Source organism: Paenibacillus phoenicis, from assembly GCF_034718895.1.
Taxonomy (GTDB): domain Bacteria; phylum Bacillota; class Bacilli; order Paenibacillales; family Paenibacillaceae; genus Fontibacillus; species Fontibacillus phoenicis.
Map to the genome: position 1 here is coordinate 2,129,055 of NZ_JAYERP010000001.1, position 230,686 is coordinate 2,359,740.

At 53.8% G+C, this 230,686-nt stretch carries 201 protein-coding genes, 1 tRNA gene, 3 pseudogenes, 1 riboswitch and 1 other annotated feature (2 of these 207 only partly in view); of the genes and pseudogenes, 43 read left to right on the plus strand and 162 right to left on the minus strand.

The window, feature by feature from the left end:
• The 5 genes from U9M73_RS10065 to U9M73_RS10085 all read right to left on the minus strand — a co-directional run.
• A protein-coding gene (locus U9M73_RS10065) for an anti-sigma factor family protein (protein ID WP_323077163.1) crosses the window boundary here: on the minus strand, window positions 1–760 show its 5' portion. The gene continues 455 nt to the left of window position 1, outside the view; only the first 760 of its 1,215 coding nucleotides appear in the window; its start codon is at window positions 758–760; its stop codon lies beyond the left edge, outside the window.
• The gene (locus U9M73_RS10070; RefSeq protein WP_009224146.1) at window positions 757–1,305 is read right to left on the minus strand and encodes an RNA polymerase sigma factor; all 549 of its coding nucleotides are present in this window, start codon (window positions 1,303–1,305) and stop codon (window positions 757–759) included. The genes U9M73_RS10065 and U9M73_RS10070 overlap by 4 nt, the downstream gene beginning before the upstream one ends.
• Before the next feature lie 171 nt (window positions 1,306–1,476).
• A complete protein-coding gene (locus U9M73_RS10075) occupies window positions 1,477–4,275 on the minus strand; it encodes a ComEC/Rec2 family competence protein (protein ID WP_323077164.1) in 2,799 nt (932 codons plus the stop codon).
• 98 nt (window positions 4,276–4,373) lie between these two features.
• Window positions 4,374–4,892 (minus strand): deoxycytidylate deaminase, encoded by a 519-nt coding sequence (locus tag U9M73_RS10080; RefSeq protein ID WP_016311414.1) that lies wholly within the window; start codon window positions 4,890–4,892, stop codon window positions 4,374–4,376.
• 42 nt (window positions 4,893–4,934) lie between these two features.
• Complete coding sequence (locus U9M73_RS10085; protein WP_323077166.1) at window positions 4,935–5,519, minus strand: ComEA family DNA-binding protein; 585 nt, start codon at window positions 5,517–5,519, stop codon at window positions 4,935–4,937.
• 219 nt (window positions 5,520–5,738) lie between these two features.
• Between U9M73_RS10085 and comER the strand changes: the two genes are divergently transcribed.
• Window positions 5,739–6,674 (plus strand): late competence protein ComER, encoded by a 936-nt coding sequence (gene comER / locus U9M73_RS10090; protein ID WP_323077168.1) that lies wholly within the window; start codon window positions 5,739–5,741, stop codon window positions 6,672–6,674.
• Between the two features lie 31 nt (window positions 6,675–6,705).
• Here comER and leuS read toward each other — a convergent pair whose 3' ends face one another.
• A complete protein-coding gene (gene leuS, locus U9M73_RS10095) occupies window positions 6,706–9,147 on the minus strand; it encodes a leucine--tRNA ligase (RefSeq protein WP_260071932.1) in 2,442 nt (813 codons plus the stop codon).
• A gap of 109 nt (window positions 9,148–9,256) precedes the next feature.
• Window positions 9,257–9,473 (minus strand) — a binding site (T-box leader).
• Between the two features lie 164 nt (window positions 9,474–9,637).
• Between leuS and U9M73_RS10100 the strand changes: the two genes are divergently transcribed.
• Window positions 9,638–9,711 (plus strand) — tRNA-Pro (locus U9M73_RS10100).
• A gap of 42 nt (window positions 9,712–9,753) precedes the next feature.
• On the opposite strand, the gene U9M73_RS10105 is transcribed toward U9M73_RS10100, so the two are convergent.
• On the minus strand, window positions 9,754–10,152 hold the full coding sequence (locus U9M73_RS10105; RefSeq protein WP_009224152.1) for a hypothetical protein: 399 nt from the start codon (window positions 10,150–10,152) through the stop codon (window positions 9,754–9,756).
• Window positions 10,153–10,250: 98 nt separating this feature from the next.
• Between U9M73_RS10105 and U9M73_RS10110 the strand changes: the two genes are divergently transcribed.
• On the plus strand, window positions 10,251–10,436 hold the full coding sequence (locus U9M73_RS10110) for a hypothetical protein (RefSeq protein WP_009224153.1): 186 nt from the start codon (window positions 10,251–10,253) through the stop codon (window positions 10,434–10,436).
• A 406-nt stretch (window positions 10,437–10,842) separates the two neighbouring features.
• Here U9M73_RS10110 and U9M73_RS10120 read toward each other — a convergent pair whose 3' ends face one another.
• Window positions 10,843–11,766, minus strand: coding sequence for an FUSC family protein (locus tag U9M73_RS10120; protein WP_323077170.1), 924 nt, complete (start codon window positions 11,764–11,766; stop codon window positions 10,843–10,845).
• Window positions 11,767–11,987: 221 nt separating this feature from the next.
• Window positions 11,988–12,090: riboswitch (TPP riboswitch) on the plus strand.
• A 114-nt stretch (window positions 12,091–12,204) separates the two neighbouring features.
• Between U9M73_RS10120 and U9M73_RS10125 the strand changes: the two genes are divergently transcribed.
• Genes U9M73_RS10125 through thiH form a run of 4 tightly spaced genes read left to right on the plus strand, consistent with a single transcriptional unit; the run spans window position 12,205 to window position 14,961 of the window.
• On the plus strand, window positions 12,205–12,849 hold the full coding sequence (locus U9M73_RS10125; RefSeq protein ID WP_323077172.1) for a thiamine phosphate synthase: 645 nt from the start codon (window positions 12,205–12,207) through the stop codon (window positions 12,847–12,849).
• Window positions 12,850–12,854: 5 nt separating this feature from the next.
• A complete protein-coding gene (gene thiS, locus U9M73_RS10130; RefSeq protein ID WP_323077173.1) occupies window positions 12,855–13,058 on the plus strand; it encodes a sulfur carrier protein ThiS in 204 nt (67 codons plus the stop codon).
• A gap of 4 nt (window positions 13,059–13,062) precedes the next feature.
• Window positions 13,063–13,842, plus strand: a complete 780-nt coding sequence (locus tag U9M73_RS10135) for a thiazole synthase (protein WP_323077174.1) — start codon at window positions 13,063–13,065, stop codon at window positions 13,840–13,842.
• A gap of 3 nt (window positions 13,843–13,845) precedes the next feature.
• A complete protein-coding gene (gene thiH, locus U9M73_RS10140; protein ID WP_323077175.1) occupies window positions 13,846–14,961 on the plus strand; it encodes a 2-iminoacetate synthase ThiH in 1,116 nt (371 codons plus the stop codon).
• A gap of 173 nt (window positions 14,962–15,134) precedes the next feature.
• Here thiH and U9M73_RS10145 read toward each other — a convergent pair whose 3' ends face one another.
• Window positions 15,135–16,178, minus strand: a complete 1,044-nt coding sequence (locus tag U9M73_RS10145) for a YkvI family membrane protein (protein WP_009224159.1) — start codon at window positions 16,176–16,178, stop codon at window positions 15,135–15,137.
• A gap of 154 nt (window positions 16,179–16,332) precedes the next feature.
• Here U9M73_RS10145 and U9M73_RS10150 point away from each other — a divergent pair, with 154 nt between their 5' ends.
• Window positions 16,333–17,157: an AraC family transcriptional regulator gene (locus tag U9M73_RS10150; RefSeq protein WP_036644619.1), complete on the plus strand. Its 825-nt coding sequence runs from the start codon at window positions 16,333–16,335 to the stop codon at window positions 17,155–17,157.
• A 154-nt stretch (window positions 17,158–17,311) separates the two neighbouring features.
• Window positions 17,312–18,472 carry a Gfo/Idh/MocA family protein gene (locus U9M73_RS10155; protein WP_323077180.1) on the plus strand — a complete coding sequence of 387 codons (1,161 nt, stop codon included), beginning with the start codon at window positions 17,312–17,314 and terminating at the stop codon, window positions 18,470–18,472.
• Window positions 18,473–18,500: 28 nt separating this feature from the next.
• Here U9M73_RS10155 and U9M73_RS10160 read toward each other — a convergent pair whose 3' ends face one another.
• Window positions 18,501–18,629 (minus strand): hypothetical protein, encoded by a 129-nt coding sequence (locus tag U9M73_RS10160; RefSeq protein WP_260071459.1) that lies wholly within the window; start codon window positions 18,627–18,629, stop codon window positions 18,501–18,503.
• Between the two features lie 245 nt (window positions 18,630–18,874).
• On the opposite strand from U9M73_RS10160, the gene U9M73_RS10165 reads away from it, so the two are divergent.
• Both U9M73_RS10165 and U9M73_RS10170 read left to right on the plus strand, forming a co-directional pair.
• Window positions 18,875–19,606 carry a ThuA domain-containing protein gene (locus U9M73_RS10165; RefSeq protein WP_009224162.1) on the plus strand — a complete coding sequence of 244 codons (732 nt, stop codon included), beginning with the start codon at window positions 18,875–18,877 and terminating at the stop codon, window positions 19,604–19,606.
• Window positions 19,606–20,709 (plus strand): Gfo/Idh/MocA family protein, encoded by a 1,104-nt coding sequence (locus U9M73_RS10170; RefSeq protein WP_323077181.1) that lies wholly within the window; start codon window positions 19,606–19,608, stop codon window positions 20,707–20,709. The genes U9M73_RS10165 and U9M73_RS10170 overlap by 1 nt, the downstream gene beginning before the upstream one ends.
• 445 nt (window positions 20,710–21,154) lie before the next feature.
• On the opposite strand, the gene U9M73_RS10175 is transcribed toward U9M73_RS10170, so the two are convergent.
• Genes U9M73_RS10175 through U9M73_RS10185 form a run of 3 tightly spaced genes read right to left on the minus strand, consistent with a single transcriptional unit; the run spans window position 21,155 to window position 24,353 of the window.
• Window positions 21,155–21,937, minus strand: a complete 783-nt coding sequence (locus tag U9M73_RS10175) for an SDR family NAD(P)-dependent oxidoreductase (protein WP_009224165.1) — start codon at window positions 21,935–21,937, stop codon at window positions 21,155–21,157.
• Between the two features lie 50 nt (window positions 21,938–21,987).
• Entirely contained in the window at window positions 21,988–22,650 is a 663-nt protein-coding gene (locus U9M73_RS10180) for a bifunctional 2-keto-4-hydroxyglutarate aldolase/2-keto-3-deoxy-6-phosphogluconate aldolase (RefSeq protein WP_009224166.1), read from the minus strand.
• Window positions 22,651–22,691: 41 nt separating this feature from the next.
• Window positions 22,692–24,353 carry a hypothetical protein gene (locus U9M73_RS10185; RefSeq protein WP_323077184.1) on the minus strand — a complete coding sequence of 554 codons (1,662 nt, stop codon included), beginning with the start codon at window positions 24,351–24,353 and terminating at the stop codon, window positions 22,692–22,694.
• 215 nt (window positions 24,354–24,568) lie between these two features.
• On the opposite strand from U9M73_RS10185, the gene kduI reads away from it, so the two are divergent.
• The 6 genes and pseudogenes from kduI to U9M73_RS10215 form a co-directional block, all read left to right on the plus strand.
• A complete protein-coding gene (gene kduI, locus U9M73_RS10190; protein WP_036644622.1) occupies window positions 24,569–25,402 on the plus strand; it encodes a 5-dehydro-4-deoxy-D-glucuronate isomerase in 834 nt (277 codons plus the stop codon).
• An 18-nt stretch (window positions 25,403–25,420) separates the two neighbouring features.
• Window positions 25,421–26,182: a DeoR/GlpR family DNA-binding transcription regulator gene (locus U9M73_RS10195; RefSeq protein ID WP_036644623.1), complete on the plus strand. Its 762-nt coding sequence runs from the start codon at window positions 25,421–25,423 to the stop codon at window positions 26,180–26,182.
• 33 nt (window positions 26,183–26,215) lie between these two features.
• Window positions 26,216–26,968 carry a 2-dehydro-3-deoxy-D-gluconate 5-dehydrogenase KduD gene (gene kduD, locus U9M73_RS10200; protein WP_009224170.1) on the plus strand — a complete coding sequence of 251 codons (753 nt, stop codon included), beginning with the start codon at window positions 26,216–26,218 and terminating at the stop codon, window positions 26,966–26,968.
• 130 nt (window positions 26,969–27,098) lie between these two features.
• Entirely contained in the window at window positions 27,099–27,686 is a 588-nt protein-coding gene (locus tag U9M73_RS10205) for a bifunctional transcriptional activator/DNA repair enzyme AdaA (protein ID WP_323077187.1), read from the plus strand.
• A 5-nt stretch (window positions 27,687–27,691) separates the two neighbouring features.
• Window positions 27,692–28,228 (plus strand): methylated-DNA--[protein]-cysteine S-methyltransferase, encoded by a 537-nt coding sequence (locus tag U9M73_RS10210; protein ID WP_009224172.1) that lies wholly within the window; start codon window positions 27,692–27,694, stop codon window positions 28,226–28,228.
• Between the two features lie 98 nt (window positions 28,229–28,326).
• Window positions 28,327–28,470, plus strand: a pseudogene (locus tag U9M73_RS10215) (radical SAM protein); the annotation flags it as partial.
• Between the two features lie 113 nt (window positions 28,471–28,583).
• Here U9M73_RS10215 and U9M73_RS10220 read toward each other — a convergent pair.
• From U9M73_RS10220 to U9M73_RS10235, 4 genes are all read right to left on the minus strand, one after another.
• The gene (locus tag U9M73_RS10220; RefSeq protein ID WP_323077188.1) at window positions 28,584–29,564 is read right to left on the minus strand and encodes a sugar kinase; all 981 of its coding nucleotides are present in this window, start codon (window positions 29,562–29,564) and stop codon (window positions 28,584–28,586) included.
• A gap of 232 nt (window positions 29,565–29,796) precedes the next feature.
• Window positions 29,797–31,194 carry a helix-turn-helix domain-containing protein gene (locus tag U9M73_RS10225; protein ID WP_323077189.1) on the minus strand — a complete coding sequence of 466 codons (1,398 nt, stop codon included), beginning with the start codon at window positions 31,192–31,194 and terminating at the stop codon, window positions 29,797–29,799.
• Window positions 31,195–31,307: 113 nt separating this feature from the next.
• On the minus strand, window positions 31,308–33,017 hold the full coding sequence (gene rnjA, locus U9M73_RS10230; RefSeq protein ID WP_009224176.1) for a ribonuclease J1: 1,710 nt from the start codon (window positions 33,015–33,017) through the stop codon (window positions 31,308–31,310).
• A 220-nt stretch (window positions 33,018–33,237) separates the two neighbouring features.
• Window positions 33,238–34,602, minus strand: a complete 1,365-nt coding sequence (locus tag U9M73_RS10235; RefSeq protein WP_323077190.1) for a transcriptional regulator — start codon at window positions 34,600–34,602, stop codon at window positions 33,238–33,240.
• Between the two features lie 315 nt (window positions 34,603–34,917).
• Here U9M73_RS10235 and U9M73_RS10240 point away from each other — a divergent pair, with 315 nt between their 5' ends.
• Complete coding sequence (locus U9M73_RS10240; protein ID WP_028537439.1) at window positions 34,918–35,247, plus strand: helix-turn-helix domain-containing protein; 330 nt, start codon at window positions 34,918–34,920, stop codon at window positions 35,245–35,247.
• 51 nt (window positions 35,248–35,298) lie between these two features.
• Here U9M73_RS10240 and U9M73_RS10245 read toward each other — a convergent pair whose 3' ends face one another.
• The 16 genes from U9M73_RS10245 to spoVAC form a co-directional block, all read right to left on the minus strand.
• Window positions 35,299–35,949 carry an SGNH/GDSL hydrolase family protein gene (locus U9M73_RS10245; protein ID WP_009224179.1) on the minus strand — a complete coding sequence of 217 codons (651 nt, stop codon included), beginning with the start codon at window positions 35,947–35,949 and terminating at the stop codon, window positions 35,299–35,301.
• A 243-nt stretch (window positions 35,950–36,192) separates the two neighbouring features.
• Window positions 36,193–36,966 (minus strand): class I SAM-dependent DNA methyltransferase, encoded by a 774-nt coding sequence (locus tag U9M73_RS10250; RefSeq protein ID WP_323077192.1) that lies wholly within the window; start codon window positions 36,964–36,966, stop codon window positions 36,193–36,195.
• A gap of 39 nt (window positions 36,967–37,005) precedes the next feature.
• Window positions 37,006–37,923: a CvfB family protein gene (locus U9M73_RS10255; RefSeq protein WP_323077194.1), complete on the minus strand. Its 918-nt coding sequence runs from the start codon at window positions 37,921–37,923 to the stop codon at window positions 37,006–37,008.
• Window positions 37,920–38,267 (minus strand): ribosome silencing factor, encoded by a 348-nt coding sequence (rsfS, locus tag U9M73_RS10260; protein WP_016311377.1) that lies wholly within the window; start codon window positions 38,265–38,267, stop codon window positions 37,920–37,922. The genes U9M73_RS10255 and rsfS overlap by 4 nt, the downstream gene beginning before the upstream one ends.
• Window positions 38,268–38,855, minus strand: coding sequence for a bis(5'-nucleosyl)-tetraphosphatase (symmetrical) YqeK (yqeK, locus tag U9M73_RS10265; protein WP_028537436.1), 588 nt, complete (start codon window positions 38,853–38,855; stop codon window positions 38,268–38,270).
• Window positions 38,839–39,432: a nicotinate-nucleotide adenylyltransferase gene (locus U9M73_RS10270; RefSeq protein WP_016311375.1), complete on the minus strand. Its 594-nt coding sequence runs from the start codon at window positions 39,430–39,432 to the stop codon at window positions 38,839–38,841. The genes yqeK and U9M73_RS10270 overlap by 17 nt, the downstream gene beginning before the upstream one ends.
• 38 nt (window positions 39,433–39,470) lie before the next feature.
• Entirely contained in the window at window positions 39,471–39,761 is a 291-nt protein-coding gene (yhbY, locus tag U9M73_RS10275; RefSeq protein ID WP_009224185.1) for a ribosome assembly RNA-binding protein YhbY, read from the minus strand.
• A 45-nt stretch (window positions 39,762–39,806) separates the two neighbouring features.
• Entirely contained in the window at window positions 39,807–40,712 is a 906-nt protein-coding gene (gene aroE, locus U9M73_RS10280) for a shikimate dehydrogenase (RefSeq protein ID WP_009224186.1), read from the minus strand.
• A 292-nt stretch (window positions 40,713–41,004) separates the two neighbouring features.
• Window positions 41,005–42,132 carry a ribosome biogenesis GTPase YqeH gene (gene yqeH, locus U9M73_RS10285; RefSeq protein WP_009224187.1) on the minus strand — a complete coding sequence of 376 codons (1,128 nt, stop codon included), beginning with the start codon at window positions 42,130–42,132 and terminating at the stop codon, window positions 41,005–41,007.
• Complete coding sequence (locus U9M73_RS10290) at window positions 42,129–42,656, minus strand: YqeG family HAD IIIA-type phosphatase (RefSeq protein ID WP_009224188.1); 528 nt, start codon at window positions 42,654–42,656, stop codon at window positions 42,129–42,131. Before U9M73_RS10290 ends, yqeH begins: the two co-directional genes overlap by 4 nt.
• Before the next feature lie 136 nt (window positions 42,657–42,792).
• The gene (locus U9M73_RS10295; RefSeq protein ID WP_323077196.1) at window positions 42,793–45,051 is read right to left on the minus strand and encodes a DUF4129 domain-containing transglutaminase family protein; all 2,259 of its coding nucleotides are present in this window, start codon (window positions 45,049–45,051) and stop codon (window positions 42,793–42,795) included.
• Window positions 45,048–46,322: a DUF58 domain-containing protein gene (locus tag U9M73_RS10300; protein WP_009224190.1), complete on the minus strand. Its 1,275-nt coding sequence runs from the start codon at window positions 46,320–46,322 to the stop codon at window positions 45,048–45,050. The genes U9M73_RS10295 and U9M73_RS10300 overlap by 4 nt, the downstream gene beginning before the upstream one ends.
• Before the next feature lie 3 nt (window positions 46,323–46,325).
• Window positions 46,326–47,282 (minus strand): AAA family ATPase, encoded by a 957-nt coding sequence (locus U9M73_RS10305; RefSeq protein WP_009224191.1) that lies wholly within the window; start codon window positions 47,280–47,282, stop codon window positions 46,326–46,328.
• A gap of 104 nt (window positions 47,283–47,386) precedes the next feature.
• The gene (gene spoVAE, locus U9M73_RS10310) at window positions 47,387–47,737 is read right to left on the minus strand and encodes a stage V sporulation protein AE (RefSeq protein WP_009224192.1); all 351 of its coding nucleotides are present in this window, start codon (window positions 47,735–47,737) and stop codon (window positions 47,387–47,389) included.
• Window positions 47,734–48,756 (minus strand): stage V sporulation protein AD, encoded by a 1,023-nt coding sequence (gene spoVAD, locus U9M73_RS10315; RefSeq protein WP_009224193.1) that lies wholly within the window; start codon window positions 48,754–48,756, stop codon window positions 47,734–47,736. Before spoVAD ends, spoVAE begins: the two co-directional genes overlap by 4 nt.
• Before the next feature lie 3 nt (window positions 48,757–48,759).
• Window positions 48,760–49,266 carry a stage V sporulation protein AC gene (gene spoVAC / locus U9M73_RS10320; protein WP_009224194.1) on the minus strand — a complete coding sequence of 169 codons (507 nt, stop codon included), beginning with the start codon at window positions 49,264–49,266 and terminating at the stop codon, window positions 48,760–48,762.
• An 843-nt stretch (window positions 49,267–50,109) separates the two neighbouring features.
• Between spoVAC and U9M73_RS10325 the strand changes: the two genes are divergently transcribed.
• The gene (locus U9M73_RS10325; RefSeq protein ID WP_009224195.1) at window positions 50,110–51,183 is read left to right on the plus strand and encodes a M42 family metallopeptidase; all 1,074 of its coding nucleotides are present in this window, start codon (window positions 50,110–50,112) and stop codon (window positions 51,181–51,183) included.
• A 104-nt stretch (window positions 51,184–51,287) separates the two neighbouring features.
• Here U9M73_RS10325 and U9M73_RS10330 read toward each other — a convergent pair whose 3' ends face one another.
• A complete protein-coding gene (locus tag U9M73_RS10330; protein WP_323077199.1) occupies window positions 51,288–53,318 on the minus strand; it encodes a beta-galactosidase in 2,031 nt (676 codons plus the stop codon).
• A 128-nt stretch (window positions 53,319–53,446) separates the two neighbouring features.
• On the opposite strand from U9M73_RS10330, the gene U9M73_RS10335 reads away from it, so the two are divergent.
• Window positions 53,447–54,280, plus strand: coding sequence for an AraC family transcriptional regulator (locus tag U9M73_RS10335; RefSeq protein WP_009224197.1), 834 nt, complete (start codon window positions 53,447–53,449; stop codon window positions 54,278–54,280).
• 147 nt (window positions 54,281–54,427) lie between these two features.
• Here U9M73_RS10335 and U9M73_RS10340 read toward each other — a convergent pair whose 3' ends face one another.
• From U9M73_RS10340 to yicI, 6 genes are all read right to left on the minus strand, one after another.
• On the minus strand, window positions 54,428–56,827 hold the full coding sequence (locus U9M73_RS10340) for a glycoside hydrolase family 95 protein (RefSeq protein ID WP_323077200.1): 2,400 nt from the start codon (window positions 56,825–56,827) through the stop codon (window positions 54,428–54,430).
• A gap of 100 nt (window positions 56,828–56,927) precedes the next feature.
• Window positions 56,928–58,649 carry an ABC transporter substrate-binding protein gene (locus U9M73_RS10345; RefSeq protein WP_009224199.1) on the minus strand — a complete coding sequence of 574 codons (1,722 nt, stop codon included), beginning with the start codon at window positions 58,647–58,649 and terminating at the stop codon, window positions 56,928–56,930.
• A gap of 241 nt (window positions 58,650–58,890) precedes the next feature.
• Entirely contained in the window at window positions 58,891–59,796 is a 906-nt protein-coding gene (locus U9M73_RS10350; protein WP_009224200.1) for a carbohydrate ABC transporter permease, read from the minus strand.
• Window positions 59,797–59,813: 17 nt separating this feature from the next.
• Window positions 59,814–60,794 carry an ABC transporter permease gene (locus tag U9M73_RS10355; RefSeq protein ID WP_009224201.1) on the minus strand — a complete coding sequence of 327 codons (981 nt, stop codon included), beginning with the start codon at window positions 60,792–60,794 and terminating at the stop codon, window positions 59,814–59,816.
• Window positions 60,795–60,888: 94 nt separating this feature from the next.
• A complete protein-coding gene (locus U9M73_RS10360; RefSeq protein WP_323077201.1) occupies window positions 60,889–62,673 on the minus strand; it encodes a sensor histidine kinase in 1,785 nt (594 codons plus the stop codon).
• Window positions 62,674–62,811: 138 nt separating this feature from the next.
• Window positions 62,812–65,130, minus strand: a complete 2,319-nt coding sequence (gene yicI, locus U9M73_RS10365) for an alpha-xylosidase (RefSeq protein WP_323077202.1) — start codon at window positions 65,128–65,130, stop codon at window positions 62,812–62,814.
• A 134-nt stretch (window positions 65,131–65,264) separates the two neighbouring features.
• Between yicI and U9M73_RS10370 the strand changes: the two genes are divergently transcribed.
• Window positions 65,265–66,170 carry an AraC family transcriptional regulator gene (locus U9M73_RS10370; protein ID WP_323077204.1) on the plus strand — a complete coding sequence of 302 codons (906 nt, stop codon included), beginning with the start codon at window positions 65,265–65,267 and terminating at the stop codon, window positions 66,168–66,170.
• 52 nt (window positions 66,171–66,222) lie between these two features.
• Here the strand turns inward: U9M73_RS10370 and U9M73_RS10375 are convergent, their stop codons facing one another.
• Window positions 66,223–69,084 (minus strand): glycoside hydrolase family 3 C-terminal domain-containing protein, encoded by a 2,862-nt coding sequence (locus tag U9M73_RS10375; protein WP_323077205.1) that lies wholly within the window; start codon window positions 69,082–69,084, stop codon window positions 66,223–66,225.
• Between the two features lie 598 nt (window positions 69,085–69,682).
• Between U9M73_RS10375 and U9M73_RS10380 the strand changes: the two genes are divergently transcribed.
• Entirely contained in the window at window positions 69,683–70,585 is a 903-nt protein-coding gene (locus tag U9M73_RS10380; RefSeq protein WP_323077206.1) for an IS1595 family transposase, read from the plus strand.
• A 279-nt stretch (window positions 70,586–70,864) separates the two neighbouring features.
• Here the strand turns inward: U9M73_RS10380 and U9M73_RS10385 are convergent, their stop codons facing one another.
• From U9M73_RS10385 to arfA, 11 genes are all read right to left on the minus strand, one after another.
• Window positions 70,865–72,427 carry a response regulator transcription factor gene (locus U9M73_RS10385; protein ID WP_323077208.1) on the minus strand — a complete coding sequence of 521 codons (1,563 nt, stop codon included), beginning with the start codon at window positions 72,425–72,427 and terminating at the stop codon, window positions 70,865–70,867.
• 277 nt (window positions 72,428–72,704) lie between these two features.
• Window positions 72,705–73,676 (minus strand): glycoside hydrolase family 43 protein, encoded by a 972-nt coding sequence (locus U9M73_RS10390; RefSeq protein WP_260071843.1) that lies wholly within the window; start codon window positions 73,674–73,676, stop codon window positions 72,705–72,707.
• 23 nt (window positions 73,677–73,699) lie between these two features.
• Entirely contained in the window at window positions 73,700–76,264 is a 2,565-nt protein-coding gene (locus U9M73_RS10395; protein WP_323079107.1) for a LamG-like jellyroll fold domain-containing protein, read from the minus strand.
• A gap of 37 nt (window positions 76,265–76,301) precedes the next feature.
• Window positions 76,302–77,792 (minus strand): alpha-N-arabinofuranosidase, encoded by a 1,491-nt coding sequence (locus U9M73_RS10400; protein WP_009224210.1) that lies wholly within the window; start codon window positions 77,790–77,792, stop codon window positions 76,302–76,304.
• Between the two features lie 25 nt (window positions 77,793–77,817).
• Window positions 77,818–78,663 (minus strand): carbohydrate ABC transporter permease, encoded by an 846-nt coding sequence (locus U9M73_RS10405; protein ID WP_009224211.1) that lies wholly within the window; start codon window positions 78,661–78,663, stop codon window positions 77,818–77,820.
• A gap of 48 nt (window positions 78,664–78,711) precedes the next feature.
• The gene (locus U9M73_RS10410) at window positions 78,712–79,587 is read right to left on the minus strand and encodes a carbohydrate ABC transporter permease (protein ID WP_009224212.1); all 876 of its coding nucleotides are present in this window, start codon (window positions 79,585–79,587) and stop codon (window positions 78,712–78,714) included.
• A gap of 88 nt (window positions 79,588–79,675) precedes the next feature.
• Window positions 79,676–80,923, minus strand: coding sequence for an extracellular solute-binding protein (locus tag U9M73_RS10415; RefSeq protein ID WP_085168789.1), 1,248 nt, complete (start codon window positions 80,921–80,923; stop codon window positions 79,676–79,678).
• An 87-nt stretch (window positions 80,924–81,010) separates the two neighbouring features.
• Window positions 81,011–81,853, minus strand: coding sequence for a carbohydrate ABC transporter permease (locus U9M73_RS10420; RefSeq protein ID WP_009224214.1), 843 nt, complete (start codon window positions 81,851–81,853; stop codon window positions 81,011–81,013).
• Complete coding sequence (locus U9M73_RS10425) at window positions 81,850–82,749, minus strand: carbohydrate ABC transporter permease (RefSeq protein ID WP_009224215.1); 900 nt, start codon at window positions 82,747–82,749, stop codon at window positions 81,850–81,852. The genes U9M73_RS10420 and U9M73_RS10425 overlap by 4 nt, the downstream gene beginning before the upstream one ends.
• 59 nt (window positions 82,750–82,808) lie before the next feature.
• Entirely contained in the window at window positions 82,809–84,140 is a 1,332-nt protein-coding gene (locus U9M73_RS10430; protein ID WP_323077211.1) for an ABC transporter substrate-binding protein, read from the minus strand.
• Window positions 84,141–84,325: 185 nt separating this feature from the next.
• Window positions 84,326–85,846, minus strand: coding sequence for an arabinosylfuranosidase ArfA (gene arfA, locus U9M73_RS10435; RefSeq protein WP_036644638.1), 1,521 nt, complete (start codon window positions 85,844–85,846; stop codon window positions 84,326–84,328).
• A gap of 377 nt (window positions 85,847–86,223) precedes the next feature.
• Here arfA and U9M73_RS10440 point away from each other — a divergent pair, with 377 nt between their 5' ends.
• Window positions 86,224–87,141, plus strand: coding sequence for an ArsR/SmtB family transcription factor (locus U9M73_RS10440; RefSeq protein ID WP_009224218.1), 918 nt, complete (start codon window positions 86,224–86,226; stop codon window positions 87,139–87,141).
• Between the two features lie 74 nt (window positions 87,142–87,215).
• Here U9M73_RS10440 and U9M73_RS10445 read toward each other — a convergent pair.
• Together U9M73_RS10445 and U9M73_RS10450 are read right to left on the minus strand one after the other, a co-directional pair.
• A pseudogene (locus tag U9M73_RS10445) lies at window positions 87,216–87,829 on the minus strand (SDR family NAD(P)-dependent oxidoreductase).
• 6 nt (window positions 87,830–87,835) lie between these two features.
• Entirely contained in the window at window positions 87,836–88,747 is a 912-nt protein-coding gene (locus U9M73_RS10450) for a DMT family transporter (protein ID WP_323077212.1), read from the minus strand.
• A gap of 134 nt (window positions 88,748–88,881) precedes the next feature.
• On the opposite strand from U9M73_RS10450, the gene U9M73_RS10455 reads away from it, so the two are divergent.
• On the plus strand, window positions 88,882–89,751 hold the full coding sequence (locus U9M73_RS10455) for a LysR family transcriptional regulator (protein WP_323077214.1): 870 nt from the start codon (window positions 88,882–88,884) through the stop codon (window positions 89,749–89,751).
• Window positions 89,752–90,127: 376 nt separating this feature from the next.
• Here U9M73_RS10455 and U9M73_RS10460 read toward each other — a convergent pair whose 3' ends face one another.
• From U9M73_RS10460 to rhaB, 8 genes are all read right to left on the minus strand, one after another.
• Window positions 90,128–91,282, minus strand: a complete 1,155-nt coding sequence (locus tag U9M73_RS10460) for a sn-glycerol-1-phosphate dehydrogenase (RefSeq protein ID WP_323077216.1) — start codon at window positions 91,280–91,282, stop codon at window positions 90,128–90,130.
• Window positions 91,283–91,534: 252 nt separating this feature from the next.
• A complete protein-coding gene (locus U9M73_RS10465; RefSeq protein WP_036644640.1) occupies window positions 91,535–93,211 on the minus strand; it encodes a ribulokinase in 1,677 nt (558 codons plus the stop codon).
• A gap of 22 nt (window positions 93,212–93,233) precedes the next feature.
• Window positions 93,234–93,929, minus strand: coding sequence for an L-ribulose-5-phosphate 4-epimerase (araD, locus tag U9M73_RS10470; protein ID WP_009224224.1), 696 nt, complete (start codon window positions 93,927–93,929; stop codon window positions 93,234–93,236).
• A gap of 164 nt (window positions 93,930–94,093) precedes the next feature.
• Window positions 94,094–95,194, minus strand: a complete 1,101-nt coding sequence (locus tag U9M73_RS10475; RefSeq protein ID WP_009224225.1) for a GntR family transcriptional regulator — start codon at window positions 95,192–95,194, stop codon at window positions 94,094–94,096.
• A 152-nt stretch (window positions 95,195–95,346) separates the two neighbouring features.
• Window positions 95,347–96,834 (minus strand): L-arabinose isomerase, encoded by a 1,488-nt coding sequence (araA, locus tag U9M73_RS10480; RefSeq protein ID WP_323077217.1) that lies wholly within the window; start codon window positions 96,832–96,834, stop codon window positions 95,347–95,349.
• Between the two features lie 825 nt (window positions 96,835–97,659).
• Window positions 97,660–98,505 carry a rhamnulose-1-phosphate aldolase gene (rhaD, locus tag U9M73_RS10485; RefSeq protein ID WP_407673977.1) on the minus strand — a complete coding sequence of 282 codons (846 nt, stop codon included), beginning with the start codon at window positions 98,503–98,505 and terminating at the stop codon, window positions 97,660–97,662.
• A 65-nt stretch (window positions 98,506–98,570) separates the two neighbouring features.
• Complete coding sequence (gene rhaA, locus U9M73_RS10490) at window positions 98,571–99,827, minus strand: L-rhamnose isomerase (protein ID WP_323077220.1); 1,257 nt, start codon at window positions 99,825–99,827, stop codon at window positions 98,571–98,573.
• Between the two features lie 66 nt (window positions 99,828–99,893).
• Window positions 99,894–101,351, minus strand: coding sequence for a rhamnulokinase (rhaB, locus tag U9M73_RS10495; protein ID WP_323077222.1), 1,458 nt, complete (start codon window positions 101,349–101,351; stop codon window positions 99,894–99,896).
• Between the two features lie 256 nt (window positions 101,352–101,607).
• Between rhaB and U9M73_RS10500 the strand changes: the two genes are divergently transcribed.
• The gene (locus U9M73_RS10500; RefSeq protein ID WP_260071004.1) at window positions 101,608–102,363 is read left to right on the plus strand and encodes a DeoR/GlpR family DNA-binding transcription regulator; all 756 of its coding nucleotides are present in this window, start codon (window positions 101,608–101,610) and stop codon (window positions 102,361–102,363) included.
• 21 nt (window positions 102,364–102,384) lie between these two features.
• Here U9M73_RS10500 and U9M73_RS10505 read toward each other — a convergent pair whose 3' ends face one another.
• The 11 genes from U9M73_RS10505 to U9M73_RS10555 form a co-directional block, all read right to left on the minus strand.
• Complete coding sequence (locus U9M73_RS10505; protein ID WP_323079110.1) at window positions 102,385–103,116, minus strand: LutC/YkgG family protein; 732 nt, start codon at window positions 103,114–103,116, stop codon at window positions 102,385–102,387.
• Window positions 103,109–104,611 (minus strand): LutB/LldF family L-lactate oxidation iron-sulfur protein, encoded by a 1,503-nt coding sequence (locus U9M73_RS10510; protein ID WP_323077223.1) that lies wholly within the window; start codon window positions 104,609–104,611, stop codon window positions 103,109–103,111. Before U9M73_RS10510 ends, U9M73_RS10505 begins: the two co-directional genes overlap by 8 nt.
• Window positions 104,608–105,336 carry a (Fe-S)-binding protein gene (locus tag U9M73_RS10515; RefSeq protein ID WP_036644777.1) on the minus strand — a complete coding sequence of 243 codons (729 nt, stop codon included), beginning with the start codon at window positions 105,334–105,336 and terminating at the stop codon, window positions 104,608–104,610. Before U9M73_RS10515 ends, U9M73_RS10510 begins: the two co-directional genes overlap by 4 nt.
• Before the next feature lie 116 nt (window positions 105,337–105,452).
• Window positions 105,453–107,534: a bifunctional aldolase/short-chain dehydrogenase gene (locus U9M73_RS10520; RefSeq protein ID WP_323077224.1), complete on the minus strand. Its 2,082-nt coding sequence runs from the start codon at window positions 107,532–107,534 to the stop codon at window positions 105,453–105,455.
• A gap of 504 nt (window positions 107,535–108,038) precedes the next feature.
• Window positions 108,039–108,692, minus strand: a complete 654-nt coding sequence (locus U9M73_RS10525) for a ThuA domain-containing protein (protein WP_009224236.1) — start codon at window positions 108,690–108,692, stop codon at window positions 108,039–108,041.
• A gap of 22 nt (window positions 108,693–108,714) precedes the next feature.
• Window positions 108,715–109,692: an aldo/keto reductase gene (locus U9M73_RS10530; RefSeq protein WP_323077225.1), complete on the minus strand. Its 978-nt coding sequence runs from the start codon at window positions 109,690–109,692 to the stop codon at window positions 108,715–108,717.
• 56 nt (window positions 109,693–109,748) lie between these two features.
• Window positions 109,749–110,483: an SDR family NAD(P)-dependent oxidoreductase gene (locus tag U9M73_RS10535; protein WP_323077227.1), complete on the minus strand. Its 735-nt coding sequence runs from the start codon at window positions 110,481–110,483 to the stop codon at window positions 109,749–109,751.
• Between the two features lie 124 nt (window positions 110,484–110,607).
• Window positions 110,608–111,039 carry an L-fucose mutarotase gene (fucU, locus tag U9M73_RS10540; protein ID WP_009224239.1) on the minus strand — a complete coding sequence of 144 codons (432 nt, stop codon included), beginning with the start codon at window positions 111,037–111,039 and terminating at the stop codon, window positions 110,608–110,610.
• Window positions 111,033–112,607, minus strand: coding sequence for a rhamnulokinase (locus U9M73_RS10545; protein ID WP_323077230.1), 1,575 nt, complete (start codon window positions 112,605–112,607; stop codon window positions 111,033–111,035). Before U9M73_RS10545 ends, fucU begins: the two co-directional genes overlap by 7 nt.
• Window positions 112,608–112,624: 17 nt before the next feature.
• The gene (locus U9M73_RS10550; protein ID WP_323077231.1) at window positions 112,625–113,284 is read right to left on the minus strand and encodes a class II aldolase/adducin family protein; all 660 of its coding nucleotides are present in this window, start codon (window positions 113,282–113,284) and stop codon (window positions 112,625–112,627) included.
• 53 nt (window positions 113,285–113,337) lie between these two features.
• Window positions 113,338–115,128 carry an L-fucose isomerase gene (locus U9M73_RS10555; RefSeq protein ID WP_260070989.1) on the minus strand — a complete coding sequence of 597 codons (1,791 nt, stop codon included), beginning with the start codon at window positions 115,126–115,128 and terminating at the stop codon, window positions 113,338–113,340.
• 212 nt (window positions 115,129–115,340) lie between these two features.
• Here U9M73_RS10555 and U9M73_RS10560 point away from each other — a divergent pair, with 212 nt between their 5' ends.
• On the plus strand, window positions 115,341–116,183 hold the full coding sequence (locus U9M73_RS10560) for an AraC family transcriptional regulator (RefSeq protein ID WP_260070988.1): 843 nt from the start codon (window positions 115,341–115,343) through the stop codon (window positions 116,181–116,183).
• Window positions 116,184–116,223: 40 nt separating this feature from the next.
• On the opposite strand, the gene U9M73_RS10565 is transcribed toward U9M73_RS10560, so the two are convergent.
• The 19 genes and pseudogenes from U9M73_RS10565 to U9M73_RS10655 form a co-directional block, all read right to left on the minus strand.
• Window positions 116,224–117,921, minus strand: a complete 1,698-nt coding sequence (locus U9M73_RS10565; RefSeq protein ID WP_323077232.1) for a hypothetical protein — start codon at window positions 117,919–117,921, stop codon at window positions 116,224–116,226.
• A 3-nt stretch (window positions 117,922–117,924) separates the two neighbouring features.
• Window positions 117,925–120,165 carry a glycoside hydrolase family 88/105 protein gene (locus U9M73_RS10570; RefSeq protein WP_323077233.1) on the minus strand — a complete coding sequence of 747 codons (2,241 nt, stop codon included), beginning with the start codon at window positions 120,163–120,165 and terminating at the stop codon, window positions 117,925–117,927.
• 41 nt (window positions 120,166–120,206) lie between these two features.
• Window positions 120,207–122,108 (minus strand): hypothetical protein, encoded by a 1,902-nt coding sequence (locus tag U9M73_RS10575; RefSeq protein WP_323077235.1) that lies wholly within the window; start codon window positions 122,106–122,108, stop codon window positions 120,207–120,209.
• A gap of 52 nt (window positions 122,109–122,160) precedes the next feature.
• A complete protein-coding gene (locus U9M73_RS10580; protein ID WP_323077237.1) occupies window positions 122,161–123,036 on the minus strand; it encodes a carbohydrate ABC transporter permease in 876 nt (291 codons plus the stop codon).
• A 53-nt stretch (window positions 123,037–123,089) separates the two neighbouring features.
• Window positions 123,090–123,992 (minus strand): ABC transporter permease, encoded by a 903-nt coding sequence (locus U9M73_RS10585; RefSeq protein ID WP_323077238.1) that lies wholly within the window; start codon window positions 123,990–123,992, stop codon window positions 123,090–123,092.
• Window positions 123,993–124,067: 75 nt separating this feature from the next.
• Window positions 124,068–125,683, minus strand: a pseudogene (locus U9M73_RS10590) (extracellular solute-binding protein).
• 227 nt (window positions 125,684–125,910) lie between these two features.
• A complete protein-coding gene (locus tag U9M73_RS10595) occupies window positions 125,911–128,169 on the minus strand; it encodes a helix-turn-helix domain-containing protein (RefSeq protein ID WP_323077239.1) in 2,259 nt (752 codons plus the stop codon).
• A 470-nt stretch (window positions 128,170–128,639) separates the two neighbouring features.
• Window positions 128,640–130,949 carry a glycoside hydrolase family 3 C-terminal domain-containing protein gene (locus U9M73_RS10600; protein WP_323077241.1) on the minus strand — a complete coding sequence of 770 codons (2,310 nt, stop codon included), beginning with the start codon at window positions 130,947–130,949 and terminating at the stop codon, window positions 128,640–128,642.
• On the minus strand, window positions 130,936–132,579 hold the full coding sequence (locus U9M73_RS10605; protein ID WP_051416778.1) for a response regulator transcription factor: 1,644 nt from the start codon (window positions 132,577–132,579) through the stop codon (window positions 130,936–130,938). The genes U9M73_RS10600 and U9M73_RS10605 overlap by 14 nt, the downstream gene beginning before the upstream one ends.
• Complete coding sequence (locus U9M73_RS10610) at window positions 132,569–134,374, minus strand: cache domain-containing sensor histidine kinase (RefSeq protein WP_260070979.1); 1,806 nt, start codon at window positions 134,372–134,374, stop codon at window positions 132,569–132,571. The genes U9M73_RS10605 and U9M73_RS10610 overlap by 11 nt, the downstream gene beginning before the upstream one ends.
• Window positions 134,375–134,417: 43 nt before the next feature.
• A complete protein-coding gene (locus tag U9M73_RS10615) occupies window positions 134,418–135,254 on the minus strand; it encodes a carbohydrate ABC transporter permease (RefSeq protein ID WP_009224246.1) in 837 nt (278 codons plus the stop codon).
• A 12-nt stretch (window positions 135,255–135,266) separates the two neighbouring features.
• Window positions 135,267–136,142: a carbohydrate ABC transporter permease gene (locus U9M73_RS10620; RefSeq protein WP_323077244.1), complete on the minus strand. Its 876-nt coding sequence runs from the start codon at window positions 136,140–136,142 to the stop codon at window positions 135,267–135,269.
• 111 nt (window positions 136,143–136,253) lie between these two features.
• A complete protein-coding gene (locus tag U9M73_RS10625) occupies window positions 136,254–137,582 on the minus strand; it encodes an extracellular solute-binding protein (RefSeq protein WP_028537385.1) in 1,329 nt (442 codons plus the stop codon).
• A gap of 281 nt (window positions 137,583–137,863) precedes the next feature.
• Window positions 137,864–138,883, minus strand: coding sequence for a glycoside hydrolase family 130 protein (locus U9M73_RS10630; protein ID WP_323077247.1), 1,020 nt, complete (start codon window positions 138,881–138,883; stop codon window positions 137,864–137,866).
• Between the two features lie 204 nt (window positions 138,884–139,087).
• Window positions 139,088–139,810, minus strand: coding sequence for a GntR family transcriptional regulator (locus U9M73_RS10635; RefSeq protein ID WP_260070976.1), 723 nt, complete (start codon window positions 139,808–139,810; stop codon window positions 139,088–139,090).
• A gap of 11 nt (window positions 139,811–139,821) precedes the next feature.
• Window positions 139,822–140,844 (minus strand): sugar kinase, encoded by a 1,023-nt coding sequence (locus U9M73_RS10640; RefSeq protein ID WP_323077248.1) that lies wholly within the window; start codon window positions 140,842–140,844, stop codon window positions 139,822–139,824.
• The gene (gene dagF, locus U9M73_RS10645) at window positions 140,837–141,592 is read right to left on the minus strand and encodes a 2-dehydro-3-deoxy-phosphogluconate aldolase (protein ID WP_009224252.1); all 756 of its coding nucleotides are present in this window, start codon (window positions 141,590–141,592) and stop codon (window positions 140,837–140,839) included. Before dagF ends, U9M73_RS10640 begins: the two co-directional genes overlap by 8 nt.
• A 1-nt stretch (window position 141,593) precedes the next feature.
• A complete protein-coding gene (locus U9M73_RS10650) occupies window positions 141,594–142,697 on the minus strand; it encodes a DgaE family pyridoxal phosphate-dependent ammonia lyase (protein ID WP_009224253.1) in 1,104 nt (367 codons plus the stop codon).
• Window positions 142,663–143,775, minus strand: a complete 1,113-nt coding sequence (locus U9M73_RS10655) for an amidohydrolase/deacetylase family metallohydrolase (protein ID WP_036644780.1) — start codon at window positions 143,773–143,775, stop codon at window positions 142,663–142,665. Before U9M73_RS10655 ends, U9M73_RS10650 begins: the two co-directional genes overlap by 35 nt.
• A gap of 367 nt (window positions 143,776–144,142) precedes the next feature.
• On the opposite strand from U9M73_RS10655, the gene U9M73_RS10660 reads away from it, so the two are divergent.
• On the plus strand, window positions 144,143–144,256 hold the full coding sequence (locus U9M73_RS10660) for a putative holin-like toxin (protein ID WP_232282255.1): 114 nt from the start codon (window positions 144,143–144,145) through the stop codon (window positions 144,254–144,256).
• A 241-nt stretch (window positions 144,257–144,497) separates the two neighbouring features.
• Here U9M73_RS10660 and U9M73_RS10665 read toward each other — a convergent pair whose 3' ends face one another.
• The 18 genes from U9M73_RS10665 to U9M73_RS10750 all read right to left on the minus strand — a co-directional run bounded on the left by U9M73_RS10665 (window position 144,498) and on the right by U9M73_RS10750 (window position 158,866).
• On the minus strand, window positions 144,498–144,764 hold the full coding sequence (locus U9M73_RS10665; RefSeq protein ID WP_323077250.1) for a hypothetical protein: 267 nt from the start codon (window positions 144,762–144,764) through the stop codon (window positions 144,498–144,500).
• 50 nt (window positions 144,765–144,814) lie between these two features.
• The gene (locus U9M73_RS10670; RefSeq protein WP_009224256.1) at window positions 144,815–145,093 is read right to left on the minus strand and encodes a holin; all 279 of its coding nucleotides are present in this window, start codon (window positions 145,091–145,093) and stop codon (window positions 144,815–144,817) included.
• Between the two features lie 20 nt (window positions 145,094–145,113).
• Window positions 145,114–146,046, minus strand: coding sequence for a peptidoglycan recognition protein family protein (locus U9M73_RS10675; RefSeq protein WP_036644786.1), 933 nt, complete (start codon window positions 146,044–146,046; stop codon window positions 145,114–145,116).
• A gap of 342 nt (window positions 146,047–146,388) precedes the next feature.
• Window positions 146,389–146,688: a hypothetical protein gene (locus U9M73_RS10680; protein WP_260070972.1), complete on the minus strand. Its 300-nt coding sequence runs from the start codon at window positions 146,686–146,688 to the stop codon at window positions 146,389–146,391.
• Window positions 146,689–147,116: 428 nt separating this feature from the next.
• Window positions 147,117–148,148: a phage tail protein gene (locus U9M73_RS10685; protein ID WP_323077252.1), complete on the minus strand. Its 1,032-nt coding sequence runs from the start codon at window positions 148,146–148,148 to the stop codon at window positions 147,117–147,119.
• On the minus strand, window positions 148,138–148,764 hold the full coding sequence (locus U9M73_RS10690) for a YmfQ family protein (RefSeq protein ID WP_323077254.1): 627 nt from the start codon (window positions 148,762–148,764) through the stop codon (window positions 148,138–148,140). Before U9M73_RS10690 ends, U9M73_RS10685 begins: the two co-directional genes overlap by 11 nt.
• Window positions 148,757–149,875, minus strand: a complete 1,119-nt coding sequence (locus U9M73_RS10695; RefSeq protein ID WP_323077256.1) for a baseplate J/gp47 family protein — start codon at window positions 149,873–149,875, stop codon at window positions 148,757–148,759. Before U9M73_RS10695 ends, U9M73_RS10690 begins: the two co-directional genes overlap by 8 nt.
• Complete coding sequence (locus tag U9M73_RS10700) at window positions 149,875–150,336, minus strand: DUF2634 domain-containing protein (RefSeq protein WP_323077257.1); 462 nt, start codon at window positions 150,334–150,336, stop codon at window positions 149,875–149,877. Before U9M73_RS10700 ends, U9M73_RS10695 begins: the two co-directional genes overlap by 1 nt.
• Window positions 150,329–150,730, minus strand: coding sequence for a hypothetical protein (locus tag U9M73_RS10705; RefSeq protein WP_009224263.1), 402 nt, complete (start codon window positions 150,728–150,730; stop codon window positions 150,329–150,331). The genes U9M73_RS10700 and U9M73_RS10705 overlap by 8 nt, the downstream gene beginning before the upstream one ends.
• Window positions 150,720–151,718 (minus strand): XkdQ/YqbQ family protein, encoded by a 999-nt coding sequence (locus U9M73_RS10710; protein ID WP_260070964.1) that lies wholly within the window; start codon window positions 151,716–151,718, stop codon window positions 150,720–150,722. The genes U9M73_RS10705 and U9M73_RS10710 overlap by 11 nt, the downstream gene beginning before the upstream one ends.
• Window positions 151,715–152,356, minus strand: a complete 642-nt coding sequence (locus U9M73_RS10715; RefSeq protein ID WP_323077258.1) for a LysM peptidoglycan-binding domain-containing protein — start codon at window positions 152,354–152,356, stop codon at window positions 151,715–151,717. Before U9M73_RS10715 ends, U9M73_RS10710 begins: the two co-directional genes overlap by 4 nt.
• A gap of 19 nt (window positions 152,357–152,375) precedes the next feature.
• On the minus strand, window positions 152,376–154,001 hold the full coding sequence (locus U9M73_RS10720; protein ID WP_323077260.1) for a hypothetical protein: 1,626 nt from the start codon (window positions 153,999–154,001) through the stop codon (window positions 152,376–152,378).
• 476 nt (window positions 154,002–154,477) lie between these two features.
• Window positions 154,478–154,963: a phage tail assembly chaperone gene (locus tag U9M73_RS10725; protein WP_009224267.1), complete on the minus strand. Its 486-nt coding sequence runs from the start codon at window positions 154,961–154,963 to the stop codon at window positions 154,478–154,480.
• Window positions 154,964–155,361: 398 nt separating this feature from the next.
• The gene (locus U9M73_RS10730; RefSeq protein WP_009224268.1) at window positions 155,362–155,778 is read right to left on the minus strand and encodes a phage tail tube protein; all 417 of its coding nucleotides are present in this window, start codon (window positions 155,776–155,778) and stop codon (window positions 155,362–155,364) included.
• Window positions 155,779–155,811: 33 nt separating this feature from the next.
• Window positions 155,812–157,269: a phage tail sheath family protein gene (locus U9M73_RS10735; RefSeq protein WP_323077262.1), complete on the minus strand. Its 1,458-nt coding sequence runs from the start codon at window positions 157,267–157,269 to the stop codon at window positions 155,812–155,814.
• Window positions 157,270–157,272: 3 nt separating this feature from the next.
• Window positions 157,273–157,497, minus strand: a complete 225-nt coding sequence (locus tag U9M73_RS10740) for a YqzN/YkzM domain-containing protein (protein WP_009224270.1) — start codon at window positions 157,495–157,497, stop codon at window positions 157,273–157,275.
• 6 nt (window positions 157,498–157,503) lie between these two features.
• On the minus strand, window positions 157,504–157,989 hold the full coding sequence (locus U9M73_RS10745; RefSeq protein ID WP_157273365.1) for a hypothetical protein: 486 nt from the start codon (window positions 157,987–157,989) through the stop codon (window positions 157,504–157,506).
• A 388-nt stretch (window positions 157,990–158,377) separates the two neighbouring features.
• On the minus strand, window positions 158,378–158,866 hold the full coding sequence (locus U9M73_RS10750) for an ArpU family phage packaging/lysis transcriptional regulator (RefSeq protein WP_009224272.1): 489 nt from the start codon (window positions 158,864–158,866) through the stop codon (window positions 158,378–158,380).
• A 295-nt stretch (window positions 158,867–159,161) separates the two neighbouring features.
• On the opposite strand from U9M73_RS10750, the gene U9M73_RS10755 reads away from it, so the two are divergent.
• From U9M73_RS10755 to U9M73_RS10765, 3 genes are all read left to right on the plus strand, one after another.
• Window positions 159,162–159,518, plus strand: coding sequence for a helix-turn-helix domain-containing protein (locus U9M73_RS10755; RefSeq protein ID WP_036644664.1), 357 nt, complete (start codon window positions 159,162–159,164; stop codon window positions 159,516–159,518).
• Between the two features lie 121 nt (window positions 159,519–159,639).
• Entirely contained in the window at window positions 159,640–160,239 is a 600-nt protein-coding gene (locus tag U9M73_RS10760) for an ImmA/IrrE family metallo-endopeptidase (RefSeq protein ID WP_323077265.1), read from the plus strand.
• Window positions 160,240–160,241: 2 nt separating this feature from the next.
• Complete coding sequence (locus U9M73_RS10765) at window positions 160,242–160,625, plus strand: hypothetical protein (RefSeq protein ID WP_260071884.1); 384 nt, start codon at window positions 160,242–160,244, stop codon at window positions 160,623–160,625.
• Here U9M73_RS10765 and U9M73_RS10770 read toward each other — a convergent pair.
• Complete coding sequence (locus tag U9M73_RS10770) at window positions 160,610–161,827, minus strand: oxalate decarboxylase family bicupin (protein WP_323077266.1); 1,218 nt, start codon at window positions 161,825–161,827, stop codon at window positions 160,610–160,612. The genes U9M73_RS10765 and U9M73_RS10770 overlap by 16 nt on opposite strands.
• 232 nt (window positions 161,828–162,059) lie before the next feature.
• On the opposite strand from U9M73_RS10770, the gene U9M73_RS10775 reads away from it, so the two are divergent.
• On the plus strand, window positions 162,060–163,040 hold the full coding sequence (locus tag U9M73_RS10775) for a glycoside hydrolase family 43 protein (protein ID WP_009224277.1): 981 nt from the start codon (window positions 162,060–162,062) through the stop codon (window positions 163,038–163,040).
• Between the two features lie 57 nt (window positions 163,041–163,097).
• On the opposite strand, the gene U9M73_RS10780 is transcribed toward U9M73_RS10775, so the two are convergent.
• Window positions 163,098–167,864, minus strand: coding sequence for a X2-like carbohydrate binding domain-containing protein (locus U9M73_RS10780; RefSeq protein ID WP_323077267.1), 4,767 nt, complete (start codon window positions 167,862–167,864; stop codon window positions 163,098–163,100).
• Window positions 167,865–168,227: 363 nt separating this feature from the next.
• On the opposite strand from U9M73_RS10780, the gene U9M73_RS10785 reads away from it, so the two are divergent.
• The 3 genes from U9M73_RS10785 (at window position 168,228) to U9M73_RS10795 (ending at window position 172,404) form a co-directional block, all read left to right on the plus strand.
• Window positions 168,228–169,829: a catalase gene (locus U9M73_RS10785; RefSeq protein WP_407673915.1), complete on the plus strand. Its 1,602-nt coding sequence runs from the start codon at window positions 168,228–168,230 to the stop codon at window positions 169,827–169,829.
• Between the two features lie 296 nt (window positions 169,830–170,125).
• Complete coding sequence (locus U9M73_RS10790; RefSeq protein ID WP_016311272.1) at window positions 170,126–171,007, plus strand: AraC family transcriptional regulator; 882 nt, start codon at window positions 170,126–170,128, stop codon at window positions 171,005–171,007.
• Window positions 171,008–171,120: 113 nt separating this feature from the next.
• A complete protein-coding gene (locus tag U9M73_RS10795; RefSeq protein ID WP_323077268.1) occupies window positions 171,121–172,404 on the plus strand; it encodes a glycoside hydrolase family 27 protein in 1,284 nt (427 codons plus the stop codon).
• 58 nt (window positions 172,405–172,462) lie between these two features.
• Here the strand turns inward: U9M73_RS10795 and U9M73_RS10800 are convergent, their stop codons facing one another.
• The 17 genes from U9M73_RS10800 to U9M73_RS10880 form a co-directional block, all read right to left on the minus strand.
• Window positions 172,463–174,745, minus strand: a complete 2,283-nt coding sequence (locus tag U9M73_RS10800) for a GH32 C-terminal domain-containing protein (RefSeq protein WP_323077269.1) — start codon at window positions 174,743–174,745, stop codon at window positions 172,463–172,465.
• Window positions 174,746–174,748: 3 nt separating this feature from the next.
• Window positions 174,749–177,214 carry a PfkB family carbohydrate kinase gene (locus U9M73_RS10805; protein ID WP_009224285.1) on the minus strand — a complete coding sequence of 822 codons (2,466 nt, stop codon included), beginning with the start codon at window positions 177,212–177,214 and terminating at the stop codon, window positions 174,749–174,751.
• 20 nt (window positions 177,215–177,234) lie between these two features.
• Complete coding sequence (locus U9M73_RS10810) at window positions 177,235–178,869, minus strand: extracellular solute-binding protein (RefSeq protein WP_323077270.1); 1,635 nt, start codon at window positions 178,867–178,869, stop codon at window positions 177,235–177,237.
• Window positions 178,870–178,978: 109 nt separating this feature from the next.
• Complete coding sequence (locus U9M73_RS10815) at window positions 178,979–179,875, minus strand: carbohydrate ABC transporter permease (protein ID WP_009224287.1); 897 nt, start codon at window positions 179,873–179,875, stop codon at window positions 178,979–178,981.
• 12 nt (window positions 179,876–179,887) lie between these two features.
• Window positions 179,888–180,841 carry an ABC transporter permease gene (locus tag U9M73_RS10820; protein WP_009224288.1) on the minus strand — a complete coding sequence of 318 codons (954 nt, stop codon included), beginning with the start codon at window positions 180,839–180,841 and terminating at the stop codon, window positions 179,888–179,890.
• A gap of 231 nt (window positions 180,842–181,072) precedes the next feature.
• Complete coding sequence (locus U9M73_RS10825) at window positions 181,073–182,041, minus strand: LacI family DNA-binding transcriptional regulator (RefSeq protein WP_009224289.1); 969 nt, start codon at window positions 182,039–182,041, stop codon at window positions 181,073–181,075.
• A 193-nt stretch (window positions 182,042–182,234) separates the two neighbouring features.
• Window positions 182,235–182,600 carry a GntR family transcriptional regulator gene (locus U9M73_RS10830; protein ID WP_085168734.1) on the minus strand — a complete coding sequence of 122 codons (366 nt, stop codon included), beginning with the start codon at window positions 182,598–182,600 and terminating at the stop codon, window positions 182,235–182,237.
• A complete protein-coding gene (locus tag U9M73_RS10835; RefSeq protein ID WP_323077273.1) occupies window positions 182,597–183,277 on the minus strand; it encodes an ABC-2 transporter permease in 681 nt (226 codons plus the stop codon). The genes U9M73_RS10830 and U9M73_RS10835 overlap by 4 nt, the downstream gene beginning before the upstream one ends.
• The gene (locus U9M73_RS10840; RefSeq protein WP_009224292.1) at window positions 183,246–184,103 is read right to left on the minus strand and encodes an ABC transporter ATP-binding protein; all 858 of its coding nucleotides are present in this window, start codon (window positions 184,101–184,103) and stop codon (window positions 183,246–183,248) included. Before U9M73_RS10840 ends, U9M73_RS10835 begins: the two co-directional genes overlap by 32 nt.
• Window positions 184,104–184,259: 156 nt before the next feature.
• Window positions 184,260–185,159 carry a manganese catalase family protein gene (locus U9M73_RS10845; protein WP_009224293.1) on the minus strand — a complete coding sequence of 300 codons (900 nt, stop codon included), beginning with the start codon at window positions 185,157–185,159 and terminating at the stop codon, window positions 184,260–184,262.
• A 111-nt stretch (window positions 185,160–185,270) separates the two neighbouring features.
• A complete protein-coding gene (locus U9M73_RS10850; RefSeq protein ID WP_016311267.1) occupies window positions 185,271–185,693 on the minus strand; it encodes an OsmC family protein in 423 nt (140 codons plus the stop codon).
• Between the two features lie 22 nt (window positions 185,694–185,715).
• Entirely contained in the window at window positions 185,716–186,462 is a 747-nt protein-coding gene (locus U9M73_RS10855) for an amino acid ABC transporter ATP-binding protein (protein WP_009224295.1), read from the minus strand.
• 19 nt (window positions 186,463–186,481) lie between these two features.
• Window positions 186,482–187,126, minus strand: a complete 645-nt coding sequence (locus U9M73_RS10860; RefSeq protein ID WP_009224296.1) for an amino acid ABC transporter permease — start codon at window positions 187,124–187,126, stop codon at window positions 186,482–186,484.
• A 92-nt stretch (window positions 187,127–187,218) separates the two neighbouring features.
• The gene (locus tag U9M73_RS10865) at window positions 187,219–188,106 is read right to left on the minus strand and encodes a transporter substrate-binding domain-containing protein (RefSeq protein WP_036644787.1); all 888 of its coding nucleotides are present in this window, start codon (window positions 188,104–188,106) and stop codon (window positions 187,219–187,221) included.
• 80 nt (window positions 188,107–188,186) lie between these two features.
• Window positions 188,187–188,837: a TetR/AcrR family transcriptional regulator gene (locus U9M73_RS10870; protein ID WP_036624286.1), complete on the minus strand. Its 651-nt coding sequence runs from the start codon at window positions 188,835–188,837 to the stop codon at window positions 188,187–188,189.
• 179 nt (window positions 188,838–189,016) lie between these two features.
• Complete coding sequence (sigK, locus tag U9M73_RS10875; protein ID WP_323077276.1) at window positions 189,017–189,715, minus strand: RNA polymerase sporulation sigma factor SigK; 699 nt, start codon at window positions 189,713–189,715, stop codon at window positions 189,017–189,019.
• A gap of 189 nt (window positions 189,716–189,904) precedes the next feature.
• A complete protein-coding gene (locus U9M73_RS10880) occupies window positions 189,905–190,069 on the minus strand; it encodes an NAD(P)H-dependent oxidoreductase (RefSeq protein WP_323079113.1) in 165 nt (54 codons plus the stop codon).
• Here U9M73_RS10880 and U9M73_RS10885 point away from each other — a divergent pair.
• The 3 genes from U9M73_RS10885 to U9M73_RS10895 all read left to right on the plus strand — a co-directional run bounded on the left by U9M73_RS10885 (window position 190,056) and on the right by U9M73_RS10895 (window position 191,678).
• The gene (locus U9M73_RS10885) at window positions 190,056–190,484 is read left to right on the plus strand and encodes a response regulator transcription factor (protein ID WP_323077278.1); all 429 of its coding nucleotides are present in this window, start codon (window positions 190,056–190,058) and stop codon (window positions 190,482–190,484) included. The genes U9M73_RS10880 and U9M73_RS10885 overlap by 14 nt on opposite strands.
• Window positions 190,485–190,633: 149 nt before the next feature.
• Window positions 190,634–191,308 (plus strand): SOS response-associated peptidase, encoded by a 675-nt coding sequence (locus tag U9M73_RS10890; RefSeq protein WP_323077279.1) that lies wholly within the window; start codon window positions 190,634–190,636, stop codon window positions 191,306–191,308.
• Window positions 191,309–191,504: 196 nt separating this feature from the next.
• Window positions 191,505–191,678 carry a hypothetical protein gene (locus tag U9M73_RS10895; protein WP_323077281.1) on the plus strand — a complete coding sequence of 58 codons (174 nt, stop codon included), beginning with the start codon at window positions 191,505–191,507 and terminating at the stop codon, window positions 191,676–191,678.
• Window positions 191,679–191,833: 155 nt separating this feature from the next.
• On the opposite strand, the gene U9M73_RS10900 is transcribed toward U9M73_RS10895, so the two are convergent.
• From U9M73_RS10900 to U9M73_RS10945, 10 genes are all read right to left on the minus strand, one after another.
• Window positions 191,834–192,016 carry a DUF488 family protein, N3 subclade gene (locus U9M73_RS10900; RefSeq protein ID WP_323077282.1) on the minus strand — a complete coding sequence of 61 codons (183 nt, stop codon included), beginning with the start codon at window positions 192,014–192,016 and terminating at the stop codon, window positions 191,834–191,836.
• On the minus strand, window positions 191,971–192,540 hold the full coding sequence (locus U9M73_RS10905; protein WP_323077284.1) for a PfkB family carbohydrate kinase: 570 nt from the start codon (window positions 192,538–192,540) through the stop codon (window positions 191,971–191,973). The genes U9M73_RS10900 and U9M73_RS10905 overlap by 46 nt, the downstream gene beginning before the upstream one ends.
• Before the next feature lie 331 nt (window positions 192,541–192,871).
• The gene (locus U9M73_RS10910) at window positions 192,872–193,579 is read right to left on the minus strand and encodes a PIG-L deacetylase family protein (RefSeq protein WP_028540032.1); all 708 of its coding nucleotides are present in this window, start codon (window positions 193,577–193,579) and stop codon (window positions 192,872–192,874) included.
• A gap of 57 nt (window positions 193,580–193,636) precedes the next feature.
• Window positions 193,637–194,512 carry a carbohydrate ABC transporter permease gene (locus U9M73_RS10915; protein ID WP_009224316.1) on the minus strand — a complete coding sequence of 292 codons (876 nt, stop codon included), beginning with the start codon at window positions 194,510–194,512 and terminating at the stop codon, window positions 193,637–193,639.
• Window positions 194,512–195,414: a carbohydrate ABC transporter permease gene (locus U9M73_RS10920; RefSeq protein ID WP_198136173.1), complete on the minus strand. Its 903-nt coding sequence runs from the start codon at window positions 195,412–195,414 to the stop codon at window positions 194,512–194,514. The genes U9M73_RS10915 and U9M73_RS10920 overlap by 1 nt, the downstream gene beginning before the upstream one ends.
• A 12-nt stretch (window positions 195,415–195,426) precedes the next feature.
• Window positions 195,427–196,719, minus strand: coding sequence for an ABC transporter substrate-binding protein (locus U9M73_RS10925; protein WP_009224318.1), 1,293 nt, complete (start codon window positions 196,717–196,719; stop codon window positions 195,427–195,429).
• A 79-nt stretch (window positions 196,720–196,798) separates the two neighbouring features.
• Entirely contained in the window at window positions 196,799–197,758 is a 960-nt protein-coding gene (locus U9M73_RS10930) for a GNAT family N-acetyltransferase (RefSeq protein WP_323077287.1), read from the minus strand.
• Between the two features lie 79 nt (window positions 197,759–197,837).
• A complete protein-coding gene (locus U9M73_RS10935) occupies window positions 197,838–199,010 on the minus strand; it encodes a serine hydrolase domain-containing protein (RefSeq protein ID WP_323077288.1) in 1,173 nt (390 codons plus the stop codon).
• Window positions 199,011–199,271: 261 nt separating this feature from the next.
• Complete coding sequence (locus tag U9M73_RS10940; RefSeq protein WP_323077289.1) at window positions 199,272–200,915, minus strand: MDR family MFS transporter; 1,644 nt, start codon at window positions 200,913–200,915, stop codon at window positions 199,272–199,274.
• Between the two features lie 18 nt (window positions 200,916–200,933).
• On the minus strand, window positions 200,934–201,371 hold the full coding sequence (locus U9M73_RS10945; protein ID WP_009224322.1) for a MarR family winged helix-turn-helix transcriptional regulator: 438 nt from the start codon (window positions 201,369–201,371) through the stop codon (window positions 200,934–200,936).
• Window positions 201,372–201,822: 451 nt separating this feature from the next.
• Between U9M73_RS10945 and U9M73_RS10950 the strand changes: the two genes are divergently transcribed.
• Window positions 201,823–202,728, plus strand: coding sequence for an IS1595 family transposase (locus U9M73_RS10950; RefSeq protein WP_323077290.1), 906 nt, complete (start codon window positions 201,823–201,825; stop codon window positions 202,726–202,728).
• Window positions 202,729–202,826: 98 nt separating this feature from the next.
• Here the strand turns inward: U9M73_RS10950 and U9M73_RS10955 are convergent, their stop codons facing one another.
• Window positions 202,827–202,994 carry a hypothetical protein gene (locus U9M73_RS10955; RefSeq protein WP_323077291.1) on the minus strand — a complete coding sequence of 56 codons (168 nt, stop codon included), beginning with the start codon at window positions 202,992–202,994 and terminating at the stop codon, window positions 202,827–202,829.
• Between the two features lie 297 nt (window positions 202,995–203,291).
• Window positions 203,292–206,333, minus strand: coding sequence for a glycoside hydrolase family 2 TIM barrel-domain containing protein (locus U9M73_RS10960; protein ID WP_323077292.1), 3,042 nt, complete (start codon window positions 206,331–206,333; stop codon window positions 203,292–203,294).
• A gap of 114 nt (window positions 206,334–206,447) precedes the next feature.
• On the opposite strand from U9M73_RS10960, the gene U9M73_RS10965 reads away from it, so the two are divergent.
• Complete coding sequence (locus tag U9M73_RS10965) at window positions 206,448–207,329, plus strand: AraC family transcriptional regulator (RefSeq protein ID WP_009224326.1); 882 nt, start codon at window positions 206,448–206,450, stop codon at window positions 207,327–207,329.
• A 26-nt stretch (window positions 207,330–207,355) separates the two neighbouring features.
• Here U9M73_RS10965 and U9M73_RS10970 read toward each other — a convergent pair whose 3' ends face one another.
• Window positions 207,356–208,276: a dienelactone hydrolase family protein gene (locus U9M73_RS10970; RefSeq protein ID WP_009224327.1), complete on the minus strand. Its 921-nt coding sequence runs from the start codon at window positions 208,274–208,276 to the stop codon at window positions 207,356–207,358.
• Between the two features lie 170 nt (window positions 208,277–208,446).
• Here U9M73_RS10970 and U9M73_RS10975 point away from each other — a divergent pair, with 170 nt between their 5' ends.
• From U9M73_RS10975 to U9M73_RS10985, 3 genes are all read left to right on the plus strand, one after another.
• A complete protein-coding gene (locus tag U9M73_RS10975) occupies window positions 208,447–209,478 on the plus strand; it encodes a LacI family DNA-binding transcriptional regulator (protein WP_323077294.1) in 1,032 nt (343 codons plus the stop codon).
• A 226-nt stretch (window positions 209,479–209,704) separates the two neighbouring features.
• On the plus strand, window positions 209,705–211,147 hold the full coding sequence (locus tag U9M73_RS10980) for a tagaturonate reductase (protein WP_323077295.1): 1,443 nt from the start codon (window positions 209,705–209,707) through the stop codon (window positions 211,145–211,147).
• Window positions 211,135–212,622, plus strand: a complete 1,488-nt coding sequence (locus U9M73_RS10985; protein ID WP_260070249.1) for a UxaA family hydrolase — start codon at window positions 211,135–211,137, stop codon at window positions 212,620–212,622. Before U9M73_RS10980 ends, U9M73_RS10985 begins: the two co-directional genes overlap by 13 nt.
• 55 nt (window positions 212,623–212,677) lie before the next feature.
• Here U9M73_RS10985 and U9M73_RS10990 read toward each other — a convergent pair whose 3' ends face one another.
• From U9M73_RS10990 to U9M73_RS11020, 7 genes are all read right to left on the minus strand, one after another.
• Window positions 212,678–214,057: an MFS transporter gene (locus U9M73_RS10990; RefSeq protein WP_260070248.1), complete on the minus strand. Its 1,380-nt coding sequence runs from the start codon at window positions 214,055–214,057 to the stop codon at window positions 212,678–212,680.
• 13 nt (window positions 214,058–214,070) lie between these two features.
• A complete protein-coding gene (locus U9M73_RS10995) occupies window positions 214,071–214,697 on the minus strand; it encodes a cysteine hydrolase family protein (protein WP_036644808.1) in 627 nt (208 codons plus the stop codon).
• Window positions 214,698–214,739: 42 nt separating this feature from the next.
• A complete protein-coding gene (locus U9M73_RS11000) occupies window positions 214,740–215,774 on the minus strand; it encodes an ABC transporter substrate-binding protein (RefSeq protein WP_260070247.1) in 1,035 nt (344 codons plus the stop codon).
• Window positions 215,775–215,826: 52 nt separating this feature from the next.
• Entirely contained in the window at window positions 215,827–216,729 is a 903-nt protein-coding gene (locus U9M73_RS11005; RefSeq protein WP_397376588.1) for an ABC transporter permease, read from the minus strand.
• Between the two features lie 40 nt (window positions 216,730–216,769).
• On the minus strand, window positions 216,770–217,552 hold the full coding sequence (locus tag U9M73_RS11010) for an ABC transporter ATP-binding protein (protein ID WP_016311240.1): 783 nt from the start codon (window positions 217,550–217,552) through the stop codon (window positions 216,770–216,772).
• Window positions 217,553–217,675: 123 nt separating this feature from the next.
• Window positions 217,676–218,056, minus strand: coding sequence for a Na-translocating system protein MpsC family protein (locus U9M73_RS11015; protein ID WP_323077296.1), 381 nt, complete (start codon window positions 218,054–218,056; stop codon window positions 217,676–217,678).
• 206 nt (window positions 218,057–218,262) lie between these two features.
• A complete protein-coding gene (locus U9M73_RS11020) occupies window positions 218,263–218,436 on the minus strand; it encodes a hypothetical protein (protein ID WP_157268794.1) in 174 nt (57 codons plus the stop codon).
• A 256-nt stretch (window positions 218,437–218,692) separates the two neighbouring features.
• On the opposite strand from U9M73_RS11020, the gene U9M73_RS11025 reads away from it, so the two are divergent.
• A complete protein-coding gene (locus tag U9M73_RS11025; protein WP_323077299.1) occupies window positions 218,693–219,034 on the plus strand; it encodes a cupin domain-containing protein in 342 nt (113 codons plus the stop codon).
• 68 nt (window positions 219,035–219,102) lie between these two features.
• Here the strand turns inward: U9M73_RS11025 and U9M73_RS11030 are convergent, their stop codons facing one another.
• The 13 genes from U9M73_RS11030 to U9M73_RS11090 form a co-directional block, all read right to left on the minus strand.
• Window positions 219,103–219,255, minus strand: coding sequence for a hypothetical protein (locus tag U9M73_RS11030; protein ID WP_009224339.1), 153 nt, complete (start codon window positions 219,253–219,255; stop codon window positions 219,103–219,105).
• The gene (locus U9M73_RS11035; protein WP_323077301.1) at window positions 219,243–219,479 is read right to left on the minus strand and encodes a carbohydrate-binding protein; all 237 of its coding nucleotides are present in this window, start codon (window positions 219,477–219,479) and stop codon (window positions 219,243–219,245) included. The genes U9M73_RS11030 and U9M73_RS11035 overlap by 13 nt, the downstream gene beginning before the upstream one ends.
• A 27-nt stretch (window positions 219,480–219,506) precedes the next feature.
• Window positions 219,507–220,775, minus strand: a complete 1,269-nt coding sequence (locus U9M73_RS11040; protein WP_323077302.1) for a glycoside hydrolase family 125 protein — start codon at window positions 220,773–220,775, stop codon at window positions 219,507–219,509.
• 120 nt (window positions 220,776–220,895) lie between these two features.
• Window positions 220,896–221,234, minus strand: a complete 339-nt coding sequence (locus tag U9M73_RS11045) for a hypothetical protein (protein WP_323077303.1) — start codon at window positions 221,232–221,234, stop codon at window positions 220,896–220,898.
• Complete coding sequence (locus U9M73_RS11050; RefSeq protein WP_323077304.1) at window positions 221,179–221,628, minus strand: glycoside hydrolase family 76 protein; 450 nt, start codon at window positions 221,626–221,628, stop codon at window positions 221,179–221,181. Before U9M73_RS11050 ends, U9M73_RS11045 begins: the two co-directional genes overlap by 56 nt.
• Complete coding sequence (locus U9M73_RS11055; protein WP_323077305.1) at window positions 221,628–222,746, minus strand: glycoside hydrolase family 76 protein; 1,119 nt, start codon at window positions 222,744–222,746, stop codon at window positions 221,628–221,630. Before U9M73_RS11055 ends, U9M73_RS11050 begins: the two co-directional genes overlap by 1 nt.
• 19 nt (window positions 222,747–222,765) lie before the next feature.
• Window positions 222,766–223,692 carry a carbohydrate ABC transporter permease gene (locus tag U9M73_RS11060; protein ID WP_397376587.1) on the minus strand — a complete coding sequence of 309 codons (927 nt, stop codon included), beginning with the start codon at window positions 223,690–223,692 and terminating at the stop codon, window positions 222,766–222,768.
• Entirely contained in the window at window positions 223,689–224,576 is an 888-nt protein-coding gene (locus U9M73_RS11065; protein WP_323077306.1) for a carbohydrate ABC transporter permease, read from the minus strand. The genes U9M73_RS11060 and U9M73_RS11065 overlap by 4 nt, the downstream gene beginning before the upstream one ends.
• A gap of 28 nt (window positions 224,577–224,604) precedes the next feature.
• Window positions 224,605–225,924, minus strand: a complete 1,320-nt coding sequence (locus U9M73_RS11070; protein WP_323077308.1) for an ABC transporter substrate-binding protein — start codon at window positions 225,922–225,924, stop codon at window positions 224,605–224,607.
• A 754-nt stretch (window positions 225,925–226,678) separates the two neighbouring features.
• On the minus strand, window positions 226,679–227,875 hold the full coding sequence (locus U9M73_RS11075; protein ID WP_323077309.1) for a GntR family transcriptional regulator: 1,197 nt from the start codon (window positions 227,873–227,875) through the stop codon (window positions 226,679–226,681).
• Window positions 227,876–227,984: 109 nt separating this feature from the next.
• The gene (locus U9M73_RS11080; RefSeq protein WP_323077311.1) at window positions 227,985–228,866 is read right to left on the minus strand and encodes an ROK family protein; all 882 of its coding nucleotides are present in this window, start codon (window positions 228,864–228,866) and stop codon (window positions 227,985–227,987) included.
• Between the two features lie 269 nt (window positions 228,867–229,135).
• Window positions 229,136–230,092, minus strand: a complete 957-nt coding sequence (locus tag U9M73_RS11085; protein WP_009224349.1) for a 3'-5' exoribonuclease YhaM family protein — start codon at window positions 230,090–230,092, stop codon at window positions 229,136–229,138.
• Window positions 230,093–230,249: 157 nt separating this feature from the next.
• On the minus strand, window positions 230,250–230,686 hold the 3' portion of the coding sequence (locus U9M73_RS11090; protein ID WP_323077313.1) for an FMN-binding protein. 1,843 nt of this gene lie beyond the right edge of the window; only the last 437 of its 2,280 coding nucleotides appear in the window; the start codon falls outside the window, past its right edge; its stop codon occupies window positions 230,250–230,252.

The following is a 230,686-nucleotide window of genomic DNA, read 5'->3' on the forward strand; positions in this document are numbered from 1 at the left end:
GATTTGGCTCGCTTGGAGCTTTGTCGCCTGCACCGGGGTTGCCCGGCGTCACCGCTGGAGAACCGGTATCCGGTGCATTCCCGGGAGCAATTCGATCTTGGGCGCCTCCGGTATTCGAGTCCTCAGTCGGAGGAACCACATCTTTGGACACTGGAGTGTCCAAATCTCCGGTCTCAGGCTCACCGGTATTGGTGTCGTCACTGAACAGCCGAGCGTTGCCCGCGGCATCGTCCGCCGAGTTGGCTGCCGAGGATTGCTCATTCGCCGATTCCAACGCGGTGTCCATGGCGATCTCGGCATCGGATACAGTGCGCGGTTCGTATTTATAAATGAATACGCCCAATATCAATACCGCCGCCACACCAAGCGCCCCATACCGGTAAATCCGGCTCCGACGCATTCCTGCTCCCGCATCAGGACGACGAAGACTGCGTCGGCTCGGCAGCATGCCACCTTGACCGGCATCCGCATCGCGTTGCACCGCTGTCATCGGCAGCACGATTTCCTCCGCAGCACTGCCGCCTTCACGGCGGGCCCGGTCGATCTCATCCAACTGCGGAAGGATCGCGTCCACGAGGCTATAGTTCGGAACTACCTTCGGCAGCTCCTCCAATTGCGCAGACAGCTTGCGAAGCAGCGCAAACGTTTCGGCGCACTCTTCACAACTGCGCATATGCTCAAAGAGAAGAGAGGTCTCCTCATCATTTAAGTCATGGTCTAGATAACGATGCATCCATTCCACCGCCTCTGGGCACTTCATCCTGATACACCACCTTTCTGATAATCTTGGAGTAAGTGTTGCAGCTGTTGCCTTGCCCTAAATAAATAGGATTTCACCGTATTCAGCGGCAAATTCAAGCTGTCAGCAATTTCGTTATACGAAAAATCTTGCAAATACCTCAGCACAACCACCGACCGATGGTGATCCGGCAATTGTTCAATCGCGCTTCGGATGTCCTCGGCCAAGTAGCCCGACATCACTTCCCGTTCTACGCTATCATTCCCCTGAAACACCATTTCGTGCTCTTCGATCGATACGGTTGGCTTATTTCTGCGAAATTTGTCGATACAGATGTTGGTCACAATCCGCTGAACCCAGGTTTTGAACTGCGCTTTTTCTTCATAGGAACCGATTTTCGTATAAATGCGAATGAGCGCTTCCTGAGCAGCATCATGTGCATCCTGTTCATTGTTTAAAATATAATAGGCCGTCCGGTACACATGGCTTTCAATTTCTCGCAATAGGGTGATTAGAGCGTCGCGATCGCCCGTTTGAGCGGCTCTGATGAGTCCCTGCTCTACCACTAAGGCTCCCCCTTCCTTGCATCCTTACAGACGCTAATGTCCGACAAGATGTTGCAATGTTGTTACTATTTTTAAAAAATATTTTAGAAGTCCACCCTCTAAGCAATCTGACCTAAGGATACCAGAAAAAAAAGGCCCCGTCATCCTTACAAACAGCGAAAAGGCCTGATTCTATGGGATTGGAAGCAGCTTATATCTAACCTCGATTCTTCCCTCTCGAACTCTCATTTGGACCTCGCCTTGGTTGTCGGTTCGATAGATTCGAATCTGTTGAGCGTTCAACCGATCAATGACCGTAGGATGCGGGTGGCCATACAGGTTTGAAGCGCCAACCGAAATAACTGCCGCTTCCGGTTGCCAATATTCTAGCCAAGCTGCAGAGGTAGAGGTTTTGCTGCCGTGGTGGGCGACTTTCATGACATCGATCGAAGAGGGATTCGGCGTTGTCGTTCGCAAAGCGGTCAGCGTTTCAAGCCCAAGTACCTCCTTCTCCGCCGCCTCATCCATATCACCTGTAAATAAAAAGGAAGCTCCATTCATATCTAAACGAAAGACGATCGAGCGGTGATTTTGTTCTTTCACGAAGGGGATTGGGTTAAGCGCCTCCTCAGGCATCAAGGGATAAAGCACCTCCAAGCGGGTGGCGTCATCCGGTTGCAGCTTCATGCCGCGGCTTGCCGCGTACACCGGAATACGCTGGGTCAGCGCCGTTTCCATCAAGCTCGTCATCGTCTTGGACTCGGCCAGGCTGCCATTGATCAACAGCGCCTCCACGGGAATGGAATCAAGCACCGCCTGCAGTCCGCCGATATGATCCTGGTCCCCGTGCGTTAAAATAACCGCATCCAAGCGGTGGATCCCGCGCTTCTTGAGCAGCGGAACCACCGTTTTGGCCCCGACCTCGAAAGGTTCACGCCGCTCCCGCCACGCATCCTTCGCTTTGCGAAACGATACCGTCCCGCCGCCGTCCACCAAAATATGCTTGCCAGATGGCGTTGTGATCAGGGCACAATCACCTTGGCCGACATCGATGAACTCGATATAGCCGGTCCCTTGGCTGTATGCCGGTTGATATCCAGTGATCAGCAGCAGCCCTAGGCCCATGGCTACGCCCAAACGCAGAAGATCCATTCGTTTCGTCCATACCCATCGGCTAAGCGCGTCTGCGATCGGCCCCAATCCGTGACCCTGTTGGGCCCAGGCGGTTCTAACAGCTGTCAATCTCCCAAGAAACCCTAGCCGAGCCCGGAATCCAGGCACGTCCTGAGGCCACTCACTCCAGCTGAGATGAGCGAAAGCTGCCTCTCGTTTAGCTGGATTCAAAGGAACGGTTTCGTCATCCCGCCCACTGACAGCTAAGGCCTCGGCGGCAAAGCGCTCACGGCGATGTCCCCAATACACCAGCAGATAGCACCCGGCATAAAAAGCCGCGATCCAAAGCAGCGATGGCGATTTCCAATAGGTCATAAAGCCGCTGCGCGCACTTAGCCAGTTTGTTGCTGCAAACGTTGCCTCGTTCAGCCAACGTACCGGAAGAGCCGCCCAGGCGCCCAGCTTGATCGATAACAACCCTAACAGCAACGCCCCTGTTCCCAGCGGAAGCGCTAAGGTACCAATCAACGGAACCAGCAGCAAATTGGCCGGAATCGATAGGAAAGAGAACTGATTAAAATAGAAAATGGTCAGCGGAAAAGATACCAGCTGCGCCGCCAACGTGATCGCCACCGCATTCCCGATCTTACCAGGCAGCCATCTCAGGTACGGAGTTAAGCGCGGGACGAACACGATCAGCCCCGCCGTCACAGCGAACGAGAGCTGAAAGCTCACGTTCAGCAAATAATACGGCTCCCAGATCAACATCAGCATCGCAACGGCGGCCAATACGTTCAGGCTGTCTTTTAGCAGCCCGCGCCTTAGCAAATACAGCCCCAGCATCGTCATCAGCCCGGACCGGATGACCGATGGGGAGAAACCGGTAAGCAGCATGTATCCCGGAACGAACATCATTGCAACCGTGATTGCCGTCTCCCGCGTCACCCGGCACAGGCGAAGTAATCCGAACACAAGCGCCACGTTAATCGCGACATGGCTGCCGGAGATGGCCAGGATATGCGTAAGTCCCAGCTGTGTAAACTCCGCATATTTGTCCGGCTCCAGCTCATCCTGCAGCCCAATCAGCAGCCCCTTCATATAACCGGCTTGCCAGCCCGGAAACAACCCCTCAATACGCTCACCAAGACGTTCGCGCAGCGCATCGATATATCCCAAGGCTGCGGCGACGCCTCGGGTCGGCTGTCCCGCCTTCAGGGACGATACACCCGATGCTTTGACCAGCCAATGGATCCGCTGCAAATGTAAATACCGGCGGTAATCAAACGCGCCAAAATTGCGGGCAGGCTGCGGTGACTCCAACGTTCCGTTTAGCGTAATCCGAAGCCCGCGACGCCAGGTGGCCGCCGTACGCTGTTCGCTTTGCGACGCCAGCCGCAGCTGGACGGCTACCTTTTCTCCTCGGGGAATCTCCTGCATCACCGATGCTTTCCCCTCTGGAGACTTTAGCGATAGGCGGTCGGCCTTCAGCGTAAAATCAGCCCGATCCCCGTCAACCCTTAGCGTGGACACGATCGTTCCCTCCAGACGGACGGGTTGACCGTCAAGTGGCTGCGCCCCCTCCTTTATAGGGCGTGTACCCGTTCTCGCTTCTTTTTCTACATTCACACCAGCCACCATCGGCCCGATCCGGCTCACATTTCCCGCTTCGTTATACAGCCAATAGCCGCCTCCAAGCAAAAAAGCCAGCCCTGCCAAGGCGAGACTCCGCCACGACTGACGCCAAATGATGGCGATAGCCGTACATACCAACGATAATCCCAGCCCAAACAGCCAAAAACGCCAGCCGGCATAAGCTGCCGCCAAGCCGCTGCCAGCCATCCAACCGCAGGCGATCGCGATTAACGGCCTCCGGTTCATGGACATCCCCTCCCAAGTCCACCTAAACAAAAAACACCCCACCCGCCCTAAGGCGAATGAGGTGCTTCCACATTCGATGATCAATCGTAAGATTTCAATTATTCTTCCACGTGCGCAATCGTTTCCTGCGGCGGTTGATAGCCTTCCAGACGGCGGAAGGTGATGCCTTTTTGCGCCATCATGGCCGTCACTTTGCCGGTATCCTTCGGATAGGGCCGATGGAACACGATCTCCGTAATGCCGCTGTTGGCCAGCATATTGGCACAAGTCCAGCATGGCTCGTCCGTGACGTAAACACTGGAACCTTCCCGGTCGATCCGGTCGGTGAACAACAGCAGATTCTGCTCGGCATGAATGGTGCGGACGCAGCGCTGCTTCTTCACCATTTTCTCCTGTCCGTCCTCCACCACCAGCTCGTATTCTTCCGCAATCATACAGCCGGCCTCCGAGCAGTCCGGAACGCCGGAAGGGGCTCCGTTATATGCCGTACCCAGCAACTTCTTGCCCTGAACGAGCACAGCGCCGACATGACGTCGGTTACACCGCGACCGCGTCGATACCATATAAGCGATATCCATAAAATACGTATCCCAATCTTTGCGTTTGTCCGGATTCATATTCCATCATCACCCTCGCAAGTCATCTTTCGATCACAAGCCTTACAGCCCGATATAAGGCTTCATTTTCTCCAGCATTTTGTCTCCGATGCCTTTCACCTGAGTCAACTCTTCAATGGAGGTAAAAGGGCCGTGCGCATTCCGGTAATCAAGGATAGCTTGGGCTTTCTTCTCGCCGATCCCGGGGATTTCCTGCAGCTCGGCCAATCCGGCGCGATTAATGCTGATCTTTCCCGTATCCGTTGATTTCCCGGCTTCTTCCTTAAAGGCTGCAACTCCGCTGTTCGATTCGGCCCCGGCACTAGGCCCTGCGTTCTGACCTGCTGCATCCGCGTTCGTTACCGTCTCTCCTGAACCGCCGCCTGGCTCTGTTTTCCCGGCTGCGCCGTTCCCAGTCACCTCTTCGCCAGGCTTGTCCACCGCTGACGCAGTTTCTGCGGGCTTAGAGGCCTTATCGCCGCCTGGATCCGCAGCCGAGCCTTCTGTGGCCAGTGCGGCCTTAACCTCGGCATTGATCGGCGTCCAGCCTTCGATGCCTGCAGGTGGGCGGCTGCCCGTAGCCAGCAGCATCAATCCGGCGCCAATCGCAGCCGAAACGATGGCCGTCAATACGAGTTCCCTCCGCATATCGTAACTCCACTCCTCTTTCAACATCTTAAAAGAATCTGCCAATAGTCATGAAGATCCAATCAAGCTGCATACAATCTATACAAGTGAAGTAGAAACGGCAAAAGTAGGATCGCAATAACGTAAGACTAACCGCCTCAATACCACAACAAGTGAACGAGTGCAATCACTTTAACGTTTTACCAATACAGTGCGCGAAGCACGGAAAGGGGAAGCCGGATGAAAGTCGCCTTCATCGGAACCGGAGCCATGGGAAGCCTGCTCATTGACGCGTTTTTGCGTTCCGGCGCGCTGCTCCCGCAAAATATTTGTGCCAGCAACCGCTCTCCCTCGAAAGCGAAACGGCTGGCCCAGCGCCATCCCGGACTGCGGGCGTACAGCAGCAATGCCGAAGCCGCCCAGGGAAGCAAAATCGTCTTCTTGTGCATCAAACCCCTGGATTACCCCGATGTCATCGCGGAAATCCGGGACGTGCTCGATGAGAAACAGATCGTCGTGTCGATCACGAGCCCCGTTCAAATTGAAACCTTAGAAGCTGCCATTCCCTCAAAAATCGCCAAAATCATTCCCAGCATCACGCATTCCGTTCACAGCGGCGCTTCGCTCTGCATCTACGGCGGGCGGATTCGCCCCGAAGACCGTCTGCTCCTGGAGCAGCTGATGTCCTCAATCAGCACGCCAATCACTCTCAAAGAGAGCGAAACTCGAATCGCTTCCGATTTATCCAGCTGCGGGCCGGCTTTCGTTGCTCATATGCTGCAGCTTTGGGCCGAGTCTGCCGCTGAATTAACCGGTATCGGTTATGCGGAGGCGATTGCGCTCGGCTCGGAAATGCTGCTAGGCACCGGCAAGCTGCTGACCGAAGGCGGCCTGAACCCCGAGCAACTGATCGAACGGGTTGCCGTCCCCGGAGGAGTGACCGCTGAAGGCATCGCTGTGCTGGATTCCAGCCTGCGCGAGGTTTTTGCCCGCCTGATCGATACGACTCATCGCAAATACGACGACGATATCAGCAAGCTGCATGCGCTGTTTCATCCGGCCATTCCGGATGCCCTGCCGTCGTCTTCGGATCATGCTCCGTCATGTCCGGAAAGGGAAGCCCCCTTTGCCGGCGTCAAACCGCCGGACGGATCGGGGGCCGCCTCCATTTTCTGAACAAACCTACGCCCTCACGAAGGGAAGCGGCTTATCCGACGACGATATTCACCAGCTTGCCTGGCACCGCAATCACTTTGCGAATCGTCTTCCCAGCCACAGCCTGCTGAACGTTCGGCAGGCTTAAGCTATGTTCTTGCATAGCTGCTTGATCCAGGTCTTTGGAAATTTTCGTGCGTTCTACGATTTTTCCGTTCACTTGCACGACGATTTCAACTTCGGATTCTACTGTCCAAGCCTCATCGTACGTTGGCCATGGTTCATACGTAATCGTATCGGTATGGCCAAGGCGTTCCCACAGCTCTTCCGCCAAATGCGGTGCCAGCGGGGACAGCATCTGCACGAAGTTTTCCGCTGCCGCTTTCGGCACAGCATCCGTTTTGTAAGCCTCGTTAACGAAAATCATCAACTGGCTGATCGCGGTGTTAAAGCGCAGGTTTTCAAAATCCTCCGTCACTTTCTTAATCGTCTTGTGCCAAGTGCGTTTAAATTCGTCGCTGCCGCCGTCCGCTGTAATTTTCGGATTCAGGCTGCCGTCTTCAGCAACAAACAGACGCCATACGCGGGACAGGAAGCGGTGAATGCCCTCCACGCCGCTTTCATTCCATGGCTTCGTTGCTTCCAACGGTCCCATGAACATTTCATAAACGCGCAACGTATCCGCCCCGTATTGGTTAACGATTTCGTCCGGATTGATGACGTTGCCGCGGGATTTACTCATCTTCTCATTGTTGGTGCCAAGGATCATCCCTTGGTTTACCAGTTTTTGGAACGGCTCTTTGGTCGTAACCACTCCGAGATCATACAGCACCTTATGCCAGAAGCGGGCGTAGAGCAGGTGAAGCACTGCATGCTCAGCCCCACCGATGTACAGGTCAACCGGCAGCCATTCCTGCTGCTTCTCCTTCGAGCACAGCTCCTTGTCGTTGTGCGGGTCGATATAACGCAGATAATACCAGCAGCTTCCGGCCCATTGCGGCATCGTATTCGTTTCGCGGCGAGCTGGCAGCCCCGTTTCCGGATCTACCGTGTTCACCCATTCGGTCACGTTCGCCAGCGGCGATTCCCCGGTACCCGACGGTTTGATGGCATCCACATCCGGCAGAACCAGCGGCAGCTGATCTTCCGGTACCGGCTTCATCGTGCCGTCTTCCAGATGCAGAATCGGGATCGGCTCACCCCAATACCGCTGACGGCTGAACAGCCAGTCGCGCAGGCGGTAAGTCACTTTGCCGCGGCCTTTGCCGTTTTCCTCCAGCCAGGAGATCATTTTCTTGATTGCTGCCTCTTTGCCCAGACCGTTCAGGAAGCCGGAGTTCACATGGGCTCCGTCGCCCGTGTAAGCCTCTTTCGACAGATCGCCGCCTTCGACCACCTCGATGATCGGCAGATCATACTGTTTGGCGAATTCATAGTCGCGCTCATCATGCCCCGGTACGGCCATGATCGCACCGGTTCCGTAACCCGCCAGCACGTAGTCGGCAATCCAGATCGGCAGCTTCTCGCCATTGACCGGATTGATCGCGTATGCACCGGTGAACACCCCGGTTTTCTCCTTAGCAAGGTCGGTACGTTCCAGATCGCTCTTCCGCGCAGCTTGGTCTTGGTAAGCTTCAACCGCTTCGCGTTGAGCATCGGTCGTGATTTTCTTGACCAGTTCATGTTCTGGCGCAAGCACGGCATAAGTCGCCCCAAACAGCGTATCCGGGCGTGTGGTAAAGACCGTCAGAGATGCGTCATGTCCATCAATCTCGAAGACGACCTCGGCGCCTTCGGATTTCCCAATCCAGTTGCGCTGCATATCCTTGATGCTTTCCGACCAGTCCAGCTCCTCCAGGTCTTCCAGCAGTCGTTCGGCATATTCGGTAATTTTCAGCACCCATTGGCGCATCGGCTTGCGGATGACCGGATGGCCGCCGCGTTCGCTCTTGCCATCAATGACCTCTTCGTTCGCCAGCACCGTTCCCAATGCCGGGCACCAGTTCACCGGAACTTCGGCCACATAGGCCAGACCTTTTTTATACAGCTGGATAAAAATCCACTGCGTCCATTTATAATAATTCGGATCCGTCGTACTGATCTCGCGGTCCCAATCGTAGGAGAAGCCCAGTGACTTGATTTGGCGCCGGAAATTGTTGATGTTCTTCACCGTGATATCACGCGGATGTTCGCCCGTATCGAGCGCATGCTGCTCCGCCGGCAGCCCGAAAGCATCCCAGCCCATCGGATGCAGAACGTTATATCCGCGCATCCGTTTAAAGCGGGAGACGATATCCGTGGCCGTATAGCCTTCCGGATGGCCTACATGGAGGCCTGCTCCCGATGGATAAGGGAACATGTCAAGGGCATAAAACTTCGGTTTCCCCGACTCTTCCCGTGTTTTGAAAGTGTGATGCTCATCCCAGTAGGCCTGCCATTTCGGTTCGATGGCCTGGGGACGGTAAACGTCATGGGGCACGTTATAGTCCGCCATAATTCAAAATCCTCCTTGAAACAACAATTTGATATGCGGGATCAAAGTCAATAACCGACTGATTGAACTCCCTAAAATTAAAAACCTCCCGACCCGTAGCGTTATGATCGCTAGGGACGAGAGGAGATTTCCCGTGGTACCACCCTAGTTAGCGTCGGACATGCTTTGTCCTAGCTCCCTTTGCACCCTTAACGCGGGCAAGACGATGATGATTTGCGCATCATAACTCCAAGGCGAGTTCATCTGCATTCCCCAACCGGCTTGCACCAAACGCCGGCTCTCTGGATGGCGAAATCCAAATTACTATTCCTCTTCAAAGTTCCACACTATAGAATTGGATTATCAATTATTATATAAAATAATGCCACATATCGTCAACGTTGGTTCCTATTCCTTGCGTTCAAAATTTTTTCATCCGTTACCCCCTTTACAGTTTCGTCTAAAAGTGTATAATGTATTAATGTTTCCCCCAAATTATTAATATTGCTGACGAGACGTGGCTCAGCTTGGTAGAGCGCTTGCTTCGGGAGCAAGAGGTCGCAGGTTCAAATCCTGTCGTCTCGATTCTTATGGCACCAATATCGCGGTCTTATGGCCGCGATTTTTTTATTGCGTTTTTAAGGCTGAAAGATCATTAACCAACCTCATGCACAACCCCTGAACGGTGAAGTTACTAAAACTGACCCCGTCCTCGCTTTCTAATACGATCCTAAGGAGCTGCCCCGCATTTATCTTCTGCCATGGAGTAGCAAATGACGTATTCCTATGCTCATGAATGAAGTCTTCGTGCATTTTTTTCTCATCTTCATTAAAGATGCTCTTAAGAACTTCCGGATGATCCACTTCAAAGCAAGCCACAATCCGATCAAATTTAACCTGAGCGTCGTTTCTAAGTTCCTCAAAGTTCGAAACGGGGATCTTCTTGGCTGAGTAGGTTTGAATAAGGAAATTCTCAACTTCTTGAAGAGAAGACTTCGTTGATTTATTTGGGGGGAGTTTGTTCATAGAGATCGGCTCCTAAACTCAATTTAAAAAAATGAATGCTCTTCAACGCGGTTCCAAGTATACTAATGTTAAAGGGTAACCCATAGGGAGGGATTACAGTGAATATGTGGGAGAAACAAGAGAAAGAAAAGTTTAAAGAGTATCAACGTAAGCCTTTCATCAATTTTGCGGATTCGATGAATCGTGCTGAAATCGGAGATTGGGACGCTTTAGCAAAAGGCGGCTTTTGGACCACTCTCGTCATCATCGTAGGACTCCTTCTTTTCTTCTCCTTTAGATTCTAACAGGCCAGAAACTGCTAGTGCACTCCTTTTTTACTGTATAAAAACAATCCTTGAAACAATTTCCGATACTCGATCCACTAAAAGCCTTTGATTTTCATCAATCTCATCCAGCAACCCTTCTTTTTCATACTAGCGGATGTAGAGTCCGCCCCAGCGGGTTCACGGTTGCTTGGTGCCGGCGACGAAGGCATTCAGCTTCGCGAAATCGCTGCTGTCATCGGGCGGCAATTAAACGTGCCTGTGGTCAGCATCACACCGGAAGAGGCTGATGCCCATTTCGGTTTTCTTGGTGCCATCAGGACACTATTTTGCTTAAAAAAGCAGGGATGCCCCAGAAGCCTTTAACGGCTCTTGGGACATCCCCTTTCTACCTGTTCGTTAGAAAATCGTAGGCACCATACCCACGTTACGATATTTTAAGCTCCGCTTTCGTCTGGAAACGACCCCGCTCCTTAATCGGAAGCGGTAATCCCAGCTTCTGCAGCTCAGCGTATATCCAATCCGCGTGGTACTCATAGACGGTTTCGATCTTGTACTGCTGCTCTTCACTACGGTTTCCTACCTCTGCTGAGTCGCTCCGTTCATGATCGGCCTCGACCAGCAACAGTCGATGCTCGGCAAGCAGCTGCTGCAAAATCACCAAATGCTCATAGATATGGCGATAGGATTCAATTTCTTTGCCGATGTGCTCCATCGATTCGCTGAGATCTCGAGTCAGATGGAATTCCTCTTTGCAAAGCTGATAATATTTCTCCAGGCAACCTAGCTCCGCACGAAAACTCTCCAAATCGACGACTTCCCGGCACTTCGTGATCTGCCCGAATAAATCGGCCATCCGCTTAGCGACGGCTTTCCGCGCCTTTTCCAAATCGGCCTCATGTTTAGGGGGGAAGACGACCAAATTGACGATCACAGCAACAGCAATACCAACCAATGTGTCTGTGATCCGGTTAATCCCATAAAAAATCGGACTTTCACCCGGCTGAAGATTCAACATGATAGCTAAAAAAACGATACACCCGATGGATATTGACTTATTCCATTTCAGCAAATTGCAGACATAGATTACGACGATGACGCCTAACGCGCAATACACCGCGTTCCCAGGCTCAATCATGGCGAAACCTGCACCCACGATCGCCCCAACAAACGTCCCCATCGTCCGATGTTTCCCGGCCGTAAATGAGTTGGTGACCGAATTTTCCATGGAAATGATCGTTGCGATCGCGGCGTAAAAAGGATACTCCAGGCGCAATAACGCTGCAACGATCACACACAAACAGATGGCTAGCCCTGTCTTGAGATTGCGTAAACCAATCGTCCATTTCAATCTCATCACTCCCCAATCAAGCTCCGACCGTATTATAGAGGATGTTTTTAATTCGCTTCAATTTAATTAAACATCACAAAACGGCTATTTTTGCGATAAATCGTGACATTTTCATGAAAATTTCTTGGAAACGGCTTAAAGCAGGCAGCTTAACACCAATCCAATTCAACGGTTGTAATTATCTGGATCCCCGTGTATAGTAAACATGACAATTCTAAATCGATCGACACTAGGGGAGCCGCAAGGCTGAGATGAATCGAAAGATTTGGACCCTTTGAACCTGAACGGGTTAAGACCTGCGTAGGGAAGTGGAGCGTAAAGCATGTATGAACCAGAACATAAGTCTATTTAGGCTTATTCCTTCTGTTGCTGAACTTAGCCCCCTCCTTGCGGAGGGGGCTTTTTTGCATTGGATTTCTAACCTGAGAGGGGATGAATATGACGAGCCAAAAATTAACGCTAACCGCACCCGAACTGCATCTGATCTCCATCTCTCCCATCCACGTATCCGAACTGCTCAGGGTATCCCTCAAGGCCCTTCCCTACTTGGATTACATTCATGTGCGGGATAAGCAGCTCACCGCGAAAGGTCAGCTGGAGATCATTCAACAAATGTTCGAATCAGGCATTCCGCTGAACAAAATTGTCGTGAACGATCGGCTGGACGTGGCCTTGGCCGCGCGGGCAGTGAATGTCCACTTAGCCGGCCATAGTCTTCCGGTGGACTCCGCTCGTCCGTTAGCCAGCGGGATGCGCTTGGGCAGGTCGGTTCATTCGGTGGAAGAAACGGTGCAGGCCGCCGTAGATGGAGCGGATTATTGCCTGTTCGGACATGTGTACGATACCTCCAGCAAACCCGGACTTCCCGGCAGAGGGCTGGAGGCATTAACTGCTACGGCGAAGGCTTGCCCGGTTCCGATGATCGCCATTGGAGGCATCCGACCGGATCAAGCGGGAGAGATCATCCGCTGCGGCGCTCAAGGGATTGCCGTCATGACAAGGTTGTTTCATGCACCGGACCCGGCAGAAGAAGCCCAAGCATATCGCGAGGCAATGCAGACAGCTTGGCTGGAAAGGGGGTGAACCACGTGCAGGTTCGTCTGAATGGGAAAGAGACGACGATCAACGAAAGCTGTGTCACACTGGCCGATTTATTAGCAGAGCCCCCATGGAAGGACCGAAAGCTGTTGGTTGAACTAAACGGTACAGTTATACGAAAGGAAGACTATGACGTGACCCCGTTATCGGATGGGGATCGTATTGAGCTAGTCCATTTTGTTGGGGGAGGTTGATCCTATGCAGGACTTATTCCATATTGGCGGCAAGGCTTTGTCCAGCCGTCTCTTTATCGGTACTGGCAAATATAATCGCAATACCTTAATTCCCGAAGTGATCGAACGTTCAGGAGCAGAAGTCATCACCGTCGCTTTAAGAAGAGTGAATCCCGATTGGGAGGAGGAAAATCTGCTGCATCATATCCCTTCGCATATGACGCTGCTGCCGAACACCTCCGGCGCCCGTAACGCGGAAGAGGCGATCCGCATCGCCAGATTGGCTAGGGCGGCGGATATGGGCAATTGGATCAAACTGGAGGTCATCCAGGATCAACGTTATTTGCTGCCAGACAACGTGGAAACCATTAAAGCAACCGAGGTATTGGCCGCGGAAGGGTTCGTTGTCCTTCCTTATATGAGCCCGGATTTGTCAGCCGCTCTCCGGTTAAGGGAGGCTGGAGCCGCTGCCGTCATGCCACTCGGGTCACCGATTGGCAGCAACCGCGGTCTGCGGACGAAGGAATTGATTCAGATCCTGATCGAGGAAGCAGGCCTGCCGGTGATCGTGGACGCCGGGATCGGCAAGCCGTCAGAGGCAGCGGAAGCAATGGAAATGGGCGCAGCGGCTGTCCTCTTAAATACGGCGATTGCAACCGCCCGCGATCCGCTGGGCATGGCTGAAGCGTTCCGCGCAGCCGTTATAGCCGGCAGATTAGCCCATCTGGCCGGGCTGGGACCGGTGGAGCAAAACGCGGTAGCGTCTTCCCCGCTAACCGGATTTCTGGATGAAGTGAAGGCCTAAGGGATGAGCTTCTATGACAAAATCCAATCCTGGGAAGGCTTCCCCTTTCCACAGCGGCTTCAAGGTTACAGCGATGCAGATGTATGGCGGGCGCTTAGCAAGCCTAAGCTTGATGCGGAGGATCTGCTAGTCTTGCTGTCACCAGCGGCTGATCGACATTTGGAGGAGATGGCCCAACAGGCACAGCGGATCACCCAAAGCCAATTCGGGAACGTGATCCAATTGTTTACCCCGATGTATGTGTCCGATTATTGTGTGAACCACTGTGAGTATTGCAGCTTTAGTTCGATCTATGATTTTCCACGAAAAAAATTAGACATGCAAGAGGTCGAACGGGAAGCTGAGGCGATTGCGGCAACCGGGATCCGTCATATCCTGCTGTTAACCGGTGAATCCCGCAAAGATTCCCCGGTCGAATACTTAAGAGACTGCGTGAAGGTGCTGCGCAATTATTTTTCATCCATCGGCATTGAGGTGAACCCGCTGTCTGTCTCCGAATATCAGGAGCTAGCTGCGGCAGGCGTAGACAGCCTGACGGTATTCCAAGAGGTCTACCACCGGGAAACGTATGCCAAACTCCATATCAAAGGCCCCAAGCGCAATTATCGAAATCGGCTGGATGCCCCGGAACGCGGATGTGCTGCAGGTTACCGGGCCGTGAATATCGGGGCATTACTTGGCTTGTACGATTGGAGACAGGAAGCCTTCTTTGCCGCCATGCACGCGGATTATTTGCAAACCAAGTATCCAGGTTGTGAGATCAGCTTATCGATTCCGCGCTTCCGCCCTTTTCTCGGAGATTACGAACCGGATGCCCAGGTGACCGATCGGGCTTTGGTACAGGTGATGCTCGCCTACCGTCTCTTTCTGCCGCGGGCCGGGATCACCTTATCCAGCCGGGAGCCTGCCCGGTTACGTGACAGACTGGTTCGCCTTGGGGTGACCAAGATGTCAGCTGGTGTATCCACGGCCGTTGGGGGCCACTCCCAAGGGGGCGGCACCCCGCAGTTTCAAATATCCGATGAGCGTAGCGTAGCCGAAATCCGGGAAATGCTCTATCAAAACGGACTGCAGCCTGTGTTTAAAGACTGGGATATCTTAGTCCCAACTGAAAGCTAGGGCGAACATCAATCGAGCCGGACCTTCCCTGCATCCAGGGAAATGTCCGGCTCTTCTTCTCATCTATATCAGCGAAAAATCGACACGATCCATTCCGCCAGCGGTTTCCCCAGTATAAACCCGCAGGTGAATCGGTTCCGTGATATTTTCAGCAGCACATGGAAACAGGAAGCTTAACGAAGAGGCAACCGCCGGAACGCCAATAAAATAAGCAGCAGCATCCCAATATATCCAAACATGGGGTACAGGTATGTTAATAAGGAAGCAAAACCAGCCTGGCTAATCACAAAGCAAGCAACTAAGATGATCAGCATGGTCATGTTTTTGGGCACCTGATAGAGGCTTTGCAGCTGTCGCGTGACGCCAAAGACATTGCCGATCAGGGTCGTAAATATCTCGCCATAGAGCACTAACAGAAACAGCACATGCAGAAACGGGCCGAGGTCGCGGACGATGACCGCCATCGGAATCTCGTAACTAAGCATTTCAGGCATCCGGGAATTCAAAGCAATATGGTAAATCAACAGCATAGAGCCAAGCCCGATACCACCCCAAAAGCCGCCCCATTTTAATGTACTCTCCTCCTGAACCTCGCTCCCCAGCGGAATCAACACAGCCTGGATAAAAGCAAAGTTGAGGGCAGCATACACAAATGGGCTCAGCACCCACTTGTAACTTTCCAGTTGTTGCAGCTGGAAGCCGTTGATCCCGAACAGACCTTCCGGCTCAATCGCGCGGAACGCAATCAAGCTCGTAAATAGAAGAATCATCGGCACAACCAGCACATTCACAACCACGATACCGTTCATCCCCTTTGTCATCACCAGATAGCTCAAGACGATACTCACGATGATCCCGAGTTGATAAGGCAGCTGAAGCTGCTCGGCAAAGATCGAACCGGTGCCGGATAGCATTACGGCGGTAACCCCCAGCAGGATCAGCAGGGTCAGGAAGTTGGCAACCTTGCCGAACAGGCGGCCAAACAGATGATCATTAAATTCCTGGTAAGAGAATGCTTGTATTCGATGGGCATAGATCATCATTTTCGTCCCCAACCACATGAAGAGCAACGTCGAAATGATAATCCCTGCGGCGCCAACCGAGCCATAAAGGGTAAAAAATTGCATAATCGATTGTCCCGAAGCAAAACCGGCGCCGACCACCGTACCGATGTAGGTAACGGCAATTTGAAATATTTTGACCCATCGATCATTCATATTGCCACCATCATTTCCATTTTTTGAATTCTCCCAATTTCATCCTATGTCCAAGCTCTTCCATCTATTCTTGAAACAAAAAAGAGGAATCTCCCGCCAAAATGCAGTACATTTAGGAGGGAATGTGATTTTAACGACACGGAGGGATCTAAAAGTGAAATCGTTCTATCAAAATTGGAAATTGGATCCCGAGCTTCCGATGGATATCTACCAGAGCACGAACATTACGTTTTATCCTCATTTCCATGCTGAAATCGAGTTTATTTATGTCCTCTCCGGCACCATCCGGATTGGGGTTAATGAAGAAATCCGCCTGCTTCGGCAAGGCGACATGGTTATCTGCGGCAGCAACGATATCCACTATTTTGACAGCCGAGAGTTGGAGTCGGAAATTATCATTCTGATCTGCAAACCGGAGTGGATCACGATGACAAAAAGCTGGCCGTCCGACTTTCGCTTCGCCTCACCTTATATTCCGGCAGGTACTCCGGGGCTCGAAACAGTGAAAACGATCCTGGACGAGCTAATTCGGGAAAAAGACGAAAAGAAACCTGGCTATCCCCTGCTGCTGAAAGCCGGCATCTTAAAGCTGTGCGGCAGTCTGCAAAGGGCGGTGGACACGCTGCCGATGGACCGTACCACCAAGGAGAAGTACGAGTCCCGCCGGGCGCGGATGCAGCAAATTTTGTCCTATATCGAGGACCATTACCGGGAGGAATTAAACGTGAAGGTGATGGCGAAACGTTTTTCCATGGAGCCCTCCCATTTCAGCCGTTCCTTCAAAGCCGCCATCGGCATGAATTTCAAAACTTATCTCAACACGGTTCGCGTCCTAAGCGCCGAACATCAGCTGCTGACCAGCGATCTCAGTATTATGGAAATCGCTCTGGAGTGCGGCTTCAGCAGCATTCGTACGTTTAACCGCGTGTTTAAGGAGCTGCGGGGCACTGTCCCTTCCAGCCTGCGCCCATCCCGATAGCTGAACGGGTACCTGCAGAGAATGGGAAAACGCATATTTTGTCCATACATACGCATAAACTGGCGAGAGATCGCAAGGAAATCTAATTATAATGGGGTTGAAAAAGTAAAATTTAAAAAAACTTTTGACTACACCCGCGAAACGGAGGAATTCGATGAACCCGCTGCGAGTTGGAATGATCGGTTACAAGTTTATGGGCAAAGCCCACAGCAACGCCTATCGGGCGCTGCCGATGTTTTTCCCCGACGCTTTAAAGCCGGAGATGGCTGTATTATGCGGCCGTAACGAAGAAGCGGTGCAAGAGGCGGCCAATCGTCTGGGCTGGCGCGAAACGACCACGGATTGGCGAGCGCTCGTCGCCAGAGACGATATCGACCTGATCGACATCAATGCCCCCAGCGACGCCCATAAGGAAATCGCACTTGCGGCAGCTCAGGCGGGAAAGCATATTTTTTGCGAGAAACCGTTAGCGCTTACATTGCAGGATGCCCGGGAGATGCTTGCTGCGGCCGAAGCTGCCGGCGTCGCTCATATGGTTGGCTTCAACTACCGCTTCTCGCCGGCTGTCCGGTTGGCTAAGGATCTGGTACAGAGCGGCCGGCTTGGCCGGATCTACCATTTCCGGGCCTGGTTCCTGCAGGATTGGGTCATGGACCCGTCCTTCCCGCTGGTTTGGCGGCTGCAGAAGGACATTGCTGGATCGGGGGCGCATGGAGATCTAGGGGCCCATCTGATCGATCTGGCCCACTATCTGGTTGGAGACATCAAGGAAGTGATCGGCATGAGCGAGACGTTTATCAAGGAACGTCCGCTCGCTGAGAATATGACCGGCCTTAGCGCCAAAAGCAGCGCAGATGCGCCGAAGGGGCCGGTCACGGTCGATGACGCCACGCTGTTCCTGGCCCGGTTCACCAACGGCGCGCTAGGCAGCTTTGAGGCAACGCGGTTTGCCGCCGGCCACCGCTCGACCAATGCTTTTGAAATCAACGGCAGCCTGGGCAGCGTGAAATTCGACTTCGAGCGGATGAATGAGCTTGAGGTGTACTTCACCTCCGACGACGCCGATGTCCAGGGCTTCCGGCGCGTACTTGCCACCGATCCGGCCCACGCTTATGCCGAAGCTTGGTGGCCGCCGGGGCACACGATCGGGTTCGAGCATACGTTTACGCACGAGGTGCTGGAGCTGACTTCGGCCATTCGCGAAGGCCGTGGGCCGGTGCCGAGCTTCCGTGAAGGCGTTCAATGCCAGGCCGTGCTGGAAGCGGTGGAACGCTCGATTGCGGAGCGGCGCTGGGTCGGCATTTCCGAAATGTGATAGGCACAGGGTCATGGGGTGTGGCCGTTTAGGCCGCGCCGGATTGCAGGTGGGTCCGCGGGTATTGCGGAATGCGGCACATTCTGCTGGGGTCCACGGAATGCGACCCGTTCCGCGGGGTGACCTGCGGAATCGGTCCCCATCCGGCATCCCACATCCGGTGTTCCCCATCCAGCGGCCTAACGGACCACAGCGACCTTATTCGTCTATTTCCCGGCTATTTCCCGCTGTAACGGACTCCAATGACCTTATGGAGCGATTGTGGCGAACGTTCAGCTGCTTTTTCCCGAAATAAGGTCTCCTCAGTCCGTTAGAATTCGCAGATGTACAAGCGTAAGTCGATAACGTCTCTGGTGTCCGTTAGCTTTTTAAACAATTTATCAGGAGAGAAGGAATCGAGAAATGAAAAAAGCATTAATCGTCTGGGGCGGCTGGGACGGACATGAGCCGGAGCAGGTTGCTGGCATCTTCGCCGGCGTTTTGCGAGAGCACGCCTTTGAGGTGGAGGTCTCCGATACGCTGGAGGCTTTTGCCGATGCAGAAAAGCTCCTGGGTCTTGATCTGATTGTCCCGGTGTGGACGATGGGAACGATCGCTCAAGAGTTGGTTAATAACGTATCCGCGGCGGTACAGGCCGGAACCGGATTGGCTGGCTGCCACGGAGGGATGTGTGATTCGTTCCGCAACAATGTCGATTGGCAATTTATGACCGGCGGACAATGGGTGGCCCATCCGGGTAATGACGGAGTCGAGTACAAGGTAGAGATTATCGCCAATTCCAGCCCGCTGGTGGAGGGGATCGAAGACTTTTACGTCAAAACGGAGCAGTATTACCTGCATGTCGATCCTGCCGTTGAAGTGCTGGCCACCACCCGCTTCCCGGTCGTTGACGGGCCTCATCGCCTGAATAAGCCGGTGGATATGCCGGTTGTCTGGACCAAACGCTGGGGGGTTGGACGAGTGTACTATAACTCGCTGGGACATCACGCCGACATCGTCGACCTGCCTCCGGTGAAGGAAATGATGACCCGCGGGATGCTGTGGGCGGCGGAAGGCAAACGGCTTGCCGTCGAGTCTCTAGGTGAAAATGCGCTGAGTCACAGCAATTATACGGGCATGGGGGACAGCCAATAATGGACAAAATCAAAGTAGGAATTATCGGCTGCGGCAAAATCAGCGGTATCTACATGGAAAATTGCACAAAGTTCGAGGCGCTCGAACTCGTAGCCTGCGCCGATCTCGACCTGAACCGGGCGCAGGAGCAGGCCAAGCAATATAACGTCCCCCGTGCTTGCACGGTCGACGAGCTGCTGCAGGATCCTGACATCCAGATCGTGATAAATCTGACGATTCCGGCGGCCCATGCCGAGGTTTGCCTGAAAGCGCTGGAAGCCGGCAAACATGTATACGTGGAGAAGCCGCTGGCTGTGACCCGCGAGGAAGGCTTGGCCGTTCTCGCAGCGGCCCGCGAGCGCGAGCTGATGGTTGGCAGCGCGCCGGAAACGTTCTTTGGTGCCGGAATCCAAACGGCACTGAAGCTCATCCAGGACGGGGCGATCGGCCGGCCGGTCTCGGCAGCGGCGTTTATGATGAGCCGCGGCCATGAGTTTTGGCATCCGGACCCGGAATTTTATTACGCCAAAGGCGGCGGCCCGATGTTTGATATGGGCCCCTACTATTTGACCGCACTCATCCAGCTGCTGGGTCCTATTAAGCGGATCGCCGGTATGACCGGCAAAGCGCTGGAGCAGCGCACAATCACCAGCGAGAAAAAGTACGGGCAAAAGATTCAGGTCGAAGTCCCGACCCATGTCACGGGCACGCTGGAGTTTGCGCAAGGCGCTATTGCTACGCTCACGACCAGCTTTGATATTTTTGGCGGCAGTAAGTTACCGCCGATCGAAATCCACGGGACGGAAGGCACCTTGCTCGTTCCCGATCCTAACTCCTTTGGCGGCCCGGTGAAGCTCCGCCGGATCGGCGAGGAAGCCTGGACCGAGGTGCCGCTCCTGCCCGGCTACGCCGAGAACAGCCGCGGCATCGGCCCGGCCGATATGGCCAGCGCTTTACTGCACGGGCGTCCGCACCGCGCCACCGGCGAGCTTGCCTACCATGTGCTTGAGGCCATGTGGGGCTTCCACGATGCTTCCGATGCGGGAAGCTACTATGAAATGCAGAGCACTTGCACCCCGCCGGCAGCGTTGCCGCTGGATCTAAAGCCGTATCGGCTCGACTAACCGGACACCGGCACTAAGCCAAAACGAAACGCCAAGAAACCCCGACTTGATCAAGTTCGGGGTTTCTTTTTTTTGCGAATAGTCCAATCTCTGCACCCCATATCGTTGTTGAACAGCGATGATGGAGAGGAATGGGGAGAACGATGGCTGAGCGAATACAACAACCCTTTATTTTTGTGTCGATCCGGGCATCAACAACGATTCGGAATTTCATTATTCTGGATCTGATCACCGTAAACCGGGTTGTACTACCTGATCAAGCTGGCGACCGCCAGCGTGCTGCTGGGCTCAATGGGAAGCGCCGTGGGAACAGAGGTCATGAAGCGGATTCCCGTGATGAGGCTGTTCCAAATGAATCGCAGCATCATGCCTGTAAAAAAAGGCTGACCGCCGACTCACCGGCGATCCGCCTTTTTTCATCCGGCGGGTTCCACCCCGCCGAGTATTACAACACCGCCGACGTACCGCCGTCGATGTTGACCGCTGTGCCCGTCACATATGACGCCGCTTCGGACACCAGGAAGGCGATGACCTTCGCCGCCTCCTCCGCCTGACCGATTCGGCCTAGCGGGATGCCATGGCGAGGATCCGTTGCAAATTGCTCCCAAGTGAGCTCGGGCGCGGTTTGACGCCATTTCCGTTCGATTTGGTCGCTGCGGACAAGCCCGATGCACACCGCGTTCACGCGGATCCGGTCGGCCGCCAAATCCTTGCTCATCGCCTTCGTTAACGCCAACCCCGCTGCCCGGCTGACCGATGTTGGCAATGAGGAAGCCCCAGGTGTTTTGCCGCCTATGGCAGTGACGTTCAGAATCGCTCCGCCCCCCGCTTTACGCAGATGGGGGAGCGCTGCCCGGGAGAAATTCACCGCGCCAAGCAGCTTCAGGTCCAAGTCCGCGCCCCAAGCTTCGGCCTCCACCTTCTCAAACGGGGCCGCCGCCGAGGTGCCTGCATTATTTACGAGAATATCGAGTCCGCCAAAATGCTTGGCCGCCTGCTCGACAACCCGGCGGGCGTCATCGCCCGAAGTGACGTCGGCGACAAGGACAAGCGGTTCCGTCCCCGTCTTCTCGCGGATGGCCGCAGCCGCTTCCTGCAGCGGCCCTTCGTTCCGCGCCACGATGGCGACCTGGGCGCCTTCCGCAGCCAACGTAAGGGCGGTTGCCAGCCCAATGCCTTTGCTGCCGCCGGTAATGATTGCCCGTTTCCCTCTCAATCCAAGATCCACGCGAATCCCTCCTCGACGATATTTTTATGATCAACGTGTATTGATTAGGATCATCCTTTGGCCTTCAGATACTCCGCTTTATAAGCAGCGGCTTTCTGGGCGATCAACGACAGATCGTTGCGTTTCACCGCTTCGTTTGTCAAATCCGAGCCGATCCCCACAGCGACCGCGCCCGCTTGGATCCATTCGCCGAGGTTCGCCAGCGAGACCCCGCCGGTTGGCATAATATTTGCCTGCGGCAACGGCCCTTTGATCGCCTTGATCATCGACGGGTCGTACAAATTGCCCGGGAACAGCTTCACGATGTCCGCCCCCAGCTCCAGCGCCTCCTGGATTTCCTTGATCGTCATACATCCAGGCATGACCGGGATCCGGTACCGGTTACACAGCATCACCGTGTCACGATTCAAGGAAGGCCCAACGACGAACTGAGCGCCGCTTAAGATCGCAGCCCGCGCCGTTTCGGGATCCAGCACCGTGCCCACGCCGATGATCGCATAACGGGATTCGTCCTGGGCGTCCCAGCTGTATTTACGCGCCAATTCCTCGATCGCCCGCAAAGCAAACGGAACCGTCATCGTCACTTCGATGACCTTAATCCCGCCGGCAATGGCCTGCTCGGCCATTTGTACGACTTCCTCCGGGGTTTCTCCGCGCAGGACGGCGACAACGCCTTCCTGTACGATTTTTTGCACAAGCTGCAGCTTCTTCATTCCCTAACCCTCTTTCTCCTAATCGTTGTACTTTTTGCCCCTTACAATGAAAAAGAATACGACTCCAAATCCACACGCTCGCCGTTTACCCATCGATCCCCTGGAAGCCCGGGACCTTTGACGCTTAGAGTAAGCTGGACTCCCTCGGCATAGGTGGTATAGGAGGCATCGATCCGACCGGTCCTATCGTCGGCTGTGAAGCGTGGGGCGTGGGACTTCATAGTTAATACGAAATCGTCTAGACCCGCGATTCCCCGCTCGCCTGCTTCCGGAAGGCCCATCGCTTCCACCACAACACCAACGTAGCGGCCTTCCGCCTCGACCTGGAGATAGCCGTCCCGCTCCCGCACCTGATAATCACTCGACACATATACGGCAAAAAACGTCTCTTCAACCTTTCCGAATATACCATTCGCTGTAAATCGCCATTCTCCTTCCGGAAGCACGCCATTGACCTGCCCAGGCACACCCTCCGGCAGCGGGTAGACCGCCACCACGACGTTGTGATAATACAACACTTCCGTCCATTCGCTCTGATGGCGCGGGTCGTAGCCGCTAAGATCATACCCTTTGCCGGGATGGAAAAAATACAGCTGATTTCCTTTCTCCCCGCGGACCGGCAAGCTGTACAGCCAACGTAGCTGCTCATTGTCGAATTCCTCGACTCTCTCCCACAGCCCACCTGCCGCGAAGTGGTTGGTCAGATAGGCATAGGAATGCAGCCGCTGCTTGACGCCGCCGATCTCCTTGAGGATGGCCGCCTTGGACTCGGCAGGCTTACTTCGCTCCAATGCCCGCAGCCGAGCTGACGCAGGAGCTTCATAGAATAGAAGCCCGGCATACTCGGTGCGCGGCATCGCTTCCGGCAGCTCGAAATCGCCGAATTGCACATAATCGTGCAGCACGTTCGCATCCCGCGGCGCATCATGCAGCCAACCGCGGGCATGGGCACCAACCCATGCTCCCTTGAAATAATAGGTGGCCCGAAGGGTCCATAGATGATTTAACATCTCAGACAGCTCGGCCTTTACCTCCGCATCGCCCATCAGCGCCCAAGCGCAGGTGAACGCCTGAACCCAGTGCCAAAACCACGGCAACGCGCCGTATTCGGCCATACCCTCAAGCCGTAAACGGGCCAACGTTTGCCGTAAGCATTCCCTGCCGTCCGCGAACAATGTCGCATCTCCGTAACGCTGCCCCAAGATCAGCTTCGCGGCCGTATACTTCGCCTCATGATGGTTGTATTCCCGTAAAGGTTTGCGATAGAAGCCGCTGCGATAGACATGCGACAACGCGTCCTCGAAGCGGGCGGCCAACTCCGGGCTCAGCTCTTCCCCATAGCAGTGCATGAAATACGCCATCAAGCTGCCCATGAGCTCAACCGGGAGCACATGCGGCTTGGCCCGCTCCGGTGTCGGATCCAATCCGAGCGGCCAGTGGCCATATGTCGGGCTGGACGTCTCCTGGTCCTGCAGCTGAAGCACGCGCAGCAGCACCCGCTCCGCCAGCCGCCGGCCTTCCGTCCGATCAAACGGCGGCGTTTCGTCCGGATCTACGGCGGCAGCAAATAAATAGGAGGCGTAATAATAGTTGTCCCGGATATCGCCATGAAACCACAGTCCGCTGTCCAGAAGCGGCTGCCGCCAGGCGGTTGCTGCGGCTTTTCGGACGATTGTCTTCATTCGAGCTTGATACAGACTCATCAAAACGTACCCCTTCCCCCACATCCTACCATGGTTCCCTCAGCTGCTTAAAGCCGGTGAATCCACGATTTCCTACGGTAAACTTCCGAATTCCGGCATCTTCATCCTAGATGGAGCAATATGGTGTGCCCTCTTGCCAAATGAACCTAAATGGATTAATCTGAACGTATATGAACATTATACACCAAAATGAACGTGTAAAGGAGAGATTTTACATGGAACGTCGTTACGCTTCGCATCCCCAAGAGGTCAAGCAATTTGATACCGACCGTTTACGCAAGGAATTCCACATTCCTACCTTGTTTACGCCGGATCGATTGGAGCTGGTGCTCACGCACGAAGACCGGCTGATTATCGGCGGCGCGGCTCCGGTGCAGCAGGATGTCAAACTGGAAACGGATCTCAAGGAGCTAGGCGTCTCCTACTTCCTCGAACGGCGCGAGCTTGGAGCCATTAATGTTGGCGGACCAGGATCCATTATTGTCGACGGAACGGAATACGAGCTGAACAACAAGGATTGCTTGTACGTCGGCAAGGGCTCGCGTGAAGTGATTTTCCGAAGCAAGGATGCCTCGAAGCCAGCGAAGTTCTATTTGAATTCGGCACCGGCCCACAAGGAATTCCCTACGGCAAAAACAACGCTGGCAGAAGCGGAATCCGGAGCGCTTGGTTCGATCGAAAATTCCAATGAGCGCACGATTCACCGGTTCATCCACGAGAACGGCATTCAAAGCTCCCAACTCGTGATGGGGATGACTCAGCTCAAGACCGGCAACATGTGGAATACGATGCCTGCCCATGTCCATCCGCGCCGGATGGAGGCTTATATGTACTTCGATCTGGCAGAGGACGCTGTCGTCTTCCACCTGATGGGCGAGCCCAACGAAACCCGGCATATCGTTGTGCGTAACGAGCAAGCTGTCATCTCGCCGAGCTGGTCGATTCACAGCGGGGTAGGAACCAGCAATTATACGTTTATTTGGGGCATGGCCGGCGACAACAAAGCTTATGCGGACATGGACGCCGTTCCGATGAAAGACTTGAGATAAGAAAGAGTGAAAGCTTGCATGAATCCAATTCGACGTTATGAAAAAATTATGGAGGTTCTGCTGACGCAAAAGGAAGTGACGGTGGCAGAATTAAGCGAAAGCTTGGGCGTGACCGGCAAGACGATCCGGGAGGATCTCGCCAAGCTGGAGGAGCAAGGGCTGCTGGTGCGCGTACACGGCGGAGCAATGCTCGCCCAAAGCGACCAGTACGGCATTCTGCCGTCCAAAGAGCCGCTGACCAAGCATGCGGAGGAGAAAAGGGACATCGCCCGCCTCGCCCTCAATCACATTCAAGAGGGTGATATCCTCGCACTGGACGGGGGCAGCACGACGCTGGAGATCGCCCGGCGGTTAGAGAATCGCCCGCTTACCGTTGTCACGAACGACGTGTATATCATCAGCGAGCTGGCAGCCAAAGACCAGATTCGTCTGGTCGTCCCCGGAGGCTACCGCGTCCGCAACATGCTGGCCGGTCCCGAATCGGCGGCGTACGTGCGTCAGTTGAATATCCAGAAAGCCTTTATCTCGGCAACCGGCATCCATCCGGAACACGGACTGTCGATTTATACCGGTGATTTGATCGACTTCAAGCGGGCTTTGATCGAAACGTCCCGCGAGGCGATCGCCGTCTTAAACCATCAAAAGTTCGGGCAGACGGCGCTCCGCACCTTCGCCTCGCTGAGCGAGATCTCGCGTATCCTCACCGATCGGGGCCTACCCGCAGAGTCCGCGCTACCGTATGAACGTGCCGGCGTAACGATCGAATACGCAACCAAATAAACGAAAGCGGATTGATGGGAGGAGCGTACACTTATGAAATTATTTGATTTAACGGGCAAAACTGCCCTCGTCACCGGAGCCTCCGGCGGACTGGGCCAGGGGATTGCGGTCGGACTGGCCGAAGCCGGGGCCGACGTCGTATGCGTCTCTCGCACCAGCAGTGCTGAAACGGTCAGCCAAATTACAGCCTTAGGCCGGAAAACGACGGAAATCGTTGTCGACCTCAGCGAGCATGACAAGCTGCAGGAAACCTTTGATGAAGCGCTCCAATTAACGGGGGCGGTCGACATTCTGGTAAACAACGCCGGGATTATCCGCCGGACACCAGCGAAGGATCACAGCGAAAAGGATTGGATCGACGTCATCCAACTGAACTTGAACACCGTGTTCTTGCTCTCGCAGATCGCCGGACGCCATATGATTGAACGCGGCAGCGGCAAAATCATTAATATCTGCTCGATGCTCTCCTACCAAGGCGGGATCAACGTGCCCGGCTATACGGCCAGCAAGCATGGGGTCGCCGGCTTAACGAAGGCATTCGCCAACGAATGGGCTTCCTATGGCGTACAGGTGAATGGCATCGCACCCGGCTACATGGTAACGGACAATACCGCGCAAATCCGGGCCGACGAGAACCGGAGGGCTTCGATCACGGATCGGATTCCTGCCGGGCGTTGGGGAACGCCGGAGGATCTAAAAGGGCCGGCCGTCTTCCTCGCCTCCGCCGCCTCAGACTATATGAACGGCCATATCCTTTGCGTTGATGGAGGATGGATGGCGCGGTAATATCATCGAATTTCGCCTGCCTTATTGGCAGGCTTTTTCTATGATGGGGCATTTCGTAATCTTGCTTTTCCTTTCGCTTCCCGTGGCGCCGTGATCTTGGTCAAGGTATACTAGGGCTGGGGGTGAAGCCATGACAATCCATACCGGGTCCCGGACTTACCAGACCGCAAACGATGCCCAGTGGCAAGCGATTCTCGCCAATGATGCTGCACAGGACGGCCAATTCTTCTACGCGGTGGTCAGCACGGGCATCTTCTGCCGCCCGTCCTGTAAATCAAGGCCGCCTAAGCGGGAGAACGTTCTCGTCTTTGCTACTGCGGAGCAAGCGCGTGCTGCCCATTTCCGCCCCTGCAAACGCTGCAAGCCGGAAGGACAGCGGTTGCCAGATCAGGAATGGGTCGAACAGATCGCGGACTATATCAACCGCCACTACCAAGACAAGCTCACCCTGGAGACGTTAGCTGAAGCGTGCCACGGCAGCCCGTACCATCTGCAACGAACGTTCAAACGGATCATGCGAATGACGCCAACGGAATACCTGGTGCGACGGCGAATCGATGAGGCGAAGCACGCTTTGGCTGAATCTGAATCGCAGCGGACCGTTGCTGAGATCGCCCAAGAAGTGGGGATTGGCAGCGCCGCCTATTTGATCACCCTGTTCAAGAAAATCACCGGCATCACGCCTAACGAATACCGCAAAATGCAAACGGAGGTGTAAGCTCCATGACAATCGTTCAGTCCCCGCCGTTATACTGGTCACAGCTCCAGGAACCTGCTTGGAGCCTATATCTCGCCGCTACCGAACAAGGCCTGGCGTTCGTTGGCTCATCCGGCGGTTCTTTTGAGGAGCTGACCGCCTGGGCGGGCCAACGTTTCCCCGGCCGTCTGCTTGCGCAAGATGACCGCCGGCTGGCTCCCTATGCTTCCGAGCTGGCGGCCTATTTTCGCGGTGAACTCCAACGTTTTACCCTCCCTTTCGACTTGCACGGAACTCCGTTCCAGCAAGACGTCTGGCAGGCGTTATGCTCGATTCCGTTCGGGCAAACCCGCTCTTACTCCGACATTGCTGAGTCGATCGGTAAACCCGCTGCCGTCCGTGCAGTAGGCACGGCGATTGGGGCGAATCCGCTGCTTATCACGATTCCATGCCATCGCGTGATCGGCAAGAACGGGGCGCTTACCGGCTACCGCGGCGGCCTGGAGATGAAGATGCGGCTGCTGGAGCTGGAACATGCCGCTTTAGGCGGAGGCGGGCGGTGAATCCCAACGGCCACCCGCGGGTAGTTGCCGCCTATACGACGCCCAAGACGCTGCTTAATATAGGGACCGGATTCCTGTCCCACTACTCTCATTCGCTGAGGCTGGGCATCCGCTCGATCTATGAACAGCTGGGCCTCGAATCCTGGTATTCACCGGACGCCTACCGAATCGTGTATGAGCGCCTGCTGCAAGTTTTTCCCGATCATCAAGTATTTCTTAGTCAGGAGGGGTTCGCCCCATAAGTAAGCAAAACCGCCGGAGACGAGGCTCCCGCGGTTTTATCATTACCTAAGAAAATGATCACGTTAACATTAAAGCCCAAACGACAACCGTTCACAGCAAAGGATCCAGCCCTTTACCGCTCCACATGCCCTTTGCCGGACAAGAGACGTTCAATCTCCGCCGCACTTGGCAACCCTTCCCAGTCACCAACAGCCTGAATGACCTGAGCGCCAACCAGATTCCCCAGGCGAACGGCCTCAATCATGCTGTACCCGCGTACGACTCCAGCCAGAAATCCGGCGCAAAATCCGTCGCCCGCTCCCACCGTATCAATCACCTGTTCCACTTTAAAATACGGCACCGGGTTCAGCTGCCCTTGCTCCAGCACGTAGGTGCAGTCGTCTCCGCCTTTGATGATACTGATCGCAGACAACTCCTGCAGCTTGCCGATGATCGTATCCATCGAATCGGTCTCGTACAACAGCTTTAACTCATCCAGTCCCGGCAGGAAATAATCCGCTTTCATCGCCAGCGGCAGCAATACCTTACGTGCGTCCTCAATGCTCCACAGCTTCAATCGCAAGTTCGGATCGAAGCTCACCTTCACCCCATGCCGCTTCGCGATATTCACCGCCGCATGGGCCGTTTCCACGCAAGAAGCGCTAAGCGCCGGCGTAATGCCCGTCAGATGCAGGACCTTGGCTCCGGCGATGTACGATTCGTCCAGATGCTCCGGTCGCATGAAGCTGGCCGCAGATAACTTGCGGTAGTAATAGACCGAGCTTTTGCCCGCCACGTTCTCCCGTACCATCATGCCCGTAGGGGCTTCATCCGTCAACATCGCACGGGATACGTCAACGCCTTCGCCGCGGATCGCCTTCAGGATACGCCGGCCAAACGGATCGTCCCCCAGGCGGCCGCACCATCCGGAAGTTTGGCCCAGCCGTGCCAATCCGATCGCTACATTGGACTCCGCCCCCCCAAACGATGGAGAGAGAGCGCTTGCATATTCGAGCCCTTTGCCCCCTTCCGCGATCAATAAAGCCATGCTTTCGCCAAAGGTGACCACCTCGGGGCTTCCCGGGTTCGGACGAGATTCACTTAACTGCTGCATGTTCAGATTCACACCTTCTTTTGGATTCAATTTACTACCATTATCTCATGTCCGGACTCGGAAAACTATCAAAAAAAAGCCAATCCATCGATTCGGGTTGCCCCGGATGAATCGGCTATGTCCTAGCAAAACTGGACCTTATGTTGTTGTGCCTTATTAGCCCCCTACCCCGTTCTCGTAAGCTGTAATAGGGCTGTTGTGACTGATGCTGCCGAATACTCCCGTACCTAAACTAATGATCAGAGCGAACGTCACTGCCCACTTCCGCAACCTTCAACACCTCCCCCATCAAAGATTCGTACTGCTGGAGTTGCTCTTGCGTCGCGAAGCTTCGATGCTGCTCAAATAGCGGGACCATTTTCATAAAAAGTTCCTTGTTATTCAGAGAAACAGCATATTTGAGCGCGTAAATCAACTTCTCCAAGCCTTCCTCGATCTCCTGTTTTCGCAGCAGATAAATCGCCAGCTGATAGTTTAGGTCCAAGAACCGGTCTTTATTTACAGCGGAAACATAGTGATTGGGATAAAGGCTATATAAATCCGTATTCACCGGAAACACTTTTAATACGTCGTCGATCACAAAACCGTTAATATTGGCGGCTTCGACAATGATTCTCAGACTGGGCAGCACTTCATGCGGATGCTCTTTAAGCATCTGGATATATTCCGGAAGAATCGTTTCATTCCCATTTAAAATCTCCAGATTGTAGCGGTTCGCTCTGGCCCAGACCTTAAATTTCTCCACTTCTTTTAAGCCCGTCTCATCAAGGCCTTCAAACCAGCTCAAATCCGCGTATTCGGCTACACACTTCAGCGCTTCCTCATACCTGCCCAGATGCTCCAATGCCGCGCCTTTCAGCAAATACCCTTGGCCAAAGTAAACCACCAGATGCCGCTCGCAGCGCAGCTCCCTATCCTGATGGGCGGAGGACGCCTTCCAGCTCGTTTCATAGATTCGCCGGGCCAGCGTTTGCAGCTCCTCGGCAAATCTTACGACGTAAGTCCATTTTTGCAGCGAGTAATAGGTGTTCGCTAATTGCAGCAGCCCATCGAGCTGAAGATCCTCGGGGAGCCGGTTGCGGTAGGGCTCGAACCAGGTGGCGGTCCGCAGGTTGGATTCTGCGTCTTCCCCCAAATTCATCCGGAACAGGCGGTATTGGCTGATCGCCAGCCGTTCCGAATGCTGGTATTTCTCGTATTCGCAGACCGATTGGTAGAAGAGCCTTGCGGCGTCGCGGCGGCCTTCTTCGTAAAGCTCCTCCCCCATATCAAAAATCATCGGAAGATAGGATAAGTCCTCAGTCAGGCGGGACAACACCTGCTCGATGCAATCCAATTCGCCAATCTCCGCGCAGCGATGCAGAAACGCTTTTAACCTTCGTCGGTTGGGATGGTCTGAATCAATACATTCCTCCACATATAAAGGGTAATACGACCCGATCGGCTGTTCGAGCGCTTCGGTGATCAGGTCCAACTGCCCGATAGAGATCGGTTTAGGGGGATTTCCATTCAAGATGGCGCTGAGCGTCCCCCGATTGATTCCCGAACGGCGAGAAAAGCTGTGCAAGGAATATCCTTTCCTTTCCAGCTGATGGTTGATCACGGAACGAATCGTGGGTTCCTTCGTCATGGGATCTCCCTCCTTTGCGGTCTCCTATATTTTTACACATTATACGGAACTCCGAACAACCGGTCAAATAAAAGAGAGGAGCCTCCCGTTATCGGGAAGCTCCCACTCTGATGCTAAACTTCCAAGATGGAAGGCATAATATGCGGCGTCCGGCCCACTTCTTTGGCAAAATACCGCCGAAGCTGCTGCTGCGTCGCTCGCAGCCAGGCGTTATGATCGTAAGGCTCCTTCTCGCCAAGGCGGTTCAAGTTCCGCTTCAGCATCGCCTCCGCCCGCCGCAGCAGCGGTCTGGCGTCCTGCATATAAACGAAACCGCGCGAGACGATGTCCGGTCCGGCCAAAATTTGCCGCGTCTTGCGGTCGACCGTCATGACGACGATCACGATCCCTTCCTGGGCCAGCTCCATCCGCTCCAACAACAGGGTGTCTTCATGGGTAGGACGCATTTCCCCGTTACTGATGAGCACTTGCCCCGAAGGAATGGTGCGCCCGCGTTTCGCCCGGTTCCGGTACACCGACAACGTATCCCCGATGTTCATGATGAAGATGCGATCCTCAGGAATACCTGTTTGCAGCGCCAGATCGCGATGGCTGAGCAGCATCCGGTACTCACCGTGGATCGGGATAAAATACTTAGGACGAATAAAGCTGAGCATCAGCTTCAGGTCCTCCCGGCAACCATGCCCGGACGTATGGATGTCGAAAATCGAGCCGTAAATGACGTTTGCGCCTGCCCGAAGCAGCAGGTCGATGCTGCGGTTGATATTTTGCGCGTTGCCAGGAATCGGCGAGGACGAGTAAATCACCGTATCCCCCGGATAAACCTGCACATTCCGATGTGCACCCGAAGCAATCCGGCTGAGCGCAGCGTTGGGTTCGCCTTGGCTGCCGGTGCAGACAATGAGGACCTGCTCCTCAGGGTAACGGTCGATGTGCTTCACATCGATCAGCATCCCTTCCGGAACGCGGATGTAGCCCAAATCCTGACCGATAGCGAACACTTTCTCCATACTGCGGCCGATAACCGCGATTTTGCGGTTTACGATCGCGGCCGCTTCCACCACTTGTTGAAGCCGATGCACGTTCGAGGCGAAGGTGGCAAATAAGATCCGCCCCCGGCAGCCGCGGAACGACTCCAGGATGGCGTCACCAACCCGACGCTCGGAAGGGGTAAAGCCTTCCTTCTCGCTGTTGGTGCTGTCGGCGAGCAACGCCAATACGCCTTCTCCCCCGACGCTGGCCATCTTAAACAGATCCGCCGGACGGTCCTCCGGGGTGAAATCGAATTTGAAATCGCCGGTATGAACGATCGATCCGTACGGGGTATCTACTACAATGCCAAAAGCATCGGGAATGCTGTGTGTCGTCCGGAAGAAATGCACAGCCAAATGCTTAAATGCATACCGGTCATTTTCATGGAACACATGCAGCTCCGCTTGCCCAAGCAACCGATGCTCCTCCAATTTGGCCTTCACCAAGCCAATCGTCAACGGGCCCCCATAAATAGGCAGCTGCAGTTGACGTAACACATACGGGATCGCACCGATATGATCCTCATGACCGTGGGTCAGGAAAAGCCCTTTCATTTTATGCTTGTTCTCAATCAGATAACTGATGTCCGGAATGATGCAATCAATGCCCGTCAAACGGGAATCCGGGAATTTAAGCCCCGCGTCAATCAAAATGATTTCGTCTCTGAACTCGATGCCATACATATTTTTTCCGATTTCCCCGATCCCGCCGAGTGAAAAGATCCGGACAGGTGGAGGTGACGGCTTCGAACGCCGATTTGTCTTAACTGATTTAGTTGCTGCTACATTCATTAGGTCGATAATCCTCTCTGAAGAGTTCGTTCAATGGGTTCATAAGAATTATACTGAATTATGAGCACAATAACTATTTAATTTTTACAATTCTCCACTGAACCAGATGAATTTACTGCAGAACCTTCACGAAAAGAGGAATTTTGCATAAAAAAGGAAGACAACAAAAAAAGAGCCGTGCATCAACACCGGCTCCTTTGGCAGTGGCTCCATCAACGGATTATACACTTTTCTTTAACTTGCTGATTAATTCCTCATATGTATCGATGACTTGCGGCGTTGCAAAGTTCCTGTATCGTTCGAATAGCTCTACATATTTAACCATGACAGCTCGGTGAGAATTGTTTAATTGATTGAACTGTTCCAAGCTTTTAAGTAAGTAACGAAACCCCTCCGGGTACTTACCTCGGCGGAGATCATAGTCGGCTAATTCGATATAAAGTTGGGAGATCCGATCAAGAATAAACTGCGGGCTGTACATTCCCGTAGTCAAGGGCTGATGATCTAAAGCAGCCAAATCTTCTTTAAACCGTTCAAGGATATGTTCAATCGAGAAGTCATGCCGATTGGCGTTTTTAACCAGATTGAAGATCATGAGGATCTTGTCCGCTTGTCTGTTTTCGCAGTAGGTGACATATTCATCGAGTACCGTAATATCCCCGGAGGAAAGCCGGGTTATAAGAGCGTTTGCATAGGCCCATTCACGAAACAGGTTCCGCCAATGTAACGTTTCCGGATCGTTTTCCCGCACCCAACTTAGATCATGATAGCGTTGGATATAAAGTAAGGCTTGGTCATATTCCCCCCGCAAATTATGTACACTCCCAAGCAGCAAATAGGAATACGCCAAATAGTAAAACAAAGGTCTAGTTGTCTTCCGTTGCAAGATCTTTCGCTTCTGTTCCGAAAAGTAATACACTTTGGCCTTGTGCTCCAATCGTTGAGCAATACTCTCCACCCTATCCCATCGGTTTAAGGCACGATAGGTATTGGCCAGATCCCTTAACGCATCGAGTTGACTCGCTTCATCCAGTCGCTCAATATACGGTTCGAACTGGATCGCTGACTGATAGTTTTGATCCTGATTCGTCCCTTGACCGATCAGGAATAAACGATATTGGCAAAGGGCCAACCGTTCGGAGTGCTGCTTGCGCTCGGTCATCGCCACATTTTCGTATAAGATCCCCGCTGCTTCATATTCGCCCTTCTCGTACAATTCTTCGGCCAAATCAAATAAAAGTTGAGCATAAAGCGGGTTGTCCAGCAATAATTCAACGATTTCCCGAATGCGATCAAACTGGCCCAACTCCGCGCAGTTATGAATTAGTGGTTTTACTCTTCGCCAATCCGGATCCTTCTCGTGCAGATACTCGCTGATATAAGTCTTATAGAAATGGCCTCTCGGAAATCCCAGCACCATGGTGATCCGTTCTAATTGATCTACAGCCAGCGGACGGTTTCCGTTCAGAATGGAGCTTAACGTCCCTGGGTTCAGTTCAAGCTGCTTGGCCAATTGAGTGAGATTTAGCTGGTGTCGCACCATATATTCTTCTATTGCAGCGACAATAGTGGCACGCGGTTTCAAAGGAATCCCCCTCTATTTTGCAAAAAAAACTATTCATCCATGATTTTAGGGGATTATGTCTAATTCGAATAAAATGGAAATATCTGCAACCCTGATTTGTTCAAAAAGACCACTCCTCACAACCTTCAATATGAAAAAATCAACCATCCCAAAGGAATGGTTCAACTTTCTATTTTCAAAATAATATTCCACTCGAATTTTGTCAATAATATGCAATAAAGAACTTATGAATTCTTTTTGATAAAATATTGAACTTTGAATACTCTGCAGTTTGCCCCTCCGCTTGGACTAAACTTAATACGAGAGGTGGCCTCTATGGATGTAGCAAAGCAGGTCGGAAAAAATGTCAGATACTATCGCAAGCTCAAAGGGCTTACGCAGGAACAACTGGCCGAGTCGACGGAAACGTACGGTTCCTACATCGGACGGTTGGAACGCGGGGAGCAAAACGTTCAGCTCGAAACGCTGCATAAAATTGCGGATGCCCTGCAGATCAGCGTATATGCTCTATTTCGCAATCCAGGGTACGACGAGCTCCAGGACCAAACTTGGATTTGGCAGATCGTGCAGCTGCTGCAGGAACAGCCGGCCGAGGAACAAGCGCGTGCGTACCGTGTGCTGAAGGAAATGTTTCGTCAAAAATAAAAGGGTTTAAAACGGAATCGATCCGCTTTAAACCCTTTATTTATGTTCGTCTTAGTCCCACAATCCGCTGCGCTCCACGACCTCCAGCCACCGTTTGGCGATGACATCGTGGCCTGCAGCCGTCGGATGGACGCCGTCCCAGATCCAGTAAGCGGCCTCGGCTTTTTCCGTCGCCGCATCAAACGCATCCTGCAAAGGAACATGCACCGTACCAAACTCTTCAGCCAATTGACGAACGGTATCCTGGTACCGTTTGATCAGGCGCTCCCATTCGGTCCATTTTTCCGCCGTAGCTCCGGTTTTCAAAATAAACGGCTCGCATAACACCAGCTTGGTGTTCGGCAATACTTCCTTCGTCTCCTCCAGCAAGTGACGATACGCCCGTTCGAAACGATCCGTTGCCCCGCTAGGTTCGCCGCTCATTTGCCGCCAGGCGTCGTTAACGCCGATCAGCAGACTAATCACGTCCGGCTTCAGACTGATCGCATCCTCGTTCCATCTTGCGTAAAGGTCGGAGACCCGATCCCCGCTCACGCCCCGGTTAATGAATTTTGGCTGCAAATGCGCGTATTCATGACCTAGCTTCGCGGCGATGATGTAGGCATAGCTGTGGCCCAAAATATGATTCAAATCCGTGCCGCGATCCCGATTTCCGTCTGTAATGGAATCCCCCTGAAACAATACGGTCAACTGCTTTTTCATGCGTTTCCCCTCTTTCCTTCCATGATCTCCGTTTCCCATTATAGCTTTGAGAGACAGCGATCCTCCATGGAGAAATTAGTGCAAAAATACAGTTTTCTTCGCGAACTTCAGCCTTTTTTCGATAAATCCCTGCAAAACTGCAGTTATTTTAGACGGAAAACGTCAAACCCCGAATTGGATAAAAAATTCCTGCACTTTTGCAGGGATTTGCACTTGGGGCCCCTGATTTGCACTCGGGGCCGTCTACTTCACCGCCACAAAAAAGAGCCGGGCCGCCTCATCCACCGCCTCGACCCACTCGAAATCAGCATAGATGTAGACCTCGCGGAAGCCGCAGCGCAGCAGCTCGCTTTTCATCCATGCCGGGTCGTACGCCCGTTGGATATGCGTTTCTTCGAACCGACGGTACAGTCCCGGCCCCTGCTCCTCTTCCCGGGCGAAAATCGTCAAATGATGCTCAATTTCGTTCCGATACGCATCTCGCTCACAAGTCCAGATATACGACACACTCGGCTCATCCCAAACAAACGGCTGCTCCTCCTCATACCGGATCAACGTGTTGGGATGATGCACATCAAACAGGAATGTCCCTCCCGGCTTCAACCCTTCGTATGTACGGCGGAAGGTCCGAATGATGTCTTCCTCTTCCAATAAGTAGTTCAAGCAATCGCAAAAAGAAATGACGGCGTCGACCGGCTCCGGCACGGACCACTCCGTCATATCCTGTTGCACCCAGCGCACGCTGCCCTCGCGGAACAACCGAGCGCCTTGGGGCGTGGTTTCCATTTTACGGCGGGCTACCGCCAGCATGTCAGCAGACAAATCGATGCCGATCACCTCGAACCCGGCATTCACCAGCGGAATCGTAATGCTGCCGGTCCCGCAGCCGAGATCCACAACCGTCTTTGGCATACCGTACCGATCCCAAGCTGTACGGGCGAACCGGATCCAGTCCGGGTAAGGCATGTCCTCCATCAATTCGTCGTACACGTAAGCAAATTTCCGATATGATGCCATGGGCTCGTCACCGCCTTCTATCTAGTTGCTGCTGCTTTCTTAAGCTTCCGGCTGCCCGCGATCATCCGCACCGGCAGCTGGGGACTGCACCAAATACGTCCAGTTCTCCTTCTGGACAACCTTGCCTTCCTTCATCAGCTTGCCAAGTGCCCGCTTGAACGCAGACTTGCTGATCGCAAACCGCTGCTTGATCAGATCTGGGGGCGTTGCGTCGGAATACGGCATACTTCCGCCCGGTCGACTCTCCAGATAGGCGAGAATGCGCTCCGCATCCTGACCCATGCCGATTTCCTTGCGCGGCGCCATCGACAGGTTCACACGCCCGTCCTCACGGATATGGGCCACCCGTACCTGCACGCGTTCGCCCAGGCGCAGCAAGCGGCTGCGTTCCGTGGCGTGGATCATGCCAATCGCTCCGAATCCCAGCACGCCGCCTTGGACGACGACAAACGTCCCCATCTGCAGCGGTTTGTAGACGATGGCATCAAGCCATTGGTTTTTCCACGAGGATGGCGCATGGAAAGCATGGGGAGCCAAATCCTGCTCACCGGCCAGCTTCGCTTTGAGCCGACCTTGTTTGTCATGCTCCATGATGACGTACACGTGGTCGCCTACCTGTGGATGCAGCTCCTTCATTTCGGGCAGCTCACGGATCGGCAGCAGCAGCTGACGGCCCAGCCCCATCTCCAGGAAGCAGCCGAGCCGCGGATGCACATCAGCCACCTCAAGCAGCGCCAGCTCGCCCAGCGTGAGATACGGCTTCTTCATCGTAGCCGCCAAACGGTCCTCCGTATCGTAGAACAGAAACACCTCAACCGTTTCCCCCGGCTTCACCTGGCGGGTCAGCTCGGAGTAATGGAGCAGTACATCTTGCCCGCCTGCACTCAGAAAATACCCATACGGCGATACCTCGCGATCGATCGGTAAAGAGACGATGGTTCCCGCAACCAGACTCATACCGTCTCCACGACCTTGGCATCCGACCAAAGCCGTTCAATGTTGTAATACTCACGCTCATCGCGATGGAACACGTGCACAACAACATCGCCCAGATCCATCAGTACCCAGCGAGCAGAATCCAGGCCTTCAATGCCGCGAATTTGGGCCCCCACCTCATGCGCTCTTTTGCGAATCTCAGTGGCAATCGCCTGCACCTGCGTATCCGAGTTCCCGTGGCAGATCACAAAATAGTCCGCGATTAAGGAAATCCCTTTCAAATCGAGCGCCACGATGTTCATTGCTTTTTTATCGTCTGCAGCTTGCACTGCCAAGTTCATCAATTCATTGGAACTAATCGCCATTCATTCAGCCTCCTTAGTTTTTCTTCGGTTTACGATCAAATCATTACGTGCCAATACCGTCAAAGGAAAGATCGGCTTCCCCTTCTCCAGCAAAAAAGATATCGTTGAGTCAAACCCTGCGATCAGCGCATCATCCAAACTCGTTTCCGCCAGCTCGCGAATCCGCTCCACACCCGGGAATTCGCGCCCCGGTTCGATGTAATCTGCCAGACAGACGATTTTGTCCAGCAGCGTCATGCCAACTCGGCCGGAGGTGTGATAACGAATCGCGTTCAGCACCTCTTCATCCTCGATCCCGTAATCCCGCCGGGAGATGAACGCCCCAACCTCGGCATGCAGCAGCTGTTTGTCGTGGTTTAGCAGTTCGGCATTTAGGCCGTTGTCGCGGATGATCGCTTCCTGCTCCTCGATTGGCCAAAACTTGGCCAAGTCATGCAGCAGCGCGGCTAAATCCGCCTTGACCGGGTCTGCTCCGTACCTCTTCGCCAGGATGACTGCACTCTCCATCACGCCCTCAACATGCTTCCAGCGCTTGGCGGGCATCCCTGCCGAGACGGAGGCGATCAGTTCTTCACGGCTGTAACCCATACAATCCGCTCCTTGTCATATATTCATACACGGCATCCGGAACCATATATCTGACCGAACGTCCGGCAGATAATCGGCTGCGAATCAGGCTTGAAGAAATATCAACAAGCGGCATCTCCGCGAGCTGTACCGCCTCCTGAATAAACGGAGGCAGCGCGTCCAGCTCCAGGAAGCTTCCGGGGCGCTGCAGCCCGATAAACGAAATCATCCCGGCCAAATCCTCAATCCCTTCCCACTTCGGAAGGTAATTCACCATATCGGCCCCGATAATAAAATAAAACTCCAGATCGGGGTGCAATGCGCGCAACTCCCGGATCGTATCTACCGTGTAGGACACACCGCCGCGGCGCAGCTCGATATCCAGCGGCTTAAAGGCAGGATTGCTGCCTATCGCCGCCTCGACCATCTCCAGCCGCTGCTGGCCGCTCACGCCGGCCTGATGTTTATGCGGAGGGATATGGGAGGGCATAAACCAGACCTCTTCCAGATGGTATTGTTCTCTGGCCGCCTCCGCCGCCAATAGATGGCCGAGGTGAATCGGGTCAAACGCCCCGCCCATAATTCCGACTTTTTTCATGTTGCGTTGCCTCCAATAACCTTTGAATGCAGCTCGTTTCAAGGCAGCTCGATTTGCTTATATTCACGAGACTCCTTATATAAAATAATCGTCCGGCCGATCAGCTGTACCAGCTCAGCGCCGGCGCCTTGCGCCAGCTCCTCGGCGATTTCCTGCGGATCGTCCAGATTATTGTTCAGCACAGAGATTTTGATGAGCTCCCGGCGCTCCAGCGCTTCCGAGATTTGCTTAATCATATGCTCGTTGGTACCGCCTTTGCCAACTTGAAAAATCGGCTGCAGCCCATGCGCTAAACTGCGCAGGTAACGTTTTTGTTTTCCTGTTAACATGTCGTATTCAAGACCCCTTAACATTCAATTATGCGACAACTTGCGTTATTGATTCATGCTCTCCAAGACCGCTGCCCGCATCGCACCCACCGGCGCAATCAGGCCAGTCCAACGCTCAAACGCGTAAGCGCCCTGGTAAATGAACATCCCCAGCCCGCTGTGAATCGTGCAGCCTTTCGCCTCAGCTTGCACCAGCAGCTCGGTCTTTAGCGGATTGTAGATCAGATCGCTGACCACGATCCCCTCCGGGATGAGCCGCGCATCCAACGGACAATCGCTCACGTGCGGATGCATGCCAACGGAGGTGGTGTTAATGATGAGGTCCACTTCCGGCAGCACCTCAGCCAGCTCATCCATGCCGCAGCCGGTTAAGCTGCCGAGCCCGGACCATTCGGCGGCCAGCTCCTGCGCTTTCTCCCCGGTGCGGTTGGCGATTGTCACGCGCCCCGGCTCCTCCTGCAGCAGCGCGTACACAATGCCCCGGGCTGCGCCGCCGCAGCCCAGCACCAGCACGCGTTTGCCCTTCAGCTCAGGGGCAGCCTCCTCCTTCAGCGAGCGGATATACCCGATACCATCGGTGTTGTACCCGGTGAGCACGCCGTCGTCGTTCACGATCGTGTTCACCGCCCCGATCAGCCGCGCGCTTTCGTCGATGTGGTCCAAGTAGTTCATCACTTCCACCTTATGCGGAACCGTGACATTGATGCCTCGGAACCCCAACGCGCGAATGCCCCGGATTGCTTCCTCCAACCGGTTCCCTTTGACGTGGAACGGCAGGTAAGCACCAGTAAGCCCGCACGCCTGCAAGGCGGCGGTGTGCATCACCGGCGATTTGGAATGCTGAATCGGATCGCCGATGACGCCGAGCAGCAGCGGTTGCCTAGCGCTTCCGTAGTCCCTTGCCTGTGTCTCTCCCCATTTTTCGTGATTCGCCTGCTCTCGCTCTCCCATCGGTTCTCCTCCCGCTCGCCGGATTTTCCGAATAATAAAGGTCCAAATGGGCCTTATTTACTCTAAAGTCCGTTTCTACTCAAAAATAGCGGTAAATTATGGCCTTATTCCACCTGAAAAACGCCGCAATCGCCCCTACTTCGGGCCACGCTCCAAAAATAACACCCATAATGACCGCTATTTTGCTCAATCCTTGCGTTTTCCATCAAATAGCGCCTTTTTTTACCCTTATCTGTGCTGCATGGCAAGACGCTAGCCAGCAAGGCCAGCCAGCGTCCACACCATCAAACCCTTAAATCAACGACGGCCGAACGAGCACCTTCACGCCTTTAGGCACATGCATCGCGACGACCGCACCCGCATCGTTGTTAATTTTGATCCAGCCTAAGCCGGAAATAAACACATCGCTCCGGCTGCCCTTCGGAATCCGGAATTCATGGCGCGTCCATTCCGGCAACGCTTCAATATGCTCCTTGCTCGGCGGTGACAGTAATTCCCCGGCATGTTCCGTGAACAACTCATCCGCCCGGGCAAGCTTCGTACGGTGAATCGGCACCCGGATGTTGACGAAACAAGTGAACGACTGGCGCTCCCCTTGAATGAAATCAAACCGGCCAAAGCCGCCAAAAAAGAGCGTCTGTCCCTCATTCAGCTGGTATACCGCCGGCTTAAGCGGCTTGTCCGGCATGATGACGCCCAAATCGGATGGGGCTACCAGCTCGCTGTAGCGGGACGGATACACAATCCCCGGCGTATCAATGATCGCCCGGCCGTCATCCAGCGGGATGTGCACCATGTCGAGCGTCGTGCCTGGATAACGCGAAACGGTCAACTCCTGATCCAGATCGCTGTAATCCCGAATCAACCGGTTGATCAGCGTTGATTTGCCAACATTCGTTGCGCCAACGACATACACGTCTCGATCGCCGCGCCGTGCCGCCACCGCATCCAGCAGCCGGTCGAAGCCGCTGTTTTGCTTGGCGCTGCACAGAACGACGTCTTCGATCTTCAGCCCCAAGTCCTTGGCTTCCTTCTGCACCCAGTTACGGACTTTGTTCCAGTTCGTTACTTTCGGCAGCAGGTCGGTCTTGTTTACCGCCAGCAGCACCGGATTGTTCCCAACAAACCGCTGCAAGCCAGTAATCACGCTGCCATGAAAATCGAACAGATCCACGATATGAATGACCAACGCTTCCTTACTGCCGATCTGCGACAGCAACCGCAGGAACTCGTCCTGCTCCACCGTAACGGATGAAGATTCATTATAGTTCTTGATCCGGAAACAGCGTTGGCATATCACCGGTTCTTTCGATAAAGCTTGCTCCGGGACGTACCCCGGCTTACTTGAATCCTGCGTTTGCAGCACAGCACCGCACCCGCTGCAACGAAGAGCGCCTTCTGCGCCCCGTACTTCCGTCATCTCCTCTTGTCCTCCTCGAGCCATAATCCAACCTTGCCCAGCCGCCGCTTCACGATTCGTTCCAGCATGCGATTAATTTTCGTGCCGAACCTTTCATCCTGAACGGAAATCGGGAGCACGAGCACAGTAAACAACCCTTGCCGGTTCCCGCCAAAGACGTCGGTCATCATTTGGTCGCCTACCACGATCGTCTCCTTCGGGCCAAGCCCCATCATTTCCATCGCTCGGTGAAAAGCTGCGCCGGACGGTTTTCTGGCTGCGTGCACAAACTCAATATTTAACGGGTTGGCGAATACCGACACCCGATCCAAATTATTGTTTGACACAATCACGAGTTTAAACCCGCATTTCTTCACTTTCTCAAACCATTCGATCAGTTCGGGAGTGGCCAGCGGCGCTTTGGCTCCGACCAGGGTGTTGTCGAGGTCGGTGATGATACCGCGGTAGCCTTGGGCATAGAGTCCTTCCAGATCGATATCGAATACGCTGTCCACGCGCATATTCGGTATAAACTTCTCAAACAAATACGTTCACCTCGGTTTCATACGACAAACTATACCATATTATTCCCCCGACATGCTTCTATTTTAAAAAAGAAAACGCCTCCCGCGCAAGCACGGGGGCGTTAACGTTGACAGAGTATATAAGTTTACGATCGGATCATTGACCAAGGGACCGTTTAGGGCCAGGCGGCCAGGCCTGCCTCCAACCGTGACCGCCAACCAATTTGGTTGCCTTTCGCGACAGCTCCCGCGCGGTGCGCCAATCGGCGGCAGCCGGACTCGGGCTGTACATCGCCTGCTCGTATAAGAGCAGCAACGGATCCAGCGCCTCCGCGAGCTGCGGTCGTTCAAGCTTCCAGCGCCCAAACGCTTCCCGCAGCGTTTCCTGGTCGCCGCGGGTGAAGCCTCTTCGCCGCATCCGTCTTACGAGTCGCAGCGTTTCGTAAATCGTCTTCTCCCCCGGCGTCAGCGGGCGGCCCAGCCGCAGCCGGAGCCAGAGGAAATACAACTCCGAGCGCAGTTGATATAAAGTCCAAAGCAATAAGACACTGACGGCCGAAACGAAAATCCGTTGCATGACCACCGGATCCAGCTTGGAGAAGAAGCTTTCTTCGGCTGCAACCACTTCCGTATCGGTGTTCGTATCCACCGTAAGCGTATCTTCGCTCTCCTCCGGCGCCTCCATAATCGGAGAGACGAAGCCCGGCGTCGCCTCAAACGGAATCCAGCCGTAATCGCCGAAATACAATTCCGCCCAAGAGTGGGCATCCGCATTGCTCACATTGTACGCTCGGCCCATCTCCGGGTTACGCATCATCATCTCGTCGCTTGGCTGACTGCCGGGAGCGTACCCTTTAACCCAACGTGCGGGGATGCCCAGCGAGCGGGCCATCACAACCATCGCCGTCGAATAGTAGTCGCAGTACCCCTGCCGGATTTCAAACAGGAAGCTGTCGACGAAATCGTCGCTGCGTCTGCGGGTCAAATCCGGCTTGTTCGTATATTCGTAGTTTTGCCGAAGGTATTGCTGCAACAAATCCATTTTCGCGTAGGGTGTCTCGCCTTCTGCGGTAATTTCCTCGGCCAGGTCTTTCACCCGCTGCGGCAGGTTGCTGGGGAGTTGCAAATATTCCTCCGGCGCACCTTCCGGATACAACGCATCGTAACTGACCTGCTCCAACTCCTTCAGTGGGATCAGCGGAATATTGGCAACCACCTTATATTTCCGCGGATAATCCGGCAAATCCCCGGGATCGCGGTAGCCGTTCCAGAACAGCTCCGCCTGTTTGCCGGCCCAGCGCATATCCGCCTGCTGGCGTTCGTCCAGCAATTCGATGCTTTCGATGGCATAACCGCCGAACAAGACCGGGTACACCTTATCGGTACTCATCGTCACGATCTGTTCTACCCGCATCGTTTCCACCTTGCCCGGCTGATCGTGCATGAGCGGGTCGGCGTCCGGTCCGCCGCGATAACGTTCCGTATCCCGGCCTTCCTGCTCCAGGTCAGCCCATCCCTTCCCTGAGTAGATGCGCCGGGTTTCACCGCGCCAATAAGATCTCACCGGCGTTTCGATGGACATAACCGGGCTGTAGCTGAATTCGAATCCGTCGCCTAGCGTTTTGTCATCGCGGCTGTAGCCGGAGACGACCTCCTCTTGTACGGCAGACGGGCTATCCCCCAACGCGCTGGTCAGGGCTGAGGGACCGCTGCCGCCTCCCCCGCTGCGCTTGATCCAAGCCGTATACGGATCGGTCAGCGTAGGCGACACCGACGGCATGCTGATTCCGATCAGCAGCACGCAGGCAAAGACGATAAAGATGTTCACGGCGATCTTAAACGGGCTTTGCCGCAACCGTTGCCAGCCATGCGGATATTTCCGGCGATACTCGTAGAAATGAGCGCTCACCAGCCAGCCGAGACCGGCGAATACAATCCAGGCTACGTTTTGCCATAAATAATAACGTGTAAAAGAGTCCAAAATCGTAAACGCAACCAGATGGACGGCCAAAAACACCAAAATTCTCAGACGAGTCACGACCAGCCGCAGCGCCGCCTCAAGCAGCACCCAGGCGATTAAGGAAAACCAGATATACGGCGTAAAGGTTAACGCCATGCCGCGAATCTGATCGGGAAAAAACGGGCCAAACGGAACGTAAACCCCGTAACTGGTCAGGATGAACCTCCAAATCAACAGCAGCGCGATGATCTTGATCGTCCATTTCCACGCCGCCTGCACCGGAAGCAGCCATTCAATCAGAGCCATCATAATGATTGTGACCGTCACCAAAGTGGTCGTGACCGAAAACCACAGCGGCTCCGTAAAATCAATCCATTGCATGGCAATGATCACGATCCACAACAGGGTTAAGCTCTGATAAGACTTCGGAAGCTGAGAATTTGCCGTAAGTTTCACAGCTTCGCACCCCCCATCGCTGCGGGAAGCTCGCGCAGAGAGGAGACGTAAATGCCGCGAAGTCCCCGCTCCTGCAGGGTCGCCTGCCATGCGGAACGTTTAACGGTTTGATATGTGTTAGGCGCGCCTGCGGCCACAGCCTCATCCCCGATTTGGATATGATACGGGATCATCTGCCGCGATTTGGCTAACCTAAGCATAGCCAGCACCTTGTCGTCCGCCAGCGGACTGATTAGGATAAAGAACGCGCCCGGCTGAAACAAATCCGGCTTCGCTTCTAAGCGATCCTTGTAGTTGCCGAATCCGTCCGCATCGATATCTACGAGATGGTGCAGCATCTGCTGCCGCTCCAGATAACCTTCCGCCGGCGGGAAGTAACGGAGGGTCTTGCCCATGGTGCACAGCCCCATGCTGATCCGTTCTCTAGCCCCAAATTCCAGCAGCGACGCGGCCGTCGATACGGCCAATTCGAACTGCGGAGGGCGGAAATATCCGCTCGTATGGGCGTCCAGCACCAGAACCATTTTCGGCAGCGATTCATGCTCGAACTCCTTGGACTTCCAGGTCCCCGTCTTCGCGGTAGCGCTCCAATGAATCCGCGAAATCCGATCCCCGTACACATAATCGCGCACCCCGTTGATTTGAGTCGATTCCCGGCGCGACAGTGCAACGGCCGTCTCCGGACCGGCAAGACGCGAATTGCGGCTGTACAGCTCCCAGTGCGGAATAAACGCCGTTCGGGGAAGGATGCGAAACTCCCCGCCAGTCTGAAAGACGCTGGTATGCTCCATGAGACCAAAAATATCCTCAGCACTGCAATTCGTACCGGCAAATGCGTATTTCCCGCGCTCGAGGGGCGGCGTTTTGTACACCAGCTCGGATCGGGAGCTGAAATAAGGCACAATGCTGTCCTCGAACATCCAGCTGTCCCCGTTATGGCGCCGCAGCGTTTCCCTGACGACGATGTAAGGCAGCGGCAAAAATGCCGGAAGCTGCAGCTGCAGCTTCACCACCACCTGATCCCCGGCTTGAAGCAACCCGCCCCGTTCTCCAGAGAGCGAAAGCGTCCGCGAGCCCGTGATCCGTTTGACGCCGCCAAACCCTCCAATCGCCCAGTAGAAGCTCAGCACCGAAACCATCATAAATAACATCAGCGAGGTTTTCCCGCCTTGAAACAAGACATACAACAGGCAGACCAGCCAAACGGACGCCACCCTCCAGAACTTCCGGGAGGTGAGGCCCGCTTTAACGCCTTCAACCAGCGCGCGCATCGGTTACCGTCCTATGGCGACCGGTACGTGGACCTGCCGGAGAATTTGCTGCAGCACCTCGCTGACGTTCCGGTGCCCCAGGCGGGACTCGGGACGCAGCAGAATCCGGTGCTCCAGCACGAATGGCGCGAGCGTCTTAATATCGTCGGGCAGAACATAATCCCGCTCCTCCAGGAAAGCATAGGCCTTGGCTGCGGCCATAAAGGCGAGCGAAGCGCGCGGCGACGCGCCCAGCAACACTTCTTCATGCTCCCGTGTCCGGCGAACGATCTCCAGCAAGTAATCGGCAAGCGGTTCGCTGATATGCACGCGCTGAACCTCACGTTGGATGGCGGCAATCTCCTCCATCGTTGTAACCGATTCCAACTGATCTGCCGGCTGGCCTTGACTATGGGAGCGCAGCATCGCTTTCTCCGTGTCGGCGTCGGGATAACCGATCCCAATTTTCATCATAAAGCGGTCCAACTGAGCTTCCGGCAGCAGATAAGTGCCTTCAAAGTCAATCGGATTCTGCGTAGCGCAGAGCATAAAAGGATGAGGAAGCGGGTAGGTCACGCCATCGGCAGTGACGCTTCGCTCCTCCATGACTTCCAGCAAGGCGGATTGCGTCTTTGTGGTTGCCCGGTTGATTTCATCCGCCAGCAAAATATGCGTCATCACCGGACCTGGCCGGAATACGAAACGTTCTTCATGAGGATGGAAAACCGATACCCCCGTAATGTCGCTGGGCAAAATATCTGGATTACATTGTATCCGCCGGTAGTCTCCGCTCATCGACTTGGCCAGCGCCTTCACGAGCTGCGTCTTACCTGTACCGGGTACGTCCTCGATTAACACATGGCCGCCGGCCAGCAGCGCCGAAAGCAGCAGCTTGATTTCAAAAGACTTTCCTAAAATACACGACTCCAGGTTGTTCTTTACGGCGTTCAAAGTTTGCATCGATTGCTCATGTACGGGCACGCATTTTCCCTCCCAAATAAGACCTGTATATATCTACCTATTTTACATGAAGATAGATAGGGAGTACACTGTTCCCGCAAAAAGCAATGCGTTTTCCAAAAATTTTAACCTTTTGGCCGGGCAACAAGTGCCGCAAGGAAGGAGAAAATGATCGCCGCCGAGATCCCCGCACTAGTCACGTCGAAGATCCCGGTAATAACCCCGATCCAGCCGTCCCGCTGCAGTTCGGTTAATGCCCCGTGCACCAGCGAGTTGCCGAAGCTTGTAATCGGTACGGAAGCTCCCGCTCCGGCGAACTTCACCAGCGGGTCATACCAGCCAATCGCATCCATCACTGCACCGGCGACGACCAGCGAACTCATTGTGTGCGCCGGGGTGAGCTTTAGCACGTCAAACATCAGTTGGCCGATAACACAGATCAATCCGCCAACGACAAATGCCCAAAAAAATATCATTTTTCGTTAACCTCCTGTTCCAGGGCAACCGCGTGCGCGATGCAGGGAATGCTCTCGCCTTGCTGATAGGACAGCGGAGACAAGAGGGCACCCGTAGCAACGACCAGCACCCGGCCTATTTCCCGGTTCTTTAATTTTCTTAGAATGTGGCCATAGGTGACGACGGCGGAACAGCCGCAGCCGCTGCCTCCGGCATTCACATACGTTTGTTTGTTACGGTCATAAATCATCAATCCGCAATCGTCAAATTTCGTTTTGTCCATCGAGACGCCGTCTTTTTCAAGTAAATCCTTGGCGATGGCATGTCCCACCGAAGCTAAGTCTCCGGTGACGATCAAATCATAATCCTCGGGCCCCCGGCCCGTATCGCGGAAGTGGGAAACCAGCGTATCCACAGCGGCCGGCGCCATGGCCGCTCCCATGTTAAACGGATCCTTAACACCGAGATCCTGGATCCGGCCGATCGTGGCATGGGTAATGCGCGGACCGCTCCCCTCCTTCGATACAACCGCACAGCCTGCGCCCGTAATCGTATATTGGGCGGTGGCCGGTTTTTGCGAACCGTATTCGGTTGGATAGCGGAACTGCTTCTCCACAGTACAGTTATGGCTGGCCGTACCGGCCATCACATATTTTGCCCCGCCGGCGTCAGCCAGAAATGCGGCTAAGGCAAGACTCTCCATGGAGGTCGAGCAGGCACCGAACACCCCAAGATACGGAGCCGCAATCGTCCGGGCCGCAAACGTCGCGGTAATAATCTGGTTCATCAAATCGCCGCCGATGAAGAAGGACAGGTCCTCGCGATTGATGCCGGCATGGACCAAGGCAAGGGACCCAGCGTGCTCCAACAGCTTGCGCTCCGCTCTTTCCCACGTCTTCTCGTCAATCTCCAAATTGTCGTAGACGAAATCAAACGTGTGGGACAACGGCCCCTCCCCTTCTTCAGGCCCTACAACGGTCGCCGCTCCGATAACGGCCGGCTTGGAGCGAAATTCCCAGGTTTGCGCGCCGATCAGCATCGGTTAATGCACTCCTCCCAGGCCGAAAATCACATGAATCACACCTACGATAAAAGCGGCCACGACGCCAAACACGATCACCGAACCCGCCAGCTTAAACATATTGGCCCCGACGCCAAGGACAAGCCCCTCCGCTCGGGATTCAATGGCCGAGGAGCACATGGAGTTGGCGAACCCCGTCACAGGTACAGCCGTACCGGCCCCGGCCCATTGGGCGATTTTGTCGTAAACGCCAAACGAGGTGAGCACGATGGAGATAAGAATCAGGATCGCGACCGTAGGACTCGCTGCTTCCCGCGCGGACATGTCGGCAAAAGTCATAAACAGCTGCTGGATACATTGGCCAATAAAGCAGATGAACCCGCCGACCAGAAACGCCCTCAGGCAGTTGCGCAAAATGTTTGTTTTCGGCTTATGCTGGTCGGCAACCTGCTGATACTCTTCCTCCGTCAGCAGCAGGTTGTTCAACTTCACCCGAGCTCCCGGCTTGTTTTTCGCTTTTGCAGGCAAACGGCATTCCTCCTTATTTTCCTAACTTGCACGGTATACTCATTATTTGTCATCCTGCGGCTTGTTATGTTTGGAAAATGATCCATGGAATCCGGCACCAGAAAGCGAGCTTAAAACATAAGAAAAACGTCTATCGACGTACATTCAAAGTAGACAGACCGCGTTTAGCGGAAGTTTTTCTTGCGATATCAGGATGCTAATGCCCCGAAGTTTATACTTTCTGATATCTTAAGAAAAACGTCTATCGACGTACATTCAAAGTAGACAGACCGCGTTTAGCGGAAGTTTTTCTTGCGATATCAGGATGCTAATGCCCCGAAGTTTATACTTTCTGATATCTTAAGAAAAACGTCTATCGACGTACATTCAAAGTAGACAGACCGCGTTTAGCGGAAGTTTTTCTTGCGATATCAGGATGCTAATGCCCCGAAGTTTATACTTTCTGATATCTTAAAGAAGCCCGCAGGAACCAAAGTTCCGGCGGACTCACGTCAGGTGAGGCAAGGGAATCGCATCCTGAAATCACAAATACAGAAGGATGATCACTAACAGGATAAAGAGCAGACAGATCACCAGCCAATCTTTGGCATATCGTTCCATTAAGCTTAGCCTCCTCATTCGCCCATCGACTGCTGCTTCTGCAGTATATGCTGCGCTCGGATGGCGGGTGCTCGCCAGAGTTACGACAGCACAAGAAATCCGGGCAATCCAATCGCCATGGACAATCGAAAAAAGGTAGTTCATACTAGGGTAGGAAGGTTATCTGAGATGGATTCTAAGATATCTAGATGCTGTAAATCGGGCCTTTGGAACCCGTATCTTTAGAAAAAGGAGAAGCAAACGATGAATGAAAAAACGCGCGAGCTATTTAAAGAACTGACGGAATTTCCAGCGGCTCCTGGATTTGAACGAGAACTGCGGGCCCTCGTTAAAAAGAAAATGTCGGCCTATACGCAGGAATTCGTGCAGGATAACCTCGGCGGACTGTTCGGGGTATTGCGCGGAGATGAGCAAGGTCCTCGGGTGATGGTCGCCGGGCATTTCGACGAAGTCGGCTTCATGACCACCGGCATCAGCGATAACGGGATGGTGTCGTTCCAGCCGCTCGGCGGCTGGTGGAGCCAGGCCGTGTTGGCGCAACGCCTGCAAATCATTACGCCAAACGGGCGAATCGTCGGCGTCGTCGGATCGATCCCCACCCACCTGCTGGATGAGTCGCAACGCAACAAGCCGGTAGACATCAAATCGATGTACCTGGATATCGGCGCGGACAGCCGTGAGGAAGCCGAAGCCGCAGGAGTGCGGATCGGCCAGCAGATCGTGCCGATTTGCGAGTTCACCCCCCTCGTAAATCCGAAGAAAATTATGGCGAAAGCCTGGGATAACCGCTATGGCGTTGGTTTAGCGATTGAGCTGCTCGAGGCACTGCACGGCGAGAAGCTGCCGAATGTTCTTTATGCCGGGGCTAACGTGCAGGAAGAAGTGGGCCTTAGAGGGGCTCGGACGGCGGCGAATCTCATTAAGCCTGACATCTTCTTCGCCTTGGACGCCAGCGCGGCCAACGACATGACCGGCGACAAAAAAGCGTTCGGCCGGTTGGGCGATGGCGCGCTGCTGCGCATCCTTGACCCGACGATGATCACCCATCGCGGCTTGGTCGAATATATCCGCGATATGGCGGATACGCACAAGATTAAGTACCAATATTTCGTGTCACCGGGCGGCACGGATGCCGGTCAAGTGCATCTCAGCGGCACCGGCGTCCCGTCGAGCGTCATCGGCATTTGCTCCCGCTACATCCACACATCCTCCTCAATCATCCATACGGATGATTATGCAGCTGCGAAGGAGCTGCTGATTCGCCTGGTGCGCGGACTGGACCGGACGACGCTGAACACAATTCTGGAGAATAGCTGAACCTCCGTAAGAAAAACGTCTATCGACGTACATTCAAAGTTTTCTGATATCTTCAAAAAAACCGCAAGGCCGTTTGTCAGGCCTTGCGGTTTTTTGGATAATCTTTACTTTTTACCTTCCAAAATAACGACGCCCCGGCCAGGCACCTGAACCGTACCCGACACTTCCGTTTGCGCCAGCAGGTCCTTCATTCCTTCAGACCCGATTTCCACCTCAGCAGCCCCTTCGTTATGGTTCAGCAGGAACAAGAAGGCTTTGCCATCCTTCACGCGGCGTGCGACTTCGACGCCGGCTGGTGCGTCCAGCAACGGCTGGATCCCTTTCTCATCGCATAGGTTCTTCAGGAACCCTTGCAGGAAGGCGGCGTCCGGGCTGCTTGCCACATAATAGGCGCGACCTTTGCCGAACTGGTTGACCGTCACGACCGGCATCCCCTGATAGAAATCGGAGCCGTATTCCGCTAGCACTTCTGCGCCTTCGGCATGAATCAAATCGCACAAGAGGCCGCATTCGTATTGGCCAGACAGTGCACCCCAAGCTTCTTTCATCACGATTTGGTTCGTGCGGCCCGGCAGCAAGGCGTCGATCTCCTCTGCCCAAATGCCTAGGACGGAGCGCAGCTCGCCCGGATAACCCCCGAGCGTCACCAGATCGTTCTCATTTACGATGCCGCTGAAGAAGGTGGTGACAAATGTGCCTCCGTTCGCTACGAACTCCTCGACTTTTTTCGCAAAGCCCGGCTTCACCATATACATCACCGGCGCAATCAGGATTTCGTATTTGCTGAAATCCTCTTCCACCGACACCATGTCGCTCTCCACATGCATTTGGAACAACGTATCGTAATATTTGTGGACTTCATTAACGTAATTCAAAGCTACGGTTGGACCGCTGGAAAGCTCGATCGCCCAACGGTTCTCCCAGTCATAGACGATGCCGATCTTCGCCTCGGTCCGCGCGTCCAGCAGCGTATCGCCCAGCTGCTCCAGCTCTCGGCCAAGCTCCGCCACTTCGCGGAAGACCCGGGTGTGCTCGTGACCGACATGCTCAATGACCGCACCGTGGTATTTCTCGCACGCCCCAATCGAGCGGCGCAGCTGGAAGAACATCACCGTGTCGGCGCCGCGCGCGACCGCCTGATAGCTCCAAAGGCGCATCACGCCAGGACGCTTCAGCGAGTTGTAGGGCTGCCAGTTTTGCTGGCTTGGCGTCTGCTCCATCAGCATAAACGGCGCGCCGCTCTTCAGCCCGCGCATCAAGTCATGGGCCATGGCCGTGAAGCTGACCGGCGTATCCAAGGACGGGTAGTTGTCCCAAGAAACAATGTCCATATATTTCGCCCATTTGAAATAATCCAGCTCCGGATAAAATCCCATCAAATTGGTGGTTACCGGCACGTTAGGCGTATGCTTTTTGATCTCGTCGTACTCCAGCTTGTAGCACTCCAGCAGCGATTCGGACTGGAAGCGCCGGTAATCCAGCGAAATCCCTTGGAAGTTCGTGCGGTTTCCGCCCCATTCCTCACTGAGTTCGTTAGGCACCACGATTTCTTCCCAATCATAAAACGTATGACCCCAGAATCGCGTATTCCATACCCGGTTAAGCTCATCCAACGTTTTATAACGCTCTCGCAACCACACGCGGAAGGCAGCCGCACAGTTGTCGCAATAGCAGTAGCCGCCATATTCATTGGAAACGTGCCAGATCAACAGCCCCGGATGATCCTTGTAGCGTTCCGCCAGCTTGCCGGCCAGACGGGCAGCGTATTTGCGATAGGTCGGCGAATTTGGACAGGAGTTATGACGTCCGCCAAACCGGCGTTTCCGTCCCTGCACGTCAACGCGCAGCACGTCCGGATATTTGCGGGCCATCCATGCCGGGTGAGCCCCGGTGCTGGTCGCCAGGCAGACATAAACGCCGCTCTTGTACAAGCGGTCGATCGTTTCGTCCAATTGCGTAAAGTCATACGTTTCCTCGCTAGGTTGAATGAGCGCCCAGGAAAAAACGTTGACCGTAGCCACATCGATCCCGGCCAGCTTAAACATCCGCTCGTCCTCTTTCCAAACGTCCGGTCCCCACTGCTCCGGATTGTAGTCGCCGCCGTACCAAATTTTCGGCAGTTTCTCGTTGATCACCATATCCACATCCTTTTGCGATATATAACTTCTAAGTCCATTGTAAGGTTGAAATTTCCCGCTTTATATATAATAATTTCGAATTGTAATATAATAATATGGATTAAACTTAGGAGGCAATTCGCACGATGAGTTCACGGGCCTTTACCCGTTTTGTTTTTTCCCCGGCTGCCACACCGAATCTTCCCTTGCTCCTGGAAAGCGTCGGCTATAATCCGAATCAGGAGAAAATCGTCCGCCCGGACGGCTACCCTTATTACCATTGGCTACATACCGCCGAGGGCGAGGGGGAGTTGACTTTGGGCAGCGGAACGGTCCTGCTCCCTCCAGGCAGCGGGATGCTGCTGCCGCCCGGCATGCCTCACGAATATCAAGCTAAGCGAAGCTCGACATGGGAGACGTATTACCTCACGTTTGGCGGAGCAGCTGCCGGGTCGATTCTGGCGGCGTTTGGCATCCGGGAGGCTGTCCTGTTCCGCTGGGAAGCGGAGGCGCCTATCTCCCCGCTGCTTGGCCACCTGCTCAACCGGCTGGACAGCATTCAGGACCCGTTTGGCCTGGAGACCTCAACCGAGGTGTACCGGTTCCTTGCAGTCCTGAGCCAATTCGGCCAGGTGAGCGGCAGCGCCGTCCCGCGAATCATGGAGAAGCTGGGACCGCTACTCGCCTGGATGGAGCGGGAATACGGCAACCCCGACGTTGGGCTGGATACGTTGGCTGAAGTGGCCGGAATGTCCGGCCGACATCTCAGCAAGCTGTTCCAGCAATCGTTTGGCATCGCCCCCTACAGCTACCTCACGCAAATGCGCATCCATAAGGCGAAGGAGCATCTGGCCAGCGAACCTGGCGTCACCGTCGCCGCGATCGCCGGCAAAACGGGCTTTCGAGATGCCAGCCACTTCGTCGCCACGTTCCGCAAGCACACGGGGATGACCCCCCAGCAGTTCCGTAGGCTGCATTAGGAAGAGTTCTGCCTTTGGCAGCGTGGCAGGTGGACACGAAAAACTGCAAAAGCGCTCCAAATGGAGAGTATCAGCGATTTTGGCCTTAAAAAACTGCATTTTTGCATCAATTTGACGCCGTAACCCGCGAGACGCAGGGGCTGTCCCCTAGCCTACGAGGTATGTCGCTCCCGCTTCCGTCTGGAAGCGTTCACCTTCCTGCACGGTGCGGCCGTCCGGCAAGCGGACGCTCAGGCCATGCAGCCCGCGCAGCGTGCACTCGCCGCCGGACGTTGACGTGATGCAGGCCGACGTCAGACGGCCCTCCTCCCACGTCATGTCGACGGTAAACCCTCCGCGGGCTCGCAGGCCGCTCACTTGCCCCCTCGTCCAGGCCGCAGGCAGGGCCGGCAGCAGGTCGATGCCGCCCATATGACTTTGCAGCAGCATCTCGGCGATGCCGGCTGCTCCGCCGAAGTTGCCGTCGATCTGGAACGGCGGATGATCGTCGAACAGGTTCGGATACGTGGAACGCGACAGCAGCGTGTTCACGAACCGGTGAGCGGTGTCCCCGTCGCCCAGCCGGGCGTACAGGTTAATCAGCCAGGCGCAGCTCCAGCCGGTATGGCCTCCGCCGTTCCGGATGCGCTCCTCCAGCGTGCGGCGGACAGCTTCCGCCAGCTCCGGCGTCTGCCGCACCGTGATCGCATTGCCCGGGTAGAAGCCAACCAAATGGGACACGTGCCGATGTCCCGGCTCGGCTTCTGCAAACGGCTCGCTCCACTCCTGCAGCCGGCCGTCCGGGCCGATCTGCGGCTCAGCCATACGCGTGAGCGTATCGGCCAGCTCTTGTCGCCACGCCTCGTCAACCTTAAGAATTTCTGCGGCCCGAATCGTATGCTCCAACAGTTCACGGATCAAGAACAGATCCATCGTACTGCCGGCAGACACACTGCAAGGCTCTCCGCCATCCGGTGTCAGGAACTTGTTCTCCGGCGAAGTCGACGGGGCTGTAACCAGCCGTCCGTCCGGTCCGGGCACCAGCCAATCCTGGCAAAACTCGGCAGCTCCCTTCATCAGCGGATACGCCGTTTCCTGCAGAAACTGCTCGTCCAGCCCAAATTCGTAATGCTCCCATAAATGGCGGCACAGCCACACGCCGCCCATCGGCCAGAACGCCCAGCTGGCCTCGCCGTCCGATGGCGTGGATTGGCGCCATAAATCCACATTGTGATGAGCGACCCAGCCCCGGGCGCCGTAATGAATCCGCGCCGTTCGGGCTCCGGTTACGCTAAGATCACGGATCAGCTCGAACAACGGCTCATGGCAATCGGCCAGCCCCGCCACCTCTGCGTGCCAATAATTCATTTGCGTATTGATGTTGGTCGTATACCCGCAGTTCCACGGCGGCTGCACATGCGGATTCCAGATGCCCTGCAGATGAGCAGCCTCCGTCCCCGGCCGGGAGCTGGCCATCAGCAAATATCGGCCGTAGTGAAAATACAACGACTCCAGCCCAAGGTCCGACTCTCCGCGGCGATAAGCCTCAAGCCGCTCGTCGGTCGGACGGGCTGCCCGCTCGGCGGCCTCCTCCGCGCGGCCCAGCCGCAGCTCAACGCGGCCGAACAGCCGGCGGTGATCCGCCTCATGGCGCTGACGCAGCTGCTCATAGCCAAGCGCTGCGGCCGCATCCAGCGCCGCCTGGCATCGCTCCGCCGGGTCGATGCCGCCGCTTCCCGGCGCCTGATCATAGCCGGCGTAATCCGTGGCGGCTGCCAGCAGCAGCGTCACCGCCTTCGCCCCGCTCACCGTCAGCCGGCCTGAGGCATCTGCCTGCACCGTGCCGCCGCCCTCCGGCAGCGCCAAGAGCTGGGCCTCAAAGGTGAGGCCCAAGCCGTCCTCGTATAAGACCGACTGCGGATGGTCCCCGCGATAATTGTCGGCAATATGGCTGGGGGCCTGGCCTCTCATGCAGATCCGTGCCGTTTCCGCCGGCCCGCCGAAGGCTTGATGCCGAAGAAGTGAGTCCAACGAAGCGGCCATATTCACAGGTTCACTCCCCAGCGCCGTAATGCGGAGAACCATCACCTGATCAACCGCACTGATGAATACCTCGCGGCGATATTCCGCCCCCCCGATCCGATAAGTCGTCGTTGCGATCCCGGTCGCCAGATCCAATTCCCGTCGGAATCCCTGCAGCTCATTCCCATCGGCCTCCGTCGCCGAATCTCCCTGCTCTAGCCACAAATCCCCAAGCGGCTGGTAGGATTCCGTGCGTCGGCCTAGCATTTTCGCATCGATCAGTTTCTCGGCCTCTTTGTATTTGCCGGCGAAGATCAGTTCCCGGGCCGGTCCAAGGTGACGCAGCGCATCGTAGTTTTGCGGGTCCCGGGGGAATCCCGACCATAACGTATCTTCATTCAGCGCAATCCGCTCGCGATGAATCCCGCCGAAGACCATCCCGCCGATTCGCCCGTTTCCAACGGGAAGAGCTTCCTCCCAGCGAGAAGCGGGGCGATCATACCATAGCTTCCACTCCGTTTGCTCCGAATAGTTCAGTTTCCTCATCCTCCTGAATGATGTATATAATGGCTAACTGGCGCAAAAAGGCCCGAAAACACACGGGCCTTTTTGCAATCCTATTTAGATTGTTAATGCTAAGCTACAATTACAATTTCTTACCGGTAAACAATTCGACTCTCTTCTTAACCAATTCCGTATACTCGGCTTCCATCTTCTTCGCGCCGGCTTTGTCCAGCTCTTCAAGGAAAGCGTCATAAATCTTGTCGAAATCGGCTTCCTTCGCCAGAATCGCTTCCGGAATCCGCTTACGGATGATATCCTGCGTTTTTTGGTAAATCACTTGGTAATCGCCGTCCGTAGGAACAGGCATGTTGTACAGAGCGCCCCAATCCTTCGCAGGGAATGCATCTTCACCTGGGAACAGGTCTTTCCAAGTTGTTGCATTGTAAGCTTTCAACGTTTCTTTTTCAGCTTCGGTGTAGCCTGCCACGATTTGCTCAGGGAAGTTCGTGGTGTAGTAGTTGCCCGAAGGATCTTTCACGCCGTCACCATAGTTCGCACCGAAGATGCGGTACAAGCTGATGCCGGATTCCTTCGTGAAGTTCGTGCTGTCATTTACTTTACGTTCTTGAATGTCGGCTGGAATGACGCGTTGGCCGTTCTCATCAACCGTATAGTGTTTACCTTCTACGCCCCAGTTTCTCAAAACCTGACCTTCGTCAGAAGACAGCCAATCGATAAATTTGATGGCGCGAACCGGATCTTTACATGCTGTGGTGATGCTGATTCCGTAGCCGTCAACGCCTGCTTGTTGGAAGGAATGATCTTCATATTCCTCCGTCAAAGTAACCGGGAAGTGCGCGTAAGTGTACTCGTCTTTACCAGCTGTTTTCAACGCGTTTTCTGCATCCTGATATCCCCACTCTTGGTCGATCAGGCCAAGCACGCGGCCGCTGGCAATTTTCGCTTTGTATTGGTCTTCTTTTTGCACGAATGTATCTTTATCCAGGAGGCCTTCGTTATACATGTGATTCAGCCAACGGAAGTATTCCTTCTCTTCCGGACGTTTGTAATGCAGCATCGCCTCATAAGTTTCCGGATTGACATAATATTCGCCGTCGTCCGGTGCACCTGTTGTCAGGAACGCCGGGTTCGTTACCGTAATCATGATTCTCCAGTCATCGGCGCTCAGTGTCAGCGGAATGGTTGGCTGACCGTCTGTAGTCGGGTGTTTCTCTACATACTGCTTCAGCACGTTTTCAAAATCCTTAACCGTACGAATCTTCGGATATCCCAGCTCTTTCAAAACGCGTTGCTGGATTTCGAAGCCTCCGCCAGCGTCGAAGTACTGCTGATCCACGCCGCCATTCGTGAAGATGGAATAAATCGCAGGATCATCGTTGCTGTATTTCAGACGGTTCATATTTTCGCTGAAAATTTTCTTCAGGTTTGGTGCATGCTCTTCAATAAGCGGAGCCAAGTCGATAATGAGACCGGCATCCACCAGCTTGCTCAATTCCCCTTTGGCAAAAATTAGATCCGGAACGTCACCGCTTGCGGCCATCAGCGCGATTTTGTTTTCGCCGCCGCCGGCACCTACGTCAAACTCGGCTTCAAGCGTTACACCGGTTTTCTCTGTAATCACTTTGCCTACATCGTCCTGCATGTTGTTCCAGTTCGGGCTGGCATCCGCACCAAAGAAGGTAAAGGTGATCGGGCTGTTATCTGCGGACGCTTCCGCATTGCTTCCCGCGTTGCCGGTATTGCTGCTGTTGGCAGCATTGTTACCGTTACTTCCGCAACCCGCAACCAACACCGTACTCGCGAGCAAGATCGCCGCGAATGCTTTAGGGCTTTTCCACTTCATTTCTACGTTCCCCCTCGTCATCTTGATCAAACTTGTATTGTATGAACAGGCTTTCGCCTGCTGATACCTGAGTTGCTTCCCTCATTCCCGGTGTTACCCAAAAAAGTAAAGGCTTTCATCTTTGATTGAAAAAGAAATTACTCCCACCCGCCGAGTGCCGCCCCGCCGCTGATGCAGCTTGCGGCGGAGGCGGATTTGGCGGCGTTAATCCATCGGGCTTACCGCCCGGCAGGCTCTAGGGTTAAGCCTTGACGGCGCCCAGCGTCATCCCATCTACGAAGTAACGCTGCAAGAACGGATAAACGATCAAGATCGGTACCGTTACAACGATAGTGATCGCCATTTTGATGGATTCCGGCGATACCTGAGCCATCTGATTCGCCATATCGTTGGCGTTGATCATTCTTGCGCCTTGGTTGGTGCTTTGTAAAATTTTCATCAACTCATATTGAAGCGTCGTCAAATGCGCTTTGTTCCCGTTGTACAGATAAGTGTCGAACCAAGAGTTCCATTGGCCTACCGCCAGGAACAAGGCGATGGTCGCCAGTACCGGCTTACAGAGCGGCAGAATCACTTTGTAGTAAATCGTGAAGTCGTTGGCTCCGTCCAGCTTGGCAGATTCCTGCAATGCATACGGCAACCCGTCGATAAAGGAACGGATAACGAACACGTTAAACGCGCTGACAACGCCCGGTAAGATGTAAATCCAGAACGTGCCGATCAAATCGAGATGGCGCATCAGCATGTAGGTTGGAACCAAACCGCCGGAGAAGTACATCGTCAACGCCAGGAAGGTGGATACAAACTTCCGGGATTTGAAATCCGGCCGGCTTAGCGTATAGGCCAGCATTGAGGCGCTGATCAAGCCAAGCACGGTCCCAAGAACCGTCCGGTAAATCGTAATTTTAAAGCCGGTAATCAGGCTGGAATAATTAAAGATCGTTTTATAGTTCTCCAAAGTGAATTCCCGCGGCCAGATGTAAATGCCGCCTCGAACCGTATCGGTGGAATCATTAAAGGAGATCGCCAACACGTTCAGGAAAGGATACAACGTGATGACCAAAATGACGCTCATGAGAATGATGTTGCAAATGTTGAAGATTTTATCGCCCCGCGTATCATTAAAGCCTCTGCTTGAACTTGCCATCGCCCTTCTCCCTCCCTTTACATGATGCTCTCTTTTGTGGTTTTCTTCATGATTCCGTTGGCCGTAAGCAGCAGGATGATGCTGACCACGGACGTGAACATACTGATGGCTGTACCATAGGAGAAACGGCTGATATTGATACCGTAGTTCAGTGCGTACAAGTCCAACACTTCGGAATAGTCGGTGACGAGCGAGTTGCTCAGCTGGAACTGCTTCTCGAACCCGATGCCGATCAAATGGCCGATCGACATAATCAGCAGTACCGAAATCGTCGTCCGGATCCCCGGCAGCGTAATGTTCCAAATTTGCCGGAAACGTCCGGCTCCATCGACCCGTGCCGCTTCGTACAGCTCTTTATCGATGCCGGTGATCGCTGCCAAATAAATGATGGCGTTCCAACCGGTTTCTTTCCATACGTCGGAAGCGGTTACAATTCCCCAAAACCATTTCCCTTGGGCCATGAATTGGATGGGTTCGTCAATGATATGCAAGGAAACTAAAATCTCGTTGACGATCCCGCCGTCGATCGAGAGCATTTTCGTCACGATCCCGGCGACGACTACCCAAGATACAAAGTGCGGAAGGTAGGAAATCGTCTGAACCGTCCGTTTGAAATATTTGCCGCGCAGCTCGTTCAACAACACCGCAAAGGTGATCGGAATCACGAATCCCGCGACCAGCCCCATAAAGCTCATCGCCAGCGTATTACGGAGGACCAGGTAGAACCGTTCATCCTGGAACAAATCCACGAAGTTTTTAAATCCAACCCATTTTTGCTCCGAGAAGGATTTCGCCGGCTTATAGTTTTGGAAAGCCATCGTCCATCCCCACACCGGCAGGTAGTTGAATACAAACAACCAGATCACGAATGGCATGGACATTAAATATAAGTACTTTTGCTGCAAAATGCTCCGCCAGATACCGGTCTTCCGCTTATTCTGCGGCTTAGGGGTTGCGCTTACATTTCTGGTTTCAGGCTGAGTTGACAGCGTTTCCATCTCGATTTCTCCCCCCTTGTCTGCTATAGCTTTATGATAAGGGAGGAGCGGCCGACGAAATACCCGAGAGATTTCAAACAAAACCATATAAAAATTAGAGATTGCCTCCCGCCGGGATCGTAAAGCTGATCTTCGTACCCACTCCATACTCGCTGACGATCTGTAATCCATGTTCTTCCCCATAGGAGAGGACGAGCCTTTGATGCACGTTACGCAGCCCGATGCGCCCCTGTTCCGGTTCCTTCGTACCGGAGATAAAGCGCATGACCTCATCAAGCCGCTCCTGGGTCATACCCATTCCGTTATCCTGTACCGACACCCGGACTAATCCTTCGTCCCTTTGGATATTCACCTCCACATGGACGCCTTCTTCCTTGTCCTCTACCCCGTGCACGACAGCGTTCTCGACGAGCGGCTGAATGATCAGCGGCGGCACCCGAATAGAGCTGGCTGCGGGATCAATGGACAAGGTATAAGTTAGCCGGTCCTCATAACGAAACTTCTGAATTTCCAAATAGGAGCTGACCATTTCCAGCTCTTCCTTCAGCGGTGTGCTTTCCCGGCCGACCTCCAAATTTTTGCGCATCATCTTGCCCAGCAACCGGACCACGTTGGCAATTTCCTTGTCCCCTTTGAGATGAGCGTTCATCCGGATGGACTCTAAAGCGTTAAACAAAAAATGCGGATTAATCTGGCTGGCCATCATCTTCAGCTTAATCTCGCGTTGGGCTAGCTCCAGGGCATTGTTTTGTTCTGTTTTCTCCACGACCTGGTCCATCAGCCGGCGGATGCTGTCCACCATGTAGTTGAACTGCCGGGACAACTGTCCGATCTCATCATTCCCGTCGATCCGCGACACGACGTTCAGGTCCCCTAAGGCCAGACGGTTTAAGTGCCGGCTCAATCGCAGCATCCGGTTGGTCGTCAGGAACGATACGGTGTATACGAACACCAGCGCGATCAGCAATACGAGAAGGATAATCAGCAATCCGACAAGGCTTACGGTATTTGCGTCCTTAACAATCGGCTTCGTCGCAAACACGGAAATAAACTTCAGACCGTTCATGCTGGATTCCGGGATCAAGGTGTCGATGACGAGATAGGATGGAACTCCTTGGATATCTACCCGAAACGTCCCCTTTTGCTGGGTTCGCAAGTCGATGCCGTAATCCAAATCCTCCAGCGTTTTACCGACGATCGCCGGGTTATTGGCGGCCACAACATAACCTAAATCATCGGTGATCAGCGTCTCAAAAGGCTCTTGCTGCAGCATCCGGTTCAGTTCCTCCTGGTTCATGATGACCATGAGTACACCGCTTTTCTTTGTTCCTTTAAAAGAGATCTGCCGAACGAGACTCAGCCGCTTGACCGGAACCTCCTGATTGTCGTTGATGTAGAACCACCCGATGTCTTTGCTCTTCATCGCTTGCTGGTACCAATACATGCCCTCGATTTCCTCGTTCACCGGGATTAATTCCAGGTTGTTGATCAAGGTAGGATTATCGTAATAGAAGCGAATCCCCGAGACTTCACGATAGGTTCTGTCATAAGCGCGAAAATCATTATAATTGAGATACGATTTGGTCAGCTCTAACACATTGGGATACGTGGTGCTGACGATCTTCTCCAGCCCTTCGTCGAGCATAAAAATATCGGAGATATCCATAGGCACACGAAGCATTGCAGCGGTTCGGGTTTTTACCTTTTCGACGTTGTTGGTGGTTTGAGCGATCGCCCGTTCCATGGCTTGATTACGAAAGTAAGCGGTTACGGCTACGCCGACAATCAGGACAGGAATCATGACCACGACGATATAGGAAATGAGCAGCTTATGCTTCAGCCGCAAATTATTGGTGATGCGAATCAGTTTGCTTAACAATCGGATCACCTCTCACCTAAATGGAAATATCCCCTTCGTCAAAGGGAAAGGGGATATTTCAGTTTCCCCGGGCACGTACCGTGCGCCGGGGATGCCTGTCACATATTAAATTAAGATGCGATTAAGGTCTAGGACCAATTATTTCAAGGTGATTTGCAGTTCGGTTTTCCCTGTGAAAGCATCAACTTTTACTGCACCATTGCTGGACAACGCTGCACCTTGCACCGACTCCGCTTCGCCCATGCCGTGCAATGTTACGTAGAACGGTTTGCCGGCGCCTTCTGCAGTCAGCTTCACAAGCTTACCTTCGCGAACGACCGTAACTTGGAGTTCAGCTTCGCCTTTGGTGTTCCGTACCGTGCGGGATACGGTTGCCCCGTCTTCGATCGTATACAAGCCAAGCTCAACTTCATTCGCATAGTCGTAATCCGGACGAACGTCGTTTGCCCCCGTCGCCAGAATCGAGTTCGGACGAACGAACAGCGGCAAGCTGAAGAAATCATATTTCTCTTTGCGCCATTTGCCGCCTTCCACCGTCTGTCCCGACAGCAAATGCGTCCACTGGCCATCCGGCAGGTAGTAAGTTACGTCGCCTTGTTCGCTGAACACCGGCGCTACTAGCAGCGAGTCGCCCAGCATATATTGACGGTCCAATGTTTCGGCGGCCGGATCGTCCGGGAATTCCAGGAACATCGCCCGCATCGTTGGCACTCCTTGCTGCGTCGCTTGAACCGCAATGTCGAACATATACGGCATCAAACGGCATTTCAGCTTGGTGAAGAACCGGGTTACGTCCACCGCCTCGTCGTCATATGCCCAAGGCACGCGGTACGAACTGCTGCCGTGCAGACGGCTGTGGCTGGACAGCAAGCCAAAGGCCAGCCAACGCTTGAACACATGCGCCGGAGCCGTGTTCTCAAATCCGCCGATATCGTGGCTCCAGAAGCCGAAGCCGGCGAGACCCAGCGACAAGCCGCCGCGAAGGCTTTCCGCCATCGACTCATAATCGGCGTAGCAGTCGCCGCCCCAGTGAACCGGGAACTTCTGACCGCCGACGGTTGCCGAACGGGCGAACAAGGCGGCTTCATTTTTGCCCAGCTTCTCTTCCAGCACTTCAAAAACAACTTTGTTGTACAGGTACGTGTAGTAATTGTGCATTTTCACTGGATCGGAGCCATCGTGATACACGACATCCGTCGGAATCCGTTCGCCGAAGTCGGTCTTGAAGCAGTCGACACCCATATCGACCAGCTCCCGCAGATATCCGGCAAACCATTCGCAAGCCGCCGGATTCGTGAAGTCCACCAGCGCCATGCCCGGTTGCCACAAGTTCCATTGCCATACGTCGCCGTTTGGTTTTTTCACCAGGTAGCCGTTCTTCTTGCCTTCCTCAAACAGACGGGAACGCTGTCCAATATACGGGTTGATCCAAACGCAGATTTTCAGCCCTTTCTCCTTCAGGCGCTTCAGCATGCCCACCGGATCCGGGAAGACGCGCTCGTCCCATTTGAAGTCCGTCCAGTGGAATTCGCGCATCCAGAAGCAGTCGAAGTGGAAGACGTGCAGCGGCAAGTCGCGCTCCGCCATGCCGTCCACGAAGGAGTTAACGGTCGCCTCGTCATAATCGGTCGTAAACGAGGTCGTCAGCCACAAGCCAAAGCTCCACGCCGGAGGAAGCGAAGGCTTGCCAGTCAAATCGGTATACTTGTTCAGCACATCCTTTGGCTTCGGACCGTCGATCACGAAATACTCAATCGATTCGCCGGGAACACTAAATTGTACTTTTTTGACTTTTTCCGATGCGACTTCAAACGAAACCGCGCCCGGATCATTTACAAACACACCATATCCTTTATTCGTCACGTAAAAAGGAATGTTCTTATAGGACTGCTCAGAGCTCGTCCCGCCGTCCTTGTTCCAGATGTCAACAACTTGACCGTTCTTGAGGAACGAGGTGAAGCGTTCGCCCAAACCGTACACCCATTCGCCGACGCGCAGGTCAAGCTCTTCGCGCATATAAGTGTTGCCACCCTTTTCGGTTATATGCGCCATCGATTTGTAGCCGCTGCCGGTAATCCGATCGTTGCCGCGGAAGAAATCCACGGACCATTGCGGGCCTTTGTTGATGCGGACGCTAAGGCTGCCGCTTTTCAACTCGGCATAGTGCTCGTTCACAGTAATCTCGGCATGGTCGCCGCCCTTCGCCAATTCAAAATGCGGACCATGGTCCACCGTCCCGGCAAAATGGATCAGCTTCACGCCAATGACCCCCGGCAACGGGGAATGGAACTGCATCGTCAGCAATGTCGTATTAATCATATCGCCCCGGCCGCGAAGCGGTGTCGTGGAGGCGGAGGCAATTAAAGTATGATCTTTTACTTGAAAATCATAGGCCTGTACCGCGGTGGAAAGCGTAAACTCTTCGCGAATCAGCCAGTTACCATCGGTAAACTTCATGGGTGGAATACCGCCTTTCTCGTCGCATTGTTTTTCTTATGAAAACGCTCTATACTTGCATTATACTGATACCACTAATATAAAACTAACATTATCAAGCCGAAATATAACACTATTTTGATGAGGTGACCTGTATGGATCAAGCGCTCCGCCGCTCCCTGAAGGAGAGCAAGAGTCACGGCAACGAGCGGCAGCCGTTCGGAACCTATTGGTACCGCTACGGGCCCGGTGAACATGTGATCGACTGCCATTGGCATGATGAAGCCGAGTTCTTCTATTGCCTTGAAGGCGAAACGCTGTTTCAGGTCGATACAGATTACTTCCCGGTTCGGGCTGGGGAAGCGGTGTTTATCGACGGCGGAGACATTCATGCCGCCCATGCGCATGGTGAGCAGGGCTGCGCGTTCTTCTCCCTCGTGTTTGATACGCAGCTGCTGGCCAGCGTACACTATGATGCGGTCCAGGAGAATCTGGTGCTGCCCTTGCAGGAACGAAAGGCGACGTTTCCCCGCTATATCCGGCGCGACACAGCGGCAGACGTTGCTCTTCTGGAGCATATCGTGGCGTTGATGCGCAGCTGCAGCACCGAGTCGCCCGGCTATGAAGGCGCCGTCAAAGGGCATCTCTTCTTGATGCTGGCGGAGATCGCGGCCACCGGCCGGGCCGTCAACCGTTCCCATAGCAGCAGCCGCAGCGAGTCGTCCAAGATTGACCGGCTCAAGACGGTCATCCAGCATATCCAGCACAACTACAGCCATCCGATCCGGCTGGCAGAGCTGGCCGCGCTGATTCCGATGAGCGAAGGCCAGTTTTGCCGCTTCTTCAAGTCGATGACCCGGCAGACGCCGATGGATTACATCAATTCGTACCGGATCCGCCAGGCCGCCGAACTGCTGCGCGATCCGGAACGTAAAATCTCCGATATCGCACTGGAGGTCGGCTTCGACAACATCAGCTACTTCATCCGCGTGTTCCGTAAAGCGATGAACTGCTCGCCGTCGGAATTCCGCAAGCGGCTGCAGGCTTCGGTCGAGGTCTAGGTTCGCTGATTGCGGTTGATTCAATAAGTAATCACAGGAAGTAGCCGTAGGTTTAGCCCAGCCGGAACCAGCTGATTTGCGTTTCACCTTGCAAATGCAGGTACACATCATGCCGGCCCGACAAGCTTGCCGCGGCTTCTGCGGTGACCGTTGTCCAAGCTTGGCGACCGCCGGTAGGCAGGATCTTGCAGGTGATCACCGACTCGCCATCCGGAGAATCCAGCGTTACGGCGATTTCACCGCCCTTCAGATTCCCCGATACCCGGGCTTCAAATCGGGATGCTCCTTCGCCTAGTTCGACATCACGGAAGGCAATCCACCCGCGTTCGCCTTTCAGCCGGATGCATTCACCGCCTTCACGGCATTCATCGAGGAAAACTTGCTCGTAGTCGTCATAGTTGACCGCGCGGACTGGTTCACGCAGCGAGCGCGGAGGCACGGTTTCGCCGTCAACCTGAAGCGTTGCCGTCAAGGCGATCTCGTCCGAGGAAGGGCCAACCATCACCGTATATTCGCCCGACTCCACGCAATAGCGATCTCGGGTCACGTCCCAGAACGCCAGCTCTTCTGCTTTCAGCGTAAAGGTCACCCGCTGCGTCTCATCCGGCTGCAAATGCAGGCGGGTAAAGCCCTTCAACGTCTTCAGCGGCCGCGGCACGCGCGATTGCCCGATTCGCACGTACAGTTGCGGCACTTCGTCCCCGGCTATGTTCCCGGCATTACGCACATCAAACGAAATCTGAACCTCGCCATCCTGACCTATCGCGGCCCGATCCAGTGCAAGATCGCTATATTCAAACGTCGTATAGCTAAGCCCATGACCAAACGGATACAGCACCTCGCCGTCAAAATATTGATAAGTCCGTTTGCCCTTAATAATGTCGTAATCCATAATGTCCGGCAGTTGGTCCACCGATTGGTACCAGGTCATATTCAACCGCCCCGCCGGATTATAGTCGCCGAACAGCACGTCAGTCACGGCATGGCCCAGCTCTTGGGCGGAATGAGAGGTAAACAGGATCGACGGTACATGCGCGTTCTCCCAGTTCACTGCAAACGGATAGCTGCCGACGATGACGACCACCGTATTAGGATTCACCGCTCTTACGGCTTGAATTAATGCTTGCTGCGCCGGCGGAAGCACGATGTCCACCCGGTCGATCGTTTCCTTCGCATTGATGAACGGGTTGTTGCCCACGAAGACAACCGCCGTCTCCGCCGATTTGGCAGCCTGTACGGCTTGCTCGATCCCGCTCTCCACAATTTCCACGATCCATTGTTCTCCTGGAAGGCGACTATCCACCTTCACGGCATTATCAAAAACATTCTCACCCACAGCAATCAACCCGCCGCGTTCGTTCAAGACGATCGGCCGTCCGTTCCACGCCTTCAACTCGACCTTGCCGCTCAAAGCCGGGCGGAAGTCGAACACTTCCTTGACAAACCAGCCGCTTGCTTCGTTCGCCGTCGCCGTCAGCAATCCCGATTCGGTCTCCGTCACGAACTTGCCGTTCTCCACCGACCGCAGCGTGATGGAGCCCCAGCCCCAATCGTTACGCTCAAAAACGGACGCATCGGCCGCATTCTCGCCGGTCGCCTCCAGAACGGCTTCCGCTCCTTCGCCAGACGTGATCCGGACATATTTACCGGTCAAGGCCGAGCGCAGGCAAATCCGATCCAGGCCAGTTCCGAACAGGACGGGGCGATCGCCCATTTTCTTCTTAATGCCCTGAAGCGGGGTGATGCGGTACGGCGGCGTGCCGCTGTACCAGTCGGTATAGGCTTCATTGGCCAGCGGCCCGACAACCGCGACAGAACCTAACGTTTGCGGTAAAGGCAGTAAGCCTTCGTTCTTCAGCAGTACGATCGCTTCGCGGGAAGCCTTTAGCGCCAAGGCCGCATGCTCCGGTGCGCACAGCTTCTCTTCCGGCACGCGGCTGTACGGGTTCCGCTCCTCCGGATCAAATTCACCCAACCGGAAGCGAACGCGGAAGGCATTCCGTAGCGCACGGTCCAAGTCCGATTCAGCCAGCAATCCTTGCTCCAGCGCATTCCGCAGCGCCTGGAACATAATCGGCTGCTCATCCGTCATGCTGTCGATGCCTGCCTTGATGCTCCCTGCAACCGCTTCGGCATAAGACTCCACATATTTGTGATCCAGCACCGTGCCCATGACGTCGCCGGCGTCGCCGACAACAAACCCGTCCATCTCCCATTCGCCTTTGACGATCTCGTTGACTTCCGAATTCAGGTTGCAAGGCGTACCGTTGATCCCGTTGTAAGCCGTCATCATCGAACCTACGCGACCTTCCCGGAACGCCCGCTCAAACGCTTTCAAATAATACTCCCGTTTGTTGCGCGGATCGATGCTCACCGATTCACTGCCACGACCGATTTCATTGTTATTTGCGTAAAAATGCTTCAGCGTGGCTACCGCCTTGTAATAAAACGGATGATCGCCTTGCAGCCCCTTCACCAGTTCGGTCGTTAACGCTCCCGTGAGATGCGGATCTTCGCCGTAGGCTTCCTCTGTCCGGCCCCAACGCGGATCGCGCTCCATATCTACGGTTGGCGCCCAGATCGTCAAGCCGTTCACTTCCGGATTCCGCTGAAAATACACGCGCGCCTCATCCCCAATCACCGAGCCGATTTGGCGCATTAACTCGGGATTCCAGGTGCAGGCTAGTCCGGTGTTTTGCGGGAAGGACGTGGCTTCCCCCAACCAAGCTACGCCGTGCGCGCCTTCCGTGCCATGCTTGTATTTTTTGACGCCAAGCCGCGGCACTTCCGTTTGGAATTGGCACATCAGCTCAATTTTCTCATCCAATGTAAATCGGCTAACCAAGTCGTCCACCCGCTCCGCCAGCGGCAGATCAGGGTTCTGAAAAGGATATTGGTACGTGTTGTCCGTCATACAATTACCTCGCTCTCCTACTCTATCATTTCATTGTAAGCGCTTAAGAATTTGTCACTGCTTATACCATCAGGTCTACCACCCTATCATAGTCCGCGTCTTCTTTCAGCGATACACGGAATATTAGATCATTTTTCATATAAAAATATCGCATGGCCGGCACGTCCTATCGCCAGCATGGCCTCATCGTCGGTAAGGCCCCATCGTCATCCACCCTTCTCCAGCAGCCCCATAGGCTATTTCGCGCCCTTCTTTCTGCGATTATCCCTTTCGTTCAGAACGGGGGGGGGGGATCGAGGAAGGGAATCTTCCAGCTGCACCTCTTTTCACGAATATCCTTTTTATTCAGAATGGGGAGATCGAGGAAGAGATCTTCTAGCAGCCTTTTTGCACGATTATCCCTTTGGTTCAGAACTGGGAAATCCATAGGAGGGATGAGGTGGCTCATAGAGCTGATCATTCCGTTTTTTACGAAGATAAGATGGTTTATTTGGGATATTTTTCTTGATTTACGAACAGGTGTTTGGTATAATGATAACAAAGAGTACATATGTACGCATTTGTTGAGTTAGAGGGATTTAAATTGGAGGGATCGGGCATGGGTTTTTATACGAATGCAGAGCTTCATTCTATCAGCAGCCGTTTTCGAAGTGAGTCCGACTGTATCGAGGCGATCATCGCTATGAAGTGGCCAAACGGATTTGTTTGCCCGCGTTGTGCTTATACGGAGTGCACCCGCCTTTCCACCCGCCGTCTTCCTTTGTTTGAGTGCGGACGATGCGGCTATCAGGCATCGCCTTTGGTCGGCACAATTTTTGAAAGAACCCATCTGCCTTTGGTGAAGTGGTTCCAAGCCATGGAGCTGTTTCTGCTTCCCGACGGTATCTCGGCGCTGCGGTTGAGTCAGGTGATCCAAGTTACCTACAAGACCGCTTGGCTCATGCTGCACAAAATCCGCCATACCCTCGGTGAATGTGATGCCCGGAATCTGCTCTCTGGAGACGTGAAGGTAAACTGCGATCAGTATGCGTATGATTCGTCGCGTTATCATCCGGCTGCTCAGCCATATGCCACCGCGGTTGTAGCCGGCTGCACGGTCACGGAATATGGCGAGCCGGAGCGGGTGAAGATCCAGCTGATATCGCATAAAAGAGGACAACGTGCCGACCGGCATGATCTCGCCGCGTTCATCCATGATCATATTGAAGTCCATACCTCCACCGTTCAGTCGTTCCATTTGGCTTATCGGCTGTATTTGCCTTTGCGGAAAGAAGTAAGAGCCACATGGAACTCGCTTAAGCGCACATATATTGCCTTGGGGCTAACACATTTGCAGGCGTATTTGAATGAGTACACCGTCCGCCGTTACCTGCGCATGACCTTTTCCGAGGAAGAGATGCGCCAGAACATGCTGCAGATGTGCCTGTCCATTCCAGCGATCCCATACCGTCAGTTAATCGCCCGACAACAAAAATACCCGTCCATTGCAGCAGCGGCTTAATCCACTGCTGAACGAACGGGCTGCTAGGCGTACAGACGTACGAGAATGGTCATTTTCGGGACAGGCTGGCTTATGGATCAGTTGGTGTAGGACTCTTATTTTTTCATCCGAGCGTTTCAGTTTCAGTTTAAATTCTCTCTTTTCTATTTTCTCTTTCTCCACTCCCTGATTCAACGGGATAATCGTCAGAAGAGCGCCGCCGATGGACTATATGCCCCGATAGCAAAGGGCCAATACACACATCAGTGCCCCTTCAAAAAGGAGCCGTATGGAGTAGCATCAGGCATGGTTCATCTGCTTGCGATATGCGGAAGGTGAGGTACCGACATATTTGCGGAATTTGCTGTGAAAATAATCGACATTGGTGTATCCGACCTTTTCGGCCACCTGATAGACCTTCAGGCCTTCCTCTAAATAGTGTTTAGCTTTCTCGATCCGCACCTTGTCGAGGTACGTGTTAAAGTATTCTCCGGTCGTGTTCTTGAACAATTTGCCTAAATATGCGCTGTTATAGTTGAAGATGCCGGAGAGCGTCTCCAATTTGAGGTTTTCGTTATAGTTCCGGTGAATCAGATCCAACATAATTTTGACTTCGCGGTGTTTCCCGTCTTCGCCGAGCTGGTTCATGATCTGCTGCAGCAGATGCTCTGCCTGCCCGTTTAGCTCCAGAATGGAGTAGGCTTTTTGGATTTTCGAGTACCCGTCGGAAAACTCTTTGCTGCGATTTTGCAGCTCCGGCGACTGCTTCAGCGCCTTACTGAAAATCGTGGTCAGCAGCTCCACATAACGGTTCTTTATTTCGTTCTCCATCGCACCTTCAGCCTTATACGCTTCGCCCAGCTGGTGCAGCAGAGATTTTACGGCATCGCGATTACCGATATCTACCGCATAAAAGAGCTGCTCGCCCAGCTCTTCGGTCGTAAGCTCCGGTCCCGCACTCGCACCAGCCCCCGCATCCGTTCTGGCAGACAGGCTGTCTGGCGTTAAGATCGTTCCCTGATCAAGGAAGAAATGGCGGCGGACCAAATCACATGCCGTCCGGTACGATTCCCGAATCTCCGCCATGCATCCCACCTTCTCGCCAAGCGCCACGGAATAGCAGATGCCTAAATCGGACAGCTCGGCAGCAAGCTCGCGATAGATCCCCGCAAGCTCCACGGAGAGAAGCGGCTCCTTGAGCAGGACGCCAAACTTGGAATGGATCGCAAACACCCAGCCGCGGCCAGGCTCCTCGAACTGCCGGACCAATGCTTTGCGGATCAGAGCGTTAATTTGGGCATCAGCGTCCCCTTCCATTTGCGGGGCAAGCAGCAAAATTTGAAACACCTTGCCGCTGATACCTACTTCATGAGCCCGCTCGCATAGCGGAGTAGGGTCCTCTTCGTCTTCGCCGGTCAGCACGGACTGGATCAACGCTTCCCGGTTCCACTCCGTTGTGACGTGCTTCCACTGCTCGGATGCTTTCTCTTCGTCGATCGTCAGCTTGATTTTCCAAAGATAATCCTTGAGTTCATCTTCATCTACCGGCTTCAGCAAATAACCATCCGCCCGGTATGTCATCGCCTTCTTGGCATAACTAAAATCCGCGTAACCGCTAAGAATCAAAATATGCAAATTCGGATCTTGCGTGCGGAGCTTCTCGATCAATTGCAACCCGTCCATCCCCGGCATGCGGATATCGGCCACGACCAGATCGGGATGATATTGCTGATACTTTTCCAGCGCTTCATTCCCGTTGGCCGCCGTATCCACAACTTCGTAGTCATAGGCTCCCCATTCGATAAAGGTCCGCAGACCCTCCCTAAGTTTCGGTTCGTCGTCAACAATCAGCACTTTAATCATTTTGCATTCCTCCGGCCGGAAAAAATTTTGTTTTCCCCAGCATTAGATAAAGCGTTTTCAATGTAATTATAGGTTAATTTTCGAACAGCTCACAAACATTATTCTGTTCATTTATTGCACTATTTTGATGCCTCGCCAAAAAAAGCTGCCCTACCTCATCCCTAGATGAGTGGTAGAGCAGCCATTCTGCTTCGTCGTGCCGCTAGGAACTCGCGCCGGAGTAATGCACGCTGGAGTAACGCGCACCGGGGTAACGCGCGCCGGGAGTAGTCCAAACCTATGGATTCGTGCGGACCGAGTCGGGTAGCGGCACTCCGAAGTTTGGCGTGCCATCCTCGTTCCATTCCAGAATTTGGGCCCGGGTATGCCGGTTCGGATCGTACAGCGGGTCACCGTCGATCTCCTTGTAATTCCGGGCATGATAGACCAATACGTCCCGCCCGTCCTCCGAGACGGTAAAACTATTATGACCTGGTCCATACTGTCCCGCCGCTTCATTGGTCGCAAACACCGGAAGCGGCGATTTTGACCAGGAGCTAGGGTCCAGCAAATCTGCCGATTCGTCCGCGGTGAGCAGGCCCATACAATAATGATGGTCGGTGGCGCTGGCCGAATAGCTGATGAATATACGCCCGTTCCGCTTCAGTACGGCCGGTCCCTCGTTTACTTTGAAGCCGATCGTTTCCCAATCGTATTCCGGCGTGGAGATCATGACCTGCTCCCCGGTCAACGTCCAAGGGTTGCTCATCCGGGAGATGTAGAGGTTGGAGTTGCCTTCGATACCTGGGTCCTTCTGCGCCCAAACGTAATACCGTTCCCCCCGGTGCTCGAACGTCGTCGCATCCAATGCAAACGACTCCCACCGCGTACGGACTTGCCCTTTCTCCTCCCATACGCCTTCAAGCGGATTGGCGGAGGTGTTCTCCAGCACGTACATTCGGTGATCAAACAATCCTTCGTTCGTCTCGGTCGTTCGCGCGGCGGCAAAATAGATATACCATTTTCCGTCGATAAAATGGATTTCCGGAGCCCAAATATTGGCGCTCAGCGGGCCGGTATCATATTTGCGCCAGGCCACCACCGGCTTGGCATCCCCCAATCCTTGCAGCGTCTTGGACCGGCGAATTTCGATCCGGTCATACTCAGGTACCGAAGCCGTAAAGTAATAATACCTGTCCTGATGCTTATAAACCCATGGATCCGCCCGTTGCTCCACGATTGGATTTCGATATTCCTGCGTGTTCTTCATCTTGGTTTCTCCTTCTCTTTCTGTCATCTCGTTACGCTCTGGCCTTCCTCATACAGCTTGCGGACCACCGCTTCTGGAATCGGCACGTCGTAAACCCGGAGTTCATCCATCTTCCCTTGGAAAGGGGGATCCCACCAATTCACACCTAGGCTGAACATACCTTGATTGTTCGTGAAGATATCCGGGAATCCCGTTCCCGTAAACTTCAGTTCCCCGTCAACGTACACCTTCACGTTCCCGGCATCGACGGTAAAGGCTACGTGATGCCACGCTCCCGCCGAGATCCGCGAACCCGTTGTCCCGTCATACCAGGCTTCACCGGACCACAGCATCGTGTTATGATCCCAGGAATCCGGCACGAGGCTGATCCAGCTTGTATTGGATTTCGCCCCAAAGAAGCTGGTCGTAAATTGGGTAAATTGCTGCGGATGCAACCAGAGGGAAACCGAATAACGGTTCCCTTGAATCAGACCGTCATCCAGCCGAATGCCGGATTTCCCATCAAACTCGGCAGCCAACCCCTGGACTCCATCCGTAAAAGTGATCGCTCCGCCTTCGGTATCAAGCTTTGCCCCGGTCACCGCACCATCGCCAAACCGTCCTTCGACCTCCGATAAATTCCCCTCAAAGCGATAGTGGGCTCGCAGTCCATAGTTAAGATCAATCGGAGCAACGACGATCTCAAACGTCTTGACGGCTTTCGCTTTCCCCTTCGTGATCGTTGCGGTTAACGTAGCGGGAGCATCGGCTTCTCCCGCATCGGGCGGGTGGATGACCCCGGTCTCTGAAATGACGCCTGGATCGGAGGTGGACCAGACGATTTGAGCCCCATGCGTCCCTTCCAATGGCAATGTCAGGTTGTTCATGACTTTGCTGGTATCGCCGAGCGTTAAGGCTTCCTGCACCGCCTTAACGACCTGGCGGTCGTTCATCTCCGGCTGCTGAATGCCCCAAATGGCGGTGCCTTCGCGAGAGATGGCCGTAAAGGTCATCGTCTCCCGCCCTTGGTTCTCGTCCCAGCCTTTGACGAATACGCCGTGGTAAGTTACTCCCTCAAGGGTCAGCTCCGCTCCATAGGAGCCGTTTAGCTTCCAGGTTCCGGTTATCGAACCCGAAATCGTATGGTCTTTGTTCAAAGTAAGGTGGACCGAAGTAGGGACCTCACCGGAATAGCCAAGCCCATGATTCACGAACTGATAGTTGCCGACCACCTTGGAGGCCGTCACTTTCTGCAGGGATTCCCCGGCGTAACGCGTCGGTGCCATGACCAGCCACCCGTTTTGGTTCATAAACAGCTGGTGCACCCTGACTTCGTGAACCTCTCCCCGTTGCGGGAAGCGAGTATGGAACACCGAGAAATATCGCTTCGTCTTCTCGTCATAAAATAGCGAGTTATGCCCTGGCGAAGCATAACCGTAACCGATTCCCGTGCCGGGATCGCCTATTTTGCGGTCGAACAGGAAATTGCCGACCATTTTGATGCCGTACGGCGCGTTATCCGTATCGCTGGGCAGCACGGCATTTTGTCCGGCCGCATCGAGATAAGGGCCGTCTGGACGTTTCGCCCGGAACTGCCGCAGGTTGTAGCCGCCGTTCGCCCCCAGCCAACCATAGGAAACGTTCAAATAGTAGTATCCCGAAGTTTTATCGTATAAAATGTAGGGCCCTTCGCCGGACTTCGTATAGCCTCCGGCAATTTTGGTGCCGAAATAGCGGTCTACAAGGCGTCCGTCAGCCGTTGTGCCGTCTTTGCCAGGATATTTCACCTGACCGGTGACCGGATCCAACTCGACGATAAATATTCCGCCGGACCAGGAGCCGTACGTCATCCACAGCTTGCCGTCCTTATCGAAGAACAAAGCGGCGTCAATTGCGTTCGGATACATGGCATTATTATAGGAACCGTCGCTGTTAAACCAATTCGGATTGGCCTCCTTCAGCCTTCCCTGGTCCACCAGCTGCTTGAGGTTCGTATTCGTCCACTTCTTATCGACCCGGCTGTTCTCGTCATACGCCGTCTCCTTCGTAAACCCGGAGTAAATAACCGTGTCCACGTAGGTGTAGGGGCCTTCGATATTTTTGGATACCGCATAACCAATCGCGGAGCGGATATAGGTGGACGAAGCGCTGTAATACATCATATAAGCGCCCCTCGTTCCGTCCGCATTCCGGTATTTCTCATTCCAGATCACGCCCGGCGCCCAGACCGCATACCCGCCTTTACTGTCGGCATCGTCCTCTCCCGCCCAAGCGAACGAACCGGCCAGATTTTGAGACAGATCGCCGTAGATCACGTTCCCCGGGGTTTGATAGCCGTTGGTAAACGTCGTCCAATTCATCAAATCGGTTGATTTGGCGGCTTCGATATGCGACCCAAAGACATAATAGGTCGAGCCGGCCTTGACGATGTTCGGATCGTGGACCGAGACATTGGTAAACGCGGGCGGTCGCTTTTTCCCCGAGGCCCCTCCCGCACTCTCGCTTTCCGTTGCCCCGCGTTTCCCGGCATCCGTATCGCCGCTGCTCGCCCACCCTTCGGCAGGGATGAGCATCGTGAAGATCAAGAGTAAACCCAGGCACTTAACCATACTTTTCAACGGACTTCCCTCCTTCATAAGGTTTAGGTTATGATTTGATGATCAAGGTTACCAGTGACATGGCCGGCATTTTCACGTGCAGCGTGTCACCGGCTACGTGAACGTCCCGGAGCGGAACCGGCGTAACCACATCCGGTTGCTCAAACGTATTGTGCGCATTCATCGTTGCAGCCGTTAACAAAGTTCCCGAAACCGAAGCCCATTCCGCGTGATTTCCTCGCAACTCGAGACTGACCTCCGCAGCCTGTCTCGGATCGATATGAACCAAGCTGATCTGAATGTCGCCTTGGGCGTTCTTCGAGGCGGACACCGACAGGGCCGGAAGTGTGTCGTCGCCATTCGCCGAAGCAACCAGCGATGACTCGGTCGACAACAGCTCTGCTCCTTGATGGACCTTGAACATATCAAACGCATGATACGTCGGCGTTAGGATCATCCGCTCACCTTCTGTTAAAATCATCGCTTGCAGGACGTTGACGGTCTGGGCGATGTTCGTCATCTGCACCCGGTCGGCGTGATGATGAAAGATGTTGAAGTGAAGCCCGGCCACCAGTGCGTCACGGATCGTGTTTTGCTGATACAGAAATCCCGGATTCGTGCCCGGCTCAACGTCGTACCAAGTGCCCCACTCGTCGATAATCAAGCCGATACGCTTCTCGGGATCGTACCGATCCATGATCGTACTGTGCTTCGCAATTAATTCGTCCATGTGCAGCGCTTTTTTCATGGTCACGAACCACTCGTCCTCTGAAAAATCCAGCGCCGAACCCTTCCCCAGCCAGAAATCACCGGGAATCGTGTAATAATGCAGGCTTAACCCGTCCATGAGCCCGCCGGCCTGTTGCATCAGCACTTCGGTCCAGCGATAATCGTCCACATTGGCCCCGCCGGCGATTTTATATATCCGGTTATCCCCATAATTGCGGACGTAGGTTTGATAGCGGCGATACAGATCGGCGTAATATTCCGGACGCATGTGGCCGCCGCATCCCCAATTCTCATTTCCGATGCCAAAATAGGTCAGCTTCCACGGCGCGCTCCTGCCATTCTCCTTACGCCAGTTCGCCATCGGGGATTCGCCGTCAAATGTCATATACTCGACCCATTCGGACATTTCTTGAACCGTGCCGCTCCCCACATTCCCGCAAATATACGGCTCGCATTCCAGCAGCTCGCATAGCAGCATAAATTCATGCGTCCCGAAGTGATTGTTCTCGATAACGCCGCCCCAATGGGTGTTGACCATCCGCTTGCGGGCTTCCCTCGGGCCTACGCCGTCCTTCCAGTGATACTCATCCGCAAAACATCCGCCGGGCCAACGAAGCACCGGAACCTTGATCCGCTTCAACGCCTCCAGCACGTCGTTACGTATCCCTTGCGTGTTGGGAATCGGGGAATCTTCTCCGACCCAAATCCCCTCATAGATGCATCTGCCCAAATGCTCGGCAAAATGACCGTAAATATTTTTGTTGATGACCGCTTTCGTCACGTCCGTTTGAATGATCACTTTGTTGTTCACGGTTTTTCCTCCACCCTAAATTCATTTATCCTTTAATGCCTGAATTCAGATTGATCGATTGAATAAAGTATTTTTGCGCAAAAACAAACAGCAGCAGCGTTGGAATGATGGCCAACATGGCCGAACCCATAAGCTGTCCGATCATGCGATAGTTGCCGTAGATATCCTGAAGCAGCAGCAGTCCCGCAGTCACCGGCATTTTGTCCACGTCGGTATAGACGATGACCGGCCAGAGGAAGTCGTTCCAGGAGCCGACAAACGAGAACAGGCCGCAAACGATGAGGATCGGCTTGATAAGCGGCAGGATGATGTACGAGTAGATCCGAAAATCTCCGGCCCCGTCAACCCGGGCGGATTCATCCAGGTCGGTCGGAATCCCTTTCAGAAACTGCCTGACCAGAAAGATGTTGCCCATACCCGCCAAACCCGGAATAATCATCGCCCATGCGGTATTCACCCAGCCGAAAATATCGATGATTTTGTAAGAGGGGATAATGTTGACGACTCCCGGAAAGAAGGAAATGCCCAGCAATGTAAAAAACAGCGTGTCTCTGCCTTTAAAGTTCATTCGAGCATACCCGTAACCCGTGATGGAGATGATCACGATCACGAGGAACGTATGTGTCACCGCAATGAATACGGAGTTCGTCAGCCAGCGCAGGATCGGAGCCGTGGACGTATTCTCCAGAATCGTCACGTAATTGTCCAGGATCCATTCCACGGGAAGCAAACGGAAGCCCGTTGACACCACTTCAGATTGGGAGCGGAAGGAAGTCGAAATTCCAAATAACACGGGAATGACCCAAATGACGCACAGGAGGATCAAATACAGGTATGCGATATACTTCGATATGCTGATTTTCTTCGACATCTTGATTTACACCTTACCTCTCGTTTCCATAATCCATCACAGGATGCGTCAATTGGCGTTTCGGTTCATGACGTAATACTGCAGCGCCGAAATAACCAAAATGACCATGCCTAGCAGCACCGCCATCGCGGATGCCATGCCGGCAATCGATTCTCCATGACCAAACGCCAATTGACGGATGTACATCATGAGAACATGCGTCGATTGCCGCGGTCCGCCATCCGTCATCATTAAAGGTTGGCCAAAGACGTTAAAGGCCCCGGCAGTGGTCATGACAAAGGTATAAATGAGCGGAAAACGGATCGACGGCAAGGTGATGCTGAAGAATCGCCGGGTCGCGCCGGCTCCGTCGATCTCGGCGGCTTCGTACAAGTCTTTGGATACCCCGGCAATCGAGGCGCGGTAAATAATCATGTTCCCGCCAACCCCGCCCCATACGGTGATCACAAAAATAATGATCCAAGCATAAGGCTGCGTCGCCGCCCAAGCGACCTGCGAATGGAAGATGTTCCCCGTAATCCCCAGCTGTTTGTTAAAGATAAGCAGCCAGATCAAAGCGGCAGCGGAAATGGAAATCAAGCCCGGAATGTAAATAATGGACTGGATGATGCCCTTCAATTTGACCTTCTTATGCTCCAAGGCGACGGCCACCGACAATGGGATGACGATCAACAGCGGAACGCTGATCACGACAAAAATGAGGGTATTCCGAAGCCCGTTTACGAATTGGGTGTGGAAGGTCGAGGTTTCATCAAATAGGATCGTTTTGTAGTTAGCCCATCCGACCCAGGTCGGATCGTTCATCAAGTTCCACTGAGTAAACGAAGCATATATCCCGTATACGGTCGGAATCAGAATGAAGATCAGGAACAAAACCAGGTGCGGACCCACAAAGAAAAACGGCGCAAAGGATTTCTTGTTCATCGCCTTTCCATATCTCCTTTTGGAAAAATCATGTGCCAGACGCATCGTTCCGGCACATGATTTCTTTCTGTTTATCTAGAACGCAGGCTCAGCTTGCACTGCCCGTAGTGCTCTCGGCAATCTTGTCCTCGACGAACTTCTGCATCGTCTGCAGCGTATCATCCAGATCGACGTTGCCGCGAACGATATCCGCGCAATAGGTATCAACCGCTTCGGCGATGTAAGGGTAATATTCGTAGGTATAAATATAAAGGGACTGGGTCTCCTTCTCATTGGAGGTGAAGAAGGATTGCATATATTGCTGATATTCCGGACTTTCGATCACTTGTTTACTCGCCACGATTTGACCTGCTTTCGCCCATTCCAAGGAGTTCGCGCGGATGAATTCCAGGAAAGCGCCGATGCCGGCTTCTTTCTCATCCGATCGATCCTCGTTTTTCAGCATCGCAAACAGGTGGGACGAAGCGCGGTTCGTGAACTTGTCCGGCGTCGGAGAATAGATGTTCGTCACCCCGAAGTTTAGACCCTCAACCGCAGCATGGGCCGTAGAACTCCAAGTACCGTCCGTCGAGAACAAGACGTTGCCGGATTGGAACATTAAGTAGCCGTCTTCGCCAAATGGGGTCATCAACCCGGCATCGGCAATTTTCTTCACCTCTTCGAAGGCTTGTCTCATCACCGGCGTATTCACAGCCGGCTTGCCGTTTTCTTGGATGTCTCCTCCCAGGTTTTGCACTTGAGCTAAAATCACCCAGCCGAGCAGCGCATCATTGACAACGTAATCACCATCCTCCAGCTTGCCTTGAAGCGACAGCATTTCGTCGATGGTAACCACGTCGTCGTCCAAGAAGGATTCCGCGTTGTACTTCTTGAGCAGATCCTTGTTGTAATACATCGTGTTGCTATGAATGTCGAGCGGAACGGTATACTGCGTGCCATCGATGTTCCCCGTCGCCCAAGCCTGCGGAAGGTAGTTCTCCTCCTTAATTTCCGGCTGCGCGGCAATCGCACCGCCGATAGGTTCCAGCACGCCTTGCTTCACAAAGCCGGGAACACGGTCCGCGTGGATGATCGCCAAATCAGGAACCCCTTTGCCAGAGTTGAGCACCGTGGAAATTTTGGTATACATGTCTGCGGTAATCACATGCTTCACTTTGAACTCGGGATTGGTAGCGTTGTAATTCTTGACCAATTGATCCATGTAAGCTCCGTCATCGCCGGTTAACGGCGTCCAGAAAGTAATCGTCTTCTTGTCCGAGCCGCTGCTGCATCCAGATAGTACTGTCACGCTTAAAAGAACTAAAACCAAAGATAAATACAACCACTTCGTTTTCATGTTTCTTCCCCCGTTTTGAATAATTAATATGATATGAAATCGGCCGGCGCTGAAGCCGTCCGCAAACGTCCGCAGCGCAGGGCCGTTCTATCCTTTCACCGCTCCTGCCGTCATCCCGTCAATAAAGTATTTTTGGAAGGCAACAAACAAGATGAAGATCGGAATGATGGAGAAAAAGGAACCAACAATCAGCAAATCATAGTTGTTCCCGTAAGGGGTTAGCAGCGTCTTGAGCCCAATCGGCAACGTGTATTTATTGGCATCGCTGAGCACCATAAACGGCCACAGGAAGTTGTTCCAGCTGTTCATACCGTTGAGAATGGCCATCGCGGCAAAAGAAGGCTTCATCACCGGCAAGATGATCCGCACGTAGATTCCGTACTCACTCGCTCCGTCGACGCGTCCTGCGGCGATAATTTCCCGGGGAATTCCCCGCAAATACTGCCGGAAGAAGAAGATCGTCGCCGCGCTGGCGATCCCCGGCAGAATAATGGCCGAATACGAGTTCATCAGCCCGATATCGTACGTTAACGTATACAGCGGCAGGAGCAGAATCTCGAACGGAACCATCATGATCAGCAGGACGCAGATGAACAGGGTATTTTTCCCTTTAAATTCATAAGCCGAAAACCCGTACGCCACCGTAGCGCTGACCAGCAGCGTCACCGTGACTTGGACGACCGTCAGCAGCAGCGAATTGAAAAACCATAAGAAATAGGAATGATTGCCCGTAAACAAGTAAACGAAGTTATCCAAGCTCATGACCGATAAATCAAACTTCAGGTTCAGCCCGTACCGGATCAAATCCTCCCCAGGCTTAAAGGAAGCCAGCGTAACGGCATAAAACGGCAGAAGCACCAGCACGCACAGGAAGGCGAAAAACACGAACAAAACGATCTTGATCAGCAAGCCGCGCTTCGATTTCGTCATGCTTCCTCCTCCTTCTTAAACATGCCGGTAAAGGCCAACTGCGTCAGGTTAATCACCATCGTAATGACGAGAAGCACGATGCCGACGGCGGCCGCATACCCCAGATTGTTCTTCTCGATCCCTTGACGGTATAAGTAACCCACGATGGTCAAGCCGATATTTTTCGGAGAATTGTTGCCGTTCCAGAGCATCATACTTTCGATAAACATCGCCAGACCGGCATAGATGCTGATCGTTAAGACATATATCGTCGTTGGCTTCAACAGCGGCATCGTGATCTTCGTAAATCGCTGGATGGGAGAGGCGCCATCGATTGAAGCGGCTTCGTAGTATTCGTCGGGAATATTTTTGAGTCCAGATAAGAAGTAAAGCATGTTTACCCCGGTCCATCTCCAGGTCGCCAGCGCCAATAAGGCGATAAAGCCGGTCGTTTGTCCTTTCAGGAATTTGATCGGCTCCACGCCAAACAAGCCCAAGAAGCTGTTGATGAGCGACCCTTCCATTTCACCGAACATCAGTCGGAAGATCGTCCCGGCCACCACCACCGACGTCAGCGCCGGGAAGAAAAACGAGGACTTGAAAAATTCCCTCGCCCACATGAACTTGTTGTTGATCAAAACGGCAAACAACATCGGAAACGGGATCAGGATCACCAAGGTTAAGACCATGTAGATGGCGCTGTTTGTCACTGCCTTGAGGAAGACCCCGTCGCCCATCAATTTCTCGTAGTTGTCTATGCCAATCCACGCTGCTTCCTGACCCAGGGTCACTTTCTGGAAGCTCATCCCAAAGGAGCTGATCAGCGGATACACCCAAAAGATGAGGAAAACGAGCACGAACGGCAACACAAATACGTAAGGAGCAACCTTTTGCGAGTAAAGGAATTTTTTAACCATCGCCCTACCCCTTTTTAAACAGAGCTACTCCCGAAGGAGTAGCTCGCTGCTTATTTCGATTACTTCAGCTCCTGCTCGATTTGCGCTTGCGCATCATCCAGAGCTTGCTTGATATCCTTCCCGTCTTCAAAAATCTCGTTTAACGTCACCGTGCAAAGCACGTTATTGATCGTCGGCGACGCCGAGGTGGATTTAATCAATCGGATTTCGTCCTTGATGTCGTTCAGCACGTCAAATGGATTATTAATGAAGTATTGGACAAACTGGTTGTCCGGGTTATGAGTAACGTCCTTCATCTCCCAAACGTCCATGTTGACCGGGTCAAAGCCCAGCGTATTCCAGATTTCAATATTGGCATCCTCCGACAATTTGGCGAATGCGAGGAAATCCTTGGCCAGCTCGATGTCTTTGGCCGTTTTGGTCACGACCGTCCCGGTTCCGCCGCCGCCGACCGAACGCGGCATCCCTTCTTTGATGACCGGAATCGGGGCGATCGCGATTTTGCCGGAGAGGTCCTTCATATAGTTCGTGTATCTCGACATTTGCCACAGCGGCATGAAAGCGGTCGCATAGTTGCCCGCATTAAACTCTCCGTACGCTTCCTCCGTATCGGGCTGCCCGCCGGCGATGGTGGCGATGACATGGTTGTCTTGCAGGTCTTTCAGCAGGGTGAGCGCCTTCACTACGGGCTCCGAGTTAACGATCGGGTTCCCGGCGTCATCGGTGAAATCTGCACCTTGCTGTGCCAGCAGCTGGGAAAGCTGCCATGTTGCACTCGTATCGGCGGTGCCCATGTACTTGCCCGTTTTCTCATACACTTGAATTCCGGCTTTTTTGAAATCTTCCCAGGTCACAATCGACTTGTAATCCACTCCGGCTTCTTCTAAAATTTCCGTGTTGTAGAACGCCACCGAGGCGCCAACGTGGGTCGGGATACCGTAATTCACGCCGTCCTTGCTGTAGAGGTCGATTCTGGACTTGACGATCGTGTCCCGGTACGGGTCGATGACGTCATTTAATTCAACCAGCTGCGGCGTCCCGGCCAAGAAGTCCGGGAATTTGCCCAGCTCGATATCGGCGATGTCCGGCGCACCAACGCCCGTCTGCACGGCGATCGATAATTTGTTGTGCATGTCGTCGTATGGCATCACCGTGACGTTCAGCTTGATTTGCCGATCCGGATTGGCGGCGTTCCATTTCTCCAGCATTTTCTCAAAATGTTGTCCATGCAGTTCCACGAACGTCCAATAGGAAAGCTCTATCGCGTCTTCCCCCGCGCCGCCGTCCAACACAGAGGTTTCACCCCCCGCCGTGGTTGACGTCTTGCCGCAGCCCCACAGCCATGTGGCCATCGTTAACACTAACAGCACAATCCAAACCTTTTTCTTCATCCTTGACCCTCCCTGACAAAATAAAATCTACACACTCCACTTACAGTCGGTTATCTCCCACTTCTCTAGTAGAACCGATGGTCAATCGATGACCCGAAGAAGCGCTCACCGGTTGTGCATAGCTAGGTGTTGTCATCGTCTCAAAGGGTGAATGAAGCAGTTGCTTCCCAGAAGCGTCGGTTTCCTTAAGCTCTCGCTTGACCCAGGCGAATCACGTTCCAGGAAGCTTTAGCTAAACAGGCTTTCACATAACCGTCCTGGCATACCGCATTTCCTCCGGTGTGAGGCTTCACATTTTCCTGGTCCGCCGTATTTACGGCCTTCAGGTCTTCGTGCTCCAGCACAAGGTGCTCGATCACACGGTAGCCTTCGAACCCGCGAATATCGCAATCCAGCTCAAGAGCTTCCTCCAAATGGCGGTTCACCGCAAAAATCGTCAACGTCTCGTCTGCTTCGTTATATACAACCGCGCTGTCCAAATACGGAACATCGGTATAATCCTTAGCGTCGTATACCGGGGAGTCGACAACCGGCTGCAGTGAAACGCCCCGTCCAAAGAGCGATGCATGCATGTAAGGATAATAGATCGTCTGCTTCCAGGACCGCCCGCCATTCTCCGTCATGATCGGGGCGATGACGTTCACCAATTGGGCCATGCAGGCCATCTTCACCCGATCGGCGTGGCGCAGGAACGTAATCAGCATGCTTCCGACCAGCAAAGCGTCCTCGAAGTTATAGACATCCTCCAGCTGCGGCGGCGCAATTCCCCAAGGCTCCAGCTTGGCGTCGGCATCGTTGGAATGGTACCAAACGTTCCACTCGTCGAAGCTGAGGTACATCGTTTTTTTGCTGCGTTTCTTCGCTTTGACATAATCGCAGGTGGAAATCACCGTACGAATGAAGTGGTCCATATCCATCGAACGGGCGAGGAAGTTCGCCGTATCGTTGTCCCGGTTGCCATAGTATTGATGCAGGGAGATATAGTCGGCCACCTCGTAGGTATGCTCCAGCGTTACCGCTTCCCATTCCGGGAACGTTGGCATCGACGAGCTGGAGCTGCCGCAGGACACCAGCTCGATATCGGGATCGACCAGTCGCATCGCCTTTGCCGTCTCATAGGCGAGCCGGCCGTATTCCTGCGGCGTCTTCTGTCCGATTTGCCAAGGACCGTCCATCTCGTTGCCCAGACACCAGGTCCGGATCTTATGGGGCTGCTCGTAACCATGGCTGCGACGCAAATCGCTCCAGTAGCTGCCCCCCGGATGGTTGCAGTATTCCAGCAGGTTGCGGGCCGCATCAACGCCGCGGGTCCCCAGATTCACCGCCATCATCACTTCGGCACCAACCTCTTTGGCCCATCCGGCAAACTCGTTCGTGCCTACCCAATTCGGTTCAACCGTCCTCCAGGCCAACTCCAAGCGTTTCGGCCTCGATTCAACCGGACCAACCCCATCCTCCCAGTTATACCCGGAAACGAAATTCCCGCCGGGATACCGGATGATCGGGACGCCCAGCTGTTTAACCAGCTCCTTTACGTCGTTTCGGAATCCATGTTGATCTGCTTCCGGATGCGAAGGCTCATAAATCCCCCCGTAGACGGCCCGGCCCAAATGTTCAATAAAGGAGCCGTAAATGCGCCGATCTACTTCCGCAATTTTAAAGGCTTTGTCGATGACCATCGTTGCTCGCGGTGCTGTTGATGACATGTTGACCACCTTCCGTTTTAGTAAATATTAAATTATTTCGAATAACCTTGAATGAATCCGTTTACAGGTATAAAATAACATATGAAATTGGGGTTGTAAATATATTTATCTAAAACATTTTATGCTTATATAAAATTAACGAGGCAAACGATTCCAGACCCCGTGAAAATGCTGAAAAACCGCCTGTAAATTCAATGAAACAATGAAATTTAGTTTAAAATATTTTGAAATTAAGCGTGCATTTACTACAAATTTAATCTATTTTCTGAACCTGATTTACATTTTTTGATTTGATGCTTTATTAAACGACTAAGTTAGTTTATAATTATCTAAAATAAAACTACCCACTATTTATTGGAAGAAGGTTCGAATATCCGATGATCTATATTAAGGATTTGATGAGCGGGATCGACATTTTTAAAGCGTTAAGCTCGGAGATCAGGATTCAAATCCTCGAACTGCTGGCCAAAAATCAGGCCTTAAACCTCAACGACCTGGCTACCAAGCTGGGCTTAAGCAACGGGGCGATTACGATGCACATCAAGAAGCTGGAGGAAAGCGGCCTGATCGAAATCAATACTTCTGTTGGCAAGCATGGCATTCAGAAGATTTGTTATTTGAACAAAGACAAGCTGATGGTCGACCTCCGGAGCAAGGATGTCGACAATTTATACGAAGTGGAAATCCAGGTGGGCCATTACAGCAATTATCATGCGGTCCCTACCTGCGGTTTGGCTACGAAGGACAGCATCATCGGCGATTTCGACGATCCGCGTTACTTCGCCGATCCGCAGCGAATCGACTCGGAGATTATTTGGTTGTCCGAGGGCTTCCTGGAATACCGCATCCCGAATTACCTGAAGCCAAACCAGACGTTCCGGGAAATTCAATTCTCGATGGAGCTGGGCTCCGAGGCGCCCGGGTATTGCGATAACTATCCGTCTGACATCTATTTTTACTTGAACGGTGTCGAAATCGGTTTCTGGACGAGTCCGGGGGATTTCGGTGACGCACGCGGCACGTTTAATCCGGATTGGTGGCCGCCGCACTTGAACCAGTACGGGATGCTGAAGCTGATCCGCATTAACAATGAGGGCAGCTTTATCGACGGATGCCGCATCTCCGACGTTACGCTGGAACAGATCAAGCTGGATTACAAAAGCGAGCTGACGTTCCGCATCGCCGTCACCGACAAGCCGATCAACAAGCGCGGCCTGACCATCTACGGCAAGAACTTCGGCAATTACAGCCAGGACCTGCTGGCTCGGGTGCTGTATGATGTGAAGGAGCAATAGCAACAATCCAAAAAATCAGCCTCCAGGTTATCGTTAGGTCCTGAAGGCTGATTTTTTTCATAATGAGTATCTTCTTACATCGTTTGCCCGTTGTCGATGGTGAGGCTCTGTCCTGTCGTCGAAGGCTGCTCCAGAATAGACGCAATGAGTGCGGCAATCTCCTCCGGCGCAGCGATTCGGTCCAAAGGCAGTTGGGAAGTTAGCGACCGCCTCTGCTCCTCTCATCCGACCCACCAACGCGTGCTGACTGCTCCAGGAGCTACACCGGTCACCCGTACATCCGGCACCAAAGCATGGGCCAGCGATTTGGTCAAACCGTTCACCGCCGCCTTGGATACCGCATACGGGAGCGAGGAGCCTTTGCCCGTGATTCCTGCGATGCTGCCCACGTTTACGATCGCCCATGGCAATATACCGGGTGATGCTGGCGTTATTGACCAGGTAATCGATCGTCCCAAATTGCTTGACGATTTGGGCGACCATAGAGATGACCCTCGTTGCTTGAGACGTCGGCTCGGATCGCGATCGCCCGGCCGCCAAATTGCTGAATAGCTTGCACGGTCTCTTGGGTCTCCGCCTCCGAACGGGAATAATTGACGGCAACAATCACCCCGCGTTCGGCCAGCAGCGTCGCTGTCGCCCGGCCGATCCCCGTACCCCCCCCCGATAATAAGAACAACCTTGTTATGGTAACTCATGCTTCCATCTCCTCCTGCATCTGAAGTGTCCCCGATAGGTTTTCCTCAGCCGGTTGGCTGTTGCTGCTGCCTTGCCAATTCACCAGGAAAACCCCCACACAAGTCAAGGCTCCGCCAACATAGACGTACCAGGCGATCTGCTCGCCAAGCAGCAGCCAGCTGCAAATGACGCTAAAGATCGGCACAAGGAACAGGAATGAGCTGGTTTTGCCTGGATCGCTATGGCTGAGCAAATAAAACCAGATCGTAAATTGAATAATGGAACAAAATAGGACGAGCCAAAGAACCACAGACGCCGACGTAAGGTTCAGCTCAAAGCTTGGTTTCTCCCCTGCAAAGCTGAAGATCAGCAGCATCACGCCGCCGAGCAGCATTTGGTAGGCGGCCAGCACTCTTTTGTCAAACGCCGGACCGATGTGATTAATGATCAACGTGGCAACCGTGAAGCTGGCTGCTCCCGCCAAGGCAAAGACCATGCCGGGGTTTACGCTCAAGTGTATCCCAAAGGTGATGACAACGCCGATAAACCCAATTACCACGCCAAACCATTGCCTTACGCGATAGGCTGTACCCATCAAAGCCCCCCAAAGGATAAGCATCAGCGGGCTGGTGCTTGAGATGATCGCCGACTCCCCAGAGGTGATCCAACGCATACTGTAGGCGGTGAACCGCATCACCCCAACTGATTGGAACAAACCGAGCAGCAAAATTTGCAGCCAAGACTTCGCACCTCTCGGTTGAGGTCTTTTGGCGCTGAATACGGCGAGCAATCCCCCGGCGAACAAAAAGCGGAGCCCCATCAGCATGAGCGGGGTGGTATGCATCATCCCCAGCTTGGCAGCGGGATACGCCGTCCCCATCAAAAAAGTCGTCAGCAACAGCAAACCTGTATATTTGTAAATATTCATGAAGTCGTTTCCTCCTTAGGCGTCAGTTTCATGATTTGTATTGTGTCGGAGGTTTTTAATTATGTATAATGATTGATAAAGATATCTGATATCATTATTAGTGATTACAGAGCACCAAAAAGGAGGCTCCACGCATGGACAGTGCGGAATTGCGTATATTTCAGGCCGTTGCTCGGGACGGGGCGATCACGAAAGCTGCCGCCCGGCTTGGCTATGTGCAGTCCAATGTGACGGCCCGTATCAAGCAGCTGGAGACGGAGCTGGGGACCGATTTGTTTTACCGGCACAACCGGGGGATCACCTTAACTTCCAGCGGCAAGATGCTGTTAAATTACGCTGACAAAATCATCGGTTTGCTGGACGAAGCGGCGTCGGCACTCTCCTTCACCGGCGAGCCTAGCGGCCCGCTGCTGATCGGCTCGACCCAGACGACGGCGGCGGTGCGTATGCCTAAGCTGCTAAGCCAGTATTACGAAAAGTATCCGAAGGTGGAGTTAATGTTGCTGACAGATATGTCCGATCGCCTGTTGGAGAAGGTGCTGCAGTACGAACTGGATGTCGCCTTCGGGAGCTTCCGATCCACGCATGATGAACTCACCCGTCTTCCTGTCTTCGACGAGGAGGTTGTGGTTATTTCTCCGCCGGGCATCGAGAGCTTGGATGAAGCCTTATCGAAGCCAAGCTTGGTTTACAACCGCGGCTGCACCTTCCGCGAACAGCTCGAAGACATGAAGAAAGCCCACGGCAGAACCAACGTAGCCACGATGGAGTTCGGCACGCTGGAAGCGATCCTTGGCGGCGTATCCGCCGGTCTTGGCATTTCGCTGTTGCCGCGGACGGTCGCCGAGCAGAAGGCGCAGGAAGGCGCCGTGCGGATTCACGAGGTTCCCGAGGCGATACGCCGCATGAAAACCGAGATCATTTACCGCAAAAACTCCCAACCAACCAGCGCGCTCCGCGCTTTGATTGAGTTGCTGGGGGCGCAGGAGAAGTTAGTTTCTTAAGTGGAAGGGGCGCGTGGCGCGTCCTATCAAGGTAATCACGGCGGTGCGGTGATCATGGCGGTGATCGCGGTGATGGGGTGAAATAGCGGTATAAAATGGCCTTATTTTGCCTGCGTCTCTGGATTTGCTGATGAATAAGGCCATTTTGGGGCCTTATTTTGGGAGTGTGGCTCGGTTCTCCCCCATTTCAGGGGGGATCCGGCTGGATAAGGGAAATTTTTGGCGTTATTCCGGCCAAAAATTCGGATTTTTGAAGAATAGCGGAATAATTTACCGCTATTCACAGGACGAGCCGGCTGGAGCTCCGATAAAGTGGAGCTCCAGCCGGCTCGTTTAACGCGGCCGCGGCTCGCCCGGCCGCGGCTTGGTTCGCGCGCTAGGCCTGCTCCGCCTCGTTGAGCGCCCGCAGCAGCGTGCGGCGGTCGCGCACGCGGTGGGCTTCGCGCAGGCTGCGCGCGAACAGCTCCTCGCCGATGCCCAGCTCGGCGAGGGTCGACGGCCCGCCGGCCTTGCGCAGCAGGCCGCGGAGCTCGGCTTCGCCGGGCAGGTCCCGCAGCCAGGCGCGGACCTGCTCCCGGTGCTCCCGGAGCGCCGCAAGCTCGGCGCCCGGGAGCATCCCTTCGCCCGCGGCGTGGTACACGCGGGCGATCTCGGCGCAGGCAACGCCAACTTTGGCACCGTGCAGCAGCGCCCGCCGACCCTGGCGCAGGTACTCCATCTCCCAGTAATGGGAGAGATGGTGCTCTGCGCCGGAGGCGGGGTGCGACTGCCCGAACAGCAGCATGGCGATGCCCGATTCGATCAGCGCCGTCATCAAGGCGCGGATCCCTTCTTCCGTGCGCGCGCCGATGGCCTCGGCGTGCGACACGCAGCTGCGCAGCGCGCGCTCGGTAATCGCCGCCGCCTGTTCGTCATAAGGTTCCCCCGCCGTCAGACGGGAGAACTTCCAGTCGAACAGGCTGGTGTATTTACCGAGCATATCGCCAAAGCCCGCAGCAACCAACCGCTGCGGGGCCGCCATGAGAATATCGAGGTCAGCAAAAATCGCCACCGGCGGCACAGCCGGCACCGTCTTTTTGACCCCGCGTACAATCAGCGGCGCGCCTGCAGAGGTGAACCCGTCCACGGACGGCGCGGTCGGCACCGACACAAACGGCTTGCCGGTCTTGTGGGCGGCAAACCGGACGATGTCGTGGATCGTTCCGGAGCCCACCGCGAGGAGCACATCCGTCTCGTCAGGACGGATCTCCAGCAACAGCTGAACAATCGCGATCTCGTCGGCGACCACATCGCCTTGCGCGTCCGGTTGAATGAGGACAACGCGCGTATTCACGCCCTCCGCTTCCAGCAAACCCATGAGCTGCTCTCCCGCCGCCGCATACGTATGATCGTCCGCCACCAGCAGGACATGGCGATAACCCTGTTCCCGCAAGTAAGGAGCAACCTTCCGGATCACCCCTCGGTCTAGTTCAATCACCTTCAACTGCTCCAACTGTCTGTCTTGCAGCACGTTATCCCCTCCCTTGACCATCCATCAACTTCCTGCAATTTTCTGAAAACTTCTTCAGGACCCTACGATTTGCCGCATTTCCCCGTAAAGCGAAAAAATTGCCCTATCCCTTTCCTCGCGACACCCCATGACACCCCATTCCAGCTCGAATCGGCGCCCATGGACTTAGGGCAAGAGGGTATTCGATCCTTTACCTTCTGCATAAACAACAGGTGGGCGAGGCGCACAGTCCTTGACAGGCCAGCCACTCCTTCGCCCCGCTTACTCCCACTCTTACTCCGCCGCTTGCTTGATTCGCTTCAGCCGCTTCATCACGTCGTTTTCGCCGCGGCCGAAGTAGTCGTGCAGCTGGCTGTATTCCTGATACAGCTTCTCGTACACTTCCACGTGTGCCGGGATCGGCTTGAACGTTTCCTCTTTGACGCGGGCCATTTTCTCGGCGGCATCTAGGATCGAATCGTAGCCGCCCGCTTCCGCGCCTGCAGCTACTGCTGCGAACATCGCCGCGCCGAGGGCCGGTGTCTGCTTGGAATCTGCCACAAAAATCTCACGGTTCGTCACATCCGCATAGATCTGCATCAGCAGGCGGTTTTTCTGCGGCAATCCGCCGCAGGCATACAACGCGTCAACTTGCACGCCGTTTTGAACAAACGCGTCGATAATTTTGCGCGTGCCAAAAGCCGTTGCCTCGAGCAATGCCCGATAAATCTCCTGCGGTTTGGTCAGCAGCGTCATCCCCAGGATCATCCCGGTCAAATCCGTATCCACCAGCACAGACCGGTTGCCGTTCCACCAATCGAGCGCGAGCAGGCCCGTTTGCCCCGGTTGATACGCAGCGGCTTCCCGCTCCAACCATTGGTGCACAGTCAATCCTTCCTTCTCCGCCGCCTCCTTCACGTACGCCGGCAACGCTTCTTCAACATACCATTCAAAAATATCCCCCACAGCCGACTGCCCGGCTTCATAGCCGTACAAGCCCGGAATGATTCCGTCCTCGACCACGCCGCACATGCCTTCAACCTGCTTTTCTTCCGTCCCCAGCAGCATGTGGCAAATCGAGGTCCCCATCGCCATAACCAGCTTGCCCGGCGAGACAACACCGACAGCTGGCACGGCTGCATGCGCGTCCACGTTGCCCACCGCCACGGCGATGCCTGGCGTCAGGCCCATCATCTCGGCCATCTCCGGCAGCAGTCCGCCTGCATTCGTCCCCAGCGGAATCACGTCGCCGCGCAGTTTTGTATCCGTCAGATCCTCCAGCCGAGGATCCAGCGCTTTAAAATACTCCTTACTCGGATACCCGTCCTGCTTATGCCAAATCGCTTTGTAGCCCGCCGTACAGCTGTTGCGGACGATGTTGCCGGTCATTTGCGCGATGACCCAGTCGGTCGCTTCCAGAAATAGATCCGCTTTCTCGTAGATCTCCGGTGCTTCGTCGAGGATTTGCCATACCTTCGCAATCATCCATTCGGACGAGATCTTCCCCCCGTACCGCGCCAAAAACGCTTCTCCCCGCTCCGCCGCAATCGCGTTGATCTTATCTGCCTCCGGCTGAGCCGCATGGTGCTTCCACAGCTTCACCCAGCTATGCGGGTTATCGGCCAGCGCCGGATCGAAGCTCAGCGGCTGGCCTTGCGCATCCACCGGCAGCATCGTGCAGGCGGTAAAATCAATGCCAATCCCGATCACATCCGCCGGATCGATTCCCGATTCCTGGAGCACCGCAGGCACCGAGCGCCGCAGCACCTCCAGATAATCGCCGGGATGCTGCAAAGCCCAATCATGCTCCAGCTTAATCCCAGATCCGGGCAACCGCTCATCAATGACATGGTGCGGATATGGCGTCACATGGTCGGCAACCTCGCGGCCGTCCGACAAATCCACCAGCACGGCGCGGCCGGACTGCGTGCCGTAGTCGATGCCAATCGTGTATTTTTTCCCCTTGCTCATCGTAACCCCTCCCTGCATCCCATTATTTCTGCCCGTAATAGGCATTGGCTCCATGCTTCCGCAAAAAATGCCGGTCCAACAGCGCCTGATCCATCGCCGGCGTATTCGGATTGATCTGCTCCATCCGGGCGGCGATCTTCGCCACCTCTTCCAGCACAACGGCATTATGGACCGCATGATGCGCATCCTTGCCCCAGACAAACGGCGCGTGCGAATGCACAAGCACTCCCGGCACCTGGTTCGGATCCAGCCCCAGCTCTTTAAACCGCTCTACGATCACATGGCCTGTTTCCAACTCGTAAGCGCCTTCAATTTCGGCTCGTGTCATCGGCCGCGTTACCGGGATCTCACCGTAAAAATAATCCGCATGCGTCGTTCCATACGCCGGTAACGCCCGCCCTGCCTGGGCCCAGCTGGTTCCCCACGGCGAATGCGTATGCACAACCCCGCCGATGTCAGGAAATTCGCGATATAACACCCGGTGCGTTGGCGTATCGGAGGACGGGCGCAGATTCCCTTCCACCACGTTGCCGTCCAGGTCGACCACGACCATATGCTCCGGCTTTAATTCCTCATACGGCACGCCGCTGGGTTTAATGACAAACAATCCGCTTTCCCGGTCGATCCCGCTGACGTTTCCCCACGTAAACGTGACCAGTCCATACTTCGGAAGCTCCAAATTGGCTTCCCACACCTGCTGTTTTAAGGCTTCCAACATCGCAAGCTTCGTCCCCTTTCCTTATCCCATGTCATCCAACATAACAAAAGGTACGTACAAGTTACCAAGCACCTGTTTCAACCGAAGCGGCACCGCCCGCCAAACTTCAGCAGGACGGTGACACCGCCAAGTTGTCTAGTTCCCGTTCGTTCTCTCGTTCCAGTTTATTTCAAAACCGTTCGTTCCAGCACCGAATCCCGTTCAATCAGCTCCGGTTCAAACACCGTATCGCCCGGCGTTTCCCCCCGCTCGATCATCCCGATCAGCTGGCGGGCGGCAAGCTCGCCCATCGCCGTTTTGGGGTGGGTCAGCGTCGTCAGCTTCGTGCCCGAGGCCGCCGCCAGGCTGGAATCGTCAAAGCCGATGACGGACAAATCCTCCGGAATCCGCAAGCCGCACGCGGCGGCAGCGTCCATCAGCCGCACCGCTAACTCGTCGTTGTAGCACACCCATGCCGTTGGCCGCCGATCCTCCGATTTTTGCAGCAGCTCCAGCGCTTTTTGATAGATATAGTCGCCTTTTTGCTCCGTCGTAAACGTCACCACATGCTGCGGCGACACCGCAATCCCAAAGTCCCGATGGGCCGACAGGAACCCCTTCAGCCGGTTGACGCCCTGCAGGTCATCCCTTTTGAAAAATCCGGCGATCTGCCGGTGCCCTTTTTCCAGCAAGTACAGCGCCGCTTTCCGGCCTCCCGCCTCGTCGTTCACCTTCAGGCACGGACATTCGAGCTCGGGGTATCTCGCGTTGATCATCAAATACGGAATCCCCTTCTCCTGTAACTCCAAAAAATACCCCAAATTCGGGTTCCCCTCCGCGCTCTTCGTCGGCTCGATGATCAGTCCGCTGAGCGGTTGGCTCGTCATGAGCTGCAGGCTATCCCTTTCCTTCTCCTTCGTGTTGTCCGTGCTGGACAGCAGCAGCCGATACCCATGCTGGCGCAGCTCCGCCTCCGCCCCTCGAACGATATGAGGAAAAATATAATCGGAAATATACGTCGTCATAATGCCGATCGTCTTCACCGCTTCGCCCTCCCGCCGTCCGGGATGCCGGACAAACGTGCCTTTGCCCTGGATACGCTCCAGCCAGCCTTCTTTCTCCAGTTCGCCAAACGTCTGCCGAACCGTCTGCCGGCTTAAGCCAAACTGCTCGGCAATCTCGTTCTCCGACGGAACCTGTTTTCCGGGCTGAAGCTTTCCTTGCTCGAGCCAAGACAATAATTCGTTTTTCAGCTGCATATATTTCGGAATTTTCCGGTCGTTCATGTTTCGTCCACCCTTCACCAATGCCACCGTTCTCTTTACTACCCGTTATTGTAACATAGGCCGGGCGAACGCAGAGGGCTGTTTCCACACCTTATCCAAAAGCAAGCCTGATTCACGTCACGCAGCTGCGACTCGCGTAACTGCCACTGCGATTAGCGCAACCGGTAAGCCGCATCGCTCCAGCGCAGCTCGTTCTTGAAGCGCGGTACCGAGGTATCCTTGTCGATGATCACCGCTTCAATGCCGGCCATTTCCGCCCAGTCGGACAGGTTCTCGGCCGTAATCGCGTAAGACAGCACCGTATGATGCGCCCCGCCGGCCAAAATCCACGCTTCCGCCGATTCGCGCAGCGAAGGCTGCGGCTTCCACAATACGCGGGCCACCGGCAGCTTCGGCATCAGCTTCTCCACCTTCACGCCGTCCACCACGTTGACCAGCAACCGGAAGCGATGGCCCAGATCAACAAGCGAAGCGTTAACCGCCGGACCCGCCTGGCCGTCGAACACCATCCGCGCCGGATCGGCCTTACCCCCGATGCCCAGCGGGTGCACTTCAATCGTCGGCTTCGTCGCCGCAATCGTCGGGCACACCTCCAGCATGTGCGCGCCCAGAATCATGTGATTGCCCGGCTCAAAATGATACGTGTAATCCTCCATAAACGAGGTGCTTTTGTTGTTTGCCAGCACTTTGAGCACACGAGTCAGAGCTGCAGTCTTCCAGTCGCCTTCCCCGCCAAAACCGTACCCGGCTTCCATCAACCGCTGCACAGCCAGACCCGGGAGTTGCTTGAGTCCGTGCAGATCCTCAAACGTCGTCGTGAACGCCCCAAAGTCGCCTTGCTCCAGGAACCGTTTCATGGCGATTTCAAGCTTCGCCTGATATGCGATGGAGTCGCGAATCGGCCCGCTGCTTAAACCGGCTTGCGTAATGGTGTACTGCTCGGCATACTCTTTCAGCAGCGCTTCGGCTTCCGCATCGGTAACTTCATTTAGCACCTGCACCAGATCGCCAACGCCATACCCGTTCACCGACCAACCGAATTTGATTTGCGCTTCGACCTTGTCACCTTCGGTCACCGCCACTTCGCGCATGTTATCGCCAAAGCGCGCTACCTTCAGCTGCCGGCTCTCAGCATAAGCGACCGCCGTCCGCATCCAGCCCGCCAGCGACGCACGGACTTCCTCGTCCTCCCAATGCCCGACCACGATTTTGCGGTTGATCCCAAGCCGGGCACCGATATGCCCATACTCGCGGTCACCGTGGGCTGATTGGTTCAGGTTCATGAAATCCATATCGATCGTTTCCCACGGAATATCGCGGTTAAACTGCGTATGGAAGTGCAGCAGCGGTTTTTGCAGTTGGGACAAGCCGGCGATCCACATTTTAGCTGGCGAGAACGTGTGCATCCAAGTGATAATCCCCGCACAAGTCTCGTCGCCATTGGCGGCCAGAATCAGCTTATAGATCTCGTCCGGCGTCGTGACGATCGGTTTAAACACCACCGGGAACCCAATCGCCGGGTCTTTGTCCAGTTGTTCTGCGATAATGCGGGAGTGGCCCGCTACCTCTTCCAGCGTTTCAGGGCCGTATAAATGCTGGCTTCCAGTCACGAACCAAAAAGAATGCGGTTTCAATTTCATGCCAAAGCGCCTCCTTATGAAAAATGATTGCTCATTAACTTGTACATACCATATTGGATTTTCCGACATTCATTCACTAATTGTACGTACAAGTTGAATTACCCTCATTGTACTTCCCTCTGCTTCAATTGACAATAGGGTTCACGAAATTGATATTCGCAAAACACCATCAAGCGCTAGCTAAGATGAACGTAAACAAAAGACAGCCCTCCAAATTGCTACATCTCGTAGGTTAAAATGGATAGTGATAAACCAAACCATTTCAGAGCTACATAGCAAAGGAGAGCTGATACTATGCAGTCTACCACAAAATTCGTCGGTTTAGATGTATCCAAAGAAAAAATTTCGGTTGCAATTGCGGACGCTGGTGGGCAGTCCTCCCGCTATTACGGGAGCATCCCCATACACCGGCAGCGCTGCGCAAACTCATCAAAGAACTGGGGCCGGCACAAAACGGACCTAAAAGACCTTATTTGCCATTACCCGGATATTTCCCGTTGTAACGGACTCCATGGACTTTATTCAGCCTCACGGAGCCCATATAGCTGCTATTTATGCGAAATAAGGGCCCCTCGGTCCGTTAAATTGAAAAATCCTTCAAATTGGCTTGAATAACGTCCCCTGTGTCCGTTACCATCAAGTTCCTTTCGAGGCAGCCTCATCACGCACAAAAACAGCCCCCATGCAACGGGAGTCCGTTTTCGTTCTCTGTACATTTCTACTTTAGTTCTCTCCTCTATTCTAACTCCCTATCACTATCCTACTTGTTCACCACTTACAGCTCCGTTTATTATCCTTTGCCCCTAGCTTCTGCTCTTCCACCCGTTAGCTCAAAATCCCCGGCTGCGGGGTCACGCCAAACGCGGCGGCCAGGTCGCGCAGCTGAGCGTCGGTGATCTTTTGCAGCACCGGGCGGTCGCCAAGCAGCATGTAGATCTGCGCAGCCTTCTCCACTGTCTCGATCAAGCCAAACGCTTCGTCGATCGTCGTACCAGTGCCAAAAATCCCGTGCTGCGGCCAAATCACGACTCGGTGCTCGCGCATCTTCTCGGCCGTCGCCCGCCCGATGTCCGGGCTGCCGGGCACCATCCACGGCACGATCCCGATACCGTCGGGGAACACCACGAGACATTCCGTGCACATTTCCCACAGCGTTTTCGTCAGCTTTTTCTCGTCCAGCTCATGGACAAACGTCATCGCCAGCGCATGAGTGGCGTGGCAGTGCATGATGACCCGGTGCGCCGGATCCACCTTCAAGCGCTCGATATGGCTCATAAAATGCGCCGGCAACTCGCTAGTGGGTACCGCCCCGTCACGCAGCCCCCACAGCACCTCGACTTGGTCGCCGTCCTCAGCCACTCGCAGCACGCCCAAGTTCGCCTCCGGATCGGAGATCACATTTTTGAAATACTTGCCCGTGCCCGTCACGATAAAATATCGTCCCGCCAGCTCCTTCACCGGAAACGTCAGCGGCAGCTTTCGACGCTCCGAAGCAGAGGCGGTTCCTATATATTTTTCTACCTCCGCCTCATGGAGCAGATAGCTGATGTTGCCTCCGTTGCGCTCATCCCAGCCCAGCCGCCACATATGGTACGTGATTTCCGCCATCTCCCGGATAAACGGGACTTCCAATCCCGGGATCCGCCAACCTTTCTCCACTTCCGATAACATCGTACTCACAGTAGGTTCCTCTCCTTACTCAAGTATATAATGCTTAAAAAATGCGGATGCTTTCGTTACCGCGCCGCCAGCACCTTCGTCTCGTAGTTTTTCACGTCTGCCAGCCACGCCTCCCGCACCGGCACACCTTGCGAAGCGCAGAAGTAATCCCAAATCGCTCCGTACGGATACGATTTAAACTCTTCGACCAACGCCAGCCGGGACGTGTAGTCGCCGTCCAGCTCCAGCCGCTTCAATGTGTCAATCGGCTCCAGCATCGCTCGCAGCAGCGCTTTTTGGGTGTTGCGCGTTCCGATGACCCAAGCCGCGATATGATTGATGCTGCCATCGAAGAAATCGAGACCGATATGTGTGCGATCCAGCAGCTCCCCGCGCACCAACTCGCGGGCGATTTCCAGCAGCTCGTCGTCCATCGTCACAACGTGATCGCTGTCCCAGCGCACCGGACGGCTGACGTGCAACAGCAGTGCGCGGCCAAACAACAGCCAGGAGGACAGCTTGTTGGAGATCGTCTCCGTCGGATGGAAATGGCCGGCGTCGAAGCAGACCGCCTTGCCCCGGGACAACGCATAGCCCATGTAAAATTCATGCGAGCCAACGACATAACTTTCCGAGCCGATGCCAAACAGCTTGCTCTCCACCGCGTCAATGTTGTACTTTTCGTCGATCTGCTCGGCAAAAACTTCATCAAGCGCCTCCATCAAACGGGCCCGCGGCGTAAGCCGATCCACCGGCGAATCCTTGAAGCCGTCCGGGATCCAGACGTTGGTGACGCAAGGCTGCCCAAGCGCCCGCCCAAACGATTCAGCGATTTTGCGCGACGCCTTGCAGTGGTCGATCCAAAACTTGCGAATTTCCGGGTCCGGATGGCTGAGCGTAAACCCGTCCTTGGCTTTTTCGTGCGAGAAACAGGTCGGGTTAAAATCCAGCCCCAGCCCCCGCTCCTTCGCCCAATCGACCCAACCGGCAAAATGCCTCGGCTCCAGCGCGTCCAGCTCAACCGGTTCATCCGTATCCGCGTAAATCGCGTGAAGGTTGACCTTATGTTGACCCGGAATCAAGCGAAGCGCTTGGTCCAAGTCTTGACGCAGTTCGTCCGGCGTCCGCGCACGGCCTGGATAACTGCCGGTAACCGCCAGGCCGCCGCCCAGCTCCTGATCCTTATGAAGGAATCCCTTAACGTCATCCCCCTGCCAGCAATGCAGCGAAATTTTGATTTGAGCCAGCCGGGCCAGCGCGGCGTCGACGTCAATTCCATGGCGCTCATACAGCTTTTTCGCCTCGTTGTAGCTGGTTTGAATCGCGTTGTCCATGTTTGCTCCTCCTTTGGCATAACTAATCTATCTATCCGCCCAATACTCTAATCGTCGATCCAATCGTCACCGCGCCAGCAAATCCGCGAACCGTTTTTGTGCCTCTGCAATCTCACCGGCATGAGTCCCCCGAGGAACATACGTCCGAATCGGAAAAGACCGCCGAATCAGCTCACGCCCCTCGCCGATATCGCGAATCGCGCCGCTGCTGATCATCTGCACCAACAGATTCCCCAGCGCCGTGGACTCCGTTGGCCCGGCTTCTACCGGAATGCCCGCCACGTCCGCGGTCCATTGGCACAGCAGCTCATTGTTGGCGCCGCCGCCGACGATGTGAAGCGTCTCCGGCTTTTGTCCGGTCAGCCGTTCAAGTTCCCGCAGGTAAACATCGTACGATAAGGCCAAGCTGTCAAAAATACACCTCGCCAACTCACCCGGCGTATCCGGAACGGGCTGACTCGTCTCCTTGCAATACTGCCGGATTTCTTCGGTCATCTGCGCAGGATTTAGGAAACGGTCATCGTTGCAGTTGATCAAGGAACGGAACGGCGTCACGGCCTCGGCCAGTTCCACCAATTCCGCATAGCTGTGCTGTTTTCCGTAATCCTTGCGGACCTCTTGGATCAGCCACATGCCCATGATGTTTTTCAAAAAACGGTACGTGCCGTACGCGCCCCATTCATTCGTATAATTGCGCTCCATCGCTTCCGGCGTTGCCAGCGGCGTCTGCCGCTCTCCCCCGATCAGCGACCAGGTCCCGCTGCTGAGATATGCCCACGAATCGCCGCTGGCTGGAACGCCCAGCACGGCGGAAGCCGTATCATGCGTTGCCGCCACGATCAGCTCGCATTCGGGCAGCCCATACTCCCGGACCAGCTCCAATTTGATTGACCCCAGCCGCGTCCCGGGCTCCGTCAGAGCCGGAAACTTCGACCGGGACAGCCCCAGCAGCGCGAGCAATTCCGGGTCGTAGTCGCGGGTTTGCAGATTCAACAAAGCGGTAGTTGAGGCGTTGGTCATCTCGCTGATCCGCTTCCCGGACAACAAATAATAGAGATAATCCGGCACAAGCAAGATGTGCTTGGCCTTCGCCAGCTCCTCACGATCGTGCGCATATAACTGATACAGCGTATTAAAGGCCAAATGCTGAATCCCGGTTTTCTCATAGATCCGTGAAAACGGGATAACCGCGTGTAGCTGGGGGACCGCCTCGATCGTCCGGGCATCACGATAAGCGTACACCTCGCCGATCCGCTCTCCTTCCCCGTCCAGCAGCGCATAATCCACCGCCCACGTATCGATGCCCAGCGTGCAACGGCCGATTCCGAGTTTTTTCGCCTGTTGCAGGCCGCGGAGAATTTCCCGGTACAAATGGTCGATATCCCAATAACAATGCCCGTCACGCTCAGAAAACCCGTTATCAAACCGGTGGATTTCCTGCAGCAACAATTGTCCGTCCTGCAGGGTTCCCCTTACCAGCCTCCCGCTGGAGGCGCCGATATCCACGGCAACGTAATCTCTCATCGCTAAGCGCACCTCGCTCTGGAATGCTGCCTGTTCCTAATTTCATCCTATGTCTGTTTGCTTTTGAAGTCAACACAAACAAAGAAATATTATGTTGTTTTTCTTTTGTTTTTGTCTATTCCGTGAAGAAACTCCACTCGCCGCACCTGCCCGCTTCCTCAAAACCGGTTGCCAAGCGCCCCTTTTTCTCGCTATGATGGGAAGGAATCAAGGCTCTCGCGTCTTGACAATAAGAACGGATCCCGAGGTGAACGCCATGCTGGCGGCAGAACGCAAGCAAAAAATCATCGACCTGCTGTATCAGGACAAGCGTGTTCTGGTGTCCGAACTCAGCCGGATGTTCGAAGTAACGGAGGAGACCATCCGCCGTGACTTGGAAAAGCTCGAGAAAGAAGGAATCGCGACCCGTTCCTACGGCGGTGCGATGCTCAATCGGCATACGAACGAAGATTTGCCGTATACGACGCGGAACACGCTGAACGTGGAGATCAAGCGGGCTATCGCGCTGAAGGCCATCGATCTGGTGAACGACGGTGACACGCTGATGGTTGATCCCAGCTCGACTTGCTTTGAATTTTTGAAGACGCTGCATTCGAAGAACAACATCACCGTCATCACCAATTCTGTCAGCGTCCTCCACGAATTCGCCAGCGCGAACCTGAACATCATCTCCACCGGCGGTTCGCTGCGCGCCCGTTCCCTGTCGCTGGTCGGTCCCGCCGCCCAGGAAACGGTGCAGAAATACAACGTTGACACCGCGGTGATCAGCTGCAAAGGCATGACGCCGGACAAAGGCATCTCCGATTCCAATGAGCCGGAATGCGAGTTGAAGAAGCATATGCTTCGCCATGCCGACAAAGTGATTTTGCTGGCGGACCATACGAAGTTTGACAAAAATGCCTTCATCAAGCTGGCCGATTGGGAGCAGATCGATTATTTAATCACCGACCAGCGCCCTTCGGATGCTTGGCTGGAGCTGCTGCAAAGCAAGAACATCGAAGTCCTGTATTAGCGCACGATGTCCTCTCTCGGCTTAACCAACCAGCAGGGCGAACACGATGCCCGGGCCGTGCACCCCAATCGTGAGATCGTTTTCAATATCCGCTGAACGGCTGGGGCCGGAGATGAAGTGGATGCCGGCCGGCAGGGCTTCTCGCCCGGCCGCATCAAACGTCTCCAGCACCTCGCCCAGGCGGGTTTTTAGCCGCTCTACGGGGACGATGGCGAACAGCGCTGTCGGCAGCAAGCTGACCGAGCGCCCTTTCTCCGCCGCGGACTGAACGACCAGCGAACCGGTGTAAGCGACGGCATAGTCCGCCGCCACGATGCCGAAGTCCGCCTCTGCGGCCCGAGCGATCCACGCCTCGGAACGATGCCCGTTCCACACGGACACCCGGGCCCCTTCGGCGGCAAGCGCCTCATCCAGCCCGAGCTCCGTGAGTAGCGGATCGTCCTGGCGCAGGACATAACGGGCGCTAAGCTCTTGCGCTTTGGCCGTGATAAACGCCTTGGCCGCCTTAAGATCGGGAAGCCGTGCAACATGCCCCCCGGCTGCCGTAAAATTCTCCTCAAAGCGCGCAGCTCGCTCCTCCAGACTCCATTCCAGCTCGCGCCAATACGTTGGCGCTCCCTGAAACGGATGCACCGGTGCCTCCTGCTGCCGCGGCCGTTTCAGCTTCCCGGCAATCCGATTCATAAACTGCTCCTGCTTCTGCCGCGCTTCCGCTTCCTTTGTTTTCAGCCATTCGTTATATTCGTTATCCATCATTGGTTTGACCTTCTTTCCCCCGCTTTTGCAGTGCCGCTTTCATCCGTTCCTGTGCTGCCTGGGCGGTCACGGTGTGGGCAACGGAAGCCCGCAGCTCATGCTGAAGCGTATCCCAGCGCTCGCGGAACGGCTGGTTCGCCAGGCTTGGCGCAACACGATATCGGTTCCACCCCTTAAGCGGACCGATGCGCGCCGGGATTTCCCCGTTGCGTACGACAAGCCGTTGGGCAACTCTCCCCGCCTTAAGTGCCCGATGATACCGTTTGGCGCTGGACGTCACCGCAGCGAAGCCCTTCATCCCCGCCGTCTCCAGCTTGTTGCCATAACCTTGCTCAACCTTGCGCCGCCGCAAGTAAACGAGCATGTCGTGCAACGGGATTTTGACCGGGCACGCTTCATAACAAGCGCCGCACAAGCTGGAGGCCGAAGCGATATCGTCCCATTCCGCTACGTTTTTGTTGAGCGCCGGCGTCAGCACCGCTCCGATCGGGCCGCTGTACGTTCCGCCGTAGGCATGGCCGCCGATATGGCGATAGACCGGACAAGCATTCAGGCAAGCGCCGCAGCGGATGCAGTTGAGCAGCTCTTGAAACTCCGGATCGCCCAGCTGCTCGGACCGGCCGTTGTCGAGGATGATGATATGCATCTCCTCCGGACCGTCTCCATCCGCCGCACGGCGTGGGCCGGTGATGCCGGACATGTAGACCGTCAGCTTCTGACCGGTGGCCGATCGCGGCAGCAGTGTGGCCATCACCTCCAGATCGCTCCAGGAGGGGATGATGCGCTCCATGCCCATAAACGTGATTTGCGTTTTGGGCACGGTCGACACCATGCGGGCATTGCCTTCGTTCTCGAACAGCACGATCGATCCCGTTTCAGCGATGGCGAAGTTACATCCGGTCATGCCAATGTCCGCGGAGAGAAACTTCTCCCGCAGCTTCCGGCGCACAAACCCGGCAAGTACACTCGTCTCCGGCGGCAGCTCTACCCCAGCCTCGCGGGATAGCAGTTCGGCGATCTGGTAACGGTTTTTGTGAATCGCTGGGATGATGATATGCGAAGGTGCCTCCCCCGCAAGCTGAATGATATACTCCCCCAGGTCGGTTTCAACCGCCTCGATGCCCGCTTCCTCCAGCGTCCGGTTGATGTGCAGCTCTTCGCTGACCATCGATTTCGACTTCACGACCGAGCGGGCCGTTTTGCGGACGGCAATCTCCAAAGCGATCCGCACCGCTTCCTCCCCCGTTTCGGCAAAATGAACATGGGCTCCGTTCGTCCGGGCCTGCTCAGCAAACCGATTCAAGTAATAATCGAGATGCGCGATCGTATGCAGGCGAATTTGCCGCCCCCGTTCCCGCCATTCCTCCCAGTTGCCATGGTCCTCCGCCGCTTTGCGTTTCCCGTCCCGTAGACGCTCCGTTGTAAAGCGCACCGCTTTGCGCAAAAATTCGTTGTTGAGCGCCAGCTCTGCACGTTCCTTAACGGTACTCATGCCCCGCTCACCCCCTCGTACAGCAGCTCGGCCAGGTGCATGACCCGTACCGGCTGGCGGCGGTAACGCAAATGACCGGCGATGTTCATCAGGCAGGCCATATCCAGACCGGTCAGCACCTCGGCGGACGTTTCCAGCACGTGATCCGCCTTTTCCGCTACCATCGCTCCGGAAATATCCGCCATCTTCACCGCAAACGTTCCGCCGAACCCGCAGCAATCCTCCGCAAACGGGAGCGGGACGAGCTCCAGGCCCTTGACGTTTTGCAGCAGCGCCATCGGCTCCTCTTTGATGCCAAGCAGCCGGCTGCCGTGACAGGACGGATGATACGTGACCTTATGCGGAAACGCCGCCCCAAGATCGGTAACGCCCAGCACCTGGACGAGGAACTGGGTAAATTCATACGACTTCGCTTTCAGTTCCTCAGCCATCGCCAGCCGCACCGGGTCGTGCTCGAACAACTTCGGGTAATGATGGATCATCCCGATACACGAGCCGGAAGGTCCAATCACAAAATCGCTGTCCGCAAAAGCCTCCAGCAGCGTAGCCGCCGACCGCCGCGCTTCATCCCAATACCCGCTGTTAAACGCCGGCTGGCCGCAGCAAGTCTGACCTTGTGGGAATTCCAACCGGACCCCCACCCGGGCCAACAAACGGGCCATTGCTTCCGCAATACGCGGGTACACCGCATCGCCGATGCAGGTGGCGAACATCGATACTTTGATGTCCGTCTTAGCCGCTGCCGTTATCGTGTCCGCTTGATTCCTCCGCTCCATCCTCGCACCTCCCATGGTTTGATCTCCAACTCAGAAGCGAATCTTCACTCGCAAAGATTTCTGCCTTACCTTACAAAAGCTGCCGGAACGCCGCCGTCAATCGTCAGCATGCAGCCGGTTGTTTTCGCCGCCTTGGACGATGCAAAAAAGGCAACCCCTTCTGCGATATCCCGCGGATAAATATTGACCAGCAGCGTCGTGCGCTTGCGGTAATACTCCTCCAGTTGATCCGGCTCAATTCCATAAGCGGCAGCCCGTTCGTTCCGCCAATTGGAATTCCAAATCGCGGAGCCTTGCAAAATCGCATCCGGCAAAATCGTATTCACCCGAATGCCCAACTCCCCGCCTTCTGCCGCAATACAACGGGCTAAATGAGCCTCCAGTGCCTTGGCGGAGCTGTAGGCTGTGACGTTTTTGCCGGCATAAACAGAGTTTTTGGAGCCGATAAACACCATGCTTCCGCCAAGCCCCTGCTCCTTCATCAGCTTGAACGCTTCCCGCGCGACAAGAAAATACCCTGTTCCAAGCACCGACATATTCAAATTCCATTCCAGCAACGACGTTTCGGTGAACGGACTGGACGTGGCCAAACCGGCATTGTTGACGATAATATCGACGCCGCCATAGGTCAAAGCCGTTTCGGCATAAGCAGCCGCGACCTGCTCCTCCTGCGTCACGTCCATTTTCACCGCCAGCGCCCGGTTCTCCCCGTATTTGGCGTTGATTTCGGCCGCAACCTTCTGCGCCCCTTCCAGATTGAGATCCGCCAGCACGACATGAGCCCCTTCTTCCGCCAGTCGCCGTGCCGTTTCACTTCCGATGCCGCCAGCGCCTCCAGTGATAAACGCAACCTTGCGCGAAAATTCGGCTTCCAACGGAGCCAGCGACAATTTGTACAGCTCGAGCGGCCAATATTCAACGTTGTAGGATTCGTTTTCGCTGAGGGATACGAACCGGCCAATCGCCGTCGCGCCTTTCATCACCGCGATCGCCCGATGATACAACGCCCCGCTGAGCTTGGAGTTCACCCAACTTTTTCCAGTGTTTAACATACCGATGCCAGGAATCAAAATCACACGCGGCGCTGCATCGAACATCACGTCATTCGCCTGCTTGTTGCGTTCAAAATAAGCCTGGTACTGCGCTTTGTACTCCGCGGTGCCTGCCTTCAGCTTCTCCTTCAAACCGGCGACATCGGCGGCATCCGGCTTCCAGTCGATGAACAAAGGCACCACCTTGGTATGCACCAAGTGATCGGGACAAGCGGCGCCAACCTGCGATAGCTCGCCTGCATCCCGACTGCAAACGAATTCGAGCACATCCGCCTCATCATCAAACGTCACGATGACCGGCTTCTCCCCACTGGCCAGCCCCCGAACCAGCGGCATGATCTCGGCAACAATCGCCCGGCGTTGTTCAGCTTCCAACGGCTTGGCAGATTGCCCGCCAAATACGCGGCCTTCCTCGGCTTGAGCAGCGCTTTTTGCTTCAATATACGCTTCCGCTTCATTGATAATGGCTATCGTTTTGGCGTAGCACTCCTCCTGCGTTTCACCCCAGGTCACCAATCCATGCTTCTCCATCAGTACCAGCTCCGCATGGGGGTTGGCCAACACACCTTCGGCGATCATTTTGGACAACGTGAACCCTGGACGGATGTAGGGAACCCAGACGAAACGGTTGCCATAGATTTCCCGGGCAATGTCTTGGCCGTTGTCGGAGCAGCACAAGCTGATAATCGCATCCGGATGCGTATGGTCCACATGCTTAAACGGCAAAAATGCATGCAGCAGCGTTTCAATCGATGCCCGAGGGTGCTTGGCGTCGATCATGCAATTCGCCAGATAAGCCACCATCTCTTCATCTGTCATTTCCTCCCGCTCAAACAGCGGACGGATATCGTCCATGCGCAATCCGGTGAAATTGCCCGCTTTCATCGTCGCCAGATCCGAGCCGCTGCCCTTCACCCACATGACCTCGACGTCCCTGCCGCGGAAGTCCTTTTCGATTGTTTTGCTTGACGTGTTGCCGCCGCCCCAGTTGCATACCCGGCGATCTGCACCAAGCAGATTCGAACGGTAGACGAGCTGCTCCAAACCCGAGGATAAAACCGATGCTTTAGATGAGTCCCATAAGTGCTGTACCATAATCCCTTCGATTACCTCCATTTTGTTTTGTTTGGTTTTTTCTTTATTTTTGTTTGTTTTAATTTTAAACGATTTGGGTTGTTTTGGGTATAGCGCTTTCACAAAAAATTAACTTTGTTCTCTGCCTCTGTTGTCCCCCCATAGCCCCCTCTTTTGCACCATTATCCCTCTCGCTCAGGAGCTCTGGATTTCAGGGTCTCGGGAGGCTCAGTTTCCGAGAAGGAATCGTTGTTGGCCGCGAGGAACGGAGAATCGGCAGTAGATGACGGGGAACGTGGTATGGGCAACGGACAACGAGCAGCGGGTAACAGGCAACGAGCAATGGGCAACCAGCAGGGGGAAACGGGGAATGGGGAACGGAGCCCCGAGTTCTTCACCTGTCTAAACGGGATAATCGTTAAAAAGACCGGCAGCGAGTACCTCCTCCCCCACCCTCTCCCATCAAAAAAAAGAACTGATCCCCATAAGCAACTGAAGTGCTATAGGATCAGTTCTTCTTTCAACTTATTTTGCTTTTGCCGCCCACTTGGCCCCGCCCCGCAGCAGCTTTGCCACTTCTGGATGCTGGAACGAAGGCAGATGATGCCCCGGCATCAGGAACACCACTTTGCCAAGTCCATAAGAATGCGCCCAAGCCGCCGGCCATTCCTGGCCCTCATGGCGGTATGTGAGCAGCACCTTTTTGGCACAAAACGGATCAAATTCGAAGCGGTAAGGCTCCTCTGCCAGCGTAAACGGCTCGATTCCCTCCACAACCGGATGGCTTGCATTCCCAAAGTCAGCTGCCACCCCAAACTCCAGCTCTGTGTAAGGCGGATGCTCCGTAAATTTAGCGCCGATCAGTTGAGCCAGCTCCGGGCGCACCTGCAGCGAAATTCCGTTGTGCACGACAAGCAGACCGCCGCCGTTCGCTACGTAAGTGAGCAGTCCCGCCGCCTGCTCTGCGCTAACCGCCTCCTCCCAGCGGTCGGTGTACGAGATACAGAGGTCGTAGTTCTCCAGCGCGTCTCCAGCCAACTGGTCGTAGTCCAGGCTGACCGTCAGCTCGAAATCCTCCTTCAGGATCTGCTGTAACCGTTCCTGCACGGCATTTAGCGGATGATACGGCGCATCCGCGTTATTCCCGATCACCAAGGCTTGTTTCCGCACATGGCTCATCTCTTGTCTCCCCCTCCTTTTTTTACCAAGCGTAAGCTTGAGGTGCTGCACCGCCTGGGCCTGGGAAAATTTCATCCAATCGCTTCATCACCGCTTCATCCAGCTTGATATCTACCACCCGGAGCGTATCTTGGAACTGTTCGAATGTACGCGGTCCGATGATCGGTGCAGTCATGGCCGGATGCGCCAGCGTCCAAGCCAACGCCACGTTCGCTTCGCTTTCGCCCAGTTCCCGGCAAAGCGCCGAAAACGCCTCAAGCTGCGAACGGAACTTCTCATAGCGGTTGTCGTTGGCCGTGCGCGAACCCTCCAGCTTCTTCGCTGCGTTGCCGCCCAGCAAGCCGCCTTCAAGCGGGCTCCAGGCCACGACGCCAATCCCGAGATGCTCCGCCGCCGGCAGCACCTCCAGCTCCGGTAATCGGCAGAGCAAATTATATTTATGCTGCTCCGAGACCAGGCCAAGCATATGGCGATTCTTCGCCTCATATTGCGCCTTCACCAAGTCCCAACCGGCAAAGTTGCTGGACCCGACATAACCGATTTTTCCTTGGACAATCGCAATTTGGAACGCTTCCCACAGTTCATCCCAGGATACGTTACGGTCAATGTGATGCATTTGGTACAGCTCGATATGGTCGGTTTGCAGCCGGCGCAGCGAGCCTTCCAGATGTCGGCGGATTTTGTAGGAAGACAACCCTGCCGGACTATTTGGACCATCCAAAGGATCGCTCATATCGCCATGGACTTTTGTCGCCAGCACGACTTTTTCCCGGCGTCCTCCCCCTTGGGCGAACCAGCGGCCAATGATTTCTTCAGTCTTTCCGGCGTTCTTGCCCCATCCGTAAATGTTGGCCGTATCGAAGAAGTTCACTCCCGCGTCCAGCGCCGCATCCATGATTCGGAACGCTTCCTTCTCATCGGTGTTCACTCCGAAGTTCATCGTGCCTAGGCACAGCTTGCTCACTTTTAATCCGGAACGACCCAAATACGTATATTCCATTGCTGATTCCTCCATTTTTATAGAATAAGTTCACGAACGAAAAAAAGGCTCTAAACCTACCACGGCAAAACGTGTCCATCCACATCGAGGAATACGGGCTTCTCAAGAGGTTTGTCCTCCCGTTCCATCGCCTCGCGGATGATGCCCCACAGTTTGCCAGCGGATTGCTCCGGTGTGAGGGGAGCCGCGGCATCCTTCTCGCCGCGCATAAAGGTCTGCACCCAACCGGGATGCAGCACCAGCACTTGTCCTCCTTGCGCCTTTATGCCGTTGTGTACGACGTTCGAGTGCATATTCACCGCCGCCTTCGACATCGTATAAGCGAACCATCTGTCTCTGTAGCACTGGCCAACGCTGCCTGCTTCCGAGGAGATATTGGCGATCGTGCGACCGTTGCTGTTCAGGATCAGCCCGATTAATGCATTTGTCATACGCAGGCTTCCGAGCGCGTTCACGTTATATACCTGCAGCATTTCTTCAAAGTTCAGTTCGCCAAGCACCGTCGTTTCAATATCGCCCAAGATCGCCGCATTATTGATCAGCAGGTCGAGCGATTCCGTATGCTCCTTCACTTTGGCTGCTGCTGCCTGTACGCTGGCATCGCTGCCCACGTCCAGATCCACGAGGGTCAACTGTTCTCCGTACGCTGAAGCCAGCTCCGGCAACGCCTGTTCCTTGTGGTTAAATCTCCCGGCAAAGACTTGGTGCCCTTCCTCCAGCAGTTTGCGCACCAATTCCAGTCCGATGCCGTAATCAGCGCCGGTCACCAATGCCGTATACCTCATTGCCATCCACTCCTCTCCTTCGAAGCCCGCCCGTTCTTCCTGAGAAGGCCGCAATCTCTTTTATTGTAAACGCTTTTATCCAACGATAAAAGAGGGCATGCCTTTCGGCAGCCCCCTGCGAGTATGAGCTTTACAATGTGACAACGCCTTTTTTCAGAATTAGGTTAGCGTATAACGCCTTCTCCCCGGTAGAGACGATCGCATACGCCTGTTTGGCCCGTTCGTAAAAAGCGAACCGCTCGACCTCTTCAAACGGCTGAGCCGCTGGATGGTGACGGCTTACGATCCTTCGGTACTCCTCCCAGATTGGTGTTTCCACCGGATCACCGGGCATCACCGCCATCAATGCGACCGGATGGTCCACGTAACTGTCGAGCGGGAACAACGGCAGGATCGCTTCCAGCAAATCGGGGATTCCGTGGCCGTCGCAACGGATCAATCGCTGGGCATGGCTTGCGGCTGGAAAATTGCCGTCAGCAAGCACAATCTCGTCCGAATGCCCCATCTCCATTAATATTTTTAGCAGTTCCGGCGAAAGCAGGCTGGATATGCCCTTTAACATGGGATCGACCTCCCCAGTCGTTCGAATCGCTCGTAAGCGGCAGCCCAGAGGGCTGTGCGCTTCTCGTTCTCCGGCTCTGTCTCTTGCTTCGGCTCATACACTTGAAACGGGAATGAAGCCTTCACCAATTCCAGGCCTTCTTGCAGGTCTTTAAGCCAGCCGCTGGTCCGCAGCTGGACCAGCAGGTTGCCGATCGCGCTGGCCTCCACCGGTCCCGCCCATACCGGACGGCCGATCGCCTCCGCAGTTAAGCGGCAGAGCAGTTCGTTTTGAATGCCGCCGCCCACCATATGCAGCCCGGCAAATCGAGAGCCGGTCAGCTCCTCGGCCTGCTCCAGCACCTGGCGGTAGCGGAGTGCCAGGCTCTCGAGGATGCAGCGGGCGAAGGCCCCCGGCGAATCCGGCACCGGCTGGCCGGTTTCCCGGCAATACGCCCGGATCTCCTCCGGCATGTCGGCCGGATTCATAAACCGCAGATCATCCGGATCGATCAAGCTGCGCAGCGGCTCGGCCTGTTCCGCCAATTTCACCAACTCGGCGAAGGTATAGGCTTCGCCGGCCTGCTCCCATTTGCGTTTACATTCCTGGAGGATCCATAGGCCCATGATGTTTTTGAGCAAATGGTAGGTGCCGTCTACGCCGCCCTCGTTGGAAAATTGCCGCTCCAGCACCGCCGGCGTCAGCAAGGGCTTCGCCATTTGCGTCCCCAACAGCGACCAGGTGCCGCTGACAAGGTAGGCGAACGCCGGCGAATCTGCCGGTACCGCCGCCGCTGCGGACTCCGTGTCGTGCGAGGCGACGGCGATTGTTTTGATCGGCGGCACATCAAGCTCGGCGCACACCTCCGCCGTCAGTTCCCCGATCACGGTCCCTGGGGGAACCGGATCGGGGAAGATCGTGCTTGGAATGCCCAGCTGCTCCATCAACGCGGAGTTCCACGCGCCCCGCCCTGGGTCGAACAGCCCCGTCGTGGTCGCCATCGTAAATTCGCAGACCCGCCGACCGGTCAGGAAATAGCTCAGCAGATCCGGCGTCAACAGCAGCGTTTCGGCCAAGTCGAGCTTGGGGGAGCCGGCTTTTTTCATGGCATATAGCTGATATAACGTGTTAAAAGGCATAAACTGCAGTCCGCTTTCGCGGAACAATCGCTCCGCACCAACAAGGGCGGATACCTCTTCGACCAACCCTTCGGTTTGACGATCCCGATAGTGGTACGGGATGCCTAACAGCTCGCCGTTTCGATCCAACAGGCCAAAATCGACGCCCCAGGTGTCGATGGCACAGCTCTCCGGCCGATATCCGGCCTGGAACGCTTTGCGAATGCCGGTTTTGATCTCCCGCAGCAGCATCGGCGTATCCCAATGCAGGTGCCAGCCGATCTGAACCGGAACGTTCGGGAAACGGTGGATCTCGGTGATGTGCAACTTCCGAACGCCGGGCGCATCAGCAGTGGCACCAGTAGAGTTATCCGGGCTTTCGGAACGGATTTCGCCAATGAATGCCCGGCCGCTGCTCGCGCCCAAGTCAAACGCGAGGACGCAAGGAACGTGTTGTTGTTCCGATGACATGCGTTTTCACCGTCCGATCACTTCATTTTTTGAAGCAGCGCAATCCGGTAGTCTTCGCTTTCAAGTGCGGCGATATCTGCGACCTCCTGATCCGTTAACGGGACAAGCGTTCCCGCCGCTTTCGCGCTTAAGTAAATTTTCGCGCTCTCCTCCACAACCTGGGTCCGGTAGTAGGCCTCCCGCAAATTTCGGCCTGTCGTCACCAGCCCATGGTTCCCCAGCAAAATCGAGCTCGCCTCATTCACCTTCTCGGCGACTGCGTTCGCCAGCAATTCCGTGGTTGGGATCAAATAAGGGATAAATGCCGTTCGTCCAACCAATGCGGCCTGGTCCGGGAACATGATCGGCAACTCTCGCTCAATCAGCGTAAAAGCGATGCAATGGGCCGGGTGCGTATGCACCATCGCTCCCATGTCAGGCTTTTGGCGGTAGCCGTAAAGATGCATCAGCACCTCGGACGACGGGCGCAGGCCGATATCGGTCACCTCCCCGGTTGGGATATCCACTTCGATCCACTGCTCAGGCTCGATCTCCTCCAGCGCGAAGCCGCTGGGCGACAAGTACATCTTGTCGCCGGCCCGGGCGCTGATGTTGCCGCCCGGCCCTACAACCAACCCGCTCGCTACGATTTTGCGGGCATATTTGCACAGTTCTTGGCGCGTTTCCATGTTTTGCATTGCGTTGTTCTCCTTTTTTTATGATGCTTGTATCTTGTATGCCGAGTAATGGTTTATTTGTATAACGGCCCAAACGCAGCACATGCCCGGAAGTCGGCGCTCTCCGCATCCTCGGTCCCGAACAGGCCCCAAGCCCTTGGGCGGAACACCTTCTCCTTCGGCACGTTATGCATGCTGACCGGAATGCGCAGGATCGAGGCCAGCGTAATCAAGTCGGCGCCGATATGGCCATAGCTGATGACGCCGTGGTTCGCTCCCCAGTGGTCCATGACGTCGTAGACGCTGGTAAACGCGCCGCTGCCGGTCAGATTGGGTGCAAACCAGGTTGACGGCCACGTCGGGTCGGTCCGCTTGTCGAGCGTGTCATGCACATGCTCCGGCAGGTCCACCGAATAGCCCTCGGCGATTTGCAGCACCGGGCCAAGCCCTTTGACCAGGTTGAGCCGGGTCATCGTCATCGGCATGCCGCCGCGAGTCAAGTAGTCGGTGGAGAAACCGCCGCCCCGGAAATACTCCAGAGAAGCCGGCCGGAACTGCGTGGCTTGCAGCATGCGCCCGACCTCTTCCTCGCTGATCTCCCAGAACGGCTTGATGACAGGAGCGCCGTCTTTTATTTGCTCGCCGGTGCCGTCAAGCGCCGCCGAACCGGAGTTGATAAGGTGCAGGATGCCGAATGCTGCCCGGCCCTCCAGCTTATAGCCGGTCACCCGCTCCACGGATGCCGGGCTCCAGTACGTCCGCACATCGGCAAAAATTTGCGCCGTATTCGTCAGCAAATAGCCGAACAGCATGCCAACGCCGTTGAGACTGTCATTTTCGGTTGCCACAATATATGGCGCACGCGTACCGTTCCAATCAAACGACGAGTTGAGAATCGTCTCCATGAAATCGCCGTTCGGGAAATGATCCGTCCACTGGCGTTGCCCCTGGAAGCCGGAGGCGATCGCATGATGGCCTTGCGCTTCCTCCTCGTAGCCCAATTCTGCGAGGCGCGGGTTGCCGATCATCAGGTCGCGCGTGATCAGCGTCATTTTGACGACCGTCTCCCATTCCAGGTCTTTCCGCTCCCGCGAGGTTTGCAAATGGGCCGGGTTATTGTCCGGACCTTCTTGGCAGTTCTGCTTCACCCAAGCCAGCGCCACTTGGTATTCCTCGGGATCGTAAATCCCTTCCTCCATCCGCCGTGTGAACTCGGTCATGTCGATATACTCGTTGCGCATCCCCAGATATTCCTGGAAAAAGGCATCGTTCACCATCGAACCGGCGATCCCCATCGACACCGAGCCCATCGACAGATACGCCCGATCACGCATCATCGCGGCCGCCAGTCCGCTGCGGGCAAAACGCAGCAGCTTCTCTTGCACGTCGGCTGGAATCCGGTCATCGCCTTCATCCTGCACATCCTCGCCGTAGATGCCAAAGGCCGGGAGCCCTTTTTGCGCATGGGCGGATAATACGGCGGCCAAATACACCGCTCCCGGTCGGCCAGTGCCGTTAAAGCCCCATACCGCCTTCGGGATCTGCGGATCGGTATCCATCGTTTCCGTGCCATAGCACCAGCACGGCGTTACGGTGATGGACACCCCGACCTCCGCCGCCTTGAATTTCTTCGCTGCTGCCGCCGCTTCGGCCACGCCGCCGATGCAGGTATCGGCAATCACGCATTCTACCGGTTGTCCGTTCGGATAACGGAGCTCCGCCTCTAGCAGCCGAGCCACCGCCTTGGCCAAGTTCATCGTTTGCTCCTCCAGGGATTCGCGTACCCCTCTTCGTCTGCCGTCAATCGTCGGACGAATGCCGATCTTCGGGAAACCGTCCCGCCATCTGTAACCGTTTTCAACCATAGCCAATCTGCCTCCTTGGACAATGAATTATAGTCCCATTCTATAGTTCACTCCGCCCGTTCGAGAACCTACTATTTTGCCCTCTTGCCCGCACAACAGCGCAAAAAAGTGAACCTTCCCGCATATCCGCATCTGCCTATTCCTAGAAAATCCTCCCATCCTGCCTCACATCCGCTATAATGGAGCTATCCAATGTTCGGGAGGAACCCATCGTGCCGAAAATCGAAATTCCTTATCGCAAAAGCGACCGTTTTCGTTTCAAAAAAACGCCCGAATTACTCTACGCCGGCCAGGTCGTCGACGAGCGCCGCTTCTACGCGCCGCCGCAGATCCACGACTATTGCGAGATCCTTTATATCGTCGAAGGCCGCGGGGAATTCCGCATCGGCGGCACAATCTATGAAGTGCATCCCGGGGATGTCGCTGTCTATAATGCGGGCGTCCCGCATGAAGAGCGTTCAATCAGCACTGAACCGTTTAAGGTCATTTACTGCGGCGTTGGCAACGTGCATATCGACGGCGTACCACCGGGACAGCTGCTGCCTGCCTCCGTCGACCCGGTCATCCCGTGCGAGAAATACGCCTACAAGGTGGAGAGCTACCTGTCAGAAATGCTCCAGGAATGCGACTCCCAAGTGCTCGGATACGAAACGCTCAGCAATAACCTGCTCATGTCGCTGATCACGCTTCTGTACCGGATCGTGGACGTGAAGCATCCGTTTGATCCGCTGAAGGACAAGAACGAAATTACCGTCCGCACCAAGCAGTTCATCGATAAGAACTACACCCGCAGCATCACGCTCAAAGAGATCGCCGATACCCTCTACGTGAGCCAGCACTATTTATCTCATCTCTTTAAAAAAGAACTCGGCGATTCCCCCGTCAACTACCTCATTAACCGCCGGATTGAAGAGGCCAAGCGCCTGCTCCGGGAAACCAATGCGCCGATTCACGAAGTCGCCGCCCGAGTGGGTTACGGGAACGACAAATATTTCTCCATGCTGTTCAAGAAGGTGACCGGCCAATCCCCCAGCACTTTCCGGGAAATGAAATAAAGCCTTGCAGCGATGGGCTGCAAGGCTTATTTTTCCAGTTTCAATGGGTGACCTCCAGTTTGAATGCCATATGCGAGACGGCCTCTTGCGATGCCGGGCGATAGGGATAAATGATTTCCACGCAGCCGTCCCGTTCCCGGACGATCGGCTGCGGAGCCGCAGCTTCCACATGGAGCGACAATCCGGGGAAAGACCAGGCCGAGGAGGTCACGCCCGCTGCGGTCACCGCAGGGCCGCACACCTCGAAATAGACATCAAGCGCCTTGCCGGTCTCCAAGGTCACCGAGGCGGTCAATTTGCCCGGCGAGGCTTCCGCATCAACGTAATAGCCGCGCAGATGGGTGTTCCAGCTGCTCTCCGGCTCCCGGCGGATCAACCGTAACGAGTAGCGGCCTCCATCATCGCTCCGCCAGTGCATCGTCGCCGGATGCAGTTGGCCGTTCGTATTGCGGCTGCCCGAACACGCGCCGATCATCAGGTTTCGCCCCAGCCATGCGGTTGCCGTGCACACGAAGCGGTTCTCGCCAGGTTTATCCCTTTCGCACAGCTCGCGATATTGCCGGTTCACCATCCGCTCCTCCGGCTCACCAATCAGCTTCGGCTTTACATGCTCCGGCACATCCACGCCAACCAGCGCGATCATCGGATCATGCCCCGTCTCACAATTGACCGCGGCCAGATGCTTCAACCGCTCGCCAAACGCCAGGTACAAGAACACTCCCATCGAGCTGTGGGCGGTCATCTCCATCTCGTAGGCACGGGCATAGGGGCCAGCCATATTTTCCAAGCCCGGGTGATAAAATAACGCAATCGTCTCCCACAAAGCCTGTTCAATCGTATGTCCTATCGCTTTGAAACGATCGGTTCGAGCAAATTTACGGATTAAGCCGAGCACGGTGAGGTCGACTCCGTAATAGGTGGTCGAATTAAACTCCGCGAGAGTGTTGAATTCGGCGAATTCCTCAAGGAACCGATCGGCTTCATGGTCAGCATGACGAATCCACGCTTCATTGCCATAACGATACCCGTAATAATGGGTGATAAACAGATGCATCAGCTCGATGTTCGTATTCATCGGCACCGCATCCGACAGCCTGCGGTCGATGGAGCCGGTGACGGCTTTGATCATCGCTTCATCCATGCGCCGGACCAGCTCCCGGGGGAGCCGGGGCTCGAAATGCTCCAAAATCACCGCAAACGCGCAGGCGATAAACTCCCGCCAGTTCGGGTCATAGCTCCTCCAGACTGGGGGAATGACCCGATCGGCGGCCCTCGCCAAGGCTTCCTCCACGTCCTTCCTTCTTACGTTTTTTCTCCCCTCGCATTCTGCGCCAAGCTCCTCGGCCAGATGATCAGAGATCTTCTCCAACATGCTTGTAACGTAGTACGCGAAGCCCGGCCCGAAGCGCTTCCACGGATAACCGCCCCGGGGAGGGTCCGCAGCCTGCGGGGAGGTTTTAAACGTGCCGTGGAAAATTTCGTCCGGCGCATCGAATTGCAGGTTCAACACCTCATCCAAAACGGCGCAGGCACGTTCCACATCTCCTTCACCGTTCCGGATCAACAAACCGACAGCGTAGTGCGCACTGCCGCGGGTCGAATGCCACTCGCTCCGCCCGTCCTCCGCATTTCGCAGCATGTGTTTTGCCTCGTCATAATGACGATCCATCTCCTCCATCGCCTGCTTCACCAAAAACACTTGCTCCGGTGTCATTTGCTCCAGCATGCTGCTCGCCATCTTTCATCTTCCTTCCTTGCTAGACCTCAGGGCCTTCAACCGCAACACTTCCACAGCAGCCAGCATCATAATGCCGATGCCGTGATTGTCGTTTCGAACCGTCCGCAGATCCTCCATATAATAATCCGGAGAGAAGGAATACCGGGAACCGCTGCAAACGCCATGTACATTGCCCTGGCGGTCAATCACCTGCGCGGCGAGCCCTCTCCAGCCTTTAAGCGCCGCCTCGATGTAAGGCCCCTCACGATCAAGCCAACCGAAGCGGACGCCACGTGAAAAGGCATAAACGAACATCGCGGTACAGGAAGCCTCCAAATACGCATCTGGCCGATTGAGGACCTGGTGCCATAACCCGGAATCGGATTGAAGTGCGGCAATGCCTTGGCTTAATTCACGGAACATCGTCAGCAGCTCCTCCCGATCCTCATGCGTTTCGGGCAGCCGCTCCAGCAGCTCGCTTAACGAAAACAGTACCCAGCCATTCCCCCGCCCCCAAGGGATTAGGGTTGGTTGGCCGTATTTAAAATCATAAACATGGGACATGACCTGCTGATCGCTCATATACAAATAACGCTTAAACCGTAAAAACTGCTTCGCCGCTTCATTGATGGCGTCAGCCTCACCCGTCACCATCGAATAACGGGTGAGAAACGGGGCGCTCATATACAAATCGTCCGCCCACATCGTATCGGCCGAATATTCTCCTTCACAACGCCGGTAAAAAGCTCCGTCCTCCCGCCGCTCCAGCCGATGCAGCATAAAATCGGCGATCGTGTCCGCAATCTTGCGGAACTCGGCCTGCTCCGCTCCATCCAGATAAGCCTCCAGCATCGCGGATCCAAAGGATCCGCAATTATCGAGCATCCGCAGCAACACGAGCTGATGGTTGATCCCCGGAAAACCGTACTCCTCCCGGTCCCATAACGAGTATTCATACATTTCTGTGCAACTGGAAATATGGGAGAGTGCATACTGCCGGATGTCCGGGCGGTTCAATTCCTTCGCCGTGCGAAGCAAACCGTACATCGTCACGCCCAGCGGATAATCCCAGCGTCCGAAATTAGTTGCCCCTTCGGTCGTCCACTTATTGCTTAACATCGCATTCTCGTAAAAAGGCCGGACGCGCGTCTCCGGAGCATCCACCGCCCAGTAAATACAGCCGCCTAAGCCGTCAAACGGTTTCTTGAGCGTACGGATCTCTTGCGGCTTTAGCATCCTTTCCGCCGGAAGGGGGCCCAGGTACAACCACGTGCCAGGATTTCCATGAACCTTCACCGGTTCAGTGAAAGCCAGCGGCTTCCCACCGGCTTCCGCTGCCAGCTCGAAGCCCCAGCCTTCTTTTGCGTTTTCCGTTCGCACCACGATCTGCCGAACTCCCGGCTGAACCTCGGTTTGAACATGGAACGGTCCGCCGCCCGTAACCGTGGTGGCAAGACTATCATCCACCCAGATGTGCGTCGTTCCCCGAACGGTTCCGCTCAGCTCGATGCGATCGGCGGAGACCGGGATACGGACCGAGCTCCAGGCATAAGCCGCTGCAGGCTGAGCCGGATTGCCACAGATTCGTTCCAGATTCGGCAGTCCTTGTGATTGTTCCGGCCATTTTACTGCCGGAAACCATTCCAACCCAGTCGCCGCTTCAGATCCTTGCCAATCCGGATAAGCCTGGCCTTGGTCGCTTCCACCGAAGCAAGCCGTCTTCACCGGCTCGGAATACACCCAGCCAGCACTCCCCTGCCGGTCGGCAAACGGGGCTAAGACCTGCAGAATCCGTACCTTCGCTTCATCGGCCCCGAACCGGCAGCCGAAGCCGGAGGGAGTTTTTCGCGCCTCGATCAGCAGTGTGTTCCAGCCCGAGGTGAATACGAGCGGCACCTTAATTCGCGCCTTGGGGTCGAGTTCGTCAACAACCGTAGAATGGTATTCCAACTTCTCGTTTACGAACAGCCGCACCGGCCCCAACGGCTCCAAGACACCGTCGATCGCCCGCTCCCCGTCACTCCAGACCAGCCCGTACGCATAGACGTAATCACCATCCTCCGCATGCGGAAGCTTGGCGGGAAAGTCCATGTCATACAAGCCTTCTGCCGTCTGCAAAATTCCCGTTTTGGAGAAAGTGCGCAGCGCAAACGGGATCGGCGGATTCGCCCCGATATACCTTGCGGCGATCACTTCCAAAATCCGTTCGTCTTCGTCACCGAACCAATAATAGGAACTCTCCCGATCCTCGATATATTCGCCCAAGTTGATGTCTCCTTCCCTTCTATCCATAGCCATGTCTTTGTTTAGTGTGACAGCTTGAGTTCAAACGTCCGGTCATAAGGCGTCAACAGGTTGACGACGAGTGCCCGGCAATTGACGGGAACTCCGGTGTTATTAAGCCCCGCGGCCTTATGCTCCATCACGCCGCCATTTAGCTCAATCCAATCCTCACCGGATGATAAGCGGACCTTGCCTTGCTTCCAGAACAACATGCCGTTTTCCGCTTGTTCCACCGCCTCGCCGCCCGTCATCTCGCTTTCCTGGCCAAAGAGGAACGTAAGCTGCGTCAAAATCGGCTCCTCGCGAGCGCATTGAACGCGAAGGCTCCATCCCTCCGCGGTCTCCAAGACCTCGACTTCGACCCGATGCTGCTGCTCATGGGTAACTTCCCGCCGATGATGGGGCAGCAAATACCAGGGACTCACCGGCCCTCTAGCCGTTTCGGGCAAGAGCTCCTTCGCAACAGGGGCATAGTATCCCTTTCGTTCCGTTGCAGTTAAACGGTAGCCTGACTTTGCCCCTAGCCCTCGCTCTTGCTCATTCTCCTGCGCCTTACCTTGTCCCTGCACGTTCCTCTGCTCCTGTATCTCCTCAGCCGCCTGCTTCTTCAACAGTCCCTCCCCTTGCTTCTGCGACTGCTCCTGGCTTTTTCCCTGCTCTAGCTCCAGTTCCTCCATCTGCTCCAGTTTCACGTACCCTGGCGCAAACGCAGATGCAAGCTGCACCGCCAGCAGCCGCACGTTGCCGTGTCGCAAGGCAAAGAAGGAATTCGCTTCCGCCATCACGGTTGCACTCGTCTTCCCGTGACGATGCCGAGCGATCGGCGCGCCGAAATCGGGATGCAGCTTGCTGTGATAAATACGCCCGTGATGCCCGGCCGCCTCCATACCGCTTAAATAGTGTTCACGCGGAAAACTGCGGTTGAGAACGACCCGATAGTCTTCCGGCAAAGGGACAGGCGGGACCGCCGGCTGACGGAGCTCAGGATAACGAAGCAATCCCAGAAGCGCATGGTTCGGCAAGCCGCCCGGCTGCCTTAGCGAACGGCCGGCCAACTCGGCGATGGCCTCGAAGAGCGGGTCTTTGTCGCGGTACGCGAGCCATTTGGCGGCGAGGAAATACCCGCTTAAATCAAACGGACTGCCAAAATCCTGGCGTCCGGAATAATCCGTGACCACCTCTCCATCCGGGTGGATCAAGTACGCCATCATCCGCAGGTTGCGGCGGACCGGTTCGAGCAGCTCGGGAAGCTCCAATTGCTCGGCGGCAAAAATCAAGACGATGTCGCTGACCGCGTTATAGATCCCGTTGCTGCGCTCGGTCCACTCGCCGTCCTGCGTGCAGTCGATTCCTTCCGCGAGCCACGCTTCCGCCCGCTCCTTCAGCTCCGACCGTCCGGTCAGCTTGTACATGAACCCTAACGCCGAGCACAATACCCACCGATGATTTGGCGTATGGCATCCGCCCGTCAGGAGCACCGGAATCGTCCGCTCCAGGAAGAGGCGAATATCCTCTGCCGCTTTACGAACCGGGGCATATTCGGCCGCATGAGTACATAGCAGCTCATAGACCTGCGCAAGTCCGCTCACCACAAAAGCGGTGTCGGGCGGCGAATGCAGATTGGTCCAGGGCGGCGAAATCGAGCCGTCGGCATGCTGCGACCGCAGCATAAACTGCGCCGCCAGCTCCAAACGCTTTAGCAGCGTCTCCTCGTGATAAAACCGAGAATCCTCGTTCACCAGAGCGCATGCCCAGATGGCCATATCCTTTGGCGTTCCGCCGTGGCTCGGCCAGGCGATCCCGTTTGCCGGGTCGATCACCCCGCCATAAAATCGGCTGGCCGGATCAAGAACCTGCTGCTCCACCGCCGCTTGCGCAAACTCGTCGTTCATGGACACCAGCTTGTCGTAGATTTCGATTTCCAACCCACCTCCCCCTTCCGCGCTGCCACAGCATCGTAAGATCTAACCGTTCCCGTTACCCCTTCACCGCGCCAAGCATAACGCCGCTGACGAAATAACGCTGCAGCCACGGGTATACGAGCAGGATGGGGATCGTCGCGAACATCACGCTCGCGGACTTCAAGCCTTCCGAAACGAGCTTCGTCACCGCACCAGCGCCTTCCGCCGCCAGCAGATCGGAAATCATGTTGTTTTGGATCATCTGATACAGCTTTAATTGCAGCGGATACAACTCCGGGCTGTTAATGTACATCAACGTATCCTGAAATCCGTTCCAACGTCCAACTGCATAGAACAAGCTCAGCGTCGCAATCACCGGAAGCGACAGCGGCAGGATGATATGGATCAGGGTGCGAAAATGGCTGCTGCCATCGATCTCCGCCGATTCCTCCAAGCCTTCCGGAATGTTGTTAAAGAAAGTGATCAGGATGATCAAGTAAAATGGATTAATGAGTCCTGGAAGCACCAGCGCCCAGATCGAATCCAACAGGTTCAAGCTGCGAACCAAAATATATTCCGGGATGATCCCCCCGCTGAAGAACATCGTGATCACGACGACCGTCATAAAGAATCTACGGCCTCTCAGCTTCCGCTTGGACAACGGGTATCCGGCGGCAATCGTCATCAGCATGCAAAGCAGCGTATACAAAACCGTCAACAGCACCGTAAATCCCAAAGAGCGGATCATCGACGGATCGGTGAATACTTGTTTGTAGGAATCAAACGTCAGTTCAACCGGGAGCAAGCTGACCTTCCCGGACAGAATCGGCCCTGCTGAGCTTAAAGAAACGGCGAGAATATGAATAAATGGAGCAAGACACAGCAACGTGGCGACAGCAAGCACGACAAAATTGACAACATCGAACACACGATTAGCGGTTTGTTCTTTCACGTCCGTCCGCTCCTTTCATCAACGTGCATACCTCCTAAACCTCCCTATACTTCCTATATGATCCCTTCATCGGTAAGCTTCTTGGAAATATGGTTGGCCGACAGCACCATCACCAGCCCAACAACGGCCTGGAACAAGCCAACTACCGTGGCGATCGTGTACTGTCCAGACTGCAGCCCAACGCGATAAACGAACGTACTGAGTACATCGGAATACTCGCGAACGGCAAGATTGCCGATCACATATGGCCGATCAAAGCCAATCGTAATCAAATGGCCCAAGTTAATGATCAGCAGCATCACGATGGTGGATTTTAATCCGGGAAGTGTGATATGCCAGATTCGTTTCAATCTACCGGCTCCATCAATGCTGGCCGCTTCGAACAGCTCTTTGTTGATGCCCGTGAGCGCCGCCAAATAGATGATCGTCCCCCAGCCTGCACTTTGCCACATGCCGATAAGCAAATAAGTCACCAGCCAGATATTCTTCTCCGTAAGAAAAGGAACCGCCTCAAATCCCATCGAGGTGATCACATTGTTGATCAACCCGGACTGCGTCCCGAACACCTGCGCGGCAATCCCGCCAATGATCACCCAGGAGATAAAATGCGGGATGTAAAGAATCGTTTGCGACAGCTTTTTAAACCATTGAATCTGCATTTCGTAGAGCAGTATGGCCAGAATGAGCGGGGCCGGGAAAGAAACGAGCAAATCCAAGAAATTCAGCATCAGCGTATTGCGAAGCGTCAGATAGAAGTCCCGCATCCCAAACACTTCCCGGAACGCCTCAAACCCAATCCATTTGCTGCCCCCGATCCCTTGGAAGAAGTTAAAATCCTTAAATGCAATCTGAATCCCGTACATCGGGCCATATCGGAAAATCACAAAATAAGCGAGCGGCAGCGCAAGCAACGCGTATAACTGCCAATATCTGCGGATATAAACTTTCCAGCTCACAGCGGTCCCCTCCCTGATGCGTTAGGCTGCCTGCGGGGTGAGGCACACCCCATCCCCGCAATGACCCAACTTGATTTATTTGGATTGCATTTCTTTGTAGACAGCTGTGCGCTCATCAAGGATCGCTTGGCCTCCGCTGGCCATGTAGTCCTTCATCATCGTTTCGTATACGCTTTCAAATTGCTCCGGCTTTGCCATCGTCACCTTCACGAGCATTTCGTGGAACTTCTCCTGCAACGTGGTCCCGTATTTCGTCTGCGCTTCAATCGGTTTACTCATCACGACCGGCTTAATCAGATCCGTATTGGCGATCGCTTGAGCCTCCGCAACATCCTTCTGATATCTTGTCGGGAATTGCATCGCCCGAGCTTTCAGGTTTAATTCATCGCTGCCCAGCTGCTTGCCGTTGGAGATAATCGCCATATCGCCGCTGTTATACAAGCGGTTTAACGCTTCCTCGGTTTGATTCTCTATAGCAACCGGAACACCGTCGACCATGGTGTAGTTCTCGCCTTCGATGCCGTTTTGCATATGGAACAGGTGGTCATCCGAAGCCATCCACTCCAAATATTTGATCGCTTCCACGGCACGTTCGCTTGATTTCGGAATCATAATGTACATGCCGTTCGGGTTGTACATCGGTTTGGCATGCTTGCCTTCAGAGTTCGTGAAGACGTCTACCGACTTGAGAATGGCGCCGGGAACGTTTTTCTGGAGTGTGGCGTAGGAGCCGTTTTCATAGAATGGATTCACATCGTCCTCGCTGAAAAAACCAACTTTCCCCGAGGATACGTCCTCGCCTAGTTTTTTCTTGTCCGTATCCAGCGCGAAGTCCTTGCTGATTAAGCCTTCATTGTAGAGTTTATTCATAAATTGCAGGCCGTTCTTAAAGCCTGGCAGCAGCGTCGGATAATCATTGGAGCCAGCGTTTGGGTCAAGGTATAGGTTTGTTCTTCGGTTAATGGTTCGATAAAGGACCAGAGAAGGGGTTCATATTGAGCGTTGGCTACGGTCATGGCCATTGGGATGACTTGACCGCCCGTTTCTCCGGGATCCTTCTCCTTAAAGGCCTTCAGCACATTGTATAACTCCTCTGTGGTTTGAGGTACGGGCAGTCCCAGCTTATCAAGCCAATCCTGACGGATGAAGGAAGCATATTTGCCCAGCTGCGTACGTTTGGCAGGAACTGCATATTGCGTGCCTTCATACCGGCCGTATTGCAAGATTTCTTCGCCGAGGAAAGCCGTTAAATTAGGGGCATATTGTTCAAGAAGCGGAGCCAGATCGGTCAAGCCGCCCTGGGAGGCATAACGATTAAACGTGTTGGTGTCATACGTGAACACAATGTCCGGTACGTCGCTGCCGCTCGCCATCAGGACGTTCAGCTTCTCGACTTCTTCGGAACGGGGAATCGGTACAAATTCTACATCGATGTTATTCGGATCTCCGAAGCTCTCCTGTACGTATCTCGTCAAGTAGTTATCGGTAATCGTTGATCCGGCCGGCGAGTTACCCCGATCGAACACCTCAACCTTCAGCGTGACCCTCTTGCCGTTCGATTCGCCCGATTGCGAAGCACCGCTGGGATCATTGGATTTCGAATTCGACGAAGACGAACAGGCTGTAAACAACAAGGAAGTAATCAAAATAACCGTAGTGATAGCCAACCCTGATCTTTTTTTGTTCCTCATCTTTCTTCATCCCCTCTTCGAATAGATGTATCCTCTGATCGGAAGACGCAAGACGTGAATTCGCGGATTCGCACTTTTTCACTGCGGCTGCCGCCCCCGTCCAGATTGACCCAAGTATGCCATGGCTCGGATGGGGCAGCAATAAACTAGTTTCGGGCGGATAAACCGCCATCCAAATATCCAGATTACGGAAAAATAAAGCAAATTCCCGCAATAAACTTATTTCGCTATATCTCGGAATGCCGGGACTTCGCAGGTTTGAGCTTGAGCCTTCTGTAATCGCCTGGCGTCACGCCAACAACCCTTTTGAATACGCGTCCGAAGGTAATCGAGTTCGCATACCCTACGCGAGTGGAGATGTTTTGGATCGTCTCGTCGGTCTCGGCCAGCAGCTCCTGAGCCCGCTCCATGCGCAGCTGAACGATAAAGTCAACAAATTTCATGTTGAATTCTTCCTTAAACAAATAGCTCGCGTACTTCGCCGAAATATGAAAACGATCGCTGATATGTTTTAAGGAGAGATCCGGGTTTTCAAAGTTCTCCTCGATATAGGTTTTGAGCTCGCCCACCATCGCACGGTGGTTTTTGGTTTCGCTGTGTGCCACATATAAACGGTACAGCCCGGTTAAGTAATCAGAATATAACGATTTTATCTGTTCTAGGGTGCCGGCCATTTTCACGTCATTTTGCAGTTTCTCCATCTCTGGGCCGTGAAAATAGTCGCGAAGCTCTCCGGAAAGGGACGCCAACTCGTACCCCAGCATATCGATCAGCATCTGCAGCAGCATCCGGATATCCTCGTCCTTCAGGCAATCGCTTGCCATCTGCTCGAACCACTGATCCAGACGCATACGCCATTCGCCGTCCAAGTGCCGGATATCGCGCACCAGCTCGGAAATCATCATCACATCCTTATGCCATCTGCGGTCGGCAGGCTGCGGCAGATCTTCACTCAGGAGGATCGCCTCCTGACCAAACGACAGCTTGTGCTGTAAGACGTCAAGCGCCGCTTTGTAGGATCGGTCGATTCGTTGCCAATCGCGCTCGACATGACCGGCACAGAATCGCAAGGAAAAGCGCAGATGCTGCTCGACCCAGGCCTTCCCTTTGTCCGCAAACCCGCGGATGGCCTGCGCCGCCGATTCATGGGTTTGGTCAACGCCCACGATCATGCCCAATCGATCCTCAGCGATCCATTCCGCCCAGCCGTAGAGCCCATCGATTTGCGCCAGCTCCTGGAGAACGTTTGTGAGTGCAAACTTGAGAGTATGCTGATCCCGTTCGGAGAACGAGCTGCGAAAGTCAGGGTAGTTGCTAATTTCCACGAGGACAAATGCCAATTGGAGCGGCTCCTCCTTCGGCTGCACGCCCAGCTTCTTCAGACGATCCCCCAGCATGTCCGGGGTCTCGCCTTGCATCAGGTCATAAAACAGCTGGCGGCGGCTAATCAACAGATTCTCGCGCTGCTGCTTCTCGTAATCCGCGGCTTGCCGAATTAAATCCTCCAGCGCCCGGTCGATCATGGACAGCTCATCCATTTTTAATCCAAGCTCGTCCTCACGCTGCCGCAGTGATTCGATGCGGCCTACCATCGCTCGGATCGGTTGATAATTTTTTCGGGTAATAAAAATCAAATACACCAGAGCAGCAACCACCGTCCCAATCCCAAGCACAACCCAGATATAAGAGATAAAGGAGACCCACGTAAACAGCTGCCCGGCGGTAAGGCCGCTCTCGAACTGCCATCCGAGCACCTCCGATGTTACCCGATTCACAACACGGCTCTTCTCTCCCTGCCGTGGCATGTCGGCGGAACGCGTGGAGAACAGCAGTTCACCGGACGCATCGCGAACATCCAGGAAGGAGACCTCGCTATCGTTCATGGAGCGGATCATTCGCTCGATCGCATACATATCGAGATTAATGACGACCAGACCATCATCGCCGAAGGGGAGCGGTTCTCGCTTGTAACTGGAAATCACCCGTTTCTCTTGATCCGAGCTGAACTCCCGGTAGCTGCGGATCGGAGACCAGCTTCGATCCTCCAGCTTCGTTAAGGTTGCCTCGACGAAAGCGCGGTCGGCAAACGTATCTAAATCCATCAGCCCGCTGCGCGTCAGCACTTTTCGATCCTTCATCCGGTAGATATAAATGGATTCGATTAAGCTGTCCCGGGAAGTCAATTCGCGTATGCTGGCCGCTACGTCCAAGATGATCTGGCTGTCCTGTTCGGTCAGCGCCACGTTTAGAAAATCCTCGTACCGTTTGTTTTTTTCGACTTCCTCCAGCACGTCCATTTCGATGCCTTTCAGCGAGCTGGTCAGCCGCCCTACCACATAATCCGTTGTGATCCGGTCGGCCTTGACCGTCTGCTTGTACGAGATATCGCTAACGATAATCACGAAGATAAAAAACAACACCGCCACCGTGATCAAAAAGATGGGAAAGTACGATAACAGCATCCGTCGGTACCAATTTCCTCTCATTTCACCACTCCCACATCGAATGCATTTTCGTCGTTTCATGAAAGAAAGCGCTTTCTTAAGTATTGTATGGACAGCCATTGGCGAAGTCAACGAATAGATGGAAGTAGGGAGGATTTTTTGTTGAAGGCAGGGCGGTTGTCGAGGGGTATAGGTGGGTTTCGGGTTGCCTTTTGCATCATTATCCCTTTTGTTAAGGGAGCAGGTTGGGTAAGGCAATATGAAGGATATGTAGCTGCGGAGTTAGGAGATGCAGAGGTACAGAAGTGCGGAGAAATGGAAGCACGGAAGCATCGGAGGTATGGAAGTATGGGGGTATGCCAGGTATGGAGGTACCAACTGACGGATCAAACGGGATAATGGTGTAAAAGGCGCCCAAAAACAGGAGGGAGCCAGAAATTAATACAGCGCGAGCATCCTGACTGACACCTTGGACTCTCGCGCTGTGGCTTATGAACTTTGTACTCGCGTTATCAAACCGTCACAGTTAAATCGGCTGAAAGGGCGGCTTGGCTGCTGCCACCAACTATTACCGTGACTTTACATGGAACCGTTGCAAAACGCATCTCCCGGGTCCAAATCCCCAGCTCTTCCCGCCCCAGGCTAAATTCAACAGTGCGGCTTTCCCCCGGGGCGAGCTCGATTTTGGTGAAACCTTTTAGTTCGGCGATTCGCCGGGTGATCCCCGATTCCCGAGCTCGAATGTACAGCTGGACGGTTTCTGCACCGCTTCGTGCTCCCGTATTTTTGACCTCCACCTGCACCATGACCCGCTCCCCGTTCTCAAGCGCAGTCGTCGAGACGGCAGTCCTGGATAAAGACAGCTTGGCATAAATAAACTGCGTATAGCTCAGGCCATAGCCAAATGGATACAGCGGTGCAGAAGGCATATCGACGTAATTTCGGATCCGTCCTGGATCCTTTTGGTTGTAATATATCGGAAGTTGGGCGGAGGATCGCGGCAACGTCACCGGCAGTTTCCCGCTTGGGTTCACCTTCCCAAATAGGATCTCGGCGATCGCCCGGCCGCCTTCCGTTCCGGGATACCATGCGCAGAGGACTGCATCGCACAGTTCAACAACCTCGCCAAGCGCATGCGGCCTGCCTTGAATGATGACGGCGACGACGGGAGTGCCCGTGGCGGCAACTGCCTCGGCGAGCTCCAGCTGGACCCCGCCGAGTGACAGATCGGCCAGGTCTACGCCTTCGCCGCAATCCATCTCAGACGGGCTGCCCTCCTTGACGATCGCAGCTCCGTTGTCTTCGAACTCGCCCCCGAACTCTCGGGCGCTGCTCCCGCCGAGCACAAGAATCGCCAGATCCGCCTCCTTCGCAGCAGCCACCGCTTCCGCGAACCCGGCCTTGGAGCGATCGCGAATCCCGCAACCCAAGGCGTATACGATGTCGACACCTTGCGGTGCACACGCACGGATGCCCTGAAGCACCGTCGTGCCGGTCCCCTCACGTTGGACGCTTGTATAGTCGCCCAGTTGGTTGTACAAGCGATCGGCGTTCGGACCAATCACCGCAATCCGACGCGGCTGGCCAACGATCGGCAACTGATCTCTTTCGTTCTTCAGCAGCACGACCGACTCACGGGCAACCTGCAGATTAATCTTCTGGAAATCCGGACACCCCACCACGGAAATTGCCCGTAACTCCGGCACGTATGGTTTGTCAAACAGGCCCAGCCGAAATTTCAGCCTCAGGACGCGCGCTACCGCCCGGTCGATATCCGCTTCCAAAACCAGCCCTTGACGAACCGCCTCCTCCAACTTGGTAAAAGCGGTATCCCATAGGCTAAGATCTACACCGGACGACAGCGCCAGCGCCGCTGCGGACTCGTGGCTGCCGGTAAGCGCCAGCAACCGGTCCACCGCGCAGCCATCCGCCATCACCAGGCCTTCGAAGCCCCATTCCTCTCGCAGGATGCCTGTCAACAAATCGCGGTTGGCATGACAGGGCACACCATCGATTTCGTTATAGGCCGCCATAAAGCCAGCAGCTCCGGCGAGCGCACCTGCCCGTGCCGCTGGAAGGTGGATTTCCCGCAGTTCTCGCGGCCCGATGGCCGCCGGACCTGCGTTACGCCCGCCCTGAGCTGCCCCCTGGGCGCATAAATGCTTCAGGACGACCGCAATGCGGTTCGGTGCATCCAGCCTGAGCGGGTCTTCGCCCTGCATTCCGCGTACCGCGGCTTCCGTAAAGCGGGCAGCCAAATAGGGGTCCTCGCCGAAGCATTCCTCGGAACGCCCCCAACGCGGTTCCTGCAAAATATCAAGCGCCGAGACCAACCCGACGTGCGCCCCGCGGCTGCGGATTTCCGCCGCCACCCGAGCGTAGGCCTGTACCATCAGCTCCGGATTCCAGGTGGCTCCGGCAGCGAGATTCACCGGCAGCAGCGTTCCGTCCAACGCCTGGTGGCCATGCGGACACTCTTCCGTCAACAGGACGGGAATGCCCAACCGGGTATGCTCCAACACATACCGCTGCACCATGTTCGCTACCTTCGCGCTGTCCGCCGCTGCAATTCCGTTCGCGTAATTCACGCCAGACCAAGGATCGCTGCGGAATAAGCCGTACAGCGCGCCCATCCCGCCGCCTCGGGCCACTTCGTCCTTAAAAGCATCGGTCAGCTCAAACGCATCTCCTTGACGGTTGTAGGCGTCCCAGCCGTACATCCGCTGATTCAGCTGTCCAACCTTTTCCCGGAGCGTCATCCGGGCCAATAAATCCGCTACCCGTTCTTCTATCGGAGCGGACGACAGCTTATAAATTTCCATCCGTATTCCCCCCGGCTCCAGACATTTCCCTGCTGACACGCAGACCGCGGTATTCCTTCGGTGTCATGCCCGTATAGGTTTTAAACACGGACACGAAATACTTATACTCTTTATAGCCGACCTTGTCCGCGATCTCGAATACCTTATCTTGCGTCGTGGCAAGCAGATGCTTGGCTTGATCAATCCGCATCTCGTTCATGTATTCCGTAAACCCTTTTCCCGTGCTTTGCTTAAAAATATAACTGAAATAGCTCGGTGTGATTTTCAGCCAAGCCGCAACTTCGGAAGCCTTAAGATCCGTGCGGTAACGTTCGATGATGTACTTTTTCGCTTTTTCAACGATCCAATAAGACTTGTCGATTCCGTTCTGATCGATTAATCGCTGCAGCTCCTCCATATCCTCGATCACTACCGTTTCCAGTCCGGCATAGGAGTTATATATATTCGGGTCCGGCTGCCCCCGGCGGGCGTAGTCCAACCCGGTCATCCCGCTTTTGCGCAAGCGCTGGCGGAGCAGGGCAAACAATTCCTCATACAGGTTCCAAGCCTCCGGCAGAAGATAACCCGATTCCCGGAAAAAACGGAACATGTCCTCCACCAATCGGTGAACTTCTTCCCGATCCTGCTTGAATAACGCGGATACGAGACACTGCACTGCCTCTCCACTATCGAAGGCTGGCAACGACCGCTCGGACATCACAGCCTCTCCATAACTGGGCGTCAGGACTTGTCGGCCGTCCAATACATGGAACGTCAGCAGGCGTAACGCTTCGGCACAGCGAACTGCGGTCTCCCCCAAATCCTCGTACACGGTGGAAATCCCGCCATAAATTTGCTCCCCTGTTCCAAGGCTGATCGAACCAATAGCTTTTGCCACCCACTCATCCCACACGACGGGTTCGATGCGACTCTCCGCTGCCAGTAAGGTCATCAGCAGGTTTTCATGGTCGAAGACGGATACGGCATGGAATGGACTGCCTTCCAAAGCACGTTGCAAACCGTGTAGCCAAGCCTCTTGAACGGCTGCGTATCTCTCCGCCTCCATATTGGCGAAATGTTCGTGGAATTCAGCTAGCTGAGTCGCTGCAATGCGGAATTGTGCGCCGTTCAGCGAAGCCGGAGGCTCCTGGCCGAACGCCATCCCGTGCCGGGCCATGCCCGACAGCCACAACTCGATCTCCCGCGTCTTCTCTTCCTTGCCGCCGGTGCGGATGGCGGCAACGATTTTTTTCACGACAGAGCTCAATTCTTCAATATCTACCGGCTTCAGCAAGTAGTCGCCTACGCCGACCCGGATCGCCTGGCGCGCATATTCGAAATCTTCATAACCACTGATAATGACGATTTGCACCTCAGGATAGCGTTGCCGTACCTGCTTCGCCAGTTCCAGCCCATCCATGCCGTCCATGCGGATGTCGGACAGCACCAGCTGGGCTCCGTACTCTTCAATGAGCCGCAGCGCTTCGAATCCATCATACGCCTCACCTACGACTTCCACGCCTAGCTGCGACCAATCGATCGTATAACGCAACCCCTCGCAAATGACAGCTTCATCGTCCACAATCAGCATTTTCACAAGTTTACCTGCATTAGCAGGTGCTACATTCATGACTCGAACATTAGGATTCATAGGGCTCACCTCCCGGATGGCCGGGCTCGGCAATAGGGAAACGAAGCCGTACCCACGTGCCTGCGGCCGAAGTATCGACAATTTCCAAACCGTACTCCTGTCCGTAAAAAATCGTTAGTCTTTCATGGATGTTTAGCAAGGCCCCTTCCCGGGTTCCGCCGGCTCCTCGCCGCTCCAGCGCGTTTCGGATCGCCTCAGCTTTACCGGGATCCATTCCCTTGCCGTTATCGATGACGTCCACCCAAATTTCGCCTTGACGGGCGTAACAGCGTACGTTTACCTCGCCATACGGCTTGCTGCGGTCCAGGCCGTGCTTGATGAAATTCTCCACTAATGGCTGTAGCGTAGCTTTCAACGTTACGGCGTCCTCTATGCCCGCCTCGATAAATAGGGAATACTTCAGCTTCTTCTCACCTAACCTGCGCTGCTGCAGGTACAAATAAGATTGGGCAAATTCCAGTTCTTTGCGCAGCGTGGTTTGGTAGCTTCCATTATTCATGCTGGAGCGAAAAAATTTCGACAGCATTTCGATCAGTTGGCTCGATTTCGATGCCCGCTCCAAGCGTGCCGTCCAACGAATCATATCCAGCGTATTGTACAAAAAATGCGGATCCATCTGGTTTTGCAGGAGCTTCAGCTCGGATTCCCGCTCCCTTAACTCCAGCTTGTATTTATGCTCAATCAGTTGTTGGATCGTGGCGACCATCTCGTTAAACTTGCGGTTTAGTTCGGAGATCTCGTCATTGGAATTGACCGGAACCCGGGCGTTAAAGTCCCCGTAGGTGACTTTGCTGGTTTCTTTTTTCAACCGCAAAATGGGGCGAATGATCGTGTAATGGAAGCCGATCAACGCGGTTAAGCCCAGCATCATAATCGCCGTTAGGATGACCAGCATCGTCACTTTAATGCCGCGGAACTCCTCAGAAACCTTCGCTTCGGGAATCATGGCGACCAGTGTCCAATCCGTGTTCTCCATACTTTTATATAAAGTTAAATAACGTTGACCTTTCACCTCGCAGGTCAGATCTCCCTTTCCGGAGGACGACAGCTTGTCCAGCAACGACGCATCCGGGTGAAGGGCTTCCGGCAACGGTTGAGTCGTCCCTAAAATCACCTGGCCTTCTGGGCTAACGATAAAGACGCTCCCAGTACCGTCCTTAAAGATCCCTTTCTCCAGCAAGCCCACTATGCTCGCTTCATCCAGACGAATAATCAACCTTCCCAGCGGTAGGGTGATTTGACTGTAGGAGTTGAGAATGCGGAACATCGACAACACCCGAACCTCGCCGTTCCAATCGCTATGCAACGTATACCCTTCGGTCCAGGTAATCCCGCCTTTTCGAGCTTTGGCGGCCTCCTCCCATTTCGATTCGTCGCCACGAAACGGCTCGCCCATTTCAATCGAACTGCCGTTAAACCCGTGAATCTCGATGGAACGAATATACCCCTTCGACATCAGCTGAAACGTCAGGAAATCCTCAATGTTCCGCTTCAGTACCGCTTGTTGTTCACTGCTTAGCGGAGGGGAGGTGCGCAGGAAGTTACGCATATCCGGACTTAAAATCAAATAGTTGGCGATATCCTCCACCATTTTGGTCTGCTCGCCAAGCTGGCCAGCGACATTATCAAGGTTCCGCTTCGTGGAATTGATGAACTGATCCCGCAGCACCTCGTTAAATTGAATTTGCACGACCACGCCAACGCCAAACGTCGGCAAAATCACGAAGATGAGGAAAATGACAAGCGCCTTTCGCTTTAAGCCAAAGCTGCCGAGAAACCTTTTGTAGCTTGCCATCGCACTCGCCTCCGTCCGGTCATGATGCCTATGAGAACCTCGGTTACCCTTTGACAGCCCCTGCCGTCATGCCGGTAACCAGTTGTTTTTGCAGTAATAAATAGAAGATAATGATCGGAATCAGCGCCATCGTCAGCGCTGCCATTTGCAACGTAAGACTCGCCGTTTCGATGCCGACGAAGTTGGCCAAGCCAAGCGGCAGCGTCTTGAGCTCCGACGAGCTGATTAATACCAATGCGAACAAATATTCATTCCAGTTATAGATAAAGTTGAGGATGATAACGGTAGCCATTGCAGGTCTTGTAATGGGGAGAATGATCGACCAGAAGATTCGGAAAATACCCGCGCCATCCATGACGCCCGATTCCTCCAGGTCTTTGGGGAATCCCCGCATGAAGCCCTCCAGAATAATGATCGTTAAAGATAGGTGGAACGCCGTATACGGCAAAATCAACGATAAATGTGTATCCAACAGGTGCAATTTCTGCATGATCAGAAAAATCGGAATCAATGTTGCATGAATCGGCACGAGCATGCCAAGCAGAAATACGCCGTAAGTGATGCCGCGCAGTCGAAATTGAAACCGCGATAGGAAATAGGAGGCCAAGGCTCCTAAAAATACGGTGACTGCTAATGAAGCAAAGGTAACAAACAGACTGTTTAGAAAATACACATTCATATTCGCGACTTGCCACGCTTCCGCGTAGTTGGAAAAATGCAAGGCTTCCGGCAGCGAAAACGGGCTGGCTGCGTATTCCTGTTCATTTTTGAAAGAGTTAACGACCATCCAGAACAGCGGGACTATATTCATGATAGCGAATAGACTTAAAAAAGTGTATGCCAAAATTCGGAAGCCTACTGACTTCATGCTCATGGCCATTCCCTCCTTTCCTTAGGCATCTTTTTCTCGGCCTAGGCGATTGACAATCGAGATCACGATCAAGCTGAACAGCAGGATTAAGATCGCTACTGCGCTGCCGTATCCGTAGCGCATATTCATAAAGGCGCTGTTGTACATATGGATGGTCATGACCTCGGTTTGGTGCGCCGGACCGCCGCCCGTCAAGATCTGAATCAAGTCGAAAACGCGGAAGGAGTTACTGATGCTATAGACAACCCCAACCATCAGCGTACTGCGAATCATCGGGATCGTAATACGGAAGGTGCGTTTCAGCCCGGTGGCCCCATCCAGCTCGGCAGCTTCGTTGACCTCATCGGGAATGTTTTGCAATGCGGCCAGAAAAATAACCATATATAGTCCACAGTTCTGCCAGATATACGCAAGGCTGATCGACAGCATGGACCAACGATCGTCACCAAGCCAGTTCTGCTTCCAGCTATCGAGACCCACGATGCCCAGCAGGTTATTTAACATCCCGTATTCCGTGTTATAAACCATGCCCCAAATCAAGGACACCATGACGGAGGAGATGACGACGGGCATAAAGCCTACCGTTCGAAAGAACCCGGAGCCCTTCAGGCCGCGGTTCAGCAACAGTGCGAGCAATAACCCAAGCGGGATTTGGCCGATCAGGCCGGTCACCATAATGATGACGTTATTTTTGACGGACAGCCAGAAGATGTCGTCACCCATAATCTTCACGAAATTATCCAGACCAACGAACTTCATCGATCCGATGCCGTTCCAGTCCATTAACGAGTAGTACAGCGACACGCCAATCGGTACAATGGCGATCCCCAGATAGATGACCAGGGCAGGTAATAAACCAATAAATATGGCCAGCTTCGCACCTCGTAACGTTTGCATCAGGGGTTCCCTCCTTTATGTCGTAATGTAGATTCAACACCGATGAATGAAGAAAACCCGGGGATCGGGTTTTCTATCACGCATCGATATTGAAGGATCAATTTCAAGAGATCAATTTCGGTAGTTATCCATCGCTTCCTGAACTTCCTTCGCCAGCTCTTCCGGTGTGCCGCGGCCTACGGTCAACGCTTGCAGTCCGTTTTGCAAGACGTCTACTACCTGCGTAGGAATGACACTGTCGAACACCGGCGCGGTTCCGTTACCGGTCAGCGCCAGCATTTCCTTCAGATACGGGCTGGCGTCATCAGGAATTTCCACCTTCGCTGGCACGACAACCCCGTTGCGGATCAGTTCTTTATACAAATCTTCGTTGACGAAAAACTTCAAGAACTCTTCAGCAGCCGCTTTCTTCTTCTCATCTAGGCCGCTCTTAATTGCAATGCCGTATTGCACAATACCTGCGCTCTTCTTCGGATCGCCTTTACCGCCTTCGACACTTGGGAACAAGGCGATGCCAAATTTATCTCCCTCTTCGTTGTTAATCCGCACTCTTGCGTCAACGGTAGCGGAGGAAATATGCATCGCTGCTTTCCCTTGGATCAAGTAGTCCTGGCCTTGAACGGAATCCATGTTGTTGGCATCCGTATTAAAGGCGCCCAGTTTACTCAACTCGTCAATGACCGAAAGAGCTTTTACGAACTCGGGATCGGTAAATTTCGCTTTGCCTTCAAGCACGGCCGGGAGGAAATCACTTCCGGTGAACCGGTCGCCAATGATCGAAATGTAGGACGATTGCAGCGGCCACTGTTCTTTATTGCCGAGAGATATCGGGGTGATGCCCGCGGCTTTCAGTTTTTTCACTACATCGATGAATTTATCGTAGGTGTCAGGGAATTGATCATAGCCGACTTGTTTAAACATCTCTTTATTGTAGTAAATGATATCTACGAAGTTTTGTTTGGTTGGGATCGCATATTGTTGTCCGTCCACGTTAAATCCGGAAAGTGCGGCTTCTGGCAAAATCGAACCCCAGTTGTCCATGAGATCGTTGATCGGCTGAAGCAGATTACCGGCAACAAGCGGTGTCAAGTCCGCTCCCGGCCAAACGACGTTGATGTCGGACAGGTTGTTGGCGGCTGCCAGCGTGCGCAGCTTGGTCTTATATTGGGCGGATGGAACGCCATCCTGCTTGATCACGATGTTCGGGTGCGTCTTCTCGAACTCGGCGATCCGCGCTTTGTAGACTTCGTTGTCCACGTTCGGGGAAGTCCAAGGATGCATCATGTTCAAAGTAATCGTTTCCGCTTCGTTTGCGCCGCCGGCGTTGCCGGTGCTGTTACCGCCTGACGCGTTTTCTTTGCCGCAGGCCGCCGCGAACAGCGTCAGCACCGCAACCAAACCGAGCAATACCCATTTCTTGCCTCTGTTTGTTTTGCCCATAATCAACCCTCTTCTCTTGTTATTTTTGATGACTTCCATAAACATAACAGGAGATGAACGCTTTTATTTCGACACCTGTTATATGACTTATTATAAAAGCCAACTCCGATCGACTATATCCCATAAATTTTCGATTATATCCGAAATGTTTAGCCGATTTTTAAAGGATATCCTGTCAAACCCGTAAATTCATGTCATATTTTTTCACATAATTTATGGGAAGCGTTTGCAAGTCTTACTCTTTGAAAAACCGCTTTAGTGCGGTTATTCAAAGGCAACCTTTAGTCTTGCGGCTCATTCAGAATATAATCCACGAGTTCATCCAGCGGCACTGTCGCCAGCGCGATCGCGGTATCCGTTACCCCGTAGTAGATGTAGAGCAACCCGTCTTTGACGACATTCCCCGTCGGGAAAATGACGTTTGGAATCTGGTAGCCGAATTTTTCGTAGTACCTTTCCGGCTCCATGATGAAGTTTTTCGTGCGGGCGATGATCTTCTCCGGGTTCTCCAGATCCAGCAGCATAGCCCCCACGCGGTAAACCACCTCGTCGTCCACGCCGTGATAGAGCACGAGCCATCCGCGATCCGTCCGCACCGGCGGCGTCGATCCTCCGATTTTGCGCGATTCCCAAGCCATGTTCTCCGCTTTCGCCAGCAGCTTCGGCTCTTCCCAATGGATTAAATCCTCGGAGTAGGTGATCCACATCGCCGCTTTTTCCGTGCCGTACGCTTCGCCTACGTATTCCTCCGGCCGCCGCAGCAGCACGAACTTGCCGTTAATCTTCTCGGGGAACAGGATGTTGTCGCGGTCATTGATGTCCAGCGGCGTCGTGTCGGCGACGAATTCCCAGTCGATCAGGTTCTTGGAGGCAAGGATGGATGAACGCGTCAACCAATGGCCTTCCTGCTCGCCCCATCCGTCCGGGTATTTCGGAATCGAACGCTCTGGAACGCCTCGTCCCGTCGGATAGTAGCTCATTGCACATGGACGCAGCGCATAGTTCATATAAAACGTATCGTCGATTTTAACGATCCGCGGGTCCTGCACGCTGCCGTACGGGAACCCCAGCATGTCCGGCGTAACGATGGGCTCGTCCTTTACGTGGGTGAAATGGACACCGTCTTCGCTTTCCAACAACCCCAGGTAGTTTTTGCACGGTGTCAGCGATCCCGCCGTCCGTTCGATCATATAAAATTTGCCGTTATCGATGATCACCGCCGGGTTGAATACGGTTACTTTTCTCCATTCAAAACCGCCCGGTACCACAATTGGATTTTCCGGATGTCTCGTGATCTTCATCTGCGCTCCTCCTCCTAAACCCCTATAACAATCTAGATATAAAAATCTGTATTGTTATTATAGCCCCGGCGTTCTGGCGGAAATATCCCATAAACTTTCGAAAACATCTGAATAATTTCTGATCATTTTTTTCGCATAAAAAATCCCCAGGTCGTTGCATTTAGAGCAACAATCTGGGGTCTAATGTTCATTCGAGCAGCCGCGTTATGCGTCATAATCAACGATGTAACTTTGCAGCTCCGTATTATAGTAGCCGATGCTATATTCGGCCAGTCTTCCTTGGACATCCCGCGAATAACGCGAACGCTTGAGCACGGGCACCCCGTCGGCTAACCGCAAAAACTGCTTTGCCTCGGCTGGCGGAAGCGACACCGCGAACTCGTCCCTCAGCTTGTCCAGCGATACGCCCCACTCATCCAGAACTTCATAGAGCGAATGGTCGCGGAAATCTTCAAGCTCCGGTTCCGAGGGTTCTTTCCAAGGGGCGGCCAAATAATGCTCGTAAAAAATATACGGCTCACCGTCGAGATAATACGCACGTTCCAGCTTCAAGCAACGCTCCCCGAACAGCTGGTGAAGCTCGGAGCCCGCCTCGTTGCGCACCGTCTCAGCGCGAACCCACTCCTTGCGGATCTGATGGCTTTCCTCCACCAGAATCTCCGTGAAGTGCTTCCATTTCGACCACTTGGAGGCGGCTTTATTGCGGATCACTTTGGTGCCTTTGCCGCTGCCCTTCTCCAGATAGCCTTCCTGGACGAGCTCCTGAATCGCACCGCGGACGGTGATTTTACTGACAGCAAACTCCTGCTCCAGCTGAGGCTCAGAAGGGATATTCGAACCTAGCGGGTATACGCCGTGTAAGATACGTTCCTTCAAGATGTTTTTGATTTGTAAATATAACGGTCTATCTTTGCGGGACAACATCACGAACCTGTTCCCTACCTTTCCACATCGCCAGCGGCGGATTGCTCCATCGCCCGAAGGATTTCGGCCTCCGTCGCCATCGGGGTATCGCCCGGCACGGTATGGGCCAGCATGCCCGCTGCCGCCGCAAACCGGACAGTCTTCTCCAGGGCAAAGCCCTCCAACTCCCCATGGATAATCCCGCTCGCAAAAGCGTCTCCTGCCCCTATTCTATCATAGACGGAGAACGTGAGCTGATCAGAGAACGCAAAACGTTCCCCCTTGTACAGAAATCCGCGCAGCGAATGCGTATTGTTGCGGTGGATTTGGCGGTGCGTTCCGGCAATTACGGAAATGCCATAGTTTGCTGCCACGGCCGGAATCAGCTCCTTCAGCTGCTCCTCCCGGTCCTGTTGGTCCGTGGCCATTCCCAAGGTCAGCAGTGCATCCTTTTCATTCATCATCACGATGTCCGCCAACCGCAGCATCGCTTCATAATGCGGTTTCGCCTGGGCATATCCGCCTTCTCCCCAAAGGGACGGCCGGTAGTTGCAATCAAAAATCACCTTGCCCCCCTGCCGCTTAACCGCTTCGGCGAGCGCCTTCATGTGGGATCGTACGCCGTCGTTCATTGCCAGCGTAATCCCGTCGAAATGGATCGCCTCCATGCTGGCGGCGATGTTTTCGAAATCGTAGGTTCCTTCCGGCGCGGTGTTAAAGCTACTGTCCAACCGGTTCGAGTATGTGACGCGGCTGGGACGCACACCAAAGCCGTTCTCCAAAAAGTACATGCCTACGTACTTGCCTCCCCGGACAACGTGGGCGGTGTCAATGCCCAGCTTGCGTAGATAGGCGACGGCGGCATCGCCCAGCGGATTATCCGGCAACCGCGTAACCAGTGCACCAACATGCCCATAGCGGGATAAGGCCGACACCACATTTACTCCGGTACCTGAAAAAGAATACTTCAACGTATCCGCCTGCGCTAACGTCTCGTACCCCGGGACCTGCAGACGCATCATCACTTCACCGAAGGCTGCTATGCGGCGGTTAGGCATAAGCATCCGCCAGCTGTTTCATGATTTTGGTCAGCTGCAGCACGTCTTCGGTGCGGGTGTAACCGGTCTCCTTGTCGATGATCGAGGTATATACGTGCGGAATGACCTGCGGTACGCCGGATTCCAAGGCAATGCGCAGGATCGGCTCGAAATTGTCCAGGTCGATTCCACCGGTCGGCTCCAGCGCAAAATTTTCCTTCGCACAAGCAGCCGCCACCGCGCGAAGCTCTTCTTCGCGGCTTAAGCCTTGCATCGGGAAATATTTGAGCGCGTTGCCGCCCATATCACGCACCAGCGCGATCGCCGCTTCAACCGGAACGATCGCCGGCTTCTCCTGGGCGGCGCTGGCCGGGCCGGTGGAGATGTTCACGTATCCCGGTTGCCCTGTCGGGGATACCAGGCTGTTGATCCAGCTGTCTTGCCCGCCAAGATTCGCCCGGGTCGCCCCAACAGCCGGGAACACCTGATTGATGTGGCTGCCGGCATAACGCTTGGCGATCTCTGCAACAACTGCCGCTTGGCGATTATCGCCGGCGCCAAGGCCAATCGACACCGCATCGTCGATTTCCCGGCCGTATGCTTGCATCGCTGTTACGGCTTCCTCAACGGTAGGGTAGTCCTTCGAAAGGACCCCAACGAGAACATGACCTTCCGCGGCTTCGAACACTGCCTTGGCGTTCGCAATATCTTTAGCTAGTACGTTGAGGGCTACCCGATTTTTATAAAAACGTTTTGCGATTTGCGACATCTTAACGTCCTCCTGCCAATTCGCGAATTTTTGCGGCAATGATCTGGATATCGTCCCCCATCAGCGGGCGTGGATCGATATCAAAATACCCTTGTCTAACTCCATAATCCCGGGTGTAAATGGCAATTTCGCCGGTTTGCAGCGCATGTACCATCTCCTTCGCCGTCATTCCGGCTTGCTGCGGGTCGACCTGCACCCGGGCCCGGTAAATCGCTCGCCCGGCTTCGTCCTGCACGATGGAGACCCGGATTCCCGGGAGCTCACTCAGCGGCATCAAGGTCTGCAAAGCCTCTTTCTCGCGCTCGCTGTTGTCTGGTTTGACGGCGTATTCGTCCAGAGCTTGCAGCAGACCAAAGGTCGTTTCCTTGCCCACCTTCATGCTCCGACCAATGCCGTGCAGCTGTACCTTCACCCATTCGATGTACGTGCGTTTTCCGGCAACGATACCGGAGGTCGGGCCCTCGATCGCCTTGGAGCCGCTGTAAATGGCCAGGTCGGAGAACTTCACGTATTTTTGCAGATCCTCCTCCGCCGCCGCGTCGACGATCATCGGTATTTGATTCCGTTTCGCGACCTCCCACGCCTCTTCGACGGAGATCATGTTCTTCTGCACGGCGTGGTGCGATTTCACATATAGAATCGCCGCGGTTCTGTCGCCGATCGCGTCTTCGATGTGCTCGGCCCGCCCTTCGTTAGCGTAGCCAACCTCAACCAGCTTGCCGCCGCCGAGGTACACCATCGTTTCCACGGGAGCGCCGTACTGCACGTTGTGGCCCTTCAGCATAATGATTTCGTTACGGGGGATTTCCTCCTGATGCAGACGTAAGCTTTTACGCCGGTCGCCCTGCGTCACAATCGCCGCTACCGACAAAGCGATGCCGCTGGAGGCCGAGTTTACGACCACCGCCGCCTCCGATCCCACGTGCTTGGCGACATAGTCTCCCGCCTTGTCAACGAGGTCGGCGATTTCGACGTAGCTTTGGCCGCCGCGCTTCATCGCTTCCATCACCGTGTCACTTGGCGCGGATACACCAAGGATGCTCATCCGCCCGCTGGCGTTGATCACGCGCTTAAGCCCGTACTTTGCATTCAATGAATTTTCCATGGACGATCACTCCTTTAGCTTCGATACGGCGGTTCGAGACGCGCCGTTCTCCTTCCGAATCAACGAGTTCCACAGGTTCTTCCTTAACGGCAAACAACGTTAAATGGGCCGGGTCCCCGACCTGTATACGGCCAAGCTCTTCTCGGCCCAGCCATTGTGCGGCACGAGTGGTTACCGCAGCAATAACTTCTTCAAGCGGATAACCGAGATAGAGGAATTTGCTTAACACATTGGCCATACTGTACACCGGACCGTTCAGCCGGTTCCCCCGGTAGATGTCGGTGCTGATCGTGTCGGGGTGGATCCCTTGTCGCTTCGCCGCCTCGGCCACCCGAAACGAGAAGCTCGCCGTGCCATGGCCCACATCAAGATGCACCCCTCGGCCGATCGCCTCGGTTAACACCGGGAGCGGTTCGCCCGCTTCGTCAAACAAATTGTTCGCTTTACCGTTGAGATAATGGGTAATGATATCTTTTCGTTGCAACAGCGGAATGACCTCCCTGATATCGGGCGGCGCCGATCCGATATGCACCATAAGCGGCATTCCTGTCTCAAGCGACAGCTCCCGCGAGATGCGCAGCGGAGTGACCCCGTTTTCGCGGACTACGCTTTGGCTGATTCGCGCTTTCAGGCCAACGATGGAGTCGCGATAATCGGCGAGCGCGGCCTTCAGGAGCTCACGGTCGATCCAAGCTAATTCAGACAGCTCGTCGATGCGTTTCAGACCGATCCGCGAGATGTTCAAAAAAGCCAGCAAATTGGTCTCCGCCCGCTTGCCGCTGGCCACAAGATCGCCAATCCGGTCCGCGCCGCAGCTGCCAGCGTCCACGATCGTCGTGACGCCTTGCTTCACGCCGATCTCATCAATTTCATCGCCATACGGGTCGAATTCCGGAAACGCGTGGACATGCATATCGATCCAACCGCTGGACACGTATAGGTCGGTCCCATCCCATTCCCGATCGCCGCGAGCCTGACCGGCTCCAGTGATCTCAGCGATGATGCCGTCCTCGATAACGATGTCGATCTCTTCCCCGTTAACTCTTTTGAGATGGCGGTAAACGACTCTTTCCTTCATCATAGCTCGCCTCTTTTTAATGGATCGTTGTCATGCCTGCCTCCGATTGGATTTAGCATAACACGGAATTTCGCTCTTGAGAATATAACGTTATAATGTTTTGCTGTTGCATTTCTCTTACGCTTAATTTAATCTTAACCTCCCGGGAGTTCATGAAATATCCCACGAAATTACGATAATATCCGAAAAAGTTGTAAATTTACACTGTGCATTAAGCAAAAAAACCCCCGTATCACTTTGCAAGTGACCGGGGGATTCTAGTAATTCGCAGCTTTTATACTAACTCTACCAAATATGGTATAATAGTCCTGACAACAGAAGGCTTAGATGGGTGGTCGGCTAGTCTCCCCGATGGGAGGTGATGCCTGTGGAGGTTAAAGACGCACTGTCTCTGATGATCCAATTCGGAGCGCTATTAATAGCACTCATCGGTTTGGTCATTACGATCGTAGCTACGTCAAACCAAAACAAAAAGAAATAGACCCCCCATTTGTGGTAGGTAAGGGTCTATTCCTTTTACCAACTACAGCCGACCGCTCTTCAAAGCGGCTGTTGTTAGAGTGAAGATGTTCCCGCATCTTCACTCTTTATTTTATGGAGATTATTTGCTTTCATTCTATCACAAAGAAAAACGTATTGACAATGCACCTACCAACCATCCTGATTTGAAAAATGCAAAATAAGGGCCGCTCGCAAAGCGAACGGCCCAAAATATAGGAGGCTCAGGAGGCAGTATGCCGCCCTTTTGCCACAGGTACACAAGCTAATATGTTATCGATCCGAAAAGCCCGAGGGGCATGGGAAGTCAGGCATGTCGCCCGAACCAAACCGCCCCGCACATCATGAACTTCGATCCGCCGCTGCGTGATCTTGCCTGTACGGTCAACGTAGATGATTTCTACAGTTCGACCGATGTATTTTTCCACCAGGATCATCTCCAAATAGGAACGTTTGTTTGTATTATATGCAAACAAATGTTCTTTATTCAAGTGGAAATGGCCTCCAAGCCAGATCATGCTGCTCTATGACCGTAAGCCCCTCATTTGTCCTTCGTTCTTCCCTGGCGATTGTTCCCGAGTTCAAACAATCCGGTGGCCGACAAACCCGCCAAACCGCCCGCCCAGAGTCGCAGCACCAGCTCCATTTCCGTAAATGGGTACGCCGCTGCTCCGACCAGTACGCCGATAATCACGCCGATGAAAGGGATTAGATTTTTGGGCAGGTTGAAGGTCGTTTTCACGAGTTGCACCAAAGCTAATACAAATACGGACAAGACCGAGGCAAACGCCAATACATTGGTTAAAATCTCGTTTTGCATAACGATGACTTCCCTCCTTCTTATTGCTCCGGGATGCCCGCAGCCCGGCGCAGGTAATTCGCCAGATTGTGAAAATGCTGCGCCCGTGCCATATTTCCTTCGTCCCGTGCCTTAAACCAAGCCGGCGATAGCCAGCGGAAGATGATTTCCTGCGCATTGCTTTTTGGCAGCGGAATCAGTGGGCCGGGGGTGGACGAAGAGGCTAGCGGAATCCCTGAGGCCACCCGAAGATTGTTCGCCAAATTGTGAAAATGCGTCATGCCAACCTGATCCCCTTTGGCACGTGAAGCAAACCATGCGGGTGAAACATAGTTGTCGATCAGCGACTGGGCGATGGAAGCGGGCAATGGCGTAAACGACGTATTCGAGTTTGACGTTGGGCTAGGCGTACGCATGGTCTTGAGTTCGGCTGAAATATCGTCCAGCAATCGGTTCATCGTTTTCCCGCCTGTAGCCAGAGCTTTGTCGGGATCCTGTCTTCGCGCCGGGTCAAGTTGCCTGTGAGATGGAATAAAGACGTAAGGGTTCTTGTTCCATTTGTAACAGCAATAAGCCAAATACCAGACATACCGCTTGTACGCTTCCGTAAATTTTATGCGCCCGCCGTAGCAAAATTCCACCCCGATGGCCGCATCGTTGGCATCATAGCCAAATAAATCATTGTCCGTCTTCACGTTGTACAGCACGTGCCAGGCTTTCTCCGCAGGATCGGGGCCGGTACCTGTCGGGATAATTTCAAGGATTTTTGTATCATCAATAAACACATGGGCCGAGGCCGTGCGATCCTTCAGCGAGTTGAAATAGGCATAGTGGTTGTCCGCCGTTGCCCCCGGATTCCCTGTGTCATGCGCCACAAAAAACTCCGGGGTTCCCGTCGTCAACCTCGCCCCTGGCCGGACATTAGGCCGCTTTGCAATGTATCGCCTTTCAATTCGGTACTTTTGTGTATCCATAAGCGATTTCACCCCTTCCATTTATGCTATTCCGCAAGGTGCCCCCTTCGCTTGTGCACTTGTGAGCACGATTCTAGGCTTTCGACAATAAAACAAAAGAGCCTGCGATATTTAGCAGACTCTGGTATAATTTGGCATGAATTTGGACGGGAGAGTAGCGCCTCCGGATCGGAGGTGATGCATATGAAGTTTTCTAACTAAAATAACCCGCCCAGGTTAGCGCCAAGGTGCGGGTTATTCTCTGATGTACATTTGGAGGTTTCCCACCCAAGTGTTGTACCGGGGAGGCTGTGGCGCAGCCTATTTACTATATTAACATACTATTCCATATATCTCAATAATTCACAAAATCTTATTTTCCTCCAGCCGATCGATTCGCTTATGGGCTTGTTTCGCCGATTCCTCGACGCGCGTCAGCCGCTCGGAGAAGGCTTCAAATCGCTGGCCTTGCAGCTTTTGTTCAATTTTCATGTCGTCTACGCCCCGCTTGATGTACTCTACATCCGCCCGTTGCACAGCCTCCGCTTCAGCCGACTCCTCAGCCTCCCGTCTCGCCGCCTTTGCACGCCCCGCCCACCCCAACGCAATCCCGCTCACCGCCGCCAGCACGGAGGTTACCGCGGTGATGATCGTAATGTCCATGATTACACCTTCTTTCGGGGAAAATGAAGAGCCCTCGGGGGACCGAGGGCAGAAAAAATAACCGTCAACTTTGCGACTTCTTCTGTGATTTCTTCGTGCTTCTCGATGAACTGTTCGTGGTTGTAAACACCGATTTTTCCGTTGCATTCTTTGTATACAAACTGGCCTGGTGTAACGATGAGTTGGTGGTTCTGTCGTTTTCTTGATAATTCCAACTCTAACGACACTTCCATCCGAATTAAGCTCGACAGTCATACGCAATCTCGTAAACCTTGCGATTTCTGTTACTGTTTCCATTACGCACAATCTTATTATCGAAACATCATGACCATCTTCAATCCCCTTTTTAAGCCCCCCAGTACAGCACAGAGGGTATTTATAAGAACGCCTATTCGGCGTTTTTTTAACATCTTGCATATTCGCCTGGTTTACACAGCACACGCCCAATATATTCTAACGATACAAGAGCCATTACTAAGATCAACCCTACCATTTATTCCACTGACTCTATACGTAGCCCTATATCCACTCCCCGTCCAGTTAATCGTTCCAGTTATATATATATCTCGGTTTGTACCACGACAATATAACTCAGGCGTTAAATTTTTCGCTGATCTCATATCATAAGATGTATAATACTGTGATCCGCTTGGATATTGAAGGTAGACCGCTGCTCCAGACCAAGCAATAGGAGTATATCCAACCGAGAAGTCAATAACTCGATTGTATTCTACATCAGACTGAGTAATGCTCGGGGCATGTTCCACAATCATAATATTAGATGCATCTTTTAAGGAGCCTGTCACCCCGCCAATATTTACTCCGTACTTAACATTACCCGCTACTAAATTAGCAAAACTCGCCGTCACCTTCCCGCTCCCATTATGATATCCGGCAGGTATTGTGTACTCCCCATTTTGAGTGGTAATCGTACTTGTCACCGCGCCACGGTTTGGCATAGTTCCAGTCATGTTATTGCCGTTGTCGTTGCTAAAAGTCCTGCCAGTCAATACATCGGCTGAAGTGGCGTTACCCGTCGCTTTAATGATCACCGCTAATTTACTAATCAGCGAATTCCAACTCTCTGTCGTGGACGCCGATATTCCCAAAGCAATGAGGGCGTCCACAATTTCCTGCTTACGCTCATTGCCAAACTGAAAAGCCTGTTCTGCCTTGGTTTCTGCTGCAGCAGCAACATCATATGCCGTTTTCACCGCCATTTCAGTTGCAGCGACGTTTTCCCGAGTTCCACTGGTGGAGTTTGAGAGACGCACAATACCTGCCTCGGTCAATGAGGCCGGAGGAATATCGATGTCCTGCAACTCCTCCCTTACATCTCCTATGGCCGCATCAATCTTATCCCAGTTATCATTCAACATTGTTTGAATATTAAAGGTTTCGTTTCCGTCGGCTATAGGATCTTTCTTAAGCAAATTGAGATTCGGTGTGTTAGTTGCCAACCGGATCACCTCCTGCAAATTTGTTTAATGGGATTTGTTCCAGTTCATGAAGCGTCAATACTCCGTGAACATCACGAATCAACATGTAGTTAAACTCAAACTCCATTTTTAAATGTGCTGGCTTCAACTCCTCAATGGCCGCTTTCAGATCATCCAGGTTCGGCGGAATGCCCACGGTATCCACAAACTTCACCGTAAACCTCCACTCCCCCGGCTGAAAAGAAACCTCCACCCTTCCCCGGTCATACGCCTCGGCCACATTTTTCACCAATCGCCCGGAGAACTTCCCGCTGCCACTCAGCTTGGATTCGACGACGGCACGGCGTTGGTCCAGCGATTTACTTAAGTCAGTCGCGATACCAAGCTCGCTCTCCCAGCGGTCCAGGCCCCAAGTCGCCGTGCGCACAAAGAACTGCTGAAAAGTCTCGTCCAGCGCCGCGAACAGCAGGTCCATCTCCGCACCTTTGGCGTTCATATCCGCCTGCATAACCCGGGAAGTCTCGTAATAGCCCGGAAGATAGGAGAACATCTCACGCCCTCGGGGGCTGGTCAGCAAAGACTCCTTCGTACTCGCACGTAAAGCTTCTCCCTTCTCCCACCGCATCGGTTCACTCATACACATCCACCGTCCCCAATACGGCAACCTGGCCCGTATAGATCTCCAGATTGGTGTCTGCGTTGCCATTCACCGTCAACTCGGCATAGTCGATGATCGGCGGAATGTCCAGCAGAATCGCAGCGATCCGCGTAAACCGAACCAACGGGTCAACAAAAGCCAGCTGCTTTAAATACGCCCGCACGCCATCCTCGATTTTTTTCTTCACTTCATCCATTGTCACGCCGCTGGCCAGCGTCAGCTTCACGCGAATATCGATCGGCACCTCCTCGGCAGCCATCACCGTAACAATCGCTCCCGCAGGTGCCACACCTTCGCCTTGCCCATCCTGCGTCGGATCAATATATGCCTGTGCCGCCGCAACGATCTCCTCGTTCGCCGCCCGCTTGTCCGCATCCAGCAAGTAGATACCCACCGTGCCAGGACCTTGCCACAACGGTTCCACCTGTGCTCCGCCCACGCCAGGCACTTCACCGGCCCACTTCAAATATTGCGCCTTGTTTCCACTTGTCCCCTGATTACGTACCTGTGAAAAAAAACGCTCCAACAGCAACTCATCCGACTCGATGTCGGCTCCACCCCGCGTAGCCTCCGGGTTCGTAACCGCCGTCAAACCACTAACGGGCGTAGCCATCACCTGGATGACGCCCGCCGGTACAACCCCCGCTCGGCCAGGAACCAACGCTCGAATTGGGGCCGTCCCCACTCCGTTCTCATCCAACGTCACGGCTGCCGTCGTTTCATATTCCATCGACGCCTCCGCCGAATACTCATCCGCCGGCGTCGCCACAATCGTCCCCGCAGGAACTGTCTTCCCCGGCTCCCCAGTAAACTGCACCATACCAGTCGCTGCCACCGCAGGCCGCCGTGTAACGCCATGCTCCGCCGCCCGGAGATCGAGATACTCCCCATACGTCGTGCTCGCAAATCCCCGGGCCAGCAGTTGTTGCGCCCACGTCGCAGCCTCCGCCAACATGAAGGCCACCGGCGCTTCCGCATCCCAAATAAAAGAACCCTCGGACTTATCCATATCCGAAGGCACTCGTTCCAGCATTCGCTGCATAATCCGCTCTTCCGTCTGATCCTGCAAATAAAGCGGTAATTCCGCCATCACGTCACACTCCCTTCCACGATCAGCTCATCCTCCCTCACGTTTTTGACTCGGCACGTAAAACGACAACCATCCTCCCGCCAATCAAAAACAAACCCGTCCACGCTCAGCGTCCGCGGGTCCACCATCAGCGTCTCCGTCGCGATCCGCCGGATTTCGCTTTCCTGAACGGCCCGGCTATAGCCTTGGCCGATCACCTCCTCAAACTCCTGACCATACGCACGGGAGTAAATCACATGTCGATATCGCGGGGTACGGATCGCTTTTTCACACCACACCTTCCAGGCGGCGATCTCGTCGGCAGGGGCGATTTTTCCCGTAGGCGTCATCACGAACTCCCCGGCATCAAAATCAAATCGCCAGCTCCGGCCAAACGTCACCGTATCCGCAACCGCTTCCTGCTCGTCCAGTCCCGGAACCAACCACGAATCCGCCACCGCCTCCGGAAAAAGATTAGCCATTCCCGCTCACCACCCTGCATAACACAATCGCATCATTCCCGCCGTTTAGCGGCAACGCCAGTACGCGATCCCCCGGCTGAATTTTTAGCGACAACACCGTGTCCTTCGTTTTCGATGGCATAAATGTAAACTCCCCTTGACCATCCACACTGCCTCCTCCGCTGTCTTTTAACCCGCGGACCTCTCCGGTCATCTTCAACTCCGGGAGCTTCAGGATGCCTGGGAACTCTGCAACATAGTATTCTTGAATTTCATGCTTAAAACTGTCCAGCTTCAGTCCCGTGCCCGTCACGGTCCCAAGCTCTGCCGTCGCACCGGTTAGCACTTCGGCAGCTTTTCTTGCTGCATTTTCCCGCAGTGAAACGGCCAACGCCGCATAAGGATCATTGCTCAAGAAAATACCTCCTTTTCACGTCGTCCATCATCGCGAGCTCCAGCGTCATATGTCCGGGATCCCCCAGTTCATGCGATACGGAAGTCACAATCAGGTTCAGCCCGTTAAAAATCACCTTATCCCCCGCCCGGATCGTATTTAAATCGATGCAAGTAACGGTATAAGACTGCCTTAGGCCCGTTAGCATGGACTCGGCATATTTTTTGGCGGCACCGGCGGTTTTGACGTTCTCATCCTGCACGATCCGTTGCAGCACGCCGTATTTGGCAGTCTCTCCGCTCGCTACGGCCAACACCTTGGAAGGTGCACTATCGCCACGGTTCTCGGTCCCGATGACCTTCACTCGTGTCACCGCGCCTTCCAGTGTACGATTTTGCGTGGCTTCCTCCAGTTGCTCCAGCTTCCAAACCACGTCATTGCTGCCGATCTTGAACAAGGTTAATCCAGCTGGTGTCATTCGCGGCACGTACATGTCCCCGCCAGCCTTCACCGTCTCCTTCAGATCCGACAAGATCATGTTGTAAAGGGTTTGCGGACGATAGACGGCTTTTTTCAGCTTGGTTTTCGTATCTGGTACCTTATCAAGCGGAATGCCCCAGTCTGCCGCGTATTTCTGAAGACGCTGGGCTGCTGTTCCCCCTGCTGGAAAAAGATACTCATCCTCCGATTTCGCCAAATAAATCGTCCGGTCATACACCGTTACCGTCATGTGCTTCGTCTGCCTCAAGGTGCTGGAGCAATCCCACACCACGCCCGGATGCAGTAACGGAACCATCTTGCCCCCAGCAGCAATGCCGCTGCCCGAACCGTTATACGGCACGCCGCTGATCCGAATCTCCTGCCCCGGTTCAATCCCCGGAAAAGAAGCCGGAATCCTCAGCCCAATCGTGCCCTGATACGAAATCTGATCAAGCGAATCCTTAAGCGAAATGCTCTCAACCAATTCCCGCAAATAATATTTGTTTTGCAGCACCACTTCGTAACTCACTGCGGCATCACCAGCTTTTGACCGGGCTTAATTCGGTTCGGGTCTTTGCCGATCATTTTTTGGTTGGCATTATAGATCTGCTGCCACTTCGAGCTGTCACCAAGCTCCAGCTTTGCGATTTTGGACAAGGTGTCACCTGATTTAACGACATAGGTTTTTGCGGGCTTTTTCGTGTCCGGCCGGGTGGATTTGGCTGTCGAAGCTGCTCCGCCGGCACCCGCCTGAGTGTGCACCTTCATCTCCCGCCAAGTCCGAGCGGTTAAATCAAAATACACGTCCCCCGGCTCCCCACCCCGAAAGGTACTGTTATGAGCCGCGATGGTCACAAGCACGTTTACGGCCGTATCGGTAATGATCATGCGAACCGGCGACTTGCTGTTCATCATGGTCGTGAGCCGGTTCATCGCCTCCTGCGGATCGGGGAGGTTTTGATAGTTGCAATACCCCGGATCATAAGCCGCCGGAAAAAAAGAAGAGAAGGCGATCTCCTTCACCCTCTCTCCAGCCGGAAAGTCATATTCCCCCAGCGATACGATATTCACCGCCTCCACGCCTTTGCTCCGGGAGATCGTAATCTCCTCCGGGTTCACGGGAAACACGAAATTTTGTCCCGTACCGTCAATTAAGTGAATCTCCATACGTCCCTGCTCCCCTCCCCTACTTCAGATTTTGCATCGCAAACCGCACTTCGTTGGCGATTTTCCAGCCGGCGGTTTCGGCCAATTTTTGATAGTCCAGCTTTTCTTCGTTAACCGTTAAATTGATCGAACCCTCCGACAGGGATACATTGACTGGGGTTGGGGCTTGTTTGTAACCAGCTCCACCGATTTTTGACTTCACTTCTTCCGGCAGTTGGTAGTAGTTTGGTACTGGAGTGCCCATAACCTTGGGAACGTTCACGTTAGTCCCCGGGCGTGTAACTCCCTGTACGCTGGGAGCCATGACTCGATTGGAATACACTAGGGGTTTTGTTTTTTTCTTCCCATAAAGTACATCAAATATATACCCCCCCAATAGTTCACCTAATGAATCACCTGCAGCAGCGCCAAGGGCAGGAAAAAGCAGCGTGCCCCAACCGCCAGTTACCGGAGCAGTAAATGTTCCGAGAGCTGCACCTCCAGCGCCCAGTAGCCCCCCTAAAATAGCAGACGTAACTTTCTGAGTTCTTTCCCTGCCAGGCTTAGCTGAAAAGATCTCATAGCCGTCCATAAGAAGCCCCGCATAGCCTCCTATTTTTTTTACAAAAGGAGTTACTCTTTTACCCCAGAACTGCGCACCTTTTGTACCTGCCGCCGAGAGTTGGTCCAATTTCTTCGGTGAGATTTTCGTCTCAAGTTGCGATCGCCAACCTGGCCATTTTTCTAGCCAATACTTCTTTACGGAGTTTGCGGCTTGTGTAAGCTTACTTTCAAGCGCTTCTTTGTATCGGTCTTTGAATATTTCATTAATGACTTTACCGCCGAATTCTAAAACCGACTTTATCGAATTGATTATATTAGGATGATCTTCTCTAAGAGCAGAGATGGGTTCAAATGCTTTGCCCATTCCAGAAAAGACTTTTTGCGTAACTTTAACAGGTCCCCAATTGCCTCTCATTGAATTTTCAGCAATTGTTATAGGGTTCAGCATCGATAAAATATTATCAACGATTGAATGACGAGGCCTATCTGCCAAGCGGTTAGATAGATAATCATACGCGTCTAGCATAGGAAAGACCGGCAAACTTAAAAGCGGGGGATTTGCTCTTTTCCAGATTCTTGAGCCTCCACTATTTAAGCCCTTACCTCCACTCGCCTCATCTATTCCAATGCCTAGACTCTCAATGATCTTACTTTTTATTCCTTCTCCCAACGCTTCTCCAATCGCCGCAGATACCCGTCCCAGCGTGCTCTTCCCATCAGACTTCATCCACTTTGAAAAAGAATCACCAACCACGGTTTCCCAGTTCACACCTGCGATAGAAACTTGCCACGGTTCAGCAGCCATTGCGGCGAGGGAAGCACGAATCCTCAGCGCTGTGGTAGTGACGCGATCGCTCAATTGCGCCGTTGGCTTCACCGTCGTCCGGTGCAGACGTTCCAGTGCTTCCTCGGCCTTTCGGGCTGCGGATGTTAAGCGATCGTCCAAGGTGAGAATGGGCTTGATGCGGGTTTTGCTGAGCAGCGCCGCTCGGCGCTGAGTTTGCTGCAGCAGCTTGTCCAGACTGCGAAGCTTTTTCGCGGTTCGATCAACGTCACGGTCGTCGGTCTTGATTTCAAGCTTGTCATTGTCATCTCTAGCCATAGGTCGTCTTGCCTCCTTTCTTTCGGATTTAAGCGGGCAGGAACCATCCCACGAAAAAATAACAGGATTTCCTACCGTTATTTTTGGGAAAATCCCGCTTTCACGCAAATTAACTGGAAATCCTACTGTTATTTCGCCCGTTTTTCCCGAGTAGGGCTGAATTCCATAAAATTAACGGTAAGAATTCCAGTTAATCGCCTTCTACACCCACCAAGTCAATAAACTAACGGTACTTTTTACAGTTAGTCTCATCAAACCACCATACTGACGCGGGTAGAGCCTAGCTCGAAGGCTCCAAGACCAGAGCCTCAGCACCCCACAGTACCGCACAGCACCTCACAACATCTCCAACTCACGTTCCGAAAAAGCCCGCAGCAGCAAGCGCTCTCCCTTCGGGAGTGACCAGTATTCCCCGGGGCGAAGATGATGCCGCGTCCACATGTGGAACAGCAGCGTCGTCATGCCGCCGGAGCTGATTAGTTTTTTACGTCATCGATGTCGACCCCGAACCCGGAGATCTCCAGCACTTTATCGCCTACCGCGTCGAGCTCCCCGGCCAGCAGCAGGCGGCGGATCGCCTCTTCCCCGCCGGACAGCTTCAACCGGCTGGTCAGGCGCGCGTCGTCCCAGCCGCTCAACTTCACACTTTGCGGCTCCCCGCCGTGATCTCCGCCGCTGTCGGCTTTTTTCACTACTTCCAGCATCGATGTGGCTTCTTTGATCAACGCCGCGTTAAACAACTCGCTGTCGATCTTCTCGGTCACCTGCCCTTTGGTCGTCTTGCGCACCGTACAACGTTCGCGGATCGCGTCCACTTTGCTGGACGTCAGGCCGCGCAGCGTCACACGCAGTCCCAATCGCCCGATAAATACAGTTTCTTCCGGTAAATTCGTCACTGTTTCAAAGAGCCCGTCCAAAATTTCCTGTTCGCGAACCGGATCCAAAGCTGAATATTCACTCATGCTCGCTTCCTCCTTCGGATGATAATCCAAATACAAATGTGTCTCTTGAGCAATAGCGGTACAAATGGGCGTTACTCCACACAAAATCGGGCTCCAACGAAAAATAAGACCATTTCATGGCCTTATGAACACGAAATCAGCGCAAACCAGGCGTCCAACGACATCAAATCGCAAATTAGAGCCAAAAAAGTCCGCTATTTCACCCATTATGCGCAAATAAACGGAAATAACGCCCAAAATGTCCGCTAATTCCAGGCCAATTGGGCCGCTGAGAGTTCGAAAGGGAGTACCGTACCCCGTAGCTGCCTAGGTACACACGTCAGGCTGCCTCTACCCTAAGTAAGCAACGACACCTGCCATAACGCCCCTCATACGCCACCCATACGGCCCACGGCCCTTTAAGACGCCACAATCGGGTCCAACAACTCGTACGACTCGAACGTAAACGGCGTTTCCTCCGTCACTTCTTCGCCGGCGGTCCAGTTGGCCAGGACGATTTTGTCGACCATGCAGTTGTTCAACTGGATGCGTTCAAAGCCGTAGGCTTCCGGATCGTCAAGCTTATGAATGATCGAAAATTTCTGAAAGCCGCGCGTGATCATATCCGACGTGACCTTGTAGCCGCTCATCGTGCCGGTGCCTTTTTTGCGTCCCAGCTTGTACACCGTATAATCGGTGCCCACGAGGTTCAGCTCCTTTTTCTCTGCCTCAACGCTGGCTTCCAGGTGATTCAGATTCGACTGCCATACCCCTTCGATAAAAATCTGGCCAAACGTCCCCATAATCACGCGGCCGGGATCAAGAAATTGTGCCATTAGTTAGCTCCTCCTCAATTTTGAAAAATCGAATTATTGCACATAAAACGTGCCAAAAATTTGTTCCATCACATCGGTATCATCCGCCGTCCAAGCCAGGAACACCTGGTCGTCTTCCGGCGTAAATTGCGGCGCGTTGCCATAAAAACGCGGATCCAGCGTCACATCAAACCCAGTCGCCTCGATCACGTTCTCGGCGGCCAACGTTTGCAGATACTGCTTCCCTGCGCCAATCAGCGCCAGGCGGCCTTCCTCGGTGTTGTTCACCTTGCCGATATAGGCATCCTCGGCGGTCCGCTGCAGGTCCGCATTGATTTGGTCCATGACGCGAATCTTGCGGATCTTCTTCCAGCCTTTGTTCTGCCCTTCGCGCAGCGTGACAAGGCTGTTCACGCCACGCAGCGCCTTCACCCGGCGGCCGTCGTGCACGAGCAGGAACACACCGCCTTGCACCGCCTGCTCCTGCTCGGAGCGGGTCCAGCGCCGTGTCACGTCGTCGAACGGCGCGGCCGCGTACGTCGTCGACGCCTTCAGCGGCTGGCCGGAGATCAAGCCCGCGACCCAGGCGGCCACCTGCGCCGACGAGTACGCCCGGCCGTTCAGCACCGCGCCGGTTCCAACGTTCACGACGCCCTCGTGATCGATGGCAGCGCTGCGCGCCACCGCTTTGCTAATGGCGTCGGCGGCGGTATCGTCGGCGGCGGATCCGCCCAGCACGGCGATGACGCCTTTGCCTTCACTGCGCACGCGCTTCACCCAAACGGCAACGCTGGTCTGCAAAGCCGCATCCGACACGCCGTCAAGCGTTAGCACGTGGAAGTCCTGCGTCTCAAACGCAGACAAAGCCGAAGCGTACTCGGCGTTCGTGAGGTCCGCGATCCCACTGTCCCCGCCGGTTAAGGCCACCCCGGTGACGTCCGCCAGCGTGCCGCCCCCCAATGCTTCAGCAGCGATCCAAGTATTAGTCGGATCACCGTTGATGGCTGCGGCCGCTTGAACTACCGAACCTTCCCCCAACGGGAACGTGCGCAGCAAAGCCGTGCCTTCATGGAGCTTCAATTCCTTGCTGCCCGGAATCGACAGACTCGGGCTAACCGAGACGATGAAGTTATTGCCGCGCTTGCCGGGATATTTCGCTTTCACCCGCAGCACTGCGGCACCCGACTCATCCTGAAGCGTTACCGACGCCTCCGTTGCGGAAGCCCCGGCCAGACGGTAAGCCAGCAGTTTTTTCGGACCACCCAGCAAAGCGAGATAGAGCGTACTGTATGCCGTCGCCCCCTCCGATTCGTCCTCCTGGAACAACTCCCGGATCGCAGCCTCACTACCAACTTCCACAAATTGTCCAACCGGCCCCCAATGGGCCTTTACCGGGGCAACCACAACGCCGCGCGCCCCCGCCTGGATGGCGTTCACCGCCGCGCTGACGAAATTCATATACAACCCGGGCAACACCGGTTGATCCGTTACATTCCATGTTCCTCCTGCCATGACTTACAGCACCTTCTTTCTCAAAAATTGATCAACGAGCCGTTTCGCCTCGTAAATTTGAAGTAATTTGCTTTCCCTTCCCAACGTCGCCCCGGCCAGAATTTCCGGCTTGACGCCAAGCAACGTCTCGGAACAGGCCATCAGTTCCTCCACACGGTAACCCTTAGAGCCGTCCGCCGCAGCTAAAGCCGATGCGGTTTCAGGACTCCTTGATTTTTTTCTTGCCACACCAATTCACCTCATTTTCGATTGATAAAAAACGGATTGCATCAGCGGCGCTTCCACAACCGGTTTCGACGTGCGCTGAAGCAACGTGACGGTCAGCGGCCCTTGTACCGCCGGACTCCCTGAGGTTTCCTCCGGCTGCAAGCTCAGCTTCGGATCAACAATTCGCAGATATCGCTTAGCTGCGGGATCCAGAGGGATTTTCACCGCTGTTCCCAGCGCTTCTAGCAGCCGCAGTAGCGCAGCATGTTCCTGGTTCGCATCTTCCGCCAATAGAAAAGCCGTCATCCGCTTTTGAATCTCATAAGACGAGGGGCCCAACGCCCGTACGTCCATGCCGATCATCCGCCACATCACACCCGGAGCAGTCACATCCTGCGGCCACATTCCGCAGTAGGCTTTCCACTCGGAGCCCAGCACCATTAACGACCAATTCGCTAATCCTGTCATCCAAGGATCACTTGTGATTGGCACCGATTCCGGAGCTAAAGTCATCTCATCTTCTGCTATGGCAATCACCTCCCTTCCAGCATGAAATCGCCGTGTATACAGCGCGGCATGCTGCAAAACTGCTTGGTTCCCTCAAGCCGCCCCCAGATGCACCCCTGGCAACACAAAGGCTGCACCCATTCGGGCTCAGATGGATGCGGCGGCGTTTTGTTCTGATGTTGCATCTCGCCCCCCTCCTTTCCAAAGCAAAAAGCCGCTGACATGCTCAGCGGTTCTCATCGTGCTATCGATGATTTGGTTAACCTTAACCTGATCTTCCACGCTACCAATGTAACACGGGGAAAACCAAGCGAACGGACAGTTGACGGACACCCACCGGACAGGTATCGGACAACGTTGATTTTTCTTATAACAACAGAAAAAAAGCCGGCTTTCAGCCGACCCCGTGTTTTGCCGTTTGCGGTTCTTCTTTATAGACCTCAAGCTTTAGAGCCGCCGCCAGAAGGCGGATGGCGCTGGCTTTGATGCGACGGTAGGTCCGGTCACTGATGCCCATCTCGCCGCAGCTGATAAAATCGTACTCACCCTTCTGATCCAAATAACTGCGTCGTATCACCTCTCGCTGCTCCTCCGATAACCTCTCCATGGCAAGGTCCAGCAGCTCTGATTTGCGAATCAGCTCCGCCTCCTTATCCACGTTCCCGATCGCAATTCGTTCCGTTGGTTGACTTACAACATGGGTCGCACCATGAAACTGCGGCTCATATCGTGCGGTGATGAACGCTTCCTTACGAATCCATCCAACCTGCCGGTATCGTCTGACTTCTTCCAGCCACTTTTCCACCGCAGCCCGGGTTGCTGCTTCGTCCACCGGCAATGAATCGAATAAAGCATGATACACATGAATGCGTCTTCTCCCCATCTGAATCCCCTCCTATAGTATATTGCCATTTTGGCAAGTTATATCATTTCCCTCCGGCTAATCAATTAGCTTGTCCAAGTCTAGAACAGCCTGCAAACTTTGAACAAAGCCCCTTCAACCTCCTCTTTTTTACCAATTTGGTAACCGTAACCTGATTATATGTTGCCATTTTGGTAATGTCAAGCCTCACAATTACCATTTTGGTAATATAAATAAATCCCATTCTTACCATCTCGCTTTACCAATTTGGCAACTTGTGCTACACTAAATGAAACGGTTAGGAAGAGGAGTAACCATGCAAACGCTAGGCGAACGGATCAAATATCTTCGTGAACTACGTCAGCTCACGCAAAAAGACCTCGCCTCCCAAGCCGAAATTTCGGTCGTTCAGCTGTCCCGGTATGAGACAAACGATCGCAAGCCGGATCCGGAGGTGCTGCGTAATATCGTTGACGCTCTGGATACCAGCGCCGATTATTTGCTGGGCCGGACCAACGACCCGTCTCCTGCAGCGGAGAAAGGCATGAGCTTGTCTTTTTTCGGAGGACCTGAAGCGTATACGGCGGATGAAATCGCCATGATGGAGGCAGCCCTCAAAGCGTATCGGGAGCAGAAGAAGAAGCTGCTGGACGGAGACGAGGCTAAAGGCTAAATCATTCGAAGATAAATAACTACATATAAAGTCTACAAGACAAGTACAACGGCCCTGATCCTAAGGGCCCTTATTTCGGATCTTAGACCGAACATACATTCTTATTCAAGAGGTGACTTGAATGTTGTACGCCTATTATCGTGAGACCCATCTGGAGCAGTGGATGAATACAAAATATCTGAACCACGGGATATCGTCCCCCGCCGATCTCGACATCGACCGCATCGCTGAAGCCTTTGGGATCGGATTGGTTTACGGGAATCACCCGTCCTTTTCGGACAACGAGGAGAATGTAATCTTCCTGAACAAAATGATGAAGTCGGATCAGGCCCGGGTCGTCTTCTTCCATGAACTTTGCCATGTGCTGCGCCATGCCGGGGATCAGCGGAGGATGACCGAACTGTTCATGCATGCCCAAGAGACCGAGGCCGAGCAGTTTGTGCTGTATGCCGCCATTCCTTTCTTTATGTTCGCTAAGCTGCCAGTGCCGGATCATCGCAGCGAAGCGGTTGTCTACATCGCCGAACAGTTCCAGGTCCCCCTGGAGCTGGCGGAGCAGCGGCTGGACCAAATCCAACGGCGGGTGCTGCAAGGCAGCCTCATCGCAGCAGCCCAGGAGGCAACCCGCCGCCAGCGCGAAGCGGAGCAGAACTGGTCGCCGGAAACCCGGCGGGTGCTGTCCCAGCTGGAACGACAAATCGGTGGTCGAGGAGGGCGATAGGGATGCGGATTGCGGCGTATTGCGATTTTTACACCGATTCCATTCGTCCGTTGCAGTTGATTGTGGATATTCAGCCGGGGGACGTGGATTGGTCGGAGACGCTGTACCTCCCGGTTTCGGGACCATTTGAGCCGTTTACGTCCGAGGACTTTGGCGATCTGCCCTGCGTATCTGTCCTGCTGGAGGATCTGGTTCGTCCCAAGCAGGAACCGTCGGAATATACCACAGTCTGCGAGCCGGGCACGACGACCTCCGTTCCATCGCGAAGGGTGCTTGGCATCCGTCTACCGCAAATCGCTGCCCGCTGCGGCGATCCCTCTGATATCCAGCGCCTGGTCTTGCAGATGGACGACGCCACGGAAGTCCTGGGTTATGAGCGAGGTTGATTGGGGCGGTCGTATTTTACCACCGGCCACTTTTGTTTGCGAAGCGCCATCAGCAGCGGCCCCACATTCAGATTGCTCTGCACCAGCTCCCGCGGCGTCAGCGCCATCCATTGATTAAGCGATATATCGGCAAACCGGTCACTGCGGAACATTTCCAAGAACCAGATGCTGCGGTCACCGGTATTTTGAATGTAGTGGCCATAGGCAAACGGAACATACCCCACATCCCCTGCTCTAACGTTAAATGTCCGGGCGGCGCCGTTACCAGCAAATACGGTCATCCGTCCTTTCCCGGACAAATAATACTGCCATTCGTCGTTGTTCGGGTGCCAATGCAGCTCCCTCATCGCGCCGGGCTTGATTTCCACAAGAGCGGCCGCAATCGTCTTGGCGATAGGAAAATTTCTGGAATCCGCAATTCGCACGGTCCCGCCCGGCGTTTGGATCGGCTTCTGGGCCAGCAGGCTATGCTTGAAGCTGACAGGAATTTCTCCGTAAGGCGATTCGATCCTTTGCGTGTCGATTGGCCCCGGGACACGGTCCTGATAGATATACACCTGCTCTTTGGGGATGCGGTCAAACGCTTTACGAGGTACGCCAAAATTCGCGGAAAGCACCTCTTTCGGCGTATGGGCAAACCAGTCCGAGATGGACAACGTATTTAAGTCGGAGAAATTACCGTCATCAAATACTAGCAGAAACTCGCAGCCTTCCTCCAGCCCTTGAATCGAATGAGGAATCCCCGGTGGAAAATACCACAAATCCCCCACGCCCATATCGGCGATAAAGTTCCGTCCGTCCTGATCCACCGCCGTGATCCGTGCCCTTCCTGAGATCATAAACGACCATTCCGCCTGTTGATGCCAATGCAGCTCCCGCACTCCCCCCGGCGTCAGACGCATATTGACCCCCGCCAGCGTCGTAGCGATCGGCAGCTCCCGAACCGTAATTTCCCGGGACCATCCCCCATGGTTCAACTGCATATGCGTATCTGAAAGAGAGAACTTCAGATTCGGAATCAATCCGTTATCGGTCACCGGAGGTACCAGCATATCGGGGTTTTCGCGATCCCGCATCACGTCCCGGGGGCCGGTATCGGTGGCTCCGCTGCCATCATCTCGGATCGGCTGGGGGATCGACGATATCCCGGCAGCTTGGTTTTCCGGCTGTCTTGAATCGGATGAATCCAAATGATCCGACATTCACATCACTCCTCGTTCTGGACATGCTATTGTTAATTTTTACCAATTCATATTTACACAGTGATCCTATTCCTGAATTAGCAAAAATATGTTGTGATTCATTCCCACATTTCCCATAAAATCCGACGATTTCGGAGAAAATAACTTCAAGAGCTTGATAGTTGCCCAAGCTTCTGTATAATTAAAGTTAGTAAGTTTAGTCAACAAACTAACTAGGTAAAGGGGAATCCTTGTGGAAAAACCTGTACGTCCGAATGAACCACTTGTTACACACATTTATACGGCAGACCCATCTGCCCATGTGTATGAAGGCAAGATCTATATTTATCCATCCCATGACATTGATCACGACGGTCCCGACAACGACAACGGCGACCAATACGCGATGGAGGACTACCATGTCCTCTCGCTGGACGACTTCAACTCTCCGTGCGTCGACCACGGCGAAGTGCTGCATTTGCGTGATATCCCATGGGCCAGCAAGCAATTGTGGGCTCCGGATGCAGCTTACAAGAACAATACGTATTACCTCTACTTCCCCGCACGGGACAAAGAAGGCATCTTCCGCATTGGCGTAGCCACCAGCTCTTCGCCTGCCGGACCTTTCAAGGCGGAAGAAAGCTATATTCCAGGCAGCTTCAGCATCGATCCGGCCGTGCTCGTGGATGACGACAATCGTGCATACATGTATTTCGGCGGACTTTGGGGCGGTCAGCTGGAGAAATGGCAAACCGGCACCTTCAAACCGGACGCCGAAGGACCGGCACCGGACGCTCCAGCACTGGGACCGCGATTCGCCGAGCTTAGCGATGATATGCTTACCTTCAAATCGGCACCGCAGGAAATCTCGATTGTGGATGAAGATGGCAATCCGCTGTTAGCCGGAGACGAGGATCGCCGTTATTTCGAAGGGCCGTGGGTGCACAAATACAACGGGTATTACTACCTGTCCTACTCCACCGGAACGACCCATACACTGGTTTATGCGATCAGTAAGAACCCGCAAGGCCCTTTCGTATTTAAAGGTAAAATCCTGGAGCCTGTCATCGGCTGGACCACACACCATTCGATCGTGCAATTCCAAGATAAATGGTACCTGTTCTACCATGACAGCTCGTTGTCCGGCGGCGTGAACCACAAACGCAGCGTCAAATACACCGAGTTGCATTACAATCCGGACGGCACCATTCAAACCATCGATCCATATAAATAAGCACAAAGATGGAGCGCCCATCGGCTGAAGCAAGCCGGGTGGCGCTCCTCTTTTATTTTATTTCAGCAGTTCTCCGCCTTCTGCTCTCGGCATCTCGGTGTGCTCTGTCGATGCTTCCGCAATCTCATAAAATGCCCAATGCGTCTGCGGAACGTCACGCCACACCGGAAGTACGTCGGCTCCACCAAACAGCGGCCCCCGCTCCAATGCGCGGTTCAACACCGTCACAGCCTCGGCCCGTGTGACCAAAGCCGTTGGCCGGAACGAGCCGTCAGCATATCCGCTGACGATACCCGCCGCTTGAGCCGCTAGGATCGCCTGCTCCGCCCAATGACCGGCAGTGTCCGAGAAGCCTGCGCCTCGCTGCCCTGCAGCCGACTTCATCAACTTCACGGCGATCGCCGTAATTTCCGCCCGTGTGACAGGCTTTTCCGGCTTGAAGCTGCCATCGGCATAGCCTTGCATCAAGCCCATTCTGTACGCTTTGGCAATCGCCTCAACGGCCCAATGACCTGCCGGAACATCGCTGAAGCGAATCGTCTGGCCCGCTTCCTTCATTTCCACCGCTTTAACTAACATGGCGGCCATCTCCGCGCGAGTGATCGGGTTCTCCGGTTTAAACAAACCACCGGGGTAACCGCTGATATAAGCCTTATGCATAGAGGTTAACGCTACGTCCGACTTCACTAAAGCAAAGGTGCTGAAATGATCGACGGTGAGTTTCAGCCCTTTGCCGTTGGCTAACGGAACAACTTCCCCCGTCAGGAACTCCGTTGTTCCGCCGGAATGTTCGACATAGACCCCGAGTTTAGTCGGGTCTACTTCATCTGCTATCCCCGTTAACGGCAGAACAAGCTCGACCTCCCGGTTTTGTAAATTCGTCTCGATTTGAACCGGGCGGCCGATAATTGTAACTTCATTACCTCCTGTAGCCGTAAGCACAACCTCAGCCTGGTTCGCGCGCCCTTCGATTTCCTTGGTTTGGGCGGCTGCTTTTACCGGCTGGATCGTCATCGTCACATCACCGCTTGCCCCCTGCAAGGAAGCTGCCGGAATCGTGATCTCCCCGTTTACGGTTCGAAATTGCAAGTCAAGTCCACGCCCCGTGAGCAAGGAAATGACGTCGCGGGCAAGCGAAATCTTGATGGTGCTCACTTCATCCTTCGCATCCGGGATCATCAGACTCAGCGAAGCGGCGCCTTCTTCCTCCAATTTGTTAATCGCTTCCCGAAGCTTAGCATCGGCCGTCAACTTGATTTCATCCTGCTTCGAGCCATCAGCTGCGGTCGTCCGAACGATGTCGACCGGGATAGGACTGGATGGATCGCGGATAATTTCCGGTTCCACTGGACGGCTAGGCGGCGTTGACGGTCCAGATGGAGACGAAGGCGGGTTCGTCGGATTGGTTGGCGTTGTTGGCGGCGTCGAACCCGAAGCGACGTGGAAGATCAGCTGATCGACCAGCATCAGCTCGCCGGATTTTTTCACCACTTTGATTGTATGTTCACCAGCCGGCAGGTTGGCGATGCTGAACAACGGTTGCTGAGCGCTGCGGGTCTCGGCATAGGCGTCTACCGTCGCTTTCAGCTGTCCGTCGATGTACACCTCCATTTCCCCTTGAGCCGGGCCAGTAGGCATTCGCAAATCGATGCCGGTGCCCTTAAACGTATACTCGAAGAAATCGCCATTCATCTCGGTGGAATGCACGTCATCGTAGTAATCTCCCTTGATGTGGAACGTCAGCTTCAAGCTTCCCGCCGGTTGAGCGGCGAGGTATTCCTTCTTGATCGTCACCTGGTTCCCCTCTACGGTGTAGTCTGTGCCCTCAACCAACGGCGTCTCACCGTTTTGGATGCTGCTGAGATTTTCGATGCCGCTAAGCACTTCTACTTGGATGTCCTCCTGGGCGGACAGCGTTTTATCAAAAGTCGCTTCGGTGCGGTTTATCAGGTCAGGAATTTGCACCCTGAACGCATCCAATAGCATAAATCGGCCTGATTTCTTCACCAGCTTGATCGTATGCAGGCTGTTGGACAATCCGGATACACTGTAGACAGCTTGCATCGCCTGTCTAACGTCGGCATGGGTATCCACGGTACCTACAAATGCGCCATCCAGATACACATCCACCTCTCCCTGGGACGGATCGATTTCAGTGATGTACTGGATTCCGGTGCCCTTAAACGTATACTCCAGAAAATCTCCGTTGGTCTCGGCAAAATGCACATCATCCATGTAATCCCCAAAGTTCCGACCACCGTTGCGGTTCCAGGACCCCGTGTAACGAATGCCGGGGTCATCGTTATTGATCATAAGGAACCGGCCTGACATATCCACGATTTGAATCGTAAGCGTTTGTGGCAGACCTGCGCTAAAATGGAACGTCAGCTCGATGGTTCCTGTAGGCTGTGCTGCTAAATACGAGGAATGAATGCGGACCGTATCCCCTTCGATGGTGTAGTCCGCCCCTTCGGTCAAATCTTCCTCCCCGTTGGCGATGCGAACCAGCGTATTTCCGTTTAGCGTCATCGCAGTCGTCACGTCCGCTTGCGCCGACGGTTTCTGATCAAACTCCGCCATTGTCGGCGAGATCGTGCTGTTGACGATCGCAGGCCCGGTGATATCGACGTTGAACGTCTGCAAATCTCCGCCGGCGAAATGAAACGTCAAGCTCAGCGTCCCCGGCAGTTGCTGGAGCAAAAACTCTTTCTTGATCGTAACATCGTCCCCGGAGATCACATAATCGGTATTCCGCGCCAGCGCTGTTGAACCTGCCGCGATGCTCGTCAACGTGTCTCCTCCCAGCGGCAACGATACGGTCACATCCTGTGGATTCGTTGTTTCAAAATCAGCCGTTGTCGAACCAATTAAGCTGTCCGCATAAACCTTAAACCCATCAACGATCAGGTAGGTTCCGCCCTTTTTTATACCGGAGAGGGTATGCTCGCCAAACGGCAGATTTCGCACGCTGTAAATGGGAACCTGCCCCTGTTGAACGGAAGCATTGGCGTTAACCGTCTCTCGGAATTCGCCGTCGAGATAGATGTCAATTTCCCCGCCAGAATCTGCAGTTTCGGTCAGAAAATCAATGCCAGTGCCCCTAAACGGGAATTCAAAACCTACCTCTCCTTTTTCCCCGTAATGGACATCCCCTTGATAATCGTTCCAATCGGGATTTCTGCCTGAACTGTAACCCCAGCTGCCCCCGGTGCCGTAAGTATCGTAGGTCACCGACGGGTGATTGTCGTTATAGATCACCCAATGCTCTACCGTCTCAACGACGGACTCGGGCGCCGCTTGCTCTAAGCTTTCCACCGAGTTGCTAACTTCTGGCGCAATTGGATTCGTTGCATCGGAAGACTCCATAATCATGACGTTCAAATCTTGGGCATCCTGTACCAGCTCTTTACCGCCGTTGCGCGTCCAGCTTCCGGTATATTTCACGCCTGTGTCGTCATCATTCACTTTGGAGGTTCCGTTCTTGGCTGTAACCTTGAACAAACGCGAAGCATGCGGCTCCAAATAAATGTTGGTCATTCCGGTTGCATAATCGCCAAGCTCCTTATGGGCCCACAAATCGCGGACCGAAGCAGCGCCGTCCAAACCGATGTCGCTCCACTTTACATTCATGGATGCGCCTTTGGTGCCCAGATTAAACAAAGCCACCGTGTATGTGCCATCCCCATTATTGGCGTACCACACCTGTTGATTGGTTGCCATCGATACGGGATGTGCCGGGCGGCCGGCTTGGTTGACGGCGATCACCTCATCATTCGTCAACAGCTCCAGACCATAGCCGTCCAGGTTAGTTAAATCGTCGCCGGTGTAAAATTGCGCACAGGCAATCGCCCACAGCGTTGCCGCGGTCTGCCGCTCGTCTCGGGTCAAGCCGGACGTCTGCCCGTTCCCAATGTTAAGCGAGTCGAAATCGTTCCAACCGCCGGGGCCAGCGTCACGCCACCACAAGGCAGCATCCGGGAACAACCGGGCGATGTTCGACCATTGGGTCATCCCAATGTTGCGGTCATACGCCTCCACATCCCAATTGACGCGCCAGCCATTGGCGTATTTTTTCCAGAAGTCTACGTAGTTGTGGTCCAGCGCCCAGGACAGTTCCAGCCATATTCCGTGCTTGGACAACGCCATCGACCAGGCCTTTACGTCATCCCGCGCGTCGATCGATAGGTCGTTATGGCCAGACCCGGGAGTCACGCTGTCGAACTTCACGAAGTCAACGCCCCAGGAGGCGATCAGATCCGCGATGGAGTTCACATATTCCTGCGCCCCCGGCTTGGAGAAGTCGATTTTGTAATCGATATTCCAATAGTCCGCTGGTCGAAGCGGCTGAGCGGCGATGTCCTGCATATGGTATTCCGTGCCGTAAATCGGCAGGTTCTTCTCGTAAGCTTCTTTGGACAAACCGGGAATCAAATAGATCCCGACCTTCTGTCCATTATTATGGATATAGTCCACCAAATTCTCAAAACCGTTAGGATACAACGTTTCACTTGGAAGCGGCCGGCCGTATTCGTCCATGCTGCCGTTCCAGCCTGCGTCGATGTTGATGTATTCGTACCCGTGGGCTTGCAGCTTCTCGCGCATGGCATCGGAGATCATCTTCAGCTTCGCTTCCGAGGTCCAATTTCCCTCCGGCCCGTCGTACACCTGCAGGCTGTAGCTGCTCCAACCCATATAAGGCTTCAATGCCAGGCCGTTATCGGCGGCATGGGCCACCTTGCTCTCCGTGCCAAAATAAGCAAAGGGCACTAGAGTCAGCGCCGCCGCTAACCAGCAAACCAACGTCTTTTGCAGCAAACGGATCATCAATTCATCTCCTTTGGTAGATATTGTGGTCCCTGTTGGACGGTTGGTGGTTCAATGATTCAGTGATTCTGTGCTTCATTGAAGTTCGGTGCCCTCCCCCTTTCTGCGATTAAATTATCTTGGTAGCGCTTACATATCTGTCCGATGAAATGATCTCATGAACGTGCCGGCTTCGCCTAGGTACATCTCTTCGTTTGGCGTACACTTCCTCCTGATTTCGATGGAGCATCCAGCGGATCTCAGCAACCATTTTTTCGGGCAAGGGACAATTTCCCATATATAGTTCCCTATATTTCCATTAAATGTATATTTACTCCGTTCACGGTACACGCTATCCCCATATCAATCATTGGAGGTCATGTTGTGGATAGCCAAGCTGGAACAAACTACGAATCAACGGAAGCCGAACATATTTTAACGGACCGTCAGGGTCACCCCATCACGGACAATCAGAACGTCCGAACCGTAGGAAGCCGGGGGCCAACCACTCTGGAGAACTATCATTTCCTCGAGAAAATCTCCCATTTCGACCGGGAACGTATTCCGGAACGAGTGGTACACGCGCGGGGGGCCGGGGCTCATGGTTATTTTGAAGCTTACGGCAAAGTCGGGGACGAGCCGATTGCGAAATATACCCGGGCCAAGCTGTTTCAGGAGGCCGGAAAACGGACGCCGGTGTTCGTCCGCTTCTCGACCGTGATCGGCGGCGGGGAATCCCCCGAAACGCTCCGCGATCCGCGCGGATTTGCGGTGAAATTTTATACGGAGGATGGCAACTGGGATTTGGTGGGTAACAACCTGAAGATCTTTTTTATCCGTGATCCATTGAAGTTCCCGGATATGGTGCATTCCTTCAAGCCCGATCCAGTCAGCAAGCTGCCGGACCCGGAGCGAATGTTCGACTTCCTGTCGCAAACGCCGGAGTCGACGCATATGGTGACTTTCCTGTTCTCGCCTTGGGGCATCCCGGCAAACTATCGTCAGATGCAGGGTTCAGGGGTCAACACGTATAAATGGGTCAATAAAGATGGAGAAGCCGTACTGGTCAAATACCATTGGGAGCCGCTGAAGCAAGGGATCAAGAATCTGCTGCAGCACGAGGCCGACGAGATCCAGAAGACCAACTATAACCATGCAACGCAGGATTTGTATGAGGCGATCGAGCGCGGTGATTATCCGGAGTGGGAGCTGTGCGTGCAGATCATGAGCGATGACGACCATCCGGAGCTGGACTTCGATCCGCTGGACCCCACCAAGCTGTGGGATCCCGAGAAATTCCCGTTTCTGCCGGTTGGCAAAATGGTGCTGAATCGCAATCCGGAGAATTATTTTGCCGAGGTAGAGCAAGCGGCGTTTGGGACCGGCGTGCTGGTGGACGGGCTGGATTTCTCCGATGACAAGCTGCTGCAAGGGCGGACCTTCTCTTACTCGGATACGCAGCGTTACCGCGTGGGGACAAACTATTTGCAACTTCCCATCAATGCGCCAAAAACGAAGGTTGCCACGAACCAACGCGGCGGACAAATGGACTATCGGGTCGTCCACAATCCGGGCACGAACCCGCATGTCGATTATGAACCGTCAACGAAAGAAGGCCTGAAAGAAGCGGACATACGAGGCAAAGACCATGAGCCGCATTACGACGCCAATCTGGTTCGACGGAAGATCGAACGCACCAACGATTTCGCTCAAGCCGGCGAGACCTACCGCAAGTTTGATGATGTGGAGAAAAACGAGCTGATTTCCAATTTGGTGAACAATCTGAAGGTGTGCAGTCCTAAAATACAGGAAACGTGGATCAGCTACTTTACCCAAGCTGACGAAGAGTATGGAAGACGCGTAAAGGAAGGGCTTGAAGCGGCCAAGCGGGAAATGGGAGCCGCAGGCAAGCATACCAGCACGGCGGACGCAGATCAAGCGATGGATAAAGCCAAAGGGATGGGGCATGAGTCCGATCGGTATTAATGAACAAAACCTGCGAGGGCCTTGTGGGCAATCGCAGGTTTCTTTATGACTCGCCGCGGCCCAGCAAATCCAGCCGCAGCGGCGTAAAGGTATCCCGCAGCTTGCTAGGCTTCAGCGCGCGGCAGCCCTGCAAGCACACCGCTTGGGATCACCAGTGTTTTCCCCACCGACAGGAGCGTTTTGTCCCACATTCCAGTTGTCCTTATGTTTTCTCCTTTAAACTTATGGGATAATGGCCTTATCGTTTGAATCTATGATATGGGATATTCATGTTACATGGTTGAAGGAGGAGCCCTATGGACATGACAAGGGGAACTTACGGTTTCCGGTTCGCTGAAGACCAAGAGCTTCCGCTGTGCGTGTTATTTGCCGCCGGCTATGACTCTATCACTGACCCTTCTTATCACTGGGACGGATTAGAGCGAACGGACGGACCTTTGCTCCTGTTCCAATATACATTCTCCGGAGAAGGGGTCTTTGAGTTGGGTGACTGTTCTCACCGCGTTACCGCAGGACAAGCGTTCCTCGCCGAAATTCCAAGTTCCCATCGCTATTATTATCCGCAAGAAGCTTCGGCGCCTTGGGAGTTCCTGTTCCTGCTGTTTCGGCCGAATGTGGTACTTCCCTTATGGCGAAAATTCCTCAGCGAAGCCGGAGCAGTTCCTTATCTCCCCGAAGACTCCGCACCGGTGCGGTTGGCGCGTATGATCATCACTGATGCGGGAGCAGGTCGGATCACCGATCCCTACATCGCCTCATCTTGCGTTTACCAGTTCGTCACGGAATTAGCCAGAATGCAGGTTACATCGCAGAAAAACAAAGAGAACTGGCCGGAAAGCGTCAAACGTGCCGCCGAGTTGATGGAGAGCAACTATGCGCAGATGATCAGCATCGATCAGCTTTCCGAGCATGTTGGCTTGTCCAAGTACCACTTGATCCGCCGGTTTTCGGACAGTACAGGACTTACGCCAGGCGCTTATCTGACCCGTGTCCGCACCGAAAAAGCGATGGACCTGCTTCGCGGTACGTCACTTAGCATTGAGACCATTGCTGAGCGGGTAGGTTACTCCAGCGGAAGCTACTTCATTAAGGCCTTCCGCCGTTTGACCGGGCTCACCCCCGGAGAGTTCCGCAGCGGGGGCGAAAGTCTGGTCTATCGCAAGCTGTTCTTCGATTAAACGCAATATTTTGCTATTCATATCGCAAAGTTACTATAGATATAGCAAAACTCCTTTAGGTAAGATGAACCTAACAAGAGCAATAAAGATCCATCCGTAAAGGAGTTTTGCAAATGAACCATCAGCAGATTGCCCCAACTCCACCGCTAGGTTGGAATAGTTGGGACTGCTACGGCGCAGCTGTGACGGAAGAAGAGATTCGGGGCAATGCGGAATACATGGCCAAGCATCTGAAAGACTTTGGTTGGAACTATATCACCGTGGATATTCAATGGTATGAACCAGGAGCCCTTTCGTCTCAATATCGGCCGTTTGTTCCGCTTGTGATGGACGGCTATTCCCGGCTGATGCCTGCCGAGAATCGCTTCCCCTCTGCGGCCGGCGGCCAAGGCTTCAAGCCGTTAGCGGATTATGTGCATAGCCTCGGGCTGCGATTCGGCATTCATATCATGCGCGGCATTCCGCGGCAAGCCGTTCACGCCGCCACACCGATCTTGGGGACGACCGCAACCGCACGTGATATTGCACATCCCAATTCGATCTGTCCCTGGAATACCGATATGTACGGTGTGGATGCCTCCAAAGAAGGAGCGCAGGCCTATTATGATTCGCTTTTTGCCTTATATGCCTCATGGGGCGTTGATCTCGTAAAAGTGGACGATATTGCCACTTCCCGGCTTTACGGCACCCACCAAGCCGAAATTGCATTGATCTCCGAGGCGATCAAGCGCTGCGGCCGTCCGATGGTGCTCAGCTTATCCCCCGGACCGGCTCCGGTGGAGCTTGCAGCTTTCTTCGCCGAACAGGCTAACATGTGGCGCATGACGGACGATTTCTGGGACCAGTGGCCGCTGCTAAGGGACATGTTCGACCGCTGCCGGGCATGGCAGGGCGTCCCGCAAGCCGGGTCATGGCCGGACTGCGACATGCTGCCGCTGGGGCATATCGGCATCCGCTCGGTGGACGGCGGCGGGGCGGATCGCTGGACCCGGTTCACCCGCGACGAGCAATTAACGATGATGTCGCTTTGGAGCATTTTCCGTTCGCCGTTGATCTTTGGCGGGGAACTCCGAGACAATGACGAATGGACCTTGTCGCTGCTGACCAACCGCGAGGTGCTGCGGATGCACCGGGAAAGCCGCGGCGCCAAAGAAGCCCTTCGGCAAGACGACCTGATCGTTTGGACGGCCGAACATCCCGAAGGGTTCAACTATGCAGCTGTTTTTAATGTAGGGGAAAGCGCGCTGCCGCTGGAGCTCCCTCTGGAGCAAATCGGTTTATCCGGCGTTTCTACCGGAACTGAGCTGTGGAGCGAAGCTCCCGCGGAGCTTACGGCGACTGAGGAGCTTCGGACTACGATCCCGCCGCACGGGGTGCGGTTGTATCGGTTGGAATGAAAGAGACCTGCCGCCCTGGCAGGTCTCTTCCCTATCAAAACTCCAGCTATAGTTATCCTCACTGCCAGATAGATTTCATGTCCCAAACTTCCATCGACCTAACCACGAGCTCTCCATCTCCCCAAATCTCCAGCCCTAGAGCATCTCTGCGGCTCGGATAGACTCGGGTGGTCAGGCTTTTTAGTCCATTGGCATAAGCTTCAACCATCGAACGGTCCAAAAAGAGATGCGGCTTTAAATTTTCACCGAACAGATCCAATCTGCCACCCTGAATTCCTTTGCACTTCTCTCGTGGATGCAAAGTCGTTTTGGTTCGATCGACCAAGAGTTTACCTTCAACCTTATCGTAGTACAACAACGTTTGCTCTTTCCCATCCGGCGTACACCGCACTTTAATTCCGAGTTGTTTGGCTTGTACCGATTCCAGTTCCACAAGGATCTCAAGCATGTCCCCTTTAATGCCCCTCAGCAGATCATTGGTCTCTGCCATTGTCTTGTCCTGAATCGACAACCGCTTTGCGCCACGCAAGGATTGAAGCTCTTGGATCGGCTCAATTCCCAGGCGTCCATCATCCCGTAAATAAACGCTTAATGGCAACCCGGCATTATGGGCCCAGCCCGATTGATACTCCAGCTCGGCCGTCCGGTCCCCTTGGGCTATCGTAAAAATGATCTTCCTTCCGGTCTTCGGATCCACCATGCCGCTGGGTCCAGTAAAATGGAAGTCACCCACATCAATCAGCTCTGGTTCTTCCTGATCTGGAATAAACGAGAGCTCTTCCTTATCCAGCCGCCCAATCCAGTAAAACACTTCAACGTCCGCACCTTCTCCGACTGGGCTGACCAGAAGCAGATGCTTGCTTTCCCCCTGCTTGTCCGCGCCAAGCGGAAGCAGAACCGGAAGCTCCCAGATTGGTCCAAGATAAGGGAACTTCTGAAGATCCGCTTGGAAAAACGGTCCTTTGTACGTCCAGTTCAACATATCCTTCGAAACAAAGGCCAGGGCAGCCCCGCCTGCACCTTCGATCCCCGACCCCACTAGGGCATACCAACCGTCATCATCCTTCCAGACAAACGGATCTCGGAAATCGCCGAAAGCCCCCATCCCTTTTTGCTGTACGATGAGAGGCTCCGGATGCTTCACCCACTGAACCAAGTCCGAATTGCCATCCGTTAAGTAAGTACTTCGGGCAAGGGCCACGCTCTGATTTGGCGAAGCACTGTCATTTCCCGCCGTAAAAAACAGGACCGGTAAACCGTCCGCATCATAAGTGGCGCTGCCTGACCATATACCATCCGGGGCAAGTCCATCCTTCTCAGGGGCAAGTGCTACGGGAAGATCACGCCAATGAACGAGATCCTCACTCACCCAATGTCCCCAATGGATCTGATAGAAGTACGGACCTAACGGATTGTGTTGATAAAATAAATGATACCGCCCCTCGAAATAAATCGGTGCATGTGGTTCGTTCATCCAATGAGCAGGAGGGCTGACATGATACTGCGGCCTATGCCAATCTAGCAGAAGCGGAGCCCGATCCAGCTTAATTTCATCATAGGGCACCTGAGGTTTGATACCGCCATATAGGGAATCAAGCACTTCCCGATACGATGCGGCTATTTCCTCTCCACTTAATGCCCGTCGATAAATCTTCAACTCATCCAAGATTCCGCTGAACATTTGGAGGTGAAATACTCCGGCCCAACGGCTGCTGTGATTATTTTTGCCGATTAGTAAATCTGTACCTACAGCCTCAACCATTCGAGAACCGACAGGTACCTCAGATGAAGCAATTGCTCGGCCATTCAAGTACAGCTTAATTTCGCCTCGATCCCCATCAAAAACCGCATTAACATAGGACCATTCATGCTTGGGCAACTCACAGCCGTCCGGTGACCAAACTTCCTTCCAGCCCCCTTGATCAAGTCCCAACTGAAAAGACCATCGTCCGTGCCGGAACATCCCCAGCAGATAACCCTGGTGACGATCCCGATGATGACGGTTCACAATAGCAGCCAGCTTCCCTTCATACCCCCAGTCATAGGAGCGCGGCGCCACCCACACCCCTATGCTTAAGGCTGACAACAGCTTTGGCTCCTGCATCCTGTCCATTTCTCTGGCTGGATGGGTGATAAAGGTCGAATAACCGTCAAACAGGAGGCCCCTTCCTACAACTCCTTGTCTCCATTGCGGATCAACAGGCCCGGTGAATTCAGCTTGATTAAATACATACTGAATCTCATCCCATGAAAGAGATACCTGCTCTAGAGCGCTTCTTCCGGCACCTTCATCAAATGCCCAGTACATCATTAATTCTTGGTCTCCTGCGAGCCGACGCATCAATCATCCCTCCTGACACGCCACTTGCTTTGGAGAGGCGTAGGGAATCTCAACAGACTTCAATGTATGAATCTGAAGGGAATTTAGTATAACCTCCCCGGATTTCGTGATGACTTCAAACTGCTCAATCGGAGATTCCGGAAAAATTTGATCCGTCATTACGACAAGTCCATGATTCCCGTACACTTCAACCGCATTGCGATCCAGCCAGACATGCAATTGGATTTTTCCGTCTACCGCCGCCATGTTAACCCCATGCTTGGTCGCAAACGACGGATGGAAATCAATAATCCCGGATTGGGTGCGATCGATGAATAGCCATTGAGTCCCGGGATCATAACCGATGATAATCTCGTCCTTCTCCAACGATTTTAACTTGATCTGCACTTCCTCGCCGGAACGGATATCAAGTTCCACCTCAATTTCTAGCAAATCTTCCTTCAGCTTCTGCCAAAAGGGAGCTTCTGGCGTAACCGTAACTTCCTCCCAATGCAATGACGCTTTGCGCAGTTGCTCCACTTCTCGGACAGGTAATTGAATCAATCGTACATTCCCATCCTGTTCATTCAATGTCAAGGCGCGTGGTAAAGTCATTGCGCCTCTCCAGTTGCCTGTAGGCGTCTCGTTGGCGTACTTCCAATTACTCATCCATCCAATGATCACTCGTCGTCCGTCTTCTTTAGGGAGATCTGACCAGGTGACCCCGGCATAATTGTCTCTCCCATAATCCAGCCACAGAATTTGATCTGACGCGTTGTCATTAATGAACGTGTTTCCGTCAAACTCACCGATAAAATACTGCGTACGCGATCCTTCCGGACAATTCGGATGATCGCCGATGCTGATAATAAGTACCCATTTTGAACGTCCGGTATCCCCTATCGGCAATTCAAACAGATCCGGGCATTCCCAAACGCCGTCATGCGACCCTTCTTCTTTACCGAATACACCGGACAACGACCAGTTCAATAGATTTGTAGATTGATAGAAACGAACGTGATCGCCCGCCACAAGCACCATAATCCAACGCGCGCTTTCAGAATGCCAAAATACTTTTGGATCCCGGAAATCAACCAGTCCTTCTTCTTCAAGAACAGGATTCCCCTCGTACTTGTGCCATGTCAATCCCTTGTCCCTGCTGTAGGCCAAGCTTTGCCGTTGACGCGGCTGTCCGGTTTCCGGATGGGTATCCGCATGGGTGAAAATGGCCACCAAACCATGGGAATCTTCGAACAATCCGCTGCTATTCTTCCAATCCACCACACAGCATCCGGAGAAAATAGCACCATGCTCATCCGGGAACAAAGCGATCGGCATATGTTCCCAGTGCACCAGGTCTTTACTTATCGCATGGCCCCAGTGCATTGGTCCCCATTGATTTCCGTAAGGATGGTGCTGATAAAATAAATGATAGCTTCCTTCGTAATAAACCAGTCCATTAGGGTCGTTTAACCAATGGGATGGGGGAGAAAAGTGATAGCCCGGTCTAAACCGTTCTTCTTTATGCTGCGGAGTAGACTCCAGCATCTGATGGATATCCTCGATAGTTGGCATTGCTCCAAGTGCCCCTTTCCGTGTTGTCACTAACGCTCCTCCGGCATTTGCAAAAGCCAGCATGTTCGTGATTTGCGAGGACGTCAGTTCTTTCAGCGGGATTCCAACCTCCAGGATTTTAAATAACAAGCATCCAAGAAAAGCATCACCGGCTCCCGTTGTATCAACGACCTCGACTCGAAACCCTGGGACATAACCGTCTTTACTTCCTAAACGGTAGTAGCATCCTTTTTCCGCCAAAGTGACAACGATCAACGAAATATCAAATTGCTGGGCTAGCTTCAGGGCCCCTTCCTCGATATCATGTGTCCCTGTAATAAAGGACAACTCTTCCTCGGATATTTTCAAAATATCCGCGTATTTCATTCCCCAAAGCGTATTCTGCTTAATCTCTTCCCGACTCTCCCACAAAGCAAACCGAATATTCGGATCGAAAGAGAGTAGGACACCTGCATCCTTAGCCTTAAGAACCGCCGTTCTAGTTGCGGTACGAGCCGGCTCATGGGTCATGGATACCGTTCCGTAATGCAAAACCCGGCTTGAAGCAATCTTCTCCAGCGGAACATCCTTTGAATGCAAGAAGGTGTCTGCCCCTGGCTTCCGAATAAAGCTGAAGGATCGATCCCCATGATCGTCTAAATGGACAAAGGCCAGCGTGGTGCTCGCTTCACGCGTATACGATACTCCGGTAACGTCAACACCAGCGTCTTGCAAAGTTTGATGAAGCAAGGAACCAAACTGATCTTCCCCCACCTTACTAATCAATGCCGAGTGAGAACCTAACCGGGACAGCGCAGCCGCCACATTAGCCGGAGCTCCCCCAGGATTACATTCGAACTGCTCGTTCCCTCTTGATGAACGGCCTGCCGGTGTAAAATCAATTAATACTTCCCCGATTGCGATGACATCAAGCACGGTTTCTCCCCACCTATCGACTATTTATTTAGGTTTGCATTATAGCGATCCAACCCGGTTTGATAGAGTTCCATTAATTCATTGAGGCCCATTTTCTCCAATGTTTTGACGTAGTTATCCCACTGTTCATCGACGCCGCCATCCACGATGAACTTTCCTCTTTGCGTATTTACGTATTTGATTAACTCAGGCTCAATTTTGTTGATTTTGTCCAATTCCTCAGGTTCAAAGAAGATGCTTGGATAGTTTTCTTTTTCCATGTAAGGGTTGTAATACTGCTCCAGATCTTTAGCACGTTGCTGAGCACGTGGTTCCATATCCACCACTTTGCCGAAATCTTCAAACGTAATCACGCCTGGTCCACCAGAACCCGGGGCAACCTTTTGCCGGAACTCGCCTGCAGAGGTACCTTCAGGAAGCGGCAGATTCACCAATTTCCCATTTTCATCTTTCTCGAAGACGACACCCAGCGGACCCCAGTGAATTTGAGCGGCCATGTAAGGCTCATATTGCTGATCGATCCAACGCATGGTGATTTCCGGATACTTGTTTGCTTTGGTAATCACGAAAGCCCCGCGTCCCGGCCCCCCGCCATTGGCACGTCCGATTAACTGATCTCCATTAGGTCCTTTCAGCGGCGACAGCAGAACATAATCCTTACTGCGCTCCGGCCCGACAACCTCCTCGATTTCCCACCAGATGTAAGACCCAAGCGTCTCTTCTGTCGATTTGCCTTTAGCCAGATATTGCGCTGCATCCTGGGTAAAGGATTCGGGATCAATCAGACCTTGTTTGTACCATTTTTCATGGAAGTATTTGAGCGCCTCTTTGTATTCAGGCTGGGTTGCGGTGAAAATGACCTTGCCATCACGAACGACTCGATGTTCCAGGTTATCCGGAAGTCCAAACGCACCAAAGATTCCGGCGATATCCATACACCATTGCATATGCATAAAGCTGAGCGGAATTTCATCCAGTTTGCCGTTGCCATTCGGGTCCTGTGTTTTAAAGGCAACCAGGGCCTCCGTATATTCATCCAGAGTTTGCGGCACGTTCAGCCCCAGCTTATCCAGCCAGCTTTTATTGATCACATGAAAGAACGGGTTCGTTCCGAGGTTATTATCTTCCCAGGATGGAAGTCCATAGATGTGTCCGTCAGGCGCCGTGATCGTCGATTTGATATCCGGCCGTCGTTCAAAAAGCGCTTTCAAGTTTGGCGCATATTGATCAATTAGATCTTCTAGCGGAATTATGGTTCCGTCCTTACCATAATTAATAAGTTCATAATCGGTAAATCCAGCTGCGTAGAATGCATCTGGCAAATCCCCACTGGCGATTAACAGGTTTTTCTTCTCGGTATAGTCGGTATCCGGAATGTTCTCCCAATTGATCTTCACGTTTGTTTCCTTCTCTAATCTCTTAAAGATCTCCATTTCGGAATACTCGGGTGCCAATGCGGCTTTTGGAGAGACCATGGTTAAGGTCACGGTGTCGTTTACAATCGGAAGACCCGTCTTGTTGAAATTCGTGTCTTCCACCGAGCTATTGGCCTGATTCTTGTCCCCGTCGCCGCTGTTCCCCTTGCCCGAACATCCACTTAGAACAAAGGCTCCGGCTAAGACAAGAATCCCCATTTTTTTGTACCATGATTTCATTGAACATAACCTCCCTTGAATTCGTCCTACTCGTTTCATTACACACCTGTTCCATTACAATGAAATGGCCCTTAGCCTTGCATCCCCCCCTTCAAGTACGTCGTTAGCATCAGCCCTTGATCGATCCGATCATCACGCCCTTAACGAAATACTTTTGGAGGAATGGATATAAAATGAGCAACGGCAAGCTGGATACGATGATGACACCGTATTTGATCAATTCGGTAACGCGCATTTTGGCCGCGTAAGATTCCACATCAATCATCATCCCTGAGTTCACCTGATTTTGGACAAGGATGTTGCGGAGCACCAGTTGCAAGGGATACTTGTTCTCGTCACTTAGGTAAATCAAAGCATCGAAGAAGCCATTCCAAAAGCCAACCACATGATAGAGCACCATAACCGCTAAGATGGACTTGGACAAGGGTAAAACGATGCTCCAGAAGAATCTGGTATTGGAACATCCGTCAATCGAAGCGGCTTCCCACATTTCATCTGGGATAGTGGATTGAAAGAAAGTTCTGACGATAATCACATTAAATACGCCGCCCGCTCCGGGGAGAACTAGTGCCCAAATCGTGTTCAGCATGTGAAGATCTTTAATCAGCAAATAGGTTGGGATTAGCCCGCCACTAAAAAACATGGTCACCATCAAAAACCACATAATCGCTGATTTCCCCACTAGATCTCGACGAGCCAGCGGATAAGCCGCAAATACGGTGACGGCCACACCAATAATGGTTCCTAAAGTTGCGTAAAGGATCGAATTAGCATATCCAATCCAAATGGAGGAATCATTAAAAATCCGTTCATAGCCATCCAATGTGAAACCTTTCGGGTACAGCCAAACCTCCCCCGAATAGATATAATTAGGATCACTAAATGACGCGATCAGTACAAAGTACAACGGAAATAACACGAGCAGCATCACGATGGTTAATAAAGAATAGTTGATTACATCAAACCAAACGTCCCCTCTGCTCTTTCTTTTCAGCATGGAATTCAAGATGGACCCCTCCTACCACAAGCTAGTTTCTGTCAACTTCTTAGCGACTCGATTGACAATGACAATCAGGATAATATTGATCAGCGAGTTAAACAGGCCAACTGCTGTAGAAAAACTGTATTCTGCTTTCTGAATCCCCATTTCGTAGACATAAGTCGGGATGATATTAGAGGTGGCATAGTTCAAATCGCTTTGCATCAGGAATGCCTTCTCAAATCCGATACTCATGATGTTGCCCAGCGCAAGAATCAACAATATCACGATCGTTGGCAAGATCCCTGGAATATCCACATTCCAGACACGCTTCCATTTACTTGCTCCATCCATAATTGCAGCTTCATGCAGTTCCGGATTCACTCCGGCAAGAGCTGCAAGGTAGATGATCGTGGAAAAGCCGGTTTCCTGCCAAATCCCGGACAAGATATACAAAGGACGGAACCAACCCTCGTCAGCCATAAAGAGAATGGGATCTCCTCCAAACCAGGTGATGATATGATTTACAATTCCGCTATTTGGAGATAAAAAAACGTTCAGCATCCCTACAAGCACAACCGTAGAGATAAAGTGCGGAGCATAAATTACCGTTTGAATAAATTTCTTATATCTCTTGCCGAGCATTTGATTGAGCATAATAGCAATGATGATTGGCGCCGGAAAACCAAATAGCAGCGATAAGAAACTAAGTGACAGCGTATTGGTAATGATGGTCCAGAAGTTATACGAATCAAAAAATTCGATAAAGTGTTGGAATCCGACCCATTCACTCCCCCAGATCCCCTGACTTGGCGAGAAGTTTTTGAATGCGATTTGGACGCCGTACATCGGATAATACTTGAAGATGAGATATAGAATAATGATGGGTAGCAGGAACAGATATAATTCATAATCACGCTTTACCCTGCTCCATTTGCTTTTCCGATGAGGTTTGATCATCATCATATCCTCCCCGCTGGTTCTTGAGGCCATGAAAAATACTCCCTTTCCATAGTAAAATGATCTTCAATTTTGAAACGTTTCCAATTTGTTATGTGCAGAATTAGGTAAATCTATCCCATTAATCATCTGAAATCGTTGATATTATTCCAGTGTTTATCATACAGATATGACAATTTGAAACGTTTCCAATTTTGCTAAGAAAAACTTCAGTTTCTCAAAGGAATCAGAATAAACTGAGGTTTTTCTTTCCTTTCGAAGGAATCAAGTCGTTTCACCTTGCCTGTAGGTGACGGGGATCCGATAGACCTGCTCTGTCAAAGGTTTCCCTTCGATCTTGCTGTAAAGCAGACGAATCGTCATCCGAGCCATTTTTTCTACCGGCTGCCTGATCGTTGATAAGATCGGATGAAAGAAAGGATTATCCTGAATGCCGTCATACCCTATGACCTTGACATCCTCGGGAACACGGATGCCTCGTTGGCGTGCTCTTTCGATATAGTTGGCAGCCAGCATATCCGTAATGGCAAAAATGCCATCCACATCTGAATATTCATGAAAGAACTCATTAAAGTAGGATTCGTCATCTACAATAGGATCTGGTTTCTCATAAACCACATGTTCGACACCTAAAGCCTCCGCCTCGTGAATGAATCCTTTTTTACGATTCATGGTTTCACTAAATACCGAAGTGATACTCCCGATAAAAGCAGGTTTCCGAGCACCGGCTTTAACTAACTCCCGTAAGGCGATGCGTCCTCCTTCAAAATTATCCGAAGTCACGCAGGTGATTTTCTTGTTAAAATGCCGATCAATACTCACGATTGGGATATCATGACTCACATTATTTTCGATATCGTTGTATGTGATCCCCACAATACCAGCCACTTTGTTTTGCCGAAGCATATCCAAGTAGTACAACTCTTTTTCAGGCTTCCCTCCGCTGTTACACAACATCAGCTTGAAGCCTTCCCGATCCAATTCATCCTCTATGTAATAAGCCAATTCAGAGAAGAATGGATTCCAAATGCTTGGAAGCAAGAGAGCGACCATCTTGGACTTTTGCATTTTGAAATTTCGAGCGACTTCATTGGGAATATAATTTAACTGCTTAATTGCTTCTTCCACTTTTCTGCGCGTCTTGGGTTTGACAGCCCCCGAGTTATTGATGACTCTGGATACGGTTCCCACGGCGACGCCAGCTAAGTTGGCTACATCCTTAATGCTTGCCATATGACCCCCCCGAGCTCTCTTATGTCCCCTATCATAGCATCAAACTGGAAACGTTTCAATAATTATTTTGGAAACGTTTCAAAATTGTAAAATTTAAGGTCTATCAAACCGAAAAAGCCGCTATTGCGGCTTTTTGTTCGACAGTTATTGCTCAATAATGAGGGGGAAGCACGATATCCCAAGATCGGTAGGATCAGTACACCTTCTTCAACAACTCAATCATCTCATCCAAGGTCAGACCAAAGGACTTGTAATAGGACACTTCGCTAGCCAACTGTTCCATCACCATTTCGTTGCGGATGCGCTGCATCTCTTCGGGGGAAAATTCAGCGACAAAACACCCTTTGCCGGTCACCGTATGGATCAAGCCGCGCCGCTCAAGTTCTTCCCACGCCTTCTTGACGGTGATGACACTCACCCGCAGCTCATGGGCGGCTTGCCGGATGGGCGGCAGGATATAGCCGCTCTCCAGCTCCCCTTTTAGAATTTGGGCGCTGATTTGCTCGAACAGTTGCTGATAGATCGGTTTCTCCGAAGTATTGGATATCGCGATGTTCATTGGATCTCCACTTGAAGGAATCGTTTGACCGCCATCCGGTAAGCCACTGCGGTAAGCGCAATGAAAATCACGATTCCTGCGATCAGAATATAGGCTTGAACTGCCAAATGATTCGCTTCCGTCCCATAAAACATACGATTCATCCCCGAATTCGCGATCCCGATCCACTGGGTGATCCCTGCAAACAATGTAGCTGCTACAGTGGAGATCAGCAGTGCCATACCAAATTTATACGCCGTCTTGTAATACATCGGAATAAAAATCAGGTTAAAGATCGCCAGCATCACCAAACAGAGACCAAAGAATCCTAAGTTCGGCGGGAAGAAGAAGTAGGTTATATCCGAATAGAAGCGCTGACTGACCAGGCCAAAGATTAGGGCAATCACCACATGCGCTAATTCCAGTCCGGCGATCACGATAATCCGCGCTTTCACAATGTCCCGTTTCGTAACAGGCATCATCGAGGTAAACATCAAATCGTTTTGTGCTCTCAGTTGGTTAAACATATTGGGGATGGTGATCCAACAAAAATACAAAATCACTATGAAGTAAATCCAGCCAGGAACAAACATCAAAACGCCCATTAACACAGGCATGCTCAATAATAGAGGATGTACACCCAGTCGGATATCTTTTCGGATCAAATTAATCATGGTTCTGCCCCCCTTTTCTCGCATAGTAAATCATAATATCCTCTAAGCTTGGCGTGGCGGCTCGGATTCCCGAAGTCGGGTCAAAGTCATCCGCATGGATCAAGCCCGTAAAGCCAAACGAGTTCGTTTTGTAGGAAATCATCCGGTCCTTCACCTGTGCAAGCTGGCCCTCGGAACCGTTCACGAGGAGATAGGATTCTTTGAATTCATCCTTCTCCCCGCTCAGCACAATTTGCCCGTTTGAGATAAAGGTAATATAATCTGCGCACTTCTCCAAGTCGGAGGTAATATGGGTGGAGAACAGAATGCTCACCTCGCCATCAGCAATCAGCTCCTGAAAAAGATCCAGCAGGTCATCCCGTGAAGCCGGATCCAGCCCGCTGGTCGGCTCGTCGAGGATCAGCAGCTTGGCCCCATGGGACAAAGCAAGCGTCAGGCTGTATTTGACCTTCATGCCCGTTGACAGTTCGGCGATCTTTCTATTCTCATCCAAGTTAAATCTCTTCATGTAGGAGGAGTAGATTTGATCGTCCCAATTTTCATAAAACCTCTTAATGGTATCCGTCAACGTCTTAATCTTACTGCGCGTGTAAAAATCAATGCTCCCGAAAGCAAATCCTATCTCCTGCTTTAATTCCAGCTCATGTTCCGCCATGTTCTTGCCCAGAATGTAAACCTCACCGCTGTCGATCCGAGTCATATTTAAAATCGACTTGATCGTCGTCGTTTTCCCTGCACCGTTAACTCCGATAAAGCCCATGATGTATCCCTTCTCCAACTGGAAAGAAACATCCTTCAGCTCAAAGGCGGGGAATTTCTTATGAATATGTCGAACATCTAATGCCAGCATGGAATACCCCCTCTTTTTAAATTGTGTATATCGTGTATACACAATATATCACGGATGGGAGGAGGCGTCAACCGAAGGCCGCCTTTCATATGTAAAAAAACACCCGCTCAACATTGCAGTTGACGGGTGTTCAAAATCAGAGTATTCGTACAAAACTCAGAGCCCAGCGGCGCGTTGCAGCCGTTTCGCGATTTCCACCAAATCCTCTGGCGATATGCCGGGGGCGAATTCCTCCTGAATCGGCTCCAGTTCTGGAATTTCGCCGCTGTACCCCGGCAGTCCGGCAAATGCTTCCAGCCTGCCGCCGTCCGTCGGATGCTGGCCGCGCCAAATTTGGGCGATGCCGTGATAGTCATGATCGCTGAACGTATACAATCTGCGATGCTCACCAGCGGCTTCCCAAGGACGGGTCGCATCAAACTTCCGATTTTCAATTTTCGGGATGGGCAGCATTTTGGTGACATCCACTCCGGTTGCGATCTCAAGCGCCTTCGCATACGCCAACACGTGCACGCCGCCGCGCACAAGAAGATAACCGATCATTGCTCTGGCCGTCGGATGATCGGTCATTTCATAGACGCGGGCCTTATGCGTCCGTGCACCACACTCCAGGAAATAGTTATGCAGCAAGTCGAAGATCAAGTTGCCGCTGCTAACGACGTACGATCCGTTCCAAGGACGCCCCATTGAGTCATACGGCAGAGAGGTCTGAGCGGATTCAATATAGTGAGGGGAGAAACGAAGATCCTTCGTATTCCCTAACGGAGTGGAATCCGGATCCCCGGGACGAGTCGTACCTTCCAGCATTAAATTGATCGTATTCGACACCAGCTCAACGTGACCAAACTCCTCTGCCGTAATACTCGCGACGAGGTCGTAAAACGGCTTGAGCTTGCTTTTTCCCCGGAAATTAAAGGACTGAAACAAATAGTTATTTAGCGTCGACATTTCACCAAACCGTCCGCCTAACAGTTCCTGAACGACGCTGGCGCCATTCGGATCCGGGGCTTTCGGTCTGGGCAATTCAATGGCCAATCGGTTTACGCGTTTAAACATGCATGTACCTCCCCATAAGTCTCAATTACTAAAAGCCTACGGGGGATAGCTCGGATATTATGCCGGACGGGTATTGATCGTCCGAAGCTTTGGTGTGGAAGTGCCTTTTGTTTATGGCTGGAAAACCTCTTGACCGTTGAGAATCAGTCTGTAGCTGATGTCGGCCTTCAGCGAGTCCGATACAGCACAATATTTCTCTTTGCCCATTTGAATAGCTTTCCAAATTTGATAATCTGGAATGTCTCCTTCAACGCGGAAGATCAGCTCAATGGCGGTAAAGCCGGACGGATTCTGCTCTTTCCGGGTACCGTCCGCTTCGATCTCTAGTGAAGTGATCTTCTCAAGGAATGAATTCAGAATCATGGTGATGTCAATGCCGATACATCCGGCCAGTCCGGCCAGCAAAAGCTCCATGGGTGTTGCACCTGTGCCGTCGCCGCCGTATTTTGGCGTAGCGTCCATTCTTACCGGATAACCGGAATCCCCGACTGATGTAAACAAACGTTTTCCATTCCAGGTTGTCATAACCTTCATCATCATTACCTACTTTCTGTTGTTAATGCTCCTGAAGTTGATTGATAAACTTACGAGCTCTTTCGGACTCCGTATTCTGAAAAAAAACTTCCGGTTCCTGCGATTCCACAATTACACCGCCATCCATAAACACGATCCGATTGGCGACCTGACGGGCAAATTTCATTTCATGAGTGACGATGACCATCGTCATCCCATCCCGGGCCAGCTGGCGCATAACTTCCAGCACCTCTCCGACAAGCTCGGGATCAAGAGCTGAAGTAGGCTCGTCAAACAGCATGATCGCCGGCTCCATGGCTAATGCTCGGGCAATTGCCACCCGCTGCTGCTGGCCGCCGGACAGCCTCGAGGGATATTCATCCTTCTTCGCCAACAGTCCAACCCGATCCAGCAGTCGTTCGCCGATCTGTACGGCTTCTTCTTTTTTCATTTTCTTCACAGATAACAGCGATTCGATCACGTTGCCAAGCGCTGTCTTGTGCGGATATAAGTTAAACTGCTGAAAGACCATTCCCGTATGACGACGAATTTCACGGAAGGCGGCCTGTTTCTTCTTAGACGGCATGGATGCGTCCACTCGAACACCATTCACCTCAAGCGATCCGCCGTCCAGCTCCTCAAGGCCGTTCAGACATCTCAGCAGGGTGCTTTTGCCGGAACCACTTGGTCCGAGCAGCACAACGATTTCTTTGGGAGCTACATGCAGATCAATGCTTTTCAACACCTCTGCTCCGTTAAAAGACTTGGACAATCCTGTCGTTTGAATCATATTTGCTCCACCTCATGCCTCAATATACTTTGGACAACTGCTTCTCCACCGCATTCAGAATGGCCGAAAACACAGTGCTCATGATCCAATACATGGCGGCGATCCCAACGAAAAAAGGCATATAGACATAATATTGAGCGATCAGCAGCTGCGCTGAACGCAGCAACTCGGTGACCGTAATGGCCGACACCAGCGCCGTCTCTTTAAGCATTCCGATAAAAGTATTACCCATAGGCGCAATGGCCACCCGAGCTGCTTGCGGCAGAATGATTCTTCTCATCGTCATCCAGCCCGTCATGCCCGTCGCATAAGCGGCTTCCGTCTGGCCCTTCGGAATTGACTGAATCGCCCCTCTGAACGTTTCAGACAGATAGGCGCCCACGTTGATGCTCAATGCCACATAAGCGGCTGTCAGCGGACCCAGCGTAATTCCGTAATCTACAACCCCGTAATAAACGATAAAAATTTGGACAAGAAGCGGCGTACCTCGAATAACCGACACATATACGCGGGCAATTCCGCGAACCAGCCAATTCCCTTTTAGTCGCGCAATCGCAACCACCAAACCGATGATCAGTCCGAAAAACATGGATACAACCGTAACAAGCAGCGTGTAATAAGCACCTTTCAGCAAGAAAGGAAGGTTATCCCATACCAGATTCATTGTCGTTTGAATCCCCTTTTGATTCCATGGTTAAAGCGAGAAGGCCATGAAAAAATACGAATTCTTCAAGGCCTTATCCTTTTCACGATTCTTTATTCTGCCGGCGGCTCTTCGCCAAACCATTTTTGGAAGATAGTGTTATAGGTGCCATCCGCTTTCATATCGGTCAAAGCCTGATCCAGAGCGGCCAGGAATTCCGGGTTATTTTTGCGGATCGCGATACCCGCTTGGTCGGATTTGATCGCATCGCCCACCGCTTTAATTTTATAGCCGTTTTTGTCGACAATGGGTTTCAAGGCGTACAAGTTATTGATGGTGGCATCGATCCGTCCCGCATTCAAATCCTGCAGGGAAGTAATCACATCGTCATAGGTTTTGATCTCGAAGTTGCCAACCTGCGGCAGCACGTCATTCCGGAGATAGGATTCATCGTTTGTGCCGAGTCCCACGCCGATATTTTTCCCTTTAAAGTCTTCCAGCTTCGTGATCGAGTCATTATCCTCTTTTACGATGATTTTAACTTCGTTCGTAATATACGGCTGGGTAAAATCAATTTGCTGCTTGCGTTCGTCAGTAATCGTAACCTGGCTGATAATGGCATCGATTTTTCCAGCCTGCAGACTAGGAATCAGTCCAGAGAATTCCTGCGGAGCAAACTCGACTTTAACGCCGAGCCGTTTGGCTACTTCTTTCGCAACGTCAGCATCAAAACCATCGATTTCCTTGTTTTCATTCAGGAAATTGTAAGGAGCGTAAGTCCCCATAAGCCCTACCTTTATCACACCTGCTGTTTTAATTTCGTTCAATAAATCACTTCCGGTATTTGCGGAGCTTCCTCCGTTCGCCGCATTGTTGGAAGGAGCCGAGCTTGGCGCGTTATTGCCGTTATTGTTAGAACCGCAGCCAGTCAATGCCAGAACTACGAGCAATACGGCGGATAATGTTAGAAACAGCATATTTCTGGATTTCTTACTTTTCAGCATGGATGTTCTCTCCTTTTTATTTATTGGGTAGCAGAATGGGTAAAATTCCGAAACGGCAGATCATTATCCAATCAAAGCTAAACACCAAGCAAACCAAAAAATTCGAATCTGGCCGTCTCCGCGGCAAGCTGCTGAGCCGTTTTGGATTCGATCCCGCTGCCTGGCGGCGCGAACCCGAGCAACCAACGTGAAATGACGCCTTCGATCAAGCTCATAATCATCGTGGCACGGAATTCAGCATCGATGGAAGCCGGGAGCATGCCTAACTCAATCGCCCTGCGAATGTTAAGAAGAAAAGAGTTCTCCATAGCTGCTCTCGTTTCCCGGATCGCATGGCGAATCGTTTCAACCCCTTCACCTCTGCCGAAAATAAGCTCTATTAAATACCGGTTGGATTCGGCAAACCGAAACAGACTTTCCAGCAGAGCTTCGGAGGCATGTACCATGTCCTGCACCGATCCTGCTTCCCGTCGGTATCCATGACGGATGACGTCAAGCAATTTTTCCCGGCCTTCCTTCACAATTTCCAGCGCAATCGCTTCTTTGCTTTTGAAGTACCAGTAGAACGTCCCTTGAGCCACACCCGCCTCAGCGACAATATCGGAAATTTTTGTTGCATGATAGCCATCCTTGGCAAATCGCTTCATGGCAATTTGCAGAATATGCTCTCTGCGATCACTGTTGATTTGGGCTTCTTTCTCTCCGCTCAATCTGTTCCCACCCCACATGATTGACTAGTCAGTCAGTTTGTAATTAAATCCTATAGGATTTATATGATATTGTCAACCCATGAATGAATTACGCAAAATCATGACCCATTCAAATCGCTATGGAAACAAAAAAAGCGAGTTCTGCGCAGCAACGCAAACCCGCTTTTTATATCATCATATTTCAATCAACCGCAACATTATTTCTTCTTATAAAACTCATGATACAGCTTCATGAGCGCTCGCTTCTCAATTCGTGACACATAGCTGCGGCTGATGCCGAGCTCCTTGGCGATTTCGCGCTGGGTCCGTTCTTCTCCCCCATGCTCCAGCCCGAAACGCCCTTTGATGACTTCCTGCTCCCGCGCGTCCAGGATGTCCAGGTTGCGGTAAATTTTGCTCTTTTCCATTTTGAGCTGCACCCGGTCCACCACATCATCCGCTTCCGTCCCCAAAATATCAATGAGGGTGATTTCATTTCCTTCCTTGTCGGTTCCGATTGGATCATGCAAAGAGACGTCCTTGCGTGTTTTCTTGAGCGAACGTAAATGCATCAGGATTTCGTTCTCGATACAACGGGCCGCAAAGGTCGCAAGCTTCGTCCCTTTATTCGGTCGGAAGCTCTCGATCGCCTTGATTAGACCAATCGTGCCGATGGAGATGAGGTCCTCGAGATCCTCGCCGGTGTTATCGAATTTCTTGACGATATGCGCCACCAGCCGCAGGTTATGCTCGATCAGGATATTGCGGGACACCGCGTCCCCTTCCGCCATGCGCTGCAGATGCTTCGCTTCCTCTTCCTCGGTCAGGGGCTGCGGAAACGCATTATTTTTGACATACGATACGAGCAAAGTCAGCTGTTTAATGAATAAAGCAATTGCGGTAAACAATCCGGGCAAAGATGACACCTCCCGCAGAATCACATCACGATGAATACAACCTCGCTTCATTTTGGGTCAATTCATTGTATGTGGGCGGAGGCCTATCCGTGCCTGTACGGAGGAAAAGAAATCCCTCTGAAGATGAAAAACACCAGTTGCGCTGTACCAGGACCAGCCTTAGAAAAGAGTGGTTTCTATTACACGCTGTCAATTATCGGTGGAAAATATAAAATGACCATCATGTAGCTTATCTCCCCCGTTCCTGCCATATGCCCAGCCTTGTGTCAGCACTTCATCAAGCCAAGTTTTGAGAATGGACGGACTTCGTGTTCTCCAGGAGCTACGGGAAAACGACATCATGAACCCCATCATTTTGCTCACGGCGAGAGGAGAAACCGAGGACAAAATTCATGGTCTCGATTGCGGAGCCGATGATTATTTGTCCAAGCCGTTCCAAACGGATGAACTGCTAGCCTGTTTGCGAGCGCTTGGCCGCCGAGGAACGATATTGCATAAGGATGGACTTTTGACATGCGGCGACTTAAGCCTTGATCCGCTCGCTCATACGCTCCGATGCGGTTCTGACGAAGTCCAACTTCCTCCTAAGGAATCACAGATGTTGGAGCTGCTCATGTGCAGGAAGAACCTGGTCACATCGAAAGACATGCTGATCGAAAACTTGCTCCGGAGTCAATATTCCTGCCAATTCGAGTATGTCATCGATGGAGTAATCATCCTCGACTTCAATCGTTTGGTTGTCCAAATTGATTTGCGAAGCAGCCTTTAAATCTGTCCAATTTATCCGCATTCGTTGTCATAAGATCACCTGATTCTATTTTTTCATCAAAACTTGTTCAGATCAAATTCAATAAATATGCATTATTTTCCTCCATTAGCAAACACTACATCACAACTCGGTAAAGGAGGCATAAGTTTATGTGTCAACGGTTTTCCATGGCGGCCGAGCTGCCGGAGGTTCAGGAGCATTTTCAGATCGGACGAGTCATGTGTTATTATAAAAACCGCTTTAACATCAGCCCCACACAACCCACGCCGGTAGTGCTTCAGCAGGACGGGGAGCGGGTACTCGACGAGTTCCGCTGGGGGCTCGTTCCTTATTGGGGAAAAGATGCGGTGAATGCCGATCTGCGAAACGTCCACCAAAATCCGACGTACCGTCGGCTCATCAGCACACAGCGTTGCGTGATCCCCTGCAATGGCTTTTATTATTGGAAGAAGGACGGCAAGAAGGAATACCCCGTGCGCGTAGTGCTGAAAAACCGCGGCATCTTTGGTGTCGCCGGCCTGTACGAAATTTGGCGGGATACACGCGGCGAGCCGCTCCGCACCTGTACCCTCGTCATGACGGAGGCTAATCCATTGATCGGGGAGTTCGAGAGCCGGATGCCGGCGATTTTGTCCCCTGGGGACATGACCCGGTGGCTTGATGAAGAAATTAATGATCTCGACGCGCTGGACCCGATCCTGCGACCGCATGCAGCGGAGGAGATGCAGGCCTACCCTGTAACGCCGCTGATCGACAACAACCGGTATGATTCCGATGAATGCATCCGGGAGATGGATTTAGAGTTAGCTTGGGTGAAGCGTTAAGCAGTTAGAGTCAACCTAGAAAAACGCAAAAATAGCTCTTGGACGATCGCGTCCAAGAGCTTTGGCTTAATGATACCTGCCGTAGTATCGCTCGCTTTTGGGGTTGTCAATCCTTCTCCATCCTTCGTAAGTGGCAGTGTGACCGGAATCACCTTGATAAGAAATATAGGGATTTGGAGGAGCGGGGGCCGACTTCGTGGTGAACCTGCCGGATCGTTTCCTAGAGGAATCGATCAACTACTGCGGTTCACGCTCCGGTGCAGAGGGCAGCAAATTCGCCGCCGCTGGCCTGACCCATATTTTTGGCCGAATCGTCAGCCGTTCCATGGCGGAAGGACTATTTGAGTGCGGAGGGACGCTTGCTAATTGACAAGCTGAATCCGGTGATCTATGCCGGGGACGGAGTCCACAAGGGGTTCCGGTTTTTGCAGGAGAGCTGACTGCGCGGCGGGGACTGGCCACAATTCTTCATGCGAAAAAAGCTGCTTCTTCACTTCTATAGCGAGGGAGCAGCTTTTTCTATATTCACTCTATGAGCCAACGCCGCAGCACGTTCGCGTGATTATACACCGGGTCCTTGGCGGCATACAGCAAGGTGACCGGGCGTTCGCGCGCGATTTCGCGGATGCGGTCCGCCAGCACGGCGCATTCCGGGCTGCTGTTCAATTCCCGCAGATAGCTGGCGCTAAAATCCGCATACCGCTCCATCCGGTGTGCGAATTCTTTGCGCAGCTCCGGACTCGGGGCAATAGTTCCTTCAGCCGCCGCATCGCCAGGCGGAGGAAGTCACTGTTCGTGTCTGACGTGTCCGCCCCCATCCCGGCGTACCGCCCCAGCTCCGTGCGATTCGGCGTCATGTAGTCGATGCAGCCATAAAGCTCCTGCGGAAGTTCCCGAGCCGGGGCGGGGTTCAAAATCACCTTCTTGCCCAGCGATTTAGCGATCCGCGCTGCGTAGAACACCGTTTCCACCGGGATTTCCAGCTGGAGCAGCACGATATCGGCCTCCTTCAGCTTGTCCAGGTGCTGATCGATATCCGCCGGAGTCACCTGGTCATTGGCCCCGGGAACAACCAGGATACTGTTGTCACCATCAGCGACGTAAATCGAAGCAACGCCCGTTGCCGTATCGGCCAGCCGCTTGACGCCGCTGACATCAATGCCTTCCTTGCGCAGGGCGGCCAGCAAATCGTCACCAAAGGCATCCGCCCTTATCTTAGTTTCTGCCCTCAAATCCGGAACAGCCGATGCCTCTCTCCATTTGATCCGTTGTCCGGGTCCTTTTCCACCATTATCCCCTTCAGTCAGGGGTTCCTGCAACCTTATGATCTAAATCTGCGTTTTTGCATCATTATGTATCTGAATCAGGTTGATGTTGATACCACTCATTCGATCGAATCGATGAACTAAAGAACAGCCTAAACGAAGCATCCCCTTACCCCTAACCCAGGTATTCTGAACAAACGGGATAATGGTTGAAAAGAGGGCGCCAGCGATCAACAGGTATACTAAAATGCACAGCAAACAAACAACCGGGACCCTAAGGCCCCGGTCGGCATGTAGACTATAAAAACTGCACCCGCTTATTTAAAGCACCGCGCGGAACCATAAACGCCTGGGCCCGCTTGAACCCGACCGGTGCTCCGCGCACAATGGTCAGCGCTTTGTAGTATTCGATGAAGGGGAAGCCGGACGTTTCACCGCGCGCATAGGCGTACACGTTCATCGCTTTTACCCAGGTTTCATAGGCTTCTTCCGGGATATCCACGAACACCTCTGGCTGGAAGTCATACGGGTCCTCCCAGTTGTCGGTATAATAGAGCGGGCCGGAGTAGTGATTCGGCAGCGCCCGCTCTATCGTTTTCAGCGCCGCATAGAACCGGGCATCCTCAACGATGTAGTGCGTGTTCGCATGATCCTTATGCATCGAGCCTTTCCAGTGCGTGATGAGCAGCGTGGGCTTCACTTCGCGAATCACGTCTGCAACCTGGTATTTAACCTCTTCGTCGACCGGCAGCTCCGCATCCTTATAGGCGAGAAACCGTACGTCCGCCCCAACGATCTCGGCGAATCTGTGCGCCTCTTCGATTTTTTGCTTCGCATAATCGTCCGGGGACAGCTTGGGATGCCCCTTCTCTCCTGGCGTCAAGTGCAGGAAAGTCGCTTTATGTCCCGCCTGTACGTATTTTGCGATAACGGCCCCCGCTGTTAAATCCATATCTCCGGCATGCCCGCCGATGGCCAATATATGTTGTGGTTTATCCATTTCCATGATCCGGAATCTCCCTTCAAGTTGTAGTATTGTTGGCAATCAAAATATCCGCCACGCCTATTCTTTCAACCCAGAGTTCATCATGCCGCGGACGTAATATTTTTGCAGAATGATAAACACGATGAGGATCGGCACCGTCGAGATGACAAGTCCTGCCATCAGAAGCGGTTGGGTCAACGTCGGATCCAGGTGGTCCTTCAGCATTTGCACCCCAACGGGCAAGACCGCCAGCTCGGGATTTACTGAGTTAATGATCAATGCCCAAATGAACTCGTTCCACTGCCCAATAAATTCAAAGATCGCCAGAGTGGCTAACGCAGGCCCGGTCATCGGCATAATGAGCCGGAAATAAATACGGAACTCCGATGCACCGTCAATACGAGCGGCTTCCAGGTACGCGTTGTTGATCGTCATAATGAACTGCCGCATCAGGAATATGCCGTACGCGCTAACCGCAAAGGGGAGAATCAAGGACAGGATCGACGTCGTCATCCCGCCTACGCCCCCGTTGCCAAAGAGATCATTACCGCCTACCAATGGAAAATGCGTCATAATATAAAAGTTCGGGATAAAGAACAGAAAGCTCGGAATCATCATCGTCGACAAAATAAACCGAAAGATCCCATCCCGTCCGCGAAACCGCAGCTTCGTGAGTGCGTACGCCGCCATCGAGCTTGTCAGCAGCACCAAAACGGTGGTGATGACGGATTTGAGCAGGCTGTTTTTGAACAACAAAGCGATGTTCAGAGATTCAAACGCCAATTTATAGTTGCCAAACTGGAACGTCTCCGGCAAAAAGCGGTAGTACAGGCTGTTATACTCCGCCGGCCCCTTAAACGAGCTAAAGATCATATCCAGGAAAGGGAACAGCATCGCGATGGAGCCGATGACGATGATTGTAAAGGAAACCCAAGGCTTTTTTCTCCGTCGCATTAGTAGCTCTCCACCCCTCCCTGTTTAAAAAACCGCATCTGGATCGCCGTAATGATCATGATGCATACAAACAACACAAACGCCATGGCGCTGGCAAGTCCCCAGTTACCAAAGGAGAACGCCTGCTTATACATTTCCAAACCTGCTACGTTGGTGGCATCGCCCGGACCTCCGGTGCGCGTCATGACCATGGTTAGCGTAAACGACTGTAGTCCGCCGATAAACGAGGTGATCAATACGAAGGTGATGGATGGTTTAAGCAGCGGCAGCGTGATCCCAAGAAACACCTTCCACAAACTTCCCCCTTCCAGATCCGCAGCCTCATAGTAGTCCTCCGGGATCGCCTTGAGCCCGGCCGACAGGATCAGCATCGAACTGCCGATCCCGAGCCAGCCTCCAACGACAATGACCGACGTCAGCGCGGTGTTGGGGTCTTGCAGAAAGTTTTGCCGAGGGATGCCCACCCAGGTGAACAGCTCGTTGATCAACCCATTTGTCGGGTTGTACAAGTACAGCCAGATGTTGCCGATGGCGACAACCGTCGTGACCGATGGCAGAAAGTACAGCGTTCGCCATAGTCCCTCCCAGCGCAGACGGGTGATGAAATAGGCGACTGCCAATGCACAGACAAACGAAATCGCCACCGTACCAAACGCAAACGTAAACGTATTGGTTAAGATCGGATGCAAAAAGTTCGAATTCGCTGAAAACAATGTGCGGTAATTGGCCAAACCTACCCACCGGATCGACGCGAGGTCGAAGCCGCCCCATTCCGTAAAGCTGAGGAACAGAGAGAAGAAAAACGGGATCACCAGGAAGATCGCGTAAAACACGAACACCGGCGTCAGGAACAAATAACCAACCAAGCCTTCACGATATGCTAAACCCATCTTCTGTCTCATCAGCCGGTCCCCTTATTGTCCCAGCTTCGCCTGGATATCCCTCTGGGCATTTGCGAGCACTTCTTCCTTCGTGGCTTTGCCTGCCCACATGTTTTCAATCTGCTTATACAAAATGTCCTGGATTTCCGAAGCGGTGGCCGGGCTTTGTTCAGGATTCGCGTATTGCAGCGCATCGGAGAACGTTTTGGCGATCGGGTCGGCGGCCAGCTTGTCTTGGATCGTTTGTGAGGCGAGATCGGTTTTGCGCGCTGGTACCGTATTAAAGCCTTCGATCAAGAAGTTTCCTTCCGGCGTCATCCCATTCTTCACCTCAACCGAGTTAAACCACTTGAGGAACTTCCAGGCGGCTTCCTGATGCTTCGACTTGGAGTTTACGCCCCAAGCCCAGGTATACGCCAAGGAGCCCTGAGTTTGACCGTCCGGTGAAGGCAGCGGGGCTGCACCTACGTCGACGAAGCTGTCTTTCATGAGCGTTTTCAAGGAACCCGCCCACCAGCCGGCCTCAATCGTCATCGCCACTTGACCGGCGCCAAACGCCTTGGTCGTCTCGAACCCGATGTCGGAGATCCCGTTACTTCCGTAAACCTTCGAATAAAGATCGATCGTTTGCTTTGCAGCCTCACTGTCGAGATTCGGCTTGCTTAAATCCTCGCTTAACAACGTGCCTCCGGCGGTAGCCAGCAGCCCCATAAATGGCTGTACCACTTTACCGGCATAACCTCGCAAGAAGCCGAACCCTTGTACCGTGGTTTTGCCGTCCTTGTCTTTTTGCTCGATGGCAGTAGCCATTTGCAGCAGTTCATCCCACGTTTTCGGCGGCTGGTCAAAGCCTGCTTCCTTCAGCAGCCGCTTGTTGTAAAACAGACCATAGGCCTGCACCTCGGTCGGATAACCGAAGATTTGCCCGTCGATCGTTGCTGCAGCCACGGCGGATTCTGGGTAATTCACTCTGATGTCAGCCGCGATATCCTCAGGTGCCGGGGCCAATACCTTATTTTTGGATAACTGTCCGCCCCATAAGGTGTACGTATGGACGATGTCAGCCACCTGACCGGCTGTCTGCTTGGTCATCATTGTGCTGAGCAGCTGGTCAAATTCGACCGGAGTCAGCTTCACTTGGATGTCGGGATTTTCTTTGTTCCATTGTTCGATGTAAGGTTTGAGGAGGTTCTCGTTTTCACCGGTATAATGCGAAAGCAAGGTGAGGGTCACTTTCGAGGAGGAACTTGCGTTGTTGCCGGAAGAACAGGCGGTCATGCCAATGGCGCAGACGATCGTTAAAAGCCAAATGAACGTTTTATTCACGCTTCTCCCTCCCAGGATAGGACTTAGGATCGTATTTGCTTGTTGCTGTTCTGTTTTTACCGCAGCACGGATGAGGTGTTTATGCGAAGGTCTTTACCATGATGTCGAAGGTTCTTGTAACCGAAAAACCTGTTTGTTTGTACAGATACCCTGCCGGGCTCTGCTCGCCGGTCCAGAGAAACCAGGCTCCGTGCAGCCCATGGGCACGCATGGTGTGAAGGCAGTGATGAAGCAGAATTTTGCCGATGCCCCGGCCGCGTTGATCCGGATGAACGCCAAACGGTCCAAACCGTTCGCGAACTCCTTCGTACCCGCCAAACAAGCAGAAGCCGACAAGCCGGCCGCGCTCGCGGGCCACCATAATTTGCTCCAGCGGCAACCCCTGAAGAATGCCCTCACGGATTGCCCGAGCCCAGTCCGGATTAAACAATTCCAGATTAAAGCGGATCAATTCCGTCAAATCGGCATCCTGTGCCGTGCGAAAGGTATAACCTTCCTCCTCCCTTTGCCGCTTCAGCGCTTCGACCTCGGCCGGAGTTTCATAGCCCACCAGGCTGTAATCCATCGCAACGGCGGAGTATTGCTTGGTAAAGCCGTTTTTTTGTAAAAATGCCGCCCCTTTCGGGTAGCCTGCTGCGTCAATGCCAGGCACGATGTAATTGGGAGCGTAGGAAGCGAAGAACAGCTTAGTGCGGCCGTGCTCGCGCAAGAAGCGTTCAGCTTCAAGCAGCAGCCGGCTGCCCACGCCCTGCCGTTCGAACTTGGGATCCACGAAGAAAAATGGAATCCAGCCGTTCTCCGGCTCCAGCTCTGTGCCGCTCATCGGAAGCAGCCGCCGCACCGCGTAGACGCAGCCGACTAACCGATCCGTCTCGTCAAAGGCGAAGCGCAGGCCTTCCGGATCAAAGTTGGCGTCCAGCAGCACCAGATTCCGGAACCGCTTCGCCGTCACCGGGTCGAGGAGCAGCACGCGGTTCCAAAGCTCGACCAGCTTCGCTTCGTCGCCAGGCCGGTACCCCCGGGTTGCGATTTGTCCCATGATGGATCTCCTCCTGTTCTCTATCGTTGAACTTGTTGAACAACTTCTTCGCGGCCAACTGGCCCTGTTGCCACAGCTGCTATGCATCGGCAATCGCTGCGGCAGCTGTGTTGTGGAACTTGGCGCGCAAGCCGGCTACGGATCGATCCCTCCCGTAATGGACGCGATTGGTCAGCAGGACGCAGGCCAGCTCCCTTTGGGGATCGATATAGAGGCTGGTGCCGGTGAACCCGGTGTGGCCGTAGGCCACCGGGGAGAGCAGGTCGCCGGCGGCGTCAAACGGGTCGCCGCGCAGCACCCAGCCGAGGCCGCGGCGGCCGCCCGGCACGCCGTCCGTGCACGGCCGCGTCGCGGCTTCCACCGCCGCGGCCGAGAGCACCCGCCGGCCGGCGGCGGCACTGTAGCCGCGGCCGAGCCACAGCTCCGCGTACGATGCCAAATCGTCCGCGGTGGCAAACAGGCCGGCGTGCCCGCTGACGCCGGCCAGGGCCCGGGCGTTCTCGTCGTGGACGACGACGGGAACGCCCGCGGGGCCCGAGCCGACCGCCGTGCCGGGCTCGGCGGTCGAGGCGAGACGCCGGCGCAACTCCGGCGCCGGCGCCGTGAGGTAGCCGCTGGACGCGAGGCCCAGCGGCGAGAACAGCTCCGCTGACGCCAGCTCCGGCAGCGGGCGTCCCGCCACCTTGGCGATGATCTCGCCAAGCAAAATATAGCCCAGGTCGCTATACACCACCCTAGCGCCCGGGGCTGCCTCCGGCGGAGCCTGGCAAATGAAATCCACAATCTCCCCCCGGCTGAAGCCGTAGGAGTGCAGATCGTAGAATGGTGCCAGGCCCGCCGTATGCGTGAGCAGATGCCGGAGCGTCATCTGCTCTACCCCCGTCCCTGACCGCCGCTTCGCTTCCGCGGCGGCCAGGGACGGCAAGTACAACGCTGCCGGATCATCCAGCCGCAGCTGCCCGCGTTCGGCCTGCAGCAAGGTCAGCGGCAGCGTCACCACGATCTTCGTCAGCGAGGCGCAGTCGAAGATCGTCTCAAACGAGACCGGCGTCTTCCCGGTGTCGTCGTCCACGGCGTTACCGCAGGCGAAGCGAATTCGCCTGCCGCGCCGGGACACGACCGCAACTCCGCCGGGAATCTCCCCTGCGCTCACCGCTTCGCGCAGCGTATTCCCGATCCACGGAACTCGATCCGGGTCCAGTCCCATCGCTTCCGCCGCTTCCGCAGCCTCGAGCCAATTCACTTCGCTCATCTGCAACCCTCCTTGGCCTTACTTAAATCAGCTGATAGTTTTGCTCTTAGGGCAATTATAAAGACGTTGAAATTTTATTTCAATAAGAAAATATATTTTGAAATTTAATTCCGCAAAATTGTCCAATACTTCTGTTAAATCAACAATTTTCGCCACGTTTTTCTCACATCAACTTAACGCAAAAAGCCAGAGTCTTCGCATCCGAAATGCGATAACTCTGGCTTGCTGAAACAGCTAAAACTTACATAGAGGACTTCTGACTTAAGCTTGATGCGGAGCCGAGGCTTTTGCCGCTTGCACCGCACCTTCCTCGCCGCCTTCCTTGGCAGTTTGGGGTGTTGGTTCCTGGTTCGTGGACCGAAGCGGCAGCTCACGAAGGAAGAAGACCAGCACGAAGGCCACAACCAACACCAACGTACCTGTAAAGAATACGGTAGACAACGTAGTTCCCAAGGCATCACGGATGCCTTGGATCATCTGTGCAAACAGCGGCTGTGCATCAGCCGGCAAACTTGCTTGCGTTTGCTCCAGCAGCGGCTTGTTCATCAACGTCTGCGGATTAGCGAAGGCCGTCATTCGCTGAACCAATTGCGGATCCATCTGGCTCATATCCGGTGCAGACGAGGATTGCAGCGCCTCTTTCAGGTTTTTCGTCAAGTTGTTGGACATGACCGTCCCCATCACGGCGATCCCAATCGTACCGCCAAGGTTACGGAACAGCTGCGTCGATGCAGTAACAACGCCAAGCTCTTTATGCGGCACGGCATTTTGCGTGGCCAGCGAGAATACCGGCATCCCGACACCCAAGCCTAAACCAAATACGATCATACTAAGAATGGCAACCGGTACGCTGTTCATGAAGATCATGATGACCATCCCTGCGATCATGATCGGAATACCAAACAAGGCAAACTGTTTGTATTTCCCTTTCTTGGCGATTAACTGACCAGTGATGGCGCTCGCGACAACCATGACGATAGACATCGGCATCGTAACGTAGCCGGCATAAGTCGGCGAAATGCCCAACACGCCCTGTACGAAGAACGACAAGTAAATCAGGGCGCCCATCATTCCGAAGTTCATAATAAAACCGATAATATTCGAAATCGTCACCACATCGTTTTTAAACAAGTGCAGCGGCAAAATCGGATTTTTCGCCTTCGATTCCACGAACACGAAGATCAAACCAGACACGACTGTGGCCACCAGCAAACCGATGATTTGCGTCGAACCCCAAGCGTAGGTCGTTCCCGCCCAAGAGAAGGCCAACAGCAGCGGCACAATTGTTGTCGTCATAAACAACGAGCCTACATAGTCGATACTTTGAGATCTGCCGCGTTCCATCTTTGGAAATAGCGACAAAATCATGATAAATGCTACGATGCCCAGCGGCAGGAAGATCCAGAACAGCCAGTGCCAATCCATGTGATCGACGAGGTAACCGCCCAAGGTTGGGCCAAGTACGCTCGAAAAGCCAAAAATCGCGGTCATCAGACCCATCCATTTCCCGCGCTCCCGCGGCGGGAACAAGTCACCTACAGCCGTAAAGGCCGTCGACTGGATAATCCCGGCGCCGATCCCTTGAATCCCCCGGTAAGCGATGAACTGGAACACGTCCGAAGACGTCCCCGTCATAAAAGCGCCCACCATAAACAGCAGAATCCCAATCAACAGGAACGGCTTCCGCCCGTACATATCGGACAGCTTGCCGACCAGGACGGTAGCAATTGTGGACGTCAGCAAGTAAATATTGATCGTCCAAGTATAATAGTCCATGCCGTCCAGAATCGAAATAATTCGCGGCATGGCTGTGCTCACGATCGTCTGGTTGATGGCGGCGAAGAACATCGCGGCCATGATAGCGATCATGATCGAAACTTTGCGTTTAAGTGATAAATGTTCCATGTAGTTTCTCCATCTCCGTTATGATTTATTTTCTATATTTGCAAGCACCACGCCAAGAATTCGCCGCAAATGCTGTAAATCTTCCTCATGCAGCTGATCAAAAATCCCCTCGAGCATCTCCTTCTGCCGTTCGGTGATCTGGTTGATGATTTCCCTCCCCCGATCGGTAATCGAGATGTTTACAACCCGGCGGTCGTTCTCCCCGCGTTCGCGGTTCACATACCCCTCCGTAACCAGCCGGTCCGTAATTCCCGTGATTGCTGCCGAGGTAATCCCCAAGCTCTCTGCGATCTGCGATACGGTATGCGTACCGGAGGTGTGCAGCATGTAGAGCATTTTATATTGCGGAAAACTAAGGTTAAACTCACCCCCGCGTTTGTTCCACTCCTGCGTGATCGCCTTGAACAGCGTTCGAAACATCGAGGTGACTTCGAACAGCTCTTCTTTTTTCACCAACGTTTCTCTCCTCCTTCCTGCCTTGAGCCGTTCGATTAATTTAACAATTTAATTAATTTACTACTTAAATATTTCAGCGGTTAATAATATACTCCTTAATAAATCCCCCGTCAAGCACCCGGCTCAACGAACTTTTTGACAGCGGAAAATGCGGCCCTGGTTATCCCCCTCCACTTTTGCTGCTCAATGCGGGCTTCCCGCTCCTTTTCCCCCTTATCCCCTTTTTTCGAGCCTCTTTTACACCATTATCCCTTTCGTTCAGAAATAGGTGATTAAATCATCCGACCTTTATAGGAGATGAATTCATCCAACCTTTTTAGAGTAGATAGAACAAGATGGAGAGTTGGAATATTTTTCTTGATTTACGAACAGGTGTTTGGTATAATGATAACAAAGGGAACATATGTTCATATTCGTTGAGTTAGAGGGATTTAAATTGGAGGGATCGGGCATGGGTTTTTATACGAATGCAGAGCTTCAATCTATCAGTAGCCGTTTTCAAAGTGAAGCCGACTGCATCGAGGCGATCATCGCTATGAAGTGGCCAAACGGATTTGTTTGCCCGCGCTGCGCTTATACCGAATGCACCCGCCTGTCCTCCCGACGACTTCCTTTGTTTGAGTGCAGAAGATGCGGCTATCAAGCCTCGCCTTTGGTCGGCACCATTTTTGAAAGAACCCATCTGCCTTTGGTGAAGTGGTTCCAAGCCATGGAGCTGTTTCTGCTTCCCGACGGCATCTCGGCGCTGCGGTTGAGTCAGGTAATCCAAGTTACCTACAAGACCGCTTGGCTCATGCTGCACAAAATCCGCCATACCCTCGGTGAATGTGATGCCCGGGAACTGCTCTCTGGAGAGGTAAAGGTGAACCGCGATCAGTATGGGACGGACACCAACCGCTTTCATCCAGCTTCTCAACCTTATGCCACCGCAGTCGTCGCCGGCTGCACGGTCACGGAGTCTGGTGAGCCCGAGCGAGTGAAGATCCAACTGATACCGCATAAAAGAGGAGGCGAGCAATGGGCTACCCGGCGCGATCTCGCGGAGTTCATCAACAAGCATGTAGACGTCCATACCTCAACCAAGCGGTGGTTCCCTTTCGTTCATCGGATGTATCTGCCCCTACGGAGAGTTGTGAGAGAAGCGAGGGACTCTATCAGACGCACGTATGTTGCCTTGGGGATAACGCATTTGCAGGCGTATTTGAATGAGTACACCGTCCGCCGTTACCTGCGCATGACCTTTTCCGAGGAAGAAATGCGCCAGGACCTGCTGCAGATGTGCCTGTCCATTCCAGCGATCCCTTACCGCCAGTTAATCGCACATCACCAGAACCCGTCCATTGCAGCTGCAGCTTAATGCAAGGGCTGAACAACAGGCAAGGGATAAATCTGTATTCAAATCTATATTAAAATATGTGCTCGAATCTGTATTTGGATATGTATTGTAATATATATTCATGATACATGTATATAATCTATACCAATTTCTATTACCAAATACATATCCAAATATGCAACCACATCAATATCTACATCTGCACCTTCAACAATATCTATAACTATGCATACATTTATGCCTATGCCTATATCTATATCTATATCCATATCCATGTCCATGTCCATGTCTATATCTTGCCTGTGTCTGTGTCTATGTCTATGTCTATGTCTATGTCTATCTTTACTTCTAATTCTGTTTCTAATTCTGTTTCTGTTTATGTTTCTACTTCCGTTTGTATTACTCTTTCTTTACTCTTTCAATTTTTGCTTACTGTTACTCTTTCTCTTTCTTCAACACCTGATGCAACGGGATAATCCTTCAAAAGGGGGGATCGGATAGACGACCTACCCCCGTAACCGTAAAAAACCGCTCACCCAGCCACTAGGCCAGGGAACGGTTCTTTACTACGACTGATCCAGTCCCTATTCTTCTTCCTTAAATACCGGCTGGATCGTCAACTCGAAATCGAACGACTTCTCGGCAAAACGGTAAGGCTCTGCCAGCTGCGGGCCGCAGGAGCCGGAACCGGCGCCGCTCATTTGGTAATCGAGCGTGACGATCGTTTCGGGGCGGCGCTTGAGTTCGTACGTATGTTGCGCTGCCGTCAGGTCCTCGGCGGTGTAATGCAAAGCCTGGAACGAGAACGGCTGTGCCGCTGTGAATTTCAGTCCCATGCCTTGAATGGTGGATGCGATTGCCCAATCCGTACCGTAGCGAGAACCGGTTTCCTGCGGCATGACGTAGTTCTCGAACATGTCGTCCACCGACAGCAAATACTTGCCTTTCCGTACACTCGCCCGTTTGTCGATGTAGCTCTCATGCGGACCGTAGCCGTAATATTCGATCTCCTCGGTCCCCTTCGGCATCGTCAGCTCGAGACCAAAGCGCGGTAAGAAAGGAAGATTCTCGCGCGCTTCGGCATGAACCTTCAGTTGGATCTCGCCCGTGACCCCAACCGTCCATACGGCGCTGCCGCGCACGAACGGTTCGAAGGTGTAGCTGGCGAGCGAGAAGTCGACGATGATTTCGACCGAAGCGTCCGGCTTTTGCTCCCAGTGACTCCCGTACACCTTCATCGCGGCATGGTCGAGTCCTGCCGCTTCCCATTCCTTGCGGATGTGCATATCGTTATCCATCGGGGCCCGCCAGATGTTAAACCGGGCCTGACTAGCGAGCAACGGTACGCCGTGCTTCGACACCTGCTTCGGCATCCCTTTCTTCAGGTCAAAGACATGCTCGAAATCAAACCCACGCACCGTGAGCAAGCCGTCCTGTTCATCCGCCGTCATAAAGGTAGCGTATTCTTCACTTTGCCGTTGCTCTTGGGCCAACGCTGCCTTGGCCCCCGGCAATTCAAATTGATAAAAGGCGATTTCGTACCCTTCCTCCGCCCAAGGTGTGTCCAGCTGCTGCCGGACCGAGCAGGTTAAGGTGAGCGGTCCCGACCCCTCCTGCGCCAGCGTCAGATCATAGGGAAGAGAGAGAATCTCCGTCTCACCCGGTGCGGCGGCTAGCGGGCCTGACCGCCCTTGCTGCAGCACTTCTCCTTCCCGCTCCAGCTTCCAACTGACCGCCAGATGTGACAGGCTGCTAAAATCATAACGGTTCAGCACGCGGAACCGGCCTTGAACCGCATCCTCCGCCTCGATCAGCACCGGCGCAATAACCTGCTTTAATTCCAGCAGCCCAGTGTGCGGCCGGCGATCCGGGAAGACCAAGCCGTCGATACAGAAGTTCCCGTCGTTTGGCTGATCACCGAAATCGCCGCCATACGCATAATAACGTTGTCCGTCCGGCGTCTCCGCGGCAATGCCGTGATCGCACCATTCCCAGACACAGCCGCCCATCAGCTTCGGATAGCGATAAATCACGTTCCAGTAATCCTGCAAATCGCCCGGTCCGTTACCCATGGCATGGCTATACTCGCAGAGGAACAGCGGTTTGGAACTGTTCTCATCGAGCGCATACCGCTCGATCTCCTTTACCGAGGGGTACATGCGGCTGTCCATATCAAGGCAGGACGTATCCGAATCGCTGTAATACCGGGGATCCGCTCCTTCGTAATGCACCGGACGTGAGGCATCCCGCGCTTTCGTCCACTCCGCCATGGCTATATGGTTGGCCCCATATCCGGATTCATTACCCATGGACCAGATGATGACGGAGGCGTGGTTTTTGTCCCGCTCGACCATGCGAACAGCCCGTTCCACGAACGCTTCCTTCCAATCCGGGTTGTTCGACAGCTTATGGAAGACACCCGCTTCGAGCTCGCCCGTTCTGGTCACGCCATGGCACTCCAGATCCGCTTCATCAATGATGTAAAACCCGTATTCATCACAGAGATCGAGAAACTTCGGGTCATTCGGATAATGCGAGGTCCGGATCGTGTTAATGTTATGCCGCTTCATGAGCTTGAGGTCTGTAATCATATGGTTCACCGGAATCGTCTGCCCCAGCTCCGGATGGGAATCGTGGCGGTTAACCCCTTTCAGCTTCACGGCGCGGCCGTTGATGCGGAAGATGCCGCCTGTGATCTCCACCTTTTTGAAGCCGACCCGAAAGCGCAGCACTTCTTGACCGGCTGTCAAAACCAGCTCGTACAGCCGGGGTTGCTCAGCGTTCCACAGCTGTGGCTGCGGCACGTCCAGCTCAATCGCCCCTTTGCCGTCGATTTGTGCCTCATGACGTCCGATCAGCTTGCCCGCCGGATCCCGCAATTCCGCTTGCACCGTCAGGCTGCCCGTCGTTTCGATCTCCGACCGCAGCTTGCCTTCGGATAGGTCGGAAGGCAGCAGCGGTTGATTAAACACGTCACGGATGTGTGTATTATCTCGGGACAGTAAATAGACATCGCGATAAATTCCGGAAAACCGCCAGACATCCTGGTCCTCCAAATAAGTGCCGGCGCACCATTTCAACACCAGCACGGCGAGACGGTTGCGGCCTGCAGCTACAAACGGCGTGAGATCAAACTCCGCCGGAATCCGGCTGCCTTGGCTGTAACCAACGAAATGACCGTTCACCCACAAGTAAAAGCAAGCGTTCACCCCTTCAAATACGATCCGCGTCTGCCTCTTCATCCACGCTTCAGGCAAATTGAAATCCCTTACATATGTACCCGCAGGATTGTCGTCCGGCACAAACGGCGGATCGTAAGGAATCGGATAGTTGACGTTCGTATAATGTAACTGATCATAGCCGTTCGTTTGCCAGCAGGAAGGCACGATCAGATCGTCCCAAGCGCTCACATCCGTATCCGTCTCAAAGAAATGGTTGTCTACCTCGCGAACGCTGCGATGATAGCGGAATTTCCAGCTTCCGTTTAACGTTTGATAATGCGGTGAGCGCCCGCGTTTTCCCGTTCGGGCTGTCTCGACGCTCCCATACGGAATATAGGAGGCGCGGGCCGGCAGCCGGCCGATGTGCAGACACGATAAATTTTCCCATTCACGGTTCAGTTCCACCTAATTCACACTCCCCAAACGATTTGCTCTCATTATAGAGGTGGGATATAATCGGGCGGAAGCCACAAATCGGACAAACCACCAGACAAAATGGACAAATTGGAGGAACTCCCCATGGACCTGCTTCCGCTCAGAAGTAATTTAACCCCTTCCCGCAACGAGCTTCTGCCGTTATCCGTTTATACAGTTGGTACGGAAATTCAGCCTCCGCTCACGCGGATGAAGGGATTCTCGGCGCATCAGCTGTTCTTGACGATCTCCGGGACAGGGCAGTTTCGCCGGCTTTATGTTAACAAGGACAAATGGGACATTCTTCGCCCCGGCCAATTACTCTACATCCCCGCCGGCTGCGCTCATGAATATATGCCTTACGGGGAGGAGCCCTGGTTCGTCGGGTATGTCACATTGCTGGAAAACTTCGGCGAGGTGCTAAGCCATTGGGGCTTTGGGGATGCCCCTCGGCTGCTGCAGCTCTCGGACGTCTCGTTATTTACGGATCGCCTGCTTGCCATCTGGCAGCTGTCCGGCAACGAGCATGACCCTTGGCGAACGACCGAGCTGCTGTATTCGTTGTTTCTAGCCATCCTCAAGGATACGTCAGGCCAAACGAGCGTAGAGGCCGATTCAGGCGTCCCAGTGGTACCGCCCGCCGCTCCCCCCGCCTCATACCGGGCGTCGGTTGTAGATGTTGCGATTCGCTTCCTGCATGACCACTTGAATCGGCCGATCACCATCGCCGGACTGGCAGGCCACGTCGGCTACTCGCAGAAGCAGCTGACCCGGCTCTTCCGGCAAGCGATGGGGTTAACGCCGCTGCAATACCTTCATCAGATCCGGCTGAAAACAGCCCGGCACCTATTGATGGATCATCCCGACATGACGATCCGTCAAGCCGCGGCTTATGTCGGCTTAGAGCCGGTTTATTTCGCCCGGCTTTACAAGCGCGAGTTCGGCCGGCTGCCGTCGGAGGAGCTTCGCGGAAGGGAAAGCGGCTGATGACCGCTCCGGGCGCGAACCCCTTCCTATGGCGCGGAATGCAGCAGATGCTGGGCGATAAATTCTGGCCACGCCGCGCGCATTTCCGCGGTTTCCATATGACCGCCGCCGGTGATGACGGTTTGCCAATGGTTGGGCTTTCCAGCGGCTCCATAGGCTTCACGTAAGCCTTGATCAAGCAGCTGTACCCCTTCAAATGGGCATAACCGGTCGTTGCGGCCAACCAGGCTGAGACGGGGGCGGGGAACGATGAGCTTTTGAATATCGAGGGTCGTAAAATGCTTCAGCAGCCCGGGTACGTAGTAATAAAACCCGTGATGTTCCAGACCGCGCCGCGCAATCAATGTTTCTGCATCAACCTGCCCGCAGAGGTCAACGACGACGCCCACCCGTTCGTCGAGCGCTGCCAGCCACCACGCCATCAGCCCTCCCATGGACATGCCGATCGTGCCGATACGCGAAGGATCGATGTCTTCCCGGGTACACAGATAGTCGATCAGCCGATAATTATCGTAAATCATCATGCCCCATAACGATCGTCCGGTCCACAACATTTCTTTTACAAGCTCGCCTTCGGTCTTGCCGCTGCGCTCATGAAAGCCCCACATATCTATGCTGCATACCGCGCAGCCTAGGCCGGTCAGCACCTTGGCAAAAGACGGTTCTTGAAGATAACCGCTGCTGCGAATCAACTCCTTGCGGCCGTTCCCGTAATTTCCGCCGTGGGAGTGATTAAACACGACAAGCGGGTAAGGTCCCTCCCCTTCCTGCGGCTTAGCGAAATATGCCGGTACCGGCTCCAGCCCGTTTAAATCCAGCAGCAAGGTCTCCAGCTCATATCCGTCCAACGCCTCCCGCTTTAATAACCGGGCGGAAACCGGTCTTTCAAAGGACGGCAACTCCCCAAGCGCCTCCCATAGCTTTGATCGCTGCTCCTCAACGTGCATATCCGCTCATCCTCTCCGTTTATTTTACCGATAATTATAGCGCTTACATTTAACTTGGGGCAAATTTTATTTTCACGTGTGCATTGCTTGTTTTTCTTGACTTTTTTAGATATCTGGGAATAGAATGAAAACGTGAAAAACTTGCGAATTCCTGCGGAAGTTGAGGTTCTATGATTACGATTAAAGACATTGCCCGCGTGGCCGGTGTGTCCCACACCACGGTGTCCCGGGCGTTAAACGGGAGCCCGCTGATTAAGCCGGAGACGCGGGCGAAAATCGAAAAAATCGCCGCCGAAATGAATTATGTTCCGAATGTCAGCGCCAAAAGTCTGGTGATGAAGAAGACGTATACGATCGGTTTGTTCTTCTCCAGCATCGATCAAGGCACGTCGGCCAGCTTCCTCGTGGATGCGATTAAGGGCATTCACCATGCGCTGGATGAAAACTACAGTCTTACTGTGCACGGGATCGACGGCATCCGCCATTTGGAGGGCATTTCGCCGCACCGCTTCGATGGTATCCTAGTCATGAGCCAAAGCGATGCCGACAATGCGTTTATTTACCATGTGAAGCAGGCGGGCATCCCGCTCGTTGTCCTAAACCGCTATCTGGACGATCCCGGCATCGTGAACGTCGTTGCCAATGATCGGGAAGGGGTGCGGGAAGCGATCAACTATGCGATCGCCCAAGGCCATCGGCGGCTGGCCATCATGGAAGGCAAAGCAGGCTTTCGGTCTGCGGCTGAACGGAAGCAAGGCTTCCTGGAAAGCTTACTCACCCATGGTCTTGCCCTTCCCGCTGAATATCAAGTTGCCGGAGATTACAGCATCGACAGCGGGTACCGGATGATGAACGCGCTGCTGGATCTGAAGGAGCCGCCAACGCTGGTGTTTTGCGCGAACGACGATATGGCGATCGGGGCGATGAACGCCTGCTTCGCCCGGGGCGTGAACGTGCCCAATCAGGTGTCGCTGATCGGGTTCGACGATATCGTGTTCGCAGGTTACACGAATCCAGCCTTGACGACCATCCGCAAGCCGGTTGCTGATATCAGCGAACTGGGAACCCGCAAGCTGATCGAGCTGATGCAACCCCCGAGTACAGAATCATCGGATAAGGAACAACCAACAGAACCACCTGGCGAGACCCTGTTCGTCCCAACGACGCTGGTGATCCGTCAGTCCGTGGCCAAGATCTCTTGATTTGAACTGTAGCGCTGAATTATGCTTATCGTCTGCAAGCCGCTATGGGTTGCTTCTGTTAGCCGCTAAGGGTTCGCTTCGTCCCGCACTTCGACAGCTTCTCAAGCTTGTCCTGGTCCTTTCCGGCAAGCCAGGCAGCTCGCCATACTCCAAAATGTTCACGTGTGCAAATACCTAACTTCTCTTAATCTCCTATCAGCATCTAAAACAAGGAGGCGAAAAAACGATGGACACACCGCAATACCCGCTCTTATCCCGAACCTTATTTCCCGATTTGCCTGCCTACCCGGAACGGATGATCCAGTTCGGCGAAGGGAATTTCATGCGTGCCTTTACCGCCTGGCAGGTGCAGCAGATGAACAAGCAAGGCCGGTTTCAAGGCAGCGTGGTGATGATCAAGCCGCAGAGCAGCCCGGTATCCGAACATTATGCGAAGCAGGATCACCTTTACACGGTTCTTATTAACGGGATCGCGGAGCAGCAAGTGGTCAACGAACACGAGATCAATCACTCCGTCAGCCGGCTGATCAGTCCTTACACCGATTATGAGCAATTTCTCGCTCTAGCGGAGCAAGATTCGCTGGAGTTCATCACCTCGAACACTACCGAGGCCGGCATCGCCTACAACCCGGAGGACCGCCTCACGGACGCGCCGCAGCGGAGCTTTCCCGGCAAGCTGACCGCCCTGCTCTACCGCCGCTATCAGCTGGGCAAAGCGGGATTTACGATCATCCCCTGTGAACTGATCGACCGCAACGGCGAGAAGCTGCGCGAGATCGTGCTGCGCTACGCCGCCGAATGGGATCTTGGCGATGGGTTCATTCAATGGCTTGAACGGGAAAACACCTTTTGCTGCAGCCTCGTGGACCGGATCGTCCCCGGATTTCCGCAGCAGAAAGCGGGGCAGCTGGAACAACAGCTTGGCTACCAAGACCGCTTGATGGTGACCGCCGAGCCTTACCTGCTGTGGGTCATCGAAGGCCCGGCCTGGCTGCCTGAACGGCTGCCGCTGTCCGAGGCGGGATTAAACGTCATCTTCACCGAGGACCTGCGTCCGTACCGCGAGCAGAAGGTTCATCTGCTGAACGGCCCCCACACGGCGATGGCCGCGTTGGGCTTACTCGCCGGTCTGACAACGGTCGAGGATGTGATGAACGACGAGGATTTGTCTGTGTTCGTTAGGGAGCTGATGGAGCAGGAGATCGTTCCGATGCTTGATTTGCCCAGATCCGGGCTGTTGTCTTATGCCGAGGCCGTGCGGGAACGCTTTATGAACCCGTTCATCCGACACGAGCTGGCTTCGATCTCGCTAAACAGCATCGCCAAATTCCAGACCCGGCTGCTGCCTGTGCTCCTTCGCTACCAGCGGGAACGGGGCGAATTGCCGAAGCGGATCACGCTGGCCTTCGCCGCCTTGCTGGTTGGTTATCGGGGCGATCGGCTTGTGCGGAAGGACAGCCCGGAGGTGCTGGCCCTCTTTGATCAGGCGTGGTCGCAGCCCGCTGAAGCGATTCCGGCCCTGTTACGGGAAACGAAGCTGTGGGGAGAAGACTTATCCAGCGTTCCCGAACTGGCCGACACCCTGGAGCAATATGTCCGGAAGCTGGACGCTTTTGGCGCCCGAGCGACATTACAATGGTTGGGAGGCGGCAGCCTATGCGACGATTAATGAAAATGAACCCGCGCGACAACGTAGCGGTGGCTTTGCGGCCAATCGCAGCTGGTGAAGATCTCCAGCTTGACAAGGAGTCCGTTCGAGCGGTGCAGGACATTCCCCAAGGCCATAAAATCGCACTCACCGCCATTCCCGCCGGTTCGTCCGTCACGAAATACGGCTATCCGATTGGCCATGCCATAACCGCGATCGCTCCAGGCGAGTGGGTGCATACGCATAACGTAAAAACGAACCTCGCCGGTGAGGAACAATACGAATATCATCCGAACCTGCACCCGGTCATTTATCCGAAGCGTTCCCTAACCTTTCAGGGATACCGTCGGGCCAACGGAAAAACCGGCATACGCAACGATCTGTACATCGTGCCTACCGTCGGCTGTGTGAACGGGATTGCGGAGCAAATGATCCGCGCCTTTAAAGCGGAGCACCCGGATCTTGGCCCCTTCGACAACATTACCGTGTTGAAGCACCCCTACGGCTGCTCGCAGCTTGGGGAAGATCATCTCATGACGCGCAGCATTCTCGCAGACGCCGTGCTTCACCCCAATGCAGGCGGCGTTCTCGTGTTTGGACTGGGCTGCGAGAATAACGTCGTATCCGAGTTCCGGGAGCGGCTAGGCGATTACGACGAGCAACGCGTCAAATTTCTTGTAGCTCAGGAGGTCGAGGATGAGCTGGAGGCTGGCCTGGCGCTGCTGGAAGAACTGGTTGAGGCGGCGCGCAACGACCGCCGGGAGCCGGTGCCGCTCAGCGAGCTGAACGTTGGGCTTAAGTGCGGCGGCTCGGACGGTTTCTCCGGCATTACGGCCAACCCGCTGCTCGGCGCTTTTTCCGATTTTCTCATTTCGCAGGGCGGCTCTACGATTCTAACAGAAGTTCCCGAGATGTTTGGGGCCGAGCAGATGCTGATGGCCCGCGCGGAGAGTCAAGAGGTGTTCGAGCAAATTGTTGCTCTCATCAACGATTTTAAGCAATATTTCCTGTCCTACGGCGAGCCTGTCTATGAAAATCCCTCGCCCGGCAATAAAGCCGGCGGCATTAGTACGCTGGAGGACAAATCGCTGGGCTGCACGCAAAAAGCCGGGACCGCCCCGGTGGTCGACGTCCTGAAATACGGCGAGAAGCTGCGCAAGAAAGGCCTTAGCCTGCTGCAGGCACCAGGAAATGACCTGGTCGCCTCCTCTGCGCTGGCCGCCGCCGACTGCCAGCTAGTCCTTTTCACGACCGGCCGCGGGACGCCGTTTGGCAGCTTCGTCCCTACCGTCAAGGTCGCCACGAACAACGAACTGTTCGCCCGGAAACAGCACTGGATGGACTTCAACGCCGGGGTCTTGCTGGATACGCCGATGGAAGAAGTGCTGGAGCAGTTTATCCATTACGTTATCGCGGTAGCCAGCGGTCAACCCACCCGGAACGAGCAGAACGAGGTCCGCGAGCTGGCTATTTTCAAAACGGGGGTCACATTGTAAGCGAATCACGCCAAAAAGCCATTGCCCAGACGTTAACGTCCAGGCAATGGCTTTTTTAGGATGGCGATACCGTCTCCTCATGGCGACGACGGTGCCGTGCTTGACGAACGGTAACAAGCAGAAGAACTACGGAACCTAACACCAACGCGAGACAAAGGACGAAAACCATCCGATAACCGTCTGCGCCGGCTATGAACGCGCCGCCTGCCGCAGTACCGAATATCATGCCAAGATTACGCGACAACGCGAGTAAACTGCTGATTAACCCCAAGTGACCAGGATCCACACGGCCCATCACCAGGCTCGTATTGGGCGAAGTGATCATCCCCATGGATGCACCCAGCAAAACAATCAATGTAATTAATAGAAACATCGGATACGAGGAGGAAAGAAAACCTAAAGCAACTAACGTCCCGGACATCGCCAACAATCCGGCCGTCAACAACGGTAAGGAACCGTGCTTGTCCGACAAACTGCCAAATAACGGGGAGGCGACGATCAACGCCAGCGGATAACCCATCATCATCAATCCGGCCATCGCCGGCGGAGTGCTAAGCTCATGGCGAAGAAACACCGGCAATACGAGTTGCGCCGAAAACGCGGCCATATACGTAACGATGGTGATCCAGAGCCCGGTACTCGTCGCAGCATCGCCGAGCAGCTTGAGATCGATGAAGGGGGAGTCGCTGGTGGAGAGACTCCACATCACAAACCCGGCGGCACAACCCGCAAACAACAGCAGCAACACGACCACAGGCAGAGATCCCCATCCCCATTCCGAGCTTAGATGAATCGCTGTGACAAGGCCGGTTAACGAAGTCCCAAACAGCAGAGCTCCGGTTACATCGATGTGCCCTTGCTCCTCCGGCTGATCCTTCGGAATAAACCGCTGGGCCATCATCCAAGCCACTAACGCGGTACCGGCCAGCAGCCAGAAGCATGCCTCCCAAGATATCCATTGAATCAGTACACCGCCCAGGCTGGGGCCGATCATCGAACCGGCGGCCACGAAGGTGCTGATCATCCCTAAGGCTCTCCCTCTCTTTTCAGGAGGAAACAGAGAAACGATCAGCGCCATGTTCGTCGCCTGATACATCGAAGCGCCAAGGCCTTGCACGATACGGAAGGCAATCAGCCAGCCCAGTGACGGGGCAAGCGCGCAGCCAAGCGCCCCTAACGCGAAACCGAGATAACCCAGATTATGCACGGACCGCCGTCCCCGGATATCCCCGAGTTTCCCCATCACCGGCAGGAGTACGGAAATGACCAGCAGATAAGCCGTAACAACCCATTGCGCGGAGGCAAGACCGATCTGATAATCTCTAGCGATATCAACCAGCGCGATGTTGAACATGCCGGCGGAACAGTTAGATAAAAAGGCTCCCGTACAAATGATATATTGAACCAGTGTACGGTATTTGCCGTTCATGCCCATGCCTGCACCTGCTTTACACTTGTGTCATTGTCATTGGGTTCACGGTCGTCTTCCAAGCCCGTTCCCACAAGGAAATCACTTCCCGGGTGTCCGTGACCTCACCGAAATATCCTTCGATATTTTTGATCGTCATTTCATGAGCTTGATTGGAATAAGAGGCGCAAGCATCGCGAAGCAGCACGATGTGATAATCCAGCATAAAACCGTCCCGGGCCGTCGATTCCACGCACACATTGGTGCTGACACCGGTCATGATCAGCGTTTCGATCTTCTGGCTCCGCAGGATCGAATCGAGCCGAGTATTCACAAAAGCGCTGTATCGGTGTTTGTTCACGACAACCTCACCCGGCTCGGGGGCAACTTCGTAGAAATCCGCCCCCCAGGTGCCCTTCCGGCATACCGCCATCGATTTTCCGTTAGATCGTTCTTTCCAAGCTTCGGAATCGGTCGCTTCTTCATGAAAGGTCTGGATAAACATCACCGGTACCCCAAATTCTCTGGCCGCCGCCAGCAAGCGATGTAAATTCGGCATCATGTCGGCCACGGCACCAACGTCATTACCCGCTTGGGCTAAAGCTCCCTCCGGGTGACAGTAATCATTTTGAACATCTACCACCACGATGGCTGTCCGGCTGTTCATTAGCTTCTGCTCTAAATTCACTTCGCTTCACCTTCCCTTTCCTTACTTGGATGAATTAACGAACTGCATGTCGACCAATTGGTCATAGGAGTAATCGCCCGTATAAATCCCGGTTTTGATCAGCACGTCCATGTCTTGTTTCACTGCGGCTTCCGTAATGAACCCATCCCTGCTCCATAGGCTGTCCGCATAGGCGCGGTCAAGGGAGGCCTGAATCGCATCATCGGATAACGTAGGGAACTCGGCTTTCATGTTTTTCATCGCTAGTTCTTTATCCTCTTGAACCACCTTCAGCGCCTCAATAATAGCGTCGGTGAACAACTGCACCGTTTCCGGATCTTTATCGATCGTCGATTGTTTCACGCTGAGCACGGAATAGGAGAAATCGCCGAAGTCATGGAATTTATAAAAGGGTTCGCCCCAGACGTCCTTGGAGATCCCGTCGCTAATTTGCGGCTCCGCCCCATTGCCGATATCTGCCGCTCCCTGCTGCACCATCGTCACGACCGTCGAGGCATCCGCCGGCTCAAGCAGAGTGACATCTTTCTCCGGATCCAGTCCCAAGTAGATCAGCAAATAACGGATCAGCAAATTAGGAGTACCGCCATGACGTCCGGCGTTGATCTTCTTCCCCTTAAAGAACTCCTTCAAATCCGCCTCTGAACTGCCGGCCGGAGCCAGCCCCTTCTTGGCTACCAAGTATACGTTGGCTCGGTTAACGACGTTGACGATCGACACGATGGGATCGGAATTTTTCTTGTTTGCCAGCGCATTGGACTCCGTTCCACCGATGACGCCCCATGCGTCCCCGCTAACCACCGCCGTGACGTGAGCGCCGCCGGCAGCCTGAATCACTTCTACATCCAATCCCCGTTTCTTAAAGTAACCTTCCCGTTGAGCCAAATAGAGCGGAAGATATCCCGTGGAATGAACCGGTTCGGCGATGACGATCTTTTTGAGCTCTGTGCTCCCCTCTGCCGCTTCCTCCGTTGGCTCGCTTTTCCCTCCGCATCCTGCAAGTAAGCTGCCCGTCAAAGCCAATCCCAATAATAACGGTAACAGTCTGCTCTTTCTCATCCAACTTCCCCCTCATGAACATTTTCTTTCCGGTTGACTGACAGGTTTCCCGCTACTTGACGCCGAAACCTTTGGACAACCCTCTTTCCAAGAGTACAACTCCCCAATACATAGCCATGGATAGCACAGACAAAACCACTACGCCAACCCACACGAGATTGATGTCAAGAATCGTCCCCGCATACATGATCATGCGTCCAACGCCTTGGCTGGAGGCGATGAATTCACCGACGATGGCCCCGGCAAGCGCCAGAGCAATGTTGATACGCAAGCTGCTGATGATCCAAGGCATCGACCATGGAATGACGACTTTGGTAAACACCTGCCAGCGTTTGGCCCCAAGCGAATACATCAGCTTCTCCATGTCCGGGTCCACGCTCTTCACCCCGCTGTAGGCGGACAAGGCAGATACCACAACCGTCATGGAAAAAGCCAGCGCCACTTTGGAGAAGAAGCCGATTCCCAGCAAAATGACGAGGACAGGCGCAAGAGCCAGCTTGGGCATCGCGTTTAATATAATCAAGTAAGGTTCGCTAATGCCGGCATAGCTCCGTGACCACCAGAAGGACAAGCCCAACAAAGCTCCGCATAATGTGCCGAACACAAAGCCCAGCACGGTTGAGCCTGCTGTATAGGCGATATCCCCCAGCAGCCCGCCCTCTGCCACTTGCAGCCAGGTCGTTTGCCATATCGCGCTCGGGCTGCTCCAATAATAAGAATCCAGCCAACCGATCCGGGTAAACACCTCCCAGATGATGAACAGCAGAACCCCTACGGCCACCCTTCCCCAGCCGATTCTGCGGGCTTTCTTCCGCTCCGCTGCCTCCTCGTCATAAATCAGCGGTGCTGAATTTGAGGCAGACGGGGGCTTCAGCTTTTTTTCGGCTACCGTTACCGCCGCATCGGTGGATAGAGAATGGATCACAAAGGTCGATTTACGCACAGTTTCTTCCACACTTCATCCCTCCTAGATCGTTATTTTTTTATCCAAACGGTCAAAGCGCGAGTTCTTCCTCCGCATGTCCCGCCGATAACTGGTCAAGCAAGAGATGTTTCAGTTCCATAAAATCCGGGGACGTCATATCCTCCGTTTTGCGCGGGCGCTCCATCGTGACCGTGATTTTCGTTTTGACCCGGCCCGGCCGCGAAGAGAAGACATAAATATCGTCTGACAAGTAAATTGCTTCATCGATGTCGTGGGTGACGAACAACACCGTTTTTCCAAAGTCGGTCCAAATTTGCAACAGCCAATTTTGCATCGTTAGCCGGGTCTGTGCATCAAGCGCGCCAAACGGCTCGTCCAGTAAGATGATGTCGCGGTCGTAAAGCAACGTTCTCAGCAGCGCAGCCCGTTGCCGCATACCTCCCGACAATTCCTTGGGATAATGCTTATCAAAACCTTTGAGTCCATACTTCTCCATCAGGGGCAAAGCTCGATCCACCGCTTCCTTTCTAGGGACGCCGCGAATTTCCATCCCCAGAATGATGTTGTCTAGAATCGTCCGCCACGGCAGCAACATATCCTTTTGCAGCATGTAACCGACATATCCCGTCTTCCCCACGATATTCTCCCCGTCCGCAAGCACCTCTCCGGTAGAGGGTGGAATGAGTCCGGCAATGATGTTGAACAAGGTAGACTTGCCGCAACCGCTTGGGCCAATGATGCTGACAAACCTTCCCGCTTCAATCTTCAGGCTCGTTTCTTGCATGGCCGGGATATCTCGGCCGTTCCGGCGAAACCATTTACTAACTCCGTTAATCTCGATTTTGGGTTGCATGCTCCACGCCTCCACTCCTTGAAATTTTCATTTTTTGATATAAAAAAATCGCCAGTCAAAACCCATAGCGCCTCCTAACAATAGCGCTGCGAGTCCAAACTGACGATTGGTCGGCTCTTTCGATTAGCGAAGTTCCGACGACTCCTTCAGATAATCCTCCACGTCGCGATCCAAGACAACGATCGTACCGGAAAATTCGGTCTCTGCATCGTAATCTTTGAGTACGGCGACGATATTCAGTTGAAATTGCCGTTCGAGGGCTGCCTTAATCTCCCGCTTGAACACCTGAAACAACAAGTAATCCAGCTGCCTCGTGGAGTGAGGATAAGCCTCATCCAATAGCTTTAAGACAGGCACTCGCCCGTTCAAAGAAATAATCACAATTTTGTTGCCGACGAAATCTACTTTTTGCTGTTTTACACCCACGTTAAAGATTTGCTTATTTATCGCGTTGTAAATCCTCAAAATGTCCTGCTTCCATTCGCCAGCGGTTGAGATGGCCATACTCACACCCTCCTTCATGTCAGGTATTCTATCATAACTCTTGGGTGTGATTGATTAAACTATTATTCTTGTGATTAATTATAGGCGTTCAAAAGGGATTGTCAATACATTTACGTCAAAAAAAATAACATCCATCCACTCGGATGTGATGTTATTTTACATGAGAGCTATATTTAAACGTATGGCTTAGGATGAAATGTGTCAAATTACCCGGTGAGCAAAGCCAACCTGTCAATTTGCTGGTACAACCGCTCCGCTTCGTCCGCCAAGCTGGGTTGATTCAGCCGAATTGACATCGCAAGCAGCCGGTCAGCTTTCTGCTTGAGCTGCTTAATCTCCATCATGACCGCTTCTTGATCCATCCCCGGAAAACGTTTCACGAGCGTTACTCCTTTCACCACATTTTCAAAAAACATCCATATCCCCTTTCTCCAATTTACTCCAATTTGCAGTAGTGGCCATTTCACAGAGTTTTGAAATAGGGGCATTTTTTCGCAAACTTGATCTGAATCAAGAAGAAAGGAGCAACTCGATGCTAACATAGGAGACAAGGAGCAGGGATTCCGGCGATCAAACCGGAGAAACCCAGCCAAACGATCCGGTCCACGCGACCGTTACAAGGAGGAAATCATCAAGATGGAAAAATTAGCATTAGCCCAGCTTCAGGACTTCCAAGCCGAGAAATTCTCCAAACGGATCGCCTTCAAAAAAGGCGAAAGCGTCGTGTTCGTGCTGAACTTTATGCCGGGCCAAGAGCTGCCAACCCACACGCATCCGAATACGGACGTATTTATTCTAGCCCTGCAAGGCAGCGGGTCGATCACGGTGGACGGAGCAACCTCGCCGCTGAATCAGGGTGAAGCACTGCATCTGGAAGGAGCGGAAGCCTTTTCCTACCGGAATGACGGAACGGAGCCCGCCAGCCTGTACGTTGTCTTAACCAAAGTTCCCGCACCAGAGTACGCGCAGAATATTTAAGACGCTAATTCTAATCGCGAAAAACAGACCGAAGGCAGGATCCCACATCCGCCCCGGTCTGTTTTTATTTACTTCTTGAGCAAATCTCCCAGCGAAACGGTATATCCATTGGAGACATTCTTCTTGTTCTTGAGCAGACGGATCTGCACCTTCACGCCGTCCATATCATACGGTCCGTCCCATGTTAGCCGAATCTGTCCATTTTCCTTTACCGCTCGCACATGCTCAACCTCTCCTGGTGGGGTGTGGTCACGAGGCGGCTCAGGCGTAACAGGCGGTGCCGTAAATACGGCGGGATCGCCAACGTAAACTTATCCAGGTTAAACAGCCAATCCGAGCCTTTGAAGTACAGGAAAACGATATGCTTGCTGCGTACCGGAGCGGTGACCTCCGCCGAGAACACCTTAAACTCCTGCCAGCCGCCGGTTCCCGTAACCTTCTCCATTTTCGGATTGTTTTCCTTACCCGAAAGCTAGCGCATGGCAATTTCCAGACCACATAAACTGAGCACGAATTCAACAAACATGGCGTTGGACCAGGAGAACCATTCCCGCGTATACTCCGATGGATTATCCTTGTGAAACCCTTCATGCACCAGATTCGTTCCGGCATCGGTCCGCTCGAACATATCCAGAATCTCCAGCTTTTCCGATTCCTCCAGCGCGGTGATTCCCTGAATGGACAAGGCGATGTGCCAAATGTAGTCTGGCGGAGTGTGCGGGCTGCCGATGCCTTTGGCATACGTTCCTTCATAGTAGTAAGGGTTGCGGCGGCTCAGAATCATCCGGCGCGTGTTGAGATAGATCGGATCGCCTTTGCTGCAGTAATCGAGATAAGGCAGCGACAACAGGCTGGGCACGTTGGCATCGTCCATCAGATTCACGCCGCCAAGCCCGTCAACCTCGTACGCGTACACCTTCCCGAACTCCGCATCCTCGATGATGGCGTATTTTTCAATCCCCTGCCGAATGTCCTCTCGCAGCGCACGTACCTCATCGGCGAAAGCGTCATCTCCGAAAAACCGCTCATTGATCTCCAGCAAATAACCCAACACCACGATGGCAAAAAGGTTCGACGGAACGAGATAGCCGTATTTGCAGGCATCGTCGCTGGGGCGGAAGCCCGACCAGGTCATCCCCGTATAGCCGACCGGTCCCGGAAGCCGATCTGTTTCCCCGCTGTTTTCCCGGACGAACGTGTATTTTGACAGTTCCTCATGCCGCTGCTCAGTCCGCCAGGTTTGCAAAATCAACTCGGCCGCTTGCTTAAATTCCGGCGTGAAGTGGCGGGTTTCCCCGGTATTTTTCCAATAAAGATAGGCTAACTGCAGAGGATAACATAACGAATCCACCTCGTATTTACGTTCCCAAATCCAGCCGGACATCTCAGTCAAATCCGTCTGATGGCCGCGGAAATTCTCAAATTCGTTAAACGCGTTGGCATACGGGTCCCGCAGGATCGATTGGTATTGCGTTCTCAACACGCCCTCGATAATCTCGCGCAAGCCGGCATCCTGCGCCGCCGGGATCAGATACGGCCGAAGCTGGTTCACGGAATCGCGCAACCACATGGCCGGGATATCGCCGGTCAGCATAAACACCGTCCCGTCGTCGTGGCGATGGATGGTGGTTTCCAGCGTATTTTCATAACACCGTTTGAACATCTCCACGATTTTCGGGCGATGCTTCATTTTCGTCTCCACCAAGACAATAATATCGGATTGAGTCAGTTGCTCAGTCATGGTTAATCTCCTCCGTGTTGTCTCGTAGTCGTTGTGCTTATTGTGCTCGTTATGCTCGTTATGCTCGTTATGCTCGTTATGCCGTACGTTCGCTTCCGGCGGTTCTGTATGACATGTTCCTCACTTTCGCGCCTCCAGCCTTGCCGCCGCTTCCAGCAGCATCAAGCCGCTCAACTGGACGCTGAGCTGAACCGGCAAGGTCGGCGGCTCCTTCCAAGAAGGGCCGCACAGCGTCGGGTTCTCAAGCAGCCCGCTGGATCGAAGGGTCTCCGCATTGGCGAAAATAACCTCCCGCACGCGTGGACACTCTGGGTCGATCTCCAAGAGACGGTCGAGGTAGCGAATGAGGATGCCTTTGAATAACCCGGTATCGTCGATGCCTTCCGCGGGAAGCAGGCAAATATCAGGCTCGCACAGCTCCTCGAAGCAGGCGGCTGCGGTGCCCGCCGCAATGCTCATTCCAAGCCGTTTGGATGTCCGCCCACAGCTCTTGGACCTTCTCCTCATACCACGCCTCACCGGTCGCCCGGTAAGCCCGCAGCAGCGCCAGCGCCGTCCACTCCATGTCGTCGTAATAATTATGCGTGAACGTCCCGCCGTTATAACGCTCCAGACTGCGGCAGAACTGCCTCATCCGATCGGGCAGCGCCGGGTCGCCGGTCCGCTCGTAGGCATCCACCAGCACGTCGAGGACATGGGCTTGCCACCAGTAGTAGAAATTTTCGCCGGCCCGGCCCGCCGTACGCGGATACCACTGGTCCAGGATGCCGGTCTGCTCATTCCCGTAGCAGTCGAACAGGTCGCGGTGCATGCGGTCCGCCAGTTGGGCCCAGCCTAGCTCGCGGCGATCCATCACGGCATCTCCCCTTGGGGCGCAGCATCCGACGTTAGCTCCGAGGCCGCCTGATCCGCACCCGTTTCAAGCGCTGCCGCCGCCTCCATCAGCATCACGCCGCTTAGCTGCGAGCTGAGGGACACGGCCCCCTCCGGTGCTGGACCACAGCTCCAATCCGTGCCGAACCGCGGTTGCTGCGGAGCGGCCAGCCGGCTCCAGGCGCGTTCCGCCTGAAGGGCGACGTACTCGGCAATCTCGGGATGGTCCGGGGCCGCCTGAGCCAACTGCACCAAGTAACGGATCAGGATGCCTTTGAACAGTCCGGCATCGCCGTCCCCTTCCTCCGGCAGCAGGCCGGTCTCGCTGGAGGTAAACTCCTGTAGGACGACGCGGAACGTGCGAAGCGCCGCCTCCAAGTAGGCTGTATCACCGCTTACCCGGTACATCTCCACCGAAGCTCCAATAAAGACGCCTTGGCAATAAGTGAACCGCCAATCCTTGTCGATCGTCCCATCCCCGGTACGGTTCATACCGTCCCACACCAACCCGGTGGCCGGGTCGATAAGGTTCGCCGCCTGCCACTCATAGATCCGCTGTGCCCAAGCCCAATCGTCCGGATCGCCAAACGCTTGGTACAACCGGGCCGCCAGGATGATGGCAGGGGCGTTGGCCGGGGTGTTTTTATAGTCCAGCTGCGATTTCTGCCAGGCGATCCCGCCGCCCATTTGCTCGTTCCATCCGGTTTGGATGTCCTGCCACAGCAGCTGGGAGGCCTCCTTGTAGCGCGGTTCGCCCGTGGCTTGATAGGCGCGCAGCCAAGCGAGCGCCATCCACTCCATATCGTCGTACAGCTCATTGGGCCATGCGCCGCCGTTGCGCTGAAGCAGTCCGTCGTACAGCTGCTCCAGCCGCTGGGCATATCGCCGGTCCCCCGTGCGCCGCAGTCCGTCGACCAGCACATCCACCGCATGCGCCATCCACCAGTAATGAAAAATCTCGTTGCATGCCCCGTTTTCACAAGGCGTTTGAATATTGTACATTTGGATCTTTTCGTTCCAGAATAATTCGTCCAGCGCCGTCTGAGCCAAGTCGGCCCGTTGCTGCGTGATTTCAGTTTCCTTCGTGGTGGTCTTCATATGATCTCTCCCCTCTGTCCTAGCCCTTGATTCCACTAAACGCGATCCCCTGGATAAAATACCGCTGCAGCAGCAGGAACAGCACCAGGATCGGCAGGATCGCCACCAGCGCCCCCGCCATCATCGGCCCATAGTCCGTCTGATAATTGTATGAAAAAGCCTGCAGCCCCATCTGAATCGTCGCCTTCGACGGATCGTTCAGGACGATCATCGGCCAGAGGAAGCCGTTCCAGCCGGCCTGGAACGTAAAGATCCCGAGTGTAGCCAGCGCCGGCTTGGTCAGCGGCAAGTAAATGCGCCAGAAGATTTTGAATTCACCGCAGCCTTCGATCCGCGCCATCTCCATCATGTCATTGGGCAGGGTCAGAAAGAACTGTCGCATGAAAAATACCGCAAACGTCCCGGATGCCCCCGGCAAAATAATACCCCAAAACGAGTTCATCAGCCCGTACCCCCCGCTGCCGAACAAGTCGTTGCCGCCTGCCAGCGGGATATGGCGCAGCACGTAAACGCTGGGGATCATCGTCACGATCCCCGGCACCATCATGGAGACAAGCAGGATGCGGAAGAACGGCTGGTTCATCCGGAATTTCAGCTTGGCAAACGCAAAGCCGCTCAGCGAACCGAAGAACAGGTTACATAACACCCCAGCTGCCGCAAGAATAAAGGAATTCCAGAAATAAAGGCCAAAAGGCACGGTCGTAAACGCGTTGTAATAATGCTCGAACGTCAGGTTCGCCGTAAACCATTTAATCGGCAGGGTGAACATGTCTTCGTCTTGTTTAAACGAGGTCAGCACGCTCCAATAAAAGGGCAAAAACATAATGACCGCGATGATGCTGCCAACCGTATAAAACAGTACATTCGCTAATCGCTTCTGCATGGGTACACCGATTTGTGGACGCCGGGTACCGACGCCCGTTTTTATCGTCTCTGGATTTGTCATACGATCGGCTCCTCCGCTTTGGTGATTTTCATGCTGATGATTGAAAATACTAGGATCGCCATCGCCAGCACAAACGCCTGCGCCGAGGCATACCCCATCTGCAATTGGTTAAAGCCCTGCTGATAGATCAGGTAGACCGGAGTTTTGGTGACGTTCGCCGGTCCGCCCTGCGTTAAGACAAACGCCTGGTCAAACAACTGCAAGGCGCCGATGATGGACATGACACTGACCAGGAACGTCGTTGGGCGAAGCTGCGGCCAAGTGATGTAGCGGAAGCAGGCAAACCGCGACGCCCCGTCCAGCCGGGCCGATTCGTACAGATAGTCCGGCACGCCTTGAAGGCCGGCCAAATAGATGATCATGTTGGAGCCAACCGACTGCCAAAGCGTCATGACGATGATCGACAGCATGGCCGTCTCCGTTTGCGACACCCAAGCCGGGCCGGTGATGCCAAGGTATGCGAGCAGTCCGTTAATCATCCCGTATTCGGGATGCAGCATCCAGATCCATACGGTGGCCGCCGCGACGGCCGAGGTCAAGGTCGGCAGGTAATAAAACGTGCGGAACAGCTTGACCCCGCGTATCTTTTTGTTAAGCAGCATCGCAAACAGCAAGGAGATCAACAAATTCAGCGGTACAAAAACGATCGCGTAATAGAACACGTTTAAAAAGGTCTGCCAAAGCAGCGCATCGTCGATCAGGCGGCGGTAATTGTCCAGCCCAACCCAATCGTTGCTGCTCAGCACGTCATAGTTGGTGAAGCTGAGGTACAGGGCCATCACGACGGGGATGACCATGAATACGGCAAATAGCAACATAGTTGGTGTAATGAACAGATAGGCCATTCGGGCCTGATGCCGTTCGAGCTTATTGACGGATGCCATTCTTTGTTCCCCTTTCAGAGGCCGGTTTTTACTTCACGACCGCATTTTCCGCAAGCAGTTTGTCGCCTTGCTCTTGGGCTTTTTTCAGCGTCTCGTCGATCGATTGCTTGTTCTGAAGCAGCAGTTGCAGATTCGGAATCAGCGCGTTCTCCTCCATGACGGAGTATCCCGGATGTGTCGGACGCGTCTTTGCAAATTCCAACGTTTCCGTAAACGGCTTCCACAATGGATCTTCACTAAAGAACGGATCCTCAAGCGCCGGTTTAAAGCCTGGCAGGTTCAAGCTCGTTTTTGCCCACAGCAAAGCGTTGTCCTTGTTCGCCGTCCACCATTTGATGAACTCCCACGCCTCATCCGGGTGCTTGGAGCCTTGCGGGATGACAAGCCCGAAGCCGCCCATCACACTGCCTTTATCGCCATTCGGACCTGCCGGCGGCGGTACGATGCCGTATTCCAGATCCTTGCCATATTTGTTGTAGGTGCTCATCATCCAAGGTCCGGTGTACAGCATAGCCACTTTCCCTGTAACAAACGCGTCGGTACCTTCGCCAAGCCCTTGTTCGAAGCCGACCTTATAAACTTTGTCCTCGTTCAGCAAGCGCTGCCAAAACTCCAGAACCTGTTTGCCTTTTTCATTGTTGAAGTTGGTCTTGCCATCCTCGCTGAGCATTTGCCCGCCGGCTTGCTGCAGATACATGTTAAACAGCCCCGGATCGGCCATGGAGAAGCCTGCGGTTTCAAGCTTGCTGCCGTTCCATTTCGTCAGCGTCTTGGCTGCCTGCTCCAATTCGTCCCACGTCGTTGGCGCCTCCAGCCCTGCATCGGCAAACATCTTCTTGTTGTAGAACAACGCGCGGGCATCCACTGTTAACGGCAGACCGTACAATTTATCGTTATTGGTCAGTTCCTTTAAGGACTCCTCGTAAAAATCTTCTTTATTCACCCCGTCGCGCTCCATATAGTCGTCAATGGGGCGAAGCACGTTTTTCGGAGCGTACAGCGAGGTTCTCCAGCGGTCCCAGAACAAAATATCCGGCGCACCGCCGCTCGTCGCAGCCGTCAGGAATTTCGTGACCATATCCTGCTGAAGCACGTATTTGACTTCGATCTTGTCCTGCGACTTGTTGAAGGCGTCAACCATCGTCTCAAACTGCTTCTGCCCTTCGCCGCCCCAGTCGCCCCAGAACGTCAGCTTCACTTTCTCGGTATTGCCGCCACCTCCGGTGTCACCACTACCCCCGCTGCCGCCGCCGTTTCCAGCACTGCCGCCGTTACCGCCCCCTCCACAAGCAGCCAGCATCGCACCAAACAGGACGGTCACCAGCATCACGAACATCCACTTTTTCATTTGTAAACCTCCCCTTTTCATTTCGAATAACATAGTAATTAAAGCGTTTTCAATAAGGATAGTATATTGGTATCATATCATTATGTCAATAAGCAAAAATATCGATGTTGGTTGGTATATAAAGGTATGCCAAATGACCCCCTTCAACATTTGGAGAGTACAAAAATGGCTTTCCTGTAGAAATGTCATTAATGGGGAAGGGCCTTGATCGAGAAAGTCCGTAATTAGAAAGGTCCGTAAACGGAAGACAACATCCTGCCGTAAATGACCGCACCACCAAAAGTGGCGCCTAAATGTAAAAGTACAGTTGATTTTAGAGAAAGCGTCGCTTTGGGACCCTTCAACTGTAAAAGTACAGTTAAAATCCGCCTAATTCTCCCTTTTCCACTAAATCACCTTAAACTAACTGCACTTTTATATTCCAAGGCCGGTAAAAACGAAAAAATGCCGAAGTTGAACTGCACTTTTGCAGTTGAGCTTCGGCATGTATGAGTTGAGGCGGGGCAACTTGAATCCACCGTAGGGTATTTGCGATCCACCCAGCGGGTAAGCCTTCTAGCACTTCGCCTAGGGGGGTGTCCTTATGCTACTGTAGTTCCCCCCAGAGGGGGTGACACTAACACTACTGCTTGCGTCCCCACCCAGAGGGTGAGCCTAACACTACTCGCGCTCCACCTTGGAAGTGCGCCTTAAGCTACTAGGCCCCCCCTAGGAGGTAAGCCTTACGCTACTCACCCAGGGAGCAAGCCCTGCGCTACTTACGCTCCCGCTCCTCCCTTGCGGGTCCGGTGGACTCCCCGGGGACGAGCACCGCGGGCAGCTTGATTTTGTTCGCTACCGGCCGGTTCTCCATCAGGGCCAGCACGTTTTCCACGGCCAGCTTGCCCATATCTTCTTCACTTTGACGCATATGGGTGAAGGCGTAGCCCTCGCCGATGCGGAACTGCGGGCTGTCGAAGCAGATGATCGACACGTCCTCAGGAATGCGCAGGCCAAGCCGGGTCACCGCCGCTTTAGCCAGCAGCGCGATGTTGTACTCGATGGCGAAGAAGGCCGAAATCGTAGGATGGGCCTCGAGATGGCGCATGATTTTTTGAATGTCCCGTTCAATATTGTCATCGTAAAAAGAGTTCGGCAGCGTCGACGTCAAGTCGCTGATCCACAGCTCCCGCTCTACAGCGATACCGCGGCCGGCATGCGCCTGCACAAACCCTTCGATCCGTTCCTCGACGGCCGACGTATCGATGGGCGGCGGAGATAACAGCGAAATGCGGGCGTGTCCGAGGTCAAACAAATGCTCCGTCGCCTCCTGCGCCGCCTTCACATTGTCGGTAATGATGGATGCCGCCGCCACGCCCTTCAGCTCCCGGTCGATCAGCACCAGCGGGAAGCGTTCGATCACCAGCTTGAGGATTTCCGCGTTGAAATACTCCCCCTGTGCCGGAAATACGATCAATCCGTCGACGCCAAGCTGCAGCAGCTTGCGAATCGTCGCTTCCTCGTTCTCCTGAACCCCAAACGTCCGCTTCAGGACAAGAAAACAATCCTGCTCCCGCGCAGCATCCTCCATCCCGTAGATCAGCCGCGTTCCGTAGCTGCCGGCAAAATCCGTCAGCACAACGCCGATCAGCTTTCCGGCAGCCTCCTTGTCCGTTCTGTTCCCACTATAGATTCCGTCCCATCGGCCATTCGCCTGTTCCTCCGCGCCTGTGCCCTCGGCTTCGGGGTCCGTCACAAACGAGCCGCGTCCCGGCTTCCGAACGATAATCCCCTCGGCAGCCAGCATTTCTAAAGCTCGCTTGCTCGTAATCCGGCTAACCTGATATTCCTCGGCCAGCTCCTTCTCCGATGGAATCCGGTCTCCCGGTTTATAACTATGATCTAGGATTTTCTGCTTTACATCATCGAAAATCTTCTCGTACATCGGTTTTGACGAGGTGGTTTCACTCATGACGTTCCTCCCACGTTCCCTCACACAAGGACATGATATATATTATAATATATCATGATATATCGCTAATGTCGAACCATGCTTGAAAAGGTTCGCAGAACCCCAAGCTTCAGTTGGAGCGAGCCAAGGCCTCCAACCCCAGGGCGAGGGCGCCGCAAAGCCCAGCCTGATTCCCTAATCCCGGCGGGACAATATAATCATCAATCCCACTTAAAATGGCTGGCGCGTTCACATATCCGGCCAGGTTCCGCTGAACTTCCTTGCGAATCAACAGGAACAGCTGCGGTTGCTGCATCACGCCGCCGCCCATGATCACTTTTTGCGGTGAGAGCATGAGGATGGACCCGGTCACCGCCTGCGCTAAATAGTAGGCTTCGATGGCCCAGGCAGGATGGTCCGGTGCCAGCTCTTGTCCTTTTACCTTCCAACGCGCTTCAAGACTTGGCCCCGCAGCCATGCCCTCTAGACAGTCCCCATGATACGGGCATAGCCCGGGGAAGTCGTCCTCCGGATGCCGCCGCGGCAGAACATGTCCACCTTCCGGATGAATCAATCCATGGACAAGCTTACCTTCGGCCAAGACCCCGACACCGATCCCGGTCCCCACCGTATAATACACGCAGCTGTCCAGCCCCTGAGCGGCACCCCACTTTGCCTCGCCCAAGGCGGCGGCGTTCACGTCTGTATCCCAGCCATAGGGAACATCAAAAGCCGATTTTAATTTGCCAAGCACATCATATCCGTTCCAGCCCGGCTTCGGTGTTGTCGTGACATGCCCGTAAGTGGCGCTGCTTGGATTCAAGTCCAGCGGGCCAAACGAGCCGACGCCAATCGCTTCTACATTTTTATCGCGAAAATAAGCAATCACCCTTTCCAACGTTGGCTCCGGCAGCTCTGTGGGGAAGCTGATCTGGTCCTCGATGACTCCGTGCTCATTTCCGACGCCGCACACGAACTTTGTCCCGCCGGCCTCAATTGCTCCGATACGCATCAAATCTCCTCCTTTGTCATGATAGGATTTACCTCGACGAAGTGATCCCAAACGCCGTATACGATCTCCGCTATTATACCGGTGATAATTTCATCGGGGAGCGCATCGACGGATACAACGGCCCATTTGCCATCCTAACCCTGCGCGCAGCCCGCGCTTTGAAAAAGTTAACGACGACTTAGAAAGCCAAGGCTACCGCCTGAAAATCATCGATGCCTATCGACCGCAGAAGGCAGTGAACCATAAACTCTCAATGCGTCCTGCCTACCCTACCATTTCAACCGGTAGATCCCCTTGTTCTCCAAGCCCCGGATCAACGGCGTCCACGCTTCGGATTCCGGCGTCGTAGCCAGCGCGTCCTCTACCATCTGCAGCTTGGCGTCCAGCGCATCGATATGGTGGAGGGCGACGGCCTCCGGCGTCTGCGGCTGCACCGGGCTGCCCCATTCCCCCAAGTTGTGGTGGGACAACACCAAATGCTGCAGGGCGAGCACCTTCGGCGAATCCAGCGCGATGCCCAGGCGAATGGCCGCTTCGGTCACCCACTGCGACGCCATCGAAATATGCCCAAGCAGCTTGCCGGGCGTACTATACTCGGACACGATGCCGAGTTCAGCCACCATTTCTTCCGGCTTGGCAATATCGTGCAAAATGATGCCCGCCTTCAGCAGGTCCGGGTTCAAGAACGCGCGCTGCGCACATAGAAAATCGCCGATTTCCAGCATCCGTACCATATGGTAGGCCAAGCCGCCGAAATAAGCGTGATGATGCGTTTTGGCCGCGGGATAATGGGCCAGCTTCTCCTCCACCTTACCGACGCAAAAGCGAACGATCGCCTGAATATCCGGATCGGCAATATCGTTGATGACGGCCTGGATCGTATGGATCAGCGCTTCCGACGAAATGGGCGCAGAGCGGATAAAATCCGTGAGCCTCACGCCGTCTTCCGGCTTGGCCAACCGCATCTGCAAGATTTTCACCTGCAGCTTCTCGCGGTAGGTTTGCACGATTCCCCGCACCTTCACGAGCCTCATCGGGAAAAACGTTTCCTTGTCCGTTGGCGAGGCATCCCAAAATTTGGCCGGGATTTCCCCGGTGGAATCGCACAATACGATATCTAAATAGTCTTTGGGCGGATTCGCGTTCGTCTGCTTGATCTCCAGCTCCTTCAGCAAATAAAAGCCAATAAATTCATCCTGGTTTCGTAATTGATTAATTTGCGTCACCCATATTCCTCCAAACCCATGATAGACCCATTATACTATGGGACAGCCAAAACCTCAGCGTCTTTTCATCCCCGCCTGCCCGCCTTCTAAGAACAAGAAAAGAACGCCTCCCCGTGAATCTCACAGGGCCAGCGTCCTTTTCATTTCAAATCAATGCTTATCTTCCGGCGTTCTCAAGCGCGTCCTTGACGGCCTCAATGACTTGTGCGGAAACCGCTTTTACGCCTTCGGTTTCGCCAAACGCTGCCGGACGATACCCGTATTTATGCAGGGAACCTTCGGCAGTTGGCGTTTCGATTTCCGCCTTGACGGCTTTCTCGTCGGCGGTTAATTGGTCTTCAGTCTTGATTTTGCCGTTTTCATCCAAATAGAAGACTTCCATTTTGAACGGAATGTTGTTTTGCACCGTCACCATCACGTAAACGGATTTGTCCTTGTTAATACCGGCGAAAATCCCGTTGATATAAGCCGTTTTGTAAGTCTCGCTGATTTCCGCTTTCTTATAAGCATTTTCGACGGCCGTTTTCAATGCGGTGCTGCTGCTGGTTGCCCCAGTTACAACATCCACTTGAGCCGCTTGCTCTCTCGTTCCGG

Bases quoted from the DNA above. Each gene is read 5' to 3' on its own strand.
- U9M73_RS10375 (WP_323077205.1), bottom strand. From the start codon at position 69,084: ATGACGGACAACACGTACCAATATCCTTTTCAGAACCCTGATCTGCCG.
- U9M73_RS10735 (WP_323077262.1), bottom strand. From the start codon at position 157,269: ATGGCAGGAGGAACATGGAATGTAACGGATCAACCGGTGTTGCCCGGG.
- U9M73_RS10240 (WP_028537439.1), top strand. From the start codon at position 34,918: ATGGATGTAGCAAAGCAGGTCGGAAAAAATGTCAGATACTATCGCAAG.
- U9M73_RS10335 (WP_009224197.1), top strand. From the start codon at position 53,447: ATGAGTTCACGGGCCTTTACCCGTTTTGTTTTTTCCCCGGCTGCCACA.
- U9M73_RS10620 (WP_323077244.1), bottom strand. From the start codon at position 136,142: ATGCAAACGTTACGAGGTGCGAAGCTGGCCATATTTATTGGTTTATTA.
- U9M73_RS10340 (WP_323077200.1), bottom strand. From the start codon at position 56,827: ATGAGGAAACTGAACTATTCGGAGCAAACGGAGTGGAAGCTATGGTAT.
- U9M73_RS10830 (WP_085168734.1), bottom strand. From the start codon at position 182,600: ATGAACATCGCGATATCCAATACTTCGGAGAAACCGATCTATCAGCAA.
- U9M73_RS10720 (WP_323077260.1), bottom strand. From the start codon at position 154,001: ATGGCTAGAGATGACAATGACAAGCTTGAAATCAAGACCGACGACCGT.
- rhaD (WP_407673977.1), bottom strand. From the start codon at position 98,505: ATGTTATCGGAAGTGGAGAAAGGTTGGCGGATCCCGGGATTGGAAGTC.
- rsfS (WP_016311377.1), bottom strand. From the start codon at position 38,267: ATGGCGATTAGTTCCAATGAATTGATGAACTTGGCAGTGCAAGCTGCA.
- U9M73_RS11070 (WP_323077308.1), bottom strand. From the start codon at position 225,924: ATGAAAAAGTGGATGTTCGTGATGCTGGTGACCGTCCTGTTTGGTGCG.
- U9M73_RS10380 (WP_323077206.1), top strand. From the start codon at position 69,683: ATGGGTTTTTATACGAATGCAGAGCTTCATTCTATCAGCAGCCGTTTT.
- U9M73_RS10745 (WP_157273365.1), bottom strand. From the start codon at position 157,989: ATGACTTTAGCTCCGGAATCGGTGCCAATCACAAGTGATCCTTGGATG.
- U9M73_RS11010 (WP_016311240.1), bottom strand. From the start codon at position 217,552: ATGCAACCCAAAATCGAGATTAACGGAGTTAGTAAATGGTTTCGCCGG.
- U9M73_RS10755 (WP_036644664.1), top strand. From the start codon at position 159,162: ATGCAAACGCTAGGCGAACGGATCAAATATCTTCGTGAACTACGTCAG.
- U9M73_RS10510 (WP_323077223.1), bottom strand. From the start codon at position 104,611: ATGAGTACCGTTAAGGAACGTGCAGAGCTGGCGCTCAACAACGAATTT.
- U9M73_RS10825 (WP_009224289.1), bottom strand. From the start codon at position 182,041: ATGGCAAGCATTAAGGATGTAGCCAACTTAGCTGGCGTCGCCGTGGGA.
- rhaA (WP_323077220.1), bottom strand. From the start codon at position 99,827: ATGGACAACGCGATTCAAACCAGCTACAACGAGGCGAAAAAGCTGTAT.
- U9M73_RS10880 (WP_323079113.1), bottom strand. From the start codon at position 190,069: ATGATGGGGTTCATGATGTCGTTTTCCCGTAGCTCCTGGAGAACACGA.
- fucU (WP_009224239.1), bottom strand. From the start codon at position 111,039: ATGTTAAAGGGCATATCCAGCCTGCTTTCGCCGGAACTGCTAAAAATA.
- U9M73_RS10255 (WP_323077194.1), bottom strand. From the start codon at position 37,923: ATGAGTCTGGTTGCGGGAACCATCGTCTCTTTACCGATCGATCGCGAG.
- U9M73_RS10985 (WP_260070249.1), top strand. From the start codon at position 211,135: ATGCGACGATTAATGAAAATGAACCCGCGCGACAACGTAGCGGTGGCT.
- U9M73_RS10125 (WP_323077172.1), top strand. From the start codon at position 12,205: ATGACGAGCCAAAAATTAACGCTAACCGCACCCGAACTGCATCTGATC.
- U9M73_RS10350 (WP_009224200.1), bottom strand. From the start codon at position 59,796: ATGGCAAGTTCAAGCAGAGGCTTTAATGATACGCGGGGCGATAAAATC.
- U9M73_RS10545 (WP_323077230.1), bottom strand. From the start codon at position 112,607: ATGTCATCGGAACAACAACACGTTCCTTGCGTCCTCGCGTTTGACTTG.
- U9M73_RS10245 (WP_009224179.1), bottom strand. From the start codon at position 35,949: ATGAAAAAGCAGTTGACCGTATTGTTTCAGGGGGATTCCATTACAGAC.
- U9M73_RS10530 (WP_323077225.1), bottom strand. From the start codon at position 109,692: ATGGAATATACGTATTTGGGTCGTTCCGGATTAAAAGTGAGCAAGCTG.
- U9M73_RS10550 (WP_323077231.1), bottom strand. From the start codon at position 113,284: ATGCAAAACATGGAAACGCGCCAAGAACTGTGCAAATATGCCCGCAAA.
- U9M73_RS11080 (WP_323077311.1), bottom strand. From the start codon at position 228,866: ATGCGTATCGGAGCAATTGAGGCCGGCGGGACAAAGTTCGTGTGCGGC.
- U9M73_RS10210 (WP_009224172.1), top strand. From the start codon at position 27,692: ATGACAATCGTTCAGTCCCCGCCGTTATACTGGTCACAGCTCCAGGAA.
- U9M73_RS10440 (WP_009224218.1), top strand. From the start codon at position 86,224: ATGATCTATATTAAGGATTTGATGAGCGGGATCGACATTTTTAAAGCG.
- U9M73_RS10185 (WP_323077184.1), bottom strand. From the start codon at position 24,353: ATGAGTCTGTATCAAGCTCGAATGAAGACAATCGTCCGAAAAGCCGCA.
- U9M73_RS10460 (WP_323077216.1), bottom strand. From the start codon at position 91,282: ATGGTCAAGGGAGGGGATAACGTGCTGCAAGACAGACAGTTGGAGCAG.
- U9M73_RS11050 (WP_323077304.1), bottom strand. From the start codon at position 221,628: ATGGATCGCCGCGAGCTAGGCTGGGCCCAACTGGCGGACCGCATGCAC.
- U9M73_RS10180 (WP_009224166.1), bottom strand. From the start codon at position 22,650: ATGAAGAAGCTGCAGCTTGTGCAAAAAATCGTACAGGAAGGCGTTGTC.
- U9M73_RS10700 (WP_323077257.1), bottom strand. From the start codon at position 150,336: ATGGCTAATCTTTTTCCGGAGGCGGTGGCGGATTCGTGGTTGGTTCCG.
- U9M73_RS10990 (WP_260070248.1), bottom strand. From the start codon at position 214,057: ATGGGCATGAACGGCAAATACCGTACACTGGTTCAATATATCATTTGT.
- U9M73_RS10715 (WP_323077258.1), bottom strand. From the start codon at position 152,356: ATGGAGATTCACTTAATTGACGGTACGGGACAAAATTTCGTGTTTCCC.
- U9M73_RS10855 (WP_009224295.1), bottom strand. From the start codon at position 186,462: ATGATTCAAACGACAGGATTGTCCAAGTCTTTTAACGGAGCAGAGGTG.
- U9M73_RS10885 (WP_323077278.1), top strand. From the start codon at position 190,056: ATGAACCCCATCATTTTGCTCACGGCGAGAGGAGAAACCGAGGACAAA.
- U9M73_RS10195 (WP_036644623.1), top strand. From the start codon at position 25,421: ATGAATCCAATTCGACGTTATGAAAAAATTATGGAGGTTCTGCTGACG.
- U9M73_RS10105 (WP_009224152.1), bottom strand. From the start codon at position 10,152: ATGAACAAACTCCCCCCAAATAAATCAACGAAGTCTTCTCTTCAAGAA.
- U9M73_RS11000 (WP_260070247.1), bottom strand. From the start codon at position 215,774: ATGAGAAAGAGCAGACTGTTACCGTTATTATTGGGATTGGCTTTGACG.
- U9M73_RS10810 (WP_323077270.1), bottom strand. From the start codon at position 178,869: ATGAAATCATGGTACAAAAAAATGGGGATTCTTGTCTTAGCCGGAGCC.
- U9M73_RS10780 (WP_323077267.1), bottom strand. From the start codon at position 167,864: ATGATCCGTTTGCTGCAAAAGACGTTGGTTTGCTGGTTAGCGGCGGCG.
- spoVAD (WP_009224193.1), bottom strand. From the start codon at position 48,756: ATGCTGATCGGCGCGCAAACCTGGGAATTTCGCTCCAAGCCGGCCGTT.
- U9M73_RS10975 (WP_323077294.1), top strand. From the start codon at position 208,447: ATGATTACGATTAAAGACATTGCCCGCGTGGCCGGTGTGTCCCACACC.
- U9M73_RS10425 (WP_009224215.1), bottom strand. From the start codon at position 82,749: ATGGTTAAAAAATTCCTTTACTCGCAAAAGGTTGCTCCTTACGTATTT.
- U9M73_RS10870 (WP_036624286.1), bottom strand. From the start codon at position 188,837: ATGTGGGGTGGGAACAGATTGAGCGGAGAGAAAGAAGCCCAAATCAAC.
- U9M73_RS10790 (WP_016311272.1), top strand. From the start codon at position 170,126: ATGGACATGACAAGGGGAACTTACGGTTTCCGGTTCGCTGAAGACCAA.
- araA (WP_323077217.1), bottom strand. From the start codon at position 96,834: ATGAAATTGAAACCGCATTCTTTTTGGTTCGTGACTGGAAGCCAGCAT.
- U9M73_RS10555 (WP_260070989.1), bottom strand. From the start codon at position 115,128: ATGGTTGAAAACGGTTACAGATGGCGGGACGGTTTCCCGAAGATCGGC.
- U9M73_RS10800 (WP_323077269.1), bottom strand. From the start codon at position 174,745: ATGCGTCGGCTCGCAGGAGACCAAGAATTAATGATGTACTGGGCATTT.
- U9M73_RS10420 (WP_009224214.1), bottom strand. From the start codon at position 81,853: ATGACGAAATCGAAGCGCGGCTTGCTGATCAAGATCGTTTTGTTCGTG.
- U9M73_RS10730 (WP_009224268.1), bottom strand. From the start codon at position 155,778: ATGGCACAATTTCTTGATCCCGGCCGCGTGATTATGGGGACGTTTGGC.
- U9M73_RS10300 (WP_009224190.1), bottom strand. From the start codon at position 46,322: ATGCGCGCGCTGGTTGAAGGCGTTAAAGCGGGCCTCACCTCCCGGAAG.
- yqeK (WP_028537436.1), bottom strand. From the start codon at position 38,855: ATGGGTTACAGCCGTGAAGAACTGATCGCCTCCGTCTCGGCAGGGATG.
- U9M73_RS10165 (WP_009224162.1), top strand. From the start codon at position 18,875: ATGAAAAAAGCATTAATCGTCTGGGGCGGCTGGGACGGACATGAGCCG.
- U9M73_RS10765 (WP_260071884.1), top strand. From the start codon at position 160,242: ATGCGGATTGCGGCGTATTGCGATTTTTACACCGATTCCATTCGTCCG.
- yqeH (WP_009224187.1), bottom strand. From the start codon at position 42,132: ATGACGGAAGTACGGGGCGCAGAAGGCGCTCTTCGTTGCAGCGGGTGC.
- U9M73_RS10930 (WP_323077287.1), bottom strand. From the start codon at position 197,758: ATGGGACAAATCGCAACCCGGGGGTACCGGCCTGGCGACGAAGCGAAG.
- kduD (WP_009224170.1), top strand. From the start codon at position 26,216: ATGAAATTATTTGATTTAACGGGCAAAACTGCCCTCGTCACCGGAGCC.
- U9M73_RS10225 (WP_323077189.1), bottom strand. From the start codon at position 31,194: ATGACGAAGGAACCCACGATTCGTTCCGTGATCAACCATCAGCTGGAA.
- arfA (WP_036644638.1), bottom strand. From the start codon at position 85,846: ATGTCATCAACAGCACCGCGAGCAACGATGGTCATCGACAAAGCCTTT.
- U9M73_RS10160 (WP_260071459.1), bottom strand. From the start codon at position 18,629: ATGTGGGATGCCGGATGGGGACCGATTCCGCAGGTCACCCCGCGGAAC.
- U9M73_RS10535 (WP_323077227.1), bottom strand. From the start codon at position 110,483: ATGGCAATGAGGTATACGGCATTGGTGACCGGCGCTGATTACGGCATC.
- U9M73_RS10455 (WP_323077214.1), top strand. From the start codon at position 88,882: ATGGACAGTGCGGAATTGCGTATATTTCAGGCCGTTGCTCGGGACGGG.
- araD (WP_009224224.1), bottom strand. From the start codon at position 93,929: ATGTTGGAAGCCTTAAAACAGCAGGTGTGGGAAGCCAATTTGGAGCTT.
- U9M73_RS10615 (WP_009224246.1), bottom strand. From the start codon at position 135,254: ATGGCCATGAGCATGAAGTCAGTAGGCTTCCGAATTTTGGCATACACT.
- U9M73_RS11035 (WP_323077301.1), bottom strand. From the start codon at position 219,479: ATGGAGAAGGTTACGGGAACCGGCGGCTGGCAGGAGTTTAAGGTGTTC.
- U9M73_RS10505 (WP_323079110.1), bottom strand. From the start codon at position 103,116: ATGGATAACGAATATAACGAATGGCTGAAAACAAAGGAAGCGGAAGCG.
- rhaB (WP_323077222.1), bottom strand. From the start codon at position 101,351: ATGAGAGATTACGTTGCCGTGGATATCGGCGCCTCCAGCGGGAGGCTG.
- U9M73_RS10325 (WP_009224195.1), top strand. From the start codon at position 50,110: ATGAATGAAAAAACGCGCGAGCTATTTAAAGAACTGACGGAATTTCCA.
- U9M73_RS10630 (WP_323077247.1), bottom strand. From the start codon at position 138,883: ATGAAGATCACGAGACATCCGGAAAATCCAATTGTGGTACCGGGCGGT.
- U9M73_RS10085 (WP_323077166.1), bottom strand. From the start codon at position 5,519: ATGCGGAGGGAACTCGTATTGACGGCCATCGTTTCGGCTGCGATTGGC.
- U9M73_RS10145 (WP_009224159.1), bottom strand. From the start codon at position 16,178: ATGAATGATCGATGGGTCAAAATATTTCAAATTGCCGTTACCTACATC.
- U9M73_RS10345 (WP_009224199.1), bottom strand. From the start codon at position 58,649: ATGAAGTGGAAAAGCCCTAAAGCATTCGCGGCGATCTTGCTCGCGAGT.
- U9M73_RS10900 (WP_323077282.1), bottom strand. From the start codon at position 192,016: ATGGAGCGGTATGCGGATTTTAGCGCCAGCTATCTGCGGGAATTGAAC.
- U9M73_RS10840 (WP_009224292.1), bottom strand. From the start codon at position 184,103: ATGCTGGCATTAGATGTTCGACATATTCATAAGAAATTCCCCGCCTTT.
- U9M73_RS10270 (WP_016311375.1), bottom strand. From the start codon at position 39,432: ATGAAAAAAGTCGGAATTATGGGCGGGGCGTTTGACCCGATTCACCTC.
- U9M73_RS10940 (WP_323077289.1), bottom strand. From the start codon at position 200,915: ATGGAACATTTATCACTTAAACGCAAAGTTTCGATCATGATCGCTATC.
- U9M73_RS10640 (WP_323077248.1), bottom strand. From the start codon at position 140,844: ATGCCTAACCGCCGCATAGCAGCCTTCGGTGAAGTGATGATGCGTCTG.
- U9M73_RS10680 (WP_260070972.1), bottom strand. From the start codon at position 146,688: ATGGACATTACGATCATCACCGCGGTAACCTCCGTGCTGGCGGCGGTG.
- comER (WP_323077168.1), top strand. From the start codon at position 5,739: ATGAAAGTCGCCTTCATCGGAACCGGAGCCATGGGAAGCCTGCTCATT.
- U9M73_RS10910 (WP_028540032.1), bottom strand. From the start codon at position 193,579: ATGGAAATGGATAAACCACAACATATATTGGCCATCGGCGGGCATGCC.
- U9M73_RS10610 (WP_260070979.1), bottom strand. From the start codon at position 134,374: ATGGCAAGCTACAAAAGGTTTCTCGGCAGCTTTGGCTTAAAGCGAAAG.
- U9M73_RS10520 (WP_323077224.1), bottom strand. From the start codon at position 107,534: ATGGTACAGCACTTATGGGACTCATCTAAAGCATCGGTTTTATCCTCG.
- U9M73_RS11040 (WP_323077302.1), bottom strand. From the start codon at position 220,775: ATGACTGAGCAACTGACTCAATCCGATATTATTGTCTTGGTGGAGACG.
- U9M73_RS10450 (WP_323077212.1), bottom strand. From the start codon at position 88,747: ATGAATATTTACAAATATACAGGTTTGCTGTTGCTGACGACTTTTTTG.
- U9M73_RS10370 (WP_323077204.1), top strand. From the start codon at position 65,265: ATGGATCAAGCGCTCCGCCGCTCCCTGAAGGAGAGCAAGAGTCACGGC.
- yicI (WP_323077202.1), bottom strand. From the start codon at position 65,130: ATGAAGTTTACCGATGGTAACTGGCTGATTCGCGAAGAGTTTACGCTT.
- U9M73_RS10135 (WP_323077174.1), top strand. From the start codon at position 13,063: ATGCAGGACTTATTCCATATTGGCGGCAAGGCTTTGTCCAGCCGTCTC.
- U9M73_RS10250 (WP_323077192.1), bottom strand. From the start codon at position 36,966: ATGGCATCATATCGGAAATTTGCTTACGTGTACGACGAATTGATGGAG.
- U9M73_RS10695 (WP_323077256.1), bottom strand. From the start codon at position 149,875: ATGGCGGAATTACCGCTTTATTTGCAGGATCAGACGGAAGAGCGGATT.
- U9M73_RS10835 (WP_323077273.1), bottom strand. From the start codon at position 183,277: ATGCGAGAAAAGGGGGGCAGAACCATGATTAATTTGATCCGAAAAGAT.
- U9M73_RS11075 (WP_323077309.1), bottom strand. From the start codon at position 227,875: ATGAGTGAAACCACCTCGTCAAAACCGATGTACGAGAAGATTTTCGAT.
- U9M73_RS10155 (WP_323077180.1), top strand. From the start codon at position 17,312: ATGAACCCGCTGCGAGTTGGAATGATCGGTTACAAGTTTATGGGCAAA.
- U9M73_RS10725 (WP_009224267.1), bottom strand. From the start codon at position 154,963: ATGAGTGAATATTCAGCTTTGGATCCGGTTCGCGAACAGGAAATTTTG.
- U9M73_RS10770 (WP_323077266.1), bottom strand. From the start codon at position 161,827: ATGTCGGATCATTTGGATTCATCCGATTCAAGACAGCCGGAAAACCAA.
- U9M73_RS10605 (WP_051416778.1), bottom strand. From the start codon at position 132,579: ATGAATCCTAATGTTCGAGTCATGAATGTAGCACCTGCTAATGCAGGT.
- U9M73_RS10750 (WP_009224272.1), bottom strand. From the start codon at position 158,866: ATGGGGAGAAGACGCATTCATGTGTATCATGCTTTATTCGATTCATTG.
- U9M73_RS10995 (WP_036644808.1), bottom strand. From the start codon at position 214,697: ATGAACAGCCGGACAGCCATCGTGGTGGTAGATGTTCAAAATGATTAC.
- U9M73_RS10525 (WP_009224236.1), bottom strand. From the start codon at position 108,692: ATGAGCCATGTGCGGAAACAAGCCTTGGTGATCGGGAATAACGCGGAT.
- U9M73_RS10465 (WP_036644640.1), bottom strand. From the start codon at position 93,211: ATGAGCAAGGGGAAAAAATACACGATTGGCATCGACTACGGCACGCAG.
- U9M73_RS10860 (WP_009224296.1), bottom strand. From the start codon at position 187,126: ATGAATCTGGTATGGGATAACCTTCCTTTCTTGCTGAAAGGTGCTTAT.
- U9M73_RS10405 (WP_009224211.1), bottom strand. From the start codon at position 78,663: ATGTCGAAGAAAATCAGCATATCGAAGTATATCGCATACCTGTATTTG.
- U9M73_RS10890 (WP_323077279.1), top strand. From the start codon at position 190,634: ATGTGTCAACGGTTTTCCATGGCGGCCGAGCTGCCGGAGGTTCAGGAG.
- U9M73_RS10690 (WP_323077254.1), bottom strand. From the start codon at position 148,764: ATGAGTGAACCGATGCGGTGGGAGAAGGGAGAAGCTTTACGTGCGAGT.
- U9M73_RS11045 (WP_323077303.1), bottom strand. From the start codon at position 221,234: ATGAGCATTGCGGCGGGCACCGCAGCCGCCTGCTTCGAGGAGCTGTGC.
- U9M73_RS10390 (WP_260071843.1), bottom strand. From the start codon at position 73,676: ATGAAGAACACGCAGGAATATCGAAATCCAATCGTGGAGCAACGGGCG.
- U9M73_RS10980 (WP_323077295.1), top strand. From the start codon at position 209,705: ATGGACACACCGCAATACCCGCTCTTATCCCGAACCTTATTTCCCGAT.
- leuS (WP_260071932.1), bottom strand. From the start codon at position 9,147: ATGGCGGACTATAACGTGCCCCATGACGTTTACCGTCCCCAGGCCATC.
- U9M73_RS10820 (WP_009224288.1), bottom strand. From the start codon at position 180,841: ATGGCCTCAAGAACCAGCGGGGAGGATATGATGATGATCAAACCTCAT.
- U9M73_RS10795 (WP_323077268.1), top strand. From the start codon at position 171,121: ATGAACCATCAGCAGATTGCCCCAACTCCACCGCTAGGTTGGAATAGT.
- U9M73_RS10475 (WP_009224225.1), bottom strand. From the start codon at position 95,194: ATGAACGACCGGAAAATTCCGAAATATATGCAGCTGAAAAACGAATTA.
- U9M73_RS11015 (WP_323077296.1), bottom strand. From the start codon at position 218,056: ATGGCCATCTCAACCGCTGGCGAATGGAAGCAGGACATTTTGAGGATT.
- U9M73_RS10845 (WP_009224293.1), bottom strand. From the start codon at position 185,159: ATGTTTAAACGCGTAAACCGATTGGCCATTGAATTGCCCAGACCGAAA.
- U9M73_RS11060 (WP_397376587.1), bottom strand. From the start codon at position 223,692: ATGACAAATCCAGAGACGATAAAAACGGGCGTCGGTACCCGGCGTCCA.
- U9M73_RS11055 (WP_323077305.1), bottom strand. From the start codon at position 222,746: ATGAAGACCACCACGAAGGAAACTGAAATCACGCAGCAACGGGCCGAC.
- U9M73_RS10670 (WP_009224256.1), bottom strand. From the start codon at position 145,093: ATGCAAAACGAGATTTTAACCAATGTATTGGCGTTTGCCTCGGTCTTG.
- U9M73_RS10965 (WP_009224326.1), top strand. From the start codon at position 206,448: ATGGACCTGCTTCCGCTCAGAAGTAATTTAACCCCTTCCCGCAACGAG.
- kduI (WP_036644622.1), top strand. From the start codon at position 24,569: ATGGAACGTCGTTACGCTTCGCATCCCCAAGAGGTCAAGCAATTTGAT.
- U9M73_RS10595 (WP_323077239.1), bottom strand. From the start codon at position 128,169: ATGAGAGGAAATTGGTACCGACGGATGCTGTTATCGTACTTTCCCATC.
- U9M73_RS10970 (WP_009224327.1), bottom strand. From the start codon at position 208,276: ATGCACGTTGAGGAGCAGCGATCAAAGCTATGGGAGGCGCTTGGGGAG.
- U9M73_RS10920 (WP_198136173.1), bottom strand. From the start codon at position 195,414: ATGAGACAGAAGATGGGTTTAGCATATCGTGAAGGCTTGGTTGGTTAT.
- thiH (WP_323077175.1), top strand. From the start codon at position 13,846: ATGAGCTTCTATGACAAAATCCAATCCTGGGAAGGCTTCCCCTTTCCA.
- U9M73_RS10500 (WP_260071004.1), top strand. From the start codon at position 101,608: ATGCTGGCGGCAGAACGCAAGCAAAAAATCATCGACCTGCTGTATCAG.
- U9M73_RS10655 (WP_036644780.1), bottom strand. From the start codon at position 143,775: ATGAAGGAAAGAGTCGTTTACCGCCATCTCAAAAGAGTTAACGGGGAA.
- U9M73_RS10675 (WP_036644786.1), bottom strand. From the start codon at position 146,046: ATGGATACACAAAAGTACCGAATTGAAAGGCGATACATTGCAAAGCGG.
- U9M73_RS10650 (WP_009224253.1), bottom strand. From the start codon at position 142,697: ATGGAAAATTCATTGAATGCAAAGTACGGGCTTAAGCGCGTGATCAAC.
- U9M73_RS10220 (WP_323077188.1), bottom strand. From the start codon at position 29,564: ATGCAGCAGTTAAGTGAATCTCGTCCGAACCCGGGAAGCCCCGAGGTG.
- U9M73_RS10915 (WP_009224316.1), bottom strand. From the start codon at position 194,512: ATGCGACGGAGAAAAAAGCCTTGGGTTTCCTTTACAATCATCGTCATC.
- U9M73_RS10170 (WP_323077181.1), top strand. From the start codon at position 19,606: ATGGACAAAATCAAAGTAGGAATTATCGGCTGCGGCAAAATCAGCGGT.
- U9M73_RS11025 (WP_323077299.1), top strand. From the start codon at position 218,693: ATGGAAAAATTAGCATTAGCCCAGCTTCAGGACTTCCAAGCCGAGAAA.
- U9M73_RS10410 (WP_009224212.1), bottom strand. From the start codon at position 79,587: ATGAACAAGAAATCCTTTGCGCCGTTTTTCTTTGTGGGTCCGCACCTG.
- U9M73_RS10080 (WP_016311414.1), bottom strand. From the start codon at position 4,892: ATGAATCCGGACAAACGCAAAGATTGGGATACGTATTTTATGGATATC.
- U9M73_RS10955 (WP_323077291.1), bottom strand. From the start codon at position 202,994: ATGGACATGGACATGGATATGGATATAGATATAGATATAGGCATAGGC.
- U9M73_RS10385 (WP_323077208.1), bottom strand. From the start codon at position 72,427: ATGATTAAAGTGCTGATTGTTGACGACGAACCGAAACTTAGGGAGGGT.
- U9M73_RS10415 (WP_085168789.1), bottom strand. From the start codon at position 80,923: ATGAAAACGAAGTGGTTGTATTTATCTTTGGTTTTAGTTCTTTTAAGC.
- U9M73_RS10205 (WP_323077187.1), top strand. From the start codon at position 27,099: ATGACAATCCATACCGGGTCCCGGACTTACCAGACCGCAAACGATGCC.
- U9M73_RS10395 (WP_323079107.1), bottom strand. From the start codon at position 76,264: ATGGTTAAGTGCCTGGGTTTACTCTTGATCTTCACGATGCTCATCCCT.
- U9M73_RS10075 (WP_323077164.1), bottom strand. From the start codon at position 4,275: ATGAACCGGAGGCCGTTAATCGCGATCGCCTGCGGTTGGATGGCTGGC.
- dagF (WP_009224252.1), bottom strand. From the start codon at position 141,592: ATGTCGCAAATCGCAAAACGTTTTTATAAAAATCGGGTAGCCCTCAAC.
- U9M73_RS11065 (WP_323077306.1), bottom strand. From the start codon at position 224,576: ATGGCATCCGTCAATAAGCTCGAACGGCATCAGGCCCGAATGGCCTAT.
- U9M73_RS10355 (WP_009224201.1), bottom strand. From the start codon at position 60,794: ATGGAAACGCTGTCAACTCAGCCTGAAACCAGAAATGTAAGCGCAACC.
- yhbY (WP_009224185.1), bottom strand. From the start codon at position 39,761: ATGTTAACAGGAAAACAAAAACGTTACCTGCGCAGTTTAGCGCATGGG.
- rnjA (WP_009224176.1), bottom strand. From the start codon at position 33,017: ATGAATGTAGCAGCAACTAAATCAGTTAAGACAAATCGGCGTTCGAAG.
- U9M73_RS10625 (WP_028537385.1), bottom strand. From the start codon at position 137,582: ATGGGCAAAACAAACAGAGGCAAGAAATGGGTATTGCTCGGTTTGGTT.
- U9M73_RS10760 (WP_323077265.1), top strand. From the start codon at position 159,640: ATGTTGTACGCCTATTATCGTGAGACCCATCTGGAGCAGTGGATGAAT.
- aroE (WP_009224186.1), bottom strand. From the start codon at position 40,712: ATGGGAGAGCGAGAGCAGGCGAATCACGAAAAATGGGGAGAGACACAG.
- spoVAE (WP_009224192.1), bottom strand. From the start codon at position 47,737: ATGATATTTTTTTGGGCATTTGTCGTTGGCGGATTGATCTGTGTTATC.
- U9M73_RS10950 (WP_323077290.1), top strand. From the start codon at position 201,823: ATGGGTTTTTATACGAATGCAGAGCTTCAATCTATCAGTAGCCGTTTT.
- U9M73_RS10565 (WP_323077232.1), bottom strand. From the start codon at position 117,921: ATGGCGAGCAGCATGCTGGAGCAAATGACACCGGAGCAAGTGTTTTTG.
- U9M73_RS10935 (WP_323077288.1), bottom strand. From the start codon at position 199,010: ATGAGCGAAGTGAATTGGCTCGAGGCTGCGGAAGCGGCGGAAGCGATG.
- U9M73_RS10430 (WP_323077211.1), bottom strand. From the start codon at position 84,140: ATGAAGAAAAAGGTTTGGATTGTGCTGTTAGTGTTAACGATGGCCACA.
- U9M73_RS10600 (WP_323077241.1), bottom strand. From the start codon at position 130,949: ATGGAAATTTATAAGCTGTCGTCCGCTCCGATAGAAGAACGGGTAGCG.
- U9M73_RS10850 (WP_016311267.1), bottom strand. From the start codon at position 185,693: ATGAAGGTTATGACAACCTGGAATGGAAAACGTTTGTTTACATCAGTC.